Here is a 230686-nt window from a genome sequence, read left to right as displayed (position 1 = left end):
ACGACTCCACGATTTTCCGGCATTGCATGTCTCCTTGTTATGAGTGTTACAGCGTCCTGGTGTCGGACACCGGCTTGCCGGTGTCCGACACCGGTTTTCTCGTCCCTGGTCGGCGAACTCGGGGGAAAACCGGTGTCAGACACTATTTCGGGCTACAGCCCGAAATAGTGTCTGACACCGGCATGCGTCCGCCGCTGGCTGCGCTTCCGCGCCGCGGCGCCACTAGCGCTCCAGCACCACGTCACCCAGCGGCTTGCTGCAGCAAGGCAGGATCCAGCCCTGGTCGATCTCGCGCTGGCGGATGCCGCCCGAGTGCTTCATGTCCACCTGGCCCGACACCATCTTCGTCTTGCAGGTGCCGCACAGGCCCTGGGTGCACGAGATCGGCAGGCGCACGCCGGCGGCCTTGGCGGCGGCGAGGATGGTCTGGCCGGGTGGGCAGTCGACCTCGTCGCCGCTGCGGCTGAAGGTGACCTTGAAGCCGGCGCCCTCCCCTGCCTCGATGGCGGCTTCCTCATCGGCTTCCTGTGCCAGCGTCTCGAACGAGAAGCTCTCTTCGTGGTAGGCCGCCATGGGGAAGCCCGCGCCTTCCAGCATCGTGCGCACGGCGGCCATGTAGGGCGCTGGCCCGCAGGTGAACACCAGGCGTTCCTTGTAATCGGGCGCCACGTTCTGCAGCACGGCCAGGTTCAGGAAGCCGTTGAAGCCCGACCAGGCGGGCTGCGCGCCACGCCGCTCGCACACGGTGCCGAGCCGGAACAGGCCGTCGCGGTTGCAGGCCATCAGCTCCAGCTCGCGGGCGAAGATGATGTCGTCCGGCGTGCGCGCGCTGTGCACGAAGGCGATGTCGGCGTCCTGCACCAGGTCGTGCATGGCGCGCGCCATCGACATCAGCGGCGTGATGCCGCTGCCGGCCGACAGGAACAGGTATTTCTGGCGCGGCGGCATCGGCTGGAGGAAGCAGGAGAAGGCGCCGGTCGGGCCGCGTACCTTGACCCTCGCGCCAGCTTCGAGGTTGTCGTGCAGCCAGTTCGAGACAGCGCCGCCCGGCACCCGCTTGACGGTGATCGACACCGTGTCCGGCCGCGACGGCGTGGACGACAGCGTGTAGCAGCGCTGCACGGCCTGGCCGCCGATCTCCAGCTCCAGCGTGATGAACTGGCCGGGAGCGTAGCGGAACAGGCGCGGCTCCGGCGCCGAGAAGACGAAGGTCTTCACGTCGTGCGTTTCGCGGCGCACGGCGCGGCAGACGAGCGTGTCGTCGCGGTCGCCGTCCCACGGGACGGCCAGGTTGGCGAGCGTCGTGTTCATCATGGTCTCACCCGATCTCCGTCGACAGGCGGCCGATGTACCAGTTGCAGAATTTCTCCACCAGCCCCTCGGTGAACGGCGAGTACGGCCCCGGTTCGTAGGCCGGGCTGGCGATGCCGCTTTGCGACTGCTCGCACAGCTGGCGGTCCTGGGCGTTGGTGGCGTTCCACACGGCGGTCAGGTTCGCCACGTCATAGTCCACGCCCTCGACGGCGTCCTTGTGCACCAGCCAGGTGGTGCGTACCAGCGTCTTGTCGACGGCGATCGGCAGCACCGTGAAGGTCACGATGTGGTCGGCCATGAAGTGATGCCAGGAGTTCGGCTGCGTCCAGAACGACAGCGCGCCCAGGTCGGAGCGCTGGAATTCGCCCAGGCGCCTGCTGCTGGCGGCCTTGCCGTTCATCGTCTGCGCCTCGCCGCCACGGTCCAGCGGCAGGCGCTGGGTGCGGAAGCCCGTCACGCGGTCGTCCAGGTGGTCGATCTCGGCGCTCGGCAAGCCCATCGCCTCCCACTGTTTGTGCCGCTCTTCCAGGATGCGGTTGTATTCGTTGATGCCGTCGCAGGTTTCCGGCGTGGGCGCGTAGCCGAAGCCGTATTCGAACAGCGAGCGGGTCAGCTCCGGATGGCTGCCGCGGCAGTGGTAGCACTCGCGGTTGTTTTCCATCGTGAGCTTCCAGTTGCAGTTCTCCACGATGTCGATCTGCGCGGCCACCTTGCAGTCCGCCACGCGGTGCTGTTCGAGATACGGCGTCATCGAAGCGGCCAGCAGGTCGATGTCCGCCGGCGGCTCGTCGGCCAGGCAGACGAACAGCAGGCCAGCGATATTGCGCAGGTGGACGGGCTTCAGGTTGTGCGTCTTGCGGTCGAAGTCGTCGCCCATGTGCTCGGCGAACATCAGTGCGCCCTTCAGGTCGTAGGTCCACTGGTGGTAGGGGCACACCAGGTTGCCCACGGCGCCCTTGTGCTCGTTGCACAGCCGCGAGCCGCGGTGGCGGCAGACATTGTGGAAGGCGTTCACGCCGCCGTCGCCGTCGCGCACCAGCAGGATCGAGGTCTTGCCGATGTCGATGGTGAAGAAGTCGCCGTCTTCCGGCACGGCAGCTTCCGGCCCGGCATAGATCCAGTGCCGGCCGAAGATCAGTTTCAGGTCCTGTTCAAACACCGCAGGGTCGAGGTAGAACGGCGCTTCCAGGCTGTAGCCGGGTTTGCGGCGTTCCAGGAGGGTGCGAAGGTCGGGAGTTCGGTTCATTGCGGTCGCTTTCTTGCTGGGTCTATGACTCTGGTGGACATTCATCTATGACAACGGCATGACTTCATGTTCGATCAAAGCCGCCGGCGGGACTTGTCTTTTTGCGACGACTTTGATGAGCATTGCGACGAGCGCGGCCGGCGTCAGAAGTAATACCCCGCCTGCAGGTTGATGCGGCGGGTATGCCCCTGGTGTTGCGCTGACGTGGACGCCAGCCCGCCGAAGTCCGGCGACATGTACGGATGGTGCTTGCCGAGCATGAAATCGGCATAGAAGAACCATTTGCCGGCGGCGAAGCTCATGCCGGTCACGTTCTGCGTCGAGTCGCGGTAGCCGCCCACGCGCTTCTTGAGCATCGACCAGTCGTTGTAGACCTTGAAGCCGTTGAACGGCCCCACCTTCCAGGGCAGGTCGTAGCTGACGTTGGCGATGTAGATGTCGCCTTTCGCGGCCACTGGATATGGGTAGCCGAACGCGCCCATCATCACGAAACTGTTCGGATCGAGCCCGCCGTAGGTCTGCGTGGCCGTGTGGCGCGTGCGGTAGTTGTAGCGTAGCGCTTCGAGCATCACGCCGACCGGGCCGTAGGTGCCCTTGTAATGTAAGGCAAAGGCGCGCCGGCGGCTGTCTTGCCCGGCGCCGTTGCGGATGTCGCCCACCAGTGCGGAAACACCGGCCTCGTGCTTCGCGGCGCTCCCGAACTGCCAGGCGGCGCGGCCGATCAAGGTATTGCGTTCGCGGTCGCTCTGCCCGGTGCCATAGCCCTGCTCGGGGTCGTCCGGCACGATGTTGTACGAGTAACGGTTCGACGCCCCGGCCGTGTTGTCGCCGCCGCCGTAGGAACCGCCGTCGCGCGGGAAGAAACCCAGCTGCCACTGGAACGGGCCGGGCGCGCTGGCGTACGTCACCCCGAGGTCGTATTTATCCTCGAAGCCCGCGTAGAACGCGATCGACTCGTAGAAATTGTTCGAGGCGAAGGGCGACAGGCCGAACGGATTGCGATCGACGCCCACGTGCAGCTCGCTCTTGTCGGCGAAGCGCACGCCGGCCCAGCCGTGGTGCAGGAAATGCTGCCAGTAGCCGCCCTGCCCCGTCGGGAAGCGGTTGTAGCGGTATTGCGCGGAGCCGATCACCTGGCCGTCGTCGTACTTGACGTCGAGGCGGGCCGTGTCGAGGCCGAAGAAGCCGCGCGGCTTGTCGTCCTGCCAGCTCTTGTGGACATAGTTGAAACGGATCGCGCCGCCGACCTTGAGCGGCGAGCTCGCCTCTTCCTGTGCTTGCGCCGCGGTGCTGGCTACCAGGGCGGCGCAGCACAGGCATTGGATGGTTTTCACGGATGTGTCTCCCCACGGCGCTGCGTGGCGCCGTTTCGCTGCTGTTGGAGAAAAGCCGCCGGCGAATGCCGGCGGCGGGAGGCATTACTTGGGTTCCTGGGCGACGGCCTTCATGAAGCCGACCATCAGCACCAGGATCAGGGCCATGAACGGCGGTCCCATCGCGATGGCGCCCGCCTCGATGGCCTTCAGCGCGGACTTGTCGCCGATCACGAACAGGATGATCGTCACCAGCGCGATCATGATGAGCCAGATGACCTGCTGGAGTGCCGGCGTATGGGGATTGCCGCCCGCTGCCAGGTTGTCGACGACGATGGCCGCCGAATTGACCGAGGTGACCATGAAGATCACCAGCAGCGCCACGACGGCGACGGAGGTAAAGCCGAACAGGGGCAGGCCCTCGAGGAAGCGGAAGATGGCCGTGTCCACGTCGCCCAGGCCGTTCGCGAAGGTCGGCGAGCCGGCCAGCATGCCGTCGATGGCGCTGCTGCCGAAGGCCGTAAACCACAGGATGGACACGACGGTAGGGGCCACCAGCACCACGCCCACCATCTGGCGCAGCGTGCGGCCCTTCGAGATGCGGGCAACGAAGATGCCCACCAGCGGGCCCCAGGTGCACCACCAGGCCCAGTAGAACACCGTCCAGCCATGCAGCCATTCCTGGTCCGGCCGGTCGACCCAGTTGCTCAGGGGGATGAAATACTGTGCATAGTCGGCGGTCGTGCTGGCGGCGCTCGCGAGGAACGCCGTGGCGCCGGCCCCGCTCACGACGGCCAGGAACAGGGCCAGGGCGATGAACATATTGAGGTTGCTGAGCACCTTGACACCCCGGTCGAGGCCGCGCAGCAACGTGAAGGCCGACACCGCGACCACCACGCCGATGAACAGCATCTGGTAGGCAAAGCTGTTCGGCACCCCCAGCATGTGGGTGATGCCGGCCGTGGCCTGCATGGCCGCCAGGCCGATCGACGTGGCATGGCCGAACACCGTGAGGATGACGGTGAACACATCGACCGTATGGCCGATCGCACCCTTGTGCGCCTTGCCGATGAAGGGCTGCAAGCCGGAGCTCAGCGAGAACGGCAAGCCCTTGTTGTAGCCGAAGTAGCCCACCACGACGGCGGTGGTCAGGTAGATCGCCCACGGGTGGAAGCTCCAGTGGAAGATCGTGGCGCCCATCGCCGCGTGGGCTGCTTCGGGCGTCGCTTTCGTCACGCCGAGCGGCGTCTGGAACCAGGCCGTGTAATGGGCGACCGGCTCGGCCACGCCCCAGTACAGCAGGCCCACGCCCATGCCGGCGGCGAACATCATGCAGAACCAGGAGACCGTCTTGAACTCCGGCTTGGCGTCCTTGCCGCCGAGGCGGATGCTGCCATAGGGCGTAATGGCCAGGACCAGGCAGAACAGCACCATCAGGTTCCCGGCCAGCATGGTAAACGAATCGAAGTGTTTCAGGCTGCCCTTCTTGACTTCCTCCAGGTAGTGGCTGGCGGCCGGGGGATCGACCAGGGCCGCCACCACCATGACCAGCATGAAAACGATCGAGACGGGAAAGATGAACTTGTGAAAGTTCAACCCCATTAACGTGATATTGGCTTCAGGGCGAAAATCCACCCCGCCCGCAGTGTGCTTCATCTTGCCTCCCAAATAGTGAATCCCATCGGATGGACCCATCGGTCGCAATGATTCTTCTGGCGGTGGCGGGCGAAACCTGCGTCGCGCCCGCCGGAGCCAGCGGAGGAAATGGAACGGTCGTTCACGCATCGGTACTGGCTCCGTGGTCCGCTTGTCAGCGGCCAGACTCAAACATACCGAGAGGCTGGGGAGGCAAGTGTGTCAATAGCGACAACCTGTTGACTGCATTCGTCAGGCGATGAAACGCGTGGTGGAAGGTGTGCTCGAGGCCGATTGAGGGTGCAGCAGGGGTTTCGCGGAGCATGCTCCGCGCCCGCGGAACGGCGTGGGCCCGCAGGCTCACGCCCGGACCTCAGCTTTTTGCGTCCGGGGTGCATGCATGCGCTAACGGGCCGCCGTCTCGACGGCTACCTCTGGCGCGAATGCCGGCGGCGGGATCGGCACGGCCGCGTTTCTGCGCGCCGCACTCGGCGGATGCCCGAACTGCTCCCGATACGCCCGGCTGAAATGGCACGACGACTCGAAGCCGCAGGCGACGACAACGTTCATGATCGACATGCCGGTCTGCGTCAGCAGCTCGCGAGCGCGGCCGAGGCGCAGCCGCAGATAGTACTGGTGCGGCGCCATGTCCAGATAGTGCCGGAACATGCGCTGCAACTGGCGCGGCGACAGGCCGACGCGCCGCGCCAGCTCCGCCATCGGCAGCGGTTCCTCGATGTGATTCTCCATCAGCGTGGACGCGTGCACGAGCTCCGCGCGGCTGAAGCCCAGCCGCGCGGCCAGCGGCACGTGCTGGCGGTGCGCCGGGTCGCGCATGCGTTCGACGGTAAACTGTGCCGAGACGGCACTGGCGAGCGCCTTGCCGTAGCGCGCGGCGGTGATGTGCAGCATCAGGTCGATGGGCGCCGTGCCGCCCGAACAGGTGATGCGGTCGCGATCGATGGCGAACAAACCGTCGCTGAAATCGACATCGGCGAATTCCTCGCGCAGCGCTGCCATCTGCTCCCAGTGGATCGCGCAGCGGTAACCGCGCATCAACCCCGCGCGCACGAGCGCGTGACTGCCGGTACACAGCCCACCGAGCACGATGCCCCCCTTCGCCAGGCGCACGAGCGTGGCATCGAGCTCCGGCGAACAGGCTTCGTGCACGCGGATGCCGCCGCAGACCAGCAGCATGCCGGGTTGATCGATCTGCGCGACAGGAATGGTGGGATTGAGCGGCAAGCCGTTGCTGGCCCGCGCGGGCCGGCCGTCGAGTGTGGCGATTGTCCAACGGTACAGTTCCCGGCCGCTGGCGCGGTTGGCCATGCGCAGCACCTCGATCGCATTGGACAACGCGATCATCGAGTAATCCTGCAGGGTGAGGAATACGATATGCAGGGCGGTATCTCCCTGCGATGGGGGCGTGCAGGGAGAAATGCACGGGGACATGTGCGAGGACATGCGACTTCCTGAAGTTGCAACGCGCGGCCGGCACCGGTGGCAAACACCGTGACGGCGGGAGCTGCATCGTCAAATGCTAGCCGCGCGTTGCATCGCTGTCAATCGGCGATAGTCCTTCTTGGCGCTGTCCGCGCCGGCAGCGCCACTTCCTTTCAGGCCGCCAGTGCGGCCTCCCGCCCCGCGCGCGCCTGCGCCAGCCGCAGCGTGACGCCGCCCGTGGTCAGGGCAACGTCGACGTGCCCGATGCGCTCGTCGTAGTCGAGCAGGAAGGCGATCAGGTCGCAGACCGCCCTGCCCGGCTCGGCGCTCGACGCCGTATCCGACCAGGCGCCCAGCACGTGCTCGCAGATGGGCTGGTAATTGATGCAATCCTCGATCGTTTCCGGCACGGCGGGCGCCAGTGCGTGCAGGGTGATGTCGACGGTGGCGGGCTGCCAGTCGAACCGGCCGTGGCCGGTGCGCAAGGCGGTGTCCAGCGCGCGGACCTCGATGGTCCAGGGAATGAGGTGCGTGGCCATGGCTCAGAAATCGATCAGCCGGTGTTCGCGCAGGTAATCCAGCAGCACCTGCGCCTTTTGTTCCGCACTGCCGGTCTTGACGACCTGGCCGCCGCGCGCCCCGCCATCGCCGCCGATGGCCCCCATCATACGGCTGTGCCCGCTTTGCGCCAGCTTCGCCTTGAGCGGACGCGGGCGGCGCGTCGCCGGTTCGAATTGCCAGGCCTGCGCGCCCGGCGCGCGGTTGCCGATGGCGCCCGCCACGTAGGTGACCCTTCCGGCCCGTGCCCGCGCATAGGCGTACTGCCGCGTTGCCGGCGCGCGTGGGTGCACGGCCAGCACGGCCGGCAGGCTCACCTCGAGGCGCCGGCGCATGCCCTTGGGCAGGAACTGCCGCACCGTCAGCGTGCGGCCAGTGGCCGTCGCTTCCAGCACGTCGCCCACCACCGGCACACCCAGGCCTTCGGCCAGCAGGTAGGGCAGCATGCCGGACGCCGCCTGGCCGTCCGAGCGCATGCCGCACAGGACGAGGTCGAAACCCTTCAGGCGCGCCAGCAGCGCGGGCAGCACGTCGTCCGTCGAGGCCACGGTGAGCACCTCGATCGCCTCGGCGCCGAGCCCCAGATAATCCTCCAGCGCTTCCTTGCCGGCCATGCCGGCCGACAGCACCGTCAGGCGGCCGGCCGGTGCCAGGCTGCAGCCGATCTCCAGCGCGGCGGCATCGCTGCCGCTTTTCACCGGCGCGTTGCTGACCGGGTGGCGCGCGGTCGAGACCAGCACCGCGATCTTGAGCGTGGTTGTCATGTCGCCTCCTTCAATGTTGGGCGGCCTTGCGGGCCGCGGTCACCTTGTCCAGCAGCGCGCGCATCAGCGCCTGCGCATCCTCGACCAGGGTCAGGTTGGCGCGCTTGGCGATCGGCGCGCTCTCGTCCAGGTTGACGGCGATGACATGCCGGCAATCCTTGATCCCCTGCAGGTGCTGCACGGCGCCGGAAATGCCGAGCGCCAGGTAGGCGCTGGCCTGCACCGTCTTGCCGGTGGCGCCGATCTGCTTGGCGCGCGGGAAGCGGCCATCGTCGACCGCCACGCGCGAGGCACCCGTCGCGGCACCCAGCGCCAGGGCCAGCGCGCCGAAGGTTTCCATGTCGCGCATGCCGTTGCCGCCGGAGAGGATGAAGTCCGCCTCTTCCAGCCCGATCTGGTCGGGGCTGCTGTTTTCCAGGCCCAGGTCGCGCACGCCCGGCTGCGTGGCGGCGGGCACGGCGCCCTCCTCCACCATGCCGTGGCCGATGAACGGCAGCGTCGTGTCCGCCGCATGGCGGGCCAGAAGCACCACCTGCGGCAGGTCGCAACGGGCAAAGCGGGCACCCGGCACCAGGCGGCAAGCCTTGCCGTCGTCGAGCTCCACCACGTCGGTGGCGATGCTGCGCCCGGTGCGCGCCGCCAGGCGTCGGCCCAGGTCGCCATCACTGCCCCGGTCCGGCAGGAAGATGTGGGCCGGCTGGTAGCGCTCGATCAGCCGCTCGGCCAGTGCCAGCTCCTGCTCGGGGCAGAAGCGCGTCACATCCAGGTCCGGTACGTTGACCACCGCGTCGGCGCCGCACTCGCCCAGGTCGGCCGTCGTGCCGCCCAGCACCGCCACGGCCACGCCGGTGGCGGGATCGGCCAGCAATGCTGCCGCGGCGATGGCCTGGCGCGCATGTTCGTCGAGCATGCCGCGGTCGGCGTGCACCAGCACCAGCGAGTGGCGCTCGAACGGCAGCGTGCTGCGCGGCTGTTTGCGGGTGCCGGTGCGATGCGCCTGCAACAGCTCGCGGGTGCCTTCCTCGGCACCAAGGATGATGCGCTTGAGGCCCGCATCGGTGAGCACATAGGGGCGGCGCGGATTGACGCGGCGCGCCACGGTTTGATGACGTTCCATTTAATCTCCCAGGCGCTGGACGACCAGCTCGGCAAGTTCCATCACTTCGGGGCGCGGGCCGACCACACCCTCGAGCATGGCGGTGCAATTCGGGCAAGCCACGGCCACCACTTCCGCGCCGATCGTGCGCGCATCGACGATGCGGATATCGGGAATACGGGTCTTGCCCGGAATGTCGGTGAACGGCGCACCGCCTCCGCCCCCGCAGCAGCGGCCCTTTTCGCGCGACCGCTCCATCTCGCGCACGCCGATGCCCAGCGCCGCCAGCACCTCGCGCGGCGCCTCCAGTTCGCCGTTGTAGCGGCCCAGGTAGCACGGGTCGTGGTAGGTCAGCGGCGCGGCCAGCGCTTCGCCCTTCAGGCGGATGCGCCCTTCCTTGAACAGCCTGGCGATCAGGCCGCTGTGGTGCAGCACGTCGTAGCGGCCGCCCAGTGCCGGGTATTCGTTCTTCATGCAATGGAATACGTGCGGGTCAGGCGTGACGATGTGCTTGAACTGGAGCTTCGACAAGGTGGCGATGTTGCCCTGCGCGAGCTTCTGGAAGCCCGCTTCGTCGCCCAGCCGGCGGGCCAGGTCGCCGCTGTCCAGCTCCGCCTCGCCCAGCACGGCGAAGTCGACCTTGGCATGCTTGAGCACCTTCACGAGGGCACGCAGGGCGCGCTGGTAGCGCATGTCGAAAGCGCCCTCGCCGGCCACCAGCAGGTAATCGGTGCGGGCGCCCGGCACCAGCACCGGCACGTCCAGGTCGATGGCCCAATGGTAGCGGACGGCACGCGGGAAACCGCCCACGGTCTGCGTGTGGCGCAGGTTTTCCAGCGCCTGGGCGCCCTTCCCCGGCACCGCGCCATCGACCAGGGTCAATGCGCGGCGCATGTCGACCACCGCGTCGACGTGCTCGATCAGCATCGGGCACTCCTGCACGCAAGCGCGGCACGTGGTGCAAGACCACACGGTTTCGGGATCGAGCAGGCCCTGGAAGATCGGCTGGTCCGGCGCGCCGCCGTGCTCGCCCACCGGCTTGCCCGGATACGGCGTGCCGGCATAGCCCGCGTCGGTCTTGCCGGACAGGCCAACGACCATGTCCTGGATCAGTTTTTTCGGGTTCAGCGGCTGCCCCGCGGCCAGCGCCGGGCAGGCCGCCTCGCACTTGCCGCACTGCACGCAGGCGTCGAACTGCAGGAGGCGGTTCCAGGCGAAATCGGCCGGTTTCGTCACGCCGTAGTCGCCGCCTTCCAGGTTCAGGGGCCGCAGGTCGGTCGAGCGGCGGCCCTCGAAGCGCTGCTGGCGCGGGTGGAAGGCCAGGTTGAGCAAGCCGGCGACGGCATGCTTCATGGGTCCGCCCATGCCGATGCCCAGCGCCAGTTCGGCGGCGCCGAGCGCCAGCAAGGCAATGGCCAGCAGCGCCGGCGCCTGCGCGCCCTGCGGCGCATACCAGGCGGCCAGGCCGGCACCCAGCGCGAACGCGGCCAGCGTGAACGGCAGGCGCATCCACGGCCCGCGCGACAACCTTGCCGGCGGCGCGCGGCGGCGCCAGGCCACCATGGCGGCGCCGGCCAGCATCAGGCAGGAGGCGCCCAGCAGCACGCGGTCGAGCACGGGCGAATACAGCGCCAGCCCGTAGTTGATGCCGATGACGAGCAGCGCCAGGATGGCGCCGCCGGCCACCGCCACGTGGGTGCGGGCGATGAACGGTTCGCGCGCCACCACGTGGTGCAGGTCGACGAAATAGCGCTTCGGGATCGTGAACAGCTTGCCCAGCGCGATGCGCTGCGGGCGACCGTTGCTCCACAGGCGCGCGCGCTGCACGAAGCCCAGCAGCATCAGCGCCATGCTGGCCCAGAACGAGATGGTGATGATGTTGGCAAGCATGTCAGAAGTCCTTGCAAAGACGCAGAGAGTCGTAGATCGCCGCGTGGATGTTGTGCATCGAGACGCAATCGCCGACGCGGAACAGCAGGAACTCGCCATCCTTCAGCTCCTGGTCCAGCCGCGGTTGCGGCTCGGCCGCGAACAGCTTGTGCACGTCCGTCTCGCCGCGGTTCAGCGAGAATTCCTTCAGTTCCCAGTACAGGCCGTCGTTCGGCGTGATGCCGTTCTCGATCACCACCTGGTCCACCTCGCGCTCTTCCAGCTCCTCGGTGTACTCGTTGCGAATCGTCGCGATCACCTTCTCGCCTTCGCGGCGCACGGCGTCGAGCCAGTAGTTCGGCGTCATCACCACGCCCTGCGAATACATGCGGCGGTAGAAGATCGGGAACGTGGTGCCGCCCACGTCGTCGCCCACCTTCACGTCCGGCGTCACGATTTCCACGAGATTGCCGCGGCTGGCGATGAAGTCGGCCGTGCCGGCACCCGCGTGGGCGCTGATGCCGTCGTACACGAGCACGTTCTTGCCCGGCGCGACCTTGCCGGACAGGATGTCCCAGCTGCTCACGGCGAGACCGTCGGCCACGTTCCAGTGCGGGTTCTCGTTCGTGTGGCTGTTGCCGCCGGTCGCCATCACCACGATGTCCGGCTTCTCGGCCATGATCGCGCTCACGGTGGCGGCAGTGCCCAGCCGGCGGTCCACGCCGAGCCGCTTGGTCTCCATGTCGAACCAGCGCACGATGCCGGCCATCTGCTCGCGCTGCGGCGCCTTGGCCGCCAGCAGCACCTGCCCGCCCACCTGGTCATTCTTCTCGAACAGCACCACGTCGTGGCCCCGCTCGCGCGACACGCGCGCCGCTTCCAGCCCGGCCGGGCCGCCGCCGACGACGACCACCTTGCGCCGCCTGCCGCGCGATTTCTCGATCGTGTGCGGCATCGTTTCCTCGCGGCTCGTCGCCGCGTTCTGGATGCATAGCACGTCCAGGCCGTTGTACTGGCGGTCGATGCAGTAGTTGGCGCCCACGCACTGCTTGATCTGGTCTTCCCTGCCGTCGCGGATCTTGATGACGAGGTGGGGATCGGCCATGTGCGCGCGCGTCATGCCGACCAGGTCGCACATGCCGTTGGCCAGGATGCGCTCGGCCTGCACCGGGTCGCGGATGCTTTGCGCGTGCATCACCGGCAAGGTCAGCACCGATTTGATGCCGGCGGCCAGGTGCACGAACGGTTCCGGCGGCAGCGCCATCGGCGGCATGCAGTTGACCAGGGTGTTGTGCGTGTCGGCACCGGAGCCGACGATGCTGATGTAGTCGATCAGGCCGGTCTTTTCCATCGCGACCGCGATTTCCTTGAGCACGTCGTGGGACAGGCCGTCTTCGTGGAATTCGTCGCCGCACATGCGCAGGCCCACGCAGAAGTCGGGCCCTACCGCGTCACGCACCGCCTGCAGCACTTCCACGCCGAAGCGCATGCGGTTGGCGAGCGAGCCGCCGTATTCGTCCGTGCGTTTATTGGTCCGCTGGCTCCAGAACTGGTCGATCAGGTGCTGGTGGGCGGCGGAAATCTCGATGCCGTCCATGCCGGCCGCCTTGACGCGCCTGGCGGCGGCGGCGAAGTCGCCGACGATACGCTTGATTTCATGCAGTTCGATGGTCTTGGCGTTACCGCGGTGGACCGGCTCGCGCACGCCGGAAGGCGTGAGCAGGTGCGGCCAGTGCTCGCCGTGGTAGTTCGAGCGGCGGCCCATGTGCGTGGCCTGGATCATGATCTTCGCGCCGTGCTTGTGCATCGTGGCTGCCAGCCTGGCCAGCGGCTCGATCACGCGGTCGTTCGACAGGTCGACCGACTTCCACCACCCTTGCGGGCTGTCGATCGACACGGGGCTGGAGCCGCCGCAGATGCACAGGCCGACGCCGCCCTTGGCCTTTTCTTCGTAATAGCGGATATAGCGCTCGCCCGGCACCCCGTTTTCGGCGTACACCTCGGCGTGGGCGGTGCTGATGATGCGGTTGCGGATCGTAAGCTTGTTGAGCGTGATCGGCGCGAACAGGTTCGGGTAACGCATGCTGGCCTCTTATTTCGGTTCGACGATGAAGACGCAGTGGTCGTGGTCATGCTCGGCCGCGCAGTGCGCTTCGCGGCTGGTGGTCACGTAGCCGCGGCCGGTATCCTTGCCCACCCAGTCCATGGCGCCGGAGAACCAGCCGGCGAACATGTAGCACAGGCGGTCGTGCGACTCGGGCTGGGCCAGCACGAAGGATGAGTTGTGCAAGGTGATGCGGGCGTGGCCGGTCGCCTCGTCGTAGGATTCGAAGGCGAACAGGCCCCAGCCGCGCTGCGACAGGCGCTTCAGGTAGTGTTCATAGACGGCCATGCCGGACAGGCCATGCGTGGCCGCTTCCTTGGCGCACCAGTAGTAGGCCGATTTGTAGCCGGCATCGTAGAGCTGCTGGGCGTACTGGTCGCGGCCCAGCGCGGCCTCGATGGCCAGGTGGTTGTTCGTGAAGAAGTGGCGCGGCACGTACAGCATCGGCAGGCCATCGGTGGTCCAGACGCCGGTTTCCTCGTTGACGTCGATCGGGAGTTGGGGTTTCATCGGGAATACCTTTCTGTTCTGTTCAAGGGAACTGGCGGTAATGCGGTTTATCCGGCGGGCCGGCGCTATGCCCCCCACACCTCGCGGAACACGTTCACCCAGTTATCGCCCATCACCTTGCGGATGCGCGATTCCTTCCAGCCAGCCTTCTCCATGGCCGCGGTCAGGTTCGGAAACTCGCCAATGGTGCGAATGCCTTCCGGATTGATGATCCGGCCGAAGTTGGTGAGCCGGCGGTGGCGCCCCTTGTCGTGCGTGATCCAATCGAAGAAGCCCTTGTCGTAGCCCTGCGTGAAGTCGGTGCCGATGCCCACGCAATCCTCGCCGGCGATATTGATCACGTAGTCGATCGCTTCCACGTAGTCGTCCACCGTGGCTTCGATGCCGCGCTTGAGGAAAGGCGGGAACATCGTCACGCCGATGAAGCCGCCCCGCTCGGCGATGAAGCGCAATTGCTCGTCGCTCTTGTTGCGCGGGTGTTCCTTCAGGCCGGAAGGCAGGCAGTGCGAGTAGCACACCGGTTTCGTGGATGCCAGGATCGCTTCTTCCGACGTGGCGCCGCCCACGTGCGACAGGTCGACCATGATCCCCACGCGGTTCATCTCGGCGATCACTTCGCGTCCGAAGCCGGACAGGCCGCCGTCGCGCTCGTAGCAGCCGGTGCCCACCAGGTTCTGCGTGTTGTAGCACAGCTGTACCACGCGCACGCCCATGTCGGCGAAGGCTTCGATATAGCCCAGGTTGTCCTCGAACGCATGGGCGTTCTGGAAGCCCAGGATGATGCCGGTCTGGCCCTTGCGCTTCGCGGTGAGGATGTCCTCGGTGCTGCGCACCAGCGACACCAGTTCGCTGTTTTCGCGGATCAGCTTCTTCATGTCGGCGATATTGGCCACCGTGTCGTTGAAGCCTTCCCAGACGGAGACGGTGCAGTTGGCGGCGGTCAGGCCGCCTCGGCGCATGTCTTCGAAGATGTCGCGGTCCCACTTGGCGATGATCAGGCCGTCGATCACCACGGATTGGTCGTGCAGTTTGCTCATGGCTCTTGTCCTGTCAGTAGATGGGGAATTCCTTGCACAGCACGGAGACTTCCTTGCGCACGCGCTGTTCGACCTCGGCATTGCCCTCGGGCCTGTCGCGCAGGCTTTGCAGCACTTCCAGGATCAGCGTGCCGATGCGGCGGAACTCGTTCTCGCCGAAGCCGCGCGTGGTGCCGGCCGACGTGCCCAGGCGCACGCCCGAGGTGATGGTCGGCTTCTCGTCGTCGAACGGAATGCCGTTCTTGTTGCAGGTAAAGCCCGCGCGCTCCAGCGCCTGTTCGGTGGCATTGCCCTTCAGGCCCATTGGCCGCAGGTCCACCAGCAGCAGGTGGTTGTCGGTACCGCCCGTGACCAGGTCCACGCCGCCGGCCACCAGCACTTCGCCCAGCGCCTTGGCGTTGGCGACGACGCGCTCGATATAGGTCTTGAACGCCGGTTGCAGCGCTTCGCCGAAGGCCACCGCCTTGCCGGCGATGACGTGCATCAGCGGGCCGCCCTGCAGGCCGGGGAACACGGCCGCGTTGATCTTCTTGGCGATGTCCTCGTCGTTCGTCATGATGATGCCGCCGCGCGGCCCGCGCAGCGTCTTGTGGGTGGTCGAGGTGGTGATGTGCGCGTGCGGCACCGGGCTCGCGTGCACGCCGGCGGCCACCAGGCCGGCGATGTGCGCCATGTCCACCATCAGGAAAGCGCCCACCGAGTCGGCGATGGCGCGGAAGCGCGCCCAGTCCAGCTCGCGCGGGTAGGCCGAGAAGCCGGCGATGATCAGTTTCGGCTTGTGTTCCTGCGCAAGACGTTCCACTTCGTCGTAGTCGACGCGGCTGTCTTCACGGCGCACGCCGTATTGCACGGCGTTGAACCACTTGCCCGACAGCGCAGGCTTGGCGCCGTGCGTGAGGTGGCCACCGGCGGACAGTGCCATGCCCAGCACCGTGTCGCCCGGTTTCAGCAGGGCCAGCATGACGGCGCCGTTGGCCTGGGCGCCCGAGTGCGGCTGCACGTTCACGTAGGCGGCGCCGAACAGTTGGCGGGCGCGGTCGATGGCCAGCGTTTCGATCACGTCGACTTCCTCGCAGCCGCCGTAGTAGCGCTTGCCCGGATAGCCTTCCGCATATTTATTGGTCAGCACCGAGCCCTGGGCTTCCAGCACGGCTTTCGAGACGATGTTCTCAGACGCGATCATTTCGATCTGGTCGCGCTGGCGGTGCAGCTCGCCGGTAATGCCGGCCATCACGGCCTGGTCGGATTCGGCGAGGGTGTTGCGGAAGAATGCGTGGTTCGACATGGGTTCTCCGGTATCGGGTTCAAATAAGTCAGCAACTCACCACGTTGACGGCCAGGCCGCCGAGCGAGGTTTCCTTGTAGTTCACTTGCATATCGACGCCGGTCTGGCGCATCGTTTCAATGACCTGGTCGAGCGAGACGAGGTGGCTGCCGTCGCTCATCAGTGCCATGCGCGCGGCGTTCACCGCCTTGATCGCGCCCATGCTGTTGCGCTCGATGCAGGGCACCTGCACCAGGCCGTTCAATGGGTCGCAGGTCATGCCGAGGAAATGTTCCATCGCGATCTCGGCCGCGTTCTCCACCTGCTCGGGCGTGCCGCCCATCACGGCGGCCAGGCCCGCGGCGGCCATCGAGGCCGACACGCCGATCTCGCCCTGGCATCCCATTTCCGCCGCCGAGATCGAGGCGTTGCGCTTGTAGAGCATGCCGATCCCCGCGGCGGTGAGCAGGAAGGTCAGCACGGCTTCGTCCCCGGCCTGCGGCTGCGAACGCGTGTAGTAGCTCAGCACCGCCGGGATTACGCCCGCCGAACCGTTGGTGGGCGCCGTGACGACCCGGCCGCCGGCCGCGTTTTCCTCGTTGACGGCGATCGCGAAGGCGCTCAGCGTGTCCATGAACGCGAATTCGACGGGCAGCTTCCCTTCGGCGCCATGCATGGCTTGCCGGTACAGGCGCGGTGCGCGGCGCTTCAGGTTCAGGCCACCGGGCAGCACGCCCTCGGCAGCCAGGCCGCGCTCGACGCAGTTGCGCATCACGTGCCAGATCTCGAGTACCCGCGCGCGGGTCGTGGCCGGGTCCTGGTAGCGCGTCTCGTTGTGCAGCACCACGTCGGCGATGGTGCAGTCGCGCCGCTCGCACCAGGCCAGCAGTTCGGCTGCGCTGGTGAACGGGCAAGGTTCATCGTGGTCCTGCACCGCACCGTCGGCGCCGGCCGCGATCTCGTCTTCATCCTTGACGGCACCGCCGCCGATGGAAAAGTACGCGCGCGCCAGCAGTACCCCGCCCGCCTCGTCGAAAGCCGTGAGCCGCATGCCGTTCGGGTGCTGGGGCAGGACCTCGCCCATGTGCAGCAGCAGGTCCGTTTCCTCGTCGAAGCGGATCGAGCGCTCGCGGTTCAGCATCAGGCGGCCGTCGCGCTTGACCTGGTCGACGCGCCCCTGCGCCGACGCCGGATCGACGAGGTGCGGCACCTCGCCCAGCAGGCCCAGCTTGACGGCGAAATCGGTGCGGTGGCCGATGCCCGTCAGCGCCAGCGAACCGTACAGGTCGGTGCGCACGCGCGCCACCCGGCCCATGTGCGGCGCCAGCGCCTGCAGGAAGCGGTTCACCGCCAGCATCGGTCCCACCGTGTGCGAGCTCGATGGGCCAACGCCGATGCGGAACACGTCGAAGATGGAAAATGGCATGAGTGCTCCTCAGACCAGGCGCAGGACCGGGTGGGTCGGTTTCGGTTCGAGGGCGACGATGCCCAGGCCGTAGGGGCGGGCCGCTTTCGACAGCAGGCGCCATACGTAGTCCGCGAAACTGCGGCGGAACACGAGGAAGAGGCCCTTGTCGTCGTTGCGGAACACGGTGATCGTGGCCTTCTGGCACACAGTACTCACGACCTGGCCGGGCCCGATCGCCTCGAAGTCGTACACGCCCACGTGGCGCAGCAGCGTGACCTGGTGCTCGCCGGTCAGGTAGACCATCGTCAGGCCGCCGGAGTTGTCCACCACCTGGGCGTGAAAGCCTTGCAGGGCCGCTTCCAGGCCGGCGATGAAGTCCTGCCGGGAATTGCGCTCGCAGACGAGCAGCCATTCGTCCGGCCCCTGCCACAGGGCCAGGCCGTGCGTGAACGGCACCACGGTGCCGGGAACGCGCGGCAGCGCAACGCCCAGCGCGCCCTTCACGGCATTGGCGAAGGTGGAGTCGGTAATGTCGCCGCGCAGGATCACGTAGCCCAGCAGCGGCAGCTCGTTCATCCACACGCCGCACTCGCCGTTCTGGCGCCGCGCCTGGGCCGACAGGCCGAAGGCATGCAGCGGGCTCTGCGCGTAGGGGGCGAAGGCGACGCCGGTGCGCGCCTGCGGCTCGAAGGTCTCGGCCAGCTTCAGGTTGGACTTAGACATGTTGACGCTTCCCTTCAGGATCAATGAACACGGGTGACACGATCTTCGCGGCCGTCATGGCGCCGCCATCCCAGGCGTGGAACACCTCGCCCTCCTTCGCCAGGCCGCCTTCGATCAGCGCCAGGGCGATCGAGCGGCCCAGGTAGGCGCTGTGGTAGCTCGACGTGACGCGGCCGACGCTGCGCCGCGCCAAGCTTCCGGCGTGGGCGGAATGGCGGCTTGAATCCGCGCTGCCGTCGACGATCTGCGCGCCCTCGGCCAGCACCACCTTCGGGTCTTCCGTCATCAGCCCGACGAGCTGCTTGCGGTCGCCGCGCGCCGTGTCGGCGCGGGCCAGCGAGCGCTTGCCGAGGAAGCTGAACGGCTTCTTCATGCTCACCGCCCAGCCCATGCCCAAGTCGATCGGCGACACGGAACCGTCGGTATCCTGGCCAACGATGATGAAACCCTTCTCGGCCCGCAGCACGTGCATCGTTTCGGTGCCGTACGGCGTGATGTCGAATTCCGCCCCGGCCGCCATCAAGGTTTCCCACATGTAGTGGCCGTAGCTGGCATCCACGTTGATCTCGTAGGCGAGTTCGCCGGAGAAGCTGATGCGGAACACGCGGGCCGGCACGCCGGCCACGGTGCCGACGCGGCAATCCATGTACTTGAACGCTTCCGGCGACAGGTCGATGTCGGTGCACAGCTTTTCCAGCACCTTGCGGCTGTTCGGGCCGACCACGGCACAGGTGGACCAGTGGTCGGTGACGGACGACAGGTACACCTTCAGTTCCGGCCACTCGGTCTGCAGCCACTTCTCCAGCCACGTCAGCACGCGCGCCGCGCCGCCGGTGGTGGTGGTCATCATGAAGTGCTGGTCGCCCAGGCAGGAGGTCACGCCGTCATCCATCACCATGCCGTTCTCGTCCAGCATCAGGCCGTAGCGGCACTTGCCCGGCGCCAGCTGGCTCCACGCGTTCGAATACACGCGGTTGAGGAATTCGCGCGCATCCGGGCCGCGGATATCGATCTTGCCCAGCGTGGACGCATCCATCATCGCCACGCTGGTGCGGGCGGCCAGCGCCTCGCGGTTCACGGCGGCGTGCAGGTCCTCCCCCGGCTTCGGGAAATACCAGGGGCGCATCCACTGCCCCACCGTCTCGAACAGCGCGCCGCGCTTGACGTGCGATTCCTGGGCCGGCGCATAGCGGCGCGGGTCGAACGTGTCGCCGACCATCGAGCCGGCCAGCGCGCCGAAGGCGACCGGCGTGTAGGCCGGGCGGTAGGTAGTGGTACCCACCTCGCCGATCGGCTTGCCCAGCGCGCGGGCGGCGATCGCAAAACCGTTTACGTTCGACAGCTTGCCCTGGTCGGTACCGAAGCCCAGGCCGGTGTAGCGCTTGACATGCTCGATCGAACGGTAGTTCTCGCGCACGGCAAGTTCGATGTCCGATGCCGCCACGTCGTTCTGGAAGTCCACGAAGGCCTTCGCGCCATGTCCTTCGCGCTTGCCGTCCGGCACGCGGAAGATGGCGCGCGGCTGGGCACTCTCGACCGGCAGGCGGGTGCCGGCGACCTTCGGGGCCGGCGTCGACACCTTGCGGTCGAGCTGGGTGCACATGGCGGTGACGGCCCTGGTCGTTTGCGCCAGCGCGGCCTGCAGGTCGAATTCGCCGACGACGGCGCCCACGCAGGCGATGCCGGGGCGGCCCAGCGCCGGGGCCACGAAGGCCAGGCGCTTGTCGTCCCACGCCGGGCGGCTGCCGTTGTGGCAGAACAGGTGCACGTTGGGCGACAGGCCGCCCGACGACAGCAGCAGGTCGCAATCGACGCGCGGGCCGCTGCCGATCACGGCGTCGCGCTGCCCGTCGAGCTGCACCAGCTGCGCGCTCTTGACGATGCGCCGGCCGTTCGCCTGGGCGATGCCGTAGCCGTTCAGGATCTCGACGCCGGCTTTCCTGCTCGCTTCGGTGCAGGCCGCGAGGGCGCCGGCGGCACGGGAATCGCACAGCGTGACACGGGCACCGGCCGAGGCCAGGTCGACCGCCGCGCCGTAGGCGCAGTCGTTGTTGGTCAGCACCAGCACGCGCTCGCCAGCGCGCACCGCGTAGCGGTTCAGGTAAGTCTGGCCGGCGGCCGCCGTCATCACGCCGGGCAGGTCGTTGTTGCCGAACACCAGCGGACGTTCGATGGCGCCGGTGGCCAGCACCACGTGGCGGGCACGGATCTTGTGCATGCGCTGGCGCGGCATTTGCGCATCGCGCCGCGACGGCGCGATGTGATCCTGCATCAGTTCCACGGCCTGCACGAGGTTGGCGTCATGCATGGCGAACGCCGTGGTGCGCGGCAGGCGCGTCACGTTCGGCAGCGAGTCCAGCTCGGCCAGGCAGCGGCGCAGCCAGCTGGCGGGTGCATGCTTGTCCAGCACGGCGTTATGGTCGGACAGCAGCCAGCCGCCCATCTCGGCCTGTTCGTCGACCAGCATCACGCGCAGGCCGGCGCGGGCGGCGACCAGCGCGGCCCAGATGCCGCAGGCGCCGCCGCCGATCACCAGCACGTCCGGATGGTGGTGCAGGTGGTCGTAGTACTCGGGGTCCGGCTCGACGGGCGTGCGGCCGTAGCCGGCGGCGCGGCGGATCACGTCCTCGTACAGCGGCCACATCTTGGCCGGCGCCATGAAGGTCTTGTAGTAGAAGCCGGCCGGCATGAAGCGGGCGGCGCGGCCCATGATGCTCTTCACGTCCACGTTCAGCGACGGCCAGCCCGTGGTGGAAAAGGCTTTCATGCCCTGGTACAGCTCGACCTGCGTGGCCTTCAGGTTCGGCACGGTGCCGGCGCCGCGCTCGAGCTGGATCAGCGCATTCGGTTCCTCTGCGCCGTGGCCGATGATGCCGCGCGGCCGGCCGTACTTGAAGCTGCGACCGATCATGCGCACGCCGTTGGCCAGCAGGGCCGAGGCCAGGGTGTCGCCGGCGAAGCCCTGGTAGGACTCGCCGTCGAAGGAGAAGGAAATGCGCTGGTCGCGGTCGATGCGCGCGCCTTGGCGGTTGACACGATGGGAGCTCACGCTTGTTCCTCCAGGTAGATCCGTTTTCCTTCGGCCAGCGTCCAGCAGCCGGCGATTTCATGGGTGTAGGTGTGGCGCTTGACGGCAACGACCTTGCGGCAGGAGGCCGAATGCAGCCATTGCTCCCAGTGCCAGCCCTTGCTGTTCTTGCGCATGAACAGGTAGTCGCCCCATTCCTCGTCGCTCACCCCGTCCGGCGCGGCCGGGCGCGCGATGTATGCTTCGCCGGCATAGCTGAACTCTTCTTCTTCGCGCACCTCGTTGCAGTGCGGGCAATGAAACTTCAACATATTCGTTCCTCCGTCAGTGGGCGACGCCTGCGGCACCGTGTTCGTCGATCAGATGGCCGCTGTGGAAGCGGTCCAGCGCAAAGGCTTCGTTGAGCGGGTGGGCATGGTCGTTGGCGATGGTGTGGGCGAACACGTTGCCCGAGCCCGGGGTGGCCTTGAAGCCGCCGGTGCCCCAGCCGCAGTTGAAGTACAGGCCCTTGATCTTGGTCTTGCTGATGATCGGGCAGGCGTCCGGCGACACGTCGACGATCCCGCCCCACTGGCGGTTCATGCGCACCCGCGAGAACATCGGGAACAGCTCGATGATGGCGGCGGCCGTGTGCTCGATGATGTGCGGGCTGCCGCGCTGCGCGTAGCTCAGGTAGCTGTCGATGCCGGCGCCGATCACGAGCTCGCCCTTGTCCGACTGGCTTACGTAGCCGTGCACCGCGTTCGACATCACCACCGTGTGCAGCACGGGTTTGAGCGATTCGGACACGAAGGCCTGCAGCGGATGGCTTTCCAGCGGCAGGCGGATGCCGGCCATCTTCGCCAGCGTGCTCGAATGGCCGGAGGCCACGCAGCCGACGCGGTCGGCGCGAATCGTGCCGCGCGAGGTTTCCACGCCGCGGATACGGCCGCCCTCGATCAGCATGCCGGTCACCTCGCACTGCTCGATGATGTCCACACCCAGGTTGCTCGCCGCACGGGCGAAGCCCCAGGCCACCGCGTCGTGCCGGGCCACGCCGGCGCGCGGCTGGTAGCTGGCACCCATGATCGGATAGCGCGCATTCGGGCTGGCGTCGATCATCGGGATATGCTCCTTCACCTCGGCGGCGGTGAGCACCTGCGCATCGATGTCGTTCATCAGGTTGGCGTTCACGCGGCGCTCGATGTCGCGCATGTCCTGCAGCGTGTGGCCCAGGTTGAACACGCCGCGCTGGCTGAACATCACGTTGAAGTTGATCTCCTGCGACAGCCCCTCCCACAGCTTGAGCGAATGCTCGTACAGCATGGCGGCTTCATCCCAAAGGTAGTTGGAGCGCACGATCGTCGTGTTGCGGGCGGTGTTACCGCCACCCAGGTAGCCCTTCTCGATCACGGCGATGTTCTTGATGCCGTGCTCCTTGGCCAGGTAGTAGGCGGTGGCCAGGCCGTGGCCGCCGGCGCCGACGATGATCACATCGTACGAGGCCTTCGGCTCCGGGCTGCGCCAGGCCTGGTCCCAGCCTTCCTGGCGCTGGAAGCCCTGCTTGAGCAGGCTCCACAATGAGTAGTTTTTCTGTGGCATATCGGGCTTTCGCAAGTGGGGGTGATGTGGGTTCCATTATTGGGACCGTTACGAAATGCAAATTGATCGGATAAGACGGGGAGTTGTCTGATTCCGACATCGTGTGGACGCGCGGCCACGCGGGGGCCTGCTGGGAGAGCCGGTTTGCTTGAAGCGGACGTTCGCTTGTCCTATCGCGACATGCGGCCACCGCTGAGCGGGAAAGCCTTGCGCCGCGGGGCGCCGTGCCCGATGATGAAGCGTCGCGGCACCAAAAACGTGCGCATGTCGCGCGAGCGCAACTCCTGATGGCGTGTACGCGTTTGCCTACAGGAGGCGCCAAGGGGCATTGACGAAATGCGCCATTTCGCGCGGCCCGCAAGCAGTTGTTGCGTGGCGCGGCCGCGTGTATATTGCGTGCGAATAAACAAGAGCGCCTGACAAAGCCCACATGGCGAGGCGCAGCGTCGAAGACAGTACCTTAGTACGGCGAGACGCTGCAACGCAGCCATGGGGGCTTTGGCAGGCGCTCAGAGCAGGAACAAGAAATGCTAAGAATAGGTGCAGCTCATATCACGCACCAGTATTGCCCGTACCGCCACTGACTGTCGGTGGCGACGGGCGCGAAGGAGACAGCCTTGTTGAATGCCATCCCCCTGAAGAAACCCCGGCTTTCCGTCGGTTTCGTCCTCGCGCCGAACTTCACGATGCTCGCGTTTTCGGCCTTCATCGACACGCTGCGCCTGGCCGCCGACGACGGCGACCGCAGCCGCCCCATCCACTGCACCTGGAGTGTCCTCAGCCACGACATGCGGCCCATCAAGGCCAGTTGCGGCGTGGAGGTCACGCCCACCGCGGGCCTGGATGATCCGGCGACGTTCGATTACATCGTGGTCGTCGGCGGCCTGCTCACGTCGCTGAAACTGCCGCCGGCGATGAACGATTACCTCAAGCGCGCCGCCGACAAGGTGCCGCTCGTCGGCATCTGCACCGGCAGCTTCGCGATCGCGAGACTCGGCCTGATGAAAGGCCGGCGCACGTGCGTGAGCTGGTACGTGCATGCGGACTTCACGAATGAATTCCCGGACCTGCAAGTGAGTTCGGACGAACTGTTCATCGACGACGGCGACCGCCTCACGTGCGCCGGCGGCACGAGCGTCGTGCACCTGGCCGCCTATCTCGTCGAGCGCCATTGCGACAAGGCGCGCGCGGCGAAGGCCATGCGCATCATGATCGAGCACGCGCCCCTGCCGGCGAAGACGCCGCAGCCGCAGCCGCTGTTTACGCGCACGACGGAGGATATCCGCGTGCGCAAGGCGATGCTGCTGATCGAGCGCCACCTGTCCGACCCGCTGCCCACCGAGTTCATCGCGCAGCACGTGAACGTGAGCGTGCGGCACCTCGAGCGGCTATTCCAGGCGGAGCTGGGCATGAGCCCCCTCGCCTTCGCGTTCGAGCTGCGGCTGAACAATGCGCTGAACCTGCTCACGTCCACGCGCAGCTCGATCATCGACATCGCGCTGCAATGCGGCTTCCTCAGCAACTCGCACTTTTCGCGCTGCTTCCGCAACCAGTACGGCAAGACGCCGTCGCAGGTGCGCGAGGAAGCGAGCGGCAAGGCCGCCGCGGCGGTGCCGGTGCTGTGGTAGGTGGGGCGCCTAGGCCTTTCGCTGCGCCGTCACGTCCTGCGAGGCACCGACCATCGTCACGGCGTTGCCGTGCTCGTCAAGCGCGACCTCGCCTTCCTCGTGGATGTGGCGCTCGCTGCCGTCCGGCAGGGTGATGCGGTACTGCACGCGGTACGGCGCGTTGTCGACGATCGCGGCGCGCAGCGCCGCCTGCACGCGCGGCCGGTCTTCCTCGACGATGGAAGCAAGGTAGCGGTCGATCGTCACCTTGAACGCCTGCGGCGCCCAGCCGAAGATGCGGTAGGCCTCGTCGGTCCAGATGCAGTCGTCGGTCTGGATGTTCCACCACCACGCGCCGAGGTGGGCGATCTCCTGCGCCTTGGCCAGCAGCGCCTCGCTCTGGCGCAACGCCGCCTCGGCGCGACGGCGCTCGGTCACGTCCAGGCTTACGCCGATCATTTTGGTCGGCCGCCCGTCGCCGTCGCGCAGCAGCGTCGCGCGCGACGACAGCCAGCGCACCGTCTCGCCGTGCACCACGCGGAACTCCCACTCCAGCATTTCGCTGGCATCGAAGGTGCGCCGCAGCGCCTCGCGCAGGCGCGCCACGTCGCCAGGGTGCACGCAGGACCAGAATTCCTCCATGCTGCGGATGTGCCGCCCGAACAGCACGCGGTCGTTGGACGAGTAACGCAGGTGGTCCGTCATCACGTTCCACTCCCAGCTCACCACACCCGATACTTCCTGCGCCAGCTTCATGCGCGCCTCGCTCTCCATGATGTCGGCCAGGTGCTTCTTGCGCACTTCGCGGATATGCGGGTCGGTCGCGATGCTCGCCTCAAGCTCCATGATGGCCTGTTCCCCGTAGCGCAGCCACAGCCAGTTCACGCCCAGGAAGCGCGCCAGGTCGAGCAGGCGCGCATGCTCGATCTCGCCGCCGCGCGTCCACTTGTGCACCGCCGCCGGAGACACCTTCAATGCCTCGGCCACCTGCTTCATCATCATCTTCCGGTCTTCCAGCACGCCTTTCAGGCGCTCGCCGAACGTTTCTTCCATGCACGCGGCCCCGTCTATTTAACTGTGAGTGAATTCTGGCCATCAGCATACAACAACCGCTCTTCCATGGCACAAAGATTATTAAATCCTGCTTGACGACGCTTGAGAACGGCTCATACACTCGACTCAAACAATCGTAAGTTAACTAATTTACTTTGAGTTAAACAATGCGACGACAGGCGCCGGGCAGCGCCTCAACCAACCGGAAACGAACAATGATCGAGACCCGACTCTTCATCGATGGCCAATGGCAGGCGCCCATCGGCAACGGCAGCCGCGCCATCATCAATCCCGCCGACGAAAGCGTGATCGCGCACGCCGCCGACGGTACCCGCGCCGATGCGCGGCGCGCCATCGCCGCCGCCCGCGCGGCCTTCGACGGCCCCTGGCGCCACGGCACGGCCCGCGAACGCGCCAGGCTGCTGCACCGGATCGCCGACCTGGTCGACCGCGACGCCGGCGAGCTGGCCCGCCTGGAAACCCTCAACACCGGCAAGACGCTGGGGGAAAGCCGCACCGACATGGGCGACATCGCCGCCACGTTCCGCCACTTCGCCGCGCTGGTCGCCGCCGAATCGGGCGCCGTGAACGAGGCGCCCCATCACGTCATCAGCCGTACCCTTCGGGAGCCGGTCGGCGTGTGCGGCCTGATCACGCCGTGGAACTATCCGCTGCTGCAGGCGGCCTGGAAGATCGCGCCCGCGCTGGGCGCCGGCAACACGGTGGTCGTGAAGCCGAGCAACCTGACGCCGTTGACGACGTGGCACTTCGCCCGGCTCGTCGAGGAGCTGGACTTGCCGCCGGGTGTCTTCAACCTCGTCACCGGCGGCGCCGAGGTCGGCGCCGAGCTGGCCGAGAGCCATGACGTCGACCTGGTGTCCTTCACCGGCGGCGCGCTGGCAGGCGAGAGCATCATGAAGGCCGCCAGCGGCAACTTCAAGCGCATCGGGCTGGAGCTTGGCGGCAAGAACCCGAACATCGTGTTCGCCGACGCCGACCTCGAGACGGCCGTCGACTATGCGCTGAACGCCGGCTTCTTCCATGCCGGCCAGGTATGTTCGGCCGGGTCGCGGCTGATGGTCGAGGACAGCATCCACGATGCCTTCGTGGAGCGGCTGGCCGCGCGCATGGCACGCATCGTGGTCGGCAGTGGCTTCGACAAGGAAACGCAGATGGGCCCCGTGCAATCGCTGCACCAGCACGAGAAGATCCTGGCCATGGTGCAGGCCGGCATTGCCGAGGGCGCGCGGCTGGTCCACGGCGGCAAGCGCCCGGCGGGGGATGTCTTCCGGCGCGGCTTCTGGCTCGAACCCACGCTGCTGGCCGGCGTGACGGCCGGCATGCGCATCGCGGGCGAGGAGATCTTCGGCCCCGTCATCACGGTGGAACGCTTCGCCTCCGAACAGGAAGCGCTGAGCGCCGCGAACGCCACGCCCTACGGCCTGGCGGCGGCCGTGTGGACGCGCGACCTGGACAAGGCCAACCGCATGTCGCGCGCGCTGCGCTTCGGCACCGTGTGGGTCAACGACTACCACCCGTATTTCCCGGAAGCGCCGTGGGGCGGCTTCAAGTCGAGCGGCATCGGGCGCGAGCTCGGTCGCATCGGCCTGGACGAATACACGGAACTCAAGCACAGCTACATCAACCTCGCACCGAAGCCCATGGGGTGGTTCGGCGCCTGAGCGGCAGACAGCGACAGGAGATCGTCATGGAAGCAATCGAGGAATACGACTACATCATCGTCGGCGCCGGCTCGGCCGGCTGCGTGCTGGCGGCCCGGCTCACCGAGGATGCCGACGTGACGGTGCTGCTGCTGGAAGCGGGCGGGCCGGACTGGCGCTTCGACTGGCGCACGCAGATGCCGGCGGCGCTGGCCTACCCCTTGCAGGGCACGACGTACAACTGGGCCTATGTGACGGAACCGGAGCCGCACATGAACGGCCGCCGCATGACGCAGGGTCGCGGCAAGGGGCTGGGCGGCTCGTCGCTGATCAACGGCATGTGCTATATCCGCGGCAACGCGCTGGATTACGACGGCTGGGCCGGGGAAGCGTCGCTGGGCAACTGGAGCTACCACGACTGCCTGCCCTACTTCCGCAAGGCGGAAACGTATGACAAGGGGGCCAACGCCTACCACGGCGGCGATGGGCCGCTGCACGTGACGACGCCGCGCGCCGACTGCAATCCGCTGTTCCACGCCTTCATCGCGGCCGGCGGGCAGGCCGGCCATGCGCCCACCGACGACCTGAACGGCTACCGCCAGGAAGGCTTCGGGCCGATGGACCGCACCACCACGGCCGATGGGCGCCGCTGCAGCACGTCGCTGGCCTACCTCGACCTGGCGCGCACGCGGGCCAACCTCACCGTGCGCACTCGCGCGCTGGCCGACCGCGTGCTGTTCGATCGCCAGCGAGCCGTCGGGGTGGCGTGGCTGCACGGCGCCCGTCCATGCGAGGCGCGGGCGCGCCGCGAAGTCATCGTCAGCAATGGCGCGATCGCCTCGCCGCAACTGCTGCTGCGATCGGGCGTGGGTAACGCCGACGAGTTGCGCGCGCTGGGCATCGCTCCCGTGATCCACCTGGCCGGCGTCGGCGAAAACCTGCAGGACCACCTGGAGATGTACCTGCAATACGAGTGCAGGAAGCCGGTGTCGCTGTACCCCGCCCTGAAGTGGTGGAACAAGCCGGCCATCGGCATCGAGTGGTACCTGCGCGGCACCGGCATCGCCGCCTCGAACCACTTCGAGGCGGGCGGCTTCATCCGCAGCAGCGAGGAATTCGCCTGGCCCAACCTGCAATACCACTTCATTCCGCTGGCGATGAATTACGACGGCAGCAATCCGGTGGAGATGCATGGCTTCCAGTGCCACGTGGGTTCGATGCGCTCGCCCAGCACTGGCTTCGTGAAGCTGGCCAGCCGCGACCCGCGCGTGGCGCCCCGCCTGCTGTTCAACTACATGGCGCACGACGTCGACTGGCGCGAGTTCCGCGCGGGCGTGCGGCTGACCCGCGAGATCATCGGCCAGCAGGCCATGGACGAGTTCCGCGGCCGCGAGATCAAGCCCGGCATGATGGTGCGAAGCGATGCCGAGATCGACGCCTTCGTGCGCGCGCACGCGGAAACGGCGCTGCATCCGTCGTGCACATGCAAGATGGGTGACGCGGCCGACCCGATGGCCGTGGTGGACAACGAGGGCCGCGTGCATGGCGCGAGCGGCCTGCGCGTGGTCGACGCGTCGATCATGCCGAAGATCGTCACCGGCAACCTGAACGCGCCGACCATCATGCTGGCCGAGAAACTGGCCGACGTCATCCGCGGCCGTCCGCCGCTGCCGCGCTCCAGTGCGCCCTATTACACGGCGGCCGCCGCGCGGGGCGCGGGGCCGGCCGCCGCGGCGCCGCCCCATGCGGCGCCGCAATGGCGCGAACGCGTCCCCGGCTAAGCAGCTTCCCGGCTTCCAACAGAACGTCTTGAACGGCCATCCGGCCACAAAGGAGGATTCATGCCATCCATCTGTCTTGCCGCGCGGGGCCTGGGCCCCGCCCTGGTCATGTTGTGCGCCGCGGGTTGCGCGCGGGCCCAGCCGGCGGACGCCACGGCACCCACCGTGCCGGCGCTCACCGCCAACGTCGCGCTCACTTCCCAGTACGTCTCGCGCGGCTTCCGCCAGACCTGGGGCAAGCCGGCCGTCCAGGGAGGCATCGATTACGCCCTGCCTGGCGGCTGGTCCGCCGGCACGTGGATGTCCTCGGTGAGCGACAAGTTCATCGAAGGCGGCAGCATCGAATGGGACCTGTATGCCGGCTATGCCGGCGCGCGCGGCGACCTGAACTACGGCGTGCAGGTGTATTACTACCTCTACCCCGGCGCGAAGCTGCAGTACGCCGGCACGAGCTACGACTATGGCGAGGTGGCCGTCTCGCTCGGCTACAAGTGGTTCAGCGCGAAGTACTGGCTGACCTGGACGCCGGACTACTTCGGCTACAACAGCCGCTCGCTGCTCGCCGGCGACGGCCTGCACAGCCGCGGCTCCGGCTATGCCGAAGTCAACGGCACCTTCGACCTGGGCAACGGCGCCTCGCTGCAGCTGCACTTCGGGCACGAACGGGTGCGCAACTTCGCCGCCTACAGCTTCCGCGATGCGCGCGTCGCCCTGTCCCGCGCTTTCGACGGCGGCTGGACGCTCACCGGCGCCGTCACCCGCGGCTGGGGTCGCACCGATGTCTACGACCGCTATACGACCGGCGCCCAGGACTCGGCAGGCCGGCTCGCGGTATCGAATCCGCTGGAAACCACGTTCCTGGTTGCCCTGTCCAGGGCCTTCTGACCAGCCAGGCAATGGATGGGTCGCCGCCCGCCACGAACGGGACCGGCGACGAGACAAGGGGAAGGCGGCAACGGGCCCGCTCACCCTGGCCGCGACCAGCGGCGGCAGACAGACCGTAGCGACAGATTGCAACGCAACACCTTGATGAACCAGCCTTCAACGAACGGCAGTACATGAATAAGGAGAGATCGTGCATTCACCGAACGACGGACTGTCGATGGGCGTGCTCGCGCCCCTCGATCGCGCCTATACCTTGCAGCAGCCGAGCCAGCAGCATGAATTGCAACGCACCCTCACCTGGAAGGATGCCTTCTGGGTCACCAGCGGCGTGCCAGCCGGGGTGCTCTTCACCATCGGCGCCGTGTCGTCCACCATCGGCACGCCGGCCTGGATCATCTGGATTGCCGCGATCCTGATCGGCTTCGTCCAGAGCTTCGTGTACGCGGAGATCTCGACACTGTATCCGCACAAGTCCGGCGGCGCCTCCGTGTACGGCGCGATGGGCTGGGTACGCTACAGCAAGCTGGTGGCGCCGGTATCGGTCTGGTGCAACTGGATCGCCTGGTCGCCCATGCTTGCCATGGGCACGAGCCTGGCGGCCGGCTACATGCTCACCAGCCTGTTCCCGGCAGATTCGGCCATCAACACGTGGAAGCTCACGCTGCTCGACCTGGGCTTCGTCGGCAAGGGCCTCACCTTGCGCATCAACGCCACTTTCGTGCTGGCCGCCCTGTTCCTGCTCGTGACGTTCAAGCTCCAGCACAGCGGCGCCAGCGCGGCGGCCACTACCCAGCGCATCCTCGGCATCGCCTCGCTCACGCCGCTGGTGATCATCGCCCTGGTGCCGCTGGCGACGGGCGACATGCCATCGACGAACTTCCTGCCGCTGGTGCCGCTCACTCACGACGCGACCGGCGCCGCCGTGGCGGGCAGCTGGAACGCGGCCGGCGTGAGCACCGCGATGGCGGCAATGTTCCTCGCTTGCTGGTCCACCTTCGGGTTCGAGACGGCTGTGTGCTATACGCGGGAATTCAAGAATCCGCAGAAGGACGTGTTCAAGGCCATCTTCTGGTCCGGCGTGCTGTGCCTGTTCATGTTCATCGCCGTGCCGATCGCGTTCCAGGGTGAACTCGGGTTGGCCGGCATGCTGCAGCCTTCGATCATCGACGGCTCCGGCGTGGGCGCGGCCATGGCCAGGTTCGTGGGCGGCGGCACGCTGGTATTCAACGTGGTCGTCGTCATGCTGGTGCTGGCCATCCTGCTGATCGTGATGACGTCGATGATGGGGTCATCGCGCACGCTGTACCAGGCTTCGGTGGATGGCTGGCTGCCGCGCTACCTGTCGCGCGTGAATCGGCATGGCGCCCCGACCAGCGCGATGTGGACGGACCTGGGCTTCAACCTGTTCCTGCTGCTGCTGTCGGACTACATGGCGATCCTGTCGGTGTCGAACGTGTGCTACATGATCTTCGTGTTCCTGAACCTGCAATCGGGCTGGATCCACCGCATGGACCGCCCTGACTGGCCGCGCGCCTACCGGTGCAGGAACTGGCTGCTGGGACTGGGCGCGCTGTGCGGCTTCGTGGACCTGGTCTTCGTCGGCGCGGGCGCCAACTTCCAGGGCGAGCATACGCTGCGCAACGGCCTGCTGGCCGCCCTGCTGATCGTGCCGGTGTTCCTGTACCGCCATTACGTGCAGGATGGCGGACGCTTCCCGGCCTCGATGGCGCGCGACATGGAGCTCAAGCACGCCAGGGCGGGCGTGCTGCCCTATGTCGCGCTGGCAGCGGGTGCGCTGGTGATCTGGGTGGCGTCGCGGCTTACCGTGATTACGTGATGGATGCAGAGGCGGCGAGCGCACCGGCGTGCTGGGGAAAGGGAGCAAGTCGCCATCTGCATCTGCGTTGCATGCTACTTCGTACGCATGCGACGCCCACGGGCAGCACCGAACGGCCAGCGTCCTCCCACCCAAGGACCTCCAAGCTCCCAAGCATTTGGGGAATGGCCCCGACCGCCTCTACCCTCGCGAAGGCGCAAAGTCCGTCCCAGTACTGGAACGGTTCTCCTTTGCTGGCTTGAAGAATGGTGAGAGTCGAAGCATGGATCAGAGCCACCAGTGCCAAGATCCTCTCAGGCATTCGGCGGTGCCTTCGGTAGAAGCAAATTCTTTATATTTAGCCGGATTGAAATTGTGCGGGAATTACCACGTGCATCTTTCAATGCAAGCTCCCGCACATACAGAAAGACCCTTGCCGTCTCTGCATGCGCTGTCAAGTTGCGATCCGACTCCCAGGTAACACGAAGGCTATCGACCTTATCCATCCGTAATACTGGTTCTCCAGATACCGCGGCCGCATGCGAAACAACATATAGTTCGGTCGGCGTATCAACTGTTGCGTCTGTTTCGCGCTCTGCAATTACGGCATCCAACATAGCTTCGCTATCCGACAGACGTTGTATTTCGGTCAAACTTGGCGCGCAAGCCGAAACAAAAATAAGTAGGAGACTGAAAAAACAGCCTCGAGTTTTATTTCTCATTAGAATTCCTTGCAATTGCAACGCGTATATTGGATGCCGTTTCTGATCTGCGCTTGATCGTCCGGGTCATCCCCATAGGTGCCCGTCCCGATGGGCTGCCCCAAGCCGCTCCTGAGGTGCCGGCTTGTTGTTGAGCCCAACCCGCCATTTGCAGAAAGACCTCATCAGGAAAACCGAGCGCGGAACCAGTCGCACCATAATGAAAATTCCCGAACTGAGAATAGTCCGCAGTCGCCAAGCTGGGCATGCCGACCAGGAACGTGGCCCACGAGGGCGTCGAAGTGAACCCGCTGCGCGGCCAGAACAACGTGCAGGGCTCCTGCGACATGGATTCGTTCGCGCACGAGCTGCCGGACTATCGCCACGTGTCCGACACCACCGTGCACTCGGCGTTCGGCGCGGCATGGCATCGGCCGTTCGACCCAGAGCCGGGCCTGCGCATCCCGAACATGTTCGACGCCGCGCTGGACGCACCTTCATGCGCCGGTACTGCGAAGGCGAGCAACGGTGGCGTGTACCGGGCGTGGCGCTACCCGCCACCGAATACAGTGGAAAGGACAAAGGTTACCGCGGAAATCCCCTTGACCGCCACATAGACAAGCAACGCCACGACGGCGAGGCCGACCAGGCCGGCAGTAAAGGCGCTCACTCTCCCCGCGGCCACGTTCACGGCAGAAAGGCCTCGCCGCACCAGCCTGTAATTGAGCACGTCGCGCCCGCTCCTGCGCAGGATATTGTCCTTGCCGCGTCGGCTGATATCGATCGCTAGCGGTACGGCCAGCACGCCAAGGGAAAAGAGCAGCACGAACAGCATGGCCTATCCCTTGGTGATGAGGATCAGCACGTACAGCGACAGGACGAACGCACCGATCACGCTGTTCAGCAGGGAAAGGAAGTCGGCCCCGCTCGCCTTTTCCAGCTTGATGGCCGCGGCGATCCGTCCAGTCAGCAAGGTGGCAAGCAGCGCGATCATCAACAGCAGGAAGAGCTGCGTGGACCGGTTCGCGACGGGGTCGGATGACAACGCCGGCAAGCTGCCGAGGATCGCCACATTCTTCAGCCCCGGGAACAGGTCGGCCGTGGAAACAAGCTGGAGGGCCAGGGCGGTCAATACCGCGCCGAGCGTCATCACGCAGTTGTCGTAACCGAATTTATAGAAGAGGAATTCGCCGGCAACGACATCGCCGATCACGGATTTCACGACCAGGCCGCCGGCCGTGACGAGCAGGATCAACCACGCTTTTTCGGCGATCGGCGCCATCAGGCCGGCCTCGACGGCCAGGTAAGGAGCGACGACGACCAGCAGGACTGTGATCAGTACGCCGGCCAGGAGCTTGTAGATGTTCATGCGGCACCAGCTTTACGGTGGATCGGCAGCGACGGGCGTGGCGACGGGCGTGACCATAGGCTGGGCCCGAAACGCCCGGCACCCGTCCGCTTGCGGCCGCACCTGCACCCAGGCAGCTCATCATGAACCAGGTCGGCCCAATATGCGAGCCAAACACGAAGCTCAGGCGCGGCATGCGTGCTCGTGCAACACTTGCATGCCGGAAGGGACGCGGATCGCCCGGCCAGCCTGCTTCATGGGCGCGGCTCGCCGCCCGGCGTTGCCTGCCGACGCGCCAGCCGGGACCAGGCGGATCGCCGTCGCTTGAACCAGCCGGAGCGCCGCCGCCTACGACAAGACCGGAGGCGATCCCGCGTCGGATTGCTGGTGGAGGTAATCGACCAGTCCGGCCGCGGTCGCCAAGGCCCGCGCCGACGTCCCTCGTGCCGGCACGAGTTCCAGCGGCTGCCGCGCATTGCCATCGTCTGGCAGGCGGCAGCCCAGCACGTTCGCCGGATACCGCGTCAGCGCGGCGATCCGGTCCACGTGCGCAACGCGGGTCATCAGGACGGCGTCGGGCCGGGCGACCTCGTTCAGCCGGCGGACCAGGCCGTCCCTCGCGTCGGGGCCGACGTCCAGTGCGTCCACGATCACCTCGCTGTCTTTCAGGTGATGCAGGTTCACGGTGCCTGCCAGCAGAGCCAGGCGCCTGTCGCGCTGGCTTGCGGTCAGCGCGCCATCGGCGAACGCCTGCCGGCAGCTCGACCGCAACGATGCGGTGGCACTGTCCAGCGGTTCGCGCGCCAGGTCGAAGACGGTTACCGGGATATCGGCTGCCAGCAGACGCATGGCGAGCTCCATGCCTGTCGCGTTGGCGCCCATGATGCCGACACGCCTGACCGGCAGGGTTTCCGCTGCCAATGTATGCGTCCCGGCATCGCTGCCGTGTTCGAGGGAGAAGGCCTTGCCCAGCCGACGTGCGGAAGGGCGTCGCGGTTCATCGACGGGGATCGCATTGATGCTGCCTGGTGAACATGCAGCGGTCGCCGGGCAATCGCTGAAGTGGTGGGTCATGTGATGCTCCTTGAAGAGGGATGGAAATCGTTGGGTTTGCGGCGGGGCTGCGCGCACGGCGGCAAACCGTAGAGTTCATCTTAAGGAATCCACTCACTTCAGGAACGAATCTGACGAATCGAAAGCCGATTTTAATAAGCGAGCAAAATCAGGAGCTTGCGCGCCATTTTTCACGACATGAAATCATCTCCTGTGCAACGAAAAAACGCCCGAGGAAGTCCATTCGCTAAATTCCATATCGTGAAACGCAATTCGCGTCCTTGAAAAGAGCGAGCGGAGCAGTGAAACACCGTGCCGCCCGCGCCCCGGGGGCCGCCACATCATTTCCTCCCAGAGTAAACATTGGCCGACAGTAGTAATTGATCGCCGCCCCCTTCCCCGATACCTTAGGTGTACAAGATTACAAGAGAGCGTGCCCCTCGACGGCGCCATGTCGGGACGGGGACATGCATGGAGACGTATCACCCGCGAGCCGGCCCGGCCGGCTCCGCCCTTCCTGGAGCGCTGCCGTGTCCACTCACCTGATTGCCATATGCGTCCTGGCGCTGATGTTCGTCATCGCCACCGCCCTGCCCATCAATATGGGCGTTATCGCCTTCGTCGGCGCCTTCCTGGTCGGCACGCTGGTCGCCGGCCTGCAGGCCAAGGGCATCATGGCCGGCTTTCCGGCCGAACTGTTCCTCACCCTGGTCGGCATCACCTTCCTGTTCGCGCAAGCGCAGAACAACGGCACCATCGACTGGCTGGTGAGATTGGCCGTTCGCGCGGTGGGCGGGCGGATCGCCGCGATTCCCTGGGTAATGTTCGCGATCACCGCCCTGCTGACCGCCGTCGGCGCCGTCAGCCCGGCGGCCGTGGCCATCATCGCGCCGATCGCACTGGGTTTCGCCGCCAAGTACAACATCAATCCGCTGATGATGGGCCTGATGGTGATCCACGGCGCCCAGGGCGGCGGCTTCTCGCCGATCAGCATCTATGGCGGTATCACGAACAAGGTGGTGAACGAGGCCGGCCTGCCGATCTCGGAGCTGACGACCGCGTTCGTCAGCCTGGGCGTGAACTTTGCAGTGTCGCTGCTGCTCTTCTTCGTCTTCGGCGGCATGAAACTGATGCGCCAGCAGGTGCCGAATGCAGCCTCGCGGGGAACCCCGGGGCCACTGTACGGCACCACGGTCGCCTTCGCGGCACAGGGACCGCAGATCTATGGCGACGCCGAAAGCGAGGCGGCCAGCGAGGAGCGGCTGACGCGCGAGCGTTCCGGCGCGGCCGTCGGCGCCATCGGCCCGGCTGGTGGCGCGGGTGCGGGTGCCCTGGGCACGGCAGGCGCCGGGGCGAATGACGGGGCAACGTTCCAGCAGATCGTCACCGTGATCGGCCTGCTCGCGCTGGCGGTATTGACGCTGCTGTACAAGCTCGATATCGGCTTCGTCGCCATTTCCATCGGTCTCCTGATCTCGCTGATGTCGCCGCAGGTGCAGAAGCGCGCCATCGGCCAGGTATCGTGGCCGGAAATCATGCTGATCGTCGGCGTGAGCACTTATGTGGGCGTGATGCAGAAGATGGGCACCATCACCTGGGTCGGCGACAGCGTCGCCAGCCTGACCTCCCCGATGATGGTCGCGCTGCTGCTGCTGTTCGTCGGCGCCATCGTGTCGGCGTTCGCCTCGTCGACGGCGGTGCTGGGGTCGCTGATCCCGCTGGCCGTGCCGTTCCTGCAGAACGGCACCGGCGTCGATCCGATCGGCTTCATCGCCGCCATGGCGGTCGCTTCCACCATCGTCGACGTCAGCCCGTTCTCGACCAATGGCGCCCTCGTGCTGGCCAGCGCCCAGCATATCGACCGCGACGTGTTCCTGCGCCAGTTGATGATCTATGGCGGCATCGTCACGCTGGTGGCGCCGGTGGTGGTGTGGATGCTGTTCGTGGTGTTGTGATCTCCACCGCAACCCAGTGCCGCCAGCCATGACAGCACGGCCGAGGCGGCATCCGTCATGCTTCCCGAACGGGTCAACAGGTAGTACTTGCCGGATTCGACGAGCATGTCCGGAAACGGCGCGAACAGCCGGCCCGCCTCCAGGTGCGGAAAAGCGCGAAAAGATCCATCGTTCGTCAGCGCCCCGGCGGGACCGTAGCATGCGCAAACATGACGTGGAGAGAACATGACGCCTTCGATGGACACCGCCCGGGCCGCCGGCACGCCCTCGCCGGCCCGCCGCCTGCCGTTGCTGTGCGCTGGGCGCGCCGGCACCTGCATGGGCATGATGACGTTCGCCGGCGCCCTGCCCGTCCTGCAGCAGGCCTGGCACATGGATGCCGCGACGGCGGGAACCATACAGACCGCGTTCAACCTGGCGAACGCCATCGCGCTGCTGGCCGCCGCATGGCTTGCCGATACGTTCGGTGCGCGGCGGGTCTATCTCTGCTGCACGTGGGCAGGCGCGCTTGCCCTCGCCTGCTTCGCCGCCTTCGCCCGCTCGCCGCAGAGCGCGCTCGTGCTGATCGTGCTGGTGGGCTTGACCCAGGGCGGCGCCTATGCCCCCGCCCTGCTGCTCGCCGCCGAACTGAGCCCGGCATCGCGTCGGGGCCGTGCGATGGGCCAGATGCTGGCGGCGGGGTCGTTCGGCTACCTGCTCTCCGTATCCCTTTCGCTGTGGGCGGCACAGACCTGGGGCCCGACGGCCGCGTTCACGGCATGCGCGGCGGGCGTGCTGGCCGGCGCGATACTCGGCCACGTCAGCCTTGCCGGCATGCCCGTGCCGGCGCGTCGCGGCAATGGCGCCACATCGTCCACGTCACCGTTGCAGTGGAAAACGGTGTTCAGCCCGGCCGCCCTGTGCCTGCTCGTCGCCTACGTCGCGCACTGCTGGGAACTGCTCGGCAGCTACGCATGGACGCCGTCGCTGCTCGCCACCGCGCTCCGGCCGCTGCACCTCGACCCGCTGGCACAGGCACTGCTGGTCGGCGCCGTCGCGCACCTGTCGGGCATGCTCGCAACGCCGGCCATCGGCATCCTGTCGGACCGGTGGAACCGCTCGAACGTGCTGGTCGCCGTCGCCGCGACCGGCGCGGCGTGTTCGCTGCTGATGGGCTGGTCGACGCACTGGGCCCCGGCGTGGACGGTCGTGCTGGCGGCCATCGGCAGCTTTTTCATCCTGGGCGACTCGAGCGCGCTGTCGGCCGCGATGACCGAAGCGGTGCCGGCGGACAGCTTGGGGCGGGTGATGGGCGTGCGTTCCGTGCTGGGCTTCGGCGCCGGGGCGCTGGCCCCGGCCGCTTTCGGGGTAACGCTCGACGGCACCGGGTCCTGGGCGGCCTCCTATGCCATCCTGGCCGCGGGCGGCGCGATCGCCTGCGGGGCGGCGCTGTGCCTGCGCCGGCTGGAGAGCCGGTCAACGAAAAGTAAGGGTGAAGCCGTTACGTGAATGGCGGAGACATTCATGAAACGCATGACTTATATTGCCTCATAGAATTGGAACTTTGCGCGACTCACCTATATAACGGAAGGATCGCATCGCGATCGTTACCGTCATTGCAGGAGTCGCACCATGAAACAAGTCCTCGCCACCATCATCCGCACGCTGCTGTCCGCCTCCCGCGAGCGCGCCATGCTTGCACTGCGCAGGCAAGCGGAAGTCGCCCGGCCGTCGCGCCTGGACTACCGCCGCAACGCCGGCGGCTGGAACTGACCGGCCGGCGCGGGGCCGCGCGTTCCCGCCAGCTTCGACCGCGGATACCGCCGGGCGTGCAGCGACTGGAACAGGTACCTGGACCGGTCGCTGCGCGGCCGGGTAGTCCTTTGTCTTGCCGAGCAGTTCCGCCACGACGCAATAGTTTGTAAAATGCCAATCCGGGGACGCGTCGACGCTCGACGCGGGTCAACCCGGCGCCGACATGCGTGCGGCTATGACAGGCCCCTTCCCTTCCCCCGGCCCGGCATTGTTGTATCCGCCTGCACGCGGCGGACGATATGACAGACAAGGAATGCACGATGCAACGATACGCAGTGGGACTGATCGGCTACGGCCTGGGCGGCTCCGTCTTTCACGCACCCATGATCGCCGCCGTGCCGGGACTGCGGCTGGCCCGTGTCGCCAGCCGCAGCGCGACGCCGGAAGCACTGCGCGAGTACCCGGGCGTGCTGCGCGACGACACGCCGCAGGCCATGCTGGAAGATCCCGACATTGCGCTGGTCGTGGTGTGCACGCCGAATGCCAGCCACTACGCGCTGGCGAAGGCCGCGCTGCTGGCCGGCAAGCACGTGGTGGTGGACAAGCCGTTCGTGCTCTCCTCCGCCGAAGGCGAGGAACTGGCGGCACTGGCGCAGGAGCGGGGCCTGAAACTGGCCGTCTACCATAACCGCCGCTGGGATGGCGATTTCCTGACCCTGCGCCAAGCCGCGGCATCGGGCGAGCTCGGCGCGATACACACCTTCCGTGCCCATTTCGACCGCTATGCGCCGCAGGTGAAAGTGCGATGGAAGGAACAGGCGCAGCCGGGCGCGGGTGTATTGTGGGACCTCGGCTCGCACCTGATCGACCAGGCGTTGCAGTTGTTCGGCGTACCGCGCTCGGTGACAGCGCACCTTTCGACGCAACGCGAAGGTGCGCAAGTGGAAGACGCATTCGAACTGGTGCTCGATCATGGCGGTACCATGGCGGTGCTGCATGCCGGCGCGCTGGTGCGCGCTCCCGGACCGCGCTACCAGGTGCATGGCACCTTGGGCAGCTTCGTCAAGCATGGCATCGATCCGCAGGAAGATGCGCTGAAGGCGGGCAAGCGGCCCGGCGATCCGGGCTGGGGCCTCGATAATCCGGAAAGCTACGCCACCATCACCGCTGCCGACGGCTCGCGCCGCAGTGTCGCCACCCTCCCCGGCGCTTACGAGGCGTTCTACCAGGGCATGCACGAAGCGATCGCGCAAGGCACGGAAGTGCCCGTGGCGGCGGAGCAGGCGGTGGATGTGATCCGCGTGATCGAACTGGCGCTGCGCAGCCACCGGGAGCGGCGGACCATCGATTTCGCTTGAGGTGCTGCCGTGATGGGGGCAAGATTGCTTGAACTCCCTGACATATCGAGGTGGCATATGAATGCGGAACTTGATGAAGCCATCACGCAGTGCTCTGCCGGCGGCGCATTCCCTTCGCCGACCCGGCGCGCCTTAGAGGCCGCCCGGAACATCGCCGACGGGGCCGCGGCGAAAGCACGCGATCGCGCCGTGCGGCTGCTGGGCGTGATCGGCACCGCGGACGCGCATCCTGGCGCTTCGGCTTCGTCCGGCAATGCCTCCGCGCTGGAGCCCTCCACGGGGCCGAGCTGCCTCTGGACTCCCCTTCCCGACTACAGCGGCGACTGGAGAACGGGGTGCGGGCGCGAGTGGAATTCGCTTGGCGGAACGGAAGAACCCCGGCAGGGTATGCGATGCTTCGGGTGTGGCAAGCCTGTGGCGCTACCGCCACGGCCACGTGGCTAGTCGCCGCCGTTGGCGCGGCGGCGCCGGAGAGCCATGGCGCTGCCTGGCATGCCAACTTGAACCTGCACGGGCGCCACGCCTTGCATAGGACGAACGATGACCGTGAAGACTGTTGCGACGATTACCGGATTATTGACGCTGTTTTCCCCCTCGGCCCAAAGCCAGCCGCAGCCGGATCCGAAAGATACGGAAGTATGGGCACCGGAACCGCCGCGCGTCGTCCCGGGCGCCTCCTCCGGCGCGCCATCGGATGCGATCGTACTGTTCGGCGGGCAGGATCTGCGCGAATGGGTGTCGACGACGTCGACCGGTCAACCGGCCGGCTGGCTCGTGAGCGACGGCGTATTGACCGTGCGCCCCGGCAGTGGCCACATCCAGACGAAGCGGCTGTTTTCGGACTACCAGATTCACCTGGAGTGGCGCGTGCCGGCATCGGCGAAGGGCAGCGGCCAGGGCAAGGGAAACAGCGGCCTGTTCCTGGCGTCTACCGGCATCGACAGCGGTTACGAGATCCAGATCCTCGACTGTGCGAACAACAAGACATATGCGAATGGGCAGGCGGCCAGCATCTACAAGCAGCACATCCCGCTAGTCAACGCCTGCGCCCCGGCCGGCGAATGGCAGACCTATGACGTCGTGTGGACCGCGCCGCGCTTCGCCACCGATGGCGCATTGCTGTCGCCCGCGTACGTCACCGCCCTGCACAACGGCGTGCTGGTACAGAACCATGTCGAGGTCCAGGGAGAGTCGGTCTATGCGGGGAAGCCGTCTTATCGCAAGCATGGTCCCGCGCCGATCAAGCTGCAGGATCATGGCGATGCGGTCAGCTTCCGCAATGTCTGGGTAAGGCCGCTCCGTTCGGACAAATAGGACTCGGCGATCGCCCTGCACCGAACGGCACCAACAGGGCCATCGCGGCTATACTGGCGGCCTTTCCGCCCCCGACTCTCCCCGAACATGCGTGTGCAATCCCTGAACGGCATCACCCTGGAATCCTTGCTCACCCGGCTGGTCGAGCACTATGGCTGGCACGAGCTGGGTCGCCGCATCGACATCAATTGCTTTCGAAGCGAGCCGAGCGTGAAGTCCAGCCTCAAATTCCTGCGCCGCACGCCATGGGCACGCGCGCAGGTGGAAGCGCTGTTCCTGGATACCGAATTCCCCGACTGACAAGGATGCCCCGGTCTGCCGCCATCGACACCCAGAAGCGGGAAGCCACCCTATTCCAGCAGGTAGGCGTCGTACACGACAGCGGTACCGAGACGCATCGCCGCACCCACGCCGATGGCGCGGTTGAGCCACGCATAGCGCGGGTCGGCCGTTTCGAAGCTCATAGTCACGCGAAACGTATATTTGGCCGGATCGACCGGGTTGCCCTTGGCGACTTCGGCCATCACATCGGCCGGACCGTAGCGAAAACCCTTGGTCTGCAGGTAGATCAGCGCTCCATCGCCGGTCTTGAGGAGGTAACGCGTGTCGATGATCGCAACGCCCTGCGCTGTGACGACCTGCCAGTCCGCCCCGTTGTTCAGGATGGTTCCCTTCAGGCGTGCGCCGTCGAAACTGCCGCTCGTGATCGGAATGATGCGGCGGCGTCCGAGATCGCTGGTCGCGCCCAGCTCCCAGATCGGCGCTTCCAGATCCACGGTGAATCGCGCCAGATAGTCCAGCTTCGGTTTCGGTGGTTCAAAGGTTTCCTTGTCCGCAGCCCATGCCGGGCCCGATCCCGCGGCGAATGACGACAGCATGACGGCGATACCCACGTATCTTTTCATGTCTCCTCCACTTTGATCGAATCGTCGAACTGGACGGGTTCGGACGCGGCCAGGTTGCCAAGGAACTGGCGACCCGGCGTCCACCCGACCAGGAATGCCAATGTCAGGATACCTGATATATGCCCTTTCGACAACGCATCGCCCCCCTTGCCGGTATCGCCGCTGTACAGGTGCCCCTTGTACATGCCGCGCCCTCCTTCGAGCAGGGGCGCCACGGCAGCCGGCGGCAGCAGCGGGTCGAGCGGGCGGATATGGCCGGCCCAGGCGAAGTTCGGCACCGTCGGCTGGTCCACGGCGATGACGCAGGGCAGCTGGCCGACGAGCGAGGCGACGGTGTTCGATTCGGTATACGAGCCTTGGGGATGGCGTCCATCACCACTTTCCAGCGGTCTTGCGAGCGGTTGAAGCGCTCGATGGCCGCCCTGCCGGCCGCCATTTCGGCATCGCCGGTGTCGTGGCGCCACAGGCGGATGTCGACCGGCGTGGCCAATGCCGGCAGCGCCAGGGCCGCCAGCGAGCATGCAAGCAGGTTCTTCATCGGCTTCCCACCCGTCCCGACTTTGCCGCCTTCGCGGCCTTGACTTCCGCGGGGGCAGCGACGGTACCGCGCATGACGGGAACGCAGAGGTTCATTTAACTGACGCAAGAGAACGCATCTGTGCGCCCTGCCGGCGGAGATTTCGTCACGGGTGTGCCGCCCCTTGTGCCAGGACCGAACCCGTCTTCTGATCGTGGTCAGCCACGCACTGCGGCTTTGCACCGCCGTGCGCAGACGGCCTTCGATGGCCTTTTCCAGCGACTCCTGCATTAGTGCAAACCCCGTCAGCCCGACTGTCGTAGTGACGACCAGCAGGATGCCGTACCCAGCAGCCGGACCTTTGCCGCCTCCGTGAAAAAGGCGGAACCGCTGAACCAGTGCATGCGGGACCAGCCGGCCCACATGCCAACCGCTGCCGCGATCATGCCGCACGCGGTATGAATGGGCATGCGAGCCGAGCGCGACCAACCGAACAGAAGATCCGGCGCCAGCAGATAACCGCACAGCCCCGTCAGCCCAATGGCCAGGATGCAGAACGTCAGGACTACGATGGTATAAGCCGACATGCGGCTGTCGACCCTATGGAGCACGACGTTCACGGAACCGATCAGCATGAACCCCAGTGCCGTATTGGGCGCCATCCGTCCAGGCCGGGTATTGCCATAGTCAGACCAGTGGTGTACTCAAGCTATGTCGATACCGAGGCTGACATCGGTGACATGCTCGGCGAGCGTCAGCGTGCACGGCACCAGCAAGACCCATCCGATCAAGGTCCGCGGCAGGCGGCGTTCCCGATTGTTCAACCACAGCGCCAGTCCCGTCAGCGCAAAGCACAACCCGGTGTTGAACACCATCGGGACCAGACCGCGGATGATTTCAACCATTGCCGGCACACGCAAGCACCACCCCAATATGGTGTTGATCCCCAAGCCAAGCAGGAGTGCACCCACGACGCGGTCCGCGCTCACGCTGGAACGTTCAACGGCGGTCGGCATGGCGTCGCGGTAAACGATGATGGGAAGGCCCACAGCCAGGCGATGCAGGTTGATCAGGCAGTCCAGCAGGGGCATGCAGACACGATTCCGCACTGCTCTCGGGGCGTTGCTCGCCCTTGCGCCGAGACCGCAAGGGCAAGGGTGATGGCGGCAGCCGCAAACCAGTGCGCCGGGAAGACGAAGCACAATCGGGGTCATGCGATCGCGGCAGGCACGGTCAGCACGGTATTCAGGTGGTCTGGCGCAGTCGGCCGGCCAAAGTAGAATCCTTGCATTTCCGAGCAGCCCAGTTCCGTCAACAAGGCGACTTGCTCTGCCGTCTCCACCCCTTCCGCAACAACATCGATGCCAAGTCCCGTGCATATATCGATCACGCCCTTGACGATCGCTCTTGCGCGCTGGTTTTCCGCCAGCGCCGAGATGAAAGCGCGATCAATCTTGAGCTTGTCGATCGGCAGGCGCAATAGGTAAGACAGACTGGAGTACCCTGTGCCGAAATCATCAATGCTTAGTAACACCCCCAGCTGTTTCAATGCGCCCATGATACTGACGGCGCGGTCCACGTCGCGGACGGCGACCGATTCCGTCAACTCGAGTTCAAGCAGGTGCGCAGGTAGTCCACTCTCGCCCAGCGCCATCTTCACCGCATTGACGATGTCGCCATGGAGGAACTGCCGGGGCGACACATTGACCGCCACGGCACAACCGGCACGCCCCTCGCTGTACCATTGCGCCGATTGAGCGCACGCGGCACGCAGCGTCCACTGTCCGAGCTCGACAATCACACCGCTCTCTTCGGCGACCGGAATGAATTCGGCCGGTGAGATCATCACTGGCCAGATAGGCCTCGGCATCCGGCATTACCCGGGCCATGGCTTGTTGCAGGGCTGCGTAATTGGTCACTCGATTCGAGGAAATCCGGATGATCGGTAGAGATCGGTTCCTCGTCCGCTGCAGGCGCGGAGGTGAAGGCACACGCAAACATGGTAATGGCTGCCTGCAGGCAAACGCGAGACAAGGTCAGCAGGGAAACTCCCGTATGCACTGAGCGCGCCCAAGTCGCAGGCTTCCACCATGGCCGCCCGGAAGCGTTGGATGCTGGCGCCGGGATTGACGCGACCACGGACCGCTCGGCGGGCCGAAGTAAAGATGCTTGCCGTCGGGGCTCAGTTCGATGGGATCGGCGTTCCGAATTCGACAGCGCGCCCGACTTCGTGGCTGCTCGTCGCAGTCCGATTCGGGCGGGGAGTGTCGGGATAGCGCTGCCAGATGGCGTGCGCAAAGTCGGTCATCTGGCTCGAAAGCGCAAGTGCTGCCCGCCGGACCTGGCCAGCCGGGCTTCGGCCCTACCGCTACGTTCGGCGTGGTAGCCGCAATCTGCCAGCAGCACCGCAGGGCACGTGCCGGTCCTTCAACACGCCGCGGTGTGCATCAGTACTGATCGTCCTGCTCGTGGCGGCGTCGGCTTTTGTTGCCGCAACGGCGGCTGCTTCTGTTCAATCCGGAAGACTGCTGCCTGTGCCGCCAGCTCGGCGGCTTGCTCATGCAAGGCCGCCGACGCGGCGAATGCCTCCTCCACCAACGCAGCGTTTTGTTGAGTGCCAGCATCCATCTCGGATACCGCACGATTGATCAGTTCGATACCCTGTGCCTGCTCGGTGCTCGCATCGCTGATTTCCATCACGATCCGCGTCACCGACTCGATATTGCCGACCACGTCATGCATGGTGCGGCCAGCTTCCGCGACGAGGACACTGCCGGCGTCGACCTTCGCGAGCGAGTCCCCGATCAGTTCCTTGATTTCCTTCGCCGCCAGCGCCGAGCGCTGGGCCAGTGCGCGGACCTCCGATGCCACCACGGCGAAGCCGCGCCCGTTGTCTCCTGCACGTGCAGCTTCCACCGCGGCGTTCAACGCCAGAATATTGGTCTGGAATGCGATGCTGTCGATCGTGCCGGTTATCTCTGCAATCCGCCGCGCACTGCTGTCGATCGTGGCCATCGTCGTCACGACGTTCGCGACAACGGCACCACCCTTGTTCGCCACGTCGCTGGCAAGCTTGGCCAATCGGCTGGCTTCGCGTGCGCCTTCACCATTCTGTTTGACTGTTGCAGTAAGTTCATCCATCGCCGATGCGGTCTCTTCAAGCGAGGCAGCCTGCTGTTCGGTGCGCACGGACAGATCGCGGTTACCGTCTGCAATCTGTGCCGAAGCTGCGGCAATCCCGTCCGTTCCAGCACGAACCTGCCCGACGATCGTCGACAGCTTCTCGCTCATCGTGTTCAAGGATGCCAGAAGGCGCGCAAACTCGTTGCTGCCACGCACTTCCGCACGGACGCTCAAGTCCCCTTCAGCTACGCGACGGGCAACCGTCAGCGCTTCATCAAGCGAGCGGCTGACCGTGGTGGTCATGAATCGACCTGCAACGATGCTGAAAATCAAGGCGGTTAGCAAACCTCCGCTCAACCACACCGCGGCCGCACTGATGCGGGAATCGATCAGCAAGCGGTTGCGCTCGGCGCGTTCGTGCAAATAGGCAGTCAGCCGCTTCGCGTCGGCGTCGGCGTTACGGTAGGTGGGATTGATCGTCTTGATCAAAATCGTCTGGGCTTTATCCCAATCACCGGCTCCGATCGCGCGCGCCGCGGAAGAGGTACTCTCGGTGCCGAGCTTCCCGCTTGTCTCGAACCACTTGTCGGCAAGGGATCTCTCTTCATCCGACGTGACATTGCCCCGGTATGTCTCCCAGAGCTGGCGGATATCGGCAGCGTTCCGGTCGATCGCACCGTAGTGGACGTCCAGCGGGTGATCGTGCATCACTGCGTACTCCGTTGCCGGATTATGCTGAAGAGCCTGCAATACCTGGCTGCGACTGGTTTCCATGTGTAGGCGGATCTTGTCGACCGTCGCCAGTGCGGTGACATCGGACAAGTTAATCTGCTGGAGTGCGTTGACGGCATACCGTGTCAGGCCAAGGCCGGCCGTACCTGCGGCGATCGCCAGCACAATCAATACGATGAGCGTGCACGTCATTAGCGTGCGTACAGAAATTTTATTCAGTGACAACATTTTGTGACCCAATTTGATTAATTTGACGAACCAGAGTGATGTTGCATCGAATATTGCCGCACGTCAACTCAATTTCGTTAATTTCGTAGCGTTTTGCATGCCCGCTGGAATATGTTGTGTATTGGCAACTCCGTTGCCTCGGCAGTTGCCAGCTTTCAGGCGGCTGGAGATGCAGAGACCCATATAATTGCCTAACCGAAAAGGCTGGAGCCCTGCAATAATGTCTCTTTTTTAACTGACTATGTCTCTGCGCACCATGAAGGTCAGAACTCATATTGCATGGCTGGTTGTAGCCATATTGCTACCAACCGTCCTGTTTTCGGCAGCCGTACTTGATCTGCTGCTGACTGCGGAACGCAAGTCGGCATTGCGCAGCATGCAAGAACTGGCGCGGGCATCCGTGAACGTGATGGATCGGGAAATGACGTTTGCCATGGCGACCGCCCACGCTTTGAGCACGTCCCGGAACTTGCATGAAGGCAATTTCGAAGCGTTCTATGCGCAGGCGAAAGCTGTCAATACGGATCGGGGCGTCAACTCCGCTCTTATCGATGAGTTCGGGCAGCAGGTATTCAATACTGTCCGTCCGTTCGGCACGCGCATACCTGCGCCAAACGCGCTTGCACGGGCGCGTGTCAAGAAAGTAATCGATGGCGGCCGACCGGTATATAGCGGCCTCATCAAGGGTAGCGCAACGGGCAAGTTCGTGGTCAGTGTCGAGTATCCCGTCACTATCCGGGACGGGCGACGTTTTGTCGTGAACGAATGGATGTTCACCGACCACTTGAATAAGCTTCTGCCTACCAAGCACATCCCTGCTTCGTGGCTGATCTCGGTGTTCGACAGGCAAGGTATCACGCTCGCACGCAACATCAGTCCGGAAAAATTCATTGGCACCCCTCCGCGACCGGAACGGCTGCGCACCATCCTGGCCAATTTCGAAGGGCTTTCGCGCGCCTACACCCGTGACGGTATTGAAATGTACGGCGCCTGGGAGCGCTCTTCCATTACCGGCTGGTCGGTCGGTGTCGGCGTACCTGTAGCCGAGATCGAGAGTATCGCAGTGCACTCGGTGGCGCTGACGGCATGCGGGTTCATCATTGCCATTATCCTGGCCATGGGAGGCGCGATCCTGTTCAGCCGCCGCCTGATCGGCGCGATCGATCAGGCCTGCGCTGCGGCCGAGGCGATGCCGGAATATCGCATCCCCCCTCTCCTGGACCTGCGCGTGGAGGAGATGAACCGCCTCCAGATGGCCTTGCATCGTGCCGGGCACCTGCTGGTCGCCGGGGAGTTGACAAGAAAGCAGAGCCTGGAAGAGGCGCGGACCGCCCGCATGCATGCGGAACACGCCCGCAAGACCGCCGAGGACCAGAGTCGGGCAAAGGACGAGTTCCTGGCAATGCTCGGCCACGAATTACGCAATCCTCTTGCCGCGATAGCATCGGGCGTGACCATGCTGAACATGCCTGGCATCGACGGCGAACGTCTTTCCAAGGTGAAAGCCATCTTGCAGCGACAGACGCAGCACTTGAGCCAGCTTGTCGATGAACTGCTCGATGCACATCGTATCCTTAGTGGCAAGATCAAGCTCGCCCGAGCCCCGACGGATCTGCGGGACGTCGTCGAGTCCTGCCTGGCATCGTTCGAGGCACGCGGCGCTACCACCACACACGTGCTGCACGCCGTCCTGCACTCCGCGGTGATCGAGGCAGATCCTACGCGTCTGGAGCAGATGGTCTCCAACCTGGTCGACAATGCGCTGAAATATACCCCCGAAGGCGGGTCGATCACCGTTACCGTGGCCATCCAGGGCAAGGACGCGGTCCTGGAAGTAATGGATAACGGCATCGGCCTGTCGCCGGACCTGATCGATAAAGCCTTCGACGTGTTTACGCAAGGCAAAGTTATCAACCGCGCGAAAGGCGGCCTGGGTATCGGCCTGGCGGTCGTCAATTCACTTGCCATGCTGCACGGAGCGCAGTTGACGGCGCACAGCGCAGGAATCAACCAGGGCAGCACCTTCACGCTGCGCTTCCCCCTGGCCAGCCGAGGAACGGCAGCGCCATCGCGGCCACGGATAGCGGCATCCGGGAACGCCAGTGTGCTCATCGTGGAAGACAATCGCGACGTCAGGGAAATGACCTCCATGATGCTTTCCGAACTCGGGTTTACGGTCCATACCGCCGAGAATGGTGAAAGCGGTATCCAGGCCGCACTGGCAATCACCCCCGACGTTGCTCTGGTCGACATTGACCTTCCAGACATATCGGGGCATGAAGTAGCCAGCCGCCTGAAAGGCACGCCTGCCACGTCCGGGATCAAGCTGATTGCGGTAACCGGATACGGGCAGGCGAGCGACCGGGAGAAAGCGCGGGAGGCCGGCTTTGACGGACACTTGACGAAACCGGTACCGATCGAAGATGTTACCAGTGCGATTGAACAGGCAATTCGACCGGCTTCCAGCGGTTCCAGCCATGTCTGAGTCTCCCCGCCCGCCTTCCAGCTGTCTTCCGGACGATATGCGGTGGCGGCAATACAGGCTCCCGTAAGTTTGCCGCAGCGTAGTACGGCGCGTCGATCGCCAATGCCGTGCATGCGGATTCTCGGCACTGCTGCCCGCGCGCGATCCGGCCTGTCCGGAGCATGGCTGCAACCCGCGGGCTCAGGGGGCTGGAACCAATGAGGCGCCGGGATATCGGGCACCGATGGCTAGCATAGTTTCCCCAAGATAATTCTTGTTTCACAGAGGTAATTACTCTACCATGCGGTACACCTGTCTTGAAGCGACCGCTTAGCCACGTCATGGGACTTCCTCAACCACTGCCAGAAAACCGCCAGGATGAACGCCGGATCCTGCGGGTGCGGGCCATCGTCCGCGTCGCAGGTGCCAGCCTCGCCTACGATATCCGTACCGAGAACGTCAGTGCGCACGGGATTGCCGTCCGTATGCCGTTGCCGCTACCCGACAGAACGAAAGTGGAGGTCTCGTTTACGATGTTTGCCGGAAACAGGACAGCAAACCTCTCTCTGGCAGCCACCGTCGTCCATACCCGTCTCAGCGGAGACGCATGGCTAACTGGGCTTTCGATTACGGATATTTCAGTCGAGCACCGTAAGATTCTTTCAGACTACTGCTCCAACCGACTGTAGCGCGGTTCGTAACATTTCAAGCGTGTAGGGCTTCGGTAGCGAGTTAACGTCCGCCAACCGTGCAACACTGCCAAAGCCACTTGCGATCAGCACGCGCAGGTGAGGAAAGCGGGTTTTTGCCAGTTGCACCAGATCGCTCCCCTGGATACCCGGCAGTTGCTGGTCCGTCACGAGTACCTGAATATCGAGCGCGAGTCTTGCCAGTGCCTCTTCCGCGCTGCCGACGGCAATCACCTCGTAACCCAGACATTCAAGCATGTCCCGCGTGTTGTCGCGAATGTCGGTATCGTCCTCCACCAGCAGAACCCTCATGATTTGATCCGTTGGTGCTGGCTTGACCTCGCCGCCGGCTGCGAACCGCGTCGGCCCGGCGACCTGTCGCTGCTTCTCGTTCGCCAGCACATGCCGGATCTTCCTGGCCAGGCTTTCTTTGGTGTAAGGCTTGCCGATCCATCTCAGAAGTTGCTGACGGCGAAATTGCGATTCGACAATCTTCAGCACAGTTCTGCACCACGTCGCCGTGTTGCCAGTCCTGCTACAATTGTTCTTCCATATATGCTTCGGTGCCAAGAAATGCTGATATTGAATGCCGACGACCATGAGCAGGCGCGCTACGTCAAGACGCGCCTGCTGCGCAATGCGGGGTTCGTCGTCGAGGAAGCGAGCAATGGGGCAGACACCCTCAGTATGGCTGCCGAGCTGCGGCCTGGCGTTGTTCTCCTGGATGTCAGGTTGCCGGACATGAGCGGCATAGAGGTATGCCGCCGGATCAAGATGGACCCCGTGATGAGCGCGATTCGCGTTATCCACATCTCTGCCGCCTTCATTACGGCACGGGATATCGCCCTGGGTATTGCCAGCGGGGCAAGTCGATATATCGTGGTGCCCTATGAACCGCGGGAATTGATCGCAGCCATCAGACACGAGTCGACCTGAGCGTTACCTCGGATCGCCAGTCCACCGATCATCGCAGATCACCGCCGCTGGAATCGGTACGGCCATCACGGCGTCCATGTGCGGCGCGCGTACTTTTGCCGGCTTGGCGAATTACGAAGTGAGCCTGTACAACGTCGAGCTGCTCGTGTAACCCTTTGTTGCTCTCATGACTGTCGAAATCACCCCGACAATCGCGCGGCCTCGGCCCACGGCAGCTGATAGCCAGGATCTATCAACCGGGAATGCTTAGCACTTTTGGTTGCCACCGACGGAAATTCCAAACCACCCGACGTTTGTGGGTACATACGAGGACGTCTGGTGGGACGAGCAGACCTATGAGATACCATGTTGCGAACTGCTCAACGCCAGCGCCAGGCGGCGCGCCCTCGACTGCCGCAATCAATTTTTGACCTGCTGGCCTAGAAACTGAAACAACAAACGCTGTCGGCCGCGGTCACGGACACCGTTAAGGACGGCGACGCGACAGTGCATACGCGCGCGCAAACCACTGAGCGCCGGGGCTGTACACCTGATAATGTGGATCAGGAGTTGTAGCAAGCAGTGACGCTGGCCATGACATTAAGAGCGCCTAACAAAACCCCCATGGCTGCGTTGCAGCGTCTCGCCGTACAGGTGTACTGTCTTCGACGCCGCGCCTTGCCCTGCGGGTTTTGTTAGGCGCTCTAAGTCCGGCTAGCGCAAGCGTCCCGCTCAGGCCTCAGCATATCCAAGGGTTCTATCGCTCATGCGTATATTGGGCAGGCAGCAAACTCAACAACACTGTGCCCAACGATTCTATGGCCAATCTAGGGGGGCATATAGACGGGCGAACTATCAACACGCGGCCCGGAAAAACAAAAAGCCCTTGAACTCAAGGGCTTTCTGAAAATACTTGGCGGAGGCGGTGTCTGCATTTTTGACGTCTACGAAAAGCTCCCAACGTCTCCGGGCAGTCTGGCGCCCTATGAAAACACCGAATGATTGTAGATTCAGCGTCTCCAGATGGATCAGGAAGTACACTAAAAGCTCACTCGCAAGGGGGGGCAAACAGGGGGGCAGAAATGGCAAGGCAGCGCTGGCAGGGATTGACCGTCATGAGTGTCAACGCCAAGAAGGAGCCTGGCTATTATGGCGATGGCGGCGGACTCTATCTACGCGTCGCCCCTGGCGGCAGCAAGTCGTGGGCGTTTTTCTTCAACATGCACGGCCGGCGGTGCGAGATGGGCCTGGGTTCGGTGAAGGACAAACCGCTTGCCGTGGTTCGGGAAGAAGCACACCGATGTCGTCAGTTCCTTTCCGAAGGCATCGATCCTATCGCACACCGGAAGGCGCAACGCCAGAGCGCGAAGGATGCTGTTCAGAAAACGCGTACCTTCTCTGAGTGTGCGATCGAGTACTATGAATCACATCGTACTTCGTGGCGTAACCAGAAACACGGAAAGCAGTGGATCGATTCGCTGATCACCTATGCATTCACGATTTTTGGTGAGAAGAACATCAACGACATCGGTAAGGCCGATATCCTGGCGGTACTCGAGCCAATCTGGGTCAGTCGCCACGAGACCGCGGTGCGGGTGCGCCAGCGCATGAAGGCGATCTTCGATTGGGCGGCAGCCCGAGACCTTCGGACAACGCAAGACGCGCACCTCTGGGATCAGATTACGCGCTCCCTGCCCCGTACCAAGGACCTGCGTAAGCCGAAGCATTTCGCAGCTTGCCCGTATAGTCAGGTGGCCGCTGTCATCCAAACCATTCGCGCTTGTGGTGCATCCTCCTCGATCAGGCTAGCCATGGAGTTCACGATCCTGACAACGGCCAGGACAGGAATGGTCCGTCTGGCCGTCTGGAGCGAGTTCGACATGGAAAAAGCAAGGTGGACAATCCCTGCGCCGCGCATGAAAGCCGGTGTCGAACATCGCATACCGCTGTCGGAATGTGCCCTGGAAATCCTCCGGGAACGTGCCCGTAACCGGCCGCTAAAAGACGCGCGTCCAACTGACCTGGTCTTCCCTCCCCCCGGGGAAAGCCGCACAGTGATATGACATTCACCGTGCAGCTTCGTCGGCTGGGCCTGGAGTTCACAATGCATGGATTCAGATCTACATTCCGCGATTGGGCAGCAGAGCAAACCAGTTTTCCAGCCGAGGTGTGTGAGGCTGCCCTGGCGCATTCATTGAAGGATGCCACAGAGGCGGCCTATTTTCGCAGCGATCTATTCGAGAAGCGCCGAGAGCTGATGTCTGCATGGGCTGCCTATTGTAAGTCCCTTCAGGCTTCAAGTGCCACTTAGCCGGCGTCACTGCGCCAACAGACGTCCCCTGTCCAGGTGGTACATTTCAAGACAGGCGAGGTAACTCTAGTGAATCGTCCCAGGCTTTGTAGAGGCTGCATTCTCTCAAACAATCGAGCAGCTACAAAACCCCGGTGCGATTCGCTGGAGCACATTGATACCGGCCGACCAGGCACACACGAGCTTAGCGGCTAAAGCAATGGCGTGCGAGCCGCTTGGCAAGTCACGAGTAGCATAAGTTACCCGCTACGGCCGGGATAAAAATGAAACCGAGAGGATATGCCATGAAAAAGTTGCTCGACTACACCAGCCCTAAGGCACATGAAGAAGCACCAACCGAATTCCTGGTAAGGCGCAAGACTGTGCTGACAGGGCTGATGGGAGCAGTGCTGACGCCCGTAAGCAGCTTGCTCTCACCTGTGTTTGCGCAGGAGAACATCAAGCAGGCGGCGGAGATCGGCGACATGCTCGACAAGATTCCGAACATGTGCCGGCTTGCGACGGCCGCACTCGAGGGTCCCTATTACATCGACCAGCGAATCCTGCGGTCCGACATCCGCGAAGACCAGCCCGGCATTCCGCTGGAACTCGAGCTGCAGGTTGTGAATGCCAATGCCAGCTGCGCGCCGGTCAAGGGAATCGCGGTCTCGATCTGGCATTGCAATGCCGAGGGTGAGTACAGCGGTTACCTGTTCAACGATCCGAACAAACTGCCGGACATGCGCTCGGTGAACGAACTGGGTCACGTGCAAGAGAAAGATAACGAACGCTGGCTCCGTGGCGTGCAGACCACGGACGCGAACGGCAAGGTCAAGTTCCGCACCATCGTTCCTGGATGGTACTCGCCGCGTGCGGCCCATATCCACGTGCGCGCCTTCCTGAGCGACAGGATGATGATGACCACGCAGCTCTACTTCCCACAGTCGCTGCTCAACACCATCCAGGCGACGCACAAGGCCTACAGGCACCGTGGCCCTTCGGTGTACACCAACGAGAACGACGTCGTGCGTCGCCAGACCGGAATCGCCGGAATGGAAGACGTGCTGAAGGTGACGGCGCGCGACGATGGCACACTGTTTGCCAGCATGGCACTGGCGGCTGGCCATGTTTGACCTGCCTTGGCAGCAAAGCAATGGGCCAGACCGGTGCGCGCTGCGCTGTCGGGCTGGCGAACGCTTGCCTAGCCCCCCGGATCGCGCGGCGGCGGTTGCGCTGCGCCAACCGTTCCGGCAAGGGTGATTCCTTAACCTCGAGGGTATAATGAAGGCTTTCCTGTACGCCGGCCTCACGGCTGGCATCCTTGTCACACCGGCTTGTTCGACCCTGCAACCGGTTGCCGGATCTACCGTGGGGTCGGCCGTGGACGACAGCCGTTCCTTCGCGCCCATACGCGACAACATTCCAGCCCTAAACATCCCAACGGCGTCAGAGCGCCAAGCCCAGGACGCAGTGGACGCCACCCGATATTATCCGGCGCAGGCGATGTGGTCTGATGAGCCGGAATTCACGCCGGCAGCCGAGGGGTATGTCCGTGGCGACGGCGCATCGTTGTGGTACCAGGACAGCGGCGGCGCAGGGGTACCGATCGTCTTGCTGCACGCATCAACCGGCAGCGGGGCTTCGTGGCGCCACCAGCAGGCTTACTTCAGTCAAAAGGGGTATCGCGTCATCGTGTATTCGCGGCGCGGGCACTTTCGTTCGACCGTGGATTCGCCCGCCGCCCAGGCCTCTGACACCGCCGACTTGCTGGCTGTCGCGAGGCACTTGCAATTGCCGGCCTTCCATCTCTTGGGCACCGCCGCCGGCGGATTTACCGCGATGGATTTTGCGCTGCGCCACCCGGACCAGCTCAGGAGCCTGATCATCGCATCGAGCCTGGGGGGAGTCGATACGCCGGAGTTCGTCGCGGCGACGGCGCGCCTGCTCGTCCCGGAATTTTTGGCCCTGCCCTCGCATATCAAGGAACTTGGCCCGGCCTACCGCGCCCTCAACCCAGGCGGCACCCAACGCTGGATCGCCCTTGAGGAACTCGCTCGACAAGGCGTGCCGCGCCGACCGACGATGGAAAACCGGATCGACGAGCGCGCCCTGCGGCGCCTGCAGCCGCCAACGCTGTTCCTCACCGGTGGGGCCGACCTATACGTGCCGCCTGCACTGTTTGCACTGCTCAGGCCCCATGTGCGCAATGCGAGCTATGCCGTGATTGCCGAGGCCGGGCACGCCGCCGCCTGGGAGCAGCCAGCGGCGTTCAACTCTGCCGTCTTGTCCTTTATTGCGCAACACTGACAGGTCGTTCGCTCGCTAAGGCTAATGCAGACAAATTCACCCGTGAACATTCGCGCAAGTGCCGTGACCGTAACCGCAATAACACAATACCGCGCTTCGCGCGAACGCGAGTGGACGACGGGCAGCGGCAAGGCGCAATTCATTGTTCACTGAATCGACAAGGACACGCGCATCCATCGGGCCCGCGGCCACCACGGCAAGGCGCTGTTCATGCTGATGACCATGCGCTCGCACGACGAGTACAACACGACCATTTACGGCATGGAAGACCGTTACCGCAGTGTCTTCGGCACGTGCCGCGTAGTGTTTGCAAACCGCCTTGATCTCGACATGCTTCGCTTGCCCCCGGCGAGTGGGTCGACATGGCGAGTGTGTGGGATTGACGGTATCGTGCGTCGCGCCGAACGTTTCATGCTAGTCTAGTACGACATCCCTCGTGGCTGCCTGAGTGCGTACTATCCCGAAACGAATCCGCTGGTGCCACTGGACAGTGTGGCACGGGGCGCCAGCACGCCAACGTCAGAGTCGATACCGATTCTGCTGCCCCTTCGCTGACTGCATAAGACACCTAGAGAAGGAGGGGTAGGGGAAGCAACGCGGCAGCAGAGTAAAATTCTGGCCAGTGATCGGGGACTTTCTTGCAATACGAGGACAATAGCATTGCGCCGTCCTACTGGTGCTAGACCCGGGTTCAGGACCCGGTGGCTTCGTCGATTTCGCCCAGCTTGGCAGCTGCCAGTCGCGCGACGCTCTGGATATGCTTCAGCGATTGCTGGTGGGCGTCCTCGCCATCGCGGCGCTTGATGGCATCGAGGATCGCGTTCATTTCCGCAATGGCCACCGCGCCCCGCCCTGCCGAACCGATGGTCATCGAACGCAATTGGTTGATCCTGGCATTGAGCGACTGGACGATCTCCCACGCCATGGCCTTGCCGCCTCCGATGAACATAGCCTTGTAGAAGTCGGTGGTCTTTTCCAGGACCATCCGGAAGTCCTGGTTGTTGAAGGCATTCTCGATTTCAACGACTTTCAGTGACAGTTCGGCGATGACTTCAGCAGTGCAGTGCTCCGCACAAGCACGTGCAGCATGCCCTTCCAGCAGGCCCCGGATTTCATAGATTTCCGCCGCCTTGCGCGGGTCGATGGTTGCCACCACAGGCCCCTGCTGAGGAACAGACTCGACCAGCCCCTCCGTCTCCAGGTGACGCAGTACTTCGCGCACGATGGTGCGGCTGACGCCCAATTCATCGCAGAGCGTCCGTTCGACGAGACGTTGCCCAGGACGGAAGTAATTGCTGAGAATTGCTTCCCGCATTTTTTCCAGCGTGAGCTCCCGCAATGTTTTCGTATCCCTGGCAATCTTCAGCATCTTAGTTCCTGACAATTTGATCCGGATGCAATTGTAGAGCGAAAAGACTTTTCACGTCAAACGCGGAAAGTCTCTTGCCACCTTGTCACCCTCTTTAAAACCGGTGCGTTATTCCAAGCGCAGTGCCCTTGTTGCCCGTACCATATTCAGTCATATTTCCAACAGTGAATAACGCCCCATTCTTGTTGACGATATGCGCGTGCGACATATACAGGCTGGTGCGGCGCGATAGCGTATAGGTGTACCCAATCGCAATTTGGGAGGCATGTTGTGCCGCTGAAGTTCTGTCCTTGTGACGAATATAGGATGCGATCAGTGTATGTAAGCCCCACGGAACCGACGCACCGACCAGCCAGTCGCGGGAGTCCACAATGAGATCGTCTTTATTGACATTATAGGCAAGACCAACCCTAACAAAACGAAAATCGTAAACTGTATTGATATTACTGATCCTTAGCTTGTTTTTACCGGTTCCGTTTTCGGTCTCCTCACGCGCGATTTTCACCGTCAATGGTCCAGCAGCATAACCAATCGCCGCGCCGATATCCCGATTTGCGGAACTGTGACCCGGGACTTCGCCAAACCCATAGGAAGCTTCGCCCGTGAAACCACCGACAGTGGGCGACGTGTAATACACTGCATTCTGGGTTCTCAGTGCAAAATTGATTATATTACTGTAGGCCCCCTCGTGGCCGGCGCCGAAGGGATCGGCGATCATGGCATTGGTGACGACATTGAAGAATCGCCCGATGTCGACCGAACCGAAGCCCCCGGCCAAGCCGATACTGGCGTGGCGACCGAAGAGCCGGCCGGTTTGTGTGGACGAACCGTTGTCGACGTTGATGCCGGTTTCCAGCTTGAAGTTGGCGGAGAGGCCGCTGCCGAGATCCTCTATGCCCTTGAAGCCCAGGCGGCTGGCGCTCTGGACGCCGGACTGCAGCGAGGTTACGCTGCCCTGCGGACCGCCGCTCTCGCGGACGATACCTGCGTCGACGACACCATATACCGTGACACCGGTCTGTGCTGATGCCAGCTGGCCGAGGGTGCCCGCAATGGCAAATAAAAAAACCCTTGTATACAATCGCGTCTCCATTATTGTTGTGGTTTTGCTACTACGCCGGTTCCCCTGTTGAAGCGCTATGCGCACAATTTAGCGGCGCAATTACATAGCATGCAGCGGATTGCTGTATCAAATATCGCCGAAACAAACATATTTCAACTCAAGATAATCGTCGATACCATGGCGGGAGCCTTCGCGCCCGGATCCGGACTGCTTGATACCGCCAAAGGGGGCAACTTCCGTGGAAATCAGTCCAGTATTGATGCCGACCATGCCCGCTTCGATTGCCTCCGCAACACGCCATGCGCGCCCCACATCCTTCGTATAGAAATACGAGGCGAGTCCATATTCGCTATCATTTGCCTGATGGATGACCTCTGCCTCGCTGGAAAAACGGAATACAGCAGCTACCGGACCGAATATCTCCTCGGTCGCAATACGCATTTTCGGCGTCACGTCTCGAAGCAAAGTTGGAGCATAGAAAGTTCCACCCAATGCATGACGCTGCCCACCCGAAACTACCTGAGCGCCTTTTTCCACTGCATCACGAATCAATGTTTCGACTTTTCTGATGGCCATCTCATTGATCAATGGCCCCTGCTGGACGCCCTCGTCAAATCCATTGCCGACCTTCATTGCTTCAACATGGGCTTTCAATTTACCGAGGAATTGCTCATAGATTCCATCTTGGATGTAAAATCGGTTGGTACAGACACAGGTCTGGCCCGCATTACGGTATTTTGAATTCAATGCGCCTTCTACGGCCGAATCCAGGTCGGCATCGTCGAAGACGATGAACGGGGCATTCCCCCCCAATTCCATGCTGACCCGCTTGACGGTATCGGCCGATTGGCGCAGTAACATCCTGCCGACGGCCGTGGAACCGGTGAAACTCAACTTGCGCACCAGCGGATTGTTGGTGAGTTCCTTCCCGATGGCGATCGGATCGCCTGTAACGATATTGATGACGCCTTTCGGGATTCCCGCTTTTTCGCCAAGCAAAGCCAACGCTAATGCTGAAAGTGGGGTCGATTCCGCGGGCTTTGCCACGATGGTGCAGCCAGCCGCCAGGGCGGGGGCGAGCTTCCTGGCCAGCATCGCGCTGGGGAAATTCCACGGCGTGATCGCCCCAACGACTCCCACAGGCTGCTTGATCACGATAAGCCGCTTGTCGGATTGGTGACCCGGGATGACATCGCCGTACACGCGCTTGGCTTCTTCAGCAAACCACTCGATGTAGCCGGCGCCGTAGAGGATTTCTCCCTTCGCTTCGCTGAAGGGCTTGCCCATTTCTTCCGTCACGATGCGCGCCAGGGTGTCGATGTTAGCCATGATGAGGTCGTGCCAGCGGCGCAGTACAACACTGCGTTCCTTACCGGTCAGCGCGCGCCAGCCGATACCGGCGGCATTCGCGGCATTGATGGCCGCAGTCGTCTCCTTTGCCCCCAACTTCGGCACGTGGGCAAGGATCTTATTGGTGGCCGGGTTATATACCGCCATCTGCTGGTCACCACTCACCCATTCGCCGCCGATATAGCAACGGTTCCTGACCAGATCCGAATATTCCAATACCTGCATACCATCTCCAATTGTTCTCGTAACTCGACACGGCGGCCGCCGCGCCGTAATGTGCGCGTGGGCACGCTCCGGATCACTGCAGCGGCGAAAACGCAGCCGGCTTCATGATTTTGCTTTCCATCTCTTCCAGCAATGCCTGGATCTTCGGGGCGAAGGCGATCCAGGCCGGATCGTTCGCCAGGCGCTGCCTTCGCTCTTCCCGCTCATCCAGGCTGGAATATGCCCAGATATGCACGATCTGATTGAGTGGCCCGATTTCGGAGTAGAAGTATCCGATCAAAGTGCCCAAATGCTTTTGCTGTAGCGCGATGCCTTCTTCTTGCACCAGCTTGAGATACGCGGGCACGGCGCCGGTCTTGATGCGGTAGGTTCTGATTTCGTAGTACATCCGGTTATCCCTCAGCGCATGACGAAAGGATCGTCGATCGGTTCATCCGACGTGCGGATCCAAACTGACTTCGTGCGCGTATAGTCGAGCACTGATTCCAGGCCACCCTCGCGGCCCAGGCCGCTCAACTTGTAGCCGCCGAAGGGCATCATTGGGGACACGGCACGGTAGGTGTTCACCCAGACAATCCCGGAGCGCAATTTCTTGATCAACCGATGCGCGCGGGTCAGGTCGCGCGTGAATACGCCAGCGGCGAGGCCGTAGTCGGTTCCGTTAGCGAGCACGACTGCTTCGTCTTCCGTGTCGAAGGTTACGACGCTCAAGACGGGCCCGAACAGTTCTTCCATTACGCTCGGGATCGAAGGCCCCGGGCAATCCAGGATCGTCGGCGTGTAATAGAAGCCATCGGTCATGCCTGCCGGCTGCTTCCCGCCCGTCATGACCACGGCACCGGCGTCGATGCTGCGCGCCACCACTGCCTCGATCGTGTCGAGTTGGCGTCGCGTGGCCAGGGGACCCATCTGCGTGGACATGTCCGTCGGGTTGCCGATATGGATCGATTCGGCTTTCGCCACCAGTTTCGCGAGAAAACGGTCACGTATTGAACGCTGCACCAGCAGCCGCGAACCGGCCACGCAACTCTGCCCGCTGGCGGCGAAGATGCCGGCGACTACCGTATTGACCGCACTGTCGATATCGACATCGTCGAAGACCAGCACTGGCGACTTGCCACCCAGTTCCAGCGTGGTATAGGCCAGGTTCGCGGCGGAATTGTGGACGATGTGGCGAGCGGTCTCCGGGCCGCCCGTGAAGGCAATGCGGGATACCAAGGGGTGGCTGGTCAACGCGCGGCCGCAATCGGCGCCGAAGCCAGTGAGAATATTGACAACGCCGGCAGGGATGCCTGCCTTGTGGACGAGGCGGGCGAATTCCAGCAGAGGCGCCGGGCCGTCCTCGGACGCTTTCAAGACGATCGTGCATCCTGCCGCGAGAGCGGGCGCCACCTTCACTGCCGACAGGAACAGCTGCGAATTCCACGGAACGATGGCAGCCACAACGCCGATCGGCTCCCGCCGCAGGTAGGCTTCCATGTCCTGCTTGTCCACAGAGAGGTGAGCGCCCTGGATCTTGTCGGCCAGACCCGCATAGTAGCGGTAGTACTCCGCCACGTAGCTAATCTGGCTGCGCGTTTCGCGGATGATCTTGCCGGTATCGGCCGTTTCCAGTTCGGCCAGGTTGCCGGCTTCCTGCTCGATCAATTCGGCCAGGCGATGCAGTAGCTTCCCGCGCTGGCTGGCCGTCAGGCCAGCCCATTCCGGCGCATTGAACGCCCGGTCCGCGGCCCGCACGGCGCGGTCGACATCCTGCTCCGAAGCGGCCGGCATGGTCGCCCAGGTGTTCCCCGTGGCAGGATTGATGCTATCGAAGGTCGAGCTGCCATTGCAGAACTCGCCATCGATGTACTGTTGAAAGCGTCGTAACATTTACAGTTTCCCCTCGTGATTTTCGCGTCAGCCGTTGAACGCGGGCATGACTTCCTTGATGAACAGCTCCAGGGATTTCTTTTTGCGTTCGAACGACATGTGACTGTCGATCCAGAAACTGTACTGGTCGAAACCCAGGCTCTCATAGGCCTTCAGGCGCTGGATGACGTCCTGCGGTTGGCCAATCACCAGGTTCTTGCGCATCAGCTCGGGCGCGTAGTTCGGGAAAGACGCGATGTCTTCAGCGGTCAGAGATTCCACGAATCCCTGATGCATCGGTTTTTCGTTCTTGAAGCACTTGCTGAAGTAGCAGTAGAACTTGCTCAGGTCCTGTGCCGCGTCGTCGAGTTCGGCTTCGTTTTCCCCGACGAATGTATGCATCAGCATCATGATCTTCGGGCGCGGCACTTCCGGGTTGGCGGCGCATGCGGTCTGAAAGCGGTCCATCAGGCTGGCCACTTCCGCGTCGCCCGACGCCAGCGACGTCACCTGGACATTGCAGCCGTTGCGAACGGCAAAGTCATGGGAGTTCGGGTCGCGTGCCGCGATCCACATCGGCGGATGCGGTTGCTGGATCGGGCGCGGCTGGGGCGTCGTCATGGGGAACGACCAGAATTCGCCCTTGTGTTCGTAATCGCCGCGGAACAGGTTCTGCACCGCCGGGACCAGTTCACGCATGCGCGCGCCGGCGCTCATGGCATCGAGTCCAGGCATGAGGCGCTCGTATTCAAAGTTGTATGCGCCGCGCGCAATACCCAAGTCTAGCCGGCCTTGCGAGGCGATGTCGGTCATGCCAGCCTCGCCCGCGAGCCTGATCGGATGCCAGAACGGCGCAATGACGTTGCCGGTACCTAGGCGAATCTTGCTCGTCTTCGCAGCCAGGTAGGACAAATTGATGAATGGGTTGGGCGCAATGGTGAATTCCATTGCATGATGTTCGCCGATCCAGGCGGTTTCGATACCGCCCTCTTCCGCGATCCGGACCAGTTCGGTCATTTCATCGAACAGTTCGGATTGCGACTTGGTCTCGTCGTAGCGCTCGATTTGAAGAAACAGGGAGAATTTCATTGGAATACCTTTCTGGCTTTCTGATACGACTGAGGTAACGAATCTATACGGCAACGGAGGCCAGCGAGCGGACCGCGCCGTTCGTGGTATCGCCAACGTACACGCCGAATGCATCCTCGGTGCGCTCCTTGACATAACGCTTGAGCATGGACCGGACAGCGTTGTCGGGCAGCTTTTCCCAGGGAATGTCGTTCAGGGGTACGACCTGGATCGCCTCGTTGGCAGGCAAGTCGCCGACTACCTGCCCACGGTAGTAAATGTAGACCGCGCCATTTGCCTTGCTGCACTCCTCGTAGACCGCGAACAGGAAGTCGAGCTGGCCGTTGATCCCCAGCTTGCCGAGCAGGCCGCGCAGGCTGCCGGGGCCGGAAACCGTCTCCAGCGAGGTGCCGGTGGGCAGGCTGAACGTGTCGTCGGGTCCGCGCAGCAGGACAATGCTGCCCTGGTGTTCGAGGATCGCGCCCACTTTCGCGCGCCCATCGGTGGCGGCCAGGGCATCCTGCGACAGACTGAATGTCAGGTAGGCGCCGCGGCAGTATCCCAGCGGGCTGACTTCCGTGTAGCCGAAATCGACGACGCGTCCCAGCAGGATGATGTGATCGCCCGCATCGATGACCTGGTGGGACTGGCAATCGAACCAGGCCGCAGCACCATCGATCACCGGGCTGCCCGTCACGGCTTCGTGCCAGGCGACCTGCTCGAACTTGTCCGCCGCCTTGGTGGCGAACACGCTGGACGCCGGCTTCTGGTCTTCCGCCAGGATACTCACGCAGAAATGCGATGTTTCCGAGAAGACTGGATAGCTCGAAGCGGTCTTGCCGATGCAGACCAGGATCAGCGCCGGGTCCAGGGAGACGGAGGTGAACGAGTTCGCCGTGAAGCCGCGCTTCGTCCCATCCGCCTGGGTGGTCGTCACGATCGTCACGCCCGTGACGAACGAACCCAGCGCCTTGCGGAATTCCAGGCGGTCGATGGTGGTTGGTGATGTCATGTCAATACCCTTTCTGGCTGGTGCTTGCGTATGCGCTCTTTAAAGCACGGGCGTATCGATGAAGCGCAGGAGATGCCCGTTGACCTCCTCCGGCGCGGTGAGACCCATCATGTGCCGCTCGCCCGGGATGACGACACACTTGGAACCAGGCGTCGCTTCGGCCATCGCGCGCGACATGGCCGGGGTGGAATTCGAGTCGAATTCGGCGGTCATGAACAGCGCTGGCACCGCCAGGGACGGCAGGCGAGCCACATGGGCTTCATCCTGGCTGGCGAACAGGCGGTACGTGCGCGCATAACCGGTCAGGTCGACGCTGGACAGCAAGGACCGCGTCAACGCCGCGCTTTCCTTCAGCGCCTCGGGAACGGGATCGCCGAACCAGCGGGCAATCGTCGACTCGAGGGTCGCCACTACACCCGTCTCGACCAAGTGGTGGGCGCGCTCCATGACACTGCGCCGCTGATCCGGCGTACGGCGATACACGGCATTGAGCGCCGCAACCTTGACGGTGCGCTTTGGATACAGCACAGCAAACTCCAGTGCCACGAGGGCGCCCATCGAGTGTCCGATCACCGTGGCTTCGGCGATGTCGAGATGGTCGAGCAGTTGCGCCAGCTGGTAAGCATAGTCCGCAAGCGTGGCGCCTTCCGTGGGAAGCTTGCTGTCGCCATGGCCCAGCATGTCGTAGACGATGACCTGGTGCTGCACGGCCAGCGCGGCGATCTGGGGTTCCCAGACGCGCTGCGCCATGCCAACACCGTGGATCAGGACGACGGGCGCACCCTCTCCGTAGACGGAAAATGCAGTCCCGTTGGCCACGCCGGAATCCACCTGCAGCGGCATTGCTGTTTCAAGCCTCATTGCCGTCAAGCTCCTTGTGATCCTGGTAACGGTCACCGATGCGGTGATGGGGGCGGCCGCCGATCGAAGCGCCCAGCGCGACCACGATCTCGTCGTGGGCTGGCGCGTCGTTGATCGAGAACTGCAGCGTCAGATAGTGGGAACGCATGCCTTCGTCACCCTTGTGCATCATCGGGATCATGACCGGGCAGTTCGCGCCCCCACGCACATTGGTGAAGCTCAGGTAGCTCTTCGCCTCGACAGCCGTGCGGAACTTATTACCGAAGCGCAGCGTGTGGATCAAGGCGGAAGCGTGTTCCACTTCGCCGCCCGTGCCGACGATCGCCGCCTTGCCGTACGCTTCAACGGCTTGGCCCGAACCGGCCATGCGCAGGATGTGGGCAGTCAGCAGTTCGCCGAGTTGCGGAGCAATGCCATGGATTTCCGGACGCAGGTCTTCCACGAAGCCCTTGCCGAACCATGGATTGGCCAGGACGGCGGCCGCGCCGAACATCTTCAGCGGCTTGCCAGCTTCCTTGCCGCCTTCGATCAGGGTCTCTTCAAAGAAGGTCACAACCTTACGAATCTTTGCATCCATTTTCTTCAGTCCTTTCGAGTAAGAACGCCATCCACCACGTGGCCGATCGCATGACTGTATTATGGTATACCATCATACGCTGTACAAGACCTTTTTTAAGATTTTTGCGATGTCTGGATTTGCCGCGCTCCCGCTCATCAGCTAAGGTACGAGCACTGCAATGCCGCCACCCCATGGGCAGGAGCGCCGCACGCTCACCGGCCGGTTCGAGGAATCGACGAAGATAGGCAGGATGGGCGGGACGATTAGCGACCATCGGAGCGCCTGCTCGATCGAAAGCGGCGGCATTACCTGGCGCTCATGTATAGGAATAGGACGTTCGCCGCCGGCGGGGCGGCGGACGCGGAAGGCTGGCCGGGTTAAACGTGGAGTGCTGTGCTGCGCAGCGAACCCAGGTCCGTCTTGGCCGCGCACAGGTAGTACATCAGCGCGGAGGCGGCAAGGCCCACCATCCACGAGATGTCCGCGCCACCCATGAGATTTGCCCAGGGACCCTTGTAGAAGCTTTCGGCAATGAACGGCACCTGCACAGCGATACCCAGGAGATAGACGGCGAGTGCCTTGAAGTTGAAATTCCCGTAGACGCCGTTGGCGCTGCCGACGATTTCCGATACCTGGTAATAGCGGTCGTTGACCAGGTAAAAGTCGACAAGGTTGATGGCGATCCACGGCACCAGCACGATGCGCATGGCGAAGACCGCCGTCAGGAAAATGGACAGGAAATTGCTCGATGCCCAAAGCGCCATGGCGGTCGATGCCAGCAACAGCACCGTCGATACCGCAACGCGCACGCTGCGGCCCGGCACCCAGTCGGGGCGGAACGTCTGCGCGGCCGTGATGAAACACAGTACGGCGCCATACAGGTTCATGCCGTTGTGCCCGATGATATTCACGAGGAACAGGAAGATCAGCACGTAGCCAAACATTCCGGTCTGGGTTTGCACCGCCTGCATGGCATCGGTGGCCTGCCCTGCGCTGACCGCCAGGACGCCGAAGAGGAACGCGAAAATCGTGCCGAGGGAGGTGCCGAAGTAGGTGAAGGCGAAGGTCTTGCCGAAGCCGATCGTCCGGGGCAGGTAGCGGGAATAATCGGACGTGTACGGCGCGAAGCTGATCTGCCAGATGGCGCACAGACTGAACATGGCGAACCAGTTGGAGAGCTCGAATTGCCCGCGCTGCAGTACCTGGGCGTCCAGGCTCGGCAGGATCAGCGCGACACCGATTAGCAACGCGATGCCCATGAACCATGCGCCGATCTTGTTGAAGCGGTGGATGAAGTGGTATCCGATCACCCCGATCAGCGTGGCCAGGATGGCGCCGATGACCGTCCCGACCGAAGTGGGAACGACAGGCACCGCCGTGTGCAGCGTGGTACCGGCGAGGATGATGTTGGAGACGAAGAACCCGAGATAGATGATCGTCGTGAACCCGACGACCAGCAGCGAGCCATAACGGCCGAACTGGGCGCGGCTCTGGATCATCTGGGCAACGCCGACGAGCGGACCCTGCGCCGAGGTCAGCGCGTGAAAAATGGCACCGAAGAACTGCCCGGCCAGGATGGCGGCGATGGCGCTGACCAGGTCCAGCTTGAACACCAGCACGGAGGTTGCCCCCGAAATCACGGCCAGCGGCGCGACGTTCGTGCAGAACCATAGAGTGAAGAGATCGCTTGGCTTCCCATGCCGGTGTTCCGCCCGGACGTACTCGATCGAATTGCTTTCGATTTCCAGAACGCTGTTGTCGTTTCCTGCATCTTTCATGGTGTCTCCATATCCAACTTGATAGATTGACTATGACCTCCTCGCTCATCAAAGCTCGCAGGTAAAGCCGGATCGTCCGACGGCCGGACTTCATTGCATTGGCGGGTCGGTGGATTGCGGACGAAGAATGAATTAATCGTTCGCGGCGCACCGCCCTGACTTCTAGTTTTGATATCCGATTCCACAGGCACTCAATAAATTGCCCACGCGATCAGTAAGTCAACGGTCTATGCCATGTACTTTTACTGTTGGAACTCATCGCATTGCGGCCCGGGTCAGCTTCTGCACTTACCTTCACCGCGTCGATGCGAAAGTGCAGTTCTTGAGTCGAGGCCAACCCACGCATATATTTTCATATCGGAAATTTTTTGGTAAAACCCGAACACCTCGGGTTTAGACGCTGCATTACATCGCTCGGATACCGACGGGAACACATCAGCACCCGTTGGTATTATGGTATACCATAACATGACTCGTGGGGGCTTCTCGCAGAATTTTTTAGTTCCCACGACATGCCAGTACATGAATGCGGTCGACATACGTACGCCATACCTGCCGAGCCCGCTTACGAAAAGGCAAGTTGCAATGATGCATCTACATGTCGGAAGCCTTGTCCATCCACCTATTCAGTTCAGTGATCGGTGAGGCTCATCGCCGTCATTTGCAAAGAGTGAAAAGGTCATGCAAGGACTTCGACGACGTGGAGCGAACGTTGCAGCGGGCAGGCCAGACATACCGGGGACCAAGCCCTCATGCTCGGCACACCGAACAAACAGGCTGCGACGCCATGCCTTCTGCGTCCCGCTCCAAGCGGTACGTCTTCCAACACCGTAGATGCGTCAAAAAGCTGGCCGTTTAGTGATAAGCCGTCTCTCCATGTGAAGCCAAGTCCAACCCTTCTCGTTCCTGCTCGACCGGCACGCGGAATCCAGCGATCATGTTCACCAGTTTGAAAGCCACCAGGGAAACAAATCCGGACCAGCCCAGCGTGATTACCACGCCCTCGGCTTGGGCCATGACCTGTGCGCCCATGCTGTATGTACCGATCTTGTTCGCCACGTAGTCGTACACACCCGTGCCCCCCAGTTCAGGGGCCGCGAACACACCGGTGAGCAACGCACCAAAGATGCCACCCACGCCATGGATGCCGAACACATCAAGCGAATCGTCGGCGCCCAGCAGGCGTTTGAGGCCCGTCACGCCCCATAGGCAGACGATGCCGCCGGCGAGGCCCATGAACAAGGCGCCCATTGGACCGACAAAGCCGCAGGCCGGCGTGATCACGACCAGTCCGCCGATCGAGCCGGACACCACGCCGAGCAGCGACGGCTTGCCCTTGACGAGCCATTCCCCCGCCATCCAGCTGGTGCCGGCGGCACAGGCAGCAATGAACGTGTTCAGGAAGGCCTGCGTCGCGGGGCCGTTGGCTTCCAGGTTCGAGCCCACGTTGAAGCCGAACCAGCCGACCCACAGCAGCGAACCGCCGATCAGCGTCATCGCCAGGCTGTGCGGCGGCATGTTCTCGCGGCCGTAGCCGGTACGTTTGCCGATCAAAAAGGCGCACACCAGCGCGGCCACCGCCGAGTTGATGTGCACTACCGTGCCGCCGGCGAAGTCGAGCGCGCCGCGCTGGAACAGGAAGCCGGCCATGGCGGTGGCCGCTTCGGCCGCCTGCGGATCGGTGTACGCATCCGGGCCGGCCCAAAACCAGACCATGTGCGCCAGCGGCAGATAGGAGAACGTGAACCACAGCACCACGAAGGCCAGCACGGCGCCGAACTTCGCCCGCTCGGCGATGCCGCCGATGATGATCGCGGGCGTGATCGCCGCGAACGTCATCTGGAAGGCGATGTAGGCGAATTCGGGCACGGCCACGCCCTTGCTGAACGTGGCCGCCAGGCTGTCCACGGACACGCCTTGCAGGAACAGCCGGCCCGTGCCGCCGATGAAGGCGTTCCCTTCGGTGAACGCCAGTGAATAGCCGTAGATGGCCCACAGCGTGCCGATGACGGCGAAGATGGCGAAGGTCTGGGTCAGGACCGACACCGTGTTCTTGCTACGCACCAGGCCGCCGTAGAAGATGGCAAGACCGGGCACCGCCATCAGGATCACCAGCACCGTGGCCACCATGATCCAGGTGATATCGCCCTTATCCACCGGTCCCTGGGCGAAGGCGCAGGCGGACCAGCAGCCGAGGGAAGTAAACAAGGCCATGCCGATAAAGCGCTTCATGCAATGCTCCTTTGATCGATATCGACGGGTCGCATGCCGACGCGGGCGCCGGCCGGCCAGCGTGCGCCACCCGGACGGGCACGCTGGTGGTCTCCTTCCTCTTCCCTGGCGGTACGGCGCCTGTTGCGCTCTCATTCCGCCAGTCTCAGAACCCCGTCTTGCCTGGTATCCAGCCGGTCCCCGCCAACGGTACCTGCGCCATCGCCGCCGACTCCATCGTCAGCGCCACGAGGTCTTCCGGTTCCAGGTTGTGCAGATGCGACTTACCGCAGGCACGGGCAATGACCTGTGCTTCCATCGTCATGACGGCGAGGTAGTTGGCCAGGCGGCGGCCGGCCAGCACGGGGTCGAGCCGTTCGGCCAGCGCCGGGTCCTGCGTGGTAATACCAGCCGGGTCGCGGCCTTCGTGCCAGTCGTCGTAGGCGCCGGCCGCGGAGCCCAGGGCAGCGTATTGCGCTTCCAGTTGCGGGTCGTTGTCACCCAGCGCGACGAGGGCCGCCGTACCGATCGCTACCGCGTCGGCGCCCAGTGCCAGCGCCTTGGCCACGTCCGCACCGTTGCGGATGCCGCCAGAGACGATCAGCTGCACCTTGCGGTGCATGTTCAGGTCCTGCAGCGCCTGTACTGCGGGGCGGATCGCCGCAAGGATCGGGATGCCCACGTGCTCGATGAACACTTCCTGCGTTGCAGCCGTGCCGCCCTGCATGCCGTCAAGGACGATCACATCCGCGCCCGCCTTCACGGCCAGCGCCGTGTCGTAGTAAGGCCGCGTGGCGCCCACCTTCACGTAGATCGGCTTTTCCCAATCGGTGATCTCGCGCAGCTCGGCGATCTTGATTTCCAGGTCGTCCGGGCCGGTCCAGTCGGGGTGGCGGCAGGCCGAGCGCTGGTCGATCCCCTGCGGCAGGCAGCGCATCTTCGCCACGCGAGGGCTGATCTTCTGGCCTAGCAGCATGCCACCACCACCAGGCTTGGCGCCCTGGCCGATTACGACCTCGATCGCGTCGGCCTTGCGCAGGTCGTCCGGGTTCATGCCGTAGCGCGACGGGAGGTACTGGTAGACCAGCATCTGCGACTGGCCACGCTCTTCCGGCGTCATGCCGCCGTCGCCCGTGGTGGTACTGGTGCCAGCCAGCGAGGCACCGCGGCCCAGCGCTTCCTTCGCCCGGCCACTCAGGGCTCCAAAGCTCATGCCGGCGATCGTGATCGGCGTCTTCAGGTGGATCGGCTTCTTCGCAAAGCGCGTTCCCAGCACCACGTCGGTGCCGCATTTTTCGCGGTAGCCTTCCAGCGGGTACCGGCTGATCGAGGCGCCCAGGAACAGCAGGTCGTCGAAATGCGGCAGTTTGCGCTTGGTGCCAGCGCCGCGGATGTCATAGATGCCGGTGGCGGCGGCACGGCGGATCTCCGCCAAGGTGTGAGGGTCGAACGTGGCCGAGAATCGTGGCAGTGTCTTGGGGGTATGGTTGTCGCTCATCAGTATGCTCCTGCGTTATCGACGTGGAAGTTGTAGAGGGTGCGGGCCGAACCGTACAGCGTGAAGGCATCGGGATCCAGGTCGCCATGACCGGCGCGTTCCAGCAAGGTGGCCAGGATCGCGCGGTCTTCGGCCTGCATCGCCTTCTTCTCGCAATCGGCGCCCAGGCTTTTCACGGATCCGCGAACGAAGATGCGGGCCTCGTACAGCGAGTCGCCGAGCGCTTCGCCCGCGTCGCCCAAGACCACCAGGTTGCCAGCTTGGGCCATGAAACCTGAGAAGCTGCCGACGGAACCGCCAACGACGATGTCCGCGCCTTTCAGCGAAATGCCGCACCGAAGACCCGCGTCGCCATCGATCACAAGCAGGCCGCCCTGCGCCGTAGCACCGGCCGCGTTAGAGGCAAAGCCCTTCACGTGCACCTTCCCGCTCATCATGTTTTCCGCGACACCGGTGCCAGCGCTGCCGTTCACGGTCACGTTGGCCAGCTGGTTCATGCCGGCGGCATAGTAACCGGCATGCCCCATGATCTCCACGTTCACCGGAGTGTTCAGGCCCACTGCGATGTTGTGCGCGCCGTTCGGGTTCAGCACTGCCACGGTGGCCCCTTCCAGTTCGCGGGCCTGCTTGTGCAGGAAGCCGTTCACCTCGCGCAACGGGGTGGCGGCCAGGTCGAAAGTCAGATTGTCCATACGTACATCTCCTCAGGTGCGGGCTCGAATACATGAGCGTTCTTCACATCGGGCAGGTGCGCCAGCGAGCGGAACTCGGAAGCGATCGCCACGTAGTCGTCGGTCTCGGCCACCACGGCCGGCTTGCAGGCGAACGGGTCGCGTACCAAGGCGAGCTTGTCGGCGGTACCCATCAGCAGCGTATAGAAGCCGTCCAGTTCCTTGAACGCCGCCTGCAGCGCGCGTTCAAGGTCGTCGCCTTCGCGCATGCGCCATTCGATGAAGCGGCACGCCGCCTCGGTGTCGTTGTCCGTCTCGAAATGGATGCCGAGTGGCTGCAGCTTGCGACGAATCGCGTTCGGATTCGACAGCGAGCCGTTGTGCACGAGGCAGAAATCCTCGCCGGCCGTGAACGGGTGGGCGCGGTCCGGCGTCACGGCCGATTCCGTCGCCATGCGGGTATGGCCGACCAGGTGGGTGCCCTTCAGTGCGCTGAAGCGGTAGCGCTCGGCCACTTCGGCCGGCGTGCCGATATCCTTGTACAGCTCAATGGAGCGGCCGGCCGACAGCAGGAACAGGCCAGGGCAGGTCGCGGCCAGCCACTCCTTGAACGGCGCCGGCGCGATGGAAGCCTTGATCACGCCATGGTTGCCCTTCGCTTCCACGGTGACGCGGCTATCGCTGTGCCCCTGCAATTGGCTGGCGAGCGCGCTCCAGTCGAACCGGTCGCCCCCTTCAATCAGGCCGGAGTAGATGCTGTACTGGCGCAGGGTGCCGGCCAGCGGATCGGTGAACACGGCGAGGCCGGCCGAATCGGGCCCCCGCTCCGTCATCCCGATCAGCATCGGCATCATCAACTCCCCCAGCCGTTCCCTCAGTGCCGGTGTCTTCACCAGCAGTCCCACGATTCCACACATGGTGTCAGTCCTTTCTCGAAAATTCGTCAAACCGATTGCAGGTAGCTCTTCAATTCCCAATCCGACACATGGCGCATGTATTCGATCCATTCCATGTGCTTCAATTCGATGAAGGTGTCGATGACGGGGCCCAGCGTCTCGCGGATCACGCCATCCTGTGCCAGCGCCGTTACGGCGGCGTGCAGGTTCTGCGGCAGGATGCCGATGCCCTTCTGCTTCAATTGCGCGTCCGACAGCTCGTACAGGTTCATGTTCTGCGGATCGCCCGGATCGAGTTCGTTGTCGATACCGTCCAGGCCCGCGGCGATGACGGCCGCCGTGGCCAGGTAGGGATTGCACGCGCCATCGGGCAGGCGCAGTTCCAGGCGCCCCTTCGGCACGCGTACCATCGACGAGCGGTTGTTGTCGCCGTAGCTGATGTACGCGGGGGCCCACGTGGCACCCGTCAGCGAGCGGCCGATCACAAGGCGCTTGTACGAGTTCACCGTGGGCGCGCATAGCGCGGTCAGCGCCGGCGCGTGTTTCAGCACGCCGGCCAGGAACTGGTAGGCCAGCTTCGACAGGTCCAGGCCGCGGCGGTCGCTCTTGTCCTCGAACAGGTTGCGCTTGCCGTCGCCGAGCGACATGTGCATGTGCATGCCGTTGCCAGGGCGGTTCGCGAACGGCTTCGGCATGAACGAGCAGATCAGCCCCTGTTCATGGGCGATCTCGGACGCGGCCATCTTGAACAGCATGAATTGGTCGCACGAGCGCAGGCAGTCGGCAAAGGTGTAGTTCACCTCGAACTGGCCGTTGGCATCCTCATGATCGATCTGGAACACGTCGATCTCGCTGCCCTGCAGTGCTGCCACCAGCTTTTCCAGATAGTTGCCGGCGCGCGCCAGGCCCTTGTAGTCGTAGCACGGCTTGGCCAGCACGTCGGTGTCGTCGAACGGCGCGACGCCGCCCTCCGGCGTGCGCTTCAGGAGCGAGAACTCGGGTTCCAGGCCCGTAAAGAACGTCAGGCCGCGGTTGGCCAGGCGCTCGACCTGACGCTTGAGCACGACGCGTGGATCGTGCGGCCATGGCTTGCCGTCCACATGGCCGTCGCAGACGATGCGGGCGTAGCCAGGCTGCCAGGACACGTTACCCAGCGTGGACACATCGCCAACAGCCATGAAGTCGGGGCCGTGCGGCTCGATACCCATGCCCGTGATCGCGAAGCCGGCAAAGCCGGCTCCACGACCGGTAATGTCACTGAAATGCTTGACAGGCACGGTCTTGGCCTTGGCAGCACCGTGGATATCGACGAACTGGGCGAGGATGAATTTCGTGCCGTGCTGCTCGAAAAAATGCGAGGTGTCGGAAGAAGACATGACAATCCTTTGTACGGTTAATAAATTTATCGCGAGAAACAAACCTATTACCCTCGGAATCATGCCAGCGCGATCCGCCATGATTCATATAATGAACTATTTTTTCATATGATGCACACCGAGAGCACTATAGGTCAACTTTTTTTCCTTATGTTAAATAATGTGCGATCATGGGGTCGCTTCGGTGTGGCTGGCAGGTATGAGATGATTCGGGGATGGAAAAACGAACAATGAGTGAAGCCGGTAATGGGGATGCGCTGGCGCATCACCTCGGCAATACGGTGCGCCGCATCCGCCTGCAGCATGGCCTGACGATCGCGGACGTGGCAGAGAAGGCGGGTATCAGCCGAGGGATGCTGTCGAAGATCGAAACCGCGCAGACGGCGACCAGCCTGGACACGCTGTCGCGCCTGGCGCATGCGCTGGGCGTGACGATGGCCACGCTGTTCCGCGATTACGACATGCCCAGCGGCAGCGCCCAGCTGGTGAGGAAGGAAGAGGCGATGGAGGTGGTGCGCCGCGGCAGCAAGCGAGGGCACACCTACCATCTGTTGTCGTACGACCAGGGACCGAACAAGACGTTTGACCCGTTCCTGATCACGATCGACCACGAATCGGAAATCTTCCCGTCCTTCGAGCACCCAGGCACCGAATTCATCTACATGTTGACGGGGAAGATCGAATACCGGCACGGCGACAGCACTTACGTGCTCTCGCCAGGCGACGCACTCACGTTCCGCGGCGAAGTGCCGCATGGTCCGGAACGGTTGATCGAGTGTCCGATCACGTTCCTGTCGGTGATAATCTATCCACCCAACTCCAGTCAGCAGTAAACCGCTTCGCCAGTCACTGCAGGACCGGCTACCGTAGAAATCGCAAATGGTGATGCGAAGTGGTACCGCAGCCATACTCCAGCATGTGGACAAGGCGACGACATCACTGCATGGGCGCCGATGCCAGATGTGCCGACCGGAGTTGAAAGCCGTTCCCTTGCTGCCGAATTGTTCCTCAGGTGCATAGCGGTGCTGGAACGACTTGTCACCAGATTCGTGGGCGCACGACTGTCGGAAATAGAGACCATGGCATCATGGCTCACAAGGCGCTTGAACCCATGGACGCTACCAGCTCCGGTCATGCCGTCGCAGCAGTGCTGCGGCGCACTGGTGATCAATCGAGTGCGCGCACCAGTTCAGGCACTATGTCGAACAAGTCGCCTACGATGCCATAGTCAGCCACGCTGAAAATCGGCGCTTCCGGATCCTTGTTGATGGCCACGATCGTCTTCGAATCCTTCATACCCGCCAGGTGCTGGATTGCGCCGGAAATACCCACGGCGATGTACAACTGCGGCGCAACCACCTTGCCGGTCTGCCCCACCTGCCAGTCGTTCGGCACGAAGCCGGCGTCTACCGCGGCGCGCGAGGCCCCCATGGCCGCCCCCAGGCGGTCGGCCAGCGGCTCCAGCACCTTGAACGCCTCGCCCGATCCCATGCCGCGCCCGCCGGCCACCACCGTCCTGGCAGCGGTGAGATCGGGCCTGGCGGATGCGACAACTTCACGCGACAGGAACGTCGACTTGCCCGTATCGGCTACCGGTGCGATGCGTTCGACGACCGCATGGCCGCCCTGCCCCGCCGCCTCGAACCCGGTAGTGCGAACGCTGATGACCTTTACCGCGTCGAGCGCCTGCACCGTAGCGATCGCATTGCCGGCATACATCGGCCGCTCGAACGTGTCGGCCGAAATCACCTTCGTGATCTCGGAAACCTGGGCTACGTCCAGCTGCGCTGCCACCCGCGGCAGGATGCTCTTGCCGTATGGCGTGGCCGGCGCGAGGATATGGCTGTAGCCAGGTGCCAGTGCCAGCGCCTGCGCTGCCACGTTCTCGGCCAGTCCATCGCGCAAGTGCGCGGCGTCGGCGTACAGCACCTTCGCCACGCCGGCCAGTTGCGACGCGGCCTCGGCCACGCCGCCGGCATCGGCGCCGGCAACCAGCAGGTGGACTTCCCCGCAGCACTGTGCGGCGGCGGTGATGGTGTTCAGGGTGCCGGCCTTCAGGACGGCGTTGTCGTGTTCCGCAATGACCAGTGCGACCATGATGAGATTGCCTTTCGTTCGATGGATACTTAAATGACCTTGGCTTCGGACCGCAGCTTCGCGACCAGCTCCGCCACGCTTTTGACGACGATGCCGGCGGCACGCTTCGGTGGCTCCGCAACCTTCAATGTCTTCAGGCGCGGCACCACGTCTACGCCCAGGTCCGCCGGCCGCACGGTCTCGAGCGGCTTTTTCTTGGCCTTCATGATGCTCGGCAGCGTTACGTAGCGCGGCTCATTCAGGCGCAGGTCGGTCGTGACGATCGCCGGCAACGCCAGCTTCACCGTTTCCAGCCCGCCGTCGACTTCGCGCGTGACAATCGCGCTGTCGTCATCGAGTACAAGCCTGGAGGCGAACGTGGCCTGGCCCCAGCCGAGCAACGCGGCCAGCATCTGGCCCGTCTGGTTGCTGTCGTCGTCGATGGCCTGCTTGCCGAGAATGACCAGGCGAGGCTGCTCGCGGTCGACGAGCGCCTTGAGCAGCTTGGCTACGGCCAGTGGTTGCAGGTCTTCCGCCGTTTCGACGAGAATGCCACGGTCGGCACCTGTGGCCATGGCATTGCGCAGCGTTTCCTGGCATTGCACAACGCCACAGGATACGGCGACCACCTCGGTGGCCTTGCCGGCTTCCCTCTGCCGTGTGGCTTCCTCGACGGCGATTTCGTCGAACGGGTTCATCGCCATCTTGACGTTGGCAGTATCGACGCCGCCGCCATCGGCCCGCACGCGAACCTTGACGTTGTAGTCGACGACGCGTTTCACTGGTACGAGAATTTTCATAGAGTGGCCTGTCGTGTTGAGTATCGGTCTAATGGAAAAATGGGCGTGGTATCAGACGTGCGCGCCGGTCGGGAGGTATTTTTCCGCCGTCACGTGCCGCGCCGCGGCCAGCGCGGACTCTACGAGGGCTTGCAGGACCGGTTGCACCTGCCTGGCCCGTTCGGGAACGTAGTCGAACGGCTCGCTCTCGTTCATGTAGATGCGCTGGGACATTTCCAGCTGTACGGCATGGATGCCGCCGGCCGGATTGCCGTAGTGCCGCGTGATGTAGCCGCCCTTGAAGCGGCCGTTCAGCACCCAGCTGTACGGCGCTTCCCGCGCGGCCTCCTCCACGGCCTGCGCGACGGCGTAAGCACAGCTTTTGCCATCGGCCGTGCCGAAGTTGAGGTCCGGCAGCGCCCCGTCGAACAGGCGCGGCAGAAAGCCGTTGATCGAATGGGCTTCCCACAGCAGCGCAAAACCGTGCCTGCGGCGCAGCGAGTCCAGCTCTGCCCGCAGCGCCGCATGGTAGGGATGCCAGTAGGTGTCGAGCCGGCGCGCGATCTCGGCATCGTCCGGTTCCTGGCCGGCACGGTACAGCGGTTCGCCATGGAAGGTTTCGAGAGGACATAGCCCTGTCGTTGTCTGGCCCGGGTAAAGGCTGGCGCCGTCCGGTGGCCGGTTCAGGTCGATGACGTAGCGCGACACGCAGGCAGAGATCACCGACGCTCCGGTCGCTGCCACGGTCTCGTACAGCTGGTCGAGGTGCCAGTCGGTGTCGGCCACGCCGGTAGCGGCGTCGGTCATACGCGCTTTCAGATCCGGCGGGATGGCCGTGCCCAGGTGCGGGATGGAAATCAGAAGCGGCAACTTGCCGCGCGTGAAATGGAAAGATGCATGGTTCATGGCATTTACCTCGCTGGACAATGGATGGCTTTCTCGGGCAAGGCAGGCAGCGCCTTGCGGATGTCGGGGATCGTGTGCTGCCGCAATGCCTGGCGGGCGACACTGGCCACTTCGCGCGCCAGCTGCATCCATTCGCTCTCGCGTGACATCAGAAAGAAGTCCCGACGTCCAAGCTCACTGGCGGGCAGCGGAACCACGTCGACCTCTGGCAGGTACTGGCGCGCCTGCCACAGGCATAGCGGCGTCGTCACGCCATAGCCGAGCCCCGATGCGACCAGGCTCAGTAGTGGGTCGGTGGCATCGAATTCAAAGCGCCGCGGGCTATCGATGCCTATGTGCTGCAGGTAACGCTCGACCTGCTGGCCAATCACGGAGCGACGCGTGTACCGGATCAGTGGCAGCTGGCGGATTTCCTGTAGCAGGTCATCATGCTTGCGGCGCCGTGACTTCGGCAGCACCGCCACGAAGGCTTCCGATAGCAGCAGTCGCTGCTTGATGCGTGGATCGGGCATGGCGGTCTCGGTCACGATCGCCACGTCCAGCTCGCGCTTGCGCAGCTGTTCACTGAGCACAGGTGTCAGGCCGGACCACAAGGTGATCTGCCGGCTGGAACCGGACATTGCGCGAATCAGCGCCGGCCCGACGGTGGCTGCAAACGAATCGACACAACCCAGCCGCAGTAACGCATCCTCGACACGCGCGGCATCGGCCATGCGCGTCGACACCTGTCGCGCATGCTCGAGCAGCTCACTGGCCAATTCCAGCAACGTGGTACCGGCTACCGTCGGCCGCGATGGCCGGAACTCCCGATCCAGCAGCATCGTGCCGGTCTGCGCCTCGATCGACTTGACGAGCTGGCTGACCGCGCTCTGCGTAACGCCCAGACGCTTGGCCGCTTCATTCATCGAGCCGCTCTCGCACACGGCAACGAAGGCTTGCAGCGCGTGCAGGTCGAAGGGGAAATTTTCAATGGATCGCATCGTTTTCATGGTTTCGAACGGCATGACTGCGCCGTGGTTGGAGTCATCATTGGCCACCGGCAGCAGGTCAGCCGGCATATTAGAAAAACCGCTATTTAACTTTAGTTATTCTAATTCTAAGGGCGCATCCACGCTTCGCTCGCAAACTGGCCCCATCGCCCACCCCAGCAAGGAACATAATGCAAACCTACGATGCAATCGTTATCGGCGCCGGCGTCATCGGCACATCCGTCGCTTACCACCTGGCCGCGCTTGGCGCCGGGAAGGTCCTCGTGCTGGACCGATCGCTGATCGGCGCCGGCACGACGTCGCAATCGTCCGGCATCTTGCGCACGCATTACTCGGTGGCGGAAAACGTCGAACTGGCGCGGCTGTCCTGGAGCACCTTCAACGCTTTCCCGGAATACCTGGACGATCCGGAAGCGTCGTCAGGCATCGTAAAGTGCGGCTACCTGATCTGCGCCCCGGAAGGGCCCAAGCTGGAACCGCTGCGCAGCGCCCTGCTCGGCCAGCAGGCTCAGGGCATTCCCGTGAGCCTGCTCGACCGCCAACAGGCCGCCGAATTGCTCCCGATCGCGCAGTTCGACGATGCGGCGCTGATCGGCTACGAGCCGGAAGCCGGTTTCGCCGATGCCTACATGGTCGCAACCAGCTTCGCAAAGGCGGCACGCCGGCGCGGTGTGGTCGTCAAGGAAAACGTGCTCGTGACGGGAATGGTCGTTGAAAACGGCAAGGTAGCAGGGGTCAGGACCAGCGTCGGCGATTTCGCCAGCAATGTGGTCATCAGCACACAGAACATCTGGACCCCCGAGCTGTCCGGCTGGACGGGCGCCATGGCAATGCCGGTCAAGCCGGAACGCCACACGGTGCTGGCACTGGAGGGCCCGCAGCCGTACACGTTCTCGATGCCGGTCTTCAAGGATCTGGGCTCGCCAGGCATGCTGTACTGCCGGAGCTACGGCGGTTCGCAAATGCTGGTCAGCGAAGGCACCGTGGGCGAGACGCTGGACGTGCCGGATAACGAACAGGGCGACATTTCGCTGGACTACATCGCCGACATCGGCATGCAGGTCGCCGAACGCTTTCCGTCGTTTGAGACGGCCGGCATGGCCTCTTCCTGGACAGGCGTGTACGACGTGACGCCGGACTGGAACCCGGTGCTCGGTCGCCTGCCCGGCATCGAAGGACTGGTGGTGGGCTTCGGGTTTTCCGGCCACGGCTTCAAGCTGTCGCCGGCCGTGGGCAAGGTGCTGGCACAGGAAGCACTCGGCCTGGCCACGGACGTGCCGCTGGCGCCCTACTCCATTGACCGCTTCGCCACCGGTTCGCTCCTGGTGGGTAAATACGGCGCCGGTGCGGTGTCCTGACGGGGGCGCATGATGATCATTCCAAAGACCCCCACGTCCTTGTGGAACGTGGCACCCGAACCCTGGAAGAACGGCGCCGGGATTACGCGCACGCTGGCCAGCGGCCGCGACGCTGGCGGGAACCTCGCCTGGCGCGTCAGCGTGGCCGAGATCGAACATAGCGGCCCATTTTCCGTCTTTCCCGACATCGAGCGGATCGCGGTGGTGCTGGAGAACGGCCCGCTGCGACTCTCGGACAGCGCTGTGCAAGGCCATGTGGCGACGCCGCGCGTACTGGCCCGGCAGTACGTGCCCACGACGTACCCGGGCGAGCTCGAACTGTTCGTGGACGTGGCGTGCGCACCGATCCGCTGCCTGAACGTACTGACACGACGTGGCAGCGCCAGCGCGGATGTGCGGGTGCTCGACGCAGATGGCCAGCTTGCGCCCAGCCCGGCCACCGTGCTGTTTGCTACCAGGGGTGGAACGTGGGGGCTGACAGTTTCCGGCGTCGCCAGCACACTGCATCTCGCACCGTACGAGAGCATGGTATTGCCAGCCGGTTGCAGCATTCACGCGGTACGCAACGGCGACGCAGGCCGACTGGTGGCCGTGCGGCTGCAGGACGCTCACTGACATCAGGAGAAAGAGATGGAAATGGAAATCACCCGTGAAACGATGGAATATGATGTCCTGATCGTCGGCGCCGGGCCGGCCGGGCTGGCTTGCGCGATTCGCCTCAAGCAGCGCGCCGCGCAGGATGGCAAAGAGATCAGCGTCTGCGTCATCGACAAGGCCGCGGAGGTCGGCGCCCATACCGTTTCCGGCGCCGTAATGGACCCGCGTGCGCTCGACGAGTTGCTGCCGGACTGGAAGGAACGCGGCGCACCGATCCATACCGCCGTGACGGAAGACCGGGTGCTCTTCCTGTCGCGCAATCGAGCATATTGCATGCCGAACGCGCTGTTGCCCGACTGCCTGCACAACGCCGGCAACTATATCGTTGGGTTGGGCAACGTCGTGAAATGGCTGGGCGCGCAGGCGGAGGAACTCGGCGTCGACGTGTTCGCAGGCTTTGCCGGCGCGGCCCTGATCCATGACAACGCTGGCGCCGTGGCCGGCGTCGTCACCGGCGACATGGGTGTGCAGCGCGACGGCACGCCGGGGCCTCAGTTCGCTGCCGGCATGGAACTGCGCGCCCGCTACACGCTGTTCGCCGAAGGGTGCCGCGGCCACCTGGGCAAGCAGCTGGAAGAGCGCTATCGGCTGCGCGACGCCAGCGCGCCGCAGACCTATGGATTGGGCATCAAGGAAGTGTGGGAGATTCCTGCGGCGAACCACCGTCCCGGGCTGGTCGTGCACAGCGCCGGCTGGCCGATGGACAATGCCACGTACGGCGGCGGCTTCCTGTACCACCTTGAAGACAACAAGGTCGCGGTCGGCTTCGTGGTCGGACTCGACTACCGCAACCCTTATCTGTCGCCGTTCGAGGAATTCCAGCGCTATAAGACACACGCGGCGATCCGCCCGTTCCTGGAGGGTGGCCGCCGCCTCTCCTATGGCGCGCGGGCGATCGCCGCTGGCGGCTTGCAGTCGCAGCCCCGCCTCGTGTTCCCTGGCGGCGCACTGCTCGGAGACAATGCCGGCTTCCTGAACGCTGCCCGCATCAAGGGCTCGCACGCGGCCATGAAGTCCGGCATGCTGGCGGCCGATGCGGTGGCCGATGCGCTAGCCCAAGGGCGTATGCGGGACCAGCTGCACGCTTACCCCGATGCGTTCAAGGCCAGCTGGCTGCATGAGGAATTGCACCAGACCCGCAACTTCAAGCCCTACATGAAAAAGGGTCTGTGGTTTGGCTCGTTGCTGTTCGGCATCGAACAAAAGCTGTTCAAGGGCCGGGTGCCATGGACACTGGCCTCGCGCAGCCCCGATCACGCCGCACTGGATGAAGCTCGCCATGCGGAACCGATCACCTATCCGAAGCCGGACAACGTGGTGAGCTTCGACCGGCTGTCATCGGTCTTCCTGTCGAACACCAACCACGAGGAACAGCAGCCCTGCCACCTGAAGCTGCGCAAGCCCGAAGCGGCAATCGGCATCAATCATGCGCTGTACGATTCGCCGGAACAGCGTTATTGCCCGGCCGGCGTCTACGAAGTGGTGCGCAAGGATGATGCCTCTCCACCAACGCTGCAGATCAACGCACAGAACTGCCTTCACTGCAAGACCTGCGATATCAAGGACCCCACGCAGAACATTACTTGGACGGTGCCGCGGGGTGGCGAGGGGCCGGTATATCAAGGCATGTAGCTTGAAGGATAGCTCAATAGCGCAGACGAAGCCGTAGTGATAGCGTGTCGGCCCCGGGATAGCCCGGCGCATCCGGCGGATTGTCGGTGATGGCCTGCAGCTTGTTGGCCAAGGCGAAAGAAAGCTTGCCCTTGGCTGGAATTCGCCGCTCATAACGGCCATCACGGCGACATCGCTGCCCCCGAAGGTGGCTTGGACGGCGCCGGCATGCGCATGCCGGCGGTGCCTACCACGCAGTGCAACAGGCCCGTAGCTATGCGAACCTATACACCCGGTGTCCAGAATGCGCATTTGTGTTGTTCCGCGAAACGCGTATTGGTGGCCAGAGCGCCTGGCGCGAGCGTAAGGTAGGTATCGCTTGCAGCATCATATCTTGGCCATTCAGTGCTACCCGATGCATTGGGATTGCCGCTCTTGGCGAATTGGGCCCAGAACGACACCATCTTCCTGGACAAGTCAGCCTGCGCCGCGGTGAACGGTGTCGCGCTCATCGAGTCGGTTCCATTCACCGGGAAGATGTACTGAATTTCCGCAGCGTGGTAGGCACCGTACCCTTCCGGCCGCGGCGGGAAGGCGATAAATTGAGGGGCGTTCGTGTCCGCAAATTCATAGGCATATACCGGCAAGCCTGCCGCCGCGAACCGCCTGACGACCTTGCGCCCGCTGCAGGCAAACAGGAAGTCAGTGCCCACATCGTCGAAGGTCTGCGCTGGCGTGTTCGTTGTATTCAGCCGATAGTAGTCGAGGATAGTCGAAGCCAGTTCGGTGCCAAACATCTGGGTGACAAAGCCCGGGTACTCGGCGGCGCTAATCGGGTGGCCCAGCGCGGGATCGATCGATGTCCCCGATATGAAGCTGTATTCGTCCAGGTTGGTGCCTTCGATCACTGGCACCTTGTTGAACTTGCCTGTCGAGAATGCCTCATCGATGGGAATTGGCAGGAATGGAGTGCCCACTGCCGGCAACATCTGGCCGCCGGTCCGGATTGTTGTGCTCAGACCGACGATCTTGTCGACCGGAAGGGCACGCAGGCACGCAAGGCTCTGGTCGCCACAACCTGCCTGGCTGGCAAACTCCGCGCCGACCGTTTGTGCCGCCGCCAGCATTGGCGGCGCAATGCTTTCGAAATATGCGCCGCTCTGCACGATAGCCTTGTGGAACAGTCCGGCCGCGCCTGGCGACGCCATTTGCGCGTGAACCGAGAAACCGCCTGCCGACTCGCCGATGAGCGTGACGTTGCCTGGATTGCCGCCAAACGAGGCGATATTGGTTTTTACCCAGCGCAGCGCAGCCTGCTGGTCCATCAGGCCATAGCTGCCGGATGTGCCGTCCCCTTCAGCGCTGAGGGCCGCATGCGCAAGGAAACCCAGGACCCCGAGCCGGTAGTTGATCGTGACGACAATGATGCCTTGGTTGACCAGCGCGGTCGGATCGAAGAGAGCGCCTTCACCCGTCGTCAATTCGCCGCCGTGGACCCAGACCATCACAGGAAAAGGGCCGGGGCCTGTTGGCGTAAACACGTTCAGGTACAGGCAATCCTCGGCGGTGCCAGCAGCACCTGTTGCTCCACCCGGTTGAGCGCAAGCCGGACCAAAAGTGCTGCTGTTCCTTGCCTGGCTCCAGGCCGCTACTGCTTGCGGGGCCCTCCAGCGCAATTGACCCACCGGCGGTGCCGCGTAAGGGATGCCAAGGAATTGGCGCATGGTACCTTTTTCGATACCGACTACCACGCCCTTGTCGGTCGCGACCCGGTTAAGGTCCCTGCTTTCGCTGCTTCCGCATCCGAGAAGAGTCATCAGCATTGCTGTGCCGATAGCCACAGTATCGTGTGTGAAGCGCCGCTTTTCTACATGCTTTCCCATCTACATCTCCTTTTTTTTGGACATGACCTTCAACGCCTGCAGCGGCATTACAACTGCATAACGGCGTTGATTTTCATTGCCGCACTGATGACGTGCCGGTCGCCTGCTTGGGCTGGGCCGTGCACGGGTCTCGCGAGAAGTTGCAGTGCCAAGGGCTTCAGCGCAAAGTTTCGGCACTCAGTGGTATGTCCAAAGAGTTCACAGAACTATTCTTGATCTGACGCCGATACGTGCACCCTAAAACGCTCCAACATAGTTCTCGGCCAGGGCCTGGGCAAGGGCGCGCGAGCACACCACGTTCTCCAGTTCTGCACGCTGCATTTCGCGCTCGAACGGAGTGGACTCAGCAAACGTATGCAGCATGCGCGTCATCCACCACGAGAAGTACTCAGCGCGCCAGATGCGCTTCAGTGCGCGTTCGCCATAACCATCGAGCAGTTCACTGCAGCCCTTCTTGTAGAACGCATCCAGGCCGTCCGCAAGGAACCTCACGTCCGACATGGCCAGATTCATACCCTTCGCGCCGGTCGGCGGCACGATGTGCGCCGCGTCGCCGGCCAGGAACAGGCGGTTGTGCCGCATCGTCGTGCACACGAAGCTGCGCATGCCGATGATGCTCCTCTGAAATATATGGCCTTCGTTGACTTTCCACCCGTCGCTTGTTTCCACGCGGGCGTGCAACTCAGCCCAAATGCGGTCGTCAGACCAGTTGTCTACGTGGTCCTTGGGGTCGCACTGGAAGTACATGCGCTGCACTGTCGGCGTTCTCGTCGAGATCAGCGCGAAGCCCCGTTCGTGCTGCGCATAGATCAGCTCTTCCGACGAGGGCGCCGATTCGACCAGAATGCCGAACCAGCCGAAGGGATAGGTACGCTGGAATTCCGTCCGCGCCGCTGCCGGCAACGTCTTTCGGGAAACTCCATGAAAACCGTCGCAGCCGATGACAAAGTCAGCTTCAATGCAGCCTGGCTCACTGCGGTGCGTAAAAGTCACCGAAGGCACATCGCCGTCAATGCCGTGGATGGCCACATCTGACACCCCGAACAGGATCAGGCCTTCGGCGGCGATCCTCGCAGCCACCAAGTCCTTAATCACTTCGTGCTGCGGGTAAACCGTGATGGCCTTGCCCGTCAGTTCAGTGAGATCGATGCGGTGGCGCCGGCCGCCGAACGCCAGTTCGATGCCGTGGTGCAGCGCGCCGATTTCGCGCATCCGGTCACCGACGCCAGCATTGTTCAATATATCCATCGTGCCCTGTTCGAGCACGCCGGCGCGGATCGTTGACTCGATGTCTTCGCGGCTGCGGCTCTCGAGCACGACCGATTCGATTCCCTGCAGGTGCAGGAGGTGGGACAACAGCAAGCCCGCTGGGCCGGCGCCGATGATGGCTGCCTGGGTACGCATGGATCAGTCTCCTTTTGGTACTTATTGTTTTAGCAGAGAGATCGTAATGCTGTAGCGATGATAAAAAAATGGATGATGTGCGAAAAAAATTGCACTATTTTTACAGATCCGGATCGCCGGGGTTTGTAGAGGCCACAAACCGCGTGGCCCTTCCGTGCAAACCAACGGGAAGGACGTCGTGCGTTGCCAAGCGGGTGTTGCGGGGATCGAAGACGTGCTGAAGGTGACGGCACGCGACGATGGCACGCTGATTGCCAGCGTGGCACGGGCGGCCGGCCACGTTTGACGGCCTTGAAAGCAAGGAATTGGCCAGTCCGGCGGGCGCTGGACTGTCGGGCTGGCGAAGGCCTGCCGGCACAACGACGGCTGCGCTGTGCTGTTAGTCCGGCAAGGTTGAAGTTGCTGGCCCTTGATGTGCAAAGAAAGCTTTCCTATGTACCGGCTTCACGGCTGCCGTCCTCGACGCAACGGCTTGTTCGACCCTGCAACAGGCCACCAATTCTACCGTCGCAAGTAACTTGGCCCGGTCTACGCGCAATGGTTGACTTGAATCGTTTGGTGAGCGTGCTCACGCGCTGAGTTGTCTTCTTTCTCGCCATCTGCTGGCGTAGTGTCCTTAACATTACGGACGGAACTGCAGATCGCATTACGGCCAGTCGCCTTCGCGCGATACAGCGCGTTGTCCGCTGCCGCAAGTAGCGCGGTTTCGTCACTGCCATCGAGCGGGAATACGGCGATACCCGCCGAGAATGTCCGACGCACCTCGACACCATTGACCGGGAAGCACAGTCGCGAAAACGCCGTCCGCCATTCATTGGCACGTGCGAGGGCAACGTCGAGGCTTGCCCCGCTAATCACGACGATGAATTCCTCGCCACCATAACGGCAAGGGGAGTCAGTTGGCCGGGATTGGTTTATCAGCAGGGTACCGAGCCCCTGCAGCATGGCATCGCCGCATGCGTGGCCATACACGTCGTTGACAGACTTGAAGTGGTCTACGTCGATCATGACAACGGCAAACGGTGCGTCGGATCGGCGACCATGCCCCAACTCCCGACGCAGCGCCTCGAGAAGATAACGCCGGTTATATAGGCCCGTCAGCGGATCGCGCACCACCTGCTCGCGCAGTTGCACCTGCAACGCCTCGATAGTTTCCAGCTGCACGCGTAGCTTTCGATTTGTCTCCTCCAAGGTAGCCGCGGCGAGCTTTGCCGTCGAGATGTCACGCACCATCAGAACGCAGCCGCTGAGCTCCCCACTTTCGTCGCAGATCGCAAAAACACGCAGCTCGAGGAACTGGTCGCGCTCCCGCATGAACTCGAAGATGGCTTGACCCGTCGTCATGCCCGAACAGCGCTCGTCGAGTTCCGGCAGATGCCGGATAAGCCACTCGCCGGGCTCGACTGGCTGAGCGAGGCGGAACATTTGCACGATTGCCTCATTGCTGTCTACGATACGGCGTTGCGCATCGATGAGCAGAAAGCCATCGGTCAGCACTGACTTCGCCTTGGCTTGCGCAACCTGCACAAAATCAAACAAACCCCTTTCTACAATCGCTATCGCATACAGGGCACCACTGATAACGAACCCCAGAGGAGTCAAGTCGGCATAGGAAGGCAGGAGGCCCGAAACAAAAGCCAGATTGAAGACCACGGGAATGAGCACTGCAAGCGCAATATAGCGCGTCTGACGCCGTGTGATCGCGTTGTCCTGCTCGTAAGCCGCAATGAGTATTAGCAGCGATTTTCCAAGTAGCAGATAGCAGTACAGCGCATGAACCCAGAAGAGCGGGCCTAGCTCGCTATTACCATCGGCGGGCAAGCCGTGCCACGTGCCAAAAAACCAGCCCTGCAGGCGCGGGACGTGCATCGCCGCGAGCATGACGGCAGGCTCAACTGCGAGAAGCGCGAGCGTGCTCGGTCTGATGTGCCTCGAACCCCGCGCGTAGCCGCTTACGAACAATAGTGTCATGGGCGGGATGAACACGATTCCGAGCGAAATCAGGCGCGCCTGCACAAGCAGACCCTCACCGTGCCCCATCAGGACAGGCGGCAGCGCATGGCAAATCTGCCACCAAGCAACCCCCAACTGCATCGCCATCAGCGGCAGTGCGCCCGGGGCTGCGCGACGCCGCCAAGCCACGGCAGCAATCAACAACGAAACCAGTGCTCCCGTGAGCAAAACAAACTTGTAGAGCTGCATAGACAAGAGTACTGAAGCAGTAGATAGACCATGTATTGTACTGTCACCATTAGAAAATTATGTTGCCAGCATGCATCAGTTCATCAATATTCCTGCCCGATTTTTCGTAGAACAATTTCGAATAATTCCCTACTAGAATACTTACCTATTCAACCAAATTTTTGTGATCAATTTATCAGGTTATAGATCCGCGGTCAGCAGCGACTTTGAAAATCAGGAAGCGACCATGAGCTGGCACGGTTCTCTCATGCAAAGCACTCGGGTGTTGCCAACTACCATCGAGGACGCATTTTTGCAAAGCAAGTTCAACAAGTGCCGGTCATAAACGGCACTCACCTGAATGATTGGTCTATATCGGGAACTTGATCGATACCGCTTGAGTACCTCGGGCCTAGCTATGGGCGCCTAACAAAATCGTCAGGGCAAGGCGCGACGTGGAAGATAGTACATATTATCCAAGTCAGATAAATAACGTCAACAAACCTTTAAGGGCACATGTATCCCCCGCATTCGATAGACCCCTGAGCATCGACGTAAATACTTTGCAGCCCCAAGTACCTGCTACTGTACCGTACGGCAGTGACTTATTATATTTCTACCTCCGTCCTATGGCTCCTGTAGTTGGGGGCATCTACTATAAGGCGTATAAGCTTCAGCATTTTCTGTAAGCCGATTGGATTCGAGTTGATGGATCTTAGCCGACTCCAGGGAGGCATATAACTGCACCTTGTAGTTGCCCCGTAAGAGGTGCACGACGTAAATCCCTTTTTCTTAGGCGTCCGAACGCCAGAATCCGATGCCGTCCGACATTAAACCTCATACCGGTGACGCCAGCCGCGAGCCAGATGCGTGTTCTTGCACGCAGACCGATTATGTAAGCAGTCCTTCTAGCCTTATCTAGACGGTACAGGCTCTACGCTTAGGATCAAGACCACCCCAACCAAATGGGCGATCTGCACGGGGGCTTTCCCGGGCATTGCAGGACCGCTGGGATACGGCCGCAGAAAAATTTCCGTCACACGCCCCCTAGACCTGCGGGCTCTTTTTGCCTAAGTAACGGCGCAATTGATGGCCAACTTCGGTAATGCGGCGCACCGCGCAGGCGCAAAAAGCTTAAAGGCGTGTCCGATGCAGGAGGACCGCGTTCCGCGGTCCTCCTGCATCAGTTTATCCAGTTCGACGGCCACCGGCTCGCCGTCCGCTCGAGGATTTTGCACCGCGACCGTTTCCGGGTATGAACAGGAATTCAAGATTGAGCGCATCCAGCCCCTGGCGGTCAGGTCTGCATGCGCGCAGTTCTGGGCTGCGACTTGGTGCTGCCGCGCGAGTACAGCCCCTATGACCTCATCTAGACAAAGGGGCAGGCGTTAGAGGTGCACCAGCTGCCCCGTTCACCTTGCCCTGGGCCTGTTATGGCCCGCACGAGATTTCCTTTGGAAACTTCCGGAGCTAGGATCTGGGAGCATATGCGCCTCGATAACGCCAGACGAACCTCCAGCGACATGATGGCTGCTCTGTGTGAGTTTATTGGCTACGCTGCCGATATGGGGCATTCACCATGTACATAAGATCCGGATCCAACGTCTTTCCCTACCTGAAAAATCTTTAGCTGGTGTGTAGCAGTTGGCGCACGTCATTTCGTGTCGGTAAGGAGGTTCCATTTCTAGTGCTGAGTTTGAACACGCTTACGACTTGCGCCAGCTTGGTCGCCTGCTCTTGCATCGCTTCGGATGCCGCCGCCGCCTGTTCGACCAATGCAGCGTTCTGCTGGGTCACCTGGTCCATCTGGGCGATCGCCTGGTTGACGTGCTCAATGCCGGCGCCTTGCTCCTGAGCGGCGATGCTGATGGCACTGATCATGCCGCTAACGCGGCGTACGCTGGCCACGATCTCCTCCATCGTGGCGCCGGCTTCCTCGACCAGCCGGGTGCCGTCGCCGACGCGTGCTACCGAATCACCGATCAGGGTCTTGATTTCCTTCGCAGCAGCTGCCGATCGTTGGGCCAGGTTACGCACTTCCCCGGCAACCACGGCAAAGCCCCTGCCCTGCTCGCCGGCACGAGCGGCTTCCACTGCTGCGTTCAGGGCGAGAATATTGGTCTGGAATGCGATGCCATCGATGACGCTGATGATGTCGACGATCTTTCTTGACGATTCGTCTATCGATGCCATGGTGGCAACCACCTTTTCGACTACAGCGCCGCCTTGCCCTGCCACACCTGTTGCCGACTCGGCAAGCGCGCTGGCTTGGCGCGCGTTCTCAGCGCTCTGCTTGACGGTTGTAGTGAGCTCTTCCATCGACGCAGCAGTCTCTTCGAGCGAACTGGCCTGTTCTTCAGTTCGGCTAGAGAGGTCGAGATTGCCCGTGGCAATCTCGCCTGATGCGGTGGCAATCAGATCCGTCCCCGCACGGACATTGCTGACGATGGTTGCGAGAGAGTCGCGCATGGCCTTTATCGCAGCCATCAGGCTGTTGCTGTCGCCAGGGCGGAGCACGATGTCGATAGCCAAGTCGCCACTTGCGATTCGGTGTGCGACCGCGACCGCGACCTCAGGATTCCCACCGAGCGTCTTTTCGACGCTGCGCACGAGCAGAATAACAAGACCGCTCAGCAGCGCGCCGATCACCGCCAGCGAGAGGGCGGCGCTTCCCAACTGGGCCCTGAATTCCTGCTCTAGATCGTCGACGTACAGCCCGACCATAAAGTACCAGCCCCAAGGTTTGTAGTGAACAGTGTACGAGACCTTGCGAATCGGCTGCTCCGAGCCAGGCTTAGCCCACAGGTATTCGGTAAAACCGACGCCGGTCGCCTTCGTGGCCTGGATCGCATCCAAGCTTATCGCACGGCCATCTGCATCGAGAATTTTTGTGAGCGGCGTGCCGGCGAGCCCTTTTTTGATAGGGTGCATAAGCATCTTGTCGCCGTCATAAACGACGAGATATCCGCTCGTTCCGAAGCGCAGCGCGGCGATCCGTGCCAGCGCATGCTGCTTCGCTTCGTCCAGTGGCATCGCGCCGCTCGCTGACAACGCTTCATATTCCCTTGCGATCGAAGCGGCCATGTCGCCTGCATTTGCGAGCTGGACCTTGCGCTCGTCGAATCGTAGCGTCCGTGTATGTAACGCATTGACGACAAATACTGCGAGCAAACACACCCAGCTCAACAATAACGGAAGGAAAAGCTTCTGACGGAATGAGATTTTCATTTTTTTTAATACGCTGTCTCAAGCGTCTTTATAAGTGATGGTTAAAGGTTCTCGCTAGCGATGAAAAAACCTGTGAAGTTTCCTCAGGATAACTCGCATACCGCATCTATGCATCAATCTAGTGCGAAAAAAAAGCGCAAAAGTTAGGACAAACGTAACAATAGTCGCTCATCTACAACGTCCCTGGCAGCATTTACTGAGATGGACTTCTGTATCGTAGCGCACGGTTTATACGCTTATCTAGGAATAGGACCCGCATCTGACTAACAACAGCGTCTGAAGAGCGTCGCCCTCGCTGGAGCGTCAGAAAAGGCTGCGTCAGTCAGGGAGACATATGGGTCAGGGATGAACGTTCGGGGGTTCAGCACAAGGCGAGCGCACGCAGCAGTTGCGCAGTCTCGTCATGCTAGTAGCTACGATGCAGCTCGACAGGTCGCCAGCGGCAATAGGCGATAGCAACAGCTTCGCGCAGTGGCACGGCGTACTGAGCCGCAGCCAGCGCGCGCTTCGGGTTCACTCAGCGCTGCCGTCACCTCCGCGCAGAGTCGCCGCAACCGTTTCTGCTCTTCCTGCAAATCAGCGGGATCTTCAAGAATGGGGACGCTGCGAAGACTTTTCGATGACAAGTGTTGCGCTATAGCCTTACTAAAACGGTGTATTGTGTACCGTGTATCCGGCGATCCGCACACAGATTAAAACGTGTGCCGCAAACCCGCCATGACGCCGTTCTGAGCCTTGCCCGCAGTTACTGTGCCGCCGGCGTCAAGTGCGACTGCGGCAGCGCCGTGATTATCCATTCGCCCGATTGCGGCGTAGATGGCACTACGTGTCGACAGCAGGTAGGTCAGGCGCGCGACCACCATGCTCGTATCGTCGCTTGAATCCTTGACGTTCCTGCGCGCCACTTGCGTATCCAGACCGAGCAGCGGGGTGATGGGCACGTTGGAGCCAAGATAGTACAGGTCGGATTCGACGACGGCCGTCTCCAAGTCGCTTTTCCGACTGAGTATCCCAGCCCCAATTTTCACCGCGCCAAGCATTGCGTAACCATTGAGCGTGACGCGGCGCTCGTAGTTCCGGCTGCTCGTCAGGCCATTGGCCGCACCGGTGTTCCCATGCAGCTTGTCGAAAGTCGTCGTGATGCCGAAAGCTTTCGACTCATAACCAAGCAATGCAGTGTACTGGCGGCATGCCTTTGCGTTACCGGGAACTTCGCCACCGCAGCCCGTGGCCGATGGCCCGCCTGCTGCCAAAACATCCCGGCCAAGGCTCCAGGTCGCGCCCACGACCACACCGTCGAAGTTGCCGAGATAGCCAATGGCGTTGTCGCTGCGTGCGTTTGGCAAATACAGGTCGATGCTGCTTATCGAAAACAGGTTTGGGCCCAGCACGTCGCTTTTCGTTGAGCCGTAGTAGGTCATGTTTAGGATGCGACCCACCTGCAGCGTTCCCCACTTTCCACGCAAGCCGACCCAAGCCTGCCGCCCGAATAGTCGTCCGCCCTGCCCGAGTGTGCCCGTATCGGGATTGTAGCCACTTTCCAGTACAAAGACGGCCGCCAGGCCGTTGCCCAGATCTTCGGAACCCCTGAACCCGATGCGCGAAGGCAGGCTCCCAGTTAGTGATGCCACACGGGTAACGGAATCGCCGGCCGCATTGGCATTGCTCATTCGTGCCACTGCCGCGTCGACAATGCCGTATACCGTGACCTGACTCTGTGCGTGCGCCCAGCCAGGCGCCCATCCTGCTGCGAGGACTAGCGCAAAGACCGTCTCGCCTGCCTTGACCATGGGTTTCATTTCTGCCTCCTGATGATTGTTGTTAGTGCGACGCCGTGGCAGGGCATGCAGCCGCCAGCCGACACGATAGCGGTCCATTCCGGCACTGCAGCCCTGGATTACCGTGCGACATAAAGCTGCGCACGGCAGGCCGGCTCAGGCCTTGGCCGTGTCGGTGAACTTGCCGTCGTTCAATGTGGCGGTGGCGGACTTCCCATGCCGGATCAGACTGACGGAGACCGCAGCGATCACTGCCGGGATCGCAATGGCGATGAAGTTCTGCTGCAATGGCAGCATCATTCCAACGAGGGTGCCAATGACGATCGGCGCCAGGATGGCACCGCTCCGGCCCACGCCGGAAGCCCAGCCAATGCCGGTAGCACGTACCGCGGCCGGGTAGAACTGGCCCGCATAGGCGTAGGTAACGATTTGGGTGCCGATCGTCGAAGCGCCTGCGAGGCCGACCAGCACGAACAGGACTGGCGTTGAGACCGGGAAACCCAGCAGAGTGATCGAGACAGCTGCCAAGGCATACATGGCCACGAGCACGTACTTAATATGGAAGCGGTCGGCCAGCCATCCGCCCCCAACGGCACCGATCACGGCACCAAAGTTAAGTACCAGCACGAACGTCAGCGCCGAGCCCAGGCTGTAGCCCGCCCCCGCCATCAGTTTTGCAAGCCACGAGCTCAGCGCATATACCATGAACAGGCACATGAAAAAAGCGATCCAGAACATGACAGTGGAAAAACCCCGGCCATCCTGGAACAGCTTGCTGATAGGCGCGCCGGAAGCGCGATCTGCTGACGACAGCATGTACGTATCACCGTGCCGGGAGGAGAAGGATGGCTCGATCCTGCTGACGATTTCATTCACCTCGTCCAGCCGGCCCTTGCGTACTAGGAACGGCGTCGATTCCGGCAGAAACTTCAGTATGAACGGAATCAGGATCACCGGCACGCCAGCAGCCAGGAACACGGACTGCCAGCCCCACGCCTCGATCATGCCCTTGCCCAGCAGCGCGGCAAGCATGCCGCCCACGGCATAACCCGAAAACATCAGCGTGACGAGCGTGGCACGAATCTTCCTTGGCGAGTATTCCGTCATCTGCGCGACGACGTTTGGCATCACGCCACCGATGCCGAGCCCTGCGAGGAAGCGCATCGCGCTGAACACATACGGATCATTGGTCATGCCCGCGGCTGCGGTGAATACAGAGAACAGCGCTATGCAGATGGCAATGGCGTTCCGGCGCCCAATGCGGTCGGCAATGGTGCCGAGGAAGATCGCGCCGAACATCATGCCGAACAGCGCGGAACTGACCATGAAGCCAGCGTTTTGCGCCGTTATACCCATCTCCTTCATAATCGAAGGCAGCGCAATGCCCGCTACGGCAAGGTCGTAGCCATCGCAGATGATAATGATGGCGCACCACGCCAGAATGCCGCCGTGGAAGCGGTTGAACCTGGCGTTGTCCGCCAGTTGTTGAAGGTCGATTTGCCGCATGATTCATGTCTCCTGTTGGACTAATAATTGTTGCGAACCTGTGATAAATAAAAACTGTCTGTAAGTCTTCGATTGGCCTTTCGGGATCTTCTGCGAACTACCTGCGAGCGAGGATGAAATGCGCCGCGATTCCTGTCGCAATACCCCAGAAGGCTGCTCCAAGTCCCATGAACGTGATGCCAGAAGCAGTGGCAACGAATGTGATCAGGGCCGCCTCGCGGTCCGGCGCGGCCGTCATGATGGCCAGGTTTGCCGCGATCGGCCCGAGCAGTGCCAACCCAGCCACGGTAGCCACCAGCTCCTGCGGCAGCGCCGCAAACAGTGCGACGATGGAGCCGGCGCATAGTCCGGCCAGCAGGTAGAAGCCACCGTTGGCGAGGCCCGCAACATACCGCTTGCGCGGGTCTTCGTGTGCGTCCGGACCGGTGCACATTGCCGCCGTGATGGCGGCAATGGCGATTGTGATGCCGCCCGTAACGGCGACCAGAAGTGACACGGCACTATTGGTAGTCATCACCGGTCGTGCGGAAATGTCATAGCCCGAAGTGTTGAGCAGCGCCATGCCAGGCAAATATTGCCCCGTGAGCGTCACCAGTACCAGTGGAATCGCCAGGCTGAACGTGGCACTCCACGTCCAGACCGGTACGATGAGCTTTGGCACTGCCAGCGCAAGGCCGACATTGCCGATGTCCGTGCGGCCAGTGCCTACTGCCAGGATGACGCCGGCTGCCAGTACCATCACCACCGTATAACGGGGAAAGACTCGCCGGCACAGCAGGTACACTGCGATCATGCTGCCGGCGATCACCGGCAAGGTTCCCACGCTGCTGAAGGCCTTCAGCCCGAATGGCAAAAGGATGCCCGCCATCATCCCGGCTGCCACTCCCTGCGGAATATGGCGCATGATCCGGTCGACACTACCGGTAGCGCCCAGTGCCAGCAGGATTGCAGCAGCCACGATATATGCACCCACCGCTTCCTGTACGGAAAGCGCCGGGAACAGAGTGATGAGCAACGCCGTGCCAGGCGCAGACCACGCCGTGATGACGGGTACCTTGTAACGGATACTGAGGAAGATGCCTGCCACGCCGGCACCCACCGAAATGCCCCAGACCCAGGATGCGAAAGTATGCGCATCCACGCGCGCGGCTTGTGCAGCCTGGTAGAAAATCGCCAGCGGCCCGGCGAACGAGACTAGCACTGCGAGAAAACCGGCGACGATGGCGGGCAGCACCATTGCGTGCTGGCGGCCTCTGGCCACATCAGGCCTAGCGATATTACTCATGGTCATTTCCTTGTGTTCTCGACGAACCCGCATCAGGTGCGCAGGAAAGACAGCAGTTCGCGCGTAAACGCCCGTGGAGCCTCGATATTGGACAGATGCGAGGCTGCCACGACGGCCAGTGCCGAATGTGGGATTGCTGCGCATAGGGCTTGGGCATCCCCTACAGTCGTGACCGGGTCCTGGTTGCCGGCAATGACAAGTACTGGTGCCCGGATCGAGACAATGTCGTTACGCAGGTCTGCCATTGCGAGCGCGTCGCAGCACCCAGCGTAGCCCTCGGGCGTTTGCAAGCGCAATACGTGCAGCATTGCCTGCACAGCAGTCGCGTGGCTGTCGACGAACCCTGGCGTGAACCAGCGCCCAGGGGATCCAGCGGCGATCTCGTCCAGGCCAGAGGCCCGCACCGCCGCGGCGCGGGCCTGCCACCCTTCCCGTGTGCCTATACGCGCGGCTGTGTTGGCAAGCACGAGGTGGTCGATACGGTCCGGTGCATGCACGCCCAGCCATTGCCCGATCACGCCCCCCATTGACAAGCCAACAAAATGGGCTCGTTGGATATCGAGATGGTTAAGCAATCCCAGTACGTCGTTACCTAGCATGTCAATGCAGTAGGGTCCTGGCGGGCTACCGGAAGCGCCATGTCCCCGGGTATCGTAGCGGATCACATGAAAGTGCCTGGCCAGCTCCTCAGCCTGCACATCCCACATGGTGTGGTCCGTGCCGAGCGAATTGGCCAGTACGACCGACGGGTCGCGACGATCGCCATCCGTGCGCACGCGCATGGCGACGCCATTGATCCGGCAGGTCTTCGCTTTCATCCCTGGTCTCCGCCGCCTACCGGCAGCACGCTGCCGGTGATGTACGACGCTTCGTCGGAGGCGAGGAACAGAATTGCACCTACCTGCTCGTCGATTGTGCCGTAGCGGTGCATCGCGCTGCTTGCGAGGGTCTGGTCGACGATGCCCTGGTACCACACCTGCTCTTGCGGCGTCAACGGCTTGGGATTTCGCGGCACCACGCGCGGCGGGGCCTCGGTGCCCCCCGTGGCCACGGCATTGACGCGAATACCGTGCTGCGCATGTTCCAGCGCAAGGCTGGCGGTCAGTGCATTGACGCCACCCTTGGCGGCCGAGTACGGAATGCGATAAATCCCGCGCGTGGCGATCGACGAAATATTGACGATTGCGCCACTACCTCGTTCGATCATTGCCGGCAGTACGGCGCGGCAGCACCAGAGCGTAGGAAATAGCGAGCGCCGGATCTCGGCGAGGATCTGCTCTTCCTCGTATTCCTCATAAGGCTTGGCCCAGATCGTGCCCCCGACATTGTTGACCAGCACATCGATCCGGCCGAAGTCGGCCAATGCCGTATCGATGACGGAAACGGCTCCCGCATAGGTTTCCAAGTCGGACTGCACCACCGAGACTTGGGCTTTCAGATCGATGCATTCGGCAGCGACATGTTTCACGAGATCGGCACGATCAGCCAGGACAAGTTGCGCCCCTTCGCGCGCAGCCGCCAGGGCGACACCGCGGCCAATCCCCTGTGCGGCACCGGTGACGATCATTACCTTGCCGCGAAAACGCTCACGCGTATTGTTCGGTTCCAGTGTCATCTCAGACTCCACTCGTGGACGAGAATTTTTCGAAGTGGAAGTTAGCGGGCGTCACGTTCGTTTCCGCGAACCAGTTGCGTACCGCGTCCACCATCGGCACCGGGCCGCACAGGTAAACGTCGACATCGCCTCCGTTCATCCAGCCCGGTTCCACGTGCGCAGTCGCATAGCCCTTGCGTGCATGGCCGCTTTCGGCTGCCGCAACGGTCGTGACATAGCTGAACTGCGGATGGGCGGTAGCGATGCGATCCAACTGTTCGAGTCCCACCAGGTCGTGATCATTGGTAACCGCGAAGACCAGCCTGACAGGATGCGCGAAGCCCTTCTGGGCGAGCACGTCGAGCATGGATAAGAACGGCGCAATACCGGTGCCGCCGGCCAGCATGAGGACGGGGCGTTCGACCGGCCGGAGATAGAAACTCCCGTACGGACCGGTGAAGGAAATGTCCTGTCCAGGAACCGCCTGACTCGCCAGGAACTGGCTCATCTGGCCGCCCGGCACATTGCGCACCACGAAACGCGCCTGCGTCGAACCCGGCGGGGAGCTAAACGAATAAGAGCGTGTCAACGTGGTGCCCGGGATGCCGACATTCACGTACTGTCCGGGCAGGAAGTCGGGACCGGCACCATCCAGATCGATGGCGAACGTGATCGTCGATGCCGACAGGTGCTCGACGGAGGCGATCTTGCCACCGAACATGGCCGGCCCGGATTTGCACGAAGCAGACGTGGCGGGAATTTTCACTACGCAGTCGGAGGTCGGCCGCATCTGACAGGCCAGGATGTAGCCCTTCGCAGCATCTTCCGGCTCCAGGGCATCCTCGATATAGCTCGACTCTGGCATATCGTAACTTCCCGACTCGCAATGCCCCCGGCACGTGCCGCATGCGCCATCACGGCAATCAAGTGGAATATTGACCTTTTGCCGGTAGGCGGCGTCGGCCAGCTTTTCGTTGTCGTTGCAGGTGATGAAGCGGGTGATCCCGTCTTCGAACTGCAGGGCGATGCGATGCGCTTTGGTCATGGCGTTCATCACCTGTCTCCTTCTTAAATGTGATACACGTCGATTACCTGGTTGATGTAATCATTTTTCAGCACGACATACTTGTCCAGGATGCGCGGCTGTTCACCACTGAAATCGATGACATAGCGCGACATGCCGAAGTAGCTATAGTCGGTCTTGTAGCGGTGACTCAGCGTGTGCCAGTTGAACCGCACCGTTATGCGGTTGCTTTCGCGTGACTCGACTTCGATATTGGCGATGTTGTGGCTTGTCCGGGTATCGGGCATCGTGGCGCTCGAGCGCTCTGTCTTGATGCGGAATACGCGGTCTTCAAGACCCTGGCGCGTCGGATAGAAGATCAGCGAGATCTCGCGCTGCGGATCCGTTACCAGCTTGTCGTCGTCGTCCCATGAAGGCATCCAGAACTGCGCGTCCGGGTCATAACACTCGAGCCATTCGTCCCACTGTTCGTCGTCCAGCAGGCGTGCCTCGCGATACAGGAAGCCAGTGATCTTTTCCAGAGAGACGTCATCGATGTTGGCGCTCATGGCTGAACCTCCGTGTTTTTCAGCGCTTTCTGCATTACGTCCAGCCAGTAGCGATGCTGCACGGTGTACAACCCTTCGTCCTCCGTCCGCACACCGGACATCACTGGTTGGAGTCCAATTTCCTTTGCAGCCTCGTCGGGTCCCTTGATCCAGTGCGTCGCACCGCGGCACATGTCGTTCCACTCCATGGCTGCTCCGGCGTAGCCCGTCTGACAGGCACGGAACTCCTCCAGGTCGTCTGGCGTTGCCATCCCGGATACGTTGAAAAAGTCCTCGTACTGGCGAATGCGGCGAGCGCGCGCCTCGTCCGATTCGCCCTTCGGCGCGATGCAGTAGATCGTGACCTCGGTCTTGTCTACCGAGATCGGACGCAGCAGGCGGATTTGCGATCCGAACTGATCCATCAAGTACACATTCGGGTACAGGCACAGGTTGCGCGATCGTTCGATCATCCAACGTGCCGTCGACTCGCCGAATTTTTCCGCGTACTCGGCCTGCCGCGGATAGTTCGGCCTGTCCTGCGGATTGCCCCATTGCGTCCATAGCAGCATATGGCCGTTCTCAAACGCGTAGAAGCCGCCGCCCTGCTTGCCCCAGCTGCCCGCGTCCATTGCCCGGATCTTGTCCTCGCGACCTGGCTGCGCCTGCGGTTCCTTGCGGCGGTTCGTGGTCGCCGCATAGTTCCAGTGCACGGCGGAGACGTGATAGCCGTCCGCGCCATTCTCGGCCTGCAGCTTCCAGTTACCGTTGAACGTGTAAGTGGACGAACCGCGCAGCACCTCCAGGCCATCGGTGGACTGGTCGACGATCATGTCGATGATCTTCCCTGCTTCACCGAGGAAGGTTTCCAACGGCTGCACATCCGGATTAATACTGCCGAACAGGAAGCCGCGATAGCTGGCGAATCTCGGTACCTTCTTCAGGTCGTGCGAGCCTTCCTTGTTGAAGCAATCAGGATAGCCGGCACCTTCCGGATCCTTCACCTTCAACAGCTTGCCGTTGTTGTTAAACGTCCAGCCGTGGAACGGGCAGGTATAGGTCGCCTTGTTACCGCGCTTGTGGCGACACAGCTGCGCACCGCGGTGGCTGCATGCGTTGATGAAGGCATTCAGCTCGCCCTGCTTGTTGCGCGCGATGAACACGGGCTGGCGGCCGATATGGGTGGTGTAGTAGTCGTTGTTGTTCGGAATCTGGCTTTCGTGGGCGAGATAGATCCAGTTGCCTTCGAAGATATGCTGCATCTCCAGCTCGAACAGTTCCGGGTCCGTGAAGGCGCTGCGGTGCAGGCGGTAGTCCCCTTTCGCCTCGTCTTCGATCAGGAGGCCTTCCACAGAGGACTTTGCGGGATAGATCGGAATCATGACAAGCTCCTTACGCAGTGGCGCGGGTGCGCTCGACTTCGGTTGCCGGTGCGGCGGCGGTTTCAGCGTTCAGGTGGAAGTCGAATTCGATCGTTGCGAACGGTTTCTGCAGGTCTTTGGCCGCGATGGCGGCCGGATCTTCCACACGTACCAACGGCGGCACCAGGCCCTCGCGGCTGGCGAACGCGAAGTCGTCCCACAGGTACTCGTCGCCGTCGATATTTATCTGCGTGGTCAGCTTGCGATAGCCAGCGGCACTGATGAAGAAGTGAATATGCGCCGGGCGCTGGCCGTGGCGGCCAAGCAGGTCGAGCAGCTTTTGCGTTGTTCCGTCCGGCGGGCAACCGTACCCCTTCGGCATGATGGTGCGGAACTGGTAGCGGCCCTGTTCGTCCGCGATGATGGTGCGGCGCAGATTGAACGGCGACTGTGTCTGGTCGAAGTGCGAATAGTTGCCGAGCAGATTGGCATGCCACACTTCCACCTGCGCACCGGGAATCGCCTTCCCATCATCGCCATACACAGTGCCCTGCATGAACAGCACTTCGGCCTGGTCGCTTTCGGTGCCGTCGTCGAGCCGTGCAAAGCCCTGGCTTACGGGCGCACCAGCCACATACAGCGGACCTTCGATGGTACGGGGCGTGCCGCCTTCCAGTCCGGCCTTCGCATCCGCCTCATCGGCGCGGATGTCCAGGAAGCGCTCCAAACCCAGCCCCGGTGCGAGCAATCCGAGTTCATTGGCGGCACCCGCCGCGGAAAAGTATTCGAGCCCCTTCCAGAATTCGTTCGGCTGGATATCGAGGTCTTCAATGGCCTTGCAAAGATCGCTCGTGAGGCGCAGCACGATCTGTTGCACGCGCGGGTTGGCGGGGCGGGTGGCAGAATCCACGATCCAGCTTTTGACCAGTTGGTCGATTTCTTGGTGCGTCATGATTGTCTCCTACAGGTTTGTTGTGGATTACAGGTCGTTGTTACGGATCGAGGACGGATGCCGGCACAAGGGTGTCACTTCGATCTTCATGTACGGGAACAGCGGCAGCGACATCAACAGTGCATGCAGCTCTTCGTTGCCGCCGACATCGAAGATGCTTACGTTGGCGTACTGCCCGGCGATGCGCCACAAGTGGCGCCATTTACCCTCTTCCTGAAGGCGCTGGGCCAGCGCCTTTTCTTCGGCTTTCAGGGCAGATGCCTGGTCTGCCGGCATCGATGGCGGCAGCAGGACATCCATACGGACGTGGAACAGCATCGGTTCTCCTCTCGGTTTCTGCGTTATTTGCGCGCCATCGCGCGCAGTTTGTCGGTGTCGATGGTGACGCCAAGACCCGGCCCGGTCGGAACTTCCAGCATGAAGTCGCGGTACACCAGCGGTTCGCGCAGAACTTCCTCGGTGAGCAGCAATGGGCCGAACAGTTCGGTATCCCACGACAGATCCGCAAATGTGGCGCACAGCTGCGCGGTGGCCGCAGTACCAATGCCGCCTTCGAGCATCGTGCCGCCATACAGGCCGATTCCGGCCTGTTGTGCCACGGCCGCCACCTGCTGCGCCGGGACCAGGCCGCCCGACTGCGCTATCTTCACGGCAAACACATCTGCGCCTTCGCTGCGGGCGATGTTCCACGCATCAACCGGCCCGTGCAGTGCTTCGTCAGCCATGATTGCCACATCGAAGCGGGCCGCGAGACGGCGCATCGCATCACGATTGTCGAACCTCACCGGCTGCTCGATCAGGTCAATGCCGCCATCCTGCAGCGCGGCGATGCCGCGCACCGACTGGAGTTCGCTCCACGCCTGGTTGACGTCGACTCGCACGCTGGCCCTGTCGCCCAGCGCGCGCTTGATACCCAACACATGTGCTACATCTTCTTCAACGCTGCGGGAACCGATCTTCAGCTTGAAGATCCGGTGGCGGCGCAATTCCAGCATCTTTTCAGCCTCGGCGATATCCTTCGTGGTATCGCCGGAAGCCAGGGTCCACGCTACCGGCAGCCAATCGCGCACGCGGCCGCCCAGCAGTTCGCTGACCGGCACGCCGAGACGACGGCCCTGGGCGTCGAGCAGCGCTGTTTCGATCGCGCACTTGGCGAAGCGATTGCCCTGAATGACCTTGCGCACCTTGGTCATCGCCTTGGCGACCGCACTCGCTTCGATACCGATGAGCAGGGGTGCAATATGTGTGTCGATATTGGTCTTGACACTTTCCGGGCTTTCTTCGCCGTAGTTCAAGCCACCAATTGTCGTGGCCTCGCCCCAGCCTTCGATTCCGTCGGCACAGCGGATACGCACCAGGACCAGCGTCTGCGTGTTCATGGTGGCCACCGACAATTTGTGCGGGCGGATTGTCGGCACATCCACGAGGTAGGTTTCGATGTTGGAGATCATATTTTCTCGATATGGTTCGCTACAATATCGTTACAATAGTTCCTCCAATACCCTCGGGTCCAACACCGAATTGGTATATTTTCGATACTTTTCAGGTATAGACATGGAGCTTCGCCACCTTCGCTACTTCGTTACGCTGGCAGACGAAAGGAACTTCACTCGGGCAGCGGAGCGGCTAAACATTGCTCAGCCGCCACTGAGCCGGCAGATCCAGCAGCTCGAGGAAGAGCTAGGTGTTGAGCTCGTGTTCAAGGGCAGCCGGCCCGTGCGGTTAACCGAGGCCGGGCACTTCTTTCATGCGCATGCTCAGGAATTGCTAGACAAGGCGGCCGACCTGAAGACGATGACACGGCGCGTAGGGAGCATCGAGCGCAAGCTGTCGATCGGGTTCGTGGCCTCGACGCTGTATGGCCTGCTGCCGGAAATCGTGCGGCGCTTTCGCGAGCGGCATCATTCCGTGGAAATCAGCTTCCACGAAATGACCACGGTGGAACAACTGAAGGCACTCAAGGAAGGCCGCATCGATGTCGGTTTCGGCCGGCTGAAGGGGGACGATGCAGCGATCCGGCGCATCGTCCTGCGCGAGGAACCCCTGATCGTCGCACTTCCCGTTGGACACCGGCTGACCCGTGCACCAGGTGCGCTGAGAATGTCTGAGCTGATGGACGACCCGCTGATCGTCTATCCGAAAGCACCGAGGCCCAGTTTCGCCGATCAGGTGCTGGCCACGTTCCGCGAGCGGATGCTGGTGCCGCGCCAGGTGACCGAAGTGCGCGAACTGCAGATTGCCATCGGTCTGGTGGGTGCCGGCCAGGGGATCGCCATCGTGCCGGACAGCCTGCAGGGGATGGTCAGGACCGACGTGGCCTACAAGCCAATCGACGACAGGCAAGCCGTCTCGCCTATCATTTTCAGCGCCCGCGCGATGGACCGTTCGCAGGAACTGGCGAACATGCTGGCCATCATCTACGAGATCTATGACGAGCGGAAGATCGCCTACGTTGCCGAGACGTTGTGAACAATCTCACAGCGCGCAAGCTTCGATGGCGCCTCCGCAGCCCGCGCATGCGAGCGCGCCGCCATCAAGGTACTTGATGCCGTCATCCGACTTTACCCCTTTCCCGTCATCTGCCCTGCCGACGCCTGGCAAAGCGTTATGCCCCACGAACTGGCGTGCTGGGGGCGCAACGAGAAATGCTACTGAGCGAATATTCCAACGACGGCCAGACGCCGCGCTGCATGATGTTCTCACCCCCCAAGTTCGATCTGCGGAGCCAGCGCGCCGTACGCACCTTCGGTGGACGGGGCACCCAGGCCCGCCCCGACAACGGTGGCCCTTGCGATCGCGAATGCCGCCCAAAATTCCAGCACCGTCAGTGCAACCTGTCGGGCAGCTTCCTCTTCTACATTCCTGGTATCCGTTCGCACGATGCCTTCGAGCTGCACACCAACAGCTTCTAAGCCCTGTCGCGCACAAGGCTGAACTGATCCATCGGCGTGCCCCTTGGAAAACACGTGGGGAGGTCCAACTGGCTACGTTGGAATTGGTCTCCTGGTTCAACCACCACCGCTTGGTGTAACCGCTCGGCCATATACCACCGGACAAAGCATGCGCATGCTACGACGTGGCGCATCGATACGTGTTTTCGCCAGTGCACAGTGCCGGAAGCGCGCTGACAGAGCGTTGCCAAGGTATCTCAGAACGCGGGCGAAAGCGAGGCAAGGACAAATTCGCCCGATGCGTGCCCGCTGGATAGTTCGGCTTCCACCTCTGCGTGGCAGCTCAACGCAGGCAGGTACTCAATCCACGCGGGCAATCCGTCGCCGACGTTGCCGCTGCCGGCCCCTGTCAACCTGCACCGCGATGCACTGCCGACCATGACGCCTAAGCGATTCCCTGCCTCGCTGCGCGGAGCCGACGAGGTCCCCAGCTAACGAGGCTTACTGATCCGTTTCATCAAAAGACATGGCGCAATCCGGCCATCGCCCCGGATTGCGCCATGCCGGCACCGGCCGTGCCTCCCGCATCGAGTGCGATTGCCGCGGTACCGTGATTGTTCATCCACCCCAGCGCGCCATACACGGCCGTGCGCGTGGACAGGAAATGCGTGAGCCGCGCCACGAGCATGCTCGTATCGTTCCCGCTGGCCTTCACGTCCTTACGTGCCGCCTGGGCGTCGAACGTGAGCATTGGCGTAATGGGATAGCTCGCCCCCAGGTAATACAGGTTCGATTCCACGGTGCCTGTTGCCGCACGGGCCCTGCGCAGCATTGCGCCGCCGCCCAGCTTCGTGGCACCGATCATGTAGTAGCCATTGAGCATCGTGCGCCGGTCGTCGTGCCTGCTCGACGTCAGCCCGTTCGCTGCGCCGACGCCGCCGCGCAGCCTATCGAGCGACACGTTGATGCCGTAACCTTTCACTTCGTAGCCCAGCAGCGCAGTTGCCTGGCGGCATGCCTGCGGATCGGCAGCCGACTCGCCGGCGCACCCCGTGGCTGCGGGGCCGCCGGTCGCAGAAGCGTCGCGACCCAGGCTGTACGTGGCACCGGCGACGACGCCATCGAAGTTGCCCAGGTAGGCGATCGCATTGTCGCTGCGGGCATTCGGGAAGTAGGGATCAATGCTGCCGATCGCGAACAGGTTCGGGCCCAGCACATCCGACTTCAGGGTGGCGAAGAACGTCATGTTGGGTTGCCGGCCCATGCTCACCGTGCCCCATTTGCCCTTCAGCCCTACCCAGGCCTGGCGGCCGAACAGCCGGTTGCCCTGACCCATGGTGCCGCTGTCCGGTGCGATCCCGGCTTCCAGCGCGAACACGGCCGACAACCCGCCGCCCAGGTCTTCGCTGCCGCGAAAACCGATGCGCGAGGGCAGCGATCCCGTCAGCGACGGCATTTTTGTCACGCCGTCGCCATCGGCATTGGTATTCGTCACGCGCGCCACGGCGGTGTCGAGGATGCCGTAGATCGTCACATTGCTCTGTGCCTGCACACTGCCGGCAGCCAGCATAGCCAGCGCCAGCACTGCCTTCATAGGGTGTTGCATGTTGTCTCCTCGTTATCTTGGTCTTTATCGGCCACGGGCGTCGAGAACGAACACGGACACCGATGCCAGCAGTTCGTCGGTACGGTGGCGCATCGCCTCAGCGGCGGCAGCCGCTTCCTCCACCAGGGCGGCGTTCTGCTGCGTCACATGGTCCATCTGGGTAATGGCGCCGTTGATCTGCTCGATGCCGACGGTCTGCTCGTGGCTGGCAGAATCGATGTCGTGCATCAGCGTGGCCACCTGGCGGATTCCGGCCAGCACGTCCTCCATCGTCTTGCCGGCCTGGTGCGCGTACTCGCTGCCGGCAGCAACCTTGGCGGACGAATCCTCGATCAGCGCCTTGATTTCCTTCGCGGCGGTGGCGGAGCGGTGCGCCAGGTTGCGCACCTCGCTGGCCACCACCGCAAACCCGCGGCCCTGCTCGCCGGCGCGCGCCGCTTCGACGGCAGCGTTCAGTGCCAGGATATTGGTCTGGAATGCAATGCCGTCGATCACGCCTGTGATGTCGGCGATGCGCCGCGAAGCCTCGCTGATCGCGGCCATCCGGTCCATTACCTGGCCCACCTCCGCGCCGCCCTTCTCCGCCACCACTGCGGCACGTTGCGCCACCGTCATCGCGCTGTGCGCCGTGTCGGCGCTTTGTCGTACCGCGCTGGTCAGCTCTTCCATCGACGAAGCCGTTTCCTCCAGCGAACTGGCTTGCTCCTCGGTGCGCGAGGACAGGTCCATCGTGCCGCTGGCGATTTCCGACGCGGCTCCGGCAATCGCGTCGGCGTTGGCGCGCACGCCCGCCACGATGCCTGCCAGCGCCGTGTTCATCGTGCCCAGTGCCTGGATCAGCTGCCCGGTCTCGTCCCGGCGGTCGCTGCGAATGTCGCCTGCCAGGTTGCCGGCCGCGATGGTCTCGGCGACCGAGACGGCGCGGCGCACCGGAACGGCGATGCCTTGGCTGATCCAGTAACCCAGCGTGGCGGCCAGCGCCAGCCCGGCGACCGAGAGCGCGGCGATCAGGAGGCGGCTGTGGCGATAGCTTTCCTCCGCCTCATCCACGGATTTCATCATCAGTACGCCGCCCAGGTCGACCATGCCGGTCAGCTGGGCCTCGTAGGCCACAAGCGAGCCGGACAGGCTGCCCAGCAGCAACGCCGTGGCCGCTTCCCGCTCGCCGCGGGCCAGCAGGTCGAGATACCGGTCGCGGTCGGCCTCGTATTGCCGCTTTGCCGCGTGCATCTTCTTCATGCCTTCCCGTGCCTTCGGCGACGTGATGCGCGACTCGAAGTCCGCAAGGCGCCGCGACGCTTCCGCGTCGTTGGCGGCAATCTCCTCGCGTTCGTGGCGGGCCCGCTCCGGATCGGTGATGGCCAGCAGCGTGCGCAGGCTGGCCGAGGAATTCTTCACTTTCACGCGCGCTCCGGTCACCGTCTGCACCTTGGTATAGCGGTCGTTAACGACCAGCACGATCTTGTCATTCAAGCCTGCCAGCCGGCTGAGTGCGAATAGCGAAATGCCCGCCATGACGAGCAATACGACGCCAAATGCCAGCGCGAGGCGTTGGCCGATAGTCCAATGTTTCATGAAGATTTCCGCAATAAATCCGTAAGGAACACGGATGGGACTGTACGACATTGCGATCAATCAATATCGATTTATTGTCTTTACTATTACCGTGTAGATGTTCTGACGCAACAGATGATGCCAATCGATGGTCGAGCCGTCATCATTGCCGCCCTCGACAGCGCGTGGCGAACGGCTCGGGCACAGCGACCGCCTGCAGCCGCGTCGCGTCATCCCCGGGCCGCGTGACCAACACTCGCACTTCCCACCTTGTCAGACGCACTGCTAACAACTGCTGCCATCTCGACAAGAGGCCAGCCGCGTTGTACCGCGCGGCCGTGCATGCCCGGCCAACGCGCTTACCAGCGGGCAGCGCAGCGGTTGCCCCATCGGGAGTGAGCCGCGAGCGGCTCTGGACCACCGAAGCAACAAAGGCGCCTGGCCATCGGCTTGCACGATATACAGATTGACACTCCTACCAACGACAGCTAAATTGTTAGCGCTAACACGGCAGTGCTACAGCATTTCGTGATCGATGCTGGCGGTCCCCGGCCGAGTTACCTGAGCCCGCCAGGAGCCCGCGTACTGCAGGCAGGTACTCGTAGCACTCCAGTGGCCGCACATACGCGCTTTGCGTGAGTGTGCATTTCTGAAAGTGATCGCAATGATGTTGATGAAGAGAGCTATGGACTGGTGCTGCGGGTTGACAGTCCTGCTGGCTGCGGCCGGTGCCGCCGGCGAGGCGATTCCGGCCCTGCAGAAGCAGGGAACCGCCCAGCAATTGATCGTCGACGGCAAGCCCTACCTCGTGCTTGGTGGCGAACTGAAAAACTCATCCGCTTCAAACCTTCCCTATCTCGAGAAACTGTGGCCCCAGCTCAAGAGCACGGGACTCAATACGCTGCTTGCGCCTGTGGAATGGGACCAGTTGGAACAAACGGAGGGAAAGTTCGACTTTACGATACTCGATGGCCTGCTGCGGCAAGCCCGCAGCAACGACACGCGCCTCGTGCTGCTGTGGTTCGGCGCATGGAAGAACTCCATGTCGACCTACGTCCCGGCCTGGGTGAAAAAGGACCACGTGCGTTTCCCGCGCGCCCGTAACCGCGCCGGCGAACCCCAGGATATCCTGACGCCCTTCGGACAGGCCACGCTGGACGCCGACCGCAAGGCATTCGCGGCAATGATGCGCCACCTGAAGCAGGTGGATCCCCAGCGCACGGTGTTGATGGTGCAGGTCGAAAACGAGATCGGCATGCTGCCGGAAGTGCGCGACTCCAGTCCGCTCGCCAATGCGGCGCTGGCCCGGCCAGTCCCCACGCCACTGCTGTCCTACCTGGCTGCGCACCGGGCAACACTGCATCCCTATGTGCGCAGCCTGTGGGAAGCACGCGGAAGCAGAACAGCTGGCAGCTGGACCGAAGTATTGGGCGACTCGATCGAAGCGCAGGAGGTGTTCCAGGCCTGGTACTATGCCGTGTTCGCGAACGGGCTGGCGGAAGCCGGCAAGGCGGAGTACGAATTGCCGATGTTCGTCAACGTCGCACTGAACCGGCCTGGCCGAAAGCCTGGCGAATACCCGAGCGCGGGGCCGCTGCCGCATCTGTTCGACGTATGGAAGGCTGCCGGACCGGCCATCGACATCCTCGCAATCGATACATACTTCCCCAACTTCATTCACTGGGCGAAGCAGTTCAAGCGACCCGACAATCCGCTGTTCATTCCTGAGGCCAACCGCGCCGGGCTGCCGGAAGCCGGTGCCAATGCGTTCTACATGATCGGCGAACTCGATGCGATAGGCTTTTCTCCTTTCGCGATCGAGAACATCACGGATGCGAAAACGGACAACCTGCCCGCTGCCTATGCGGTGCTGCGGCAGCTGGCGCCCCTGATCCTCGCGGCGCAGGGGCGCAACCGCATGCGTGGGTTCAAGGCCGACGTCTCATACGATGGCGTCGTCAACACTGGCAATGTGCGCAGCCACCTGGGCGGCTATGTGCTCGACGTCAGTTTCGCAAACCAGTGGGGCACGACCGAGACCGCCGAATTCCAGGAGCGTGGCGGCCTCGTGATCCAGACCGGAAACGACGAATTCATCGTCGCGGGCAAAGGCATCACGGTCGTATTCAGCGATCCGTCAGGATCGATGACAGGTGTCGGGATCGAACAGGCCGCCGAGGGCACGTTCGTCGACGGCCGCTGGCGCGAAGGCCGCTGGCTCAATGGCGACGAGACTCACCAGGGGCGTCATATACGCCTGCCTGCCGGCGACGGCTTCACAATCCAGAAGGTCAGGCTGTACAGGTACCGCTGAGTCATTGCCGCACCCGGACCAGCCAGGTACTATCTGGCTACGGCCGGAGGTAGGGCGCAGAGAACAGTTGCTGGAATTGCCGCCCAGCGCTGCGGCGGACGGCGGGCCTGCCGCTCTCGCATTCAAGCTGGACGCAACGCTTCAATCCCGGCCCAGGCCTGCGACGCCCCCGAAACGGGGATTCGGACCAGGCAGGCGTGTGTCATCAATGAGACGGCGAGTACCAGCCTATCGGCCCGTCAGGCTTGCAGGTCCGCCATCGCGTTGGAAATCAATGCGTCGATATGGCCATCATGGCGGAAACCGATCCGCTCTGACTGCGTGGCGTCGAGCGGAGGAAAGCGGCCAAACGCCTGTTCCAGTGCCGCGTCGGGTGCGTAGGAAACCAGAGCACGACGATCGTCTCCGAAGCGCCGTGCCAGTCCGTCAACCAGCTCCCCGATACGCACACGCAGCACCGGCAGCGTATAGTCCCGGCGTGCCGCGGCGACAGCGGCGCAGAGGTTCGCGGCATGCAGCAGGTTATCGACGCAACAGCGGACCGACATCCACCATGCCACTGCGTCCTCGGACACCGGACAGGTAAATGGCTGGCCCGCCGCGAGCTTCCAGAAAATATCGCTCATGAATGCCGACATCAGGCCCGACGGTGCAGGCGGCCGGGCGACAATCCCCGGCAACCTCACGATGCGCCCGTCGATCCAGCCGCGCCGGCTGTAGTCCTGAATCAGGATTTCGTCCACGAGCTTGTGTGCCCCGTAGCTCAGGCTTGGCCGAAATGGAGTACTGTCGTCAACGAGTGCCGGCATCGGTGAGCCGTATACCGCGATCGTGCTGGCGAACACGAAGCGCGCGCTGCCTGCCTGCTCGCGCAACATCTCGAGCATTGCCAGGGTGGCGCGCAGGTTGACATCCAGCCCCAGTCCAAAGTCCTTTTCCGCCGCGCCGCCAGGCACGCTGGCCAGATGGAACACAGTGTCGACACGGCCAGAAAACACCTGGCGCAGCACGTCGTCATCGGCAATGCTGCCGCGAATGAAACGGACGCGCGGGTCGGAGAACGTAGGCACGGGACCGATATCGACCAGGGTCAATGCGCTGAACGCCGCTTCGTCGGCGCCGGACTTACCGTCACGCAATAGTCGGCGCACCAGATTACTGCCGACAAACCCGTTCGCGCCCGTGACCAGGATGTTCATTGGCTGACCTTTCCTCCGGCCGGAACAAAGCAATGGTCAATCGCACCGAACACCGATGTGCCGTCGATGCCCTTTACCTCGAAGCGCAAGCGATCCCCGAACCGCAAGAAAGGCGTGCTGGAGTGGCCGTCGTCGATCAATTCAGTCGCACGGCGCTCGGCAAGGCACGCGGAACCGACCTCCTTGTAGGCCTTGTTCGAAACGGTACCGGAACCGATGATCGTGCCGGCCCGCAGGTTGCGGTTGTAGCTCAGGTGCGCGATGAGCTCGCCGAAGCCGAAATCCATCTCGCGGCCGTTCGGATTCCCGAACCATACGCCGTTGCGTTCGACCTGCATGTCGAGATGGATGCGTCCGTCGTGCCACGCTTCGCCCAGTTCGTCCGGCGTCACCGCGACGGGTGCAAACGCACTTGCCGGCTTCGCCTGGATAAAGCCAAATCCCATGCTCAGCTCGCGGAACAGGTGGGCACGCATGCTGACATCGTTGAAGATCGTGACCAGCTTCACGTGCTCCAGCGCCTGCGCAGGGTCCGCGCCCATTGGCACGTCGTCCAGGATCACCGCGAACTCGCCTTCGAAATCGCCATTGTCGTCTTCCGACAGGTAGGGGTAATCGTCGTGCGGCCCGCGCAAATCGTCGGCCTGGCGCTGGATCAGAATCGGTACCCCGGGTGTCTTCTTTACCGTCACCTTGTAGGCCTGTTCCATGATGTCGCCATGATTTTGGAAGGCCGATGCGTCGACGAACTGGTAGGCACGCGGGAACGGTGCGGCGGCCTGGCGCGGATCGAATGTGCGCGCCTCCGGCAGGCTGCCGGCATTCAGGGCGTCGTACCGTTCACGCAGTGCCGGGGCGACAGAGCCCCACCTTTCGATGGCCTCCTGCATCGTGCGAGCAATGGGCTGTGCATCGACGATGCGTGCCAGGTCGCGCGACACGATGACAAGTTTGCCGTCGCGCCCATTCGTCTTGAGTGTCGCCAGTTTCAAATGTGTCTCCTGTTCTTGTATTGGCCGGGCTGATTGCCCGGGCAGGTCAGTTCCAGTGGATCAGCGGCAGGCCCCGCACCGGCGAGCGGAAGTAGGGGACCGTCGTTCCCAGCAGGCTGCCCAGGTAGACCGTACGCAAATCCGCCCCGCCAAAGGTCAGGCTTGCCATCCAGGGTGCCAGCGTGCCTTTCGCCGCCTGCATGATGGCGGGGGTGAGAGTCCTGGCCGCGTAATGTCGGTTGAGAATGGCCGTCGCTTCCGGGTCGCCGTCATCGAGCAGCGTCAGCACCTCGCCTTCCGGTGTAATAGCGATCAGCTTGTCGCTCATGATCAGGGTAATCCACAGGTTGCCGTATGCATCGAACGCAAACCCATCGGGGAAGCCTTCCAGTTCGGGCGGACCGTAGATCTCGCGCCCGTGCAGGGAGCCGTCGTGCGCGACACGCAGCCGCGAGATGCGCCGCGCATTGCTTTCCACGACGTAGAGCCATTCTTCCTGCGCATCGAAACGGATCTCGTTGGTACCGGCAAAACCCTCGGCGACGATCCGGATGCCATTCTCATCGATGAGCGCGACGTAACCGTCGAGGACACCGGTGTTGAGCGAGTCAGTCCATGGGTTCATGCGGGTCGTGACGGTCAGCCATATCCGCCCCCTTGAATCGCGCATGACGAAATTCGCCTTGCCGATCGGCCGCCCGTCGATTTCCGTGAACAGCGTGCGCACGGTGCCATCGCGCGTCATCAACTCGACGCTGTCGGTGCCCCAGTTGGCGATCACGATGTCGCCGTTCTCCAGCAAGGCGAGACCGTTCGGCAGCGAGCCCTTCGACAGAACGTAGCGCTCTTCGAAGTTTGCGCCGCCGGCCGCACCGGTGCTGGCCGGAACGATGAGGTGCTGCCTACCGTCCGCGCCAATGTGCATGACACCGCCGCGGGCGTCGGCCACCAGCAGTGAGCCGTCCCGCTGTGCCAGGATGCATTCGGGTCGCTGCAGGTCCGTTCCGATCGTTCGGATCTCGCTGCGGTCGACCTGCCAGCCCTTGAGTGGATTCGTGTTCATGAGTAGCTCCCGCTGATATCGGGCCAATCATAACGACGCAAAAACGCTATGGAAAACCGTTTGTTCCGTTCTACACTATCGTGAAAAGCGGTACACATACAAAGGAGACAAAATGCGATTCAAGCGCCTGGACCTCAACCTGGTTGTGGTCCTCGATGCCCTACTGGCCGAGCGCAGCGTTACGAAGGCGGGACAGCGGCTGCATGCAAGCCAGACCACGGTGAGCGATGCACTGGCGCGGCTGCGCCAGTATTTCAATGACGAACTCCTCGTGCAGGTAGGACGCAAGATGGTGCCCACGCCGCTTGGCGAAAGCCTGATCGCGCCGGCGCGCGGCATGCTGCTGCAGGCGGAGGCCATGCTCAATACAAAGCCGAGCTTCGACCCGGCCGCCGCGGCGCGCACCTTCACCCTGATGATGAGCGACTATGTCTATACGGTGCTGATGACGAAGATCATCCCCGTGCTCAGCAAGAGTGCGCCGCACGTGACACTGGAAATCGTGCCGCACTCGCCGGTCCCTTGGGAATCGCTGGCGCGCGGCGAGGTCGATTTCCTTATCCTGCCCATCGAATATCTGCCGCCCGATCATCCCACGCAGCGGCTGTTCGAAGACGACTTCTGCTGCATTGTATGCAACGACAACCAACTGCTGGGGGATACCGTCAGCCAAGAGCAGTTCATGAGCATGGGCCATATCGTGACCCGCTTCGGCCACAACCGCACGCCTGCCGTCGACGAATGGTTTTTCAAGCGCTTCGGCAATACGCGCCGGATCGAAATGGTCACGAATGGTTTCAACTCCGTGCCCCAGGCCGTCGTCGGCACGAATCGTATCGCAACGATACAGCGCACGCTCGCGCGTCACTACGAACTCATGTTGCCATTCAGGGTGCTGAAGCACGATTTCGAGTTGCCCACGGTCTCAGAAGGAATCCAGTGGAACCGCTTCGCCGACACCGATCCGGCCATCGCATGGATCCGGCAACTTCTCGTGGATGCGAGTGCCGGCATCAATCCGGCGGGATTGGATTCGCGCCGCGTGGCGTGAGCGCCCGGCGCGGCTGGTCCGGCACGGCGGGCTGTGCCAGCCCTGCCATCGCGTCCATCCCACGTACCGCCTGCCGCATGCGTCGCCCGAGCAGCACGAAACAGGCAATGCATGCCAGCGCGCCGACACCAACCGCGAGCCCGATCCCGGAAAAACCGAAACGGTGTGCCACCGTGCCTGCCAGTGCCGGACCGATTGCCGAGCCGGTCATCAGCATGGCAGGCGTCAGTGCCGTGGTCCGCCCGCTCGGATCGATGCGAGCGGCCAAGCCGAACAGGAAAGTGTGCGCGAAGATCAGCACGAAGGCATACACGCCGGCCGCCACCGCATACGGCATGAACGTCGTCGAGGACGTCACGATCAGCGCCAGGCAGGCTTGCAGTGCGGCGGCGGCCACTGCCAGAGGTGCCGACGGCAGGCGCCGCTGGAGCAGACCGGCCAGCGCTGCGGGGACAAGGTTGACAAGCCCGATCGCCGCCAGTACGGCATTGACCTGACCGGAGCCGAAGCCGCGCGCGATGCCGATCCGTTCCAGGAAGCTGAACACCAGCGACTGGTTCAGCGCCAGCAGGGCCGTGCCGATGACGAGCAGCCATGCCCGGCGCGGTATCGCCCCGCTGGCCGCTCCCTGCGCGGGGCTGCCGACCGGTTCATGGCTGCGCCCTTCCGGGAAGGCCAGCGCGCCCAGTGCTGCGCAGGCCATCACACCGCCCATAACGAGGAACAGGCCCGGGGCACCGATGCGGGACATGACCTGCGGAACGATCGCATAGAATACGAGTGCAAACACGCCCAATGCGGCACCGGCGAATGCAAACAGCCTGTGCGGGTTGGCCCCGCGGCCCATCGCACCATGCGCCATCGACAGCGCGCAGCCAGTGCCTGCGCCCGCGAGCAGGTGCAGCGCCAGCAAGACAGGCCACGACCGGTTCTGGGCCACCAGCACCAGTGCCAGCGAGGCAAGCGCATACCCGCCGATAGCGCATGGACGGCGCGGCAGGCGGTCGAAACAGGGGGCCAGCGCCAGGCAAGCCGCGACGGCGCCCCCCAGGAATAATGTCACGGTCAGTCCGGCACGCTCGTAGTCGAGACCGTAATGCCCGACCAGTGCACCGATCCACAGCGGCAGCGCCACCAGGTCGATCATGCCGGCAACGTGGGAAAGCATCAGGATGACGGCGGTACGAAGGGGGTAATAGGTTGGCATGGGGGTCTCATTGTTCGCCCGGGCGGCCGACTTGGCACCAGTGCCAGCGGTTTCGAGCACAGGCGTATGCATTACAGGTCCAGTACCAGCAGCGGGCTCCTGGCACGCGAACAGCACGGTGTGAACTGGTCGTTGCACGCCTTTTCCTCGTCGCTGAAATACATGTCGCGGTGGTCCGGCATGCCATCCAGCACGCGCGTGATGCAGGTTCCGCATACGCCCTGCTCGCACGACATGGGAATGTCGATGCCATGTTCCGCAAGCGCCTGGGCCACTGTCTGGTCTGCGGGAACACGGTAAGTATTGCCGCTGCTGGCGATGCGTACGTCGAACGCGGTGTCGTCCGAACTGTCCTGGGGTGTCATGCCGAAGTATTCCTGGTGCACCGCGTGGGCCGGCCACCCCGCCGCCTTTGCCGCACCGGTGACAAAGTCGATGAATCCGGCCGGGCCGCAGACATAGAGGAGGGCATCCTGTGCCTGTGCCAGCACCGCCGACAGGTCGAGCTTCTGTTCCGCTGCGCCGGAGTCGAAGTGGAAGTGCACCCGGCCGGCAAAACCGGACAGCGCGATGCGATCCGCAAATGCGGCGTGGCCGGGCGAGCGGGCGCAGTAGTGCATCGTGAACCGGGCACCGGTACGGGCAAGGCGCTCTGCCATGCACAGGATCGGCGTGACGCCAATGCCGCCCGCGAACAGCAGATAGTGGGGGGCCGGCACGAGGGGAAAGTGGTTTTTCGGCTCGCTGATCCGAAGTGTGCTCCCCACCTGCAGGTCGTCGTGCATGGCGACGGAGCCGCCGCGCGACGCCGCGTCGCGCAGCACTGCAATCAGGTAGCGGTGTGTCTCGTCGGGATCATTGCAGAGTGAATACTGGCGCACGAGCCCGGGACGGATCTCCACGTCGATATGGGCCCCGGCCGAGAACGGGGGTAAAGCGCCCCCATCGATACGGGCCAGTTCGAAGCTGGCGATGCGTTCGGCCTCCATTCGGCGGGAGACTACCTTGACTTGAATGCTGTTCATGATTCTGGTACCTCTGACGTGGAAAGGAACGGCAGACGGTCTGCGCCGCGTACTGCCGCAAAAAGCATCAGTGCGATGACACTGGCGCCCGGACCGGGACCGGCACCACCGCCGGTTCCTGGAGCGGCTGCTGCGCGGCGCGCTTCTGTTCGGCAGCGATCAGCGTGTCGAGCACCCGGCGCGCACGAATCGCACCGGCGTCTCCCGGCAGGAGCACCGGCTTCAAGGACCAGAAATCGGCGTCGCCCATCATCTGCTGTTGCGCCTCGAGCATCGGCAGATCCTCGTTGGTAAATGGCACGCTCAATGCCTGCACCTGTTCCTCTGCGACCTGCTTGGCGAATTCGCCCAGGGCCTTCGGGACGCAGAAGGAGAACCAGTAGTGGGTGCTGGTGTCGGTCTCCGGGGTGAACAGGTGCGGCAGCGGGAACGACTTGCCAGCGCTGCGCTCGCCGCCGGTCGCCACCGCGCCGGCGTCGAGCAGCATGTTCGCGGGTGCATCCCAGCGCACGTCGATCCAGCGGTCCACTGGCTGGCCATGCGGGATGCCCATCGCGGCATACAGGAAATCCGGCATGATCTCAGCCACGGTCTGGCGGTTCGAGTACACAGTATTGCCGACCTGCTTGACGCTGGTGATCGCATTCGATACCGTCTCGCTGCCGAGGGTGCCCGGATGCAGGTACTGGATATGGCTCAGGTCCAGGATGTTGTCACTCTCGAGCACGTAGTTTGCCTTGGCATGCAGGTAGCGCTTGCCGACGTAAAAGTGCTCCGGATCCATGCAGGAGAAGTCGGGAATCAGCGCTGCATCGGCATTCGCGGCGTCGCCCATCCAGATCCAGATCGTGCTGTATTTCTCGACCACCGGGTAGCTCTTCACGACCGCTGCCGTCGGGATCTTGCCGTCGCCATGCGGATTGCCGGTGCATTTTCCGCTACCGTCGAACTGCAGGCCATGGTATGGGCACTGGACCCCGTTGGCCACGCGTTTGCCCATATGCAGGGGCGCAAAACGGTGCGCGCAGCGGTTCGAGATCGCCTGTACCACACCGGCGTCGTCGCGAAAGAGCAGCACCGATTCGTTCAGCAGGGTGCGCTGGAACAGGGCGTCGGCCGGGATTTCGTTGTCCCATGCAGCGACGTACCATGCGTTGCGTAGAAATGCCATGTTTGTCTCCTTGTGCAGGCGTCCCGTGGCACGGAACGCAGTTTGAATAGTAAAGTTTTGCTTCAGCGCGGCAATGTCAGCAGCGCATCGTCGAAGATTGCCACCGCCCGCGTCCACCCGGCGGAACCCCGGCGCACCTTATGCGGGAAACAGCTGATGAAGAAACCGTTGCCGGGCAACGCTTCGAGCTGGTGCAGTTTCTCCAAGTGGCAGTAGCCGATATCGCGCCCAGCCTTGTGGCCTTCCCAGATCAGCGACTTGTCGCCCGTTTCGGCGATTTTCTTTGCCGTATACGCGAACGGCGCGTCCCAGCTCCATGCGTCGGTGCCGGTCAGGCGCACGCCGCGCTCGAGCAGGTACATGGTGGCGTCGTAGCCCATTCCGCAGCCCGCCGACACATAGTCGCCATGGCCGTAGCGGCTGCCGGCGCGCGTATTGACCACCACGATATGGAGCGGCTGCAGGCTGTGGCCGATTCGCGCCAGTTCTTCTTCCACGTCGGCGGCGGTGGCGACATAGCCGTCCGGAAAATGACGAAAATCGAGTTTCACGCCGGGCTGGAAGCACCATTCCAGCGGCACCTCATCGATCGTGAGCGAGGGCTTCTTCCCGCCGTTCCTGGCATCCATCGTCGAGTGAAAATGATACGGCGCGTCCAGGTGGGTGCCGCTGTGGGTGGTCAGCGTCACCCATTCCGCGGCGGCGGCCTCACCGTCGGGATAGTCCTGCGCAGCCGTGCCGGGGATCATCGCCATGAATTCCGGCAGCGTGTCCGCATGTGTCTGGTAGGTGATCTTCGGCGCCAGCGGCGGCGGATCGGATAGTACTTCGTTCTCAAGGTAGATCGACAGATCCACGAATCGTCTGGCCATGATGTTCTCCTGCGTCAACTCGGTCATCGGGGGGCGTCCCGTAAAGGACGGCCGCCAGGTCGGGTCAGATGGGGCCCGCCAGGCTCATCAGCGTCTCGCGCATGATGCGGCCATGTTCTTCCTTGTCGCCGCCGGCGATCTCGATCTCGCCAAGGCGGCAGGAGTTCTCGACCACCATGCGACAACGGTCCCAGCGCCGTGCCTGGAACGCTGCCAGCGCGCCCGTCACTTCGGTGGTCTTATCCAGTTCCTGGGCCAGCACCAGCGCATCCTCGATACCGATGCAGGCACCAGAGGCCATGTGCGGCGTGGTCGCGTGCACGGTATCGCCGATCAGCACAACGCGGCCGACGCTCCAGGGCTGGGGCATCAGCAGCGCTTCGAGCGGCCGGTAGATCACCTGCGACGATTCGTCGAGCTGTCCACGGATCGCCTGCATCAGCGGGGCCGGGAACGGCGCCAGCAGATCCTTCAGCATCGGTACGAAGCGCAACGGGTCGACGTGTGTGTTTTCGGCACGGTCTTCCGTCACGAACAGGTACATTTCGCTGGCAGACACAGGGTTCACGCCAGTCTTGACCTTCGGTCCGAGCCACATTCCGGCGCGCTCGACTTCCGGTGGGCGCGGCAGCACAGCGCGCCAGACGCCTTGCCCGCTGTATTTCGGTTTCGGCGCATCCGGGAACAGCACATCGCGTACCTTCGAATACAGGCCGTCGGCGCCGATCACCAGGTCGTAGCGGCCACTGCTGCCGTCGCTGAAGCCCACATCGACGCCTCCTTCGTCATGCGCGATCGTCGTGAAGGTACAGCCGAGGCGAACGCCGGCCCCCGATGCGCGTGTCGCATCCGCGAGGATGGCCGCCAGTACGGGGCGAAGGATCGCCCCGCCCCCGGGAACGTCCGGGCCGGCTACCCGAGGGGTGGGCAGCGTCGCGACCTGCGCGCCGTTGGCGAGAAACACGTCGACGCCATCCGACGCCGCGCCGCGGCGCAGGAATTCATCGAGTATGCCGAGCGTCCGGAACGCCCGCAGCGTCGCCCCGCCCAAGCTGATACCGGCGCCATACGAACGCCAGCCCGGATCGATTTCCACGAGATCCACCTCGACGCCGCGCTTGCGCAATTCAATTGCCGCCGACATGCCGGAAAAACCGCCGCCGATGATGAGTACCCGGTTTGCTGCTGCCATGATGTGTCTCCTTAAACGTCTTCTAGTTCTGCATGAATGCTGTTGTCTGCGTCAACCGCGAGCGGCACCCGCCGCAGTGACCGGCCCAGGCACGGCCCCAGCGTGCAGGCACCGCTCTCGATGGAAAATTGCGCTCCGTGCGCCGCGCACACGATGCGCGTGCCTTCGCCGTTCAAGTAGGCATCCTTGCGCCAGGCCATGGGTGTGTCGCCGTAGTGCGGGCAGCGGTCGAGATAGCCGTACAGGCGGCCATCCTTGCGCACCACCAGCACACTGTCGCGGCCCGTCCCTTGCGGGTCGTACCCGACCGATGTGCCTTCGGCGATGGCGCTGGCCGGGCCGAGGTAGAAGCGGGCCATTGCGCTCTCCCCTGCCCCGCCTAGTGACGCTCGGCCGCGCCTGCCGCACCCGGCGGCGGGCCGCCCGGCGCCCACTTGTCGCGCATCTCGAACAGGAACAGTTGCGAGGCATCGGCGCTGATCGGTACCTCGCGGGCTTGCCAGCTGTCGTCGTGCAGGTCCATGTCCGCGTCGTACTCGACATGGCAGCCCAGCGGGCTGTTGAAGTACCAGAACCAGTTCGAGCCCATCTTGTGGCGCCCCGGTCCCCAGAACGACTGGTAGCCCTTGTTCACGAAGCGCGTGCCGGCGTGCATGACGTCGGTTGGCCCGCCCATGTGGAAGGTGAAGTGCTCGATGCCCTTCATGAACGGGGGCGTCTGGATCATGAACAGGGTATGGTGGTCCAGCGTGCCGGCCGGGCGCAGGAAAGGGCCTGCGCCAATCAGGCGGTCGGTACATGCGAAGCCGAGACGGTTCACATAAAAAGCTTCGGCCTGCGCCGCGTCGGGCACGAAATACACGACGTGCGACAGCGTGCGCGGCAAGGCCGGATTCGCTTCGTCGACCGCGAAATGGTTGACCGGACGGCCTGGCGAGCCAGGCGCGTTGACGCGCTCGGCCGGCATGTCGAGCTGGCGCCGCACGGTGATCTGGAAACCCAGTACGAAGCCGGCGTCGTCGACGCTTTCGACGCTGCCGTCAGGCAGGCTGCGCACTTCGCGATCCCGCCCAAGTTCGCCGGCGATAGCGTCGAGGGTGGCGTGGTCGGCCACGCCGTAGATCGTCTTGCGCAGCATGCTGGAGGTGGGCATTGCCGGTGGCAGCAGCGGCGAATCCTTGTGCGCCAGGATGATTGCGCTGCCGTCGAGAGCCTCGAAACGGCCGCCGCCGGGGCCGGCATCGACCGGCTTCAGGCCGTAGTCGGTAAGGTATTGCGCGCAGGCGGCGACGTCGTCGACGCCGAACAGCAGTGCATCGGGTCCGATGATATTCATGGTTCGCTATCTTTCAATTTGATCAAACGTGTGAATTACAGGGCGGTGCGTCCGCCGAGCGTCTCGGCAACCCAGTCGGCGATGAAGGCGCCTGCATTGGCGGAATTGTCGAAGCTGGAGTGCTGCACCCCCCCCTCGCGCTCAGTGAAAATCTTCAGTTCGCGCTTCGGGCTGTTGACGAGCTGTTCGTAGGTGCGCTCCGCCCAGTGCAGCGGAATCTGCGAGTCCTTGCTGCCGTGCGTCACCAGGAACGGCACTTTGATGCGGTCCAGCACGCCATCCAGGTGCACGTTCTCCGCGATTCGCATGAAGTCGTCCTGGTCCTTCGCGCCCCATACCCAGCGCACGTGCTCCCAGTAGTGCGGCACCGGGAAGGAACCTTCTTTGGCCAGCCGCTTCTTCTGCACGTCGCGCCAGTCGTGGTTGCCCCCCCACGCAACACCACAGGCGAAGCGCGGCTCGAAGGCTACCGCACGCGGGCAAAAATAACCGCCCAGCGACACGCCTTCGAGGCCAATGCGCTTCGGGTCCACGTCGGCGCGCGTTTCCAGCCAGTCGACTACCTTGCTGGCCCAGCGCTCGCTGTCGAAGACCGCATGCATGTCGTGCAAGCGCAGCGCCTCGCCGCTGCCCGGCTGGTCGATCACCAGCGACGAAACGCCACGCTGCGCGAGCCACCGCGGCAGTCCGACGCGGTATTTCATCTCCTTAGTCGAATCAAGGCCGTTTACCTGCACCAGCAGCGGCGCAGGGCGGCCAACGCCTTCGGCACGGGTGTACAGGCCGGCAATATGCGCGTTGTCGTAAGGGATCTCGACGCGCTCGCAGTTCTCGCCTGCCAGGCGGACGCTCTTGTTGAACACGTCGATGAAGCGCTTGTACAGTTCAATGCGGCCCGGCGAGCCGTGCGCAAGCAGACGCTCGGCCGTGATGTAGTAGGTCGACGCACGACCGTACTTGTCGCCGGCCGAGATCAAGCGGCCGAGTGTCTCGTCTTCCTCGGCCAAGCCACACAGTTTGTCAGCCATCCGGACCCAGGTCTCGCGGAATGCCTTCGTGCCGGCCGCGTCGGGCTGGGTGGCTGCCTCCTGCAGGGGGGCGCACATTTCCTCGATCTCGCCGACCCTGGCGCCCATTTCCAGGGCCAGGTTGATCGACAGGTTCCACACGTAATTGGTAGGGAAATATTTGAACATCTTGATCAGCTTTCTATGGTGAGAAGGCGTCCCGGCAACATCCGGGACACCGGTTTATCCAGCGACGTTGGTCACGGACCGCTGCAGGTCGGTGGTCCGGCTTGCAGCGAGCGCGCTTTCGGGCACGGTGCCCTGCCCCTGCTTCGGCAACAGGAAATGGCTGAGCGCGGGTAACAGGACCAGGGCGCCCAGCATGTTCACGAGGAACATGAATCCGAGCAGGATGCCCATGTCGGCCTGGAACTTGATCGGCGAAAATGCCCAGGTCGCCACGCCGACGGCCAGGGTGACGCCGGTGAGCATTACCACCTTGCCGGTGAACAGCAGTGCCCGGTAGTAGGCTTCCGACAGACTCATGCCTTCCTTCATGCGCGCCTGCACGACGCTCAGGATGTACAGCGCATAGTCGATGCCAATGCCGACACCCAGGGCAATCACCGGCAGCGTCGCCACCTTCACGCCCATGCCGAGGAAGACCATCAGGGCTTCGGCCAGCACCGAAGTGAGCATCAGCGGCAGCACTGCCACGACGACCGCGCGCCACGAACGGAATGTGACGAAGGACAGCACGACCACCGCGCCGTAGACCAGCAACAGCATCTCGTTCCAGGCGCGCTTCACGACGATGTTGGTGGCCGCCTCGATGCCGGCACTGCCGGCTGCCTGCAGGAACTGGACGTCGGCCGTGTTGTTGGATGCTGCGAAGCGCTCCACGTGATCGACCACGCGCGCCAGCGTGCCTGCACGGTGATCTTTCAGGAAGACATACATGGTCAGGAGGCCGCACGATTCGTTGTACAGGCCTCGCGGTGCGCCGGCCGTAACCGTGTTCAGCATTTCCTGGTTCTTGACCAGCTCGTACCACTTCGGATTGGCTTCGTTCAGACCGCTCAACATACGCCGGTTCAGCAGCGCCAGCGTATTGACCGATTCCACGCCTTCGAGCTGGCGCAGCTCCCACTCGAGCGCGTCGACGCGTTTGAGCACGTCGTAGCTGGAACAGCCCCCGTTGTCCGGGGTTTTCACCAGCACGGCATAGATGTCGCTGCCGGCGCCATAATGGGCGTTCATGTAGGCGACATCGCGGTTGTAGCGGGAGTCGGCCCGCAATTCCGGTGCGCCGGGATCGAGGTCACCGATATTCAGGCGCAGGCTCGCGACGAGGCCGCCAGCGCCGATCACCACCGCGCCCAGCACCGCCAGCGTGGCGTAGCGTTTGCGGGTGAACAGGTCGAGGAAGCGCCACAGGCCCTCCTTCTCGCCCCCGCAGGCTTCTGCCACTTCGGCGCGCAGGCTGCGCGCCGCCGCTTTCCGGCTCACGCCCGTGTAGGAAAGCAGGATCGGCAGCAGGATCAGGTTGGTGAAGATCAGTGCCGCCACACCCATGCTGGCGGCCACCGCCAGTTCCTTGATGACCTGGATGTCGATCACCAGCAGCACCGCGAAGCCTACCGCGTCGGCCAGCAAGGCGGTCAGGCCAGCCAGGAACAGGCGGCGGAAAGTGAAGCGCGCCGCCACCAGCTTGTGAGCGCCGCGGCCGATGTCCTGCATGATGCCGTTCATCTTCTGGGCGCCATGGCTCATGCCGATCGCGAAGATCAGGAACGGTACCAGCATCGAATACGGATCGAGGGCATAACCGAGCGTCGGCAGCAGGCCGAGCTGCCATGTCACCGCGATCAGCGAGCTGATCACGACCAGGGCGGTCGACCGCACGCAGCGGGTAAACCAGTACACCATGGCGGCAGCAATGAGGATGGCGACGGCAAAGAACATCAATACTTGACGCACGCCATCGATCAGGTCGCCGACGACCTTGGCGAAGCCTGTCACATGGATCCGTACGCCCTGCTGCTCGTACTTTGCGCGGATTTCTTCCAGCGCCGCCGATAGTGCCCGGTAATCGAGCGGCCTACCTTGCGCATCGACCTCGCCGAGCGGTACGTAGATGACGCTCGACTTCGCATCGAGCGCAATGGTCTGGCCGATTTCGTTGGAGCGTGCGACATTTGCCTCGAGCCTGTGCAGGCTGCCCGCGCCGCCATCATAGTCCTCGGGGATGACCGGGCCACCTTCGAGGCCCTCTTCCGTGACCCCGGTCCAGCGCGTGTTCGGCGTCCACAGCGATTTCATGAACGGCCGCTCGACGCCCGGCAGGAGGAAGACCTCGTCGTTGATCCGGGCAAGCGTGTCGAGGTAACGGCGGTCGTAGATCGTGCCGGCCGGGTTGACGACCACGATGCGCACGGCATTGCCAAGGCCGCTCAATTCCTTGCGGTACTTGAGATAATTGGCGATGAACGGATGGCTGGTCGGAATCGTCTTTTCGAAACTGGCGTTCAGGCGCAACTTGCTGGCCTGGTAGCCGAGCATGCCGGTGACGAGCGCGCACAGGAGGACCACGATCAGGCGATGGTTGAACAGCAGCCGCTCGAGCCAGGACCCGGACTGCGGATCGAAGCTGGCGAGACCGGTCACGCCGCTGCGGTCGGAGGGTGGGGTCGGTATCATTTTGCGGCAATCGAATGAGATGGCGTGGGGGGGGTGGGCTTGGTCGGGGGAAGCGCAGGCAGGCGAATCGCGCCGAACATGCTGGCGGCGACAATGCTGCCGTCAGGCTGCACCACGATGTCATTAAGTGGCGGCAGGCCGCCCGTCGGCAACGGAACCATGGCGGCAGTGCTGCCTGTCGTCGCCAGGAGCTGGCCCGCCTGGTTCGCCAGCAGAAGAGTGCCGTCCAAGCGCCTACCGAGCGCGGTGATCGACACCGGCACCGGCACGACGAGCTTTTCCCAGGTGTCTCCGCGATCGGCAGAGCGGAATGCGTTGCCGCGCAAACCGGCGAGCACGACTTCGGCACCGCGCACGGCCAGCGCAAAGAAACTGCCCTTGTAGCCGGTGTCCAGGCGTTCGAAGCGCTCCCCGTCATCGAGTGACCGCAGCAGCACACCCTGTTCGCCAGCGATGTAGACAGCGTTGCGAGCCGCCTGGACGGCGTACAGGTGGTTGCCACGCGCGTTGTCAAGCCGGCTCAGCCAGGGCTGCCAGGTCTTGCCGCCATCGCGGGTGCGAAACGCCAGGTTGTAGGCCCCCACCGCGAAACCGTTGCGGGCATCGGCAAAATGCACCCCAAGAAAGGGTTTGTCGGCGCCATCGGCGACCAGGCGCTTGGCCTCGGCCAGGTAGCGGCCGTCATCGCCCGGCGCGGAACGAGACTGGGCATCGGCAAGGGCGAGCTGCGCGGCCTGCATGCCGTCCAGCTGACGCGTCCAGCTCTCGCCGCCGTCGGCGCTATGCAGGATGACGCCATAATGGCCCACGGCCCAGCCCTGGGTGGGCGTCGGGAACTGCACCGCGGCCAGCGTGACGCTGGTCGGCGATTTTGCCTGGCGCCAGGTGGTGCCGCCGTCGTCCGACAGCACGATGATGCCGCGTTCGCCGACACCCACCAGGCGCTTGCCCGCTTGCGCAAGCCCTGTCAGGTAGGCGTTTCCGGGTACGCGCACCATCACAGCGGGCCGGTCCAGCGGGTCGGCGACGGTTGCCGGGGCCGCGGCAACCGCCTTGCCGCATGCGAACATGCCGGCCGTGACGATGCCGAGCAGCAGGCGCCTCAAAAAAAATAGATGTTTGTACATGTTTGCTCCTTGACGGGGCCAGGCATGGCCAGCCCCGGTCTGCGACGACCCGTCAGCGCTGCCCTTCGCCTGCCATGGCTTCCGGTGTGAATACGGTGTTGCCATAGCGGGGCATGACCTTGTACTGCTCGGCTTTCTCGTTCATCACCCCATTCACGTACCAGGCGCCCGACACGAGGTCGTAGAAACCGAACTGCTGCGGCGGGGCGGTGGCCGGCAGGTCCGGCATGACGATCGGGTTGGCGAACATGGTTTTCCATAGCTGGCCGTTGGCATCCCAGCGGTCGCCAAGCACGGCGGTCCAGGTATCCTCGTCGAGGTAGTAGCGGCCCTTTGGCGCCTGGTGGCGCTTGCCGGGTGCTAGGCTGGCCTCGACCACCCAGACGCGGTGCAGCTCCCAGCGGATGTAGTCCGGGTTCAGGTGGTTCTTGCCAAGCAGGTCCGCGATTTTGGGCTGCAGCATCTTGTTGGCGTTATAAGGGATATACATCTCCTTCTTCCCGACCAGCTTCCAGTCGAAGCGGTCGAGGCGCCCGGTGAAGACATCGACCTCGTCGAAGGACATGATGCCGGCCGTGGCCGGAGTCGGGGTGTCGCAGCAGGCGACGGGAAGCTTCCTGACGCGGCGCTGCCCGGTGAGGTAAACCCACGCCTGGCTCTTTTCGGCCTTCAGGTTCTCACGGCCGAGGATCGCTTCGCCGGCACGGATTGGCGGGCCGGCGTTGACCAGGCGGATCAGCCAGTACTCGCCGTTGAACGCGGCGGCGTCGCCGTCCTTGCTGTAGTACGGCATCTGGAAGTCCCCGCGGCCATCGACGGTCACGACCGGCTTGCCATCTGCCGTGACCTGGATGCCACGGAAATCGGCATGCCAGTCCGTACCTCGCCAGCGCAGCGAGTGGTTCCACATCGCTTCCGCGCCGCTCTTCGGGATCGGGAACGGAATGCCGCCGTAGATGCCTTCCGGGGTTTGACCGTTCAGCTTGCCATTGACCGCGTTCCTGGCCGTATTGTCGTAGACCCACTGGGGCGCGGCAGCGGTGCGATGGGTCGGGTAGATGTCGAGGCGATAGGTGTCGGGATACTTCCTCAGCATCTCCTTCACGCCATCGGAAAGCTTGTCCGCATATTGCGCGGCATTCTTGGCAGTGATGGTGTACAGCGGCTTTTCGCTGGCAAACGGGTCGCCGCGCTTGCCGCCATTGGCAAAGCCGGGCATCGCTTTGGTGAAGCCGCCGTCCCAGGCCGGGATGGTGCCATCCTTGTTTCCGGCGCGTTCGCCGCCGAGCGGCGTCAGCGTCGCCTTCAGTTGAGCGGCCTCCTCCGGGGTGGCCGCATGCGCGGCAGTCCCCAGCAGGAGCGCGCCGCAGATGGCCGCAATGGTCTTGGTGGTCTCGTAGGTCATGATGGTCTCCTCGTTACTTTAGAAAGTGCGTCGCACGGACAGCGCGATATAGTCGCGGTCCTTCAGGCCTTGTCCGTAGGTCTGGTTGGCCAGCGAGATCGGTACCAGGAAGGTATTGGCGCTGCCGAAATAGTGCGTATAGCTCAAGCCGATGCGCCATGCATCCAGGTACGTACCATTGATGCCGACATTGACATCGCCGCTGCGCGGCGTGCTGAAGGCACCCACGACGCTGGAACGGCCACTTGGCGAGTATCCGAGGCCGACCGGGACGCTAATGTCCAGTCCCGGCCGGACCTGGCGGTAGCTCGGCTCGTATATCGTGCGCAGCGACCACGCGCTGCGCGTGGAGTTGGGATCGAGCGCAGCGGCGTTCTTCGTGATACTGGTTCGACGGTTCCATGCAACTTCGCCGACCCAGCTCGCCTCGGCAGCGATGAAGCTCGGCCCCAGCGACGCGATCCACGAGAACTGTGCCTGCACCGAATTGCCCACCGCGTATAGCGGATTCTTGTCGTTGTCGCTGGTGCCGCCGAGGTCGACCTGCGCCGTGCTTTGCAGGCCTAGATTGCGGTGCACCGAGACTTCGCCGGCAAAATTCACGTTGCCGACCGACGTGCTCGCGCTGAGCCCAAAGGTGCGCACGTGCTTGTGATAGACCAGCTGGTACTCGCCCACCTGGTTTGGCGCTATCGGCGGCGCGCTGAAGTACCCCGGCTTGAGGAGGACCTGGAAGCCGCGTTCGTTGTATTGCAGCGCGTAGAAACCGAAGTCGACGTCGCTGTTCTCGGGGCGATATTTCAGTTGCAGGCCACCCTGCCCCGAGTCGCCAGGCTCCATGTCGCGGGCACGGCCGAGGAAAGCCGCGGTACCGGCGCCAGGTATGTACAGCATGTCGGATCCGGGCAACACGAAATCGGTGGCGACACCGGCGAAGTAGCTGCCCGTGCCGGGCATGCGATTACCCTCCCAGCCAAGCTTGTAGTAGCCGGCCAGCGCGAGAGTCGGGCTGATCTGGACCTGGCCCGACACCTGGTTGTCCGGGCGAATCAGTTCGTTAAAGCGCAGGTTCGGCACGGACAGGGCCTTGCTGACGTCCGTCGGCGCCTGACCGGCGGCAATGCCATTGCTGCCGAAAAACATGCTCTCGCCCCACAGCAGCGCATGGCGACCGACGCGCACCGTGACCGGCGTGCCGCCGGGCTCGAAGCGGGCGGAAACAAAAGCGTCCAGCAACTCCACGTCGCGGCCATTGACCTTGCGTGTACCGGCCGAAAAGCGGTTGTACGCGACGCCGAAGGCATTGCCCGTGCCCGGCGCGCTGTCGTTGTCGTTGGTACCGGTGTATTCGGTGTCGTACCAGGCGGCACCGCTCAGGCGCAGACCGAAGTTATTGTAGGTGGCGTCGAATTCGGACAGCAGGTCGAGCCGGTTCGAGACCAGGCCGCGATCGAAATTGCGCGTGCCGTCATCCTGGTTCGGATCGGCCTTGAATTGGTCGGACGGATCCTTGACCCGGAAGGCGGCACTGTACTTGACCGTGTTGTCCCAGCGTATCTTGAGATCCGGAACGGACGTCTCGATCTCGCCGCCATGCGCGAACGGTACGGCGAACACCTGGGCCATCATCGAGGCCAGCAGCAGTGGCCTCGCTACGTTCATGCGCGGCGTATCGGCCGGCGCCCTTTTGCTATGCATTGTTGTCTCCAGTTTGGCCTGTCCGGCCAGTTTTTTTTATGAAAGCTGCGTGCACAGCGCGCAGCCGAGCGGGCACCTGCCTGGCGCAGGCGCAGTGTAAAAAAGCTGCTTTATGGAACTGACCGCCGTTGCCGCCGCACTGGCAACAGGCCGGTTCGCCTCGAGAGTCAGGCGGCTACCGTCGACTCTCGAACGCGGACGGGGGTTGACGCGACGATGTGGTGGTAATGGGGCATGACTGGTCTCCTTATGTCCGGCTCCTGGCGAAGCTCGTTTTTGTCGAGACGATCATAGCGCTGGGGGAACTACACCAAAAACCGTTTATCCCGGTTCAACCTACCGGATTTAGCCATACCTTTCGGATTCCTGAACCCACCCTGGCGACGCGTACGCTGCCTGCGACGGAAATCCGCATGGCGGCATTTCTACCGGAGTTCACGATAGTTCAAAACGTTATAAACGGTTATTGCGAATCGCCCAGCTTGATTAATATCCCTGCAGACATCTTCAACAATGGAGTCCCTCGAACGCATGCAGGGGCATGCCGGATTCGACAGGTCGTCGGCCCCGGTAATCGGATGGCCTGTCGACAACCCAGACCAACCCGACATCAGGAGACAAGCGGTGATTTCCTACCTAAAAAAAGGTAAACCGGTCAAAGCCAAGGCCGAGCTCGACAACGAGGTACGCAGCACGGTCGCAAAGATCCTGGCCGACATCGAGCGGCATGGCGAACAGGCAGTGCGCAGATACTCGGACCAATTCGACAAGTGGAATCCGCCATCGCTGCGGCTGAGCCAGGAGGAAGTCCAGGCGTGCATCGATGCCCTCTCGCCGCAGGCCCTGGAAGACATCAAGTTTGCCCAGACCCAGATCCGCAACTTTGCCGAGGCCCAACTGGCTGCGCTGCACGACATCGAGGTGGAAACGCTGCCCGGCGTGATTCTGGGCCACAAGAATATTCCGGTCAATTCGGTCGGCTGCTATATCCCGGGTGGCAAATACCCGCTGCTGGCCTCGGCCCACATGAGCGTGCTGACGGCCAAGGTCGCCGGCGTCAAGCGCGTGATTGCCTGCGCGCCGCCGTTTGGCGGCAAGCCTTCCCCCGAAATCGTGGCGGCGATGGCATTGGCCGGTGCTGACGAAATCTATGTGATCGGTGGCGTGCAGGGCGTGGCGGCGATGGCGATCGGCACCGAGAACATTGCCCCTGTCGACATGATCGTCGGTCCCGGTAACGCCTATGTTGCCGAAGCCAAGCGCCAGCTGTTCGGCCGCGTTGGCATCGACCTGTTCGCCGGCCCGACCGAGACGATGGTGATTTGCGACGACACCGTCGACGCAGAACTGGTGGCGGTCGACCTGCTCGGCCAGGCCGAGCATGGTCCAACATCCCCCGCCTATTGCGTGACGACGAGTCGCAAGATCGCCGAGGAGCTGCCGGCCGCCATCGAGGCCGTGCTGGCGCGCCTGGACACCGCACCGATCGCCAGCGTGTCGTGGCGCGACTACGGCGAAATCATCCTGTGTGAGACGAAAGAGGAAATGCTGCAGGAATCCGAGCGCATCTGTTCCGAGCACGTGCAGGTAATGACAGATGATCCGGACTGGTTCCTGGCGCGAATGACCAACTATGGGGGCCTGTTCCTGGGCCACCGGACCAATGTTTCGTACGGCGACAAGGTGATCGGCACGAATCATACGCTGCCGACCATGCGCGCAGGGCGCTACACGGGCGGGCTGTGGGTCGGCAAGTTCATCAAGACCCATACCTATCAGCGCATCCTGACCGATGAAGCGTCGGTGATCGTGGGCGAATACTGCTCACGCCTGTGCGCGCTGGAACAATTCTCGGGCCACAAGGAACAGGCCGACATTCGCCTGCGCCGATTCGCAAAGGCTAGCCAGCATGAATGACCATGTGACATCGCCGCTGTACTGCAAAGTCGCCCTGGTGACTGGTGGAGCTGGCGGGATCGGTGCGGCCATATGCACGGAATTGGCGCGTCATGGAGCCACGGTGGTGGTTGGCTACAACAGATCTGCCGAACGCGCCCTGGCCCTGGCGGCCAGCCTGCCGACCGCCAGGGCCAGGCACGCCGCCCTGCCCGCGCCGGTGACGGACAGCGCCGCCCTGCACCGCCTGGCAACGGCCATCGGCGAGCGTTATGGGCGCTGCGACATCCTGGTCAACTGCGCGGGCACTACCAGCTTCGTGGCACATGCGGACCTGGACGGCCTCGATGATGGGTTGATCGACAGCGTGCTGGCCACCAACGTGCGCGGACCATTCGCCGCGGTTCGCGCGCTGCGCCCACTGCTCGCCGCCGGCGGCGACGGACTGGTGGTGAACGTTTCGTCGATCGCCGCAGTCACCGCCATGGGCAGCAACGTGATGTACTGCGCCTCCAAGGCGGCGGTCGACAACATGACGAAATCGCTGGCACGTGCGCTGGCACCGGCAATACGCGTGGTGTCGGTGTCGCCGGGTTTGTCCGATACCGATTTCGTCAAGTCGATGGCCCCCGAATGGCATGACGAGCAGGCCCGGCGCACACCCCTGCAACGCCTGGCCGATCCGCGCGAGGTCGCGCTTGCGGTCGTGGCACTGACGACCCACCTGCCATTCACTACCGGTGCCGTGATTCCGGTCGATGGCGGCCGGCCCTTGCAGTGAATGGCAAAGTTTGCTAACGAATTTTGAAGCATTGGCGGCCTTGACGACAACATCGTGAAAGCCGTCGCCACCCAGCAATACAAACAGGAGATGAAGATGGCAGAAAATCGTGGTGTGGTGTATATCGGCCAGGGAAAGGTCGAAGTCCAGGGGATTCCCTTTCCGAAGCTGGAAGATCCGAACGGCAGGAAGATCGAACATGGCGTGATCCTGCGCGTGGTATCGACCAATATCTGCGGCTCGGACCAGCACATGGTGCGCGGCCGTACCACTGCCCAGACCGGCCTGGTGCTCGGCCATGAGATTACCGGCGAAGTCCTCGAGGTAGGCCGCGACGTGGAAACGCTGCGGATCGGCGACCTGGTCTCGGTGCCGTTCAACGTCGCCTGCGGCCGCTGCCGCACGTGCAAGGAACAGCATACCGGCGTGTGCCTGAGCGTGAACCCCTCGCGCGCGGGCGGCGCCTACGGCTATGTCGACATGGGCGGCTGGATCGGCGGGCAGTCCGAATTCGTGATGGTGCCTTATGCCGACTTCAACCTGCTCAAGTTCCCGGATCGCGACCGGGCGATGGTCAAGATCCGCGACCTTACTTGCCTGTCCGATATCCTGCCGACCGGCTACCACGGCGCGGTGACGGCAGGCGTCGGTCCGGGCAGCACCGTGTATATCGCCGGCGCTGGCCCTGTCGGCATGGCGGCGGCGGCCTCGGCACGCCTGCTGGGCGCGGCCGTGACGATCGTCGGCGACGTCAACCCGGCCCGCCTCGCGCACGCCAGGGCCGTGGGCTTCGAGACTGTCGACCTGTCGCAGGATGCTTCACTGGGCGAGCAGATCGCGCAGATCCTCGGCACGCCAGAAGTCGATTGCGCGATCGATTGCGTCGGTTTCGAGGCGCGTGGACACGGCCATGCGGGCGCGCAGCACGAAGCGCCGGCCACGGTGCTCAATTCGCTGATGGAGATCACCCGCGCTGCAGGCAAGATCGGCATTCCGGGCCTGTACGTGACCGATGATCCGGGCGCGGTCGATACGGCCGCGAAGAGCGGCAGCCTGTCGATCCGCCTGGGCCTGGGCTGGGCCAAGTCGCACAGCTTCCATACCGGCCAGACCCCGGTGATGAAGTACAACCGCGCGCTGATGCAGGCGATCCTGTGGGACCGCATCAATGTCGCTGAAATCGTCAACGTGCAGGTGATCAGCCTGGACCAGGCACCGCAGGGCTATGGGGAGTTCGACGCGGGCGTGGCGAAGAAGTTCGTCATCGACCCGCATCACATGCTCAGCGCAGCCTGAGCCGCTGCTGTAGCATCAGAAGAGAGCAGTAGCAGACGGACCGCAGCGTGGCGGTTCGTCTGGTTCCGGCAGCGCAAGAACCGCCGGCAGGTTGGCGGCGCTCCTTCCAATTTATTTCCAACCAGCGGGCGAGCAGCTGCTGGAAGATCTACTGGCTGGGCGCACGCGGATGTGCAAGTGGAAGTCGACTAGAGAAATACGCACTTACCGGCACCAGCGTGCTCTGGTGCCAACAGGCTGCCACTGCGCACCGAACAGCTTGCCCAAGTCGCTGGACTCCTGCCCGGCGAAACCATTTGCGCCAGAGAACAGGCCCTGCTCCCATAGCACCGTCTGGCCCCCTTGCCGGCGCATGTGCTAGGCTTTCGCGCGTTAAAACCTGAGACGCATGCCGGCGAACAGGCTGTTGCCGACCGACGCCCCCGTGATCCGGTCATTCTCCAGTCCGAGATAGATGTCGGTTCGTCGGGACAGGACGTAGTCGTACACGACAGTCGTACTACTGCGGTTTTTTCTCAGCGCCGCAGCTTCGTAGCGCGTTCTTCCCCAGGCGACCAGCAGGTTGCCTGCGCCTATCGGAACCGTCGCGCCAACCATGGAAGTCCAGTACTCTATGTCCATTGAATTTTTCTTGTGCCTCGCTATTTGCAGGAATCCCTTGCCCCTTTCGAAGTCGTAGGCTGCAGCCAGCATGGCGTCATCCTGCCTGGTTTCGCCGGGATCAAGCTGGGCTTTGTTGCGCTCCATCGCCATCGCAACGGCCAAGGGGCCATTGGTGTAGGTCAGGCTCGCGCCGAGGCGGTCATTGTCACCTTGGCCGGCCTGCTCGCTTAACCCGTAAGAAGCATTCAGCTTGATCCCATGGAGCGCCGGTGTCTGATAGTTTATCATGTTGCTGATGCTCGAATCGCCGACCTGCATCGGCGCCGCCAATGGCTGTCCACCTGGATAGGTATGCTGGAAGATCGGACCCAGCGAGCCGCCAGCGAACGGATCGAACCCCACCATCGTCAGGAAAAATGGCGATGCCATGCGGCCGACGCTTATCTCGCCGAAGGCGCCGGCAATACCGACCGATGCACGGCGTGACAAAAACGCGTCGCCGGGATAGCGCCCTGAACTGCCCGTATCGGGCTGCATGAATGCGGACAGGAAAGCTTGCGCCTTGAACCCGCCGCCCAGGTCTTCGACGGCTGAAATGCTCCAGAACGACGTGGTCAGTCCACTGGGGCTGACCGTGGCGGCGGAAGCCTGGCCGGCCAACTGCTGGCGTCCTATGTACGTATCGATAGTTCCGCCAAACGTTACTTGCGAAGTGGCCGACTGCGCTGTGGCGTCGGCGGATAAGAGAAGAGCGGCGCACATGGCGGCGATGACCAGACCGGCGCGTAAGTCCATCGATTGTCTCCGTTATATGGTGCGCCCACTCTACTGGCAGCCAGGGCACGAATTGCGGGGCGCTACCGTTCTGCTTAAGATGGATGAGCGACCCTGCCGACGATCAAGCGCCCGCGCGATGCAGCCGCGGTCGCGCCACGACGAAGGTACCTGTCACCGCCAGGCAGTACCCGACGACGTGCGTGCTTCACCCACGGTCGGGTGCGCCGTCCTTGCTGCGGCTCGCCGGTCGGAAAGGTACGGGTCAGCCGTGGCTGGTTGCGGCACCATAGCCTGGTCGCCGGCGCAAACGCCAGTGCAGCGCTGCTGCGCCGAGCGCTGCTACCAGCGCCGGCACGGCAAGCGCCTGGAGCATCAGCACCGGATCGATGTTGCGGGCGATACCCAGGCCGGCCAGCTGGATGCCGAGGATGCCGCCGAGGCGACCGACGCTCTGCATCCAGCTCAGTCCGGTTGCGCGCACCGCGACCGGATACACCGAAGTGGCCAGTACCTGGAATCCCGTCTGGCCGCCCATAACCAGCATGCCCGCGGCAAAACCGGCTGCGAGCAACGCGCCATCTCCGCCGTCGAGGGCAACGGGCCAGGCCAGAGAAAGGACAGCAGCGCCCAGGTACACGCAGACCGTGACCTTGCGGCCGTCGATGCGGTCCATGAGCCAGCCCATGACTAGCGAGCCGATCGCACCGCCGGCCTGCAAGCAGGCAGCACTGAACGCGGCCGTGAAGGTCGTGACGTGCTTGAAGCTCAGGAAGCTCGGCAGCCAGTTAATCAGCGTAAAGGTAATCAGCAGTCCAGCTCCATTGCCGAGCCACAGCAGCGTCGTCTGCAGGCCATAGCCAGCCGACAGGATCGTCCATAGCGGGTTGCTGGGCGCCACGGGCTGAGCAGTCAAAGCCAGCGCCGCTGCGTCGACCCGCCGCCCGAGGATGCGTGACAGCAGGGCTGCAACCTTGGCGAGGTCGCGCCGGCGCTCTGCCAGGAACCCGATCGATTCCGGCATCGACAACAACAGGAAAGGCAACAGTGCGAGCGGTAGTACTGCGCCGACCACGAACATGGCGCGCCAGCCGTGCTGCTGCGCGATGATCGGCGTAATCCAGCCGACTGCCGCACCGCCCAGGGTATAGGCGCTGTACATCGATGTAGTGATCAGGCCGCGCCGCCGCGCAGGTGCATACTCGGATACCAGTGCCACCGCACAGGGCATGGCAGCGCCCAGGCCGAGGCCGGTCAGGAAGCGCAAGGCAACCAGCATGCCCAGCGAATCGCAGTAAGCGGTCGCCAGGTTGCTCGCGCCGAACAGCGTTACCGCCAGCAGCAGCAAGGGGCGGCGGCCAACGCGGTCGGCCAGGATGCCCGCCAGGCATCCAGCGATCATCAGCCCGACGACACCTGCCGTGAATGCCTGTGTCAACGCATCCTTGCTCAAGTGCCATTCCTTGCCGATGTACGGTGCGAGGAAGCCGATCAGTACGGTATCCAGGCCGTCGAGGAACATGATCAGGAAACACAGGGCGATCACGGTCCACTGCATGCCCGAAAGCCTGCTTTCATCGATCAGCTTGCGGTAATTTTCGCTGCGGCTTTGTTCCATATGCATTGCTCCCCATGGTTATTGTCAGTCTCTTGGCCGCTGGCGCGCGCGCTTGCACGGCCTTGCCGCGCGATGGGTGCTGGAAATCGGTGCCGAGAAATTTGTCGTCAAACTGGCCGTGCGCTTGACTGTCCGGACCCGGCGAATGCAGGGTAGCGCTGGCCCAATGCCACCGCTACCCTGCATCGGCAACCAGTCCGGTCGCCTCGATCGCCGCCAGCGCACAGATCTCGTCGTTGTCGGAGGTGTCGCCGCTGACCCCGACGGCGCCCAGCAGCGCACCATCGGCCGAGCGCACCAGCACGCCACCGGGAACCGGTACCATGCGGCCGTCCGACAGTTCAATGAGGGCGTCGAAAAATGCAGGCATCTTCGCGGCGCGCGCCGCCAGTTCACGGCCGCCGAAGCCCAAGCCCAGTACGCCGTATGCCTTGCCGGTGGCAATCTGCGACCGCAATAGGCTAGACCCATCGCTGCGCAGCAGCACTACCGTGTGGCCGCCCGCATCGAGGACCGCCACCGTCAACGGTGCAAAGTGGCGAGTTTGCCCTTCGGCCAGGACACCCTGCGCAACGGCCAGCGCGACATCGAGCTTCATTTGGCCTGCTCCGCCGGCAGCGCGGTACCGTGGAAGACAGCAATGCGCCATGCGCCATCCTGTTCGCGCACCCAGGCCTGCGTGACCTGGGCCTGCGTCACGACGACGCTCCCGCTGGAACGTACCCGCGAGCGGTTGGTCTGGCGGCCCAGCATGATGGCGGCACCGTCGCCCAGTTCGCGTACCGTCAGTGGACCGCGGCTCAGGTCGAGGACCTGGGTCACCTCCCGGACAAAATGGAGATATTCGTCCAGGCTATGGACATTGGCCCGTGTATGAACGTGCACCAGTTCCTTCGACAGCAGATTGCGCAAGCCGTCGATGTCGTTCTCCATCAGGCAGCGGCAGCGATTCTGTTCCAGGCTGATCAGTTGTTCTTGCAAAGTCTGTGTCATGGTATTTTTCGCTTGGGATTCAGGTCGTGGCGCGAATTTCGGCAACGCGCTCACGGCTGTAGACATCGGTCCACTTCAGCGAATTGAAGTGGCTCACCTTGTAGGCGTCGTATGGGCGCTGCTTGAACGACATCAAGCGGCCGTCGAGGTACACCGCGTCGATTGCTTCGCGCTGCTGCAGCACGCGTACGTCGGCCAGCGGGTCGCCGTCGACGAGCAGGAAGTCGGCGCGGCGGCCTGCCTCGATCGCACCCAGCAGTTGCCCGCGCGGCATCGCCTTGGCCGTGCCGGCGGTCGCGATGCGCAGCGCCTGGGCCGGCGTGAAGCCGATCCAGTCGACCAGGATTTCGATTTCCCGGGCGTGCCACTCGCCGTACGGCGTCACGGCAAAGCCCGAATCGCTGCCTGCCATGAAGGGCACGCCGGCTTCGCGCATGCGGTTCAAGGTTTTTTTCGCGACCTCGATGATGCGCCGTTGCGCGCCTTGGTAGCCGGAGGTGGCGGTCGGTTCCCAGCTCGGGCAGAAGTCGACGTTATTGCGCAGGAATGTCAGCGTCGGCGAGACGTGGCTGCCGGACTTGAGCATCGCTTCGATGCACTCGTCGTCGGCAAAGAATGCATGGTTGATGATGTCCACGCCGGCCCTGGCCGCATACAGGACAGCTTCCTTGCCATAGGCGTGCACGACGATCTTCTTGCCGAGCCTGTGGGCCTCGGTCACCATGCCGCTGATTTCTTCCTGAGTGAACGCCGCGATGTGCGTGCCGTTCTCGCGGAAGTGCGTACCGTCCATCGCGATCTTGATGCAATCGACGCCGGCCTTGGCCTGGCGGCGCACTTCTTCGATCTGCGCATCGCGCGTCGTGCACAGCCGTCCGGTCACATAGTCCGGCGTGCCGACATGCTCGGGAAACCAGTCGTTCAGGCTGTGGCGGTTGGCGATCACGTTGCTGCTGGCAGCAATGCGCGGGCCGTCGAACAGGCCGGCATTGATCGAATCCCGCACACTGATGCTGCAGTTCCCGGCGTCTCCCGGCACCACGATGGACGTGTAGCCTGCGGCCAGGACGCGCTGGGCGAAGAACAGTCCCCGCAGCGCGCGAAATTCCGGTGTGCCCCAGAAATCGATATCTTCCTCGCTGCGGGCATTGCCGAATACAAGATGGGTATGCGCATCTACCAGGCCCGGCATGACGAACCGTTCGCCAGCATCGATGACCGTATCGCCCGGCGCCTGAGCAGGTGCGTTGGATGCCGGGCCGACGTAGGTAAAGAAGCCCTCTTCGACGATGATGGTATGGTCACGGCGTATTTCGTCCTCAAGGCCGGTAAACAGGCGGTCGCAACGTATCAGGGTTCGTTTTGTCATGGCGATCAATTCCGTTGGTTCAATTCGCCATCGCGGGCCAGGCGAATCTGCAACTGCCGGCGCGCCTGCACTGCCGACTGGTCGCTCGTCACCATGATTTCCGGGTAGTTCAGGCCGCGCGGGTCCTGCGTGATCGTGGCCTGGATGGCTTCGATCATGTCCTTGTCCTCCTTAAAACCGAGCAACGTGGTGTCGCGCATCAGGTCGCGCTGTTCCTGGGTCAACGGCACGTCCCAGCCCGCCATCCAGAAGTAGTGCATGCGGGTCGGACTGATCGGCGTGGTAGCGTGCATGACGCGGAAGGCGGCGGTGCGGCGTTGACCGGCTTGCGGCGCGGGATCGGTAAAATCCTGCCCCGCGAGGTGCAGAGCGGGCGACAGGCTGCGCCCCCAGTTCACACGCGCAATCGGCCGTTCGCCAAAGCCCGTCAGAGCGCCGAACAATGGCGCCAGCTTGACAGCGGGGAATTCAAGGTGAAATTCAACCTGTTCGCCCTTGACCGTGACTTCGGGTGGACGGTCGAAATCGAGGATCTTGAAAGTAGTGCGGTGGACGTAGCCGAAGTGTGTCAAGTCCAGCACGTTTTCCTTCAGCAGCATGTAGTTGGCTTCCGCTTCCATCGCGCCGCCGACCAGGCTCCAGCCTGGATCAACGTGCCAGTCCACGGCGTGCGGTTCGCTGTCGGCGGCCAGGGCGGGGTCGCCGGTCCAGATCCACACCAGTGGACCGATCTCGCGGACAGGATAGGCATGCACCTTGGCGCGCGTCGGCGGGTTCGCCTGGGTAGGCGCCTTGACGCATCTCCCTTCCGTCGAGAAACGCAGCCCGTGATAGCCACAAACGATGTTGTCTCCTTCGAGCCAGCCGCTGGACAGCGGCGCCCAGCGGTGGGGGCAACGATCGTCGAGCGCGACGACGGCGCCCGCCTCCGTACGGTACAGGGCGACCGGCAGGTCGAGCAGCCAGCGCCGCATGGGCTGGCGCGTGACTTCATCGGTCGTCGCGGCCACCCACCACTGATTGCGAGGATAGTTGGCGCCCACCTTGCCCGCGTATGGACCGCCGGCGGCCGTGCAGGCGCCCGGGAGGAATTCAATGCTCATATTAGTCTCCAAGAGTAGCCGTAAGCTCTACGGCTCGGCTAAGTGATACTCTAAGAGACCGATCCACTATTGGACAAATCGATTTTTTAGTGGTCAGATTATCGGATTTCTCGATGCATGGTGCTTGCAAACCCAGGAACTATGCCTCGGCAGGGGCTGAGGCAGCGTGCTGCTTACGGTCGATGGCAGGCATACCGGGTGGCAGCGCAGAAGCATCGATGGTGATGCGATGAATGCCTCTAGACGGCCGCCAGTTCCGAAGCGCCCGCCAGCAGTCGGGCCAGCACCCATTTGTGGACAGGATCAGCTTCGCGATGCCGGCTCCACTGCACCACCTCGACGAGCGGAGGTACCGCGATGGGCAACGCCATCAGTTTGAGCGGCATCACAGCAGCCGCGCGCCGCGCGAGACGCGTCTGGACCGTGGCAATGCGGTCGGTGCCGATCACCAGGGCGGGCATCATGTTGAAACCGCTGACGAGCATTTCAATACGCCTGCTTTCGCCATACTCGGTTGTGTACCACTGCTCGAACCAGGGACGCCCCACGGCAGTATGGAAGATCACATGCCCGAGAGACTGATACCGCTCCAAGCTGAGCCTCTCGATGCCTCGAGTGGGCCGGTTCTCTGCCCATGCAACGACGGTATAGGTGTCCTCGAAAAGGACTGTCGAGGGATGCTCGCTAGACGATACATGTGCAGGACAGATGACGTAGTCGACACGGCCGGCGTCCATTTCGTTGCCCCAGTCAGCCACCGGTGGCGCCAGAACGAAACGCAAGCGCGGGGCCTCTTGCGCGATGCGTGCCAGCAAGTCTCCCAGAAAATCCGATACCACGTAGTCGGACGTGGCGATGACGATCCTGCTGCGCACAGTAGCAGGATCGAACACTGCCTGGGTTTCAAGCAACGAATCGATGTCATCCAGTACGTGCTGTGACGGGCCGATCAGGCTCTCCGCAAGCGGTGTCAGCCGCATGTGCCGTCCTACCTGTACCAATAGCGGATCCCCGAGACTGTCGCGCAACCGCTGCAGGATTCCGCTCATGGTCGACTGGCTGACGTTGACGGCCAATGCCGCGCGCGTAACGCTGCGGTGTTCCAGCAAGGCCTGTAACGGGATCAAGAGGTTGAGGTCTAACTGACGGTGGCGCATGGCATCCTGTTACGATTTCCTATATTTGGAATATCACTCCGACTTGGCGTACACGAGTGCGTCAGCCAATAACGCATGGAGGATTTGGCCGTGGGACATGCCCGGCGAACCTTACCGCAAATGGCATCTGGAATGCTAGAGCAGCTCGGCGGTCCTGGCACAGCGCCGCATAGTGTTCCAGAATGAGCGCGGCAAATCGATTTACCGGTGCAGGCCGGTCGGCAGTGCTCCGCAATGTAATCCGGCTTTGCCCTGTGCACGAGCAAAGCGTCCCGACGTTGTACACGAGATCGAACGGGTATGGAAGGCAAGCCTGGATGCCCGTGGCTGGCATGGCGTGGCGCTAACTGGGCCGTGAGGGGCAAGGCCCGCACGCTAAGCGTGACGATGCATGTCGATATCATGCTCGTCCTCGCGGCTGCTGACGGGCCTACCACGTCAGGGACAGGCCATGCTGCGCGAAACTTGCGCGTAGCACGGCCAGTGCTGCGTGCGTCTCGGTAAACTCATACGCGAAGTAGTGATCGACGGTTTCCAGTCGCTCGTCGTGAAATGCGTAATCGTCTTCGCGGTTGTTGCAGGAAGCGCTCGCACTCCTGAGCAACAGCCAGCCGATGATGCAATGCCCCATCAGGCGGAGAACGTCGCCGGCAACCCAGTGAAGCGGCGTCAGGTTCGCGGTGCCGGATTCGCACACGGCCCGCGCGATAGCGGCAAGCTCAGTGGCAAGCTTGGACAGACATTCGCTATGGCCGGCGAAGGGTCCAGTGCGCTCGGCCTGCACTGTTGCACGCACGAGTTCGAGGAAGCGGCCCAGGCGCACGCCCTGGTCCCCCAGAATCTTGCGCACTACCAAGTCGATCGCCTGGATCTCATTGGTACCCTCGTAGATCATCGTGACGCGGCAGTCGCGCAGGTACTGTTCGACGCCGGTCTCGGTAATGACGCCGTACCCGCCATAGACCTGCAGCGCATCGCTCGCTCCCTGGAATCCCTTTTCGGTGAGGAACGCTTTCACGACGGGTGTCACGAGCGCCAGCATCTGTTCGAAATCCTGACGGCGCTGGGGGATTGGGTGGCGCTCGGCAAGGTCGAGCATCAGGCCGCTCCAGTAGAGCATCATGCGACCGCCTTCGACATAGGCACGTTGCGACAGCAGCAGGCGCCTGACGGGCGGATGCAGGGCAATCGGATCGGCAGGCTGGTCCTTTCTTTCGGCAGGCCGATCGACGGCTTTCATTTGCAGTCGTTCGTTCGCATACCTTGCAGCGTTCTGGTACACGGTTTCCGCTATGCCCAGGCCCTGGGCTCCGACCAGCATGCGCGCCGCGTTCATCATCACGAACATGGCAGCAAGCCCGCGGTGTGGTTCGCCGACCAGCCAGCCGGTAGCTCCGGCAAACTCAAGCGAGCAAGTGGCGCTGCCGCGGATGCCCATTTTGTGCTCGATACCGGTGCAGGTAACCTGATTGCGGCTGCCATCCGGGCATATCTTGGGCACGACAAACAGCGAAACGCCCTTGCTGCCCTCCGGCCCGCCCGGAATCCGGGCCAGCACCAGGTGAACGATGTTCTCGGTCAGGTCGTGCTCGCCGCCGGAAATGAAGATCTTGTTGCCTGACAGACGATAGGTGCCCGTGTCTCCTTCCACCGCGCGAGTGCGCAGCAGGCCGACATCGCTGCCTGCTTGCGGTTCGGTCAGGGCCATGGTCACAAGCCACTCGCCGCTCACGATCTTCGGCAGGTAGTATTGCTTGAGTTCCTCGCTGCCATGGGCCTTGAGGCACGTGTAGGCCCCATGCAGTACGCCGGGATACATCGTCCATGCGTGATTGGCGCTGATCATCATTTCCTGCAGCGCGCAATTCAGTACATGCGGCAAGCCCTGTCCGCCGTACCCAGGGTCGCATGCCAGTGCAGCCCAACCCGAATCGACGAACTGGCGGTACGCATCCCGGAAACCGTCCGGCGTGAACACGGCTCCGCTCTCGAACCGGCACCCTTGCCTGTCGCCCGACGCATTGACCGGGAATAGCACTTCGGCAGTGAAGCGCCCTGCTTCTTCCAGCACTTGCCTGACGAGCTGTTCGTCGATCTCGTTGTAACCGGCATCCACCCTTAGAGTGTCTGTTGCCGACAAGACGTCGGACAGTACGTACTGCATGTGCTTGACTGGCGGCTGGTAGGAAAACATGACGTTGGCTCTAGTGAAGGGGTTGGGACGGCTCAGGGTTCGAGGCACGGTGTCGATGCAACCTCCGCTTCGATAACAGATCGTCCAATCACGCCGCAGAATCCGCAGCCCGGTGGGCCATGTCGTCCATGCCGTGCCCAGTTAATATCAGACTGCCTGATATTAATTCATGTTAACCGAAGCAATCGGGAAGGACAAGATTGTTGATGCGGAGGGAAACCCGTGCGATCGGATCAGCAGACGTGCTCCATATCCAGCTCTATGCCGCCTAACATCCGATAGCCGTCCCCCGCACTGTCAGATAACCGCCCGTACACGCATGAGGCTTCTGGGATGAAATTTTGGCGAACTAATCTGTATTTTCCTAGCCGCATGGTCCAACAATGTTAAACTAAACCGACCAGTATAGATTTAAGAGCCGATGTTTCCGGCCGCTGCGACTGTACTTGACTGTCGCAGCACCCTGATCCGTGGTGCAGGTCCGTATGCTACGGGAGGGCAAGCGTTATCCCGGCTTCATCGGCATGGCGTTCTCGAAGCCGCTACGCCAGCTCGTACCGGACGCCGACGTATAGCTCCCCTGCGGGGACCGGTTGATGGCCTGTCGTGCTGTCCAGGCATGGCTGTAATAACGTGACGCGATTGCAAAGGAAAGCAAAAAATGTCTCGACAAGTCATTCTCGCAGGACTCGGCCTGCTACTGATCCTCATCATGGCTGGCATCGCCGTCCTGAACCAGCCTGCCACGGTCGCGGGCCCCGACATGGCGCGCCTGACCAATGCCGGCCGACTCAAGCTTGCGCTGCTGAAGTTGATCGTCAGGATGCTCGAGGCCGTCACGGCCCGATTCGGCCGGTATCCTCGCGCTGGCGCCGCGACAGTGGAACGCCACGTTGTGCCCACTTCCTTCGGCCCTGCCAGGATCGACATGTACCGTCCAGCCACGATGGCGGGGTCCAGGCTGCCGGTGCATTTCCATCTTCACGGGGGCGGTTTCGTAGTGGGCGGGCTGAAGGCCGATGCGCCCTGGTGCAACTACCTCTCGAATCAGGCAGGCTGCGTCGTCATCAACATCGATTACGTCCTCGCGCCGCGCGACACATTCCCCGCGCCAGTCATGCAGTCCCATGAGGTCATCGAATGGGTAGCATGCCACGCCGACGATCTGGGAATCGATCCCGAACGCCTGTCGGTCGGTGGCGAAAGCGCAGGCGCGAACCTGTCGATTGCCGTCGCTCTGCTGGCGCTCGAACGACAGAGTTTCGGCCTGCGTGGCGTGGTCGCGTGTGTTCCGGTCCTCGATCTGGACAGCGATCCGCACACGAAAAGCATTTCCACGGAGCGCAAGCAGGATCTGACGGTCGCCACCATGGAGCAGGTCAACGACGTTTATCTTCCAAAATACTTGGACAGGCGCAATCCCCTGGCGTCTCCGATATTTTCCAACCAGCTTGCCAAACTTCCAGAAGTATTCATCGTCAGCGCAGAGCTCGACGCAGCCTACTCGGATGCTGCCGCGTTCGACGCAAGACTGCGCAAGGAGAACGCGAGGTTCCGCCATCTGACCATCCGGGGCGCCGACCACCTTTTTCTTCACAAGGGACGTTTCGAGCATGTGGTCAAAGCCTGGGAAGCGATGGCCGGCGCGGTCAAGCAAGTGCAGCAAGGTGGCGGATGAGCACGCGTTTCCACCGTACCGGGGACATTTCGGCCGTCAGCCTTGTCGCGGCACGGCTGAGCGATGGACCTTCGCCGCTGGTGAGCATGTTCGGCTTTGATCTATACTTGGGCGCAAGGAACGAGGCGTTACGCGTCAGAACATCAGATTGATGCTTTTGCCCAGCCGTTCAGATGGCAGCCTGCCGAAACAGTGTCACGCCAGGCGTGCCGCATAGTGATCGCTTTCCCAATGCACTTCACCTCGTTATATTCCGACCCACCTGCCATGCGCGTACTTTTTCCCTTCGGCTCACGTGCAATCTTATTCGCTTTTCTTGCGGGAATGATTGCCGGCTGCGCGGGGGTTAAGGTTTCTTCCCTCCCGACACGTGATTACATGACCTCCCGGCGCGGCGATATTCTGACCACGGGCCGGCTGAGCATTCCTGCGGAAAACGCGCTGCAGGTCGTCGGAACAGACCGCAAGACATGTGCGCGCCAGGCGGCGACCTGCAGGCTGCAAGTCGGTGCCTCCACTGGTCTCAACGACGAACAGCGCCTCTCCGTCTTGTCGGAGCTATGGCTGGAAGAAGGCTTGGCACTGATTCGCCAACCTGCCGCGACGCAAGATCCGGAGGCGATCATCAATGCCTACCTCGAGGCCGCGCGGCACGCCCACGCCTACCTCTTCCTCACCAGGCGACGGCTTGAACAGCGTGCGCTCGAGGAACGTCAGGGCCAGGTGCGTGACTACTATAATTTTTCGGTCCAGCAAGCTGTTACGAACCTGTTCGGCGCAGCACAGCGCCAAGGGCGCAATGAAAGGCGCGTCGACAGCGATGGCAGCTTCTCTCTCGTATCCGGAAAATGGCGCATCGAAGGCCGTATCGATGGCAGCCTCGTGCATGGCAGCGAGTTGCCCGCTGAACTGATTCCTGCAGCTTCGCTGACGTTTGCCGGCGTGCGCAACCAGTACCGCCGCGATGGCATCGGTGCCTCGCTGGTGTCGTCGACCGGAACCGGCATCGTGCCGCGCTCTCGCGGACACGAACCCTATCTTGAAACGCCTTTCGCTTCCACGACGGTCATCGTGGATTTTGCAGGCACATCGCTCGACGCGATCCTGCAAACGAAAGAGGTGCGCATCGCAGTCCACGATCCCTACCGGCAATCGACGGTAAGGATCGCTGGCACCACCGTTCCCCTGGCGGGCGATTTCACGGCTGCATATGGCCTGTGGCTGGCGCGCTCGGACTTCAGTGCCCAGTCGCTTCTGACGCTGGTGGGGAAGGGTAATGCGCTAGACGAGCCCCGGCTGTATTTGATGCAGCCGTACGATCCGTCACGCAGGACGATCATTCTGCTTCACGGACTGGCCAGCAGTCCGGAAGCATGGATCAACGTGGCGAACGAATTGCTGGGCGACGAGCGCCTTCGTCAGAATTACCAGATCTGGCAAATCTATTATCCTACCAACGTACCGATAGCGATCAATCATGCTGCAATACGTAGCGCCATCTCGCGTACCGTGGCGCGCTTCGATCCAGGTGGCACGGCGCCGGCATCGCGCGACATGGTGCTGGTCGGGCACAGCATGGGCGGGCTGCTGAGCCGGCTAGCGGTCTCTTCATCGGGCGACAGGCTTTGGCACGACATTACGCGTACCCGCGAGCTCGACGGCGGCCAGTTAGCGCAAGCCAGGTCCGTCCTTGCCCCGTATGCCAGTTTCGACCCGTTGCCGCAGGTTAGCCGCGCGGTGTTCGTTGCCGCTCCACACCGCGGGACCCCGTTCGCGGAATCCGCTGTTGCGCGCTTCGCGGCAAGGCTGGTCGCCCTTCCCGCTTCTGTGCTCGCCAAGGTGAAAGACGTGGCAGAATTGCTGGCTGTACCCGGCGACGTCGATCCGAATTCGTTCCTCGACTCCGCAAACGGCATCCGCAACTTGAGCGAGCGCGACCCATTCATCCGGGCCTCTGCGGAACTGCCGATAGGCGAAGCGGTGCGGTTCCACTCCATCATCGCCAACGACACGCCGCATGTGCCCCTTGCCGATTCCAGCGACGGTCTTGTGCCATACCGGAGTTCGCATCTCACCGGGGCACTTTCGGAAAAAGTGATTCCCTACTCGCACAGCGTCCAGGAAACCCCCGCAGCGATCCTCGAGATCCGCCGGATCCTGCACGAGCATCTCGACGGATTGGCTGATCCTCATTCGGAAGTGCCTGCACCTTGAGGCGAGCAGGTTCCGCCAGCATGCGGGTGCACGTCGTATGACCAAGGGGTAACAAAAGTTTTCTCGGGGGATCATCCTGAACGTCGTGCCGGCAAAGCGGGCCGCCCGGCGACAGGTGCTTCTCCCCCAAGACTCAACCAGGGCCGAGGGATCGCGATACGCGACGATCGCGCTTGCTGCGGGGAACCTGCGACCTTGCCTCGGGTCCGGCTGGTGCTCCCGGTAATACAGGGATTTGCGAACCGGGCAGCACCGAGGCCGGGCCGCGCTAGCGCCGTGTTAGCTACCCCATCGGCAACCGCGTGCTCTGATGCGAAAGCCTCAGCTAAAATTGAACTGTCCCGTACGGTTAATCGCCGGCGCTCGAAGTTTCGCGCCGCTACATCATTCTGTCATTCTCCACAGCGCAACAGGAAAGGGCACCTACATGGTAAAGGACGAACACAAGCTGGTCATCATCGGTGGCGGAGTGGCTGGACTGGATTTGGCCACGCACCTGGCCGGAAAGCACGCCGGGAAGAAGCGCCTGGCGGTTACGCTGGTTGACCGCGAAACCGCTTATGTCTGGAAACCGATGTTGCACACGATCGCTGCCGGAACGTCGGACTCTGGAGCGCAACAGACGGTATTCGCAGCCCAGGCACTGTCGCATGGCTTCGATTTCGAACTGGGCGAGGCCATTTCCATCGATCGCTCGCGGCGCCAGGTCAGCCTCGCACCGCTCATTTCCGGCGGAGAAGAAATTGTCCCCGCACGATCGATCGCTTACGACACATTGGTACTGGCTGTTGGAAGCAAGGCAAACGATTTCGGCACGCCTGGCGTCGCGGAGCACTGCGCACGCATCGACTGTCGGTCCGAGGCGATCGCATTCAACGACCGGCTGCGCGCCAAGTTGGTCAAGTATGCACTGGCGAAACAGGCGCTCACCGTCGGTATCGTCGGCGGCGGTGCGACCGGGGTGGAGTTGGCGGCCGAGCTGATACAAATCGCCGCGGTGGCAGAGCAGTACGGCATCCGTGGAGCTGCGGGCTATCTGAAGGTCTTGCTGATCGAATCGGGCCCGCGCCTGCTCGGACCGTTTCCCGACAAGGTGGCAAGCGCCGCGCAGACGAAGCTTGAGGCGCTCGGGGTCGAAGTACGTACGGGCGCGCGCGTGACGAAGGTCGACAGTGCCGGGTTCCACTTCATCGATGGTGCGACGCTACCGGCCGACCTCAAGGTCTGGGCCGCGGGCGTGAAGGCACCCGAGTTCCTCGGTACGCTGGAAGGCCTGGAACGAACCAGATCCGGACAGCTGGTGGTCGGCCCCACGCTGCAAGTCGAATCCGACCCTGCCCTCTTCGCGCTTGGCGACTGCGCCAGCCCGAGGCTGCCTGGGCGGGAGGCGCCGGTGCCCACTACGGCCCAGGCTGCCTTTCAGCAGACACGCTATCTCGGCAAATACCTGCCCAGGATCATTGCCGGCGAAGCGGCGCCGGCCGCAAGCTACGAGGACTTCGGCTCGCTGGTCTCGCTGGGCGGTTACGGTGCCTACGGAACGCTCGGCCGATTTGGCTTCTTCGACGGCGGCTTCATACGGGGCCGCGTTGCCCAGCTTGGCCACGCGATGCTGTACCGGCAGTACCAGTCGAGGATCCATGGCCCGTGGAAGGGCAGCCTGCTGTGGCTGATCGATGTTCTCAGCCGGCGCGTCAAGCCCTCGGTCAGGCTGTCCTGACCGAGGGCAAGCATTGAGGTCCTGGACGCTGGGCGGTGTGTTCACGCGTGAGTTGCGTCACCGAACCGTCGCATCGACGGCACGCATGCCCAAATCAAAGCAAGCTCTGCTGGCGATGCGTCGAAGCGTGCACTGCGACCTGTCGCGTAGGCTTTCCGTCATTCATCCGATCGCGCCGTGCCAGCGTGCCCGGCATTCACGCCGAATTCATAGGACGCCATCGCGATCTTCATGAACTGGTCGACGAACAGCGTGCGCCCAGGGTCTTCCTGCGCGGCGCCGGCGACAACCATCAACGGCAATAGATGGTCTTCTCGAGGATGCGCCCTGCGTGCCATCGGCGCCGTTTCCCAAGCCGCCAACATCGCATTGCGCATGGCGGGGCTTTCATGGGCGATCGCCGTTGCCAGGAATCGTTCGAAGGCAGTCGACACCGTGAGCGATTCATCGCCGCCGAAATTGCGCATGTTGTGATACGTCAGTCCGCTGCCAATAATGAGAACACCCTCGTCGCGCAACGGTGCAAGCGCCGCCCCTATCCGGATATGTTCGGCCGCGTCATAGTCCGATTTCATCGACAGCATCACGACGGGAATGTCGGCGTCGGGATACATCAGGCTCAGCGGCACAAAGACGCCGTGATCGAAACCGCGCGATGGGTCCGCGCCGGTCGGCACCCCGGCCGAAGCCAGCAATTCGCTTACCTGGCCGGCAAGCCATGGCGCGCCGGGGGCGGGGTAACGGATGTGGTAGGTGTGCTCAGGGAACCCCGAGTAGTCGTATTCCATCGGCGGCCGCTCCGCGGTCGACACCGTAAACTCACGGCATTCCCAGTGACCCGAGATCATCAGTATCGCCTTGGGCCTGCCAGGAAGGCGCGCAGGCAGAGCGGCGAATTCACGCGCGGTAACGGCGAGTCCCTGGCGCATCGGCGCGACCCATGGCCACGGCCCACCGCCATGGGACAGGAAATAGACGGGTAAACGGCGTGATTGCACGACAGCTCCTCATTGGCCACGGCGCGCTGTGCGCCGTGGCCCGGTACGGTTATTGTTCCAGCCCGGCCTTGACCATCATCGCCAGCGACGTGCTCGGCCGGCCGATCAGCTTGCTGAGCTGGCGGCCGTCATCGAACAGCGCCCCCTGGGCGATGCCAGCGTCCGATTCGGCCAGTACGGTTGCCATGAACTCCGGCACCCCTGCCTCCATCAGTGCAGCGCGGTGTTCGGCCTGTGGCATGTTCTGGTACGCGACCGGCCGCCCTGATTGACGGGAGATTTCCGCAGCCAGCGCGGTCAGCGTGAACGACTCGTCGCCTGCCAGCTCATAGACGCGGCCAGCCTGGTTGGCGCGGGTCAGCACCGTGGCTGCGGCCAGGGCGAAATCGGCGCGCGCCGCGGCCGATATGCGCCCCTCGCCGGCACAACCGATCAGGACACCGCTCTGCACGGCGCCAGGGATCAGGCCCAGGTAATTATCCAGATACCAGCCGTTGCGCAATATTACATGGGCAAGACTGGAATCCTTCAGCAATGCTTCGGTTTCCTTGTGTTCGGCCGCGAGCGGAAGCGGCGAGGTGTCGGCATGCAACAGGCTCGTATAAGCCAGCAGCTTCACGCCGGCCTGCTGTGCCGCCTCGATGACAGCCCGATGCTGCGGCGTGCGCTGGCCCACTTCGCTCGATGAAATCAGCAGCAGCCGCTCGACACCGGCGAGCGCCGGGCCGAGCGTGTCGGGCCTGTTGTAATCAGCCAGGCGAACATGCACGCCCGCAGCCTGCAGGCTGGCTGCCTTTGCAGGATCGCGCACCAGCGCAACGATCTCGCTGGCGGGCATTTGCCTCAACAGTTGTTCGATGACGAGCCGGCCGAGCTGGCCGGATGCTCCGGTAATGCCAATCATATGATCTCCTTGTGTCTGGAATCGATCGGGCACGCTCTAGCGGCTCGCACCCGGATCGCCGGGCGTTACTGCGCCAAGGCTTCGAACGAGATGTCAATTCGCACGTCGTCGCCGACCGCCGGCGCGTACGCGCCGGCACCGAATTCGGAACGCTTGATCACCGTGTATGCGTTCGCGCCGATGGCGTCCTTCTTCATCATCGGGTGCGGCTTTGCCTGGAACGATGTCACCGTCAGGGCAACCGGACGGGTAATACCCTTGATCGTCAGATTGCCGTCGACGCGAACAGGCCTGTCGCCTTCGAACGCCACGCTGGTCGATTTGAAAGTTGCCGTTGGGAACTTGGCGGTATCGAAGAAGTCAGGGGCCTGAATATGCTCATTGAACAGGGCCGAACCGGTATTCACGGACTTCATGTCGATGGACACGTCGACCGACGCTTTCTTCGCGGCCTGATCGAATACCACTTCGGCAGACGTCTTGTTGAACGTGGACTGCTGCGAGGAAAAACCCAGGTGGCTGTATGAGAAGCGCGGGAAAGTATGAGTGGCGTCGGCGGTATAGATCTTGGGTGCAGCCAGTGCCGGGAAAGCCGTCGTGGCAAGGCCAATCGCGTAGAACAGGTGAGTGAGTCGGGTCATTCGATATCCGTCATGTGATAGTGGTCTGCGCATTCTGCGCGGTGCAACAGATGCGGTCATGAAGCCACTATAGATGCGCCCCGGATTTTGCACTAGACGGTATAATCGGGAATCACTGTACGGTAAGACGCACAATAATGGATCTCGATGCGGTACTCGTGTTTGTCAGGGTGGTCGATACCGGCAGCTTTTCTGCAGCAGCCAAATTGCTGAAGATGCCCAAGACAACCGTTAGTGCCAAAGTGGCCGCGCTGGAAAAACGCCTTGGGGTGACGCTGCTGCAGCGCACGACACGCAAGCTGCACGTCACCGAAGGGGGCCAGCGCTATTACCAGCACTGCGCCAGGGCGGTCGAAGAACTAGAACTTGGAGAGTCGGCATTGATGTCGACACGGAGCAGACCGAGCGGCCTGCTGAGAGTGACCGTGCCCATCGATATCGGTCATACCTTGCTCCCCGTAATCACACGGGCTTACCTCGACAGATACGAAGACGTTCGCGTGGAAATGATCCTCTCGAATCGCGTTGCCGACCTGATTGGCGAAGGCATAGATCTGGCAATACGGGCAGGTTCCCTGAAGGATTCCTCCATGATCGCGAAACCCTTTCGCGACCTGACCATCGGGCTGTGGGCTGCCCCGCATTACTTGAAGGCGCACGGGACTCCCGCTCGTCCGGAAGAGCTGGCGCTGCACCACTTCGTCAGCTATGCAGGGATGAAATCACTTCGGCTGTGGAACGGCAAGGTCGAGGTCGATATTCCGGTCACCGGCCGTGTCATCGCCGACGATTCCATTGCGATCAAGGCCATGCTCGCGCTCGAAGGCGGCATCGGTTTGCTACCCGACTTCCTGGCGGCGGACGCCCATCGCTCCGGGGCCCTGGTCCCCGTGCTGGATGGGTGGCGACTGGCGATGGTTAGCGGGTTTTCGTTCGTCTACCCAGGCCAGAAGTACACATCGCCGAAAGTCCAGGCTTTCATCGACACGGCACTTCAGGTAATTGCAGAGCAGCCGACAGTGCCGCGATGACCGCTTTGTATCCCGCGGATCACGCCGTCCAGGCACTGTCGCGCGATCCAGTGTGCTGTCCTGTCGGGTTCACTCGTACAACAATCCCCTGACCGCTATCCGGACCGATTCTGCCAGGACAGCAGTGTTAGCCCCCTGCTCGTGCAGCGCACGCATCCGCAAGCCTTCGAACAGCGAGAAGATGGCACTGGTGCGTGCACGAAGGACTCCCTCGTCGATCGCCAGGCCAAGCCGCTCCCGGCCTGCCCGCAGGCCGCTGATGAACACCGTCTGCGCGCGGTGCTCGGCATCGCGCGCAATATCGGCAACGACCGAGTTGCGGCAGGCTTCGGCGGCAATTTCCACTGGCAGCCTTGCTTTCTCGGCATCGATCGATTCGTCGATCCATTTGGGCACCGCCTGCAGTATTTCAGCGAGGGGATCCACCGACAGTTCGATGGCGCCGATCTGCGCCGCAAGACGGCTGACACGTTCCGAAACGAGGGCGGCGATAATCGCATCCTTGCCATCGAAGTAATGGTAGATGTGCCCTGGGCTCATGCCCGCGGCGCGCGCGATCGACGCCATGCTGGCGCCGTGGAAACCGCTGCGCGCCATGCACATCGCCGCCGCGTCAAGCACCTGTTTCCGGCGCAGGTTTCCCCGCGCTATCTGCTCTGGTATCCTGCTTGCCATGGCTGTCGTGCCCCGCAATGGTGCGTCCTGGGCGGGGCCTCGCATTACTGCCAGCCTCCGCCGAGTACCTTGTACAGTGTCACCCGGTTGCTTGCCCTGGCGAGCCGCGCACTGATGTCGCCCTGCTGAGCCGCGTACAGGTTGCGTTGCGAGACCAGGGCGTTTAGGTATGACTCGGCGCCCTTCTGGTAGCGCTGTTCGTGGATGCGGTAGCTTCTGGCGGAAGCTTCCACCAGTGCCGCCTGGGACGCCACGCGCTCCTCGAGCGTGCCACGCTGCGCCAGCGCGTCGGCCACCTCGCGGAATGCCGACTGGATCGCCTTCTCGTATTGCGCTAACGCAATGTCCCGGTTGGCTCGCGCCAGGTCCAGGTTGGCCTGGTTCGCGCCGCCCGCAAAGATCGGCAGCGTCAACTGCGGAATGAACGTCCAGGTGCCCGCACCGGCCTTGAACAGGTTCGACAACGAACTGCTGGCTGCACCGGCGGAGGCTGTCAGGGAGATGCTTGGGAAAAACGCTGCTCTAGCCACGCCGATGTTGGCGTTGTAGGCCTGCAGCGTGCGCTCGGCGGAAAGCACGTCGGGGCGGCGCTGCAGCACCTCCGATGGCACGCCTTCCGGCATGTCAGCCAGTTGGGTAACCGGCTGCAGCGCGTCCTGCGGCAGCAAGTCGGCCGGCACTTCGGCGCCGACCAGCAGCGTGAGCGCATTGCGGTCCGCAGCTACCTGTGCGGTATAGACGGCCACGTCGCTGCGCGCCGACTCCACGCTGGTCTGGGCTTCATACATGTCCAGGCCGGATGTGGCGCCGGCTTCGAAGCGGCGTTTCGACAGCTCCAAAGAGATCTGCTGGCTCTTCAGGGTGTCCTGCGCCAGGCGCAGGCGCTCCTGGTCGGCGGACAGCGTCAGCCATGCATTGGCCACTTCCGACACGAGGCTGATCTGCTGGGCCCGACGCGCTTCCTCGGTTGCCAGGTATTGCTGCAGTGCCGATTCCGCCAGGTTCCTTACCTTGCCAAAGAAGTCGAGCTCGAAGGCCGATATCCCCAGTCCCGCGCTGTACTGGCGCGTGATGTAGCCTTCGCCAGTGGCCGAGGCATTGTCCGGCACGCGCTGGGCAGTCTGGCCGACGCTGGCGTTCACGTTCGGCACGCGGTCGGCGCGTGTCACACGATACTGTGCACGGGCGGCCTCGATGTTGAGAACGGAAACGCGCAGGTCCCGGTTATTGCCCAGTGCCAGTTCGATCAGTTGCCTGAGCTTCTCATCAGCGATGAAATCGCGCCACGCAATGTCTGCCGCCTGGTTCGGATCGACCGCAGCCGGGGCTGCCTGATATGCCTCGCCCTGCGGCCAGGCCGGCGTGACCGGGGCTGCCGGTCGCTGGTAGACCGGCGCCAAGTTGCAACCGGCAAGCGCCGCTGCCACGGCGAGGCCAACCAGGGAAAATCGAATCTTGTTCATGTCAATGGGTTTCCTTAACGATGGCACCGGTTGCCTGCAGCGCATTGTCAGTGGCCTTCGCCCCGAACATGCTGCGCACCAGCACGAAAAAGACCGGTACAAAGAAGATGCCGAGGAACGTTGCCGTCAGCATGCCTCCCAGCACGCCCACGCCAATGGCGTTCTGGCTGCCGGAGCCAGCGCCGCTTGCCACGGCGAGCGGCAGCACGCCAAGGCCGAAGGCGATTGACGTCATGAGGATTGGCCGCAGGCGCAGCTTCACCGCTTCCAGCGTGGCTTCGCGCAGATCGCGGCCGCTCTCCTGCAATTCCTTGGCAAATTCGACGATCAGGATCGCATTCTTCGCCGCGAGGCCGACCACCGTCAGCAAGCCGACCTGAAAGTACACGTCGTTCGACAAATGGAACAGCGTGGTGGCCAGCACCGTGCCGAGAATACCCAGCGGGACTACCAGCAGTACCGATACCGGCACCGACCAGCTTTCATACAGGGCGGCCAGGCAGAGGAACACGATCAGCAGCGAAATCGAGTACAGCATTGGGGTCTGCGAACCCGAGTCGCGTTCCTCGACCGACAGGCCGGTCCATTCATAGCCGATGCCTGCTGGCAGTTGCGCTATCAATTTCTCCATCTCCGCCATTGCCGCACCAGAGCTCACGCCTGGCGCCGGGGTACCCTGGATATTGACCGAAGGCAGGCCGTTGTAGCGCTCCAGGCGTGGCGATGCATATATCCATTGGCCCGACGCAAAGGCCGAGAAAGGAACCATTTCTCCGGCCGTGTTCCGGACAAACCACTTGTCGAGGTCTTCCGGCGCCATGCGCGCATCGGCCTGGCCCTGCACATAGACTTTCTTCACACGGCCGCGGTCGATGAAGTCGTTGACATACGACGATCCCCAGCCCACCGACAGCACGCGATTCACGTCTGACACCGACAGTCCCAGCGCGGTCGCTTTCTGCTGGTCGATCGTGACCTTGTACTGCGGTGTGTCTTCCTGGCCGTTAGGGCGCACGCCCGCCAGCATCTTATTCTGCGCGGCCATGCCGAGCAACTGATTACGCGCAGCCATCAACGCGTCATGCCCCACGCCGCCCACGTCCTGCAATTGCAGGTCGAAGCCCGAAGCGTTGCCCAGCTCGATCACCGCCGGCGGCGCGAACGAGAACACCATCGAGTCGCGCAACTGCAGCAGTGCGCCCATGGCACGGCCGGCAATCGCACTGACCTTGTTTTCCGCGCCGGCCCGTTCGGACCAATCCTTCATCCGCACGAAGGCGATACCGGTATTCTGGCCATTGCCGCCGAACGAGAAGCCGGCCACGGCGAACACCGAAGCGACGTTGGCCTTTTCCTGGTTCAGGAAGAAGTCCTCGACCTTCTCGATCGTCTTCAGGGTGCGTTCCTGCGTGGCGCCGGTCGGCAGCTGGATCTGCGTGAACAGCACGCCCTGGTCTTCGTCCGGCAGGAACGAGGTCGGCAACCGCATGAACACCAGCGCCAGCACGGCCAACAACACGGCATAGAGGATCATCGACGGCACACGGCGGCGAATCATGCCGGCCACCGCCCCCTGATACTTGTCCGTGCTCTTTTCGAACGTGCGGTTGAACCAGCCGAAGAAGCCGCGGTTCGTCAAGTGATGGCCCTTCTCGACCGGCTTGAGGATAGTGGCGCACAGCGCCGGCGTGAAGATCATGGCCACCAGCACCGACAGCACCATGGCCGACACAATCGTGACCGAGAATTGCCGGTAAATCACGCCGGTGGAACCACCGAAGAAGGCCATCGGCACGAATACGGCGGACAGCACCATCGCGATGCCGACCAGCGCGCCCGAAATCTGGCCCATCGATTTCTTGGTCGCCTCCTTCGGCGACAGGCCTTCCTCCGTCATCACGCGCTCGACGTTTTCCACCACGACGATTGCATCGTCCACCAGGAGGCCGATGGCAAGCACCATCGCGAACATCGTCAGCGTGTTGATCGAATAACCAAGCGTGGACAGCACGGCGAAGGTGCCGAGCAGCACGACGGGGACCGCCATCGTCGGGATCAGCGTGGCGCGGAAATTTTGCAGGAACAGGTACATCACAAGGAACACCAGCACGATGGCCTCGGCCAGCGTCTTGACCACTTCCTCGATCGACAATTCGACGAACGGCGTCGTGTCGAAGGCGGTCACCGCCTTCATTCCTTTCGGGAACAGCTTGCTGAGCTCCTCGACTCGGGCCTTGACGGCTTCAGCAGTGTCCAAAGCATTCGCGCCGGTGGCCAGCTTGATGGCGATACCCGTGGCCGGCTTGCCGTTAAAGCGCGCCACCGTGTTATAGCTTTCCCGACCCAGCTCCATGGTCGCGACGTCGCGCAGATGCACCGTGGCGCCATTGGCTTGCGTTTTCAGCAGGATCGCACCGAACTGCTCGGCGGTCTGCAGTCGGCTCTGGGCGGTCACGGTCGCGTTTAACTGCTGTCCAGGAACCGAAGGCGAACCACCCAGCTCACCCGCGGAAACTTCCGCGTTCTGCGCCTGCACGGCAGTGATCACGTCGGCTGGTGTCAGTTGATAGCTGGTCAGCTTGGTCGGGTCCAGCCAGATACGCATCGCATATTGCGAACCGAACTGCGTGACATCGCCCACGCCGGCTACGCGGGACAATGGATCGAGCACGTTGGCTGCGACATAGTCCCCCAGGTCGCCGTTGTCCATGCTGTTATCTTCGGACACAAAGCCCAGTACCAGCAGGAAGTTCTTTGTCGCCTTCGACACGACCAGTCCCTGCTGCGTGACGGCAGCGGGCAGCAGTGGCGTGGCCAGCTGCAGCTTGTTCTGTACCTGAACCTGGGCGATGTCGGGGTTGGTGCCGTTCGCGAACGTCAGCGTGATGCTGATACCGCCGGTTGAATCCGACGACGAGCTCATGTAGCGCAAGCCGTCGATACCCTTCATCTTCTGCTCGATGACCTGAGTGACCGCGTCTTCCACCGTCTTCGCCGAAGCGCCCGGGTAAGAGCCGGAAATCGAAATCGAAGGCGGCGCGATGCTGGGATACTGCGCGATCGGCAGCCCCCAGATAGCAAGTGCGCCCGCGAGCATGATGACGATCGCGATGACCCATGCAAAGATGGGGCGATCGATGAAAAATCTTGCCATGTTGTTTTACTCCTGCTGGCTTAATGGGCGGCGGCGGGCTTGGCACCAGCTACACCGGCCGCTTCCGGAGCAACCACGGCGGGCGCGCCAGGCTTGACTTTCTGGATGCCTTCGACGATCACCCGGTCTCCAGTTGCCAGGCCCGAACTGACCAGCCATTTGTCGCCGGCGGTTCCCGTCGTGGCGATCACACGCTGTTCCACGATGCCTTGCCGATTCAGGACGAGTGCCGTCGCTTCGCCTTTTTGGTTGCGGCTGACGCCCTGCTGGGGCACGGCAATGGCCTGTTCGTTCACTCCGCTTTCGACGACAGCCCGCACGAACATGCCCGGCAGCAGCTCGTGCTTCGGGTTCGGGAACAATGCCCGCAGCGTGACATTGCCCGTCCCCGGGTCAACGCTCGCGTCGGCGAACTGCAGCTTGCCTTCCTGCGCATAAGTGGTTCCGTCGGCCAGTTTCAACGTGACCTTACCGGAAGCTTTCTTCATGCCGTCGCCTTCCATCGCCTTGCGCAGCCGCAGCAATTCCTCACCAGACTGCGTGACGTCGACATAAATGGGGTTGAGCTGCTGGACAGTGGTGAGCGCCGTGGCCTGCCCGGCCGTCACCAGCGCACCGGCGGTGACATTGGAACGGCCGATGCGGCCCGAGATCGGTGCCTCGACCTTCGTATACCCCACGTTGATGCGCGCACTCTCCAGCTGTGCCTTCGCCGATTCGACGTCGGCACGGGCCTGCGCTTCGGCGGCCACGGCGTCATCGTAGTCTTGTCGGCTCACACCCTCTATCTCCACCAGCTCCCTATAGCGTTTCACTTTCGGCCCGGCTGTCAGGAGGTTCGCCTGTGCACGCGCCAGCGCGGCCTTGGCAGCAGTGAACGACGCCTGGTACGTGGCCGGATCGATCTGGTACAGGGGCGTCCCCGCCGTCACGTCAGCACCTTCCGTGAACAGGCGTTTCTGCACGATGCCGGCCACCTGAGGGCGTACTTCCGCGATCTGGAACGCCGACGTACGGCCTGGCAACTCGGTGACTACCGGCAGCGCCTGGGGCTGCACCGTGTAAACGGATACCTGTGCTGGAGGCATCTTACCCCCCGGCCCACCCTGGCCAGCCGGCTGTTGCTTATCGGAGTCGCAGCCGGCGGTCAGCGCCGCCGCACCTGCGAGGAAAAGAATGCCTGCCGACCGATGCGGCTGGCTGAAGAGAGACCTGTTCATACATACTTCCAGTCTTGTTAGAAAGATAGAATGAATATTCATTCTACATTTGAGCGAAAAAGTGCCACTGGGCGAGATTGCTCCCCACCTTGTCAAAACCGGTGAACCCATGACCACGACTCTAAACTAAACGACCTAGTTCAGTAAAGAGATTTTTAGGATAGTTGCCGCACGGATGCAACAATAAGGGTCCGCCTGCCGCGCAGCCGTGGCCGACCTGCGGCGCCGGCAACCTGCCGAGTTGCAGGTCCCAGGGGTTGGGTGAGCTACTACCACTCGGGCTTGGCGTCGTCCCGAGGTACCCCATAGAAATTCATGAAAACATCTACTGCGCGTGCTACCGACGTGTCCCTTCGCTGTTCGTCCAGTTGCAACGGATAACCGAACAGGCATCGGATGAGAAGGCCCGCCTCATACAGGGAAATGAGGTGCTCCGCCATCTGGTTCGGGTCGCACTTCCGCAGTTGTCCCCTTTGGCTTGCCCCTTCCAGATACCGTGCCAAACGCTCGATCATCGCGCCTGGTCCTCTTGCATAGAATTCCCTACCCAAGCCCGAGCGCCCGCCTTCGGTGATTGCCAGGCGCGCCAGCGCGATGGCTCCTGGCGTCGAGATAAATGCCAGGTGCTGCTCGCCAAACCGTCTAAGCCCGTCCGACAGGTTTTCACTGGCGATCAGTTCCTTGAACGCGGCATCGCCATGGGCCTCCCCTACGTCGAGGATCACCTCGAGAAACAGCGCCTCCTTGGACGGGAAGTAACCGTAGACCGTCGCTTTCGACGCACCGGCTCTCATCGCGATGTCATCCATCGAGCTTGTTTCAAAACCACTTTCACGGAAGGTTTGCCTTGCCGCAGCGAGGATGGCTTGGCGTTTCTCCTCAGTTTTCTTGCGCATACATTTTCCTTGCTACCAACTGGCTTCATGGCTAACAAGATATCAGCCTGTTTAACTATACAGATCAGTTTACATTATCCCCCGGGTACAGCGCGACAATGTTGCTGACGTCCATCCACTCATATCCAGACACTTTTGTCAGGCGCCGCACTGTTGCAAAAAATGTCCACCACCCTGTCAATTTTAAAGTAAACTGGACGTATCAGTTTTGTTTAGGCAGCACGCGAGGCTGATGAGGTATTGAACACGCCGTGAGGATCCCTGGCCGTGCGCACGTTGCCCGGAGCATCGCATGGGCCTGCCGGTGCCGGAGGAGAGTGTTGATCATTAACGAAAGGACGAACATGGGAAACGAAGCAGCAAGTATGGCTGAACACGACGATGTACCGAACGAATTCCTGATCAAGCGCAGGACGCTGCTGACAGGATTGCTGGGCACCATGCTAACTCCAGTCAGCGGGCTGCTCTCTCCTGCCCTTGCGCAAAGCGCGCTGGGCGATGCTGTCGCAGTCGACGACCTCCTCGGGCAGGTGCCCAATATGTGCCGCGTTGCCACCGCGACCGTGGAAGGTCCCTATTTCATCGACAAGCAGCTCATCCGCTCCGATATCCGCGAGAACCAGCCAGGCATTCCCCTTGAACTCGAACTGCAACTCGTGGCTGCGAATTCGAACTGCCGGCCCATCAAGGGGGCGATGATCTCGATCTGGCACTGCAACGCGCAAGGGGAATACAGCGGTTACCTGGCCAGTGATCCCAACCAGATGCCGGACCTGAGCTCCCTCGACGAGCATGGACATGCAAAAGCCAGCGACAAGGAACGCTTCCTGCGCGGTGCGCAACTCACCGACGCCGAGGGCAAGGTGACGTTCCACACGATCGTCCCGGGCTGGTACATGCCACGTGCGGTGCATATCCACCTTCGTGCCTTCCTGGGGCGGGATACGATGATTACGTCACAGCTCTACTTCCCGCAGGCGGTGCTCAACGTCATTCAATCGACACACAGCGCTTACCAGAATCGAGGGGTGACCATCTACACGAATGAAAACGATCTGGTGCGCCGGCAGAGTGGCGTATCCGGAATGGAAGACGTTCTGAAAATCACGCAGAAGCCAGATGGCTCACTGCGCGGGACGATCACGCTGGGGGCTGGCTTCAGCTGATCCCGGCGGTTCCGAACTGCCGGGCGCCGACATGCTTGCCCGGCAGCCATGTGCATGGCCGTCATCACAAACTGAATGCCGGAGAAACCGTGGAGCAATCATCCTGCCCCTACTCCGGGGCCGAACAAAACGCGACCTTGTTCTATCCAGCTGTGGACAATTGGCCCGAGGAGCCGCGGCACATGGTGGCCAAGGGCGGGTGGGCCGACGTGGATGGGGCCAGGTTGTGGTACCAGGATAGTGGCGGATCCGGGGTCCCCATCGTCTTGTTGCACGCTGCCACAGGAAGCGCTGCATCCTGGCCTTATCAGCAGGAACGCTTTGGCAAGGAGGGTTACCGCGTCATCGCTTATTCCCGCCGTGGCCATTATCGCTCTGCTGTCGCAGCCCCCGACAAGAACGTGTCCGGCACCGCAGACCTGCTCGGGCTGGCACGGCACCTGGAATTGCCGCCGTTTCATCTCGTCGGCACGGCCGCCGGCGGATTTACCGCGCTGGACTTTGGCGTCAGTCATCCGGAATTGGTGCGAAGCCTGGTTGTCGCGTCAAGCCTAGGTGGCATCGACGAAGCAGAGTTTGTCGCGGCAACCAGCCGACTGCTCACACCGGAAGTCATGGCCCTGCCACCGCATATCCGCGAACTCGGACCGGCCTATCGCGCCCTGAACCCCAACGGCACATCGCGGTGGATGGTGCTGGAACGGATGGGCGCTCCAAATCCGACTCGCTTGCAGCCGAAAGAAAACGTGCTGGACTGGCGAACCTTGCGGCAGTTGAAGCCGCCAGCGCTTTTCCTCACAGGGGCAGCCGACTTGTTGACGCCGCCAGCTCTTCTGGCGCTGTTGCGGCCACACTTGCCCAATTCACGCTATGCCATTATTGCCGAAGCCGGCCACTCGGCGTATTGGGAGCAGCCGGGCGCTTTCAATGCCGCGGTACTGAGCTTCATTGCCAGGCACTAAATTACGCAATTGAACTCTTCGGCCGCCGCGCAAGGCCAGGAGGGCGCGAGGCGTGACGAGTGCCGCATCGTCGTGGCGCCGTCGCCGACCCGGTGAATATACGACAACTGCCGGGCTTTCGCGGGTGTCCTGCCATGCGAGCAGTGGAACTTCGAGGCGCTACGGGGCTTGGCGTGTCTGAATGTCTCTCTGCCAGCCTGATTCCAGCTCCAATGCCCCGATCGGTATCTGGCGAAAAGCGGCGCGGGCGTGCCGTACCGCGCATGCAATTTTCCTTTCCTGGCAACGCCGTGCCCTAGCAAGTATGCGGTGCGGCTGCCGGCAACCTTCAGCGCGTGCCGTTTCCGATATGCGATCGGGGATTACTTGACGCATAGAAAATCTCTCTTTAAACTGTACTGTACCGTTTAGTTTTGATATAGGATTTGTTCATGCACCTGCATCAGTGCACCCACAGGACAAGGGGACCAGCCCTCGCCCTGGCACTTGCTCTCGTCCTTGCCGGATGTGCCCAAGTGCCCAAGACAGCGCCGCTCCCACATATGAATTCTGCCGCGGATTATCCTGCATCGCAGAGCTTCGCTGGGCTTGCCGGGGCATGGCCGACCGACCAATGGTGGAAGGAGTACGGCGACCCGCAACTTGATTCATTGATTGAGGAAGCATTGCGAGCGTCTCCCTCGCTGGCAAGCGCCCAGGCACGGTTCGACAGAGCCGCCGCCCAGGTTCAGTCGGCACGCGGCAGCCTTGCCCCGTCTGTTGACGCCAGCGTGGCTGCAGGAAAGGTCAAGCAGAGTTACAACAACGGCGTTCCGGAAGCGTTCGTCCCCCATGGGTGGAATACAAGCGCCAGCGCGGCGTTGAACCTGAGCTGGGAACTGGATTTCTGGGGCAAGAATCGTGCAGCTGTTGCCGCGGTTACGTCTGAAGCTGACGCAGCCGATGCCGATCGCGCCCAAGCTCGGCTCGTGCTCACCACGGCGATCGCCTCCGGGTACGCTGAACTGGTCCGTCTGCATGCGGCCAGGGCGACGGCGCAACAGGCCCTGGCGCTGCGCAGGCAGACCGCAGTCCTGTTCAGCGAGCGGCAGCGCAGCGGCCTCGAGACGGTCGGCAGCTTGCGCCAGGTCGAGGCAAGGCAGGCGCTTGCCGAAGCGGATCTGCTGGCGATCGACGAGTCGATTTCGCTACAGGCGCATCAACTGGCTTACCTTGCAGGCGCAGGCCCCGACCGTGCGCTCGGCATCACGGCCCCCGTCCTCGACCTGCCAGCTGCGATCAGGATACCCTCGTCGCTCCCGGCGGAACTGATCGGCCGTCGTCCGGACATCGCGGCTGCGCGTGCACGTGCGCAGGCGATGGCGCAACGCATCGACGAAGCACGCGCGGCGTTCTATCCCAACATCAACCTCAGCGCGGCGATTGGGTTCCAGTCGCTGGGCCTGGACATGCTGACCAAATCCGGTTCACTTGCAGGCAATGCCGGGCCGGCGGTGAGCCTGCCTGTCTTTAATACATCCCGCCTGCAGGGGCAATACAAGGGGGCTCGCGCCGACTATGACGAAGCGGTTGCAAGTTACAACGACACGCTGGCTCAGGCATTACGCGAGGTGGCCGACGCGGCGACGAGCCAGCGCATGCTATCTGGCCGTCTCGATCGTACGGAAGCCGCCGTCGTTGCGTCGGAAGACGCGTGGCACATCATGCGCAACCGCTATCGAGGCGGCTTGGCGACCTATCTCGAAGTGCTCAATGCCGAAGACGCGCTGCTCGGCAATACCCGCGACTTGACCGCGCTGCGCACCCGCATGTTTGCCCTTAACGTCCAGATGATTCGTGCGCTGGGCGGCGGTGTCACCGTCACAAATGGTAAAGAATAAATTACACAGGACTCATGATGCAAAAAGCAGATCTTTCTCCCAGCGAAACGACCGGCAGTGCAACGGCGGTTAGCGCGCCAACTCCCGTGAATTCATCCGGCTCCCGCAAGAAGCTATTCGGCATGCTGGGTGGCACGGTGCTGGCGGCTGCGCTCGGCTATGGAGCGTATTATTTCTTAGCAAGCTCTCACTACGTATCGACCGACAATGCCTATGTGGCGGCAGAAATGGCGCAGATTACGCCATCCGTCGCCGGCACGATCCGGGACATCAAGGTCATCGACACGCAGCACGTCAGGAAGGGTGACGTTCTCGTGACGATCGACCCTACCGACGCCAAGCTGGAAGTCGCGCGCACGGCTGCGGAACTCGAGCGGGCGGAGCGTCGCGTACGTGGTTTCCTGGCCAATGACGAAGGCTATCTCGCCCAGCTGGCAGCGCGCGATGCGGACCGCCAGCGTGCGGCAGCGCAGCTTGTGTCGAGCCAGGCCGACTTGCAACGCGCGCGCCTGGACTTGGCGCGCCGTGAAGACCTTGCCGGCTCAGGCTCGGTATCCGGCGAGGAATTGTCCAACGCCCGCACGGCGTTTGCCAATGCCGAGGCTGCTGTCCGCGCAGCGCAAGCTGCCGTAAGCCAGGCCGAAGCGAACCGTAATGCCACTGCCGGGTCGCTCAAGGCCAGCCAGGCGCTGACTGCGGATGCGACCGTCGACACGAATCCCGAGGTCGCCCTGGCCCGGGCTGCGCACGAACGCGCCAAGGTGGATCTTGATCGCACGGTGCTGCGTGCTCCAGTCGACGGTGTGATCGCCAAACGCCAGGTGCAGCTCGGACAGCGGGTGCAGGCCGGCACGCCGCTGATGTCGGTGGTTCCTCTCGAGGAGGTGCACGTGGATGCCAACTTCAAGGAAGTGCAGCTCAAGAACGTCGCCGTCGGACAGGCCGTCGAGTTGAAGTCGGACTTGTACGGTAGCGCTGTCGCCTACCATGGCGAGGTAGTTGGTTTCTCCGGAGGTACGGGCTCGGCTTTTGCCGTCATCCCGTCGCAGAACGCGACCGGTAACTGGCTTAAGGTAGTGCAGCGCCTCCCGGTGAGGATCAAGCTCGATGCCGAGCAATTACGCGAGCATCCGTTACAGGTCGGGCTGTCGATGACCGCCACGATTGACACCCGCGCGAGCGCCAATACCGAGACCGCATCGGTGCGTTAAGGATCAAGCATGTCTTCCACCACCATGGATGCCGGCTCGTCCGGCGCAGCTGCTACAGCCCTGCCCCGCATTGACCAGCCCCTCGTCGGGGGACAGCTGGTGATGGCCGCGCTGCTGCTGGCGGCTGCCAATTTCATCGTTGTCCTCGATACCACGATCGCCAACGTCTCGGTTCCGAACATCGCTGGCGGCCTTGGTGCGTCGAACAGCCAAGGCACCCTGGTGATCACCTCGTATGCGGTAGCCGAGGCAATCACCGTACCGCTTACCGGATGGCTGGCGAACCGTTTTGGCTCGGTCCGGGTGTTCATCACCGCCATGGTGATGTTCGGTCTGTGCTCGATCCTGTGTGGCCTGGCGCCATCTCTGGGCAGCCTGGTCGCCTTCCGCGTGTTCCAGGGTTTGTCCGGGGGGCCGTTGATGCCCCTGTCGCAGACGCTGTTGCTGCGCATCTTCCCGAAAGAAAAAGCGGCAGCCGCAGTCGGACTGTGGGGCATGACCACGCTCGTTGCCCCGATCCTCGGCCCTATCCTGGGCGGCAAGATATGCGACGAGCTTAGTTGGCCGTTTATCTTCTTCATCAATGTCCCGATCGCGCTGGTCTGCGCTTACCTGGGCTGGAAATTACTGAGACGCTACGAGACGCCTTCCCTCAAAGTGCGTATCGATATCGTTGGCCTGGGTTTGCTGATCGTATGGGTATCAGCCATGCAGATCATGCTGGACGAAGGAAAGAACCTGGACTGGTTTGCGTCGCACGAGATCGTGGTTTTGGCCATCGTCGCCGTCATTGGCTTCCTGGCGTTCCTGATCTGGGAGCTCACCGCCAAGGAGCCCGTAGTCGACCTGCGAGTATTCCGTCATCGCGGATTCACGATGAGCGTAGTCACCATCTGCCTCGCGTTCGGTGCTTTCTTCGGCTCGACGGTGCTGACGCCGCTCTGGCTCCAGAACTACATGGGCTATACGGCAAGCCAGGCAGGCATCGCGACGGCCGCCAGCGGCGTATTGGCAGTGCTGGCGGCGCCGTTTGCCGCCAGCCTCTCCGAAAAGGTGGACTCCCGGCTCCTGGTCTTCCTGGGTGTGGCGTGGCTGGGCATCATGACGCTTCTGCGCACCGATGCCACATCCGACATGACCCTCTGGCAAATCAGCTCGCTGTTGCTGTTCCAGGGTCTCGGGTTACCGTTCTTTTTCATGCCACTTACCAGCCTTGCCCTGTCCAGCGTGGACGAACTGGAGACCGCCTCCGCAGCTGGCCTGATGAATTTCTGCCGCACCGTCGCGGGAGCGTTCGCAACCTCGCTGGTACAGACCGCCTGGGAGAACCAGACTACGCGCAATCATGACGAGCTGGCTGGTCTGGTGGACCGAAGCGGCGAAACCATGGGCATGCTGACAGCGAACGGCCTGCCGTCCGAGCAAGCCCGGGGCATGATCGAACAGCTGGTACAGGGGCAAAGCGTAATGCTGGCCACGAACCAGGTATTTCTATGGGCGGGATTGGCTTTTATTCTGGCAGCCATCGCGATCTGGTTCGCGCCCAAACCCACACGGGTTGCAGACACGACCGGAGCGCACTGACAACGCAGCCGACACGTCGGCACCGCCAGGACCTGAACAGCTCCATGCACCTGGCTCAACTGCACCGCGGTGGTACGGAAGGAACCGCGAAATCGCGCATGGCACCATGGTCGAACCCTTGACGAACGTTGCGCGCCACGCCCCAGGGCGCTTAGTGCGGCGCGAGGGTTCGGTCCCCGACATCGTTCTGCATATGTGGCCTGAAGCGCAGCACCTCAGTCAGCTCCTCCAGCATGTTCAATCCTGCAGGCATTGGATGCCGAAACGCAACATGTAGAAGCATTGTTTTGCCTTGGAAATCGAAAGTGCCACGATGTAGGGTAGAGTGACGGCATCTGCCCGTATATTGCTCTTCGACACCGGGCCAGCCTTCCAGTACCGCCTTGTCATGCCAGTTGAAGCACATGTTCGACGAATCGCTATCGCTGCGGTTCTCGCCTCCTCCATCGTCGCTGCAATCCCGTTCTTCTTCAACAGCCGCGTCAGCGAAGGCGTACCCGTACTGAAGCTCGCTGCGGATCGCCAGACTGCTTATACAGACCTGCTTGGCATGATGCGCGACGTCGAAACCGGTCAAAACGGCTATGTCATGAGCGGACTGGAGAGTTTCCTGGAGCCTTACACCGCTGCGGTACTTGAGATTCCTTCGCTGAAACGCGAGCTGGTTCAGGGTGCGCTGGACGCGCAGGAGCTCGATGCCATCAACCAGATCGTTGAACTTACCGACGCAAAACTTGCGAACGCTGCCGACAGCATTGCCGCACGCAGGAACTATGGTGCGACCCGCGAGAGTTTGTTTGCTGCGTCAGCGGTCGGCAAGGCACAGATGGACAAGCTGCGCCTTCTGATTGGCAGGCAGATCACGCTCATGGCCGAGCGGCGCAATCACGCCAGGCAGACATTGATTGACGGGTCAGCTCAAGTGGCGTACTTCAGTGCACTCGCGGGAGCGATCAACGCGCTGTTGCTGGGAATCGCCGCGTTCAACGTCAGACGGCTTCTCAGGGACAGGTCGGTAGCTGCGGATCAGCTAAAAAAAGCGATTACATCGGCAGAATTACGCAACGCGATGATGTCGGGAAGCGCCCGCATGCTGCAGGCTATCGACTCGGTGCATGCGCTTGATGATACTTCAGCGGTATTGGGCCCATGCCTTACTGCCCTCTTGCCGGGTGCGTCGGGGACCGTCTACCTGTACCGCAATTCGAACGATGTCCTGGAGCCGCTCGCCAGTTGGGGAGCGGAGGCGACTGCACGTGCGATCTCGCCGGAGGACTGCTGGGCACTGCGGCTCGGTCGGCCGCATGACCATCTTGCGGAGACCGACCTGTGCTGTCAGCATCTGCTGACGGAACATCGGCGCATTCACCTGTGTATTCCCATGGTGACCCAAGGCGCGGTTCTGGGCCTGATGTCGGTGACGGTCGATCGACTGCCTGACGATAATGTTGAGATGCATCGAGAACTCGTGACAGTCCTGGCTGAACAGGTATCGCTGGCCCTATCGAATGTCCGGTTGAGGGAAGCGCTGCGCGAACAGTCGATTATCGATCCGCTGACAGGTCTTTACAACCGCCGGTTCATGGAAGAGACGTTAAAGCGCGAGCTGGCGCGCGCACAGCGAAGTCAGCAGCCGCTGTCCGTGATAATGTTTGATATCGACCATTTCAAGCGCGTGAACGATACCTTCGGCCACGGTGCCGGAGACGCCGTGCTGGGCTCAGTTGCCGCGGCCGCGAAGGCGACGATCAGAAGTGCGGACACCATTTGCCGGTATGGCGGCGAAGAGATGATCGTTCTCATGCCGGCATGCGCGGAAGCGATGGCGGCCGAGCGAGCCGAGATGATTCGACAGGCGATCCAGAACCTTCGTATCGAACACGATGGCAGGGTGATCCCGCAAGTTACTGCCTCGTTTGGTGTGGCGAGCCACCCGACATTCGGCCCGGACGGACGGGCACTGGTCAGTGCCGCCGACGCGGCGCTTTACCTGGCAAAGCAGCACGGTCGAAATAACGTGCAAGCAGCCGCGTGGCCTGGCGGTGTTCACGAGGTACTGCATCAGCCTCATGGATGAGCTCAATTTTAACCACCAGCCGGCAAAGAATGACTCAGCACCTGCCTGATCGTGCTGCCCTTGCCGCCAGCTTCCAGTCCGACTCGTCACCATCCATGCGTTACGTGGTGCTCGCGTGCCAGCTCCCCTTCCGACCGCGCTTCCTGCCTGGCGTTCGCGGATAGCCCCCCTCCAAGAACACCTCGGCGGTATTCATCTGGCGATGATGGCGGATCGCGGCTGCCATCATCCAGGTGCGAGCAGCCTGTCCACGGGCACAGTCTCGCTCGGCCACTGCGGCATGCCTGGAAACCGCGCCAGAACGACCCTGCCCTAACGAGCGCGACAGTCCACGTGGCCACCTCCTGCGCCGTTGCCCGAAAAATTCTCTTACGAAATTTTTCTTTCACTATAGTATTTACTATACTAGTCCGTACAGTTTACAATGAGTGAAATCATGTGCATTGCTCTTATTGGCCCGGTGGGTGTCAGGGCAGGGACATGACAAGCGGGTGCAATACGATTCGGCGCAACTGTCTCCGATAACCGGCATCACCCGCGCAGAAAGGCCCCGTACCAGAGGGCCATTGATATGACGGCACGTGGCGATTCGACACCGGCTTTCGATCAGGAGACGCTGTTTTTAGAAATACCAGCCGAACGGCTCGGCACCAGAACAACTAATGGCGATCTCATGAAAATTTCCGATATTACGATTCGAACGCGGCTGTATGTTGGCTTTGGCGCCATGGCGGCGCTTCTTTTGCTGCTCGTAGGCTTGGCTCTCAAGAACTTCTCCGCGCTTGCCGCTGCGGGCGAAATGAACATCAAGACCTATCAGGCACTGAGCGAAGTGGACTTAGCCCTGATGAGCTTGGTCAACATCGAAACGGGCGCCAGAGGCTTCTCACTGACCGGACTCGAGACATCACTGGAACCCTACCATACCGGCAAGGCTGAGTTCCGGACACATTTGCAGAACGCGAGCAAGCTCGTTATTAATGACGCCGGCCAGCGCGACCGCCTGCAACGTTTGATGGCAGAAGTCGAACGCTGGCGCGACACTGCGATCGAGCCGGGGATCTCGCTGCGACGCGCGAGCGCCGATTCCGACCTGTCAAAGGTTGTCGCTTTCGAGCAGGAAGGACGCGGTCGACAATCGATGGATACGATGCGCAAGTTGTTGAGTGACATCAAGACCGAGGAAGTGGCCTTGCTGGTCGAACGCAGCGAATCGGTGGCCAACCTGGCATCGCAGCTGGCACTGACGCTGATTGCCGGAGGGATTGCCGCAGTGCTGCTGGGGGCCGGGCTGGCATATGGGCTGTCGCGCACCATCCTCGTCCCGCTGGCCGAGGCTGTGAGCATCGCCAAGCGTGTCGCACAGGGCGATTTGACAGTACGGGTCCGGGAGACGTCCAGAAACGAGACCGGGGAGCTGATGACAGCGTTGCAGGCGATGAGCAGCGCCTTGTTGGGCATTGTCACCCGCGTGCGTGCAAGCACCGACACGATTGCAGCTGCCTCGAACGAAATCAACGCCGGCAACCAGAGCCTGTCCTCCCGCACGGAACAGCAGGCCAGTTCGCTCGAAGAGACGGCATCGTCAATGGAAGAGCTGACCACGACGGTGAAGGAAAATACCGGCAACGCCCGCCACGCAAGCGAACTGGCTGGCGCTGCATCGGACACTGCGGCGCGCGGCGGCGCTGTCGTGGCGCAGGTCGTGCATACCATGGGAGCCATCAACGCGTCGTCACGCCGGATCGCCGATATCATCGGCGTCATTGACGGCATCGCATTCCAGACGAATATCCTGGCACTCAATGCCGCCGTCGAGGCGGCACGCGCCGGAACGCAAGGTCGCGGCTTCGCCGTGGTCGCGGGCGAGGTGCGTACCCTCGCGCAGCGCTCTGCCGCAGCGGCAAGGGAGATCAAGGGACTCATCGATGACTCGGTCGCGACGGTCGAGGCTGGCACCCGTCTCGTGGACCAGGCCGGCGCAACCATGGAAGACGTCGTCGGCAGCGTCAAGCGTGTGACGGACCTGGTGAGCGGAATCGCCGCTGCCAGCGATGTGCAGCGTGCCGGGATCGAAGAGGTGAATCAGGCCATAGCGGATATGGACCAGGTGACACAACGGAATGCAGCACTGGTCGAAGAGGCCGCCGCCGCGGCCGATGCCATGCAGACGGAAGCCCATGAGCTGGCTGCTCTGGTCGGTACCTTCCAGACCGGCACGGCACCCGAGGCGACGCTCCTGCCTCCCCGACCGACACTGAAGATGGCGGCTCATTCCCGCGTCTCGCCACGCCGAGCGCGAAATCCGACAGCCATCGCGCTGTAGCCAGACATCCCGCAACCTGTGGCGAGCCGGCCACCCAGCGTCATTGCACGGCGTGTGATGGCGAGCCCCATTCAATGATGGCCGTGGCAGTCAACCGCAGCTGATGGCTCCCGAAGGCGGGCACGGTCATTCAAGAAAGAATTCACGATGGACTTCAACGATATCGCGCAATGGCGTGTGCGCATTTTTAAATCAGTCATGTCGATCGTGCAGATGCTGACGCTCGTGACTGCACTCCCGACCATGGCGCTTGCTCTTCACCACGGCCTGAACCAGATCGTTCTGATCGATACGGTCGCCCTCGGCACCGTCTTCGTGATCTGGCGCCTGCGCCGCCTCCCCTACGCCGTCCGTGTATGGTGTTTTCTCGCTCTCATTTACGGCGTGTCAGTCCTGTCGATGATCACGATCGATGCCTTCGGCATCTGTTACATGCTGATGGCGCTGCCGATCATGGCAGTGATCTTTCTCGGCGTGCGTCCGGCGCTGATCTCACTTGCGGCGGCCGCGGGCACCGTCCTGGTTCTCGGTCTGGCCGGATTCAGCGTCCTGGCTGTCGCAGGCTACCCACCCCATGCAGTGCAGGGTGTGTTCATCCTTACCGTGAACTTCACTTGTATCGCCGCCCTTGTCACGCTGACGTGTGACACCATGCTCAAGGGCTTGTCGCGTTCGCTGGACCACGCACGCACGGTCACCGGCTCGCTGGAAGAAAGACAGGCCGCACTGCACGCATTGAACTGCGAACTACAACTCACGTCGGCGGCGCTCGCCGGCCTGAACGAGATGGTCCTGATCGTCAAGGCGGTCGATGGCCGCGGAACCGTGCAGCCGGTGATCTTTGCCAACGCTGCCTTCGAGCGCCGCAGCGGCTACCGCGCCGATGAGATCATCGGTCGCAGCATGCGCATGCTGCACGGTCCGGATACCGATCCTGTCGCGATCGCGACCGTTGTCGATGCGATGGCGCGGTACGAACCGGTGTCTGTCCAGACGGTGCACTATACAAAGGCTGGTGCCCCTTACTGGATCGAGCTGGACATGGTGCCTTTCGCGGGCGAGGCAGGGCCAATCACACACTGGGTCTCGATCGCGCGCGACATCACCGAACAGCGCCGCGCCGCCAATGCGGTCCACCAACTGGCGTTCTTCGACGTACTGACCGGGCTCCCGAACCGGCGCCTGCTGATGGAACGCCTCGATGCGCTGGTAGCGAAGGCGCATGCCGGACGCGGCCTGGGCAGCGTGCTGTTCATCGACCTCGACAATTTCAAGCATGTCAACGATGCGCGCGGCCACGCCACAGGCGACGCGCTGCTCAGGCACGTGGCGGCCCGATTGTCCAGCTCGGTGCGGAAGGGTGACACGGTAGCACGCCTCGGCGGCGACGAGTTCGTCGTGCTGCTTGAAGACCTGGGCAACGACGAGAGCGTCGCAACCACTTCTGCGCTCCGGCTGGCGGATCAGGTGTGCGCGGCACTGCGCGAACCCCTCACCATCGACGGGCAGTTCTACCATTCGTCAGGCAGTATCGGGGTGGCGCTGCCGACGCGGGCGGGGCAAACCGTCCAGGATCTGCTCCGTGAAGCCGACACGGCCATGTACCATGCCAAGGCAGCCGGGCGCAAGGGGGTGGCGCTGTTTCAACCGACGATGCTGGCCAGTGCCGAACAGGCGCTGACGCTCGAGCGCGACCTGCTCAGCGCAATGCAGAACGATGAGTTGGCACTGCATCTGCAACTGCAGGTCGCCCCGGATGGCACTCCGGTCGGGGCCGAGACACTGCTGCGCTGGCGCCGTGCCGATGGCACGATGACGCCACCTGACGTGTTCATTCCAGTCGCGGAGGCAACCGGACTGATCGTACCGCTCGGTGCATGGGTGCTGCGCCAGGCTTGCCTGGCCTGGCGAGAGCTGGACGCAGCAGGCTGCCCGTTGCCATTATCGGTAAACGTCAGCCCGCGCCAGTTTCGCGAGCCCGATTTTGTCTCCAGCGTTAAGGCTACGCTGCTTGAAACCGGGATGCGGCCGCAACAGTTGATCCTCGAAGTCACCGAAGGCTTACTGGTCGACAACCTTGATGAAACCGTGACTCGCATGGGCGACTTGACAACGTTGGGCATCCGCTTCTCGATCGACGACTTCGGTACTGGTTATTCAAACCTGGCTTATCTGCGCAAGATGCCGCTTTACGAACTGAAGATCGACAGGAGCTTCATGCGCGACATGCCCCATGATGCCAATGGCATGGCGATCGTCCAGTCGATCCTGGCGATGGCCGGCCACCTGGGCTTGCGTGTCGTCGCGGAAGGCATCGAGACCGTGGAACAGGCACGATTCCTGGCGATGCACGGAGCCCCGTGCATGCAGGGCTACCTGTACTGCAGGCCGGTTCCGCTGCCCGAAGTTGTTGCGCTGCTGAAGAAAAACCCACCGATGAAGCTTGCTGCGTAACATTTTGCCGTGTCATCCGGCCAGAACGCTGCACGCCATGAAAAAGGGTGTAACGGAAGCCGATGACCCGCTGCAGAGTCGAACATGCTGTCGTGACGGCAGCCGTAAGGCGCTGTACAGGAAAGCCTTCGCTGCGCCTGCTAGATTCATCGAACTTAGCGAGTGTCGTATCGGCAATGCACGTCGGTTTCGACGTCAACAAGATCGGCACGGCCGCGAACATGAAAGCGAGGCCGGCCGGTGGGAATACGTGGTTCGCGGGCAGCATCACGCTCCGGCCTGCACCAGGTGCTCGATCCACGCAGCGTGACTGTCCAGGGGTGCGGATTGGTTGCGCCAACGCCGTGCCTGACGGCTCCGCCATCGAGAGCGCGGTGTAGGTGACGGCAGCGAAGCCGGCTCCAAGCTCCTGGAGCAGCACGATGAATTCATCGCCCCTGATGGTTTTGCCTGCTTGGAACGTACTGTACCATTTGGCTCGTATCACATTGGTGGGCAATCGCACAGCAGTTAATGCCAGTCTTGATTGTGCCAAGCCGGTCCCCTCAGTACGCAGCGGAATCCCACATGGCTTGTCGTCGTATCGACCGGCTGCGGAATCCGGGCGGACGGCCGGTATCGTTCACAGTAGTTCGGCGCGCACAGGTGCGAGCCGCCCTTCAGTACCTTGCGCGGTACCGCTCCGCCCCAGTCGTGATCGATGCTGTCGTCGCGGCTGCTGCCGCGCGGGTTACGCGGCACGCAGCAGGCCCGACCAGAATTCGGCTGCGCCAGTCCATACCAGTCGTCGGTCCATTCCCACACGTTGCCGATCATGTCGACGATGCCGTAGCAGTTTGGCGGGAAGGATCCAACGGCGGACGTCCTTGCCGCGCCGGGTGGCTTCAGGTCCTGCCAGGGGAATTCGCCGTGCCAGTGATTGCACATGCCTTTGCCATCAGGCGCCAGTTCCTCGCCCCATGGGAACGCGGTGCCGTCCAGGCCCCCGCCTGCCGCGAGTTCCCACTCCGCCTCGGTGGGCAGCGACTTGCCTGCCCATCGTGCGTAGGCGGCGGCATCCTGGTGCGCGATGTGCACGACCGGATGGTCGCCAATGCCTTCGATCGACGACCTGGGCCCAGCCGGGTGCTGCCAGTTTGCCCCGATCACCCAGCGCCACCAAGCGTCGGGTTGCGAAAGCGGTACCGGGCCGGCCGGCGCCACAAACACCGCAGAGCCCGCGACGCACTGTTCGGGCTGCAACCCAGGATACATGCCCGGGTCGGGCGCGATTTCCGCCAATGTGACGTACCCTGTCGCGGCGACGAAGGCCGCGAACTGGTTATTGGTCACGGGCGTCCTGTCAATCCAGAAGCCATCGACGGCGACCCTGCGCCGCGGACGCTCCTCCTCATACGCCGTATCCGAGCCCATCGAGAACGTCGCGGCGGGAACCCGGACCATACCGGGGGGCTGGCCATCATCGTGTTCACGGTGTTTCAAGCAGCGCATCTCCATAATCGTTCAGGTATACCGTGGAGGCCGGCGGATCGGAAAGGGCGGGCATGCTGTACTTCGCTGCTTCCGAGGCCCACAGTTGCTTGAGCTCCTCTAGCTTAGCGGGGTAGACCGCGGCCACGTTGGTCGATTCTGCGAAGTCGTTGGCCAGATCGAACAGTTCCCACCTATCCTTCGAAAAATCCTGCCCATACGTGTGGATCGCCACCGCCTTCCACTTGCCGGACGTGATGGCACGGTTGCCGCGCATCTCGAAGAATTGTACATCGCGACCGTTTGCCTGTGGATCGCGCAACACCGGCTCGATCGAATTGCCTGCCACCGGTATCTGCGCCACGCCATTGACGGCCGTCGGGAATGACGTGCCGGCCAGTTCCGCCAGCGTGGGCGCCAGGTCGCTTACATCCAGGTACTGCTGCCGCACCGTGCCCGGCGACGCGATGCGGTTTGCCCAGCTCAGCACGAGTGGGGTGCGCACGCCCCCGGCATGGGGCCAGAGCTTGTAACGCCGGAACGGCGTGTTACCCAGCATGGCCCAGGGCCGCTGGTACTGCGACTGCGTCTTGTCGGTGCCCAGTTCGTCGAGCCGCGCCCGCATCTGCGCGGGCGTGAGCGTGTTCGGCCAGTACAGCCGCTCGAACGCGCCGACCTGTCCTGCCTCGTTCGCCGCGCCGTTGTCGGACAGGACGACAAACACCGTATTGTCGTAGTCGCCCGTCGACTTCAGGTGGCTGACCAGACGGCCGATCTGTTCGTCCGTGTGCTCAATGAAGCCGGCGTAGGTGGCCATGAAGCGCGCGAACACGACCTGCTCGTCCTCGGTCAAATCGCTCCAGGCGCGGTCGCCCGTGTTGCGCGCGGGCAGTTTCGTAGTTGGCGGCAACAGGCCGGGAATGGCCTGCATGCGGTTGAAGCGCTCCTGGCGCAACACATCCCACCCCTTTTCGTAAACGCCCGCGTACCGGTCAATATAGGCGCGTGGCACCTGGATCGGCGAGTGCCCCGCCCCGAATGCAAGGTATGTGAAAAAAGGCTGACCAGGGTTTGCCGTCTTGTTGCCGCTGATCTTCGCGATAGCCCTGTCAACCAGGTCGACAGATAGGTGATAGCCCGCTCGCATCGGCACCGGCACGACCGAGTTTCCTTCCACGAGATTCGGATGGTACTGGTCCGTCCAGCCGGCCGCAAACCCGTAGAAATAGTCGAAGCCGCGCTGCAGAGGCCAGGAGGCATTGTTGCCAGGCTTGCCGTCTTCCTTGCCGGGGGCAAGATGCCACTTGCCGAATGCGGCCGTGAAGTAGCCGGCATCCTTGAGCACCTGGCCCAGCGTGCGCGCATTTTCGGGAAGCTCGCCGCGATACTTCGTCGTGTTGGCCGGATCCGGACTTGGCACCGGCAAGTCGGCCATCCGGACCGTTTGCGGATTGCACCCGGTCAGCAGCGATGCACGGGTAGGCGAGCAGATCGCCTTGGTGTCGAACCGGTTGAAGCGCACGCCTTCGTTCGCGAGGCTGCTGATCGCCGGCGTCCGGATCTCCGATCCATAAGGGCCAAGATCGGAGAAGCCCACATCGTCTAGCACGATCAGCACGATGTTGGGACGGGAGTAACTGGAACTGGAACTGCAGGAAACCAGTGGAAACAGTCCTGCTATGGCAGAGGCAGTAAGGAAGGAACGCCTGGAAGTCATCAGATCGATCTGGCCCGAGGGCGGCAAGCACGACTGCTGTGCTGCTCGCGCCGAGTCGGCCTCGTTGTTATGGTGCCCCAATTCTATATTCCCGAAACGTCGAACACTAAGCGCGTTAATCGCATGGCGGTATGCGCTTTTCGGTACTGCCGCGAATGGAGCTCGACCCGTTCGGTTGATGAACTGGTCAAGGCGTTGGACTTGAGCGGGGATTCTGAAAAGCCCAGTCCCACGTCTGTGCAAGGAATCGACAACCAGGCGCAAACGGCGGTGAACCGGCCGATCGCAGGCGACTGGCCTTCTGTGTCGATCGATGCCACCGCGTAAAATCGCTCCAAGCTGGGCGAGTCGTCTCCGTTGCCGTGACCACCGCTGTTGCCGTCAATACCGAATACCGATGGCATGTGCAGGATGCCGAGCGTGGCGACCAGTCCCTTGAAAGCAGACAAAGCCGTCAAGGTGATCAGGCAACGAGGCTTACTGATCCGTTTCTTCAGCAGGCGGCGGGACTGCGCCGCGCAGTTCTGTTGACCGACACGTTGATGCCGCAACCCTTCACTGGGTTGCAGGCATGTCGGGATGGCTCGAAACCTGGCGGTATGGCGGCAATGCCTCCGGCAATTCTTTTTCGAGGGTGCGGATCGTGCCGCACCCTTTCGGTCATAATCCAATGCGCGCGCAGGTGCGTATACGGCACCGGCGGCGAATTGGCGATAAATGAAAGAATGCCGTAGTACGGTAGAAGTCCTGGCTTGCGTCGCAATCCGGCATGGGCTGGTAACGGACTACACCCAGGCGGCTGGCCGCCAGTGTCGCGCGGATGCCGTTGCGATAGGTAGCGATATACGAGACGCCCATGCCTGCTGGTGCCTGTTGAACGATGCGTTTAACGGAAACACGACAGCCCTCCAAGATTGGGGGCGAGATCCACTGTCGATTCGTCGAGCTGGACCGTTTCACAGGCCAGGGCCGGAACCAGCAATTTGTGAACGACCTCGGGTGAAAGATGGGTGGCAACGACGATGCGAAGGCGATCCAACAGCCTGACAGCCCGTAGCGACGTGAGGAAAGCCGGGCGAAGGTCGTCGGCCGTTTCCGCATGCACCAGCAGCACCTCCGGCACTGCTGCGCCCATTGCCACTGCTGCGGCGATAGGGTCGTCGAAACAGGCGATGCTACCGACGCGGAGGCGCTTCAATGCACCGGTCCACATTGCATGGCGACGTTCGTCGGCAAGGACGCAGACTACTGGAGGTGCCGGCTGTCCAGGGTCGACGCAGGCCAGCAACGACAGCACGTCGGACAGGAACACGCGACGATGGCCGCCCGGGGTCTTCCACGACGGGATTTCCCCGCTTTCTATCCACAGTTGGGCCGTTCTAGGCGACACTCCGAGGAGCTTCGCTGCCTGTGCGGTAGTGATAATGGAACTGTACATGATACCGACTTCGCCAGAGCTTCCACGGCGGATTGATGGGCAGATGGGCGCGCGAGTAAATAGCATAACTTCTAAGAGAGCATGCCCGGGCTGCGTACTGCGCCCCTTGTTTCAACGTGGTTGTACGCCGGCGTTTGCCCGCGCGATTGCAAGGGCTTCCAGCAAGACCGCCAGGTTGCCGATGTGGTTCGACAGCAGCAGGACCAGTTGCGCATTCAACATCTTGCTTTGCTCGTCATCGAGTTCCTGGTGGGCGTCGATCAGCGCTTCGTAGAAGTCATCCGGCGCGGCCAGGTTGCTGTCGAGGTTCAGACGCGAGTTCATGCTGTTTCCTTCACGTTGCAGGTGGCTCGGGCAATGGCTTGGCGGACAGCCGTCTCATCGAATTCACGCCAGCGCGCGCATACGTGCTGGTCGGGGCGCAGCAGGTAGAAGCTGCCCGGTTGTGCCCCGTAGCGCTGGCGCACCAGACCTTCGGTATCGGCCAGCATGCCCGGTCCGGCAGACGTGCCCGGTGCCACCACGACCAGCGTGCGCATCGGAACGTCCGCTTCGGCAAGGCAGGCGCACCGGCGCAGTACCTCGGCGTCGATGTGGCTGCCAGCAAAGTAGATGCCAGTGAAGTCGTCGCCGACCCGCCGCAGCAGCCAGTCCGGTGCGCCATCGATGGCAACCGGGGCATCGGCGGCCGGCGCGCCAGGACGCAACGCGGTGGCGAATGGTTGCACGTCGGGCGTGTTCAACAGCGAATCGCTATACACCGAAGGCAGCGAAAGCCGTCCGCTGTTGACCATCTTGCGCGCAAACGCATGGTCGCGCGCCAGTTGCAGCGTCGCGTCACGGAACAGCCGGCTCACAGCGCTCTTGGGCGTGATAAAGTCGGTTGCTCGCGTGGAGTTCAGGATGTTCTCGTCGGCCGCGTATTCGCGCTCGCTGCCATACGTGTCGAGCAGCGCATCGGGCGCCTTACCCTGCAGGACTAAGCGTAGTTTCCACGCCAGGTTGTCGGCATCCTGTACACCGCTGTTGGCGCCGCGGGCGCCGAACGGCGAAACACCATGAGCCGAATCGCCGGCGAACAGCACGCGGCCATGGCGGAATTTGTCCATACGCAGGCAGCAGAACGTGTAGATGCTGACCCATTCCAGCGTGAAGTCGACCTCCTTGCCGAGCAGGGCCTGGATGCGTGGGATCACGCGCTCGGGCGCGCGCTCGGCAACCGGGTCGGCATCCCAGCCCAGCTGGAAGTCGATGCGCCACACATCGTCGGGCTGGCGGTGCAGCAGCACCGATTGACCACGGTGGAACGGCGGATCGAACCAGAACCAGCGCTCCGACGGGAACTCGGCCGTCATCTTCACGTCGGCGATCAGGAAACGGTCCTGGAACACGCGTCCCTTGCTTTCGAGGCCGAGGAAGCCGCGGATGGCGCTGCGGCCGCCATCGGCCGCCACCACGTATTGCGCACGCAGCGCATACTCGCGGTCAGGCGCGGATACGGTCAGGGTCACGCCGTCGGCATTCTGGGTAAGACCCGTCACCCTGCTGCTCCAGCGCAGGTCCAGGGACGGCAGTTTCTGGGCACGCTCCTGCAGATAGCCTTCCACATAATACTGCTGCAGGTTGATGAACGCCGGGCGTTCGTGCCCCTGCTCCGGCAAAAGGTCGAAGCTATATATCTGTTCGTTACCCATGAACACCCGGCCAACGTTCCAGCTTACCCCCTTCTTCACCATGGAGTCGCCGCAACCGAGCCGGTCGAAGATCTCGAGCGTGCGCTTGGCGAAGCAGATTGCCCGTGAACCGTTCGACAGGCGGTTGTCGTCGTCGAGCAGGATCACGGGAATCTGCTGCCTGGCCAGATCGATCGCTGTGGCCAGGCCGATCGGGCCGGCACCCACCACCACGACGGGGTGGATGCCCTCGTCGTTATCCTCGCGCGGCCGGTATTCGAATACGCGCTGCTGGAAGTCGGTCTCCATCATTTCACCTCGTCCGTCAGGCTTGCAGCGAATGCCACATTTCCTTGTCGCGCTCGGCGGTCCAGATGCGCGGGTGCTTGATGCCGCTTGCCTCGTCGTATGCGCGCGTGACGTCGAAGGGCAGGCAGTGTTCGTAGATGAACACGTGGGCAAACTTCGGATCCATCTTGGAGCGCACGTGCGCCATCGCGGCTTTCAGGTCCAGCTTGTCAGACACCGCTTCCCTGGCGCTCTGCAGCAGGGTGGTGACGAAATCCTTCGTGTAGTCGATGCCTGCATTGACTTCCGTGGGATTCAGCAGCGCCGGGCCACGGCCGGGAACGAGCTTGTCGAAGTTCATTGCACGCAGGATTTCCAGCGTGGTGGGCCATTCTTCCAGCTGGGCGTCGCCCGTGTAGGCGGCGGCATCCGCCTCGACCAGGTCGCCCGAGAAGCAGATCTTCTGCGACGGGATATAGGCGATAGTGTCGCCCTTCGTATGGCCCATGCCCACGTGCGCCAGCTGCACTTCCAGCTTGCCCATGAAGATCGACATTTCGTTATCGAACACCATCGTGGGCCATGTCAGGCCCGGCACAGATTCCACCCCAGCGAATAGGCGCGGGAAACGCTCGATCTCGGATTTCATGTCGTGCTCGCCACGCTCGACGATCATTTCGTAGGTACCGCGCGAGGCAATCACCTGCTCGGCGCCTTCCGCGAAATACGCCGAGGCACCCAGCACGCGCACGGCGTGGTAGTGCGTCAGCACCACGTACTTGATCGGCAGGTCCGTCACGCTTCGGATGTGTTTGATCAGGGCCTGCGCCATCACGGGCGTGGCAGTCGTGTCGATCACCATGACGCTGTCGTCACCGATGATGACACCCGAATTGGGATCGCCCTCAGCCGTGTACGCGTAAGCGTTATCGGAAAGCTTAATGAAGCTGGTTTTCTTTTCTTCCAGGTCGGCCTGCGATGCGAACTTTTTCTCTGCCACGGTGCCATCTCCTCGTTTGTTGAGCGTGACGAAAAGATACGCAATCGAATATTATGTGTAAATCACACACCATCGATTCACGTTATGAATGATCTGCATAATGCTGAGCTGGACCTCAACCTACTGCCAGTATTTGATGCCCTCATCCGCGTTGGCAACGTTAGCCGCGCCGCTGACCAACTGGCGATGTCGCAGAGCGCGGTCAGCCACGCGCTGAAACGCTTGCGCCTGTTCTTCGACGACCCACTGTTCATGAAGACCGGCAGTGGCATGCAGCCGACGCCACGGGCGCTGGAATTGCGCGGCCCAGTCCTGTCGGTGATGGGAACGGTGCGCACCGAACTGCTGGTGCGCGAGGGCTTCAATGCGGCAACGGCGAAACGGGGCTTCAGCCTGCTACTGACGGACATGGGTGAGCTGATCTTCCTGCCCCGGCTGATCGCGCGGCTGCGCCAGACAGCCCCGCACTGCACGGTACGTACCCTGCAGGTCGCGATGCGCCACGTGCAGGCCGTGCTGGAAAGCGGCGAAGGAGACCTGGCGCTCGGCTCCCTGCACGCCGTGCCGAAGGGACTGTTCCAGCAGCAGCTGTTCACCCGCTCGTTTGTCACGATCGTCAACCGCCGCAACCGCTGGATCGGCGACACGCTGAGCCGCGACCAGTTCTTCGCCATGGAGCACATCGTCGTGTCGCTCTCTGGCAAGCTGGAAGATGCCTACGACGCCATCGTCGACGAACTGGACGGGCCGCGCCGAATCTACCTGACGACGCCGCACTTCCTGACCGTGCCGATGATCATCGAGGAGAACCCCGAATTGATCGCGACGGTGCCGCGGGAGCTGGCCACCAAGTTCGCCGGTTACAAGAGCATCCGCATGGTGCCCACGCCGATGCCGGTGCCGCCGTTCGCGATCCGGCAGCACTGGCACCCGCGCTTCCACCACGACGCAGCCAATATGTGGCTGCGCCAGCAGGTGAAGGGTACGTTCGACACGTTCCCCGAATAGTCAGGACGGGCGGCGACAAGGCTCAGAAGATGGGCTAGGCCTTGACATAGGTCGTCCCGATGCCCAGGATCGCAGCGGTTCAGGACTGGGACTGTGCATCGTCGCGCCAGTGGTTTACCTTCACGACAAAGAGCAAATCATCGACGACGCCGATCCAGGCTTCAGCCTACGTATCGAACTATCGTTGCATAGACTTGCCATCGTTGCTGGCATGCCCGATGCCACACTCGGTAATACCAGGACGTCACGGGACTGGTAGGTGCATGACTATGCGTGGATTCGCCACGCTATTGAGCGTGCCATCGCCGGGTTCAACAACTACAAGGCCCGCGCCGGCAGGCGCGACGGATTCCACCTGAAGATCCCTTTGCGCGAACGCGAGTGGATGACGGGCAGCGTCAAGCCGTAATTCATCGTCCACCTCGCGGACAAGGGCACGCCCATCCATCGGGCCCGCGCCCACCCTGGCAAGGTACTGTTCGTGCTGATGACCATGCGCTCGCATCACCAGTACAACACAATCATCTCCGGCATGGACGACCGTTACCGCAGTGACTTAGGCATGCGCCGCCTACTTTTGCGAACAGGCTCGATATCGACCCACTGGCCTAGCGCCCGGCCAGTGGGTCGACACGACAAGCGTGTGGGATGAAAGACCGAAAGCCGGACGTCTGCAGGCACCCATGTGCCGACACATTCGCCGAGCATGCGGTAACCATGACGACGATTTCCTACCCCGAAACTCTATCGTCACGTCGGCCGGGTGAATGCGCTTCCCAGCGATGTGGCAAACATCATTTCGTCTTCCAACCGCCGCCTCAGGACCGGCGCTGAGCGCCTGCGTACATCGTCAGTTGATTCAGTCCACCAGTTGGATTGGGCTCGACCTTGTCGCTGCAGGGGTACGCGAGATTGGTCAGGCAACATTCTCGCGGTCCCGCCGGGCCTGCCCTACTCGGGCCCGAGCGGCCGCATTCTGGAATAAAAGCCCCGCTTGACAGGATTCGATAACATATTATCTAATCCACTAACATATTAACCATAATGAGCCCAAGAGGATCACATGAGACGTGTACGACCGGCCGTATCTCTTTCCGCCCTCCTGCTGTCCGCCCTCAGCCAGAACGCCCATGCCCAGGTGGTTCGCGTCGGGGTCACGGTACCGACAACCGGTCCCGCTGCGGTGCTCGGCATCGGTGCACGCAACGCCATTGCGCTGTTCCCAAAAAACATAGGCGGCATGCCGGTGGAGTTCATGGTCGTCGATGACGCGACCGACACCACCAACTCGGTCAAGAACGCCAAGATGTTCCTTGATCAGAAAGTCGACCTGATTGTCGGTTCTTCCACATCGCCGCAGTCGCTGGCCATCGTCGAGGCCATCGGCGGTAGCGAGACACCCATGATCGCACTCGGCGCCTCGGCCCGCATCGTGGCGCCAATGGACGACAAGCGCAGATGGGTCTTCAAGACGGCCGCCAACGACTCGCTGATGGCCAGCGCCATCATCAAGCATATGGTCGACAACCGGATCAAGACGGTTGGATTTATCGGATTCGCCGATGCCTACGGCGAGAGCTGGCTGACTGAAATCAAGGTGCTGGCGGCCAAATCCAATATCAGGCTGGTCAGCATCGAGCGCTTTAATCCCAAGGATGCCAGCGTTACCGCGCAAGTGCTGCGCGTGATCGCGTCCAGGCCGGATGCGATCCTGGTCGCCGGTTCCGGCACGCCAGCGACAATGCCGCACAAGGCGCTCAAGGACCGAGGCTACACCGGCAAGATCTACCAGACACATGGCGCTGCGACTGCCGATTTTCTGCGAGTGGGCGGCAAGTCGATCAACGGCGGCCTGCTGCCGGTAGGTCCCAATCTGGTCTGGGAACAACTGCCCGACGGCTATCCAACGAAAGCAAACAACGCCAGGTTCGTTCCCGCCTACGAGGCCAAATACGGCGCCGGTTCGCGCTCGAATTTCGCAGCCCAGGCCTACGACGTGCTGCCGATCCTCGAGCATGCGCTGCCGATCGCGGCCAAGGCCGGCAAACCTGGCACCCGCGAATTCCGCGCGGCGTTGCGTGATGCAATCGAGGGCATCAGGAACCTTGCAACCAATACAGGCGTGATCAACATGACGCATTCCGACCATTCCGGCCTCGATGAGCGCGCCCGCCTGATCGTTCGCATCCAGGATGGCAAGTGGGTGCTCGACACGGTTTCCGCCAAGCGTTAGGTCCATTTATTCAGGCCAGCGCGGCAGCAGCCGAGCGGGCCACCACCCGGTACTTGGGAGTAAAACTCGTGGATATATCGATCTTTTCAGTCCTGGCCCAGGACGGCATCACCACGGGCGCGATTTACGTGCTGGTGGCGATGGCACTCGTCATGGTGTTCTCGATTACGCGCATCATCTTCCTGCCACAAGGCGAGTTCGTTGCCTTCGGTGCCTTGACCCTCGTGGCACTGCAGTCCGGCATGGTTCCCGGCACCGTCTGGGTACTGATCGTACTGGCCGTGCTGGCGACACTGCTTGACGCAGGCGCCGCGCTGCGCGCCGGCAGGCGGCACACACTGCCGCGCATCGTGATGGTGGGCCTGCTGCCCGCACTGGCGATCGCGGCACTGGCGTCATGGGCTGCACCGCAGAGGTTTCCGGTACTGGTACAGGCCGTCATATCGCTGCTGATCGTGGCACCGATGGGACCGATGATCTACCGTATTGCCTACCAGCGCCTGGCCAGCGCCAAGATCCTGATCCTTCTGATCGTATCGGTCGGAGTGCATTTCGTGCTGACCGGCCTCGGCCTACTGATCTTCGGTCCCGAGGGCTCGCGCACCGAGCCCTACCTGGACAGCAACTTTGTTTGGGGGGACGTCCAGGTGAGTGCACAAAGCATGCTGGTGCTCGCAACCTGTGCGGTCTTGATACTGCTGCTGGCCCTGTTTTTCAGCCGCACGCTGTATGGCAAGGCGCTCGTCGCCACCGCGATGAACCGCAACGGAGCCCGCCTGATGGGCATCTCGACCCTCTTCGCCGGCAAGCTCTCACTGTTCTTTGCGGCGCTGATCGGCGCCTTGTCCGGGATTTTGATCGTGCCGAGTACGGCAATGTACTACGACTCCGGCTTCCTGATCGGCCTGAAGGGATTTGTCGGTGCCATTCTTGGCGGACTGGTCAGCTATGGGCTGGCCGCGGTCGGCGCCTTGGCCGTTGGCCTGATCGAGGTGTTCTCCTCCTTCTGGGCCAGCGAATACAAGGAAATGATCGTGTTTACTGCGATCATCCCGATCCTGCTGTGGCGCTCTCTCGCCAGCGGGGCACGCGAAGGAGAAGAATGATGCAGCGCCGCGCCCTGATTGGCTTTGTCCTGCTGCTGGCAGCGCTGCCGCTGCTGCCACTGCCTAATTTCTGGATAACCCAGGCCAACTATATCGGCCTGTATGGCACCGTCTGCGTGGGGGTGGTACTGCTGACCGGCATCGGCGGCTTGACCTCGTTCGGCCAGGCCGCATTCGTGGGGGTCGGTGCCTATGCCACCGCGTACTTGAACACCAGCCTGCAGGTGTCGCCATGGCTGGGACTGTTGGCCGGCCTGGCGATCACTTGCGTGAGTGCCTGGGCAATCGGTTCGATCACGCTGCGCATGTCCGGCCATTACCTGCCGCTGGCCACCATCGCCTGGGGCTTGTCGCTGTACTACCTGTTCGGCACGGCGCAAGAGCTGGGCAAGTACGATGGCCTCGGAAGCATCGCGCCGATCTCGCTGGGCGGCATCGCACTCGACGATGGCCGCTCAATCTATTATCTGATCTGGGCGGTTGCCCTGCTGGCGATCTGGCTTACGACCAACCTCCTCGATTCTCGGCCTGGCCGGGCGATCCGAGCACTCCATGGCGGCACCGCCATGGCCGAAGCCATGGGCGTCGACACGGCGCGCTACAAGATTACGGCCTTTGTGCTGGCCGCGCTGTATGCCTCGGTGGCCGGTTGGCTCTACGCGCACTTCCAGCGCACGGTCAACCCGACCCCGTTCGGCCTGAACATGGGCATCCAGTACCTGATGATGGCTGTCATAGGCGGCGCCGGCCATGTCTGGGGCGCCCTGCTCGGCGCCTGCCTGATGACGCTGCTGCAGGACAAGCTCCAGTTCTGGCTGCCGCAACTGATGGGAACCAGTGGAAATATCGAAATCATCATCTATGGTGTGATCCTCGTGCTGATTCTCCAGTATGCACAGGAAGGCCTGTGGCCGCACATCGCGGCGCGCTTCGGCACGCGTGCCACGACGCCGTCGCCTCGCGCAATAACGAGCGACGCAGGCGCCACTGTAACGCTGTCGCACCGCAGCAGACCCGCCGCTGGTACAGTCGTGCTGGAGGTGCAAGCGGCGCGCAAGCAATTCGGCGGCTTGGTTGCGGTCAACGATGTCAGCTTCCAACTTAAGGCGGGCGATATCGTCGGCCTGATCGGGCCTAACGGAGCGGGGAAGTCGACCATGTTCAACCTGATCAGCGGCCTGCTGGGCCTGAGCGGCGGCCACGTTGTTTTCAATGGCGTGCCGATCGACGGCCTGGACGTTCGCCGTACCGTTGCGCTCGGCCTCGGCCGTACCTTCCAGCATGTGCAGCTGATCCCGGCCATGTCGGTGCTCGAGAACGTTGCCATCGGGGCACACCTGCGCAGTCGGATTCCGCACGTGATCGACGTGGCGCGCGCGATGCTGCGCCTCGACCGCGCACGCGAGAAGGCCTTGCTTGCGGAGGCCGAGCGCCAGCTGCGCCGCGTCGGACTGGGCGATTGGCTGCAGATGGAGGCCGGTTCGCTTCCCCTTGGCCAGCAGCGTATCCTGGAAATCGCACGAGCCTTGTGCACCGATCCGTTTCTGCTGCTGCTGGACGAACCGGCGGCCGGGCTGCGCCACAAGGAAAAACAGGCGCTAGGCGAACTGCTGCGCCAGCTGCAACGTGAAGGCGTGAGCGTGTTGCTGGTCGAACACGACATGGACTTCGTCATGGAACTGACCGACCACCTGGTGGTCATGGAGTTCGGCACCAAGATTTGCGAGGGCAGGCCTGACCAGGTCCAACAGGATCCGGTGGTCCTGCGGGCCTACCTTGGCGGGATCGATTGAGGAGACGAACATGAGCAAGCCAGTATTGACAGTCGAGCAACTGCATGTCCGCTATGGCAAGGTGGAGGCGCTGGGTGGTATTTCCCTGTCGGTCGCGCCCGGCAGCATCGTCAGCGTCATCGGCCCGAACGGAGCCGGCAAGTCGACACTGCTAAACGCGATCATCGGCCTGTTGCCTTCCAGCGGCAGGATTGCCTACCGGGGCATGCCGGTCATGAACCTCGATGTCGAACACCGGGTGCTGGCGGGCATCTCGATGGTGCCCGAAACTCGGGAACTATTCGCACAAATGTCAGTGCACGACAACCTCGTGCTCGGCAGCTTCCGCAGGTACCGCCTGCGCGACAAGGATTACCTGGACCAGCTCGACTGGGTGTATGAACTGTTTCCGAGGCTCAGGCAGCGCCAAGCCCAGGCCGCCGGCACAATGTCAGGCGGCGAACGCCAGATGCTGGCCATCGGCCGAGCGCTGATGGCCAAGCCAACGCTGCTGATGCTCGACGAGCCCAGTCTCGGCTTGGCGCCGCTGATCGTCAAGGAAATCTTCCAGATCATCTCGGGGCTGCGCGAGAAGGGTGTGTCGACGCTGCTCATTGAGCAGAACGCACGTGCTGCGCTGCAGGTTTCCGATTACGGCTATGTCATCGAAACGGGCAGCCTGGTACTGGAAGGCTCCGCAGCAGCCCTGGCGAACGATTCCAGGATCATCGAAACCTACCTGGGCATCGGCCGCGAACGCCACATAGCTTGAAGGCTGCCGGGACATCGCCGCAGCGAGCCGCGTCAGTAACGCACTCACCTCCGTTGTACCGTCGCGCACGTGTGATGGCGAGCCGTCACGCCTGTAGAACCGTACCATGCGGAGCGCTTTGTACCACATCAGGGGTATCGGGATGTGACCGCTAAATCCCTATAATTTTTTTCTACAAGTCGAAGTGGCACGCCGCCATCGAGCGACAACATAAAACCATATCTGGAGACCGCCGTGAGAAACACCAAGCTTCTGCTGGCTTCGGTATTACCCCTTGTCGCGTCCAGTGCCACGGCTGCCGAGATAACCACCTATGGCATCGTCGACATTGGTCCGACCTATGTCAGCAACCAGGGCGGCAAGTCCATGACCCGGATGGACGCGGGCACGCTCCAGCAATCTCGCCTCGGCTTCAAGGGCGTCGAGGACCTTGGCGGCGGCCTCAGTGCATTCTTCCAACTGGAAATAGGTTACAACCTCGACACCGGCACGCTGGCGACGGCGAACACGCTGTTCAGCCGCGATGCGCGGGTGGGCCTGAAAGGCGGCTTCGGCACGATTTCCCTGGGTCGCCAGGCCAACGCGACCGTCGATGCACTGGCGCCCTATTCTGCCGCAATGCTCGGCTATGGCCCAAGCTACCTGGCCACCCACCCGGGAAATCACGACCGCATCCTGAACATCCCGACGGACAATTCGATCAAGTACGCGACCCCCAGCTTCGCAGGCCTGACGGCCATCGTTGCCTACGGTTTCGGCGAGCAGGCCGGCGACTCGCGCCAGAACAGCACCCGCAACGTCGCATTGACCTATCAGAACGGCGCCTGGAGCCTCGGAGCTTCATACCTTTGGCAAAGCGGCGTGAACGTCACCAACCTGTCGCTGCTCGCGCCTTCGGCCAACCCGTTCGGCGCCACCGGCGCCTCCGATGTCCTGCGCAGTGCCGGTATCGGTGCATCCTACAAGTTCGCTGAATGGTCGTTCGTGCACGGCAACCTGACGCAGTCGAAGTTCGGCATTTCCGGCGTGACCGCGCGTACCCTCGAACTGGGAATGCGCTACCAGGCAACAGACCTGTGGGTCCTCGGCGGCGACTACGCGTACACCCGGGTGGTGGCCCGCGCGGATTACGACGCGCTGGCCGTATCGGCCTCGTATTACTTTTCGAAGCGCACCAATCTTTACATCACCGGCGCGCTGCAGAACGCATCGGGAACCACGGTGGACGGCGCACCATTGACGGCGCAACTGTTCACGCTGGGTAACTCGAGTACCGGGCGCCAGCGCGCGCTGCACACCGGCCTGCGTCACGTTTTTTAAGGAGAGCAAGCATGGACGACCTGTCGGTCAGGATTGAGAGCAGAAAGCAGGTTGCTGACGATATCGTCAGTCTCGAACTGGTGGCTGCCGATGGCACACCGCTGCCGCCGTTTACCGCGGGCGCGCATATCGACATCAAGCTCGGGCCCGGGCTGGTACGCCAGTATTCGCTGTGCAACGACTCGTCTGAAAGCGGCCACTATCGCATCGCGGTACTGCGCGACCCGGCCTCGCGCGGCGGCTCGATCGCCGTGCATGACCGCTTGCGCGTGGGCGATACGGTGCGCATCAGCGCTCCGCGCAATCACTTCGCGCTGAGCGAGGCACCGCGATCGCTGCTGTTCGCAGGCGGTATCGGCGTGACCCCGATCCTGGCATTCGCCAAGGAGCTGAGGCGCAGCAACGCCCAGTTCGAGCTGCACTATTGCGCACGTTCGGCCACCAAGCTGGTATTTCGCGATGAACTGGCGGAAGCGGCCGGCGATGGACGGGCCTTTTTCTATCTCGACGACGGGGGGCCGCGGCTCGATATCGCGGCGGTCCTGGCGGCGCACCCGAATACCACGCCAGTCTACGTCTGTGGCCCCGGCGGCTTTATCGACCATGTGCTCGGCGCCGCGCGCGCGGCCGGCTGGCCGGAGGCCCTGCTGCGGCGCGAGTATTTTGCGGCGGCCCCGGTGTCGGCAGACGCCGACCCGGACGGGGCTTTCGACATCGAATTGGCCAAAAGCGGCATGCGACTGCAAGTGCCCGCAGGATGCACGATCATCCAGGTGCTGGCCGAGCACGGCGTCGACATTCCCGTCTCGTGCGAACAAGGGGTATGCGGTACCTGCCTCACCCGCGTGCTCGCAGGGGAACCCGACCATCGCGACATGTACCTGACCGACGACGAGCACATAGCCAATGACCAGATGACGCCCTGCTGTTCGCGGGCGCGCTCGGCCTGCCTGGTCCTCGACTTATAGCCACTGCCCGGCGTGCCCCATCCGGGGTGCGCCGCAGCGGTATCGAACGTGCCTACAACCGATTCATACAGTTAGCTGCCAGATTCACGACAGCTAGCCAAGACGGAGACGACAATGTTTATCAAGAACACTTGGTATGTGGCCGCCTGGTCGCATGAAGTCAAGGCTGGCGAGATGTTCGCCCGCACCATCACCTCAATCCCGATCGTCATGTTCCGCGCCGCCGATGGTGCGATCCGTGCTCTGCACGACCGCTGCCCGCACCGCGGCGCACCGCTGTCGAAAGGCCGCATCGAAGGCGACGCCGTGCGCTGCATGTATCACGGCCTGCGCTTTGAAAGCAACGGCGCCTGTTCCCAGATTCCTGGCAGCGACCGCATTCCGCCGGCCGCCTGCGTGCGCGCCTTCCCTGTGGTCGAGCGCAACAAGTGGGTCTGGATCTGGATGGGCGACCCGGCCGCGGCCAATCCCGCACTGATACCCGACACGTTCTGGCTCGACAGCCCGAACTGGCGCTACCAGCCCGACTACATCCACTACAACGTTAGCCACCTGCTGATCGCTGACAACCTGCTCGACTTTTCGCATCTGCCCTTTCTGCACGAAACGACCCTCGGCGGAAGCGCGGGCTATGCTGAAGGGCGCGCCAAGGTTGACCGGCTTGACAACGGTGTGCGCATTACCCGGTGGTTCGAAAACGGGCCGCCGGCACCCTTTGTCCACAGGCTCACCGGCTGGGAGACCAATGTCGACCGCTGGAACATCTACGACTTCCTGCTGCCGGGCGTGCTGCTGATGGACTCGGGCAGTGCTCCCGTGGGCACCGGCGCCACTGACGGGCACCGCGACCACGCGGTGCAGTTCCGCAGCGCCCAGGCCCTGACGCCCGAGACAGAAAACAGCTCGCACTACTTCTTTTCGCAAGCGCATAACTTCGCGCTCGACGACCCGGGCGTCACCGCAACCTTGCATGGCCAGGTCGTTGCCGCCTTCAAGGAAGACTGGGACATGATCCACGCCCAACACGCGTCGCTGGCGCTGGATCCGGAGTTCAGGATGATGCCACTGCCAATCGACAACGCGCTGGGGCATTACCGCTGGCTCGTGAACAAGAAGATCAAGGCCGAAGAGACCGCAACTGCGGCAACGACGACCTCCACGGCCCCGATGGTAAAAACAGTATCGGTCCTGGCCTGAACACAAGGAGCAAACAATGAGCAAACTATCCGCACGAACGCTGCAGGCCGTACAGAAAAGCACGGCCAGCATGGCCAACCGCAGCACCGAATTCATCTACAACGAGTGGTACGTGGCCGCCTTCGTTGACGAACTCAAGCACGAGTTACTGCCACGCACCCTGCTGGGCAAACGCCTGGTGCTGTTTCGCACCGAGCAAGGGCAGCCGGTCGCATTGACAGACCGCTGTGCGCACCGCGCCTATCCCCTCTCGCGGGGTGCGCTTGAGGGCGACACCGTCGTGTGCGGCTATCACGGCTTCCGCTACGACGCCAACGGCGACTGCGTCGACGTGCCCTCGGCGGCGACCTGCCCGAAGGGAATCGGCGTGCAGAACTACAAGTTGGTCGAGCGCGGGCAGCTGGTATGGATCTGGATGGGCGACCCGGCCCTGGCCGATGAAACCCTGCTGCGCGACCAGGCGTGGCTGGAATCGGCCGAGTGGCAAACGTCGAAAGGCTACTTCGATCTCCAATCGAACTACGTGAGCATGCATGAAAACCTGCTCGACCTGACCCACCTGTCGTTCCTGCACGCAGAGACAATCGGCACGCCGGACTACGCCAAGGCGCCGTTCCGCACAGAGCTCAAGGATGGCTATTTCGCCCTGCACCGTGACGTGGTACCGACTACCCTGCCGCCGGTCTGGGCCACGCCAACGGGGCTGGTCGACTGCAATACAGCGGCGCGCATCGTCACCTCGGAATTCAAGTCGCCCGCTTTCCATCAGGTAAACGTGAGCTTCTACGACAGCGCCCTGCCGGAAGCGCAGCGCAACATCTCGCGCATCAAGACTGCACACCTGCTGACTCCACAGACCCATTCGTCGAGCCACTACTTCATCATCCACGGCCGCGACTTTGCCCAGGACGACGAGCACATTACCGAGTTCATGCACGAGAACCTGTTCGCCGCGTTCTACGAGGACGTCGACGGCCTGGCCGCGCTCGAGCAGGTGTGGCGCGACACCGATCCGGACGAGATGTACGAGATGTCGGTAGGGGCCGATGGCCCGTCGGTAGCGATGCGGCGCTACCTGAAGCGCCGCGCCGATGCCGAGCAACAGGCGCGTGCCGGTGCAGGGGTAATCCCGATCCGGCAGGAACAGAGCGCCTGACGCCCCTGGCGCCTCATTCTATAAAAACTAGAAGCGTTTCACACCGATCGTTGTAATCTGGAGGAGAGTCCCGTGAAAAACCAAGTACAGCAAGGCGATATTCCCGAGTCGCTGCACGTCGACACCAATAACTTCCCATACGCCAGGGATTACACTTCCCCGGGCCTCGACCTGATGTTGCTGCAGGCCGATATCGAAGCCGCCGTGACGACCGTGCGCATCCGGTTCCAGCCAGGCATGCAGCTACCGACCCACAAGCATACGGGAATCGTGCATGCGTACACGCTTGCTGGCAGCTGGCGCTACCTCGAGTACCCCGACTCGCCACCGAACACTGCGGGATCCTATCTCTACGAACCGCCGGGATCAACGCACACCCTGAAGGTCGACGACGACAATACCGGCGTTACCGACGTGGTCTTCATCGTGTATGGCGCCATGCTGATCCTCGATGACGGAGGCAACGTGGTCGCCGTATTCGATGCGCAGAGTCAGACCGAACATTGGCAGGCCACACTGCTGGCCCAGGGACAGGCCGTTCCCTCATTTATCCGCGGCGGCACGGCGGGATACATGCGCTCCACGCCGCCGGCCAGCCTTGTCGTGAACGGTAGCTGAACAGGGATATCGCAGCCCCCCGGCCGCTTGCGGCCACGCCCGCCCATGCATACCCGAAGTCATTGTCTTCCTGGAAGCGTACCGTCCCACCGTGAGGCTGCCATGCCGGGCCTGGTGCCCCATCGCCTGGCTTCACCCAGCCCTGCGCGCAGTCATGGCGGTATCATTGCGAAGGGGGAGCTCACGTCGCGAGGCCATTCTGCCTCCACTTGCACGCCATGCCGAGCCATATCGGGCGCCATCGCAGGCCATTACGCCTGCAGTGTATGATGCATGAACTTCAACATTGCTACCCAGGGAGCTGTACCCGTGACCCTCTCGCGCATATTGACAATCGAGGACGATCCGATTACGGCGCAGGAAATCATCGACGAACTGCAAAAGCGCGGCTACAGCGTCGACTGGGCCAGCGACGGATCCAGCGGACTCGTGCGTGCGCTGAGCGGCAACTACGCCGCGATCACGCTCGATCGCATGCTGCCCGGCGTCGACGGCCTGACCATCATCAAGACCATGCGCGCCATGCGGGCGAAGACACCGGTACTCATGCTGAGCGCACTGGGCGATGTCGACGAGCGCGTGTGCGGTCTGCGGGCCGGCGGCGACGATTACCTGACCAAGCCTTTCGACCCTGAAGAACTCGCCGCAAGGCTGGAAGTAATGCTCCGCCGCAATGACGACGACGAGCCCAGGGAAACTGCGGCCCTCGCTCTGGGTGCGCTGACGATGGACCTGATTGCCCGCAAGGTCTTCTGCCACGGGAAGGAAGTGGTGCTGCTGCCGACCGAATTTCGCCTCCTCGAATTCATGCTTCGCCATCCAGGCAAGAACATCACCCGCACCATGCTCTTCGAAGCCGTGTGGGGCTACCACTTCGATCCCGGCACCAACCTTATCAATGTCCATATGGGCCGACTGCGCAAGAAAATCGATTGGACCGCCTCCGGGCTTTCCATGCAGACGGTGCGCGGCACCGGATATATGCTCGGCAGGAGTTCTTCCGGTGCCTAGGGTGCTCCACGCCCTGTTCGGCACGAATGCACGACAGCAATGGTCGACGAGCGCGTTCCGCTGGTTGTCGGTCTACGCCGTTGGCTTCGCGTTCGTCATCGTGACCCTGCTCGGCTATGTCGGCTATACCGTCACGGCCAACATGCTCAACTTCGCCGACGTGATCATGCACTGGCAGCGAGTGTACTTCGATGCCATCGACGATAGCCAGCTGGTCCAGACCGTTGACGCCACGCTGGCAAAGGAACGACTGCGCGTCGTCTACTATGGGTTGTTCGAGGCCGACGGCCGGCATGTCGCCGGAAAGATACTGGCGTTGCCAGCGGCGCTGAAGCCCGACGGCGAATCGCATACCCTGCACAGTGGGCTGCGCATCGCGGGACATGCAAATCCTCCGGTGGTATATGCCTCGCTCGGGCGGCGTCCCGACGGCAGGCTGCTGGTTATCGCACGCGACGTTTCCCACCTGCTCAGTATTCGCAGCTCCCTCATCGTCCTGCTGATCAGCGGCGGTACCCTGTGCCTGGTGGCGGGCCTCGCATACGCCACCGTCCTCTCGCTACGCCAGCTCACGCGTCTCGATGAAATCCGCCGCACCACGTTGCTCATTGCCGCCGGAGACCTGGACCAACGGCTGCCCGAGACCGGCGGAGACGAACTCGCGATGCAGAGCCAGTTGATCAATCAGATGCTGGGTCAGATCGAGAGTCTGATCAGCGAGGTCAAAGGCGCCTGCGACGGCATTGCCCATGACTTGCGTACACCGCTTTCGCACGTTCGTACCCTGCTGCGCCAGAGTGCGGAGCGTGCACAGGCAAATGGCGATGCTGGCATCGCCGGTCTAATCGAGCGGGCAGGCGAAGAAACGGACATGCTACTGCACCGCTTTCGCGCACTGCTGCGCATTTCCGAGATAGGCGCGCTGCAGCGGCGCGGCCGCTTCGACATGGTCGACATCGGTGCGCTGGTGGTAGAACTGGCGGAGCTGTATGAACCGCTGGGGGAGGAGCGCGGCATTACACTATCGCTGCAGGTGCAAGCCTGCCGGCCGATATCGGGCGACCAGGCTTTGCTCTTCGAAGCATTCAGCAACCTGCTCGACAATGCGATCAAATTCGGCCCGGACAACACGCCGATTGCAATTACGCTCGTCGACACGGCGCAGGGCCCGATGATGTCCATCAGCGATCGGGGACCAGGCATGCCGTCGGACCAGCATAACGCCGTGCTGCAGGGCGCTTCCCGCCTGCCGGCAAGCCGTACACGGAGCATGCCGGGTTTCGGGCTGGGCATCGTCTCGGCCGTGGTGCGCCTGCATGACCATGCCCTGCGCATCGACAGTACACACCCCGGCACAAGGGTCAGCGTCGAGCTGTGGCCGCATACGCTGGCCTGATCGGCGCCATGCCAGCCGTTGCGGGGCGCATGGCGCCCCGGCATATCAGAAAGAACCCGTCTTCGGTCCGTCGCAGGGTACGCGCTCCATGCCCTCCCCCGCTTCTTCCAGCAAGCGCAGGATGTGCGTCTTGTCGGCAATCGCCTCGGCCATAAGCAATACCAGCCTGGCAAGGTATAGCGATTCCTGGGCCGTGCCGACACTGGTCACTCGCTGGCTGAGTGTCGAATAAACTTCATCCCGTTCGACGGCGGTCAGTTGTTGCTGTTTCATCTGCTGTCCTTATATTTTGGCGAGCGCCCGGTAGACTGCCGTCTGCAACGCCTCTGCCCCGACATTGCGCCAACGGCCGGCGATATGGCCGTCCGGCCGCACCAGGTAGACCGTGCCTGGCTCGCCATCGTAGAGGTCGAACAGGTTACCCGTGTGATCGAGCGCGCAATGCGTGGCACGTACGTCGGTTCGCGCATCCGGCGTACGGGTCGCGATGCACACCTGGACCGGTATGCCATCGCTCCCGAGTTGTTCCAGTGCAGCTGCGACACCGGCATGCATCGATCCGTCCGTCGAGAAATCCAGGATCGTGAAACCCTCAGATAGAAGATCCGTCAGATAGGCCGGGGCGTCCGGCGCGCTGGCCAGGCGAATCGGGCATTCCAGCAGGACAGCGCCGGGGGCAGGACCGCCTGCGAAATCTTCCCGAGGGTCGGCCGGGGTGTTCAAATGGGAGTCCTGGTACACGATGGGCGATGTCTGCCGTGGATTCAGCAGGGAGCACAGGACCGGATGCTTCTCGGCCAGCGACAACGCTGCCTCGCGCATCAACTGGTAGCCGCGCGAAGGCGGCGCCATGAATTCCGTGCTCTTGGTTGCATAGGAAATATTTTCATGAAATGCCTGTACCCTCTCCTCGCTGTAGGTGGCCAGCAGTTCTTGCGGAGCCAGGCCCTTGACGACAAAAGCGAGTTTCCACGCCAGGTTGTAAGCATCGTCAATGCCGGAATTAAGACCTCGCACGCCGAAGATGGGAACCACGTGGGCGGCGTTCCCGGCAAACAGGACCCGGCCATGCCAATAGCTGTCGAGGGTCATTGCGCCGGCCCGATAGATGCTGAGCCACACCGGTTTCCATGGTTGCCGCTCGCCAAGCATGGCCAGGTGTTTTTCCACGATGGGCAGCACGTTTTCCTCCCGAATCGCTTCCTCAGGATCGACGTTGTCCGGGACCTGGTAATCGATGCGCCAGACGTTGTCGGGCTGACGGTGCATCAGCATGGTGGATCCCGGATTCGACGGTGGATCGAACCACGCTCGCCGCTCCGCGGGGGCATCGCTTTGCATCTCGATGTCGGCGATAACGTACTTGCCTTCGTAGGCAATGCCCTTGAGCTTCAGGTCCAGCGCGTTGCGAACGAAGCTCTGGCCGCCATCGGTGGCGATCAGCCAGTCGGCTTCCATCTGGTATTCGCCAAGCACGTTGACGACAGTTATCGTGCAGCCATCCGCACGACGATCGAGTTTGCTCACGCGCGAGGCCCAGCGCACTTCGATCAACCCGGCGTACTTGCCGATCTCGTCCAGGAGGAACTGTTCAATGTAATACTGCTGCAAATTGACCATCGGCGGGAGCTTCTGGTTCGCATCATGCGGCATTTCGAACTGGAACACTTCCTTTGTCCTGTAATAACTGCGCCCCCCCGTCCAGGGAAGCGCCTTGTCGAGAAAGGGCTTCAATACGCCCAGTTGCTCAATGATTTCCAGGCTGCGGCGGGACACGCACGCCGCGCGGCTGCCGACACACACCGAGTCGTCAGCTTCGACGATGGTCGAGGCGATCCCATGACGTGCCAGGCCCAGCGCCGTTACCATGCCGACCGGCCCCCCGCCACAGATGACGATGCGGTGGCGCTTGCTGTCGCGGCCGTCCACCAGGTCCGGCAGGGTCGTCGCAAATTTTGTGTAGCGAAACTGACCAATCTGTTCCATAGTCTTCTCTCAAATATCGTTGAATAGCCAGGGCATGAAACGGCGCTGTCGAATTTCGTGCAGCCTGATTGCGTCTTCCTGCAGCAGTGTCATGCCGATGTCATCGACACCGCGAACCAGGCGATCCTTCCTGGTGTGGTCGATATCGAATTCGTAGCGCGCACCGGCGTGCTTGACGCATTGCCCGGGCAAGTCGACAGTGATTTCAACGCCTGGCGACGAGCCAATACTGTCCAGCAAATGCCTGACGTCGGCTTTCTGCAGTACGACCGGCAGGAGACCGTTTTTCATCGCATTGTTCTGGAATATTTCGGCAAAGCCGGGCGCGATCACGCAGCGGATGCCGAAGTCTGCCAGGGCCCAGACCGCATGTTCACGCGATGAGCCGCAGCCGAAATTGTCGTTCGCCACGAGAATGGACGTATTGCGGTATGCAGGCTGGTTGAGCACGAACGTCGGCTCGGCCAGCCCATCCACACCGTAACGCCAGCTGTCGAACAGGTGTGCGCCCAGGCCGCTACGCTTGATTGTCTTCATGAAACGGGCCGGAATGATTGCATCGGTATCGACGTTGGCGCGATCGAGGGGCGCGGCGACACCGCGCAAGATCGTAAAGGGCTGGTTCATGCTTGCATTGCCTCGCGCACATCGGACAGCCTGCCGGTCAAGGCCGCCGTGGCAGCCATCGCGGGGCTCAGCAGGTGAGTACGCCCGCCCGGCCCCTGTCGCCCTTCGAAATTCCTGTTCGAGGTCGATGCACACCGTTCACCCGGCCGCAGCCTGTCCTCGTTCATTCCCAGGCACATGGAACAGCCCGGCAGGCGCCATTCGCAGCCGGCCTCGATGAAGATGCGATCGAGTCCTTCCTTCTCGGCCTGCATCCGCACTGCACCCGATCCCGGCACCACGAGAACTGACATGCCTGGCGCAATCGTGCGTCCTTGCAGCACGCGGGCAGCCATGCGAAGGTCTTCAATGCGGCCGTTCGTGCATGAACCGATGAATACCCGGTCGATGGCGATGTCGCGCAATGCGGTACCGGCCGCCAAACCCATGTAGCGGAGCGCTTTCTCGAGCGCGTCCTGTTCTTCGCGGCTCTGCGCCGCGCGTGGATCGGGCACCACGCCGTCGATCGGCAGGCTTTCGGCCGGACTGGTTCCCCAGGTGACGCATGGGGCCAGGTTGCCGGCGTCGATGTAGATCTCGCGATCGAACACGAAGCCCGTGTCCGTCTGCAAAGACTCCCATATCAAGCACGCCGCCTGCCATGCGTGCCCGGCCGGCGCCTGAGGCCGTTCCTTCAGGTAGGCGAGAGTCGTCTCGTCCGGTGCAACCAGGCCAAACCGTGCCCCCGCTTCGATGGTCATGTTACATAGAGTCATGCGCTCTTCCATCGAAAAGCCGCGCACGGTGTCGCCAGCATATTCAATCGCGTAACCCGTCCCGCCTGCCGCTCCCAAGTGGCCGACCACGGCAAGCGCCACGTCTTTCGCGCTGACCCAGGTGGGCAGGGTTCCCGTGATATTGACGCGCATGTCCTTCGGGCGTGCCATCCGCAGCGTCTGGGTTGCAAGCACGTGCTCGACTTCGGATGTACCGATGCCAAATGCAACGGCGCCGAACGCTCCCAGGGTGGACGTATGGGAATCCCCGCACACCACCGTCATGCCCGGGTGGACGAATCCCTGTTCCGGCCCCACCACGTGAACGATGCCTTGCCGGCTGTCGTCCAACGAGTACAGGCGCACCCCGAAATCGCGGGCGTTGTGCCGCAATGCGGCGATCTGCTCGCGGCTTTGCGCATCCATGTGCCCTTGGTTTCGATCCAGCGCGGTAGACACGTTATGGTCCTCCACAGCGAGGATCGACGCTGGCCGTCGCAGCGGCCGTCCTGCCGAACGAATACCTTCGAATGCCTGCGGACTCGTGACTTCATTGACCAGGTGGCGGTCGATGTAGAGGAGCGCTTCGGCGTTGCCATCGCTTGCCACCACGTGCATCGCCCATATCTTGCCAAACAAGCTGTCCATGTGTGCGCCTACAGTCCGTGTGCCCAGACGGCAATCGCGTCAGCGACTTCCATGACCTGCTCCGGCTGCCCGGCCAGGTAATGATTCCCGCCCAGGATATCGATATTGCGAATGCGGCCCGGCGCTGCCTGCAACCAGGCATCACGGGTACTGGGGAACGTGGAGGCATCGCCCGTGTAAGTTGCCAGCAGCACCGGCACGCTCGTGTTGGCGAGGTTGCTCGGACCGTCCGCCTGCGACCTCGACGACCACTGGCTCAGGAATGCCGTGAGCGAGGTGTAGCGCCCCATTGAATTGCCGGCATAATTAACCTTCCTGGCATCGCCCCATACGCTGCCGATCTCCCGATCATTCGGATCCAGGGAAAGATCCAGGCACCGGGGATCGGCCAGCGTGCGGTAGACCACGAACGCCTGGTCCTGCGGGCCTTTTGGATCGCTACGCAACATCCTCAGGCGCGCCAGTGCCCAGTTTTCGATACGGTCGCGGCGCTGGCGTTGCTTGGCCCTGAATTTCTCCAGGAAGGCCGTCGAATACGGCGGTCCGTGCTCCGGGTTGAACATGTCGTATTCGGGATCGGCGCTGAGCGGATCGCTCTCGTCGACAACCGAAGGATCGAGCCAGTTCAGGAACAGCCTCGAGCGTCCCTCGTGGGCCGCGCACAGGGCAATGCCGTCGACAGGGGGCAGGTCTTCCGGGCTCAACCCCGTGGGATCGCCATGGGCGAAGCGGACAGCTGTCAGGTTCTCGGCCTGCGCTTGGTAAAAGGACGACAGCGCGGCGCCGCCGGAATTGCCGATCAGGACCACCTTTTCATAGCCGGCATCGCGCAGGTATTTCACGCCTGCGCCCAGGTCCTGGATGACGCGTTCCATCAGTAGCACGGTATCGTTGTTGACGTAGCGCGAATTGAGGCCCATGCAGCAGATGCCTCGCTCCGCAAGCGGCTGGATCAGGTAATGCCCCATGAAGTTACTGGTGGGATGCATGATGACCGCTGCAACCTTCCTGCGCCCTGCGGGCTCGGCATACGCACCGTATATGCGTGGACGCAGCATCTGCAAGCCGGACTGGCTCTCCATCGTTGCGCCGGGCTTTACGTCGATTACAGCGAGTTTCAGTTCGGCCATCTTCATGCCCCCACGGCCGCGCTGCGGCGTTCCTGCTTCTCTTTCGCCCACTTGCCGGCTTCCTCGTGCGCCTCTTGCGCAAGCGATTCCATTTCCTTCTCCGATACTGTCGGGGTGGTCAGTTCGAGCCGGATGCCGTTCGGATCGAAGAAATAGATCGATTCGATAATGTGATGGTCCGTAATGCCGAGCACCTCCACTCCGGCTGCCTCCAGCCTTGCCTTTGCGGCCAGCAGATCCGCGGGCGAATCCACCCTGAGAGCCAGATGATTGACCCAGCTCGGCGTATTTGGGGAGGGATCGGCCTTGACGTCATCACCTAGATCAAAGAACGCAATATACGAGCCATCCGCCATTTCAAAGAAGATGTGCACGTAAGGGCAGTACTCGCCGGTGCTCGGTACGTTATCGGCCCGGATCACGTGGACGAGCGGCAATTCCAGCAGGTCTTCGTAAAAATGCCGGGTTTCCTCGGCGTCTTTGCACCGGTAAGCAAAATGATGTAGACCCCGGATTGGGACAAAGGACATTTTCTTTCCTCATAGACTAGTTTGGGAATCAGAGACCGGGCGAATCGGCCTCACCTTGGCGCGATATCCCCATTTGACAGCAAATTGATTTATATATAAAGTGAAATAAATTTATCTATTCATAAGGTTTTTTAATGAATATCACTCTGCGGCAGTTACGTGCCTTTCTTGCCGTCGCAACCTGCGGAAATTTCACAGGGGCAGCAAAACAGCTGAACCTGACACAGTCCGCACTCAGCATCCTCGTGCGTGAACTCGAGGCTGAACTCGGCATTCGCTTGTTTGATCGCAACACGCGGAAGGTGGAGTTGTCGGCAGCCGGCAGAGATTTCTATCCCTTTGCAGAAAAGATCCAGCAGGACCTGGATGCAGCCATCGGCAGCGTTACTTCACTTAAGGATTTCAGGCGCGGGATTGTCCGGATTGCGTCACCGCAATTAATGTCATGCACGCTGATGCCCCGGGTGATCGCGGCGTATCGCGCGCGATACCCGGACATCCAGCTCGTTCTCGTCGATACCTTGCCTGAACTGGTCGTGCAAAAGGTCGCGACCCAGGAAGTAGACCTGGGGGTTGGCCCTGAAGGCGTGCAGCATGATGAAATCCACCGTGCACCGCTGCTAAGCGACCGCCATCTGCTCGTTTGCACAAAGGACCATCCGCTGGCACAGCTGGGCCGGGTGACCTGGAAGGATCTCGAACCGTATCCCTTCATCGCGCAAACCAGGGACTACAATGCCCGCCTTTTGCTGGACCTGAACATGTGGTCGAATAATTTGCAGATCAAGCCGGTCTACGAAGTGTCGTACATGACCACGACGCTTGGCATGGTGGCCTCGGGCCTGGGTATCACGGCCTGTCCGTCCTACGCAGAGCCGCTTGTCAAGGCTTACCAGCTTGAGATGAAACCGCTCAATGAACCGGAATTCATTCGGGAAGTCTGCATCTTCACCAAAGTCGGGACACTGCTGTCTCCCGCGGCGGAAAGTTTCGTCAGTTTCATGCAAGAGTTCGTGAAAAAGTAGGCCTGCACTCTCACGGGGAGGGCCGACTGGCAGAGACCTCCCTCCTGCCGATATCGGATGTGCCCATGCAGGGCGTGAAGAGCGTCGCGGCCCTGCGCCCCCCTGCACTGTTCAGCTGCCGTTCGCCACGAGCTTTATCGGCCTACCCGCCGAGTATCCGGCTCGGCCGCCCTGGATAAAGGCAGGCACCCCCTGCCCCTGGGCCGTCAGCGCCGCCGTCCACTGGTCGATATGGCTTTGTGCATCGAGTACCGCGACCACGTTGCCCGCGTCGTCCTGGATCAGCATAGCCCCATAAATGATGAAAACGACATCGGTGATACCGGTGTTGTCGTCGTCGATCTTCAGCGTATGCGTGGAGCCGGGTGGCTCGTAGAGATACGAGCCGGGGGTATTAGCCGGTGAGTCCGGGTATTCCAGATAGCGCCAGCTCCCGGCCAGCGTATAAGCATGCACTACTCCGGTGTGCTTGTGGGTAGGCAGCTGCAGACCAGGCTGGAACTTGATGCGCACGGCATACATCCCGCCTTCCACGTCGGCTTGCAACAGCATCAGGTCGAGACCCGCGGTGGTGAAATCCCTTGCGTAAGGAAAGTTGTTGGTGTCGACATGCAGCGACTCGGGAATACTGCCTTGATGTACTTGTTCCTTCATGACTTCTCCTCGAAACTCCAAAAATATGAATGGGCGCTGGTGTAGCTCTTCTTTTGACTCGGCTCTGGAAACGCCATGCTCTCCATCAGCTCAAGCATATGCGTCCGGGGCACCCGGGATGATTTTGGTAACTGCACACAAGCTGTGCTCTACTATTTGACACCGAGATGACTTATCGAGAAAGCAAAATAATTTTATGATTTCATAAAAAAAACATAAGAGTCACGAATGCGGCCTTGTAGCAGACTCTGGCGACGAAAGCGGACGGTCGCGCCCTAGCAGTCTGCCAGCAGTAACGACGGAAGCACCCGGTGATAACTGCTTCAGAACCTCGTCTGGATGCCGGTCGTGAGGCCGTTGTTGGTGCGCTTGCCGCTTTGCGTCATCTGCCCGCCGTTAACGGTTGCGGTCTGGTAGTCGACGGCAGCATAGACAAGGGTCTGTTTCGACAGCGCGTACTTCGCCACGAACGCATAGGTGTTGTAGTCGTTGGCTGCGATGCCGTCGCCGCTGACACGGGTGTTGTACACCGCGGCGGTGAGCGTTACGCGCCCCCCTGCCTTGTAGTCGGCCCCCACGCCGGTCGACGCCACCTTGATCTTGCCGCCCTCCGCCACGCCGAAGGTACTCGCATAATTCGCGATCGGGTTGCTGACTGCATTGGAAGTCGGCGCGAACAGCGCGTCCGCCGTCAGTACCGCATGGCCTACCGTTACCTTGATCTGTTCGCTGGCCTTGAAATTTCCGCCTACGACGACGATACGTTGCTGGCGCTCGTTTGCATCGCGCAGCACGTCGAAACTAGAGATGACGTTGATGTCGTTCGTCAAGTAGCCAAGCGCCACCTGGCGGCCCGATCTCTTCGAATTGTCGCCGGCCGTCTCGCCAAAACTATAGTCGAGCCCGATCAGCAGGCCATTCGGAGCGCTGTACTCGTACTTGATGTTATTGTCGCGCAGCTTGCCGTTGTTATAGGGGTTATTCGTCACGAACATGAGGCCGTTGACCAGCAGTCCCGCCCTGCCGGCGGAATGGGAGGTCGGTGTCGGGGTTGCCAGGACGCCACCCAATGGGTCGTAGACCGGCGTGTACTGCCAGCTGAAGGTCATGTCGCGGCCCACATCCAGGCGGCCCCATTTGCCGGACAGGCCCACCGTAGCGCGCCGGTCGAACAGGGAAGCCGATTCACTTTGGGCTCCCGTATCGACACCGAAGCCGCCCTCCAGCTTGAAATTGGCCTTCATGCCATCGCCCAGGTCCTCAGTGCCGCGGAAGCCCCAGCGGCTGGTATTTACCATGCCGCTCACTTCAGCGATCCTCGCCTTGCCCGCGGTCCAGTCGGAATCGCGGCGCACCGCGACATCCACGATCCCGTACAGGGTTACCGACGACTGGGCATACGCCGCAACGTTGAGCACGCCAAGAGCGGCGAACCCCAATACCGACTTCTTCATTTCTTGTCTCCTTTGTTCGCTTATTCATTGACCTGTTATCCAGGTCGCTGGTCTGGCGCCAGCATTAAATCTGCTACGGCATTGGTCAGGCCATGCCGGTGGGATCGTGCTGTGCAGGCCTGTCGTTGGGCCGGACCTCCGTGGCGGGGCGTGGCGTGCGTGGCCCAAACCATGCAAGGGGGCAGCGCCCTTCGGGACGGCTGCGGGATTTCAGCAAAACGGGGGGAGGCCCCGCCGGCACGACCGGTCAGCCGGCGGCGTGCCGCCCTCACGCTTCAGCGCGGCGAAATTTTGAAGATCGCGCCAGGCGTCTTCGTCACGCCTTTCTTGAACCAGGGGCTGTCCTGGATGAAGTTGGCACTGATGTACAAGTTGCCGGAGGTATCCTGGGCAAAGCTGTCGGGCCAGCGCATGCGCTCGTCCTTGACCAGCGTGCGCAGGGGAGCACCGACCGAATCGGCCACCTCGACCGAGCTCTCCGCGGGATTGGCCATGAAGAAACGTCCCGCTGCGTCGATCCACAGGCCGCAGGCCGGGTGCGTCGTCGCCACCACGACCGGTTCCGCTTTCGCGGCCCTGGCCGGGTCCTGCAGGACTGCTGTCGGCAGGCTGTACAGGGTCTTGCCCGTCAGTGCCTGCCAGTAGAAGGTAGCGCCATCGGGTGAAATCGCCACGCCGTTGACGGCGATGTTCATCTTCCTGCCATCGGGTGTCCGTAATGGCTTGCCGTCCGCCATCAGCTCGACCGACGGATCGGCCTGGGTCGATGGGTGGCCGTCGAGCACGCGCCAGGATTTGCCGGTTTCAAGGTTGACTACCACCAGTGCCCCGCCACGTCCGCCGACATCGCTCAGGTAGGCAAAGCGGTCGTCGGGGCTGAAGCGCACGTCGTTGATCGAGCTACCTGGCGGGGTGGTTTCACCGTCCAGGTGCACCACTTGCGCCACTGTATTGGTCTTTACATCGATCCGGACCAGCTTGACTCCGCCCTGCACCGGCCCGGTGACGTTCGGCGTTGCCGCGTCGACGATCCACAGGTTGTCGCGGTGGTCCATGACGGCCGCCTGGGCCGACACGAACTGCGATTTCGGATCGTTCCTGGCGCCGCCGTCGTTGCGGTAGGCGTTCCAGCCCGCTCCGGGATACGGCACGATTTTTCCGTCGATGACTTCCCCTACGCTGACCGGCACCTCGACGCTCAGGCGCGGTGCGGTGACAAACACGCGGCCGCTCCTGGAAACAGCGATTCCGGTGATCTGCTGTTCCGGGAAATAGGCCAGCTGCTCGATCTTCACCGGCCCTTGGGGAAAAGCCGGCATGGTCTTGCCAGGAAGTGGCGTCGCGTGGGCGACGTGCAGGCCAAGGATGAACAGGCCGGCCAATGCAAGATGTTTATGGTTCAACCGCATGATGTTTCCTCGAGTTGTCGTAAGTGGCGCCCTGCCGGGCCGGCAGGGCGAAGCGTGGGTGCAGGTTATGGCAGGGTCCAGGCAATGACGCTGTCGCCGAGCTTGGTGCCGAGGCGCTGGTGCCCGCCCACCACTGCGACAACGTATTGCTTGCCGTTGTGGACATAGCTGATCGGCGCGGCCTGTGCGCCAGCCGGGAGGCGCTCTTCCCAGAGCATCCTGCCGGTCGCCGTGTCAAAGCCACGCATGAACTGGTCCAGCGTCGCGCCGATGATCGTCACGCCGCCTGCGGTCGTTAGCGGGCCACCGTCGGACGGCGTACCGGTTGGCAGCTTCATATGCGTCTTCAGCCCCATTGGTCCGCTGTCATAGCCGGTCCCGAACGGACGGCGCCAGATTACCTGGCGAGTGCGCAGGTCCACGCCCGTGAGGTGGCCCCATGGCGGTGCGATGCACGGCTGCTGGAGCGCCGACAGCCATGGCGACTTCACCGCGCCGACAGGCAGGCCCACTTGCGGCATCATGCGCTTGTCGGGCCCTCCTTGGTTCAGCGACCTCGAACCCTTGGCATCGATCTCCTCACGGCTTACCAAGCGGCCGATATACGGAAGGCGATTGGTGTTCATCACCATGATGCCGCGCTGCAGGTCCACCGAGACGCCGCCCCAATTCAGGCCGCCATGCGAACCCGGATACTGGATCGAACCGCTCAAGCTGGGCGGTGTCCACATGCCCTGATAGCGATTGCTCTTGAACTCGATGCGGCAGGCCAGCTGGTCGAACGGGCTCAGGCCCCATGCATCGCGCTCGGTGAGGCGCTCGGCGATATAGCCGGGAGCACCGACGGTCATGGGCATGCCGGGCGAAATCGGCTGGGTCGGGGCGGTAAAGTCACCCGCCTCGGCACCTTTGGGCGCTGGCATCTGGACGACCGGCATCAGGGGCTTGCCGTTTTCGCGGTCAAGCACGAAGATCTGGCCCGACTTGGTTGCCTGGATGACAGCCGGACGCACGCCGTCCCCCACCGGCCAATCGACCAGGTTCGGTTGCGGCCCGATGTCGAAATCCCACAGGTCGTGATTGACGGTACGGAAATGCCATACCACGCGGCCGGTAGCGGCTTCGACTGCAACAAGCGACGACGTGAACTCTTCCTCCAGCGCGGTGCGGGTGCCTCCCCAGAAATCGCCGGCGGCGTTGCCGGTCGGAAGATACACCAGGCCGAGCTGGTCATCGGCCGAGATCGGCGCCCAGACGTTCGGGGTGCCGGGGGTGTATTCCTCGCCCGGCCCGGGTTCGGTGGTCACGCCCGGACGGCCGAGGTCCCAGGCCCACGCAAATTTTCCCGTGACCACGTCATAGGCACGCACTACGCCGGACGGCGCACGACGGTCTTGGCCGTCGCGCACCATCTGGCCGATGATGACCTTGCCACGGATGACGACGGGCGCTGACGTGGTGCCGAAATAGCCGGGAGTAAACTTGCCCATGCCCTTCGTCAGGTCAACGAAGCCGCCCTGGCCGAAACCGCTGCACGACTTTCCGGTTTCGGCATCGATGGCTGCAAGCCTCCCGCCGGTAACGCCCCACAGGATGCGGGTCGCGCACTCGCCGACCCCGTTCGGCACGGCATAGTAAGCCACGCCACGGCAGTACGCGCCGCCAGTGTTGAGCGTCTTCGCATCGGCTCGGGGGTTGAAGCGCCATTTTTCCTTGCCGCTTGCTGCGTCGAGGGCGATGACCTGCTGGGTCGGGGTGCACACGTAGACGCTGTCGCCGATCTTCAGTGGCGAGTTTTCGTTCAGATATTGCTTCGTCTTCAATCCCGGCGGCGGCAGGTCGCCGGTATGGAACTCCCACGCTTTCTTCAGCTGGCCGACGTTCGCCGGGGTGATCTGGCTGGCGGGGGAATAATGGTTCGACAGGTTGGAACCCGCGTAGGCGGTCCAGCTGCTTGCGTCGTGGTTGGCCGCGATATTACCGTCCGGCGCATCGACCGTGCCGCGGCTGAACGGCGTGGCGGGACGCGGGAACGGTTCGGAGGACTCGGCCAGCATCACGGCGGCGGGATTCAGTAATGGCACCAGGATGGCTGCCAGCGACAACAGCGACGGTACCGCCGTCGCTGCAATGTACCCAGTGCGGCGCATGCCGACCAGTTCGCGCACCGCGAAACGATAGCCTGCCAGCAGGACCAGCCCGGGTACGATCAGCCAGTCCAGCCGCGGTATCAGCCCCCACCCTTCGAGGCCGACTTCGGCAAGCGACCAGACGAGCGTGCCCAGGCTCAGCGCCGAAAACAGCCACACGCCATTCATGTGCCGCAGTGCGAGCAGCACGCCCGACACGATCGCGACGAAACCAGCAACCACATAATAGGCGCTGCCATCGACGGCCAGCAAGCGCACCCCGCCGTAGGCAAGGGCCGCGCCCATAAGCAGGACAAGGGCGCCGAGAAGACGGAAGAACCAGCGCCCGGCAGTCGTGCCGGCGCTGCGATGACCAGTGCCGGATCTGCGGGTAGCGGGTGCAATGGGGTCTTGAGTGATATCCACGATAGAAGTTCCTGCCTTGTTTTTTCGAATAATCGGCGCGAAGCGGCCGGCGGTGTCTCGGCGCGGGATAGCGCCTGCGGTGAATGGTCGGCCTTCCGGCGCGCGAGGGTCAAGTTAAGCCAACTAAATTATTATTTACATATTCTTCACTTTTGCCCCGGCCTTGTGCGGACTAGAGTGGGCGACGTGGACGGCACGGCCGCCACGCTCTCTTCCCTGACAATGAGGTTCTTGTGATGCCCTATTACCGTTACGCCGCCCTCACGCTGACCGCGGCCCTTGCCGCCGCGCCGCTGAGCGCACAAACCACCCCGGCCGCTCCCGCCAGCGGCAAGACGGTTCTCCAGCGCGCCGAACTTCCCGGCCAGCGCTATGTCGTCGAGGTCACGCGCGGGGTGCAGGCGGCCAATGCGCGCGCTTCGTTGCACTTACACCCGGGTATCGAGTCCGGGTACGTTATCCGCGGTGGCGGCGTGCTTCATGTTCAGGGCTTGCCCGACCGCACGGTTGGGCCGGGTGACACCGCCGTTATTCCACCGAATACCCCGCACTGGTTCACCAACGGTCCCGAACAGACCGAAATCGTGGCGACCTACGTCGTGGAGAATGGGAAGCCTGCGTCGCGCCGGCTGGACAAGGACGCGCCCGAACTGACAGCGCCGCCCCGCACGCTGGCCCCTTATACGACATCGCCGCCGGACAGCGGCAAGGCACCAGCCGTGCTGCAATCGGTTGCCTTCCCCGGAGAGGGGTATTACACGCGGATCACGCGCACCGAGGTGCCAGCGCAAGGCCGTTCGCCGCAGCATGTGCATCCGGGCACGGAAATCACCTATGTGCTCGCTGGCAGCCTTACTCTCGCGATCGCCGGGCAGCCCGAGCGGGAGCTGCGCACTGGCGACAGCTTCCTCGTCCCGGCCGGTACCGCGCATACGGTCGTCAACGGGGCTGGTCCCGCCGAGCTGCTGTCCACCTACGTGCTGGAAGAAGCGAAGCCCGTCATGGAGGTGCTGAACTGACGACCATCACTGCCGGCGGCGCCGGCAGTGTAAGATGCGATTACCATTTGACATAGCAACAATGGAGCAGCAGTGACCGGCTTGCGCATACTGGCCATCGAGGATGACCCCGTCACGGCGCGGGAGATCATCGACGAATTGCAGAAACGCGGCTACAGCGTCGACTGGGCGCGGGATGGCTCGGACGGGCTGGTGCGCGCCATGAGCGGGAACTACGACGCGATCACCCTGGATCGCATACTGCCTGGCGTGGACGGCCTGGTGATCATCAGGACCATGCGCGCAATGCGCGCATGGACGCCTGTAATGATACTCAGCGCATTGAGCCACGTGGACGAGCGCGTGTGCGGCCTGCGTGCCGGTGGCGACGATTACCTCGCCAAGCCGTTCGACCCGGAAGAACTCGCGGCGCGCCTGGAGGTTATGCTGCGCCGCGACGACGGCGCGACCCGCGAAAGCGCGACGCTTTCACTGGGGGCGCTAACGATGGACCTGATTGCACGCAAGCTTTTCTGCGACGGCAACGAGGTACTGGTGCTGCCGACCGAGTTTCGCATTCTTGAATTTCTGCTGCGCCATCCGGAACGGATCGTCACGCGCACCATGCTGGTCGAAGCCCTGTGGGGCTGCCACTTTGCTTCTGGAAGCAACTTGATCAACGCGCACATTGGCCGCCTTTGCCAGAGAATCGACTGGCCACGTGCCGGGCTGTCGCTGCGCACGGTCCGTGGCGTGGGCTACATGCTTCGCACCGGAGCGCCCGATGACCAGGCTGCTTGACGGACTGCGCACCGTTGGTGCGCGGCCACAATGGTCCACCACGGCATTCCGCTGGCTTTCGATCTATGCGCTCGGGTTCACATTCGTCGTCGTGATCTTGCTCGGCTGTGTCGGCTACAACGTGGCCGACAGCAGCCGCCGCGGGACCAACGTCATCATGCACTGGCAACGCTTGTCTTTCGATGTCGTCGACGACAGCGTGCTGGCCCCTACCCTCGACGCCATGCTCGAACAGGCGCGCCCCCATGTCGACCACTACGGCCTGTTCAGCCCGGAAGGACACCATCTTGCCGGTCAGATCCTGACCTTGCCGGCGGGCCTGGCGCCGGGGGCTGACGCCCGCATCCTGCGCAGCGGCCTGCAGCTTGCCGGCCAGGACGGGGCGCCAGTGGTGTACGCGTACGTGATGCGCCGTCCGGACGGCCGGCTGCTGGTGGTCGCGCGCGACATCACCCGCCTGCTGAGCATCCGCAGTACCGTATTCCATATCCTGATTGCAGTTGGCTCGCTGTGCCTGCTGGCGGGACTGGCCTGGGCCACACTGTTCTCGCGGCGCCAGCTCAGGCGCATCAACGAAACGCGCCGTATTACCGCGCTGATCGCTAGCGGCGACCTGAACCAGCGCCTGCCCGTCACGGGCAATGACGAACTAGCCATGCAAAGCCAGCTAATCAACCACATGCTGGTGCAGATCGAGCGCTTGATGGGCGAGGTCAAGGGAACCTGCGACGGTATCGCCTCCGACCTGCGCACGCCCCTGTCCCATGTCCGCGCGCTGCTGCGCGAATGCGCGACACGGGCGCACGCAATCGCAGACCCCGCTACTGCGCAGCTGATCGAGCAGGCCGGTGCCGAAACGGATGTATTGATGCAGCGATTTCACGCCATGCTGCGCATTTCGGAGATTGGAGCCCTGCAGCGGCGCGAAGGATTCAGCCCGGTCGACATCGACGCCTTGGTCGACGAGCTCACCGCGTTGTACGAACCTGTGGCTGAACAACGCGGCATTGCGTTGGCGCGGCAGGGACGCGCGCAAGGGCGGATACAGGGTGACCACGCGTTGCTGTTCGAAGCGTTCAGCAACCTGCTCGACAATGCCATCAAGTTCAGTCCGGAGCACGCGACCGTGGGCATTGCGCTGACCGAAGGCCGGCGCGGCCCGGTGCTCACGATCAGCGACCAGGGGCCGGGCATCGCAGCGGACCAGCGCACGGCCGTGCTGCAGCGCTTCTATCGGGCCCCGCAAACCCTGGATCGCGCCGGCTCGGGACTCGGGCTCAGTATCGTGGCGGCAGTGGTGCGGTTGCACGACTTCGAGCTGGTCATCGACAGTGCGCATCCAGGAGCAAGCATGAGCGTCGAGCTGTGGCCGCACATGCCGCGCTGATGGGGGACGAGGTCGGCGCCAGCGCGATCAAGACCCGCCCGGAGTGCTGGGCCACATATCAACGCGATTCGCGCGCCGGCAAGACTGATGGCGCCGACACGCAGGACCCCAGGCGTACCCTTGCCGGTCGCTACAACACACGCAAGTCCATCGATCACGGCAGATCGGCGCCACGCTGGATCAGCGTTTTGGAGACGGCGGCCTGCACGTGGCGGTCTACGGCGGCACCCGCCAAGTGATCCACTACCAGTCGTTCTCAAAAGCCTTCCAACTCCGGCGAGCCACTCCGGCGGCGTGATCGACTTCGAACGCGATTTCCAGGGCGTCGATGCCAACTGGCTCGACGTGCGCCGCCTTTGGCGACGCCGGCGACCAGCGTACCTGCCGAGATCGGCACCAAGGGCCCCATCGAGGCCGTTGCGAGCGGGAAGGTCCGCCTGGACGACCTCAACGTGGAGGAACCAGCCCCCGGCTACATGGTCTTCAACGCGGATGTGCAGTTCAGGCAGAAGCCCGGCGGCTGGCAGTTGCGCCAGCACGTGGGTCTTAACAACCTGCTCGACCGCCGGTATATCGGCGGTGATCGTCGGCGATACCAACAAGCGCTTCTACGAAGCTGCGCAGGGCCGCAACTGGATGGCCGGCATGCGCGCGCAATACGCTTTTCGATAGGTGTATGGACACTTACCGGCCTTGGTACTTGACCCCTCTACCTGCCGGTACGCCGCCTGGTTCGGGCACGGGCGCCATTTCGACGTACCTCATTCGCGGTACACATCACGGTCGACAAGGTGTCTATAATCGGTTAAACAAATAGCCGCTGAATGCTGCAGGCGGCAAGAAGGAGACGACAATGTATAGCTACAGTCTGTGCCATCCGGCACTACCCGACGTGCCGTCCCGAGACCGGACAGCACGCCCATTCTGGTGCATGAAAAATCCCGGCCTGCCTGCAACATGGGACGCCGCCGCCCAATGACTGACCAGGCAAAAATGTTCGCCGGGCTCGGACGCCTGATCGCAGCGGTCGGCCGGCAGGATTTCGCCGAGGCCGCCTTCGACTTGTCTCAGGAAGCCGTCGGTGCAGACCACCTGGTCGTCAGCTTGGTTGGCGGCAACGAAGTGCGCGGGCTCCTCACCCAGGGCCGGCTGGCGCCCCGCGTCGCCGATACGCTGAATCAGCGTTACCTGGAGCGCTACCACCTGCTGGACAACAGCTTGCCCTCGTTGTGGAATATTGCTAGCGAGCAAGCTGCGGTATACCCCTTTGATGGCCGTATGGACGCTTCTCCCGCATATAAGACCTTTTTCTTCGAACGTGCCGGATTGTGCGACAAACTGTCGATTGTCTGCCGACGCGGCGAAAACCTGCTGTGCTGCAACCTTTACCGGATGAGCGGGAGCGGCCGCTTCGACGAATCCGACCTGAGGCAGGCCTACCTGCTGGCCCAGCCCCTCGCGGCGGTAACGTGGCTGCACGCCGACAAGGTCGTGGTGCCACAAGCGCCGACGGAGCTGGTCCGCACCAACGCCGCGCCTGGCTGCGGCGCCGCGCTCCAATCGCTGTCGAAACGCGAGATGGAGGTATGCCGGCGCCTGCTGACGGGCGCCAGCAATGAAGGAGTCGCGCTCGATCTGGCGATCAGCATCCACACTGTGCGCACCTTGCGCAAGCGTATCTACAGGAAACTGGAAGTGGGCTCTGTGACCGATCTGTTCAGCAAATATCGCAACCTGATTCCGGCCAACGGCGCAGGGGTCGCCTGACAGGAATCGGCGCAGGCTCGCACAGGGCTCTCAGCCGCTCCTGCGCATGCGGGCGCCAGGACGCGTGACCACTGGCAGCGCCACAGGCGCCACCTTCCCCGGGCTGGCAAGAAAGGCATCGAGTGCCCGGTACAGGTCGCGCACGACACTTGTGCCGACCGCCGCTTCCAGGTTCGCATACTGGCGCTCGACGAATGGCGCAATCTCCTCGATGAGCGCGGCACTCTGCGAGGTCAGTGCGACCAGCATGCGACGTTGGTCGGTATCGAGACGAGTGCGCGTCACCAGCTTCGTTTCTTCCATGCGCGCCAAAACCCCGGCAAGGCTCGGCCCCAGTATGTGGCACGTTTCGCAGATCTGGGACTGCTCCATCGGCTCGCCGCTGTCACTGATTGCGCGCAGCACACGCCATTGCTGCTCGGTAAGGCCATAATGGTTCAGGATGCGCCGGAAATGGGCCATGGCCTTTTCACGGGCCTGTAACAGCAGCAGGGGAAGATTACGGTGTTGCAAAGATTTGTCCATACAAGTTCGCGTGGTTTTTCGTTGGCGGCGCAGCCCGCGGCGGTGCATGGGTGGCGGTACCGGGCCAGTGATTCCCTTACGCCGGCACGCGAATTCGCCAGTAGTCTTGGCCACCGGGCCTGCACGGTCCGCATGCTAGCATACCGGCCGCGATATTCAGGAACATATTACGGGTTCCAAGAATGACGAAGACGCCGTAGACAGTCAGGCCCAACGGCAGGAGACGTTTTGCAGCACGATGTGTGATCCCGCCCATGCAGCCGGCTTGCTGGCAACTACGGCGCCGTCCGGCACGGCGCATGCCACGCGCTACAGCCCGGCCATCGCCACGTACTTGAGCTCCATGTACTCCTCCATTCCATGCCGTGAACCCTCGCGGCCGATGCCGGACGACTTGACACCGCCAAACGGTGCAACCTCGGTCGAGATCAGGCCCGTGTTGACGCCGATCATGCCGTACTCGAGCTGGCGCGACACGCGCCAGGCGCGGGCATGGTTCTGCGTGTAGAAATACGCTGCCAGACCGTACTCGGTGTCGTTGGCCATGGCCACAGCCTCGGCCTCCTCCGTGAAGCGGAACAACGGCGCTACCGGGCCGAAGATTTCTTCCCGGGCTACCGCCATCGCTGACGTGATATCGGCCAGCACGGTCGGCTCGTACCAGTTGCCGCCCAGCGCATGGGGCCTGCCTCCGGCCAGCACGCGCGCCCCTTTGCCGAGTGCATCCGCGACCAGGGTCTGCACCTTGTCCATCGCCGCCGCGTCGATCAGCGGCCCGACCGTCACACCGTGCTCGCGACCGTCGCCGACCTGCAGCGTGCCAACAGCGGCGGCCAGCCTTTCCGCGAAGCGATCGTAGATGCCATCCTGGACCAGGAGGCGGTTGCTGCATACGCAGGTCTGCCCGGCATTGCGGTATTTGGAAGCCAGCGCGCCGGCCACGGCCGCATCCACATCGGCATCGTCGAAGACGATGAATGGCGCATTCCCGCCCAGCTCCAGCGACAGCTTCTTGACCGTGTCGGCACATTGCTTCATCAACAGGATGCCGATCGGCGTCGAGCCGGTAAAACTGAGCTTGCGCACGATCGGGCTGGACGACATGGCGCCGCCGATTTCCCTCGCCTCGCCGGTGACGACGCTGAACACGCCGGCCGGTACCCCGGCGCGCAGCGCCAGTTCGGCCAGGGCGAGGGCCGACAGAGGGGTTTGCTGTGCCGGCTTCAGGACGATAGTGCAGCCCGCGGCCAGCGCTGGGGCAACCTTGCGGGTGATCATCGCCGCAGGAAAATTCCAGGGCGTGATGGCGGCGCACACGCCGACCGGCTCGCGCGTCACGACCAGCTGACGGTCGCGCGAGGGCGACGGGATTACCTCGCCGTACGCGCGCCGCGCCTCTTCGGCAAACCATTCGATATAGGCGGCGGCGTAGGCGATTTCTCCCCTCGCCTCGGCCAGCGGCTTACCCTGCTCGGCCGTCATGATGGCCGCCAGGTCTTCCTGGTTCGCCTGCATCAGGTCGTACCAGCGCCGCAGGATGCCGGCGCGTTCGGCCGCCGTGGTGTCGCGCCAGGTCTGGAACGCGGCGTCGGCCGCAGCGATCGCACGCTCGGTCTCCTCCGCGCCGCAGTTCGGCACCTGGCCGACGATACTGGCGTCGGCCGGATTGGTCACAGCAACGGTCGTGCCGTTGTCCGCTCCCACCCATATCCCGCCGATCAGGCAGGCATGACGTAGCAGCGACGAATCTTTTAGTTCTAGCATGGATGTCCTTTGCAGTGTCAGTACGAAGCGCCGGACCCGGCCGCGCCTTCCTTGAACCGGGCCGCAAGGTCAACGGCGGCATTGCGCAGCAGTAGCGCATCGACGCCTACCAGCAGGAATCGGGCGCCCAGGTCCAGGTACCCTGCCGCGACGGCCGGATCTGCCGAGAACACGCCGGCCGCCTTGCCGGCTGCGGCGATCTGCTCGATTGCCCGTGCGACGGCCGCCCTCACTTCGGGGTGCCCCGGCTTGCCGAGGTGGCCCAGCGATGCGGCAAGATCCGACGGCCCGACGAAGACGGCGTCGACGCCGTCGACCTGCAGAATGCCTTCCAGGCCTTCGAGTGCTGCACGCGATTCGATCTGCACGACCAGGCACTGCTCGGCGTCCGCGTGCTCGAAATAGCTGCCGACGCCGTTCCAGCGGGCCGCGCGCGCCATTGCCGTCCCGACACCGCGCATGCCATGCGGCGGATAGCGCATGGCCCGTACCAGGGCGCGTGCCTGGTCGGCGCTTTCCACCATGGGCACCATCAGCGTCTGGGCGCCGGCGTCGAGCAATTGCTTGATGCGCGCGGCATCATGGTCCAGCGTCCGTACTACCGGGCTGACCGGGTAGGCGGCCAGGGCCTGTAGCTGCGCAATGATCGTGCGCAGGTCGTTGGGGCCGTGCTCGCCGTCGACCAGTACCCAGTCGAAGCCTGTCCCGGCGATCAGCTCCGCAATGGTGGCGTTGCCGAGGCCTAGGAACAGGCCGATCTGCTTCTCGCCGGCGGCAAGTGCGCGCTTGAAGGCGTTACGTGGCATGTCCATGTGCCATTGTTTCTTAAACGAAGCGCGCGCTGATCGCGCCCAGCGGTCCGTAGTCGAAGTGGAAGGTGTCGCCCTGACGCACCTTCACTGGGCGGGTAAAAGAACCGGCCAGGATCACCTGCCCCGGTTCCAGCGCCACGTCGAATGGAGCGAACTTCTTGGCCAGCCAGGCAATGCCATTGGCCGGATGGTTCAGCACGCCGGCGGCTACGCCGGTTTCCTCGATCACGCCGTTCCGGTACAGCAGGGCAGCGACCCAGCGAAGGTCGATGTCCAGCGGTCTGACTGGGCGCCCGCCCATGATGATGCCGACGTTGGCGGCGTTGTCGGAGATGGTGTCCATCACCTTGCGCGGACGCTTGGTCTCCGGATCGATGCGATGGCAGCGCGCGTCGATGATCTCGACGGCCGGAATCACGTAGTCGGTGGCCGACAGCACGTCGAGCATGCTGACGTTCTCGCCCGCCAGACGGTCCTTCAGGACAAAGGCGAGTTCTACTTCGACCATCGGATCGATGAAGCGTTCGCAGGGAATGTCGCTGCCATCCCGGTAGACCATGTCGTCGAGCAGCGTGCCGTAGTCGGGCTCGTCGATCTGCGAAGACATCTGCATCGCACGCGAGGTCAGGCCGATCTTGTGGCCAACGATACGGCGACCTTCCGCCAGTTTCAGCTTGATCCATTCGCGCTGGATCGCATACGCGTCGGCGATAGTGATCTCTGGATGGTCGAGCGAGATCTGGCGCACCGGCTGGCGGCTTTTTTCGGCTTCGTTCAGGCGGCGGGCAGCGGCTTCGGTAGTGATTTGGTCGAGCATGTCGATTCTTTCTGGTGTCACGCCTTGCGATAGCGCGCGTGGATATTGTTCTGTTTCCAGGTGCCGGCTTCGCTGAACTCGACGATCTCAAGCGAGAGCGCCAGTCCGCGATCAGCGTATAGGACTGCGAAGTGTTCGATCATCAAACCGAACAGCGCATCGCCCGTGCTCTTCCTGACAGCCTCGGAACGGCCGGCGCCAATCTTGAGCGTGCCATGCACGAACGCGTCGTCGGCACTGCCGTCGGCCACGCAGTAGTCCGCCAGGCGGATCGCGCGCGAGCGGATTCCGCCGACCGGGTAGATGCCGCCCTGGGCGATCAGGATTTCATTGGCCTTCTTGAGAAGCGCCGGAATCGCAGCGTTGTCGTAGATGTTGTCAGTGCATTCGAATGTCAGATGCGGCATGGCAGGTTCTCAAACCGGCAGGATGGCGTTGAGCTGGCCGGTGCCCGACGAGCCGAAATACGGCGTCACGATTTCGGCCTTGCCTTCGTAGGCGTCCCATCCGAGCACGCCCAGCAGCATTGCGGTGTCGTGCATCAGGCCTTCGCCGTGGCATTTCGTCGCGTACTCGGGAAGCATGCCGCAGAAGGCCTTCCAGTCGCCGCGCGTCCACATGTCGACCACGTGGCGGTCGGTCGTTTCCAGGAATGGGTCCCAGACCTTGTGCATGAACTGCTCGGTCACGCCGTTCTGGGCGAAGCGGTGCGACAGTGAGCCGCTGGCGAATACGGCGATGTTCCCGTCGTAGTCCTCCTCGATCGCCCGGCGCACGGCGCGCCCGAAATCGACACTGTCGTCAAGGTTGTGCGCCATGCACATCGCCGATACGGAGACGACCTTGAAGCGCTTGTCCTGGTTCATGTAGCGCATCGGCACCAGCGCGCCATATTCCAGGCCCAGACTCGTGTCATCATGGGCGCGGGTATGTACGCCCGCACTGCTCGCCTGCGCCGCGATCGCCTTGCCGAGTTCCGGATTGCCGAAGTAGGCATATGGCAGGTTCTTGATAAAGTGCGGCAATTCGTTGCTGGTGTAGATGCCTTCCCAGTACGGCGCGCAGTTGATGTGGTAACCGCTGTTGACCAGCCAGTGAGTGTCGAATACGACGATCGTGTCCACGTCCAGCTCCCGGCAGCGGCGCGCAATTTCGTGGTGTCCGTCGATCGCCGCCTGGCGGCAGCCCTTGTGCGGGCCATCCTGCTCGGACAGGTACATCGACGGAACGTGCGTGATCTTGGCGGCGAGTGCTAGTTTGCCCATGATGATCTCTGCTTTCCTTTGTTCGGTTAAACGCCCCAGCGTGGAATCGGATGGCTGCCGTAGGAGACGGCCACGTTCTTGGCTTCGCAAAATACGTCGTAGCTGTAGTGGTTGCCCTCGCGGCCGGTACCCGATGCCTTTACGCCGCCAAAGGGCTGGCGCAGGTCGCGCACGTTCTGACTGTTGACGAAGGTCATGCCTGCTTCGATCAACTTGGCCATGCGCATCACGCGGCCCGTGCTTTCGGTCCACAGGTAGGAGGACAACCCGTAGATAGTGTCATTGGCAATGCGGATGGCCTCCTCTTCGGTCTTGAACCGGATGATGCACGGCACGGGGCCGAAGATCTCGTCCTGGGCAATCCTCATGCGGTTGTCAACGTCGGCGAACACCGCTGGCTGCACCCAGTTGCCGCCCTTGAGGTGGACCGGCAGGTCGGGCGCACCGCCGCCGTAGACGAGCGTCGCGCCTTCGCGCCGGCCCAGCTCGATGTAGCTCGTCACCTTGTCCCAGTGGCCCCGGTTAATCAGGGGACCGATGATCGAGTCCGGATCCATCGGGTCTCCCACCTTCAGGCGCGCCGCGCGGCCTGCGAAGTCCGCCACGAACCTGTCGTAGATCCTGTCCTGCACTAGGATCCGCGAGCCGGCCGTGCAACGCTGGCCGTTGTTCGAGAAGATCATGAAAAGTGCCGCATCCAGCGCACGCTCGTAGTCGGCGTCCTCGAAGATGATGAAGGGTGACTTCCCGCCGAGCTCCATCGAGAATTTCTTGAGGCCGGCGGTCTTGACGATGCGGTTGCCGGTGGCGGTCGAGCCTGTAAACGAGATGGCGCGCACGTCCGGGTGCGCTGTCAGCGGTTCCCCGGCAGTGTTGCCGAAGCCGTGGACGATGTTGAACACGCCCGGCGGGATACCCGCTTCGAGCACCAGCTCGCCCAGGCGGTTCGTGGTCAGCGGCGACAATTCCGACATCTTCATGACCGCGGTGTTGCCGAGGGCTAGACAAGGCGCCGTCTTCCATGTGGCGGTCATGAAAGGCACGTTCCAGGGCGAGACCAGCGCGCACACGCCGACCGGCTGCCACAACGTGTAGTTCAGGTGGCCGGTATCGGAATCGTAGGTCTCGCCATGCTGGTGCTGGGCAAGTTCGGCAAAATAGTGGAAGTTGTCGGCCGCGCGGGGGATGAGCGCCTTCTTCGTCTGGCCAATCACCTGGCCGCAGTCGCGCGTTTCCATCTCGGCCAGCTCGGCAACGTTAGCGGCGATCAGGTCGCCGAGCTTGTGCATCAGGCGCGCACGCTCCTTGACCGGTGTCGCGGCCCAGCCGGGGAATGCAGCCCTGGCGGCGGCAACGGCTTGGTTGACTTCGTCCTGGCCGCCGCTGGCCACGGTGGCGAGCACTTCGCCGGTAGCAGGGTTGATGGTTTCGAACGCATCCTTGCTGTCGACCCGGCGGCCGTTGATCAGGTGTTGTACATGGTTGGTCATGGTGTCCTCTCGTATCCGTTCGTTTTCATTGAAAGGCGGCCTCGCCTGCCAAGGTATTGACCAGCGTGCCGACGCCTTCGATCTCGGTTTCGACGACATCGCCCGGCTCGACGTTGGCCAGACCCTCCGGGGTGCCGGTCAGGATCACGTCGCCCGGGTTGAGCGTCATGAATGACGACAGGTAGGCGATCAGGGTCGGTATGTCGAAGATCATGTCGGCGGTCGTGCCCTCCTGGGTGGGCTTGCCGTTGATCCGGGTGTACAGCTTCAGGGCCATCGGATCGGCGATGTCGTCGCGGTCGACCAGCCAGGGTCCCAGCGGCGTGCAGCCGTCGCGGTTTTTCACGCGCAGATTCGGCCGGTAGTAGTTCTCCAGGTAGTCTCGGATCGCGTAGTCGTTGGCGACGGTGTAGCCGCGCACCAGTTCGTAGGCGCGTTCCTTCGGCACTTGGTATCCCTGCTTGCCGATCACCACGGCCAGCTCGCACTCGTAGTGCATGTAGGCGGCATCTTTTGGGCGGCAGGTCACGGCGCGGTGGCCGACCACCGTGTTCGGGCCCTTCAGGAATACCAATGGCACCTCCGGCGGCTTGAATGCGAGCTCCCGTGCATGGTCCGCGTAATTCAGGCCGAGTGCAAACACAGTGCCGACCTCCACCGGAGGCAGCCAGGTTACCCGGGTTTCGTCCAGCAGGCGGCCGTCGGCCAGGCGAACCCGGCCGTCCGGCGCTGCGGTCACATTGTGAATCGCGCCTTGCCAGGCGATGCGTCCATGTTTCATCTTGCTTCTCCTTGGATCGAAAACTCCAGCGTGCCCAGCGCGCCGGCGACGACACGCACGCGACTGCCCAGCCTGGCACGCGGCGCGGCGTAGCGCACGCCAACCAGCAGCACATCCCCGGTGCGCAGCGTCATGAACCCGGACACGTCGGCCAGCAGTTGCGCGGGGTCGCGCACCAGGCTCGCCAGCGACCAGCGGTCGGCGGGCACGCCATCGATCTCGATGTTCAGCTCAAGGGACGACAAGTCGCACAATGGCCGGATATCGCTGACCGGCAGCGCGCCGTCGAAGCATTTCTCGCGGATAGCGGGGCGGTAATAGCTGCCGTGCGGTAGGCTCAGATCGGCGGCCAGCACCAAGCCTGCAAGTGACTTCAGGGCGTCGTCTGGCGCCAGCCCTGCCCCCGATCGGCCCATGACCAGGCCGACCGTGGCACCAACCTCGACCGATTCAGCACCGGCGGGCAGGCGCACCGCGGCGCCATTCGCGACCCGCGTGCCGGCTGGCTTGATATACAGGACCGGCGCCCCCGGTGAGCCCTTGTAGGGCGCTTCGTCGAGATTGCCGATCGCCTTTAGCGAAGCCGTATCGTTCAATACCACGCCGTATACGGCATTGGTTGGCGAGATTGTCGTTTGGATGATTGACATGATTTTCTAAGTCTCCCGGGAAGTTCAATAACATGTTAATCATTAACATATTAAGTAGTCAACCGGTTTTTGCCGGATTTCCGCGCCAGGGGTGGCAGACGCCGGCGGCTGAGATACCTTCCGCTTCACAGGGACTCGCATGGCCGGCATTGCTGGCACGACCCCCCGCGGGCACCACGAGCGCGCGTCCGCAATCGCTCCGGCCGCCGCGTGTTGGCGCTGACGTTCTGCCCGCTTCAGGCTGCGCTGAGCATGTGATGCGGGTCGATGACGAACTTCTTCGCCACGCCCGCGTCGAACTCCCCATAGCCCTGCGGTGCCTGGTCCAGGCTGATCACCTGCACGTTGACGATTTCAGCGACATTGATGCGGTCCCACAGGATCGCCTGCATCAGCGCGCGGTTGTACTTCATCACCGGGGTCTGGCCGGTATGGAAGCTGTGCGACTTGGCCCAGCCCAGGCCCAGGCGGATCGACAGGCTGCCGCTCTTCGCGGCCGTATCGACCGCGCCCGGATCATCGGTCACGTACAGGCCCGGAATGCCGATCTTGCCCGCAGCGCGGGTGATCTCCATCAGCGAATTGAGCACCGTGGCCGGCGCTTCGTGCTGCGCGCCCGCATGGCCGTGTCCACGCGCCTCGAAACCGACGCAATCGATCGCGCAATCGACTTCTGGCGTGCCGAGGATCTGCGCGATCTGCTCGCCCAGTGAAGCATCCTGCGACAGGTCGACAGTCTCGAAGCCCACGGCCCTGGCGTGCGCGAGGCGGGCCGGGTTGACGTCGCCGACGATCGTCACGGCCGCGCCCAGCAGGCGTGCCGAGGCCGCCGCCGCCATGCCGACAGGGCCAGCGCCGGCGATATACACGGTGCTGCCCGGACCGACGCCTGCCGTCACCGCGCCGTGGTAGCCGGTCGGCAGGATATCGGACAGGCAAGTAAGGTCGCGGATCTTGACCATCGCCCGGTCGCGATCCGGGAACTTGAGCAGGTTGAAGTCGGCATAAGGCACCATCACGAATTCGGACTGCCCGCCGATCCAGCCGCCCATGTCGACATAGCCGTAGGCGCCGCCCGCGCGCGAGGGGTTCACGCTCAGGCACACGCCGGTATGCTGTTCCTTGCACGTGCGGCAGCGGCCGCAGGCGACGTTGAACGGCACCGAGACCAGGTCGCCGATCCGCAGCGTTTCCACGTCGCGGCCTACCTCGAGGACTTCGCCGGTAATCTCATGGCCGAGCACCAGGCCGGTCTGGGCAGTGGTACGGCCGCGCACCATGTGCTGGTCCGAGCCGCAGATATTGGTCGATACCACGCGCAGGATCACGCCATGCTCGATCTTCCTGCCGTTCGGATCTTCCAGCTTCGGAAAGGGAATCCCCTGCACTTCGACCTTGCCTTGGCCGATATATACTACGCCACGGTTCTCTGCCATCTTGTCTCCTATTTGAATTGCGGATTTTGCTGGGTCGGACGCGTGCCGGACACCAGTCATCGCATCGGACCGATATCAGGTATCCGTGCGGGGAGACCTCGGCGGCTGAAGTGCTGGACGCGACGGAGGTGACACCGAAGCGAGCAAAAGCTTCTTCGTTTCACGGTAGTCTCCGAATCATGGTGGTTCGGCGCGCTCTTCGGGGAATTCATTTCGCGCTGCATGCGAATAATAGGGAAACCGGATTGCGGTCTCGATACCCCAAATGAGGTACATCGAAGCGCTCGAGCGGCAACAATGCAGATTGGGCAACTCACGCTAACCGGCCTTGACAAATGCCGGGGCAATTCGACAGGGTCAATACAGCCTGCTGAGCGACATGCTCAAACGCGCCTTCCCAAGGTCGCGTATATCTTTCTCATCGAGGTTCGAACGAGTGGTGCCGAACAATGCGGTGTTGGTGTTCCTGGCCACCTGCACCGAACCGGCCCATCGCCGGTCGAATGTCTTTTTGATGGAAATTGCGTAATCCTTGGCCACAGGGCTGATGCCGATGGGGCTGGAGTTGAAGTTCTGGCGTCCCGCGTGCAGTGCAAGGACAAAGCCGGTTTGCGCGAGTGGAACATCAGCATTGATTTCCAAATAGACCGCACCTTTGGTTTTGCCGGAGAAACCGGTTTTCTCGTTAAATCCCAGCAAATCCGTTAGTGTGCGTGAGTATTTTGCGCTCACCCACTTATAGCCGGCGAACACGTTTATTTCGCTGGTGTCATAGGCCTGGTCAGGCCTGTCGCCCCAGCGCATCTGGTTCCAGTTTCCACCAGGGAAATATATAGCAATGACGCTCGCACCATAACTCGCATGGTCATTGAGCGTGTTCCTGTAACCCAGCGTAGTGTCAATTTCCGCATGAGTTCCCGCGATGACTTTTTCGCTGACCGTCGACGCCCACAGGGTTGCGAAGACACCGGACGTGTGCTGGTATTCAAGACTTCCCTGCAGCGCAGGACGATGCCAAGTCTGTGATACCCCGCGAAAGGTGTAGTCGGATACCAGTGAAGCACTCCCTGTGAACTGGTGTGGCGATGCCTGCTCGCTGGCGAAAGCGCTGCAAGCGAGACTGGGCAGGATGAGCATCGATGCGATTTTTTTTTTCATAGCGTTACTTTGTCGGTTGTCGTGAACGCGACGTGCCCTGCTCGTGCAATGAAATCTGCGTACCCAAGCCAAGCCAGGTCGCTTGGGTTCACGACCAGAACTGGTAGGAATGACGTCAGGATTTGCTGATCTTGACCGTCTGAATGGAGGTGAACTCGGCAAGGCCATGCTTGCCGAACTCGACGCCGATACCCGACTGCTTGACGCCGCCGAACGGCGCATTCGGCTGCACCGCACCATGCTCGTTAATCCACACGGTGCCGCATTCCAGGCGGCGCGCCACGGCGAGCGCGGCTGCGGAGTCGGTCGACCACACGGAGCCGCCCAGGCCATTTGGGTTATCGTTGGCCAGGCGGATTGCCTCGTCCACATCGCTATAGCGGACGACAGGCAGGATCGGTCCGAACTGTTCTTCGTCCACCAGACGGCTGCCGTTGGTCAGTCCCGCCACGATGGTCGGCTCGAAGAAGAAGCCCTTGCTCTCGAGCGGCTTGCCGCCTGCAAGGATGTGGCCGCCAGCTTCGCGCGCATCGACTGCTAGCGCGTTGACGATGTCGAGCTGGGCACGGTTCTGCACGGGGCCCAGGTCAACGCCGGCGTCCAGGCCGTTGCCGACTTTGGCGTTACGCGCCAGCCGTGCCAGCTCCTCGCACATGGCCTCGTACTGGCTGTCGTGCACGTACAGGCGCTTGAGGCAGGCGCAGGTCTGGCCGTTGTTGTGAAATCCCGCGCCGAAGAGTTTCGGCGCGACCGCCTTGACGTCTACGTCCGGCAGTACAATGCCGGCGTCATTGCCGCCCAGCTCCAACGTCAGGCGCTTCAGCGTGGCCGAAGCGCCCGACATGATCTGCTTGCCGGTGCGGGTCGAGCCGGTGAAGACGATCTTGTTAACGTCGGGATGCCCGGTCAATGCCGCACCGACGGTGGCGGCGCCGTTAACCACGTTCAGCACACCTGGTGGCAGGATGGCATTGGCTAGTTCGACAAAGCGGCTGACCGCCACCGGTGAATACTCGGAAGGCTTGATTACCACCGTGTTCCCTGCGCGTAGGGCCGGGATTACGTGCCAGATCGAGATCATCAACGGCCAGTTCCAGGGCGTGATGGATGCGACCACGCCTAGCGGCTTGCGATGCACCTCCACCCTTGCCTGCTCGTCGTCCTGCACCAGCTCCGGCTCCAGCGGGATGTCTGCGGTGAAGTGGGTCCAGGCGATCGCGCCGGCCAGCTCCATGCCGGCGCCCACATCGTTCAGGCCTCGCAAGGGCTTGCCGGTCTCGCAGGTCACCAGCTCCATCAGTTCGGGCGTGTGCGAATCCAGCGCGCTACCCAACGCGTGCAGCAGGCGGCTGCGTTCCGCGTCCGGGGTAGCGCTCCAGGCCGGAAACGCGGCGCGGGCGGCCGCCACGGCCACGTCCGCGAGCGCGGCGTCGGCCGCATGCACCTGTGCGAACGGCTCGCCTAGCGCCGGGTTAATGACCGCGATGGTACTTCCGGTCTCGACAGCCTTGCCGCCGATGATCATTGGGTACGATTTCATTATCCACTCCTGTTGCATTGCTGTCGTACAAGGTCGATGCTACCGGCCCGGGAGAACTTGCTAATAGGCAATTTCGCCTGCATCAAGGCGGCTTGGGAAAGCCGGCTGCGATCGCGCCGCGCACCGCCGTCACGTCGAGCGGTGGGTTGGCGCGATAGCCGCTGACCTCCTCTGCGGTGTAGGGCTTGAAGTCAGGCGGAAGCGTCGTCGGCGAAAATTCGCGCAATTGCCAGTTGGTCAGCGCAGCAAGTTCGGCATCGGTGATCTGCGAATTGCGTGCTCCTGGCGCCTGGATAAGGAATGCGCGGCCGGCAGGAGTGCGCTGGAAATGACCCAGGGTGCCACGCATGTCCGGCACCCCGGATGCTGGCACGCCGCTGCCGTCGAGCTGGTGGCAGCCGGCGCAGTACAGCCGATGCATCGCACGCACCTTGACCACGTCGAGTGTCTGCGTCGTCGCAGTCTTTGCCGGGCCCGTTGGATGTAACGGCAGCGCCATCGCGTAGCGCCCGGTCGGTGGCTGCGCGGCACTCTCCTGAACGCGGACCGTCGTCTCGTCCGCGGCGGCAGGAACTACGCTCAGTGCACACCAAAGTACGGCCGTAATGCACACTTGAGCGCGACGGTATCGGACACGCTGCGCCATCATGTTCATTGCCCCAGCGTCTGTTTGCGCAGGGTGCGCAATTCGGCCACCTTGACCAGCTTCGCGCGTAGGGCGGCCACCTCGGCGGCCGTGACCGCCGCCTGCTCCTTCAGGCCATTAAAGTCCTGCGCCAAATGACTGCTCACCGCGGCGATCTCGTCGTCGCTGAGCCGGTTCTGGGTGGGCATGACGCCGTTGAACGGACCATCGTCGGTGATGAGCGGGCCATGCATCCCGGCCAGCAGCACCCCCGGAACATAGGCGCGCGCCTTGACCAGCCTGGCCATCATGGGGCCCTTGAGCGGCGGCGCGAGGCTTGGGGCGCCCTGCCCTTCGCTCTGGTGGCACATCGCGCAGCTCGACTGGTACAGCTGCGCCCCATTGACTTGCTGGGCCTGGCCCGGCCCCACGGCCGTCAGGAGACAGGCGATTGCGACGGCGCGACATGTCGACAGGTTCACCATGTTCAAGCCTCCGCAATGCCGACCACGGAGGCCGTGGTGCAGTGAAACATCGAATTATCGTTACTCATGCACCAGTTGATATCGTTATGCAGCCCCAAGGAGTAGCCCGGCCGCTCGCGGATATTGGTATTGCACATGCACTTGCCGCACGAGGTCTTGCCGCAGCAGTCGTTGTAGCTGACCAAGTAGTCCTTTCCGTCCTTGGGGTTATGGCAAGTACCGACCCAGCTGACCTTGGAGGCATTGGTACCTGGCGGACACTGGGTCAGCGAACCGCCGCAGCAGGAGCACAGGAAGCCGTCGATAGCGCAGTAGCGCCAGTATTCGCAGGCGGTTGGATCGTTCATCGCTTTGTTCAGATCGGCCTTTCCGCCGCCATGGGGCGATGCATGGGCACTGCGGTCGAACGGCAGCACCGGAAGAATGAAGGCGGTGCCGACCAGCGCGCGGCTGATCCGGTTAAGTGCGTGCCGACGCGATACGGTTTGGGCCAGCTTTCGGCTCTGGTGCTCGGCGAGTTTGTCGAACCACTTGAACATTGTTGTCTACTCCTTAGTGATGATGACCGTGCGTGTGGGCATGGCCATGGTGCTCGTGGGCTGAAGGCACCATGAACTCCTGTATCGACGCGACACCCAGCTCCTGGGCGGTGAGCAGGCTATCGAGCTGTTCACGAGAATTAATCAGGCCCTTGGCGCTGACCTTGCCGTCCGGTCCGATCAGCACGGCGTATGGCAGCCGCGAAACGCGGTAGCTCATGCCGAGCGGCTCCGACAGCACGTAGGAGAAGTCTGTCAGTCCGTAGTCGCGACGGAACGCCTGGTGTTCCACCACGTTGCCGTCGCTGGCCAGCACCATGCGCAGCCAGCCGCTTTCCTGGTGCCGCAACGACTTAAGTACCGGCAGCAGCTTCTTGCACACCGGGCAGGATGGCGACAGGAAGAACACCAGCGTGCTGACGCCGGACACGCCGGGCAGTAGCAGGCTTTCCTGGTCCATAGTGCGCAGCACCATGGCAGGCGCCGGTTCCCCAACTTTCGGTCCCGAGTCGGTTACCAGGGCACCCATCGGCGCGACCCGTTCGAACAGCACGCCAACCTGACGCGCCAGCGCAATCACCATCGCCACTAGCGCAAGCACGGCGCACCACAACAAACTATTAGATATCAGCAATGCAGTTTCCATTTCGTCCCTCCTTATATCTATTTCAGTCCAGCACGCGCTGCGGCGGCAGGTTGGCCAAGGTCTGATTGAAGGCCGTGTAGACTCCCATCAGGGCGATCGCTCCGGCATTGACCGTGAACCAGTCCACCCAGCTCATCGCGCGCATCGGCGCATCGTTGCTAGCGGCAAGCAATCCCAGCGCGGCAGCCAGTGTTGCCAAGGCTGCGTTGCGGCCAACCAGTGCCCAGCGAATCACCTGGGCGCCGTCGGGTGCGCCGCAACCGCAATCGACGGTGTCGCGCCCCTGGCGCAGATTCCATGCCATGGACGCGCCATACAGCGCCAGTAGCAGCGCCGATGCGGCGGCCGCCGCGGGGCGCGTACGCGCATCCAGCCAGCTTGCCGCAACCGCCGCTTCCACTGCGGGCAGTAGGACAGCGGCGACGCGTGTCAGTGGGCGCGGCAAGACGCGATAGTCCGCCACCTGCTGCTCGAACAGGCGCCACGCCCCTATCTTGTGCATGGCCGCGATACCGAACAGCAACGCGAAGAAGGCACCCGGCAGCAACGTCAATACCGGATCGGCGCTCATGGCGCCTCCAGCTGGAGCGGCGCTGAGCCGACCGGATCGCTGACGAATACCTGGCGCATCGATGCCAGCGCGTAGCCGACGACCTGGTTGGTGACACCGTCGAGCGCGTATAGATGGTCCGGACCGGACTTGGCAACCTGCAGGGCGATCGCATTTCGCGACTTGGTGCGCGCCAGCCGCTTGCCCGTGCCCAGGTCGACGCTCCATATCTCCTTGGCGGGAAACTTGTGGGTCCCCTCCTGTCCCTTGGGATGCATGCCGACGTAGACGCGCTTGCGCCTTTCATCGATGGTGAACGCTTGGTAGCCGCCCGGACGCCATCCCTGCTTGCGGTCGGCGTCCGTCACGAACGACAGCGACTGCTCGACAACCGGGGTGGCGCCCCGCAGATCGACGCGATGCAGCTTGCCGTGAAAGGACAGGAAGTAGTAGCGCTGCTCGAAGGTAGGGCCTGGCACGTAGACCGGGTCGCTGGTGGCGTCGAAGAACTTATCCGACACCCTGCGCTCGGTCACCTTCCCAACAGCGTCGAGGGTGACAGTGGCAAGCTTGCCATCGCCGCACAGCGTCGAGATCCGCAGCGCCTCGGTCTGCGACGGGTAGATTCCGTAGCAGCCCGGGGTCGGCACTTCCGCTACCACCTTGTTGTCCTGCTGCACGTCCAGTACGGTGATCGAGCTGGCTGGCGTGGCATTCTGCACGAACAGATAGCGACCGTCATGTGAAGTCAGCGCAAGGTTCTGCATGAATGCCGCCTGCGCCTTTTTGTTGGGCAACGCGCCATCGCCCGTCATCCGCAGACTATCGGCGTCATACACCTCCATCGTGTCATGACGCTCACCGTGCGTATGACGCGTCATGTAGGTGGTAGCGATGTAAACGCGTTTGCGATCAGGCGAAATGGCAAACTGGCCGCCCATGCCGGAATCGATCACCCCGACGTATTTTCCGTTGCGGCCATCCAGAATGTGTACACGGCTATCGGGAAGGCTGGCGATCGAAAAGTCGCCCACATAGACGCGTGGCATATCGGCCGGCAGCGATACGCCATTCTTCAGGCGTTCTGGTTCAAACTCCTGTGCCATCGCATGGCCGGCGGACAATGCGATGTACGTGGTCAATACCGCACTAGCGTGTCTCCGCGCAGCGGGGCCGCGCCTGGTCCTATTTGTCCAAGTCATTATCATTCCCATCGATTGTTATCTGGTCGCCACTCGACGTCATGGCATGAGCAAAGCTTAGTTGGACGCCACCGCGAACGTTATCCGCATTTGGCAGATCGATTGGAATTCGTGACTGCCGCATCGAATGAAGTGTTTTCGGCGCTTGCCACTCGAAATATGAAAAGCTGATGACAGGCCAGGTTGCAGGTCAAAGCCCGCATTCTGCGACCTCGGCAGCACAGGTTTGCGTAACCGGATTCCAACACAAGCTGCCGGTTTTGCGTATTTCGGATACTGATGGCTATGCGCCTGGCGTAACATCGTGCGCGACACGCGCTTTCTGTTAGACGCGTGCAAAACAAGGGACGCAGTTGAATGACCAGCATGTCTAATGAATCTGCCCTCACTGCCATCTTGCGCCGGCAATCGAGCGACATTGACGAACACGCCCGACACTTACACAACTGGGAACAAGAATACCGCCAGCTAAGCTGCGGCAAATTTTCCGGCGTGGTGTCGACGGCGAGCGACCCGCGCGTCACGATCCTCAGTGAGATCACCAACCAGTCGTTGCATCAGCAATTGACTCCGCCGGCCGGCACGGTGGTGTTGGGAGCGGTCCTTAACCGCGACAATGCCTTGCTGGTCGATCGCCGACCCGTCAAGACCACTTCGCTGATGGTGGTTGAAGGTGGACGGGAATATGATTTCCGCACCGAAGGCAGCACCGAACTGCTCGGCATCATACTGGACGACAATATAGTGTCAGGCGTGACCCGCTGCCGCAGTGAACTAATCGAGTGTGCGATCAAGCAGACTGTCGTGCCGCTCGCGCCTGACGCGACGATGATGCTACGCCACTTCTGGAGAATGATTTCCTGCATCCTGCAGCAGAAAAATGTCTGGCCCGACAACATGCCGATGCCACTGCTGGCCGATACCGCCCTGACCAGTGTCTTACTCGCGCTCAGCATGAGTACCGGCCAGACCACGCCAACCTTGCCGCAATCAGCTGGCCGCCAAGCAAAGGTAGTGCGCGAGGCGCTGCGATTCATGCGGGCGAACCTTCACAGCGGAGCCACCATCGTCGACGTGTGCGAAGCTGTCCACGTCAGCCAGCGAACGCTGCAGTACTATTTCGAGAGCTGCCTGGGCATGTCGCCGCGCCAGTACCTGCGCACTATGCGACTGAATGCCGCGCGCCGGCTGCTGCGTACCGTGAGAGTGCAGCGCAGCCGCTATCAGGTCAGCATCGCCGAAGTCGCTGCGCAGTGCGGCTACGATCATCCCAGCCGTTTTGCCGGCGACTACAAGCGTCAGTTTGGCGTGCTGCCATCTGAGACACTGCGCGAGGCCGAGGCGGTCATTGGCGGCGCGCAATGAGATTCGCGATGTGTTGGTACCGTTGGCTTCTAGTAGTTCTACCCCCGGCTGGCCACGATCGGTCACTTGCATGACGGCCGCGATCTTGAAGCCTTCCTTCGACCGCTTTGCACTCATGCCAACTCCTTTCGGTCTGGAACTACGACTCAGGAGTATCTAGTGTAATGGTGGCGATTCAGCTGGCGCTCGGTGCATACCGGCATGGAGCACGCGCTTAATGGTGTCTTCCCCGATACCATTGCGGTACAGATATTCGACCGCCTCCTCCACACCAAGCATTTGCTTAAGGACGAGCGCAACATCCACAATCTGTGCTTTCAATAAATCCGCCCGTAGTTCTTTGTCCATTCTTACCCTTTCCAAAACTTGGCTTACCTATATGACAACGCACATGTTGAGGCCGCCGTCTGGCTTCGTCAGCAAAGTCGAATGGCAATTTACGAGAGCGCTAGCATAGACCATGCATCCCAGTATGCCGGCATAGAAGGCAGAAGTCCGTATGTCACCTAACGCACACGAGTTGCCTGAATAGCAAGATAAGTGTACGCGTCGGCTGTGTGCGTGCGCGGGTTAAGAAGCTGCCATCGCTGCAGGAGGCCTACATCGTCGCCCGCTATGCCGCGCGTTTCGAAGAATGCCCATGCTCCCAGAGTCGCGACAAAATGACTGACGCGTACCGTTAAGCGATTGCAACTCTGACAGAATAGGCTATCTCGAAAACGACGGGGATCACGTTCCGCAATATGCGGGCTGGCATTATCCGCTCATTTTATGAAAGAGGCGTGTCAATATGTACAGCAGCCAAGGACCTGGGCGTCCCGAAAGCAACTGCAGACGACCAGAAATCGCGCTTCTATAAAGGCTTGAAGGCGCTGGACATGCAGGCACAAACAGCAATAGACGGTTTGCTAGCCAACAGTTTCAACGAGCCGGAGCAGCTGAACAATTTCATTGCAATGCCGGAAGGCCTCGATTATAGTCATCGTGCAATTCTTCTAACCTCATAGCAGGGCAGATCACATGTCGACCACCCCAAATGTTGAGTATCACATAGCCGAAGTGTTGACCCAGTCATCCTATGCGCTAGCTGCCATCCAAGCGAGCACCAGGGCCTTCCAGTACTTGATGGAGCGAAAAGGTGTGCCGGACGACTCCACGGAATTTGCGACCAACGAAGTGTTCCGGAATTTGCACAGCTTTCTTGCGCATGCATGTAACGTGTCCCAGCTATTCTGGCCAGATGCGCCCATCCCTCGGCACGAGCTGAACCTTACTACTCCTGCGGAAAAGCGGGCTTGGAAGGATGCGCAGCTATGGAAAGAGCGTGGAGAGGAATTACGCAGATTGTTCGGGGTGGACGATACCGCGGCATTTAAGGATAAGCGGCTGCGAAATCACTTGGAGCATTTCGACGCGCGTATCGATGAATGGCTGTCTGACACAACGATGGGCAGTCATGTAGACCTGAATATTGGGCCACTGGAACTGGTTGGAGCCTATGCG

Annotated in this window: 194 protein-coding genes and 2 pseudogenes (2 of these 196 running past the window's edge); 61 read left to right on the top strand and 135 right to left on the bottom strand. The window is 62.7% G+C overall.

Annotated features, from left to right (window positions below):
* The 19 genes from fdhA (V6Z91_RS19370) to V6Z91_RS19280 form a co-directional block, all read right to left on the bottom strand.
* Positions 1-23 carry the beginning of a formaldehyde dehydrogenase, glutathione-independent gene (fdhA, locus tag V6Z91_RS19370; RefSeq protein ID WP_338759842.1) on the bottom strand. It extends 1174 nt beyond the left edge of the window, so only the first 23 of its 1197 coding nucleotides appear in the window; it begins with the start codon at positions 21-23; the stop codon falls past the left edge of the window.
* A 199-nt stretch (positions 24-222) separates the two neighbouring features.
* Positions 223-1314, bottom strand: coding sequence for a hybrid-cluster NAD(P)-dependent oxidoreductase (locus tag V6Z91_RS19365; RefSeq protein ID WP_338759840.1), 1092 nt, complete (start codon positions 1312-1314; stop codon positions 223-225).
* A gap of 4 nt (positions 1315-1318) precedes the next feature.
* Complete coding sequence (locus V6Z91_RS19360) at positions 1319-2560, bottom strand: aromatic ring-hydroxylating dioxygenase subunit alpha (RefSeq protein ID WP_338759837.1); 1242 nt, start codon at positions 2558-2560, stop codon at positions 1319-1321.
* A gap of 143 nt (positions 2561-2703) precedes the next feature.
* Positions 2704-3894 carry a hypothetical protein gene (locus V6Z91_RS19355; protein WP_338759834.1) on the bottom strand — a complete coding sequence of 397 codons (1191 nt, stop codon included), beginning with the start codon at positions 3892-3894 and terminating at the stop codon, positions 2704-2706.
* Positions 3895-3978: 84 nt separating this feature from the next.
* The gene (locus tag V6Z91_RS19350; protein WP_338759831.1) at positions 3979-5529 is read right to left on the bottom strand and encodes a BCCT family transporter; all 1551 of its coding nucleotides are present in this window, start codon (positions 5527-5529) and stop codon (positions 3979-3981) included.
* Positions 5530-5913: 384 nt separating this feature from the next.
* A complete protein-coding gene (locus V6Z91_RS19345; protein ID WP_338759828.1) occupies positions 5914-6972 on the bottom strand; it encodes a GlxA family transcriptional regulator in 1059 nt (352 codons plus the stop codon).
* Between the two features lie 152 nt (positions 6973-7124).
* The gene (locus V6Z91_RS19340) at positions 7125-7490 is read right to left on the bottom strand and encodes a hypothetical protein (RefSeq protein ID WP_338759825.1); all 366 of its coding nucleotides are present in this window, start codon (positions 7488-7490) and stop codon (positions 7125-7127) included.
* Between the two features lie 3 nt (positions 7491-7493).
* Positions 7494-8273 (bottom strand): electron transfer flavoprotein subunit beta/FixA family protein, encoded by a 780-nt coding sequence (locus V6Z91_RS19335; RefSeq protein ID WP_338759822.1) that lies wholly within the window; start codon positions 8271-8273, stop codon positions 7494-7496.
* Between the two features lie 10 nt (positions 8274-8283).
* The gene (locus V6Z91_RS19330) at positions 8284-9390 is read right to left on the bottom strand and encodes an electron transfer flavoprotein subunit alpha/FixB family protein (protein WP_338759819.1); all 1107 of its coding nucleotides are present in this window, start codon (positions 9388-9390) and stop codon (positions 8284-8286) included.
* Entirely contained in the window at positions 9391-11259 is a 1869-nt protein-coding gene (locus V6Z91_RS19325) for a (Fe-S)-binding protein (protein WP_338759816.1), read from the bottom strand.
* Between the two features lies 1 nt (position 11260).
* Positions 11261-13321: an NADH:flavin oxidoreductase gene (locus tag V6Z91_RS19320; protein WP_338759814.1), complete on the bottom strand. Its 2061-nt coding sequence runs from the start codon at positions 13319-13321 to the stop codon at positions 11261-11263.
* A gap of 9 nt (positions 13322-13330) precedes the next feature.
* Positions 13331-13852, bottom strand: a complete 522-nt coding sequence (locus V6Z91_RS19315) for a DUF5943 domain-containing protein (RefSeq protein WP_338759811.1) — start codon at positions 13850-13852, stop codon at positions 13331-13333.
* A gap of 65 nt (positions 13853-13917) precedes the next feature.
* Complete coding sequence (locus tag V6Z91_RS19310) at positions 13918-14889, bottom strand: dipeptidase (RefSeq protein WP_338759808.1); 972 nt, start codon at positions 14887-14889, stop codon at positions 13918-13920.
* A gap of 13 nt (positions 14890-14902) precedes the next feature.
* Positions 14903-16174, bottom strand: coding sequence for a serine hydroxymethyltransferase (locus V6Z91_RS19305; RefSeq protein WP_338759805.1), 1272 nt, complete (start codon positions 16172-16174; stop codon positions 14903-14905).
* Positions 16175-16202: 28 nt separating this feature from the next.
* Entirely contained in the window at positions 16203-17579 is a 1377-nt protein-coding gene (locus V6Z91_RS19300; RefSeq protein ID WP_338759802.1) for an L-serine ammonia-lyase, read from the bottom strand.
* A 9-nt stretch (positions 17580-17588) separates the two neighbouring features.
* Positions 17589-18284 (bottom strand): sarcosine oxidase subunit gamma family protein, encoded by a 696-nt coding sequence (locus V6Z91_RS19295; protein ID WP_338759800.1) that lies wholly within the window; start codon positions 18282-18284, stop codon positions 17589-17591.
* A complete protein-coding gene (locus V6Z91_RS19290) occupies positions 18277-21333 on the bottom strand; it encodes a sarcosine oxidase subunit alpha family protein (protein ID WP_338759797.1) in 3057 nt (1018 codons plus the stop codon). The genes V6Z91_RS19295 and V6Z91_RS19290 overlap by 8 nt, the downstream gene beginning before the upstream one ends.
* Complete coding sequence (locus tag V6Z91_RS19285) at positions 21330-21623, bottom strand: sarcosine oxidase subunit delta (RefSeq protein WP_338759794.1); 294 nt, start codon at positions 21621-21623, stop codon at positions 21330-21332. Before V6Z91_RS19285 ends, V6Z91_RS19290 begins: the two co-directional genes overlap by 4 nt.
* A gap of 13 nt (positions 21624-21636) precedes the next feature.
* Complete coding sequence (locus V6Z91_RS19280; RefSeq protein ID WP_338759791.1) at positions 21637-22893, bottom strand: sarcosine oxidase subunit beta family protein; 1257 nt, start codon at positions 22891-22893, stop codon at positions 21637-21639.
* A gap of 617 nt (positions 22894-23510) precedes the next feature.
* Here V6Z91_RS19280 and V6Z91_RS19275 point away from each other — a divergent pair.
* Positions 23511-24521 (top strand): GlxA family transcriptional regulator, encoded by a 1011-nt coding sequence (locus V6Z91_RS19275; RefSeq protein WP_338759788.1) that lies wholly within the window; start codon positions 23511-23513, stop codon positions 24519-24521.
* 9 nt (positions 24522-24530) lie between these two features.
* On the opposite strand, the gene V6Z91_RS19270 is transcribed toward V6Z91_RS19275, so the two are convergent.
* The gene (locus V6Z91_RS19270) at positions 24531-25553 is read right to left on the bottom strand and encodes a PAS domain-containing protein (RefSeq protein ID WP_338759786.1); all 1023 of its coding nucleotides are present in this window, start codon (positions 25551-25553) and stop codon (positions 24531-24533) included.
* Between the two features lie 215 nt (positions 25554-25768).
* Here V6Z91_RS19270 and V6Z91_RS19265 point away from each other — a divergent pair, with 215 nt between their 5' ends.
* The 4 genes from V6Z91_RS19265 (at position 25769) to V6Z91_RS19250 (ending at position 31717) form a co-directional block, all read left to right on the top strand.
* Positions 25769-27235: an aldehyde dehydrogenase family protein gene (locus tag V6Z91_RS19265; protein ID WP_338759784.1), complete on the top strand. Its 1467-nt coding sequence runs from the start codon at positions 25769-25771 to the stop codon at positions 27233-27235.
* Between the two features lie 26 nt (positions 27236-27261).
* A complete protein-coding gene (betA, locus tag V6Z91_RS19260; protein WP_338759782.1) occupies positions 27262-28995 on the top strand; it encodes a choline dehydrogenase in 1734 nt (577 codons plus the stop codon).
* Between the two features lie 60 nt (positions 28996-29055).
* A complete protein-coding gene (locus V6Z91_RS19255; protein ID WP_338759779.1) occupies positions 29056-29880 on the top strand; it encodes a TorF family putative porin in 825 nt (274 codons plus the stop codon).
* A gap of 217 nt (positions 29881-30097) precedes the next feature.
* Positions 30098-31717, top strand: a complete 1620-nt coding sequence (locus V6Z91_RS19250; protein ID WP_338771941.1) for an APC family permease — start codon at positions 30098-30100, stop codon at positions 31715-31717.
* Between the two features lie 293 nt (positions 31718-32010).
* On the opposite strand, the gene V6Z91_RS19245 is transcribed toward V6Z91_RS19250, so the two are convergent.
* Complete coding sequence (locus V6Z91_RS19245) at positions 32011-32418, bottom strand: hypothetical protein (RefSeq protein WP_338759776.1); 408 nt, start codon at positions 32416-32418, stop codon at positions 32011-32013.
* 230 nt (positions 32419-32648) lie between these two features.
* Between V6Z91_RS19245 and V6Z91_RS19240 the strand changes: the two are divergent.
* Positions 32649-32888 (top strand): annotated as a pseudogene (locus V6Z91_RS19240) (hypothetical protein); the annotation flags it as partial.
* A gap of 59 nt (positions 32889-32947) precedes the next feature.
* Here V6Z91_RS19240 and V6Z91_RS19235 read toward each other — a convergent pair.
* The 3 genes from V6Z91_RS19235 to V6Z91_RS19225 all read right to left on the bottom strand — a co-directional run bounded on the left by V6Z91_RS19235 (position 32948) and on the right by V6Z91_RS19225 (position 34819).
* Positions 32948-33232, bottom strand: a complete 285-nt coding sequence (locus V6Z91_RS19235; RefSeq protein WP_338772151.1) for a hypothetical protein — start codon at positions 33230-33232, stop codon at positions 32948-32950.
* A gap of 3 nt (positions 33233-33235) precedes the next feature.
* Positions 33236-33766 (bottom strand): hypothetical protein, encoded by a 531-nt coding sequence (locus V6Z91_RS19230; RefSeq protein WP_338759773.1) that lies wholly within the window; start codon positions 33764-33766, stop codon positions 33236-33238.
* 327 nt (positions 33767-34093) lie between these two features.
* Entirely contained in the window at positions 34094-34819 is a 726-nt protein-coding gene (locus V6Z91_RS19225) for a 3-hydroxyacyl-CoA dehydrogenase NAD-binding domain-containing protein (protein ID WP_338759770.1), read from the bottom strand.
* Positions 34820-35328: 509 nt separating this feature from the next.
* Here V6Z91_RS19225 and V6Z91_RS19220 point away from each other — a divergent pair.
* Positions 35329-36753 (top strand): SLC13 family permease, encoded by a 1425-nt coding sequence (locus tag V6Z91_RS19220; protein WP_338759767.1) that lies wholly within the window; start codon positions 35329-35331, stop codon positions 36751-36753.
* On the opposite strand, the gene V6Z91_RS19215 is transcribed toward V6Z91_RS19220, so the two are convergent.
* Complete coding sequence (locus V6Z91_RS19215; RefSeq protein ID WP_338759765.1) at positions 36690-36980, bottom strand: hypothetical protein; 291 nt, start codon at positions 36978-36980, stop codon at positions 36690-36692. The two genes, V6Z91_RS19220 and V6Z91_RS19215, sit on opposite strands and share 64 nt — an antisense overlap.
* Here V6Z91_RS19215 and V6Z91_RS19210 point away from each other — a divergent pair.
* From V6Z91_RS19210 to V6Z91_RS19190, 5 genes are all read left to right on the top strand, one after another.
* Positions 36979-38241, top strand: a complete 1263-nt coding sequence (locus tag V6Z91_RS19210; RefSeq protein ID WP_338759763.1) for an MFS transporter — start codon at positions 36979-36981, stop codon at positions 38239-38241. The genes V6Z91_RS19215 and V6Z91_RS19210 overlap by 2 nt on opposite strands.
* A 123-nt stretch (positions 38242-38364) precedes the next feature.
* Entirely contained in the window at positions 38365-38505 is a 141-nt protein-coding gene (locus tag V6Z91_RS19205; protein ID WP_338759761.1) for a hypothetical protein, read from the top strand.
* Positions 38506-38807: 302 nt separating this feature from the next.
* Positions 38808-39845: an oxidoreductase gene (locus V6Z91_RS19200; RefSeq protein ID WP_338759758.1), complete on the top strand. Its 1038-nt coding sequence runs from the start codon at positions 38808-38810 to the stop codon at positions 39843-39845.
* A gap of 540 nt (positions 39846-40385) precedes the next feature.
* Positions 40386-41159, top strand: a complete 774-nt coding sequence (locus V6Z91_RS19195; RefSeq protein WP_338759755.1) for a DUF1080 domain-containing protein — start codon at positions 40386-40388, stop codon at positions 41157-41159.
* Between the two features lie 87 nt (positions 41160-41246).
* A complete protein-coding gene (locus V6Z91_RS19190) occupies positions 41247-41459 on the top strand; it encodes a VF530 family protein (RefSeq protein WP_338759753.1) in 213 nt (70 codons plus the stop codon).
* A gap of 50 nt (positions 41460-41509) precedes the next feature.
* Here the strand turns inward: V6Z91_RS19190 and V6Z91_RS19185 are convergent, their stop codons facing one another.
* The 6 genes from V6Z91_RS19185 to V6Z91_RS19160 form a co-directional block, all read right to left on the bottom strand.
* Positions 41510-42064 carry a DUF3237 domain-containing protein gene (locus V6Z91_RS19185; RefSeq protein WP_338759750.1) on the bottom strand — a complete coding sequence of 185 codons (555 nt, stop codon included), beginning with the start codon at positions 42062-42064 and terminating at the stop codon, positions 41510-41512.
* On the bottom strand, positions 42061-42357 hold the full coding sequence (locus V6Z91_RS19180) for a hypothetical protein (RefSeq protein ID WP_338759747.1): 297 nt from the start codon (positions 42355-42357) through the stop codon (positions 42061-42063). The genes V6Z91_RS19185 and V6Z91_RS19180 overlap by 4 nt, the downstream gene beginning before the upstream one ends.
* Before the next feature lie 529 nt (positions 42358-42886).
* A complete protein-coding gene (locus V6Z91_RS19175; RefSeq protein ID WP_338759744.1) occupies positions 42887-43216 on the bottom strand; it encodes a hypothetical protein in 330 nt (109 codons plus the stop codon).
* Between the two features lie 69 nt (positions 43217-43285).
* Entirely contained in the window at positions 43286-43672 is a 387-nt protein-coding gene (locus V6Z91_RS19170) for a hypothetical protein (protein ID WP_338759741.1), read from the bottom strand.
* Positions 43673-43791: 119 nt separating this feature from the next.
* Positions 43792-44427 (bottom strand): EAL domain-containing protein, encoded by a 636-nt coding sequence (locus tag V6Z91_RS19165; RefSeq protein ID WP_338759738.1) that lies wholly within the window; start codon positions 44425-44427, stop codon positions 43792-43794.
* Between the two features lie 581 nt (positions 44428-45008).
* Positions 45009-46664 carry a methyl-accepting chemotaxis protein gene (locus V6Z91_RS19160; RefSeq protein WP_338759735.1) on the bottom strand — a complete coding sequence of 552 codons (1656 nt, stop codon included), beginning with the start codon at positions 46662-46664 and terminating at the stop codon, positions 45009-45011.
* 241 nt (positions 46665-46905) lie between these two features.
* Between V6Z91_RS19160 and V6Z91_RS19155 the strand changes: the two genes are divergently transcribed.
* On the top strand, positions 46906-49149 hold the full coding sequence (locus V6Z91_RS19155) for an ATP-binding protein (RefSeq protein ID WP_338759732.1): 2244 nt from the start codon (positions 46906-46908) through the stop codon (positions 49147-49149).
* Positions 49150-49790: 641 nt separating this feature from the next.
* Here the strand turns inward: V6Z91_RS19155 and V6Z91_RS19150 are convergent.
* Complete coding sequence (locus V6Z91_RS19150; protein WP_338759729.1) at positions 49791-50318, bottom strand: response regulator; 528 nt, start codon at positions 50316-50318, stop codon at positions 49791-49793.
* A gap of 72 nt (positions 50319-50390) precedes the next feature.
* On the opposite strand from V6Z91_RS19150, the gene V6Z91_RS19145 reads away from it, so the two are divergent.
* The 5 genes and pseudogenes from V6Z91_RS19145 to V6Z91_RS19125 form a co-directional block, all read left to right on the top strand.
* Entirely contained in the window at positions 50391-50753 is a 363-nt protein-coding gene (locus tag V6Z91_RS19145; RefSeq protein ID WP_338759726.1) for a response regulator, read from the top strand.
* A 1061-nt stretch (positions 50754-51814) separates the two neighbouring features.
* Positions 51815-52795, top strand: a complete 981-nt coding sequence (locus V6Z91_RS19140; protein ID WP_338759723.1) for an integrase arm-type DNA-binding domain-containing protein — start codon at positions 51815-51817, stop codon at positions 52793-52795.
* Positions 52796-53327: 532 nt separating this feature from the next.
* Positions 53328-54155, top strand: a complete 828-nt coding sequence (locus V6Z91_RS19135; protein WP_338759720.1) for an intradiol ring-cleavage dioxygenase — start codon at positions 53328-53330, stop codon at positions 54153-54155.
* Between the two features lie 148 nt (positions 54156-54303).
* Positions 54304-55329: an alpha/beta hydrolase gene (locus V6Z91_RS19130; protein ID WP_338759717.1), complete on the top strand. Its 1026-nt coding sequence runs from the start codon at positions 54304-54306 to the stop codon at positions 55327-55329.
* A 93-nt stretch (positions 55330-55422) separates the two neighbouring features.
* Positions 55423-55884 (top strand): annotated as a pseudogene (locus tag V6Z91_RS19125) (CbbBc protein); the annotation flags it as partial.
* Positions 55885-56020: 136 nt separating this feature from the next.
* Here V6Z91_RS19125 and V6Z91_RS19120 read toward each other — a convergent pair.
* The 15 genes from V6Z91_RS19120 to glnT form a co-directional block, all read right to left on the bottom strand.
* Positions 56021-56698: a GntR family transcriptional regulator gene (locus V6Z91_RS19120; RefSeq protein WP_338759714.1), complete on the bottom strand. Its 678-nt coding sequence runs from the start codon at positions 56696-56698 to the stop codon at positions 56021-56023.
* A 94-nt stretch (positions 56699-56792) separates the two neighbouring features.
* Positions 56793-57779 carry a porin gene (locus tag V6Z91_RS19115; RefSeq protein ID WP_338759711.1) on the bottom strand — a complete coding sequence of 329 codons (987 nt, stop codon included), beginning with the start codon at positions 57777-57779 and terminating at the stop codon, positions 56793-56795.
* A 108-nt stretch (positions 57780-57887) separates the two neighbouring features.
* Positions 57888-59336 (bottom strand): NAD-dependent succinate-semialdehyde dehydrogenase, encoded by a 1449-nt coding sequence (locus V6Z91_RS19110; protein ID WP_338759708.1) that lies wholly within the window; start codon positions 59334-59336, stop codon positions 57888-57890.
* Between the two features lie 73 nt (positions 59337-59409).
* On the bottom strand, positions 59410-59724 hold the full coding sequence (locus V6Z91_RS19105) for an NIPSNAP family protein (RefSeq protein ID WP_338759705.1): 315 nt from the start codon (positions 59722-59724) through the stop codon (positions 59410-59412).
* 11 nt (positions 59725-59735) lie between these two features.
* Complete coding sequence (locus V6Z91_RS19100) at positions 59736-61208, bottom strand: aldehyde dehydrogenase (protein WP_338759702.1); 1473 nt, start codon at positions 61206-61208, stop codon at positions 59736-59738.
* A gap of 27 nt (positions 61209-61235) precedes the next feature.
* Positions 61236-62276, bottom strand: coding sequence for an LLM class flavin-dependent oxidoreductase (locus V6Z91_RS19095; protein ID WP_338759699.1), 1041 nt, complete (start codon positions 62274-62276; stop codon positions 61236-61238).
* A gap of 43 nt (positions 62277-62319) precedes the next feature.
* A complete protein-coding gene (locus tag V6Z91_RS19090; protein ID WP_338759697.1) occupies positions 62320-63267 on the bottom strand; it encodes a flavin reductase family protein in 948 nt (315 codons plus the stop codon).
* Positions 63268-63306: 39 nt separating this feature from the next.
* The gene (locus tag V6Z91_RS19085; RefSeq protein WP_338759694.1) at positions 63307-64128 is read right to left on the bottom strand and encodes an alpha/beta fold hydrolase; all 822 of its coding nucleotides are present in this window, start codon (positions 64126-64128) and stop codon (positions 63307-63309) included.
* The gene (locus V6Z91_RS19080) at positions 64118-64705 is read right to left on the bottom strand and encodes an amino acid synthesis family protein (RefSeq protein WP_338759691.1); all 588 of its coding nucleotides are present in this window, start codon (positions 64703-64705) and stop codon (positions 64118-64120) included. The genes V6Z91_RS19085 and V6Z91_RS19080 overlap by 11 nt, the downstream gene beginning before the upstream one ends.
* 359 nt (positions 64706-65064) lie before the next feature.
* Positions 65065-66465, bottom strand: a complete 1401-nt coding sequence (locus tag V6Z91_RS19075) for a cytosine permease (protein WP_338759688.1) — start codon at positions 66463-66465, stop codon at positions 65065-65067.
* An 855-nt stretch (positions 66466-67320) separates the two neighbouring features.
* Entirely contained in the window at positions 67321-68697 is a 1377-nt protein-coding gene (amt, locus tag V6Z91_RS19070) for an ammonium transporter (protein ID WP_338759684.1), read from the bottom strand.
* A gap of 145 nt (positions 68698-68842) precedes the next feature.
* Positions 68843-70174: an FMN-binding glutamate synthase family protein gene (locus V6Z91_RS19065; protein WP_338759681.1), complete on the bottom strand. Its 1332-nt coding sequence runs from the start codon at positions 70172-70174 to the stop codon at positions 68843-68845.
* On the bottom strand, positions 70174-70866 hold the full coding sequence (locus tag V6Z91_RS19060) for a protein glxC (RefSeq protein WP_338759679.1): 693 nt from the start codon (positions 70864-70866) through the stop codon (positions 70174-70176). The genes V6Z91_RS19065 and V6Z91_RS19060 overlap by 1 nt, the downstream gene beginning before the upstream one ends.
* On the bottom strand, positions 70854-71762 hold the full coding sequence (locus V6Z91_RS19055) for a glutamine amidotransferase family protein (protein ID WP_338759677.1): 909 nt from the start codon (positions 71760-71762) through the stop codon (positions 70854-70856). The genes V6Z91_RS19060 and V6Z91_RS19055 overlap by 13 nt, the downstream gene beginning before the upstream one ends.
* Before the next feature lie 26 nt (positions 71763-71788).
* Positions 71789-73117, bottom strand: coding sequence for a type III glutamate--ammonia ligase (gene glnT, locus V6Z91_RS19050; RefSeq protein ID WP_338759674.1), 1329 nt, complete (start codon positions 73115-73117; stop codon positions 71789-71791).
* A 230-nt stretch (positions 73118-73347) separates the two neighbouring features.
* On the opposite strand from glnT, the gene V6Z91_RS19045 reads away from it, so the two are divergent.
* Positions 73348-73950, top strand: coding sequence for an XRE family transcriptional regulator (locus V6Z91_RS19045; protein ID WP_338759670.1), 603 nt, complete (start codon positions 73348-73350; stop codon positions 73948-73950).
* A 334-nt stretch (positions 73951-74284) separates the two neighbouring features.
* Here the strand turns inward: V6Z91_RS19045 and V6Z91_RS19040 are convergent, their stop codons facing one another.
* From V6Z91_RS19040 to V6Z91_RS19025, 4 genes are read right to left on the bottom strand one after another with little or no spacing between them, the layout of a single operon-like run.
* Positions 74285-75214 (bottom strand): FAD-binding protein, encoded by a 930-nt coding sequence (locus V6Z91_RS19040; RefSeq protein ID WP_338759667.1) that lies wholly within the window; start codon positions 75212-75214, stop codon positions 74285-74287.
* A gap of 29 nt (positions 75215-75243) precedes the next feature.
* On the bottom strand, positions 75244-75993 hold the full coding sequence (locus V6Z91_RS19035) for an electron transfer flavoprotein subunit beta/FixA family protein (protein WP_338759664.1): 750 nt from the start codon (positions 75991-75993) through the stop codon (positions 75244-75246).
* Positions 75994-76044: 51 nt separating this feature from the next.
* A complete protein-coding gene (gene hutG / locus V6Z91_RS19030) occupies positions 76045-76878 on the bottom strand; it encodes an N-formylglutamate deformylase (protein ID WP_338759662.1) in 834 nt (277 codons plus the stop codon).
* Between the two features lie 5 nt (positions 76879-76883).
* The gene (locus V6Z91_RS19025) at positions 76884-77936 is read right to left on the bottom strand and encodes a LysR family transcriptional regulator (RefSeq protein ID WP_338759660.1); all 1053 of its coding nucleotides are present in this window, start codon (positions 77934-77936) and stop codon (positions 76884-76886) included.
* Positions 77937-78037: 101 nt separating this feature from the next.
* Here V6Z91_RS19025 and V6Z91_RS19020 point away from each other — a divergent pair, with 101 nt between their 5' ends.
* The 3 genes from V6Z91_RS19020 to V6Z91_RS19010 are packed head-to-tail and all read left to right on the top strand — an operon-like array spanning position 78038 to position 81514.
* Entirely contained in the window at positions 78038-79225 is a 1188-nt protein-coding gene (locus tag V6Z91_RS19020; protein ID WP_338759659.1) for an FAD-binding oxidoreductase, read from the top strand.
* A 9-nt stretch (positions 79226-79234) separates the two neighbouring features.
* Entirely contained in the window at positions 79235-79840 is a 606-nt protein-coding gene (locus V6Z91_RS19015) for a HutD family protein (RefSeq protein WP_338759656.1), read from the top strand.
* A gap of 21 nt (positions 79841-79861) precedes the next feature.
* Positions 79862-81514 (top strand): electron transfer flavoprotein-ubiquinone oxidoreductase, encoded by a 1653-nt coding sequence (locus tag V6Z91_RS19010; RefSeq protein ID WP_338759653.1) that lies wholly within the window; start codon positions 79862-79864, stop codon positions 81512-81514.
* A 263-nt stretch (positions 81515-81777) separates the two neighbouring features.
* On the opposite strand, the gene V6Z91_RS19005 is transcribed toward V6Z91_RS19010, so the two are convergent.
* The 15 genes from V6Z91_RS19005 to V6Z91_RS18935 all read right to left on the bottom strand — a co-directional run bounded on the left by V6Z91_RS19005 (position 81778) and on the right by V6Z91_RS18935 (position 101667).
* Positions 81778-83376, bottom strand: coding sequence for a carboxylesterase/lipase family protein (locus tag V6Z91_RS19005; protein WP_338759650.1), 1599 nt, complete (start codon positions 83374-83376; stop codon positions 81778-81780).
* A gap of 237 nt (positions 83377-83613) precedes the next feature.
* Positions 83614-84780 (bottom strand): 4-hydroxybenzoate 3-monooxygenase, encoded by a 1167-nt coding sequence (locus tag V6Z91_RS19000; RefSeq protein ID WP_338759647.1) that lies wholly within the window; start codon positions 84778-84780, stop codon positions 83614-83616.
* A gap of 528 nt (positions 84781-85308) precedes the next feature.
* The gene (locus tag V6Z91_RS18995) at positions 85309-86982 is read right to left on the bottom strand and encodes a diguanylate cyclase (protein ID WP_338759644.1); all 1674 of its coding nucleotides are present in this window, start codon (positions 86980-86982) and stop codon (positions 85309-85311) included.
* Between the two features lie 1605 nt (positions 86983-88587).
* The gene (locus V6Z91_RS18990; RefSeq protein ID WP_338759641.1) at positions 88588-90189 is read right to left on the bottom strand and encodes a methyl-accepting chemotaxis protein; all 1602 of its coding nucleotides are present in this window, start codon (positions 90187-90189) and stop codon (positions 88588-88590) included.
* A 692-nt stretch (positions 90190-90881) separates the two neighbouring features.
* A complete protein-coding gene (locus tag V6Z91_RS18985) occupies positions 90882-91979 on the bottom strand; it encodes a porin (RefSeq protein WP_338771938.1) in 1098 nt (365 codons plus the stop codon).
* A 144-nt stretch (positions 91980-92123) separates the two neighbouring features.
* Entirely contained in the window at positions 92124-93473 is a 1350-nt protein-coding gene (locus V6Z91_RS18980; RefSeq protein WP_338759638.1) for an MFS transporter, read from the bottom strand.
* Between the two features lie 97 nt (positions 93474-93570).
* Positions 93571-94758 carry a benzoate/H(+) symporter BenE family transporter gene (locus tag V6Z91_RS18975; protein ID WP_338759633.1) on the bottom strand — a complete coding sequence of 396 codons (1188 nt, stop codon included), beginning with the start codon at positions 94756-94758 and terminating at the stop codon, positions 93571-93573.
* 32 nt (positions 94759-94790) lie between these two features.
* The gene (gene pcaD / locus V6Z91_RS18970) at positions 94791-95576 is read right to left on the bottom strand and encodes a 3-oxoadipate enol-lactonase (RefSeq protein WP_338759630.1); all 786 of its coding nucleotides are present in this window, start codon (positions 95574-95576) and stop codon (positions 94791-94793) included.
* On the bottom strand, positions 95573-96373 hold the full coding sequence (locus V6Z91_RS18965; RefSeq protein WP_338759627.1) for a 1,6-dihydroxycyclohexa-2,4-diene-1-carboxylate dehydrogenase: 801 nt from the start codon (positions 96371-96373) through the stop codon (positions 95573-95575). The genes pcaD and V6Z91_RS18965 overlap by 4 nt, the downstream gene beginning before the upstream one ends.
* A 1-nt stretch (position 96374) precedes the next feature.
* Entirely contained in the window at positions 96375-97406 is a 1032-nt protein-coding gene (benC, locus tag V6Z91_RS18960; protein WP_338759624.1) for a benzoate 1,2-dioxygenase electron transfer component BenC, read from the bottom strand.
* Between the two features lie 14 nt (positions 97407-97420).
* A complete protein-coding gene (benB, locus tag V6Z91_RS18955) occupies positions 97421-97924 on the bottom strand; it encodes a benzoate 1,2-dioxygenase small subunit (RefSeq protein ID WP_338759621.1) in 504 nt (167 codons plus the stop codon).
* Positions 97921-99285, bottom strand: coding sequence for a benzoate 1,2-dioxygenase large subunit (gene benA, locus V6Z91_RS18950; RefSeq protein ID WP_338759618.1), 1365 nt, complete (start codon positions 99283-99285; stop codon positions 97921-97923). Before benA ends, benB begins: the two co-directional genes overlap by 4 nt.
* A gap of 10 nt (positions 99286-99295) precedes the next feature.
* Complete coding sequence (gene catA / locus V6Z91_RS18945; protein ID WP_338759615.1) at positions 99296-100216, bottom strand: catechol 1,2-dioxygenase; 921 nt, start codon at positions 100214-100216, stop codon at positions 99296-99298.
* A gap of 27 nt (positions 100217-100243) precedes the next feature.
* Entirely contained in the window at positions 100244-100534 is a 291-nt protein-coding gene (gene catC / locus V6Z91_RS18940; protein WP_338759612.1) for a muconolactone Delta-isomerase, read from the bottom strand.
* A 23-nt stretch (positions 100535-100557) separates the two neighbouring features.
* Positions 100558-101667, bottom strand: a complete 1110-nt coding sequence (locus V6Z91_RS18935) for a muconate/chloromuconate family cycloisomerase (protein WP_338759609.1) — start codon at positions 101665-101667, stop codon at positions 100558-100560.
* Between the two features lie 103 nt (positions 101668-101770).
* Here V6Z91_RS18935 and V6Z91_RS18930 point away from each other — a divergent pair, with 103 nt between their 5' ends.
* Together V6Z91_RS18930 and V6Z91_RS18925 are read left to right on the top strand one after the other, a co-directional pair.
* On the top strand, positions 101771-102685 hold the full coding sequence (locus V6Z91_RS18930) for a LysR family transcriptional regulator (protein ID WP_338759606.1): 915 nt from the start codon (positions 101771-101773) through the stop codon (positions 102683-102685).
* 176 nt (positions 102686-102861) lie between these two features.
* Positions 102862-103128: a hypothetical protein gene (locus V6Z91_RS18925; RefSeq protein ID WP_338772150.1), complete on the top strand. Its 267-nt coding sequence runs from the start codon at positions 102862-102864 to the stop codon at positions 103126-103128.
* Between the two features lie 496 nt (positions 103129-103624).
* Here the strand turns inward: V6Z91_RS18925 and V6Z91_RS18920 are convergent, their stop codons facing one another.
* Positions 103625-104713: a porin gene (locus V6Z91_RS18920; protein WP_338759604.1), complete on the bottom strand. Its 1089-nt coding sequence runs from the start codon at positions 104711-104713 to the stop codon at positions 103625-103627.
* 24 nt (positions 104714-104737) lie between these two features.
* Positions 104738-106288 carry a methyl-accepting chemotaxis protein gene (locus tag V6Z91_RS18915; RefSeq protein ID WP_338759600.1) on the bottom strand — a complete coding sequence of 517 codons (1551 nt, stop codon included), beginning with the start codon at positions 106286-106288 and terminating at the stop codon, positions 104738-104740.
* Between the two features lie 643 nt (positions 106289-106931).
* Between V6Z91_RS18915 and V6Z91_RS18910 the strand changes: the two genes are divergently transcribed.
* Positions 106932-108581: a DUF5597 domain-containing protein gene (locus V6Z91_RS18910; protein ID WP_338759596.1), complete on the top strand. Its 1650-nt coding sequence runs from the start codon at positions 106932-106934 to the stop codon at positions 108579-108581.
* Positions 108582-108820: 239 nt separating this feature from the next.
* Here the strand turns inward: V6Z91_RS18910 and V6Z91_RS18905 are convergent, their stop codons facing one another.
* The 3 genes from V6Z91_RS18905 to V6Z91_RS18895 are packed head-to-tail and all read right to left on the bottom strand — an operon-like array spanning position 108821 to position 111835.
* Complete coding sequence (locus V6Z91_RS18905; RefSeq protein WP_338759593.1) at positions 108821-109780, bottom strand: NAD-dependent epimerase/dehydratase family protein; 960 nt, start codon at positions 109778-109780, stop codon at positions 108821-108823.
* Entirely contained in the window at positions 109777-110772 is a 996-nt protein-coding gene (locus V6Z91_RS18900; protein ID WP_338759590.1) for a fumarylacetoacetate hydrolase family protein, read from the bottom strand. The genes V6Z91_RS18905 and V6Z91_RS18900 overlap by 4 nt, the downstream gene beginning before the upstream one ends.
* Before the next feature lie 46 nt (positions 110773-110818).
* A complete protein-coding gene (locus tag V6Z91_RS18895) occupies positions 110819-111835 on the bottom strand; it encodes an SMP-30/gluconolactonase/LRE family protein (protein WP_338759587.1) in 1017 nt (338 codons plus the stop codon).
* A 112-nt stretch (positions 111836-111947) separates the two neighbouring features.
* On the opposite strand from V6Z91_RS18895, the gene V6Z91_RS18890 reads away from it, so the two are divergent.
* Positions 111948-112886 (top strand): LysR family transcriptional regulator, encoded by a 939-nt coding sequence (locus V6Z91_RS18890; protein WP_338759584.1) that lies wholly within the window; start codon positions 111948-111950, stop codon positions 112884-112886.
* On the opposite strand, the gene V6Z91_RS18885 is transcribed toward V6Z91_RS18890, so the two are convergent.
* The 12 genes from V6Z91_RS18885 to V6Z91_RS18830 form a co-directional block, all read right to left on the bottom strand.
* Positions 112849-114093, bottom strand: coding sequence for an MFS transporter (locus V6Z91_RS18885; RefSeq protein ID WP_338759582.1), 1245 nt, complete (start codon positions 114091-114093; stop codon positions 112849-112851). The two genes, V6Z91_RS18890 and V6Z91_RS18885, sit on opposite strands and share 38 nt — an antisense overlap.
* A 71-nt stretch (positions 114094-114164) precedes the next feature.
* Positions 114165-115118 (bottom strand): PDR/VanB family oxidoreductase, encoded by a 954-nt coding sequence (locus V6Z91_RS18880; RefSeq protein ID WP_338759579.1) that lies wholly within the window; start codon positions 115116-115118, stop codon positions 114165-114167.
* Between the two features lie 67 nt (positions 115119-115185).
* Complete coding sequence (locus V6Z91_RS18875) at positions 115186-116289, bottom strand: aromatic ring-hydroxylating dioxygenase subunit alpha (RefSeq protein WP_338759576.1); 1104 nt, start codon at positions 116287-116289, stop codon at positions 115186-115188.
* 62 nt (positions 116290-116351) lie between these two features.
* Positions 116352-117161 carry a cyclase family protein gene (locus V6Z91_RS18870; RefSeq protein ID WP_338759573.1) on the bottom strand — a complete coding sequence of 270 codons (810 nt, stop codon included), beginning with the start codon at positions 117159-117161 and terminating at the stop codon, positions 116352-116354.
* Between the two features lie 64 nt (positions 117162-117225).
* On the bottom strand, positions 117226-118356 hold the full coding sequence (locus V6Z91_RS18865) for an FAD-dependent oxidoreductase (RefSeq protein ID WP_338771935.1): 1131 nt from the start codon (positions 118354-118356) through the stop codon (positions 117226-117228).
* Between the two features lie 8 nt (positions 118357-118364).
* Positions 118365-118712, bottom strand: coding sequence for a Rieske 2Fe-2S domain-containing protein (locus tag V6Z91_RS18860; RefSeq protein ID WP_338759570.1), 348 nt, complete (start codon positions 118710-118712; stop codon positions 118365-118367).
* A 20-nt stretch (positions 118713-118732) separates the two neighbouring features.
* Positions 118733-119689: a VOC family protein gene (locus V6Z91_RS18855; protein WP_338759567.1), complete on the bottom strand. Its 957-nt coding sequence runs from the start codon at positions 119687-119689 to the stop codon at positions 118733-118735.
* A 35-nt stretch (positions 119690-119724) separates the two neighbouring features.
* Positions 119725-120885 (bottom strand): prolyl oligopeptidase family serine peptidase, encoded by a 1161-nt coding sequence (locus V6Z91_RS18850; RefSeq protein ID WP_338759564.1) that lies wholly within the window; start codon positions 120883-120885, stop codon positions 119725-119727.
* A gap of 54 nt (positions 120886-120939) precedes the next feature.
* Positions 120940-123396 carry an MMPL family transporter gene (locus V6Z91_RS18845; RefSeq protein WP_338759561.1) on the bottom strand — a complete coding sequence of 819 codons (2457 nt, stop codon included), beginning with the start codon at positions 123394-123396 and terminating at the stop codon, positions 120940-120942.
* Positions 123393-124523, bottom strand: a complete 1131-nt coding sequence (locus tag V6Z91_RS18840; protein ID WP_338759558.1) for a YCF48-related protein — start codon at positions 124521-124523, stop codon at positions 123393-123395. The genes V6Z91_RS18845 and V6Z91_RS18840 overlap by 4 nt, the downstream gene beginning before the upstream one ends.
* Positions 124524-124575: 52 nt before the next feature.
* Positions 124576-125928: a DUF1329 domain-containing protein gene (locus V6Z91_RS18835; protein WP_338759555.1), complete on the bottom strand. Its 1353-nt coding sequence runs from the start codon at positions 125926-125928 to the stop codon at positions 124576-124578.
* An 18-nt stretch (positions 125929-125946) separates the two neighbouring features.
* Positions 125947-127626 carry a DUF1302 family protein gene (locus tag V6Z91_RS18830; protein ID WP_338759553.1) on the bottom strand — a complete coding sequence of 560 codons (1680 nt, stop codon included), beginning with the start codon at positions 127624-127626 and terminating at the stop codon, positions 125947-125949.
* Between the two features lie 624 nt (positions 127627-128250).
* Here V6Z91_RS18830 and hisD point away from each other — a divergent pair.
* From hisD to fdhA (V6Z91_RS18815), 3 genes are all read left to right on the top strand, one after another.
* The gene (hisD, locus tag V6Z91_RS18825) at positions 128251-129543 is read left to right on the top strand and encodes a histidinol dehydrogenase (RefSeq protein WP_338771932.1); all 1293 of its coding nucleotides are present in this window, start codon (positions 128251-128253) and stop codon (positions 129541-129543) included.
* Positions 129536-130303, top strand: coding sequence for an SDR family oxidoreductase (locus tag V6Z91_RS18820; RefSeq protein ID WP_338759551.1), 768 nt, complete (start codon positions 129536-129538; stop codon positions 130301-130303). Before hisD ends, V6Z91_RS18820 begins: the two co-directional genes overlap by 8 nt.
* A gap of 96 nt (positions 130304-130399) precedes the next feature.
* Complete coding sequence (gene fdhA / locus V6Z91_RS18815) at positions 130400-131599, top strand: formaldehyde dehydrogenase, glutathione-independent (RefSeq protein ID WP_338759358.1); 1200 nt, start codon at positions 130400-130402, stop codon at positions 131597-131599.
* Between the two features lie 372 nt (positions 131600-131971).
* Here fdhA (V6Z91_RS18815) and V6Z91_RS18810 read toward each other — a convergent pair whose 3' ends face one another.
* The 8 genes from V6Z91_RS18810 to V6Z91_RS18775 form a co-directional block, all read right to left on the bottom strand.
* Positions 131972-132997, bottom strand: coding sequence for a porin (locus tag V6Z91_RS18810; RefSeq protein ID WP_338759549.1), 1026 nt, complete (start codon positions 132995-132997; stop codon positions 131972-131974).
* A gap of 244 nt (positions 132998-133241) precedes the next feature.
* A complete protein-coding gene (locus V6Z91_RS18805; RefSeq protein ID WP_338759547.1) occupies positions 133242-134594 on the bottom strand; it encodes an MFS transporter in 1353 nt (450 codons plus the stop codon).
* A gap of 175 nt (positions 134595-134769) precedes the next feature.
* On the bottom strand, positions 134770-135192 hold the full coding sequence (locus V6Z91_RS18800; protein ID WP_338759545.1) for a heme-binding protein: 423 nt from the start codon (positions 135190-135192) through the stop codon (positions 134770-134772).
* Complete coding sequence (locus V6Z91_RS18795) at positions 135189-135587, bottom strand: nuclear transport factor 2 family protein (protein ID WP_338759543.1); 399 nt, start codon at positions 135585-135587, stop codon at positions 135189-135191. Before V6Z91_RS18795 ends, V6Z91_RS18800 begins: the two co-directional genes overlap by 4 nt.
* Before the next feature lie 19 nt (positions 135588-135606).
* Complete coding sequence (locus tag V6Z91_RS18790) at positions 135607-136956, bottom strand: amidohydrolase family protein (protein ID WP_338759541.1); 1350 nt, start codon at positions 136954-136956, stop codon at positions 135607-135609.
* A gap of 5 nt (positions 136957-136961) precedes the next feature.
* The gene (locus V6Z91_RS18785; protein WP_338759538.1) at positions 136962-138059 is read right to left on the bottom strand and encodes an aromatic ring-hydroxylating dioxygenase subunit alpha; all 1098 of its coding nucleotides are present in this window, start codon (positions 138057-138059) and stop codon (positions 136962-136964) included.
* 239 nt (positions 138060-138298) lie between these two features.
* Positions 138299-139216, bottom strand: coding sequence for a LysR family transcriptional regulator (locus V6Z91_RS18780; protein ID WP_338759535.1), 918 nt, complete (start codon positions 139214-139216; stop codon positions 138299-138301).
* 430 nt (positions 139217-139646) lie between these two features.
* The gene (locus V6Z91_RS18775) at positions 139647-141410 is read right to left on the bottom strand and encodes an acyl-CoA dehydrogenase (protein ID WP_338759532.1); all 1764 of its coding nucleotides are present in this window, start codon (positions 141408-141410) and stop codon (positions 139647-139649) included.
* Between the two features lie 661 nt (positions 141411-142071).
* Here V6Z91_RS18775 and V6Z91_RS18770 point away from each other — a divergent pair.
* The 3 genes from V6Z91_RS18770 (at position 142072) to V6Z91_RS18760 (ending at position 147022) form a co-directional block, all read left to right on the top strand.
* Complete coding sequence (locus V6Z91_RS18770) at positions 142072-143088, top strand: alpha/beta hydrolase (RefSeq protein ID WP_338759529.1); 1017 nt, start codon at positions 142072-142074, stop codon at positions 143086-143088.
* 378 nt (positions 143089-143466) lie between these two features.
* Positions 143467-145302, top strand: a complete 1836-nt coding sequence (locus V6Z91_RS18765) for an alpha/beta hydrolase (RefSeq protein WP_338759526.1) — start codon at positions 143467-143469, stop codon at positions 145300-145302.
* 427 nt (positions 145303-145729) lie between these two features.
* Positions 145730-147022, top strand: a complete 1293-nt coding sequence (locus tag V6Z91_RS18760; RefSeq protein ID WP_338759523.1) for an NAD(P)/FAD-dependent oxidoreductase — start codon at positions 145730-145732, stop codon at positions 147020-147022.
* A gap of 158 nt (positions 147023-147180) precedes the next feature.
* Here the strand turns inward: V6Z91_RS18760 and V6Z91_RS18755 are convergent, their stop codons facing one another.
* The 3 genes from V6Z91_RS18755 to V6Z91_RS18745 all read right to left on the bottom strand — a co-directional run bounded on the left by V6Z91_RS18755 (position 147181) and on the right by V6Z91_RS18745 (position 149565).
* Complete coding sequence (locus tag V6Z91_RS18755; protein ID WP_338759520.1) at positions 147181-148020, bottom strand: class III extradiol ring-cleavage dioxygenase; 840 nt, start codon at positions 148018-148020, stop codon at positions 147181-147183.
* A gap of 49 nt (positions 148021-148069) precedes the next feature.
* On the bottom strand, positions 148070-148924 hold the full coding sequence (locus tag V6Z91_RS18750; RefSeq protein ID WP_338759517.1) for an SDR family oxidoreductase: 855 nt from the start codon (positions 148922-148924) through the stop codon (positions 148070-148072).
* A 65-nt stretch (positions 148925-148989) separates the two neighbouring features.
* A complete protein-coding gene (locus tag V6Z91_RS18745) occupies positions 148990-149565 on the bottom strand; it encodes a YceI family protein (protein WP_338759514.1) in 576 nt (191 codons plus the stop codon).
* Between the two features lie 137 nt (positions 149566-149702).
* On the opposite strand from V6Z91_RS18745, the gene V6Z91_RS18740 reads away from it, so the two are divergent.
* On the top strand, positions 149703-150596 hold the full coding sequence (locus V6Z91_RS18740; protein ID WP_338759511.1) for a LysR family transcriptional regulator: 894 nt from the start codon (positions 149703-149705) through the stop codon (positions 150594-150596).
* Positions 150597-150665: 69 nt separating this feature from the next.
* On the opposite strand, the gene V6Z91_RS18735 is transcribed toward V6Z91_RS18740, so the two are convergent.
* The 5 genes from V6Z91_RS18735 to V6Z91_RS18715 all read right to left on the bottom strand — a co-directional run bounded on the left by V6Z91_RS18735 (position 150666) and on the right by V6Z91_RS18715 (position 158004).
* A complete protein-coding gene (locus V6Z91_RS18735; protein ID WP_338759509.1) occupies positions 150666-151271 on the bottom strand; it encodes a TetR/AcrR family transcriptional regulator in 606 nt (201 codons plus the stop codon).
* 44 nt (positions 151272-151315) lie between these two features.
* Positions 151316-152734: an efflux transporter outer membrane subunit gene (locus tag V6Z91_RS18730; protein WP_338759506.1), complete on the bottom strand. Its 1419-nt coding sequence runs from the start codon at positions 152732-152734 to the stop codon at positions 151316-151318.
* A gap of 1 nt (position 152735) precedes the next feature.
* The gene (locus V6Z91_RS18725) at positions 152736-155888 is read right to left on the bottom strand and encodes an efflux RND transporter permease subunit (RefSeq protein ID WP_338759503.1); all 3153 of its coding nucleotides are present in this window, start codon (positions 155886-155888) and stop codon (positions 152736-152738) included.
* A 20-nt stretch (positions 155889-155908) separates the two neighbouring features.
* A complete protein-coding gene (locus V6Z91_RS18720) occupies positions 155909-157108 on the bottom strand; it encodes an efflux RND transporter periplasmic adaptor subunit (protein WP_338759500.1) in 1200 nt (399 codons plus the stop codon).
* 269 nt (positions 157109-157377) lie between these two features.
* A complete protein-coding gene (locus V6Z91_RS18715) occupies positions 157378-158004 on the bottom strand; it encodes a TetR/AcrR family transcriptional regulator (protein WP_338759497.1) in 627 nt (208 codons plus the stop codon).
* A gap of 320 nt (positions 158005-158324) precedes the next feature.
* Between V6Z91_RS18715 and V6Z91_RS18710 the strand changes: the two genes are divergently transcribed.
* From V6Z91_RS18710 to V6Z91_RS18675, 8 genes are all read left to right on the top strand, one after another.
* Positions 158325-159170, top strand: coding sequence for a hypothetical protein (locus V6Z91_RS18710; protein ID WP_338759494.1), 846 nt, complete (start codon positions 158325-158327; stop codon positions 159168-159170).
* A gap of 89 nt (positions 159171-159259) precedes the next feature.
* On the top strand, positions 159260-160132 hold the full coding sequence (locus V6Z91_RS18705; protein WP_338759491.1) for an alpha/beta hydrolase: 873 nt from the start codon (positions 159260-159262) through the stop codon (positions 160130-160132).
* A 542-nt stretch (positions 160133-160674) separates the two neighbouring features.
* Positions 160675-162012, top strand: coding sequence for an efflux transporter outer membrane subunit (locus V6Z91_RS18700; RefSeq protein WP_338759488.1), 1338 nt, complete (start codon positions 160675-160677; stop codon positions 162010-162012).
* A gap of 14 nt (positions 162013-162026) precedes the next feature.
* The gene (locus V6Z91_RS18695) at positions 162027-163223 is read left to right on the top strand and encodes an HlyD family secretion protein (RefSeq protein WP_338759485.1); all 1197 of its coding nucleotides are present in this window, start codon (positions 162027-162029) and stop codon (positions 163221-163223) included.
* A 24-nt stretch (positions 163224-163247) separates the two neighbouring features.
* On the top strand, positions 163248-164807 hold the full coding sequence (locus tag V6Z91_RS18690) for a DHA2 family efflux MFS transporter permease subunit (RefSeq protein ID WP_338771930.1): 1560 nt from the start codon (positions 163248-163250) through the stop codon (positions 164805-164807).
* A gap of 325 nt (positions 164808-165132) precedes the next feature.
* Complete coding sequence (locus V6Z91_RS18685; protein ID WP_338759482.1) at positions 165133-166884, top strand: diguanylate cyclase; 1752 nt, start codon at positions 165133-165135, stop codon at positions 166882-166884.
* 571 nt (positions 166885-167455) lie between these two features.
* Positions 167456-169210: a methyl-accepting chemotaxis protein gene (locus V6Z91_RS18680; RefSeq protein ID WP_338759479.1), complete on the top strand. Its 1755-nt coding sequence runs from the start codon at positions 167456-167458 to the stop codon at positions 169208-169210.
* A 147-nt stretch (positions 169211-169357) separates the two neighbouring features.
* Complete coding sequence (locus tag V6Z91_RS18675) at positions 169358-171664, top strand: EAL domain-containing protein (protein WP_338759476.1); 2307 nt, start codon at positions 169358-169360, stop codon at positions 171662-171664.
* Positions 171665-172174: 510 nt separating this feature from the next.
* Here the strand turns inward: V6Z91_RS18675 and V6Z91_RS18670 are convergent.
* The 7 genes from V6Z91_RS18670 to V6Z91_RS18640 form a co-directional block, all read right to left on the bottom strand.
* Positions 172175-173146, bottom strand: coding sequence for a formylglycine-generating enzyme family protein (locus V6Z91_RS18670; protein WP_338759473.1), 972 nt, complete (start codon positions 173144-173146; stop codon positions 172175-172177).
* Complete coding sequence (locus tag V6Z91_RS18665) at positions 173133-174752, bottom strand: arylsulfatase (protein ID WP_338759471.1); 1620 nt, start codon at positions 174750-174752, stop codon at positions 173133-173135. Before V6Z91_RS18665 ends, V6Z91_RS18670 begins: the two co-directional genes overlap by 14 nt.
* 182 nt (positions 174753-174934) lie before the next feature.
* Complete coding sequence (locus tag V6Z91_RS18660; RefSeq protein WP_338759468.1) at positions 174935-175402, bottom strand: hypothetical protein; 468 nt, start codon at positions 175400-175402, stop codon at positions 174935-174937.
* 335 nt (positions 175403-175737) lie between these two features.
* A complete protein-coding gene (locus tag V6Z91_RS18655; protein ID WP_338759465.1) occupies positions 175738-176289 on the bottom strand; it encodes a helix-turn-helix domain-containing protein in 552 nt (183 codons plus the stop codon).
* 111 nt (positions 176290-176400) lie between these two features.
* Complete coding sequence (locus V6Z91_RS18650; protein ID WP_338759463.1) at positions 176401-176613, bottom strand: DUF2783 domain-containing protein; 213 nt, start codon at positions 176611-176613, stop codon at positions 176401-176403.
* Entirely contained in the window at positions 176610-178271 is a 1662-nt protein-coding gene (locus V6Z91_RS18645) for an FAD-dependent oxidoreductase (RefSeq protein WP_338771928.1), read from the bottom strand. Before V6Z91_RS18645 ends, V6Z91_RS18650 begins: the two co-directional genes overlap by 4 nt.
* A gap of 16 nt (positions 178272-178287) precedes the next feature.
* Positions 178288-179250: an MBL fold metallo-hydrolase gene (locus V6Z91_RS18640; RefSeq protein ID WP_338759461.1), complete on the bottom strand. Its 963-nt coding sequence runs from the start codon at positions 179248-179250 to the stop codon at positions 178288-178290.
* A gap of 84 nt (positions 179251-179334) precedes the next feature.
* Here V6Z91_RS18640 and V6Z91_RS18635 point away from each other — a divergent pair, with 84 nt between their 5' ends.
* From V6Z91_RS18635 to V6Z91_RS18575, 13 genes are all read left to right on the top strand, one after another.
* Entirely contained in the window at positions 179335-180258 is a 924-nt protein-coding gene (locus tag V6Z91_RS18635; RefSeq protein ID WP_338759458.1) for a LysR family transcriptional regulator, read from the top strand.
* A 259-nt stretch (positions 180259-180517) separates the two neighbouring features.
* Complete coding sequence (locus V6Z91_RS18630; RefSeq protein WP_338759456.1) at positions 180518-180667, top strand: hypothetical protein; 150 nt, start codon at positions 180518-180520, stop codon at positions 180665-180667.
* Between the two features lie 654 nt (positions 180668-181321).
* Positions 181322-182491, top strand: coding sequence for an ABC transporter substrate-binding protein (locus tag V6Z91_RS18625; RefSeq protein WP_338759454.1), 1170 nt, complete (start codon positions 181322-181324; stop codon positions 182489-182491).
* Positions 182492-182559: 68 nt separating this feature from the next.
* On the top strand, positions 182560-183597 hold the full coding sequence (locus tag V6Z91_RS18620) for a branched-chain amino acid ABC transporter permease (protein WP_338759451.1): 1038 nt from the start codon (positions 182560-182562) through the stop codon (positions 183595-183597).
* On the top strand, positions 183594-185390 hold the full coding sequence (locus tag V6Z91_RS18615; protein ID WP_338759448.1) for a branched-chain amino acid ABC transporter ATP-binding protein/permease: 1797 nt from the start codon (positions 183594-183596) through the stop codon (positions 185388-185390). The genes V6Z91_RS18620 and V6Z91_RS18615 overlap by 4 nt, the downstream gene beginning before the upstream one ends.
* Before the next feature lie 10 nt (positions 185391-185400).
* Positions 185401-186141 carry an ABC transporter ATP-binding protein gene (locus V6Z91_RS18610; protein WP_338759445.1) on the top strand — a complete coding sequence of 247 codons (741 nt, stop codon included), beginning with the start codon at positions 185401-185403 and terminating at the stop codon, positions 186139-186141.
* Positions 186142-186375: 234 nt separating this feature from the next.
* Positions 186376-187461: a porin gene (locus V6Z91_RS18605; protein ID WP_338759442.1), complete on the top strand. Its 1086-nt coding sequence runs from the start codon at positions 186376-186378 to the stop codon at positions 187459-187461.
* Between the two features lie 11 nt (positions 187462-187472).
* A complete protein-coding gene (locus V6Z91_RS18600; RefSeq protein WP_338759440.1) occupies positions 187473-188429 on the top strand; it encodes a PDR/VanB family oxidoreductase in 957 nt (318 codons plus the stop codon).
* A gap of 114 nt (positions 188430-188543) precedes the next feature.
* Positions 188544-189626 (top strand): aromatic ring-hydroxylating dioxygenase subunit alpha, encoded by a 1083-nt coding sequence (locus V6Z91_RS18595; protein WP_338759438.1) that lies wholly within the window; start codon positions 188544-188546, stop codon positions 189624-189626.
* 16 nt (positions 189627-189642) lie between these two features.
* A complete protein-coding gene (locus V6Z91_RS18590; RefSeq protein ID WP_338759436.1) occupies positions 189643-190782 on the top strand; it encodes an aromatic ring-hydroxylating dioxygenase subunit alpha in 1140 nt (379 codons plus the stop codon).
* A gap of 72 nt (positions 190783-190854) precedes the next feature.
* Complete coding sequence (locus tag V6Z91_RS18585; RefSeq protein ID WP_338759433.1) at positions 190855-191400, top strand: 2,4'-dihydroxyacetophenone dioxygenase family protein; 546 nt, start codon at positions 190855-190857, stop codon at positions 191398-191400.
* 273 nt (positions 191401-191673) lie between these two features.
* Entirely contained in the window at positions 191674-192411 is a 738-nt protein-coding gene (locus V6Z91_RS18580) for a response regulator transcription factor (RefSeq protein WP_338759430.1), read from the top strand.
* 1 nt (position 192412) lies between these two features.
* Positions 192413-193807, top strand: coding sequence for a HAMP domain-containing sensor histidine kinase (locus tag V6Z91_RS18575; RefSeq protein WP_338759427.1), 1395 nt, complete (start codon positions 192413-192415; stop codon positions 193805-193807).
* 45 nt (positions 193808-193852) lie between these two features.
* Here the strand turns inward: V6Z91_RS18575 and V6Z91_RS18570 are convergent, their stop codons facing one another.
* Genes V6Z91_RS18570 through V6Z91_RS18545 form a run of 6 tightly spaced genes read right to left on the bottom strand, consistent with a single transcriptional unit; the run spans position 193853 to position 199483 of the window.
* Positions 193853-194080: a hypothetical protein gene (locus tag V6Z91_RS18570; RefSeq protein WP_338759424.1), complete on the bottom strand. Its 228-nt coding sequence runs from the start codon at positions 194078-194080 to the stop codon at positions 193853-193855.
* A gap of 9 nt (positions 194081-194089) precedes the next feature.
* Positions 194090-195793 (bottom strand): FAD-dependent monooxygenase, encoded by a 1704-nt coding sequence (locus V6Z91_RS18565; RefSeq protein WP_338759421.1) that lies wholly within the window; start codon positions 195791-195793, stop codon positions 194090-194092.
* A gap of 9 nt (positions 195794-195802) precedes the next feature.
* Entirely contained in the window at positions 195803-196420 is a 618-nt protein-coding gene (gene leuD, locus V6Z91_RS18560) for a 3-isopropylmalate dehydratase small subunit (RefSeq protein WP_338759418.1), read from the bottom strand.
* Positions 196417-197823 carry a 3-isopropylmalate dehydratase large subunit gene (leuC, locus tag V6Z91_RS18555; RefSeq protein WP_338759415.1) on the bottom strand — a complete coding sequence of 469 codons (1407 nt, stop codon included), beginning with the start codon at positions 197821-197823 and terminating at the stop codon, positions 196417-196419. The genes leuD and leuC overlap by 4 nt, the downstream gene beginning before the upstream one ends.
* Before the next feature lie 8 nt (positions 197824-197831).
* Positions 197832-198953 (bottom strand): alpha/beta hydrolase, encoded by a 1122-nt coding sequence (locus tag V6Z91_RS18550; protein WP_338771926.1) that lies wholly within the window; start codon positions 198951-198953, stop codon positions 197832-197834.
* Between the two features lie 2 nt (positions 198954-198955).
* On the bottom strand, positions 198956-199483 hold the full coding sequence (locus tag V6Z91_RS18545; protein ID WP_338759412.1) for a VOC family protein: 528 nt from the start codon (positions 199481-199483) through the stop codon (positions 198956-198958).
* Positions 199484-199617: 134 nt separating this feature from the next.
* Here V6Z91_RS18545 and V6Z91_RS18540 point away from each other — a divergent pair, with 134 nt between their 5' ends.
* Positions 199618-200508, top strand: coding sequence for a LysR family transcriptional regulator (locus V6Z91_RS18540; RefSeq protein ID WP_338759409.1), 891 nt, complete (start codon positions 199618-199620; stop codon positions 200506-200508).
* 111 nt (positions 200509-200619) lie between these two features.
* Here the strand turns inward: V6Z91_RS18540 and V6Z91_RS18535 are convergent, their stop codons facing one another.
* From V6Z91_RS18535 to V6Z91_RS18520, 4 genes are all read right to left on the bottom strand, one after another.
* Positions 200620-201162 (bottom strand): 2,4'-dihydroxyacetophenone dioxygenase family protein, encoded by a 543-nt coding sequence (locus tag V6Z91_RS18535; protein WP_338759406.1) that lies wholly within the window; start codon positions 201160-201162, stop codon positions 200620-200622.
* Positions 201163-201485: 323 nt separating this feature from the next.
* Positions 201486-202616 (bottom strand): porin, encoded by a 1131-nt coding sequence (locus tag V6Z91_RS18530; protein ID WP_338759403.1) that lies wholly within the window; start codon positions 202614-202616, stop codon positions 201486-201488.
* Positions 202617-202891: 275 nt separating this feature from the next.
* Complete coding sequence (locus V6Z91_RS18525) at positions 202892-204025, bottom strand: L-dopachrome tautomerase-related protein (RefSeq protein ID WP_338759400.1); 1134 nt, start codon at positions 204023-204025, stop codon at positions 202892-202894.
* 65 nt (positions 204026-204090) lie between these two features.
* Positions 204091-206580, bottom strand: a complete 2490-nt coding sequence (locus V6Z91_RS18520; RefSeq protein WP_338759397.1) for a membrane-bound PQQ-dependent dehydrogenase, glucose/quinate/shikimate family — start codon at positions 206578-206580, stop codon at positions 204091-204093.
* 236 nt (positions 206581-206816) lie between these two features.
* Here V6Z91_RS18520 and V6Z91_RS18515 point away from each other — a divergent pair, with 236 nt between their 5' ends.
* The 4 genes from V6Z91_RS18515 (at position 206817) to V6Z91_RS18500 (ending at position 211533) form a co-directional block, all read left to right on the top strand.
* Complete coding sequence (locus V6Z91_RS18515) at positions 206817-207599, top strand: cupin domain-containing protein (protein WP_338759394.1); 783 nt, start codon at positions 206817-206819, stop codon at positions 207597-207599.
* 81 nt (positions 207600-207680) lie between these two features.
* Positions 207681-208379, top strand: a complete 699-nt coding sequence (locus tag V6Z91_RS18510) for a response regulator transcription factor (protein WP_338771923.1) — start codon at positions 207681-207683, stop codon at positions 208377-208379.
* A complete protein-coding gene (locus tag V6Z91_RS18505) occupies positions 208363-209766 on the top strand; it encodes a HAMP domain-containing sensor histidine kinase (RefSeq protein ID WP_338759391.1) in 1404 nt (467 codons plus the stop codon). The genes V6Z91_RS18510 and V6Z91_RS18505 overlap by 17 nt, the downstream gene beginning before the upstream one ends.
* 975 nt (positions 209767-210741) lie before the next feature.
* Positions 210742-211533, top strand: coding sequence for a helix-turn-helix transcriptional regulator (locus V6Z91_RS18500; RefSeq protein WP_338759388.1), 792 nt, complete (start codon positions 210742-210744; stop codon positions 211531-211533).
* A gap of 30 nt (positions 211534-211563) precedes the next feature.
* Here V6Z91_RS18500 and hpaR read toward each other — a convergent pair whose 3' ends face one another.
* The 18 genes from hpaR to V6Z91_RS18410 form a co-directional block, all read right to left on the bottom strand.
* Complete coding sequence (gene hpaR, locus V6Z91_RS18495; protein ID WP_338759385.1) at positions 211564-212058, bottom strand: homoprotocatechuate degradation operon regulator HpaR; 495 nt, start codon at positions 212056-212058, stop codon at positions 211564-211566.
* 309 nt (positions 212059-212367) lie between these two features.
* A complete protein-coding gene (locus tag V6Z91_RS18490; RefSeq protein WP_338759381.1) occupies positions 212368-213822 on the bottom strand; it encodes an NAD-dependent succinate-semialdehyde dehydrogenase in 1455 nt (484 codons plus the stop codon).
* A 17-nt stretch (positions 213823-213839) separates the two neighbouring features.
* Positions 213840-214634 (bottom strand): HpcH/HpaI aldolase/citrate lyase family protein, encoded by a 795-nt coding sequence (locus tag V6Z91_RS18485; protein WP_338759378.1) that lies wholly within the window; start codon positions 214632-214634, stop codon positions 213840-213842.
* A 13-nt stretch (positions 214635-214647) separates the two neighbouring features.
* Entirely contained in the window at positions 214648-215451 is an 804-nt protein-coding gene (gene hpaH, locus V6Z91_RS18480) for a 2-oxo-hept-4-ene-1,7-dioate hydratase (protein WP_338759375.1), read from the bottom strand.
* 17 nt (positions 215452-215468) lie between these two features.
* Positions 215469-215858, bottom strand: coding sequence for a 5-carboxymethyl-2-hydroxymuconate Delta-isomerase (locus tag V6Z91_RS18475; RefSeq protein ID WP_338759372.1), 390 nt, complete (start codon positions 215856-215858; stop codon positions 215469-215471).
* A 9-nt stretch (positions 215859-215867) separates the two neighbouring features.
* Positions 215868-216716 (bottom strand): 3,4-dihydroxyphenylacetate 2,3-dioxygenase, encoded by an 849-nt coding sequence (gene hpaD, locus V6Z91_RS18470; RefSeq protein ID WP_338759370.1) that lies wholly within the window; start codon positions 216714-216716, stop codon positions 215868-215870.
* 26 nt (positions 216717-216742) lie between these two features.
* Entirely contained in the window at positions 216743-218206 is a 1464-nt protein-coding gene (gene hpaE / locus V6Z91_RS18465) for a 5-carboxymethyl-2-hydroxymuconate semialdehyde dehydrogenase (RefSeq protein WP_338759367.1), read from the bottom strand.
* Positions 218207-218231: 25 nt separating this feature from the next.
* A complete protein-coding gene (locus tag V6Z91_RS18460) occupies positions 218232-218987 on the bottom strand; it encodes a fumarylacetoacetate hydrolase family protein (RefSeq protein ID WP_338759364.1) in 756 nt (251 codons plus the stop codon).
* Positions 218984-219637, bottom strand: coding sequence for a fumarylacetoacetate hydrolase family protein (locus tag V6Z91_RS18455; RefSeq protein ID WP_338759361.1), 654 nt, complete (start codon positions 219635-219637; stop codon positions 218984-218986). Before V6Z91_RS18455 ends, V6Z91_RS18460 begins: the two co-directional genes overlap by 4 nt.
* A 236-nt stretch (positions 219638-219873) precedes the next feature.
* Entirely contained in the window at positions 219874-221073 is a 1200-nt protein-coding gene (gene fdhA / locus V6Z91_RS18450) for a formaldehyde dehydrogenase, glutathione-independent (protein WP_338759358.1), read from the bottom strand.
* A 357-nt stretch (positions 221074-221430) separates the two neighbouring features.
* A complete protein-coding gene (locus tag V6Z91_RS18445; protein ID WP_338759355.1) occupies positions 221431-222231 on the bottom strand; it encodes a TorF family putative porin in 801 nt (266 codons plus the stop codon).
* Between the two features lie 115 nt (positions 222232-222346).
* A complete protein-coding gene (locus tag V6Z91_RS18440) occupies positions 222347-223771 on the bottom strand; it encodes an aldehyde dehydrogenase family protein (RefSeq protein ID WP_338759353.1) in 1425 nt (474 codons plus the stop codon).
* Between the two features lie 82 nt (positions 223772-223853).
* Positions 223854-224426: a cytochrome C gene (locus tag V6Z91_RS18435; RefSeq protein WP_338759350.1), complete on the bottom strand. Its 573-nt coding sequence runs from the start codon at positions 224424-224426 to the stop codon at positions 223854-223856.
* On the bottom strand, positions 224423-224881 hold the full coding sequence (locus V6Z91_RS18430; RefSeq protein ID WP_338759347.1) for a cytochrome c: 459 nt from the start codon (positions 224879-224881) through the stop codon (positions 224423-224425). Before V6Z91_RS18430 ends, V6Z91_RS18435 begins: the two co-directional genes overlap by 4 nt.
* A 2-nt stretch (positions 224882-224883) precedes the next feature.
* Positions 224884-225420 (bottom strand): methylamine dehydrogenase light chain, encoded by a 537-nt coding sequence (locus tag V6Z91_RS18425; protein ID WP_338759345.1) that lies wholly within the window; start codon positions 225418-225420, stop codon positions 224884-224886.
* Between the two features lie 13 nt (positions 225421-225433).
* Positions 225434-226066 carry a thioredoxin-like domain-containing protein gene (locus V6Z91_RS18420; protein ID WP_338759343.1) on the bottom strand — a complete coding sequence of 211 codons (633 nt, stop codon included), beginning with the start codon at positions 226064-226066 and terminating at the stop codon, positions 225434-225436.
* A 22-nt stretch (positions 226067-226088) separates the two neighbouring features.
* A complete protein-coding gene (locus V6Z91_RS18415; RefSeq protein WP_338759341.1) occupies positions 226089-226637 on the bottom strand; it encodes a MauE/DoxX family redox-associated membrane protein in 549 nt (182 codons plus the stop codon).
* Positions 226634-227758 carry an amine dehydrogenase large subunit gene (locus V6Z91_RS18410; RefSeq protein ID WP_338759338.1) on the bottom strand — a complete coding sequence of 375 codons (1125 nt, stop codon included), beginning with the start codon at positions 227756-227758 and terminating at the stop codon, positions 226634-226636. Before V6Z91_RS18410 ends, V6Z91_RS18415 begins: the two co-directional genes overlap by 4 nt.
* Positions 227759-228184: 426 nt before the next feature.
* Here V6Z91_RS18410 and V6Z91_RS18405 point away from each other — a divergent pair, with 426 nt between their 5' ends.
* Complete coding sequence (locus tag V6Z91_RS18405; protein ID WP_338759335.1) at positions 228185-229183, top strand: helix-turn-helix domain-containing protein; 999 nt, start codon at positions 228185-228187, stop codon at positions 229181-229183.
* A 156-nt stretch (positions 229184-229339) separates the two neighbouring features.
* Here the strand turns inward: V6Z91_RS18405 and V6Z91_RS18400 are convergent, their stop codons facing one another.
* Positions 229340-229531 (bottom strand): hypothetical protein, encoded by a 192-nt coding sequence (locus tag V6Z91_RS18400; protein ID WP_338759332.1) that lies wholly within the window; start codon positions 229529-229531, stop codon positions 229340-229342.
* A 672-nt stretch (positions 229532-230203) separates the two neighbouring features.
* Between V6Z91_RS18400 and V6Z91_RS18395 the strand changes: the two genes are divergently transcribed.
* A protein-coding gene (locus tag V6Z91_RS18395; RefSeq protein WP_338759329.1) for a hypothetical protein crosses the window boundary here: on the top strand, positions 230204-230686 show its 5' portion. It continues 138 nt past the right edge of the window; 483 of the gene's 621 nt are visible here — the first part of the coding sequence; its start codon is at positions 230204-230206; the stop codon falls past the right edge of the window.

The organism is Massilia sp. METH4, assembly GCF_037094685.1.
GTDB lineage: Bacteria > Pseudomonadota > Gammaproteobacteria > Burkholderiales > Burkholderiaceae_D > Rugamonas.
The sequence above is the reverse complement of the archived record's forward strand: the minus strand, read 5'-3'. Positions and strand labels throughout refer to the sequence as shown.

Excerpts from the sequence above, each read along its gene's own strand:
- V6Z91_RS19005 (WP_338759650.1), bottom strand. The coding sequence starts at position 83,376 with ATGGGAAAGCATGTAGAAAAGCGGCGCTTCACACACGATACTGTGGCT.
- V6Z91_RS19140 (WP_338759723.1), top strand. The coding sequence starts at position 51,815 with ATGGCAAGGCAGCGCTGGCAGGGATTGACCGTCATGAGTGTCAACGCC.
- fdhA (WP_338759358.1), bottom strand. The coding sequence starts at position 221,073 with ATGGCAGAGAACCGTGGCGTAGTATATATCGGCCAAGGCAAGGTCGAA.
- V6Z91_RS18515 (WP_338759394.1), top strand. The coding sequence starts at position 206,817 with ATGCCCTATTACCGTTACGCCGCCCTCACGCTGACCGCGGCCCTTGCC.
- V6Z91_RS18840 (WP_338759558.1), bottom strand. The coding sequence starts at position 124,523 with ATGTACAAACATCTATTTTTTTTGAGGCGCCTGCTGCTCGGCATCGTC.
- V6Z91_RS18745 (WP_338759514.1), bottom strand. The coding sequence starts at position 149,565 with ATGACCCGACTCACTCACCTGTTCTACGCGATTGGCCTTGCCACGACG.
- V6Z91_RS18635 (WP_338759458.1), top strand. The coding sequence starts at position 179,335 with ATGAATGATCTGCATAATGCTGAGCTGGACCTCAACCTACTGCCAGTA.
- V6Z91_RS18845 (WP_338759561.1), bottom strand. The coding sequence starts at position 123,396 with ATGATACCGACCCCACCCTCCGACCGCAGCGGCGTGACCGGTCTCGCC.
- V6Z91_RS18650 (WP_338759463.1), bottom strand. The coding sequence starts at position 176,613 with ATGAACTCGCGTCTGAACCTCGACAGCAACCTGGCCGCGCCGGATGAC.
- V6Z91_RS18610 (WP_338759445.1), top strand. The coding sequence starts at position 185,401 with ATGAGCAAGCCAGTATTGACAGTCGAGCAACTGCATGTCCGCTATGGC.
- V6Z91_RS19025 (WP_338759660.1), bottom strand. The coding sequence starts at position 77,936 with ATGCCGGCTGACCTGCTGCCGGTGGCCAATGATGACTCCAACCACGGC.
- V6Z91_RS18435 (WP_338759350.1), bottom strand. The coding sequence starts at position 224,426 with ATGAACATGATGGCGCAGCGTGTCCGATACCGTCGCGCTCAAGTGTGC.
- V6Z91_RS19000 (WP_338759647.1), bottom strand. The coding sequence starts at position 84,780 with ATGCGTACCCAGGCAGCCATCATCGGCGCCGGCCCAGCGGGCTTGCTG.
- V6Z91_RS18415 (WP_338759341.1), bottom strand. The coding sequence starts at position 226,637 with ATGAGCGCCGATCCGGTATTGACGTTGCTGCCGGGTGCCTTCTTCGCG.
- V6Z91_RS18720 (WP_338759500.1), bottom strand. The coding sequence starts at position 157,108 with ATGAACAGGTCTCTCTTCAGCCAGCCGCATCGGTCGGCAGGCATTCTT.
- V6Z91_RS18675 (WP_338759476.1), top strand. The coding sequence starts at position 169,358 with ATGGACTTCAACGATATCGCGCAATGGCGTGTGCGCATTTTTAAATCA.
- V6Z91_RS19295 (WP_338759800.1), bottom strand. The coding sequence starts at position 18,284 with ATGTCTAAGTCCAACCTGAAGCTGGCCGAGACCTTCGAGCCGCAGGCG.
- V6Z91_RS18455 (WP_338759361.1), bottom strand. The coding sequence starts at position 219,637 with ATGTCAATCATCCAAACGACAATCTCGCCAACCAATGCCGTATACGGC.
- V6Z91_RS18565 (WP_338759421.1), bottom strand. The coding sequence starts at position 195,793 with ATGGAACAGATTGGTCAGTTTCGCTACACAAAATTTGCGACGACCCTG.
- hpaR (WP_338759385.1), bottom strand. The coding sequence starts at position 212,058 with ATGGACAAATCTTTGCAACACCGTAATCTTCCCCTGCTGCTGTTACAG.
- V6Z91_RS18925 (WP_338772150.1), top strand. The coding sequence starts at position 102,862 with ATGCTACTGAGCGAATATTCCAACGACGGCCAGACGCCGCGCTGCATG.
- V6Z91_RS19325 (WP_338759816.1), bottom strand. The coding sequence starts at position 11,259 with ATGCTTGCCAACATCATCACCATCTCGTTCTGGGCCAGCATGGCGCTG.
- glnT (WP_338759674.1), bottom strand. The coding sequence starts at position 73,117 with ATGTCTTCTTCCGACACCTCGCATTTTTTCGAGCAGCACGGCACGAAA.
- V6Z91_RS19305 (WP_338759805.1), bottom strand. The coding sequence starts at position 16,174 with ATGTCGAACCACGCATTCTTCCGCAACACCCTCGCCGAATCCGACCAG.
- V6Z91_RS19300 (WP_338759802.1), bottom strand. The coding sequence starts at position 17,579 with ATGCCATTTTCCATCTTCGACGTGTTCCGCATCGGCGTTGGCCCATCG.
- catC (WP_338759612.1), bottom strand. The coding sequence starts at position 100,534 with ATGCTGTTCCACGTCCGTATGGATGTCCTGCTGCCGCCATCGATGCCG.
- V6Z91_RS18715 (WP_338759497.1), bottom strand. The coding sequence starts at position 158,004 with ATGCGCAAGAAAACTGAGGAGAAACGCCAAGCCATCCTCGCTGCGGCA.
- V6Z91_RS18770 (WP_338759529.1), top strand. The coding sequence starts at position 142,072 with ATGTCTCGACAAGTCATTCTCGCAGGACTCGGCCTGCTACTGATCCTC.
- leuC (WP_338759415.1), bottom strand. The coding sequence starts at position 197,823 with ATGGACAGCTTGTTTGGCAAGATATGGGCGATGCACGTGGTGGCAAGC.
- V6Z91_RS19080 (WP_338759691.1), bottom strand. The coding sequence starts at position 64,705 with ATGGATGCAAAGATTCGTAAGGTTGTGACCTTCTTTGAAGAGACCCTG.
- V6Z91_RS19105 (WP_338759705.1), bottom strand. The coding sequence starts at position 59,724 with ATGTACTACGAAATCAGAACCTACCGCATCAAGACCGGCGCCGTGCCC.
- V6Z91_RS18535 (WP_338759406.1), bottom strand. The coding sequence starts at position 201,162 with ATGAAGGAACAAGTACATCAAGGCAGTATTCCCGAGTCGCTGCATGTC.
- V6Z91_RS18780 (WP_338759535.1), bottom strand. The coding sequence starts at position 139,216 with ATGCGCCACCGTCAGTTAGACCTCAACCTCTTGATCCCGTTACAGGCC.
- V6Z91_RS18445 (WP_338759355.1), bottom strand. The coding sequence starts at position 222,231 with ATGAAAAAAAAAATCGCATCGATGCTCATCCTGCCCAGTCTCGCTTGC.
- V6Z91_RS18790 (WP_338759541.1), bottom strand. The coding sequence starts at position 136,956 with ATGACAAAACGAACCCTGATACGTTGCGACCGCCTGTTTACCGGCCTT.
- V6Z91_RS19065 (WP_338759681.1), bottom strand. The coding sequence starts at position 70,174 with ATGAGCGACAACCATACCCCCAAGACACTGCCACGATTCTCGGCCACG.
- V6Z91_RS18440 (WP_338759353.1), bottom strand. The coding sequence starts at position 223,771 with ATGAAATCGTACCCAATGATCATCGGCGGCAAGGCTGTCGAGACCGGA.
- V6Z91_RS18405 (WP_338759335.1), top strand. The coding sequence starts at position 228,185 with ATGTCTAATGAATCTGCCCTCACTGCCATCTTGCGCCGGCAATCGAGC.
- pcaD (WP_338759630.1), bottom strand. The coding sequence starts at position 95,576 with ATGAAAGCGAAGACCTGCCGGATCAATGGCGTCGCCATGCGCGTGCGC.
- V6Z91_RS18775 (WP_338759532.1), bottom strand. The coding sequence starts at position 141,410 with ATGTTTTCCTACCAGCCGCCAGTCAAGCACATGCAGTACGTACTGTCC.
- V6Z91_RS19020 (WP_338759659.1), top strand. The coding sequence starts at position 78,038 with ATGCAAACCTACGATGCAATCGTTATCGGCGCCGGCGTCATCGGCACA.
- betA (WP_338759782.1), top strand. The coding sequence starts at position 27,262 with ATGGAAGCAATCGAGGAATACGACTACATCATCGTCGGCGCCGGCTCG.
- V6Z91_RS18920 (WP_338759604.1), bottom strand. The coding sequence starts at position 104,713 with ATGCAACACCCTATGAAGGCAGTGCTGGCGCTGGCTATGCTGGCTGCC.
- V6Z91_RS19255 (WP_338759779.1), top strand. The coding sequence starts at position 29,056 with ATGCCATCCATCTGTCTTGCCGCGCGGGGCCTGGGCCCCGCCCTGGTC.
- V6Z91_RS19045 (WP_338759670.1), top strand. The coding sequence starts at position 73,348 with ATGAGTGAAGCCGGTAATGGGGATGCGCTGGCGCATCACCTCGGCAAT.
- V6Z91_RS18590 (WP_338759436.1), top strand. The coding sequence starts at position 189,643 with ATGAGCAAACTATCCGCACGAACGCTGCAGGCCGTACAGAAAAGCACG.
- V6Z91_RS19340 (WP_338759825.1), bottom strand. The coding sequence starts at position 7,490 with ATGGCCACGCACCTCATTCCCTGGACCATCGAGGTCCGCGCGCTGGAC.
- V6Z91_RS18595 (WP_338759438.1), top strand. The coding sequence starts at position 188,544 with ATGTTTATCAAGAACACTTGGTATGTGGCCGCCTGGTCGCATGAAGTC.
- V6Z91_RS18425 (WP_338759345.1), bottom strand. The coding sequence starts at position 225,420 with ATGTTCAAGTGGTTCGACAAACTCGCCGAGCACCAGAGCCGAAAGCTG.
- V6Z91_RS18850 (WP_338759564.1), bottom strand. The coding sequence starts at position 120,885 with ATGTTCAAATATTTCCCTACCAATTACGTGTGGAACCTGTCGATCAAC.
- V6Z91_RS18785 (WP_338759538.1), bottom strand. The coding sequence starts at position 138,059 with ATGAGCATTGAATTCCTCCCGGGCGCCTGCACGGCCGCCGGCGGTCCA.
- V6Z91_RS18935 (WP_338759609.1), bottom strand. The coding sequence starts at position 101,667 with ATGATCTCCAACATCGAAACCTACCTCGTGGATGTGCCGACAATCCGC.
- V6Z91_RS18700 (WP_338759488.1), top strand. The coding sequence starts at position 160,675 with ATGAATTCTGCCGCGGATTATCCTGCATCGCAGAGCTTCGCTGGGCTT.
- amt (WP_338759684.1), bottom strand. The coding sequence starts at position 68,697 with ATGAAGCGCTTTATCGGCATGGCCTTGTTTACTTCCCTCGGCTGCTGG.
- V6Z91_RS18505 (WP_338759391.1), top strand. The coding sequence starts at position 208,363 with ATGACCAGGCTGCTTGACGGACTGCGCACCGTTGGTGCGCGGCCACAA.
- V6Z91_RS18550 (WP_338771926.1), bottom strand. The coding sequence starts at position 198,953 with ATGGCCGAACTGAAACTCGCTGTAATCGACGTAAAGCCCGGCGCAACG.
- V6Z91_RS18485 (WP_338759378.1), bottom strand. The coding sequence starts at position 214,634 with ATGGACATGCCACGTAACGCCTTCAAGCGCGCACTTGCCGCCGGCGAG.
- V6Z91_RS18965 (WP_338759627.1), bottom strand. The coding sequence starts at position 96,373 with ATGACACTGGAACCGAACAATACGCGTGAGCGTTTTCGCGGCAAGGTA.
- V6Z91_RS18740 (WP_338759511.1), top strand. The coding sequence starts at position 149,703 with ATGGATCTCGATGCGGTACTCGTGTTTGTCAGGGTGGTCGATACCGGC.
- V6Z91_RS18980 (WP_338759638.1), bottom strand. The coding sequence starts at position 93,473 with ATGCGGCAAATCGACCTTCAACAACTGGCGGACAACGCCAGGTTCAAC.
- V6Z91_RS18810 (WP_338759549.1), bottom strand. The coding sequence starts at position 132,997 with ATGGACTTACGCGCCGGTCTGGTCATCGCCGCCATGTGCGCCGCTCTT.
- V6Z91_RS19160 (WP_338759735.1), bottom strand. The coding sequence starts at position 46,664 with ATGTTGTCACTGAATAAAATTTCTGTACGCACGCTAATGACGTGCACG.
- V6Z91_RS18860 (WP_338759570.1), bottom strand. The coding sequence starts at position 118,712 with ATGGCCCGCTTCTACCTCGGCCCGGCCAGCGCCATCGCCGAAGGCACA.
- V6Z91_RS19210 (WP_338759763.1), top strand. The coding sequence starts at position 36,979 with ATGACGCCTTCGATGGACACCGCCCGGGCCGCCGGCACGCCCTCGCCG.
- V6Z91_RS18500 (WP_338759388.1), top strand. The coding sequence starts at position 210,742 with ATGACTGACCAGGCAAAAATGTTCGCCGGGCTCGGACGCCTGATCGCA.
- V6Z91_RS19095 (WP_338759699.1), bottom strand. The coding sequence starts at position 62,276 with ATGAAATTCTCCCTGTTTCTTCAAATCGAGCGCTACGACGAGACCAAG.
- V6Z91_RS18905 (WP_338759593.1), bottom strand. The coding sequence starts at position 109,780 with ATGAACATCCTGGTCACGGGCGCGAACGGGTTTGTCGGCAGTAATCTG.
- V6Z91_RS18805 (WP_338759547.1), bottom strand. The coding sequence starts at position 134,594 with ATGGAACAAAGCCGCAGCGAAAATTACCGCAAGCTGATCGATGAAAGC.
- V6Z91_RS18430 (WP_338759347.1), bottom strand. The coding sequence starts at position 224,881 with ATGGTGAACCTGTCGACATGTCGCGCCGTCGCAATCGCCTGTCTCCTG.
- V6Z91_RS19360 (WP_338759837.1), bottom strand. The coding sequence starts at position 2,560 with ATGAACCGAACTCCCGACCTTCGCACCCTCCTGGAACGCCGCAAACCC.
- V6Z91_RS19135 (WP_338759720.1), top strand. The coding sequence starts at position 53,328 with ATGAAAAAGTTGCTCGACTACACCAGCCCTAAGGCACATGAAGAAGCA.
- V6Z91_RS18460 (WP_338759364.1), bottom strand. The coding sequence starts at position 218,987 with ATGAAACATGGACGCATCGCCTGGCAAGGCGCGATTCACAATGTGACC.
- V6Z91_RS19090 (WP_338759697.1), bottom strand. The coding sequence starts at position 63,267 with ATGACATCACCAACCACCATCGACCGCCTGGAATTCCGCAAGGCGCTG.
- V6Z91_RS18625 (WP_338759454.1), top strand. The coding sequence starts at position 181,322 with ATGAGACGTGTACGACCGGCCGTATCTCTTTCCGCCCTCCTGCTGTCC.
- V6Z91_RS18645 (WP_338771928.1), bottom strand. The coding sequence starts at position 178,271 with ATGGAGACCGACTTCCAGCAGCGCGTATTCGAATACCGGCCGCGCGAG.
- V6Z91_RS18915 (WP_338759600.1), bottom strand. The coding sequence starts at position 106,288 with ATGAAACATTGGACTATCGGCCAACGCCTCGCGCTGGCATTTGGCGTC.
- V6Z91_RS18475 (WP_338759372.1), bottom strand. The coding sequence starts at position 215,858 with ATGCCGCATCTGACATTCGAATGCACTGACAACATCTACGACAACGCT.
- V6Z91_RS19235 (WP_338772151.1), bottom strand. The coding sequence starts at position 33,232 with ATGCTGTTCGTGCTGCTCTTTTCCCTTGGCGTGCTGGCCGTACCGCTA.
- V6Z91_RS19285 (WP_338759794.1), bottom strand. The coding sequence starts at position 21,623 with ATGTTGAAGTTTCATTGCCCGCACTGCAACGAGGTGCGCGAAGAAGAA.
- hpaH (WP_338759375.1), bottom strand. The coding sequence starts at position 215,451 with ATGCTCGACCAAATCACTACCGAAGCCGCTGCCCGCCGCCTGAACGAA.
- V6Z91_RS19315 (WP_338759811.1), bottom strand. The coding sequence starts at position 13,852 with ATGAAACCCCAACTCCCGATCGACGTCAACGAGGAAACCGGCGTCTGG.
- V6Z91_RS19280 (WP_338759791.1), bottom strand. The coding sequence starts at position 22,893 with ATGCCACAGAAAAACTACTCATTGTGGAGCCTGCTCAAGCAGGGCTTC.
- hpaD (WP_338759370.1), bottom strand. The coding sequence starts at position 216,716 with ATGGGCAAACTAGCACTCGCCGCCAAGATCACGCACGTTCCGTCGATG.
- V6Z91_RS18880 (WP_338759579.1), bottom strand. The coding sequence starts at position 115,118 with ATGAACAGCATTCAAGTCAAGGTAGTCTCCCGCCGAATGGAGGCCGAA.
- V6Z91_RS18695 (WP_338759485.1), top strand. The coding sequence starts at position 162,027 with ATGATGCAAAAAGCAGATCTTTCTCCCAGCGAAACGACCGGCAGTGCA.
- V6Z91_RS18795 (WP_338759543.1), bottom strand. The coding sequence starts at position 135,587 with ATGACACAGACTTTGCAAGAACAACTGATCAGCCTGGAACAGAATCGC.
- V6Z91_RS18615 (WP_338759448.1), top strand. The coding sequence starts at position 183,594 with ATGATGCAGCGCCGCGCCCTGATTGGCTTTGTCCTGCTGCTGGCAGCG.
- V6Z91_RS19110 (WP_338759708.1), bottom strand. The coding sequence starts at position 59,336 with ATGCAGGTATTGGAATATTCGGATCTGGTCAGGAACCGTTGCTATATC.
- V6Z91_RS19225 (WP_338759770.1), bottom strand. The coding sequence starts at position 34,819 with ATGACCCACCACTTCAGCGATTGCCCGGCGACCGCTGCATGTTCACCA.
- V6Z91_RS19205 (WP_338759761.1), top strand. The coding sequence starts at position 38,365 with ATGAAACAAGTCCTCGCCACCATCATCCGCACGCTGCTGTCCGCCTCC.
- V6Z91_RS19145 (WP_338759726.1), top strand. The coding sequence starts at position 50,391 with ATGCTGATATTGAATGCCGACGACCATGAGCAGGCGCGCTACGTCAAG.
- V6Z91_RS19350 (WP_338759831.1), bottom strand. The coding sequence starts at position 5,529 with ATGAAGCACACTGCGGGCGGGGTGGATTTTCGCCCTGAAGCCAATATC.
- V6Z91_RS19365 (WP_338759840.1), bottom strand. The coding sequence starts at position 1,314 with ATGATGAACACGACGCTCGCCAACCTGGCCGTCCCGTGGGACGGCGAC.
- V6Z91_RS18420 (WP_338759343.1), bottom strand. The coding sequence starts at position 226,066 with ATGGAAACTGCATTGCTGATATCTAATAGTTTGTTGTGGTGCGCCGTG.
- V6Z91_RS18600 (WP_338759440.1), top strand. The coding sequence starts at position 187,473 with ATGGACGACCTGTCGGTCAGGATTGAGAGCAGAAAGCAGGTTGCTGAC.
- V6Z91_RS19320 (WP_338759814.1), bottom strand. The coding sequence starts at position 13,321 with ATGCGTTACCCGAACCTGTTCGCGCCGATCACGCTCAACAAGCTTACG.
- V6Z91_RS18540 (WP_338759409.1), top strand. The coding sequence starts at position 199,618 with ATGAATATCACTCTGCGGCAGTTACGTGCCTTTCTTGCCGTCGCAACC.
- V6Z91_RS19345 (WP_338759828.1), bottom strand. The coding sequence starts at position 6,972 with ATGTCCTCGCACATGTCCCCGTGCATTTCTCCCTGCACGCCCCCATCG.
- V6Z91_RS18890 (WP_338759584.1), top strand. The coding sequence starts at position 111,948 with ATGCGATTCAAGCGCCTGGACCTCAACCTGGTTGTGGTCCTCGATGCC.
- V6Z91_RS18885 (WP_338759582.1), bottom strand. The coding sequence starts at position 114,093 with ATGCCAACCTATTACCCCCTTCGTACCGCCGTCATCCTGATGCTTTCC.
- V6Z91_RS19335 (WP_338759822.1), bottom strand. The coding sequence starts at position 8,273 with ATGACAACCACGCTCAAGATCGCGGTGCTGGTCTCGACCGCGCGCCAC.
- V6Z91_RS18975 (WP_338759633.1), bottom strand. The coding sequence starts at position 94,758 with ATGAGTAATATCGCTAGGCCTGATGTGGCCAGAGGCCGCCAGCACGCA.
- leuD (WP_338759418.1), bottom strand. The coding sequence starts at position 196,420 with ATGAACCAGCCCTTTACGATCTTGCGCGGTGTCGCCGCGCCCCTCGAT.
- V6Z91_RS18855 (WP_338759567.1), bottom strand. The coding sequence starts at position 119,689 with ATGAATATCATCGGACCCGATGCACTGCTGTTCGGCGTCGACGACGTC.
- V6Z91_RS19040 (WP_338759667.1), bottom strand. The coding sequence starts at position 75,214 with ATGGTCGCACTGGTCATTGCGGAACACGACAACGCCGTCCTGAAGGCC.
- benB (WP_338759621.1), bottom strand. The coding sequence starts at position 97,924 with ATGAGCGCCAACATCGATGACGTCTCTCTGGAAAAGATCACTGGCTTC.
- V6Z91_RS19170 (WP_338759741.1), bottom strand. The coding sequence starts at position 43,672 with ATGCCCCTGCTGGACTGCCTGATCAACCTGCATCGCCTGGCTGTGGGC.
- V6Z91_RS18400 (WP_338759332.1), bottom strand. The coding sequence starts at position 229,531 with ATGGACAAAGAACTACGGGCGGATTTATTGAAAGCACAGATTGTGGAT.
- fdhA (WP_338759358.1), top strand. The coding sequence starts at position 130,400 with ATGGCAGAAAATCGTGGTGTGGTGTATATCGGCCAGGGAAAGGTCGAA.
- V6Z91_RS18655 (WP_338759465.1), bottom strand. The coding sequence starts at position 176,289 with ATGTACAGTTCCATTATCACTACCGCACAGGCAGCGAAGCTCCTCGGA.
- V6Z91_RS18690 (WP_338771930.1), top strand. The coding sequence starts at position 163,248 with ATGGATGCCGGCTCGTCCGGCGCAGCTGCTACAGCCCTGCCCCGCATT.
- V6Z91_RS19310 (WP_338759808.1), bottom strand. The coding sequence starts at position 14,889 with ATGAGCAAACTGCACGACCAATCCGTGGTGATCGACGGCCTGATCATC.
- V6Z91_RS19155 (WP_338759732.1), top strand. The coding sequence starts at position 46,906 with ATGTCTCTGCGCACCATGAAGGTCAGAACTCATATTGCATGGCTGGTT.
- V6Z91_RS18895 (WP_338759587.1), bottom strand. The coding sequence starts at position 111,835 with ATGAACACGAATCCACTCAAGGGCTGGCAGGTCGACCGCAGCGAGATC.
- V6Z91_RS19055 (WP_338759677.1), bottom strand. The coding sequence starts at position 71,762 with ATGTGTGGAATCGTGGGACTGCTGGTGAAGACACCGGCACTGAGGGAA.
- benC (WP_338759624.1), bottom strand. The coding sequence starts at position 97,406 with ATGAACGCCATGACCAAAGCGCATCGCATCGCCCTGCAGTTCGAAGAC.
- V6Z91_RS19130 (WP_338759717.1), top strand. The coding sequence starts at position 54,304 with ATGAAGGCTTTCCTGTACGCCGGCCTCACGGCTGGCATCCTTGTCACA.
- V6Z91_RS19100 (WP_338759702.1), bottom strand. The coding sequence starts at position 61,208 with ATGTTACGACGCTTTCAACAGTACATCGATGGCGAGTTCTGCAATGGC.
- V6Z91_RS19245 (WP_338759776.1), bottom strand. The coding sequence starts at position 32,418 with ATGAGAAATAAAACTCGAGGCTGTTTTTTCAGTCTCCTACTTATTTTT.
- V6Z91_RS18570 (WP_338759424.1), bottom strand. The coding sequence starts at position 194,080 with ATGAAACAGCAACAACTGACCGCCGTCGAACGGGATGAAGTTTATTCG.
- V6Z91_RS18730 (WP_338759506.1), bottom strand. The coding sequence starts at position 152,734 with ATGAACAAGATTCGATTTTCCCTGGTTGGCCTCGCCGTGGCAGCGGCG.
- V6Z91_RS19195 (WP_338759755.1), top strand. The coding sequence starts at position 40,386 with ATGACCGTGAAGACTGTTGCGACGATTACCGGATTATTGACGCTGTTT.
- V6Z91_RS18910 (WP_338759596.1), top strand. The coding sequence starts at position 106,932 with ATGATGTTGATGAAGAGAGCTATGGACTGGTGCTGCGGGTTGACAGTC.
- V6Z91_RS18580 (WP_338759430.1), top strand. The coding sequence starts at position 191,674 with ATGAACTTCAACATTGCTACCCAGGGAGCTGTACCCGTGACCCTCTCG.
- V6Z91_RS18545 (WP_338759412.1), bottom strand. The coding sequence starts at position 199,483 with ATGTCCTTTGTCCCAATCCGGGGTCTACATCATTTTGCTTACCGGTGC.
- V6Z91_RS18870 (WP_338759573.1), bottom strand. The coding sequence starts at position 117,161 with ATGGCCAGACGATTCGTGGATCTGTCGATCTACCTTGAGAACGAAGTA.
- catA (WP_338759615.1), bottom strand. The coding sequence starts at position 100,216 with ATGACGCACCAAGAAATCGACCAACTGGTCAAAAGCTGGATCGTGGAT.
- V6Z91_RS19230 (WP_338759773.1), bottom strand. The coding sequence starts at position 33,766 with ATGAACATCTACAAGCTCCTGGCCGGCGTACTGATCACAGTCCTGCTG.
- V6Z91_RS19215 (WP_338759765.1), bottom strand. The coding sequence starts at position 36,980 with ATGTTCTCTCCACGTCATGTTTGCGCATGCTACGGTCCCGCCGGGGCG.
- V6Z91_RS18995 (WP_338759644.1), bottom strand. The coding sequence starts at position 86,982 with ATGCAGCTCTACAAGTTTGTTTTGCTCACGGGAGCACTGGTTTCGTTG.
- V6Z91_RS19175 (WP_338759744.1), bottom strand. The coding sequence starts at position 43,216 with ATGCTGATCGGTTCCGTGAACGTCGTGCTCCATAGGGTCGACAGCCGC.
- V6Z91_RS19250 (WP_338771941.1), top strand. The coding sequence starts at position 30,098 with ATGGGCGTGCTCGCGCCCCTCGATCGCGCCTATACCTTGCAGCAGCCG.
- hutG (WP_338759662.1), bottom strand. The coding sequence starts at position 76,878 with ATGAACCATGCATCTTTCCATTTCACGCGCGGCAAGTTGCCGCTTCTG.
- V6Z91_RS19010 (WP_338759653.1), top strand. The coding sequence starts at position 79,862 with ATGGAAATCACCCGTGAAACGATGGAATATGATGTCCTGATCGTCGGC.
- V6Z91_RS19330 (WP_338759819.1), bottom strand. The coding sequence starts at position 9,390 with ATGGAACGTCATCAAACCGTGGCGCGCCGCGTCAATCCGCGCCGCCCC.
- V6Z91_RS18985 (WP_338771938.1), bottom strand. The coding sequence starts at position 91,979 with ATGGTCAAGGCAGGCGAGACGGTCTTTGCGCTAGTCCTCGCAGCAGGA.
- V6Z91_RS19200 (WP_338759758.1), top strand. The coding sequence starts at position 38,808 with ATGCAACGATACGCAGTGGGACTGATCGGCTACGGCCTGGGCGGCTCC.
- V6Z91_RS18875 (WP_338759576.1), bottom strand. The coding sequence starts at position 116,289 with ATGGCATTTCTACGCAACGCATGGTACGTCGCTGCATGGGACAACGAA.
- V6Z91_RS18820 (WP_338759551.1), top strand. The coding sequence starts at position 129,536 with ATGAATGACCATGTGACATCGCCGCTGTACTGCAAAGTCGCCCTGGTG.
- V6Z91_RS18530 (WP_338759403.1), bottom strand. The coding sequence starts at position 202,616 with ATGAAGAAGTCGGTATTGGGGTTCGCCGCTCTTGGCGTGCTCAACGTT.
- V6Z91_RS19120 (WP_338759714.1), bottom strand. The coding sequence starts at position 56,698 with ATGCTGAAGATTGCCAGGGATACGAAAACATTGCGGGAGCTCACGCTG.
- V6Z91_RS18525 (WP_338759400.1), bottom strand. The coding sequence starts at position 204,025 with ATGCGGTTGAACCATAAACATCTTGCATTGGCCGGCCTGTTCATCCTT.
- V6Z91_RS19060 (WP_338759679.1), bottom strand. The coding sequence starts at position 70,866 with ATGGACAATCTGACTTTCGACCTGGCCGCCACCCCGTTGCGCGAGGTG.
- V6Z91_RS18830 (WP_338759553.1), bottom strand. The coding sequence starts at position 127,626 with ATGCATAGCAAAAGGGCGCCGGCCGATACGCCGCGCATGAACGTAGCG.
- V6Z91_RS19265 (WP_338759784.1), top strand. The coding sequence starts at position 25,769 with ATGATCGAGACCCGACTCTTCATCGATGGCCAATGGCAGGCGCCCATC.
- hpaE (WP_338759367.1), bottom strand. The coding sequence starts at position 218,206 with ATGACCAACCATGTACAACACCTGATCAACGGCCGCCGGGTCGACAGC.
- V6Z91_RS19035 (WP_338759664.1), bottom strand. The coding sequence starts at position 75,993 with ATGAAAATTCTCGTACCAGTGAAACGCGTCGTCGACTACAACGTCAAG.
- V6Z91_RS18680 (WP_338759479.1), top strand. The coding sequence starts at position 167,456 with ATGACGGCACGTGGCGATTCGACACCGGCTTTCGATCAGGAGACGCTG.
- V6Z91_RS19015 (WP_338759656.1), top strand. The coding sequence starts at position 79,235 with ATGATGATCATTCCAAAGACCCCCACGTCCTTGTGGAACGTGGCACCC.
- V6Z91_RS18750 (WP_338759517.1), bottom strand. The coding sequence starts at position 148,924 with ATGATTGGCATTACCGGAGCATCCGGCCAGCTCGGCCGGCTCGTCATC.
- V6Z91_RS18490 (WP_338759381.1), bottom strand. The coding sequence starts at position 213,822 with ATGCTAGAACTAAAAGATTCGTCGCTGCTACGTCATGCCTGCCTGATC.
- V6Z91_RS19270 (WP_338759786.1), bottom strand. The coding sequence starts at position 25,553 with ATGGAAGAAACGTTCGGCGAGCGCCTGAAAGGCGTGCTGGAAGACCGG.
- V6Z91_RS19165 (WP_338759738.1), bottom strand. The coding sequence starts at position 44,427 with ATGATCTCACCGGCCGAATTCATTCCGGTCGCCGAAGAGAGCGGTGTG.
- benA (WP_338759618.1), bottom strand. The coding sequence starts at position 99,285 with ATGATTCCGATCTATCCCGCAAAGTCCTCTGTGGAAGGCCTCCTGATC.
- V6Z91_RS18735 (WP_338759509.1), bottom strand. The coding sequence starts at position 151,271 with ATGGCAAGCAGGATACCAGAGCAGATAGCGCGGGGAAACCTGCGCCGG.
- V6Z91_RS19190 (WP_338759753.1), top strand. The coding sequence starts at position 41,247 with ATGCGTGTGCAATCCCTGAACGGCATCACCCTGGAATCCTTGCTCACC.
- V6Z91_RS18835 (WP_338759555.1), bottom strand. The coding sequence starts at position 125,928 with ATGACCTACGAGACCACCAAGACCATTGCGGCCATCTGCGGCGCGCTC.
- V6Z91_RS18990 (WP_338759641.1), bottom strand. The coding sequence starts at position 90,189 with ATGAAAATCTCATTCCGTCAGAAGCTTTTCCTTCCGTTATTGTTGAGC.
- V6Z91_RS18930 (WP_338759606.1), top strand. The coding sequence starts at position 101,771 with ATGGAGCTTCGCCACCTTCGCTACTTCGTTACGCTGGCAGACGAAAGG.
- V6Z91_RS18765 (WP_338759526.1), top strand. The coding sequence starts at position 143,467 with ATGACCTCCCGGCGCGGCGATATTCTGACCACGGGCCGGCTGAGCATT.
- V6Z91_RS19185 (WP_338759750.1), bottom strand. The coding sequence starts at position 42,064 with ATGAAAAGATACGTGGGTATCGCCGTCATGCTGTCGTCATTCGCCGCG.
- V6Z91_RS18760 (WP_338759523.1), top strand. The coding sequence starts at position 145,730 with ATGGTAAAGGACGAACACAAGCTGGTCATCATCGGTGGCGGAGTGGCT.
- V6Z91_RS18800 (WP_338759545.1), bottom strand. The coding sequence starts at position 135,192 with ATGAAGCTCGATGTCGCGCTGGCCGTTGCGCAGGGTGTCCTGGCCGAA.
- V6Z91_RS19075 (WP_338759688.1), bottom strand. The coding sequence starts at position 66,465 with ATGAAAGATGCAGGAAACGACAACAGCGTTCTGGAAATCGAAAGCAAT.
- V6Z91_RS18725 (WP_338759503.1), bottom strand. The coding sequence starts at position 155,888 with ATGGCAAGATTTTTCATCGATCGCCCCATCTTTGCATGGGTCATCGCG.
- V6Z91_RS19085 (WP_338759694.1), bottom strand. The coding sequence starts at position 64,128 with ATGAGGCTTGAAACAGCAATGCCGCTGCAGGTGGATTCCGGCGTGGCC.